Source organism: Pseudoalteromonas sp. bablab_jr010 (assembly GCF_016464105.1).
In the GTDB taxonomy this organism is placed as follows: domain Bacteria; phylum Pseudomonadota; class Gammaproteobacteria; order Enterobacterales; family Alteromonadaceae; genus Pseudoalteromonas; species Pseudoalteromonas simplex.
This window is the reverse complement of sequence record NZ_JACDWV010000066.1, coordinates 1-230,686: the sequence shown is the minus strand read 5'-3', so window position 1 is coordinate 230,686 and position 230,686 is coordinate 1. Positions and strand designations below refer to the sequence as shown.

Sequence of the window (230,686 nt, the reverse complement as noted above, 5' to 3'; positions counted from 1 at the left end):
ACCAGCTGGCCTCCCGCTCGTCGAGCATGCATTACTATCGTTACTTGAGCAGGTAAAACGTGGTGCGTTGAGCCTAGAGCAAGTCGTTGAAAAAACAGCGCATAACGTGGCAAAGCGATTTGCTATCGAAGATCGAGGGTTTATCAGAGAAGGTTATTTTGCAGATTTAGTCCTGGTTGACCCAAGCGCAGAAAAGCACGTTGAGCACACAAACACACATTACTTATGCCAATGGACCCCTTTCAATGGCACTACTTTTTCACACCGAATAACACATACCTTTATAAATGGTGAGTGTGTCTTTGATGGACAGCACGTAACCCCGCACAAGCAGGCCGCTAAGGCCTTAACATTCAATCGTTAAAAGAAGTTGATATGCAATTACCCGATATTACCTCGCACTCTAATGTAGATTTTCAGTCGCCTTTAAAATGGGTTGGCATGGAAAAAATAGCATTGCCTTTGAAACTTGCACAACCTCATGTTGATGTGCACCTGAATGCCAAAGCCGATATTTTTGTTAGCCTTGATAGTGATGCTAAAGGCATTCATATGTCGCGTCTTTATTTATTACTTAATCAGCTATTGGCTAATCAAAGCTTATCGACTAAGCGTATTAACGAGTTTATGGAAGCCGTTTTAGCATCACAAAAAGGCTTAAGTAAAGGCGCAAAACTGGTGCTGCATTTTGATTTACCCGAGCTAAAACCAGCACTCCTTAGCGACAATGCCGGATACAATGCTTACCCTGTTGTTTTAACGATAACTAAGAAGCAGTCGATGGCTATCAACTTAAAAGCTGATATAGCCTACAGCAGTACCTGCCCGTGTTCAGCGGCATTATCGAGGCAGCTTTTGAGCGAAGCAGTCGATAAGCAATTTAGTGATGAGCATATAGATAAAGCCTCTTTACTCAATTGGCTTGCAAGTGAACAGGGCTCAATTGCAACTCCTCATAGCCAGCGCTCTTACGCTTATATTGATGTCACTTTTAGTAGTGAGAAGCTACCTGATATTGGCGGCTTTATCACAGTATGTGAGCAAGCCATAGGCACCCCTGTACAAACCGCCGTAAAGCGTGAAGATGAGCAAGCATTTGCCGCCCTTAACGCAAAAAACTTACTGTTTTGCGAAGATGCAGCAAGGCGATTAAAGCAGTGTTTCGAAGCCATGCCGAGTATTGCTGATTACCAATTTAAGGTTGAACACCAAGAAAGCTTACATGGCCATAATGCCGTGGTTCATGAATCTAAATATTAAGACTCATGAGTCTAAGTGTTAGGCTCATGAACCTAAAATGGTTTACAAATTTTGACATTAGCGGTCGCAAAATATTGCTATTCATTTTCACAATGATAATGATACGAGCGCTAAAAATGATAAACATAATAATATAAAGGACGACTATGCGTTTTAAATTTATTGCTGCTGCAGTGGGTCTCGCTGTAGCAAATGTTGCTGTTGCCGACGAAGGCATGTGGCAGCCTCACCAGTTACCAGAGCTTGAATCAGTGTTAAAAGCGAAAGGCTTGAGCATTGATGTAGAGTCAATTTCAAAATTAACTGAGTTCCCGATGAACGCGGTAATTAGCCTTGGTGGATGTACTGCTTCGTTTGTTTCACCAAAAGGCTTAGTTGTAACTAACCATCACTGTGCCTATGGTTCGATTCAATATAACTCGACCACCGAGAATAATATTTTAGAAAATGGCTTTTTAGCTAAAACAACAGGCGAAGAAGTGCCTGCAGCGCCGGGTTCTCGTGTTTATGTAACCGAGGAAGTGGTTGAAGTAACTGATAAAGTAAACCAAGGTACTGAAAAGCTAACCGGTAAAGCACGTTTTGATGCTATTCAAGCAAATGAAAAAGCACTTGTTAGTGAGTGTGAGCAAGACCAAAGCTACCGCTGTAATGTGTATACTTTCCACGGTGGTCTTGAGTATTACCTTATTAAATCGCTAGAAATTAAAGATGTACGTTTAGCGTATGCACCTGCTATGGGCGTCGGTAAATACGGCGGTGATATAGATAACTGGATGTGGCCGCGCCACACAGGTGATTTCTCGTTCTATCGCGCGTATGTTGGCAAAGATGGCAAGCCTGCTGAATATTCAGAAGACAACGTGCCGTACCAAAGTGATGCGTTTTTAAAAGTAAGCGCTAAAGGCGTTCAAGAAGGCGATTTTGTGATGGTGACCGGTTACCCAGGCAGCACAAACCGTTACCGTATTTCGCCTGAAGTTGACTATGTGTTTAACACGGCCTACCCATTAGCGCGTAAGTATAATTCGAAATATGTCTCGTTAATCGAAGAAAATGCACCAGAGGGTTCAGAGGCACGTATCGCTTACGAAAGCACGATTGCGGGTTATAACAACTACATTAAAAACTACGGTTCAATGATTGAGAGCTTTAACAAAGGGTCAATGTATAGCCGTAAGCAACAATTCGAAAAAGATCTCACCGCGTGGATCAATGAAGATAGTAAGCGCAAAACTAAATACGGACAGGTACTTGCTGATTTATCTGCGCTAGTTGCACAGTCGCAAGAGCATAACCAGCGTGACCGTATGTTAGGTTACGTACACCGCTCACAAATGATTTCAACTGCTCGACGTTTATACCGTTTAGCTTACGAAAAACAAAAGCCAGATGCTGAGCGCGAAAGCGGTTATCAAGAGCGTGATATGCCACGTATCGAGTCTCGTTTAAAAAGCATGAGCCGTCGTTATGATGAAGCCGTAGATAAAGCTATTTTACTGTATTTTATTGAGCAGTATGCAGCATTACCTAAAGACGAGCGAGTTGCAGAGGTTGATAAAGCACTGGGTCTAACAAACGGTTTTGATAAACAAAAACAACAAGCCATGCTTGATGATATGTATGCTAAATCGGTTCTTGCAGATGAAAGCAAACGTTTATGGATGGCAGATCTTGACCTTGCTCAGTTAAAGCAAAGTAGCGATCCATTTATTCAATATGCGCATGCAATTTTTGCGGTCACAAAAGATATTGAAGATGCGAAAAAAGAACTGGCTGGTAAACAGCAAGCTGCTCGCCCTGCATTAATGGAAGCAATCATTGCTTATAACAAGGCACTTAATAAGCCTGTTTATGCAGACGCTAACAGCACCCTGCGTGTAACTTACGGTACGGTAGGCGGCTATTCACCGCAAGATGGCTTAGTGGCAACCCCCTTTACATCGTTAGAAGGACTACTTGCTAAAAACACCGGTGTTGAACCATTCAACTCACCAGAGAAACAAAACGAGTTAATTAAGCAAAAGCTTTATGGCGATTATACCGGCGGTATGAATACTGTTCCGGTTAACTTTTTATCGAACGTAGATACCACAGGTGGTAACTCAGGCTCTCCAACGTTAAACGGTAATGCTGAGCTCGTTGGTTTATTATTTGATGGTGTTTACGAAAGCATTATTGGTGATTGGGATTACGATGAGAACTTAAATCGCTCAATTCACGTTGATTCACGATACATGTTGTGGGTAATGGATAAAGTTGATAATGCTCAAAACCTACTTAAAGAGATGACTATCGTTAAGTAATCTAAGTTTAACGTTAATTTTAGCATTAAAATGCCAGTCTAGCAGACTGGCATTTTTGTTTTTTATAAAAATAAAAGCATTAAATATCATGAGGTTGAAAAAATTTATAAAAATTAATTTTTCTTAAGTTTTATTTAAGTTTCGCTCGATAAATTTTACACATAATCTAAGTGGAGCGAACAATTATGCTTTCAGTTCAACAATCACATCAAACTCAAGTTCAAGAGCCGGCTTTTGTTTGCTCTCGTGAAGGAGGTCAATTCCGTGACCGCCTTGAGAGTAATATCAAGCAAGGTTTTGCTGCAGCTTATGATGCGAAAATTTCGCAGTTCATGCCGCTACTGTGTGAGCTTAATGTTGATGATGAAGTATGTACGTTAGGTCTTCGCTCTGCATCACAACCTTTGTTTATTGAACAATACCTCCCTGCGTCTATTGAGCACTTTGTCGGTGCCAAGCGTGAGCACATTTTTGAGCTAGGTAATTTATGCTCAACGCATCGAAAAGCCACCTTGGCACATTTTGTTTTAATGAACGAAGCACTCTATCAAGCAGGGGCAAAATATTTAGTGTTTTGTGCAACCCGTAAAGTGAGAGCGCTATTAAAAATGCTGGGTGTAAATTGCAAAGAAATCGGTGTTGCAAATGCGCAAGCACTTCAAGATCCAGCAAGCTGGGGTAGCTATTACGACAATCAACCAACCATTTGTGTGGTTGACCTAAACGAAGCTCACCAACGTGTTTTAAATACCCCCGTTTTATTCAATATCAAACAGCAGTGTTTACAGTCATCGCTTGAGCTTGCTGTATTTTTGGAGGCGTTATGAGTTGGTTAACACAGTTATCACATAAAGATAGCGATACCTTAATGATTTGCCACAAAAGCGATGGTGTGCGCTCACTAACTAAACAAGAATTTACTGAGCAAGTAACTCGTTTACTACCTACTTTGGCAGAATTTGATGCCCAAGGTGTGGCTTATCAATTAGATAACACACCTGCTTGGTGTGTATTAGAAGCTGCGCTTAGCGAGCTTAAAAGAGTGGCCATTCCGCTACCAACGTTTTTTACGGCTCAGCAAGTAGCGTTTGGTTTGCAAAATAGCGGAGCAGGGCTATTTGTATGTGACCGTGCTTACGAAGGTGAGCATGCTAAATTAGTGGCGTTAGTAGATGTATGTAAGCATTACCCTTTATATGTTTACCAATTGAGTAATACACAGCCTGTGCCATATTTTTCAAACACGCAAAAGATTACCTTTACGTCAGGCTCAACAGGCACACCGAAAGGCGTGTGTTTATCGCTTGAGAGTCAATTGCAGGTGGCAACATCACTTTATCAAAGCATTGATTTAGAAAAGCCAAACCATTTGTGTTTACTGCCGCTACCGGTTTTGCTTGAGAATTTAGCCGGTGTTTATGCGCCGCTATTAGCTGGTGGCACGGTTAATTTAGTGCCTTTAGCTGAACTTGGTTTTTCTGGTGCACAGTTACTTGAGCCACACAAATTAGTAGCCGCAATTGAGCGCACTGAGCCAAATACCCTTATTTTAGTGCCTGAACTACTGACTTGCTTAGTGGCTTTCGCAAAGCAAGGTTGGCAAGCACCTAAAAGCTTAAAGTTTATTGCAGTAGGTGGTGCTGTTGTAAGCCAAGCGCTTATTAAGCAAGCCCGTGAGTTCGGTTTACCGGTTTATCAAGGCTATGGTTTGTCTGAATCGTCATCGGTAGTGAGCTTAAACACTCGCGATGATGATGACATCGGCACCGCAGGGCGAGTACTTAAGCACATTCAATACAAAATTGAAAATGGCCAGCTTTATATCAAGGGTTCATTGTTTTTGGGGTACTTAGGTCAAGCCGGGCAAAATGCTGACGATTGGTATGCAACCGGCGATCTCGTTACTGAGCAAGCAGGTCGCTTGATTATACAAGGCCGCTTGAAAAATCAGCTGATCACCAGCTTTGGGCGCAATATCAGCGCCGAATGGCCAGAGTCGTTATTACTTAGCCACAGCCAGGTACAACAAGCGGTGGTGATTGGCGAAGGCCAGGCATTTTTAGCTGCGCTTATCTATGCAAACCAAGCGATGAATGACACTGAACTTGCTGCCCATATTACGGCACAAAACGCGCAACTACCCGAATACGCACAAATCAGAAAATGGCATCGAATGGCAGAGCCTATGAGCCACACGCAAGGTTTATTAACCAGCAATAGTCGCCCAAAACGCGATGTTATCAATCAATTTTTTGCTGCAGAGATCTCTGCACTTTATCAAGAGGCGACGAGCATGAGTCAATTTTTCAATACATTACAAGCCGAAACACAAACAGAGCGTGACTACCTTTTAGCTGCGCCGATTATTGGCCGCGTTTTTAAAGGTGAAGTAAGCCTAAGTGAATATGCATCGTTCTTAACGCAAGCTTATCACCATGTTAAGCACACAGTACCACTGTTGATGGCAGTCGGTGCAAAGCTGAGCGATAAACAAGAGTGGCTGCGCGAAGCTGTTGCAGAATACATCGAAGAAGAGTTAGGCCACCAAGAATGGGTGCTAAACGATATTGCAGCCTGTGGTTTTGATAAAGAGCAAGTGCGTCATTCTCGTCCACAGTTTTCGACCGAATTAATGGTGTCGTATGCCTATGATGCAATTAATCGCGGAAACCCATTAGCATTCTTTGGCATGGTTCATGTGCTTGAAGGTACTTCGATTGCATTAGCCGATAATGCAGCAGGGCAAATTCGTGAGGCTGTAGGCTTACCTAAAAAGGCGTTTACCTACCTTACTTCGCACGGTGCACTGGATATTGAGCATGTGAAGTTTTTCGAAAACCTCATGAACAAAATTGATAACGAGGACGACCAGCAAGCCATCATTCACGCCGCAAAATGTTTTTATAAATTGTACGGCAATATTTTCCGTGACCTCGATTCAGAACCTTTCTTTAGCGAGGCTGACTTGGAGCAAAGCGCATGAGTAGCCCAGTATGTGTGCTAACCGGTGCAACAGGGGGGATTGGCCGTGCTATTGCCCTTCGCCTTGCAAAAGAAGGTTGGCGTTTATTACTTGTTGGTCGAAATGTGAAGCAACTTGCTGCACTGCAATTGGAATGTGGCAATGATGCTGAGTATTTTCAGGCTGACCTAAGTAACAGTGAATCTCGCGATGACCTTGCTAAGTTTGCTCAGCAAATTGGCGGGGCAACGTTACTAATCAATAACGCAGGCGTTAATGTAATGCAGGGGTTTAGTGAAATTAGCGAGCAGCAAATTGATCACCTGTTAAATATTAATCTGCATGTGCCTATTAAATTATGTCAGCTGTTTTTACCACAAGTGACCCGCAATAAAGGCACGATTGTCAATATTGGTTCGTCGTTTGGCAGCATTGGTTATCCATATCAAACCTTGTACTGCGCTAGCAAGTTTGGCCTAAGAGGGATGACCGAAGCCCTTGCTAGAGAGCTCAGCCACAGCGATGTCAAAGTATTGTATTTAGCGCCTCGTGCGACTGACACCGCAATTAATTCGCCGCAAGTACGTGCGATGAACAAAGAGCTGGGTAACACAATGGATCCGCCAGAAAAAGTGGCTGATGCATTAATAGATTTAATTAAATCAAAAAAACGACGTCGTTTTATTGGTTTTCCAGAAACATTATTTGCCCGTATTAACGGCGCATTTCCATCACTTGTTGATAACGCAATAGCAAAACAACTTCCTAAAATTAAAAGTTTTTTTGCCAACTAAATTGATCAAGGTGAATGATTATGACTAAACTAAATTTAAAAGCCCTAATGATGTTAGGTGTTATCATGGCTGTGCCTGCAAAAGCCGACTTTAATAGCGATTTAAGTTCGGTGCAAAAGCAGTGGGCAGTGGTTAATTACGAATTAGTTGACGATGCGCAGTTAGATGCATTCGAAAAATTAGCGAGCGAAACCGCAGAGTTTACAAAAGCGAACGACCAGCAAGCAGCCAGCCATATTTGGTACGGTATTGTGCTATCGAGCTATGCGGGGGCGAAAGGAGGTTTAGGCGCGCTAGGTCTTGCAAAAGATGCGAAAGCACAATTTGAAAAAGCGCTAAGCCTAGATCCAAAAGCGCTTGATGGCTCAGCATACACGAGCCTTGCAACCTTATACGGTAAAGTACCTGGTTGGCCAATTGGGTTTGGTGATGACGATGAAGCGAAAAAATTGTTTAAGCAAGCGCTTGAATTAAACCCGCGTGGTATCGATAGCAACTATTTATATGCGTCATTCCTATATGACGAGCGCAAGTATAAATCAGCTAGAGAGTTTTTATTGGTTGCACAGCAAGCGCCAGCACGCCCTGATAGACCAAAAGCAGATCTTTACCGCCAACAAGAAATTACTAAGCTATTGGCTAAGGTAGAGAAAAAAATAAAGAGATAAACTATGCATTTATTGCTCGTTGAAGACGACCACTTAGTGGCAGAAGGCCTGTGTCGTTCTTTACGTCAACAAGGATACAGTGTTGAACATAGTTCGACCGTTAAGTCAGCGATGCAATGGCTGAAAAATGATGAAATTGAGCTGGTAGTCCTTGATTTAGGACTACCAGACGGTGATGGCATCGACATTTTAAAACACATCAAAAAGCATCGTAAAAACCTGCCCGTGGTGATTTTAACGGCTCGGGGCAGTATTGATGATAAAGTCATGGGGCTTGATTTAGGTGCTGATGATTACCTAGCAAAGCCTTTTGATCCCGCAGAATTATTTGCACGTCTTCGGGTTGCCAGCAGGCGTGTGACCCAAGCTCAGACCAGCACTTTAAAAGTCGGTGATGTTGAAATGGACACCGCCGCTTTTACCGTGAGCTTTCAAGGTGAGCCAGTAAACTTGCCGCGCAAAGAGTTTATGCTCCTTAAAGCCTTGCTAGAAAACCAAGGTCGCGTGCAATCAAAACAGCAGTTAGAAAGTAAACTGTACGAATGGGGCGAAGAGGTGGGGTCTAATACCATCGAAGTACACATTCATCACTTGCGTAAAAAATTCCCAAAAGAGTTTATTAAAACCTTGCGCGGCATTGGTTATGTGGTGGGTAAACGCTAGTGTCAATTCGTAAAAGGCTGACTCTACTTATATTGTCTATGGTGATCTTAACCTGCTTTTTGGCATTTACTAAAGGTTACCGTGAAAGTATGAATCAGGCTGAAGCACTGCTCGATAACGAGCTGGTAACGCTGGCACATGTGTTAATCGAGCAGCCACTCAGTAAAGAAACTCCAGCTTATACGAGTGATTTACCGCAGTTATTATTTCAAGTTTGGGTTGATGACAGCTTGGCCTCAAGCTCAAAATCATTGCAGCATAGCCCTAGCAATCAAAGTCAGTGGCAAACCGGGTTTAGTGTTGAGAACTTGGCTGGGCAACGCGTCAAAGTGTATCGCTTATGCGAAGGTAATAAGCGGGTGCTTATTGCTGAGCCTTTGAGTAAACGTGTGGCGCTAACCGAAACCGTGATTCTATCGGCCATGACGCCGCTGTTGTGGAGTGTGCCTATCCTTGCCCTCCTTATTAGTGTGTTTGTAAAACAAGGGCTTGCGCCACTAACTCGGTTATCAAATCAACTTAAACATCGTCAAGCAAATGACTTTACTGCAATCCCTTGGCAAACCCCAGAGCAAGAAATAAAACCCGTAATAAGCCGCTTAAACGATCTATTCAAACGGGTTGAAAGTGCCTATTTACGAGAGCGCTTTTTTGCTTCTGATGCGGCCCATGAACTGCGTACCCCGCTCAGTAGTTTAAAAATCAATGTGCATAATTTAGTGGCTCAAGGTGTTGAGAGTGTTGAGCTTGATGCGATGGAAAAAGGCGTTGATAAACTGAACAATATCGTTGAGCAAATGCTGATTTTGGGGCGTACTTATCCAGAGCAATGGCAAGCGCAATTTAGCCCCGTGTCGGTGTTAGAAATTAGCCAACAAGTTGTTGCACAACTTTATGATCGTATTGACGAAAAAGAGCATACCATAAGCATTGATGGCGATGATTTTATCATTGCCGGTGACGAATTCACCTTAGTTACTTTGTTTGGCAATTTACTGAGTAACGCCATAAAATATACCCCAGCTATGGGAGAAATTTGTATTACGCTGAAAACCGAAAATAATCGTTTTATTTGGCAAATAGATGACTCGGGTCCAGGTATTGATGAAGCTCAAAAACAGCGCATTTTTAACCGCTTTTACCGTGTGGGTGGTGATAAACATCCATCAGGTGAACAAGGAGCCGGGCTTGGTATGGCCATTGTTGAACACATAGTCTCGATTTATAATGCTGATATTGCTTTAGCAGATAGTCACCTTGGTGGCTTGCGAGTGAGTGTCTCTTTTATGCAAGGAGATGTCAGTGAATAAATGGATTTTAGCGCTTTCTATGCTGCTACTATGTATGTCGTCTTGGCTTGCCTATGCCAAAGAGTACAAGCTGATTTTAAAAGATCATTTGTTTTACCCCGCTGAAATAACAGTACCTGCCAATAAAAAGCTGCGATTAGTTATCGAAAACCAAGATGATACCCCAGAAGAGTTCGATAGCTTTGACTTAAACCGTGAAAAAGTGCTCTACCCAGGTCGTAAGAGTGTCATTTATATCGGACCGCTCAGCCCTGGACGTTATGATTTTTTTGGAGAATTTTCGCCTAATACAGCCAGAGGAACTGTCGTGGCTACGGAGGTGAATGATGCTGATAACTAGTTTATTAATGAGCATTAATCAGCTTTTACCTGTGGTTATTTTAGCTGTGCTTTTGAGTTTGATCGTGCCTTTAAGTCAGCGCCAGCTGAGTATTTATGCCGTTATTGGTACCCTGATGAGCTTAGTATTTGTACAAGCCGCTGCTTGGCTGAGTCAGTTATTTGATCACCGAGGCTTAGAGTTCATACAAATGCTGCTGTGTATAATGATTTTTGTCGCTGCACTAATGAGTTGTCAGCATCGAAAAACGGCGGCTGCACTGGCCTTGATTGCAACCATGACCTTGTATTTAAGCCATTACATGATCTATTTGGTCAGCTTTTGGCACAGTAAAGATACCGCTGAGCCATTGATACTCGGTACATGTTTAGGTGTGGGCATTTGTATTAGTTTTGGTGTGTTATTGTTCTTTTTACTGGAAAGTATCGTCAGACGTGCAGGTGTGCAGCCTTTAGTCGTGCTGCTTGCCTTTAATGCAACAGCAAAGTTATTGATATTTCTCGATTTAGCAAGTCAGGTCGACTTACTAGACGTGACCTCAAATTATTTAGATTGGCGTGGATTTTTAGTTGAAAACTCAGAGCTTGGGCGCGTATTAAAAGCCTTAGTGGGCTACGAAGCCACGCCGAGTAAAACTGCGCTCTGGGTGTATGTTATTGCTGCTGTAGTATTTATTGCCTTAGCGCGCGTTTTAAAAATTAAAAAGACAGAGGAGCCAGTATGCGGTTCTTAATAATTAGCTTAAGTTGCTTGTTGTTAGCAAGTGTCAGCCAAGTCGCGCAGGCAGATGGCATGGTGGTTGATAAAGTATATCACCCTTATGTGATGCCGTTTGAACGTGAGGTCGAGTGGCGTTTAGTGTCTCGGCAAACCGATAACGGTAATGTCCTTGCACAGCGTGCAGGCTTTGGTGGCGCAATTAACGACACCATGAGTCTTGAGGGCTACTTAGTTGGCGAACGAGATGATAACGGTGATTTTGGCTTATCTTCGTATGAGCTTGAGTTACGTTGGCAGCTGGTTGAGCAAGGCCGTTTATGGGCCGATTGGGGAGCGTTATTTGAGCTTGAAAAGCAGCATAATATCGATGCATACGAAGCAACAACTGGGTTTTTATGGGAAAAAGAGTTTGGCCGTACAAGCCTGACTATGAACGCATTTTTAGTGTATGAATGGGGCGCTGATATTGCAAACGAGTGGGAAAGCGAGTTTCGCTTACAATACCGTTATCGCTATCGTTCAGCCTTTCAACCATCGATAGAAATCTATGCGGGAGAGGACTTTTTTGGGGTTGGTCCAGGCTTTATTGGGCTACACAGATTTAGCCCTAAACGCCAGTTAAAATGGGAAGCGGGTTTTATTAGTGAACTTAGTCAATCGGGCAAAGATCACAGCTTTCGTTTAGCACTTGAGTTTGAGTTTTAAGGACTGTTTTAGTTACTTTAAAGTAGCTTAAGTGCCCTGTTTATATAGCCTAGCAAACGATAGTATTTGACATATTCTGGCAACTCTATATAGTGAGCGGTAGCTAAAAAGCGTGTAATTAATAAATCTTTATTTCGTTGTTGTATAAGTAATACTTGTAGTACCGTCCTGAAGTTTTTAAGTTTCATCTGATTTTTTGCTACACCCGCCCACTACGGGCAATATTTAATTTTTTATATCAGGAATATGACTATGTCTAACGTTGTTTCAGGTACAGTTAAGTGGTTTAACGAATCTAAAGGTTTTGGTTTCATCGAGCAAGAAAATGGTCCAGACGTTTTCGCTCACTTCAGCGCTATCCAATCTGAAGGTTTCAAAACTTTAGCTGAAGGCCAACGTGTAGAGTTCACTCTATCACAAGGTCAAAAAGGCCCTCAAGCGGACAACATCAAGCCGCTATAATTTTACTGAAAAGTAAAATAGAGAAGAAGCAAGCTACGGCTTGCTTTTTTTATGTCTAAAAATTGACTGGACTAGTTAATATTTCTATATTTAATGCAGCTGTGTCATTAGAGTGTATTAATTATTTTAAAATATTTGTTGTTAGCGTGCCTAAGCTTTGCACCTGTAGTGTTTGCAAAAGAAAGTGTCACCATTTACACCGAGCATTTCCCGCCATATAACTTCTCAAATAAAGGGCATTTAGAGGGTATTAACTTAAAGTTTGTTAAGGCCATGTGCATCGATGCCAAAATTAAGTGCAATTTTGAGCTCTTACCTTGGTCAAGAGCATTCCACTTGGCGCAACAACAGCCCTTGTCAGGGTTAGTCTCTACAGCCCGAATTACGCAAAGAGAAAAGCTGTTTAACTGGGTAGGGCCGTTGGCCTCATCGCGAAATTTCTTTTATAGATTAAAATCAAATGAGCGTATTAATCCACTTGATCTACCCCAGGTAAAAGAACATAGCCTATGTGTTGTGCGTAATAGTATCTATGAGCAATTTGTAGAAACAATTGGTTTTAGTGATGGTAAAAATTTGCTGAAAGTGAGTCATAGTTATGAGTGTCTTAATTTATTTTTCAAAAATAAAATCGAGCTAATTATTGGTTCAGATCTATCATTTGATTATCAGCTAACTCAATACGGGCACCCTGGACGAGAAGTCGTTAAGCTAGTTGAGCTTCCTCTTAACGATACATTAGGGAATTATTTAGCATTAAATAAAAACATACCCATCGATGTAGTTGAACGTTTGCAATCAAGTTACGAAAAGCTAATTGCTCAGGGTAAGTTAGACTTTTTTATTGAGCAATATAGTAATACCAATACAAAATAATTTTTATTAGTCATCGTTAGCCGTTGAAGCTATCGGTAGCTGAGTACTACTATCATGGTGCAGTGTAAAAGGCACTGGGGGTTGTTCAGAGTAGCAAATAACGAATTTTTCTTGCTCTTACTTAAGGCCTATTTGTTCGCATGACCTGACTATATAGCGTTGATGCCTGAATCTCAGCAAACGCATTTTTTAATGCATTGATATGGTGTGGGTTAGTATTTTTGTTTGCAGCTAGGAACCCTTTCATCGCTAAAAAATCAATTGCAAAGGCAAAGTGTAAGCGCGATTCATCAAGGCCTAATTCATTAGCCATAGCGGCGATATAGTTTTTATCGTCAATGATTAAATCAACCTTCCCCGACATCAACAACTGATATGACTTATTGATGTCTGAAGTATACACAACAGTGTAACCGCGCTCAGTTAAGCGTTGTGCTGCTAAGTCATGACGCTGAACTGCTATCTTGTATTGTTTGGCTTGCTCATTAGAGGTGATGTTTATATCGCGGCGTTCGCTTAATTTCACAAAGCCCATTTCATAGGTGGCTACTTCACCAATCCAATAGAAATGATGTTCACGCTCTGGAGTTTTAGCCATGCTGTAAATGAAAGTATTCGGCTTTTTTAGTGCCATATTATAAGCACGGGCCCAAGGGTAGAGCTCTATATTGGCATTTAAGTTTGCTTTGGCAAAAATAGCTCTTACTAATTCAGTGCTTTTACCAGCAACTTGGTTATTGATCAAGGTTTGATTGGGCGGTGATAGTTCGGTAACAACGGTTAGGGTCGGCTTGCAAAGGGCTGGCCAACTTAAGAAAAAGGTTAGTATATAAATTCTAAAATAGTTCATTTATGCACTTAAAAGGATTTAGTAAATAAATCTTAGCACATAAAACGATAAAAGGGCCTTGCGGCCCTTGGTGAAGTATCGTTCAAGTCAGATAGACCTTTAACCCCTTAAAGTCCTATCCTATTGTTTTGCAACTACGGCTCATCTCATTAAGTTTCTAAGCTAGCGAGAGGAAAAAACCTGCAATTGCTGCACTCATGAGGTTAGCCATAGATCCTGCTAACACTGCTCTGAGCCCTAAGCGTGCGATATCCTTTCGCCGACTAGGCGCCATACCGCCTAATCCACCTAGTAAAATTGCTATCGATGATAAGTTAGCAAACCCACATAACGCGAATGTGACAATCGCTTGTGTGTGCGCACTTAACGTATCGCGATAATTAATAAAGTCGAGGTAAGCAACAAATTCGTTAACTACAACCTTCTGACCTATAAAACTGCCTGCGATTACTGCTTCGTCCCAAGGTACACCTAATAACCATGCAACTGGAGCGAATACGTAACCTAAAATTTCTTGTAGCGTTAATGTTGGATGATCAAACCAACCACCAATACCGCCTAATAACCCATTTAGAAGTGCAATAAGTGCTACGAAAGCAAGTAACATCGCACCTACGTTCAGTGCTAGTTGCATACCGTTTGCGGCACCTGATGCGGCAGCATCAATTACGTTTACCGGTTTTTCTTCTTGTACGTCTAAATCAGCTAAATCTTCTTTTGGTGTTTCGGTCTCTGGCACAATCATTTTTGCCATTAAGAAACCACCTGGTGCCGCCATAAAGCTGGCTGCAATTAAGTATTTAAGCTCTACACCAATTGTTACGTAACCTGCCATAACAGAACCTGCTACGGTAGCAAGGCCACCTACCATTACCGCAAATAGCTCTGACTTAGTCATGCTGGCGATAAATGGCTTAACAATCAATGGTGCTTCTGTTTGACCAACGAAAATATTGGCGGTTGCAGAAAGCGATTCAGGGCGCGAGGTTTTCAATAGCTTTTGTAAGCCACCACCTAGAATCTTGATTATCCAATCCATCACCCCGATGTGATACAACACAGCAACGAGTGCTGAGAAGAACACGATAACGGGCAATACTTGTATCGCAAAAATAAACCCTAGGGTATCTTGCGATGCCAGTGAGCCAAATAAGAAGCTAATTCCGTCATTGGCATAACCAATAACCGATGAGACGCCTCGCGACATACTTGCCAGTACGTTTTTGCCCACTTCGAAGAACAAGACAAAGCCACCAATTAACACTTGAAGTAAAAAGGCGATGCCTACAGTTCTTAAATTAATTGCTTTACGGTTCGTTGAAGCCGCAAAAGCAATGCCTAGTAGCACAACAATGCCTACTAAGCTCATAAATGTTGTCATACTGACTGTTTCCCGTTGTTATTGTTGCAGTAAATATTTTATTTTACTTTTAATTATATCAATGGCAACGCGATTCATACCGCCGCGTGTGACTACGAGATCAGCTTTGTGCTTAGATGGCTCAATAAACTGATAAAACATAGGTCGCACTGTCGCTTGATATTGATCAACAACGGACTGTAATGTTCTGCCACGCTGCTCCATATCTCGTTGCATACGGCGCATAAGGCAGATATCTAACGGTGTATCAATGAACACCTTAATATCAAATTCTTTTCGAAGTGCCGGATCACTCAGTAGCAAAATACCTTCAACGATAAGTACTTTTGCAGGTGCCACTCGACGCGTTTCATCGCTTCGGGTATGCATTGCATAGTCATAAGTTGGTACGTCTACTGATTCTCCAGCGCGCAATTGAAGTAAGTGCTCATGCAAAAGCTCATGCTCGAAAGCATCAGGGTGGTCGTAATTGGTTTGCGTTCGATGGTCAAACGGCAAATGCGACTGGTCTTTGTAATAAGCATCTTCTTCGATCACTGCGATCGCGCCCGGTTCAAGCTCATTGACTAATTCGTTATAAATTGTCTTGCTAAAAAGAGACTTGCCCGACGCAGATGCGCCAGCAATAGCTATAATTGTTCGTGTCACTAAAGTTCTCGCCCACACAGAAGGAAACATTGTTAGGTAGATCACAATAGCAAAAAAGACACGATTAATCTCTTTTGCTTCGCTTAGAGATGCAAATTTATAATGTTTCCGTTTTATGAAACAGGACTTATGTCCTGTACCAAAAATTCAAAGAGCATATAAAGTATTCACATATTGATAACGAGGTACCCATGGCAAGAGCACTCATCTTAATGGCAGATAGCCTAGGAATTGGCGCAGCACCTGACGCAGAAAAGTTTGGTGACGTAGGTGCAAATACCTTCGCTCATTTACTTAAAGCCTATGCAGAAGAAACTGGTGAGCACTTATCGCTTCCTAATCTTACCCGTTTAGGTTTAGCTGATGCATGCGAAGCCGCAGGTAAAGAACCTTGTTTAGTCAGTGACCGCCAAGCACCTATTGGCGCATGGGGTTACGCTAAAGAGTTATCAAGTGGTAAAGACACGCCTTCAGGACACTGGGAAATGGCCGGTGTACCTGTGTTATTTGATTGGGGTTATTTCCCAAACACACAGCCGTGTTTTCCACAAGAATTTGTTGATGAGCTAATTGCTCGCGCAGAGATTCCTGGCATTTTAGGTAACTGTTATGCCTCAGGAACGACCATTTTAGAACAGCTAGGTGAAGAGCATATGCAAACCGGTATGCCGATTTGCTACACCTCAGTTGATAGCGTGTTTCAAATAGCCGCGCACGAAGAATCATTTGGACTGGAGAAACTTTATCAGGTTTGCGAAATCGCACGGGCGCTGCTTGATGAAATGAACATAGGAAGAGTGATTGCGCGGCCATTTTTGGGTTCGAGCCGTGACGATTTTGCCCGTACAGGCAATCGTCGTGACTATTCGGTGTTACCTCCGTCGCCAACCTTGCTTGATAAATTATCGCAAGACGGCGGTGAAGTGATCAGTATTGGTAAAATTGCCGATATCTATGCGCACCAAGGCATCACCCAAAAACACAAAGCGCCAGGGCTAATGAACTTGCTTGAGAAAACCTCAGAAGTAATCGCAAGCGCACCTGACCATAGTTTGATTTTTACAAACTTAGTTGATTTTGATGAAAAGTACGGTCATCGCCGTAATGCAGTTGGCTATGCTAAAGCATTAAAAGAGTTTGATGATTACCTACCGACCATCTTAAATCAGCTAAATAGTGATGATGTATTAATTATCACGGCCGATCACGGATGTGATCCAACAGCAGCAGGCACTGACCATACACGTGAATACGTGCCAGTACTTGCATACCAACCGGGAATGACAAACACCCCGCTTGGAGAACGAGCTAGTTTTGCAGACATAGGTCAAACCCTTGCCCAGTGGTTTAATCTTCCTGCACTTGAATACGGTGATAGCTTTAACGACAAGCTATTAGCGAACAAAAAAGGAAACCAATAATGAGTACTCCTCATATCAGCGCCAATGTAGGCGAATTTGCAGAAACGGTATTAATGCCGGGTGATCCGCTTCGCGCTCAATACATTGCTGAAAACTTTTTAGATGACGCAAAACAAGTAACAGGCGTTCGTAATATGTATGGTTTTACCGGTACCTACAAAGGTAAGCCAGTGAGTATTATGGGTTCTGGGATGGGTATTCCATCAATGTCAATTTATGCCCGTGAATTGATCGTTAGTTACGGCGTTAAAAATCTAATTCGTATTGGTACCTGTGGCGGTATTGGTAGCGATATCAAAATCCGTGACGTTATCTTTGCACAAGGTGCAAGCACAGATTCAAACGTAAACCGTGCACGTGTACGTGGTTACGATTTTGCCGCAATTGCTGATTTTGGTTTATTACTCAACGGCGTAAACGCAGCAAAAGAATTAGGTATTGAAGCGAAAGTAGGTAATGTATTTACAACAGATACATTCTACCAAGCAGATAACACATTCTATCAAGAGTTAGACAAGCTAGGCGTACTTGCTGTTGATATGGAAACAGCTGGCATGTACGGCGTAGCTGCTGAATACGGCGCAAAAGCGATGGCACTATTTACTGTAAGTGACCACGTAATCACTGGTGAAGCAACACCAAGTGAAGAGCGTCAAAGCACCTTTAACGAAATGGTTAAAATTGCTTTAGAATCAATTTAAATAAGTTCCTTGGTAACGTATTCACTGAAATTTGGAAACACGCCCAAAGTGAAGTGAGACTAACCTCAAAGCCGCATTTATGCGGCTTTTTTTATGACTATGTATTTATGCTCGCAACCGCCCCTTAAAACTTGAAAATTCAAGCAATTGTTGCCACTTTTAGTAGAGGAACAACAATTGAGGATGTGTATGTCTAATTGGGTTGAAGCTAAAGTTAAAGATGTTAAATGGTGGACCGACTCACTATTTAGCTTAATTGTTAATGCCGATGTTGAACCATTTGTAGCAGGGCAGTTTACAAAGCTTGCTATGCAAGTGGGTGATAAACGGGTTGCACGTGCATATTCTTATGTTAATGCGCCGAATAATCCCGACCTTGAATTTTATCTGATTAATGTTAAAGACGGTCAACTTTCTCAACTACTTGCGCAATTAAAGCCGGGTGACTCAGTGACTATAGAGCGCCGCGCGACAGGCTTTTTTACCCTTGATGAAGTGCCAAGCAGTGAGCAGCTTTATATGCTGAGTACAGGTACTGCGCTTGGGCCTTTTATATCAATATTAGAGCAGGGCGAAGTGTGGCAAAAGTTTGAGCATGTTCACTTAGTGCATGGAGTTCGTTTTAATGAGGACTTAAGTTATCAAGCGCGCATTAAAGCACTACAGCAGCAGTACCCAAATCTTTACTACTCACCTGTAGTCAGCAGAGAGTCAGCCACAATCGGTTTTAATGGCCGGATCACTGACGTAATAAAAGACCGTCGCTTATTTGATGTAGTAGAGCTTTCTGTTAAACCTGACTCGACACAGTTCATGATTTGCGGTAATCCAGAAATGGTAAAAGATACCACGGCCATTTTGTTAGAGCTTGGTTTTAGCCGCAACAGACGTCGTGAGCCTGGGCAGATCACCGTTGAGCAATATTGGTAAAAAACTATGCCAAACTGTGAGAATTTGCTACCTTAACGCCTTAAATCAGGCATGATGTATTTAGGAAAAGTATGAAACCGTTATTTTTGGCAATTAGTTTATTATTCTCTTGGCAGTCATTTGCTAGTGAAGAAACCACTGAACAAGCCGAGCCTCAAACTAGCCATGAACAAAAAGCCGAAAAGAAAGACGTACCTAGTTTAGAGTTTATTGAAGAAAAGCCAGTAACAGAGCAAAAAGTAATTTCTGAATCTAAGAAAGAGGTCGCAGAAGTTGATGATAGTAAAGTACTCGGTACTCAAACGCCTACACCTGCCGAGCAACCAAAAACAGTTGAAGAAAAGCAGCAAGCAGTTGATGAGGCTGAAAAGGCCGTAAAGCAAGCAAAAGAGGCGCTAACAGCCAAGCAACAAGAAAAAGCGCGTCAGTCACGAGAATCAATCGCTGTAATTGAGCAATTAATAGCAGCATATAATGCTCGTAATATTGATGCATTTATTAAAATGTATGATGAAAACGTCGAGTTTTACACATTCCCAAATGAGTTAATGTTCACAGGGAAAGAAAAGCTTATAGCTCGTTATGGCATCATGTTTAAAAAGCTTAAATGTATAAAATCGTCTCCAATTAAACGAATTGTGCATGGAAATATTGTGATTGACCATGAGCTATCAGAGACTTGTTCACAAGACCCTAAGGTGGTTGATAAGCGAGCTGAATTTGTCACTAGTTATAAAATAGAAAATGGTAAAATAACCAAAGTGTTATTCTTCCGCTAGAAAAAGAGCAGCCCAGCTGCTCTTTTTTTATGGGTGCAAGTTAGCAAGAGTAAAGGCTATGCCGATTGACTGACATCTAATCTCTGACGTCTAAATATTAAGGATTGATATGGGTTATTTAGTTAAACAACCGCTCAGCGGTTTGTTATTTTTAATGGCAGCAATCATGATTAGTTTTCACTCTTCGGCAACTGCTATTTGGAAAACTGAAGGGTATGGATATTTGTTTGATTTAACGAATCATATGAAACCACTTGTCTACGATATCAGTGATAATTACTGTTTTTTGAATCATTTTTTAACTAATGAAGCTCAAAGAGACGGTATAGCTATTGATAAAAGAACTAAACAATTAGACTTTGATAAGTTATTCCCTCTAAATGTCACAAAGTTAAATGAATTACCGAAAGCTTGCACTTCTAGTGAGATAAATAGTTTTCATAGCAATAGTTACGTATTCAATAGTCGTCAGGTATTGAAGGTTGTATTAGACAGCTTTTCCTATCATTACGCATTCACTAAAGAAAAAGAGATAAATTGGAATACTTTGAAGTCACACTGGCTCAAACGTGTAAATAACAACACGACCCCCGAAGAACTGCAACAAATTATTGACGAATTTCTTGAACATATGGGAGATGGTCATGCAATGTTGATTGATAGCTCTTTAAATAGGCTAATTCATCATTCGCCGAGAAAGTCTGCTTCAGAAAAAAGGTTGCAAGAATACCTAGCTAAAAACTCTGAATTTTCGGATATTTCACAAGTTTACAGGTATATCTATGGGCGATGGATAAGAAATATAGAATCCTATTTTCATACTAACAAACCTGCAAAATATCTAGCTGATAATTTCCTCATTGCAAAACTCAAAGGTGGTGCCTCTTACTTCAGAATTGAAAGTTTCGATGAACATGAAACACAGCAAGTTATGCAAAAGGTAACGCAGCACTTTAATCGTTCTAAAGGAGTCATAATTGACCTTAGGGATAGCTCTGGTGGAAGTGATTTAGTAGCTTTAAAAATGATGTCCTACCTTATTGCCAAACCACTTAGAATTGGTGCTAAGAGCTTCAAAACCCCAACTGGTATGAGTGAAAAGAAAGATATCTTTGTTTCCCCTGCAAACGTTAAACCTTTCGTTGGTAAAATTATCGTGATTACCAGTCACCTCACGCCAAGTGCTGCTGAGCTATTTTTAATAGCATTAAAGGCAAGGGACAATGTGACATTCATTGGTGAGAATAGTTATGGAGCTTTAAGTGATGCATTGGTAAAAGCGCTACCAAATGGTTGGGGGATTACGTTATCTAATGAGCTTTATACCGACATCGAAGGGCAAAGCTATGAATTTGTTGGAGTTCCTGTGGAACATGTATTTGAGTTTCCAAATATCAAAGACATTGAGAGTAATAAAGACTCTGCATTGGAGCATGCAATAAAACTGTTAGGTGAACAACCCAATAGAGATTAATTTAAGTTGCCCTGCTCTTAACAGTTGATAGGTGCGTAATATTAAATTCAATGGTTCAGACCAGCATTAATGTTGTTCTGTCTATCTTTGAGGGAGGCAAAGTTAGCGAATTTAAAGTTCCAAGGTGAAAGGTGCGAGTAACAAGATGCGAGCCTGTAGTAGCGATTTTACATCGCGTCCCAGTACTTAGGACCTAGCGCCTATGACGCGGGATAAACCTGCTGCTACATGTAGGCGTGAAACTTGTTTCGCGCTGTTAATCTTCATTAATTTCAGGAATTACACCTTTTAAACGGGTGATATCTTCATCACTAACGTCTGCAAAATGTTTAAAGTGAGTCGGCCAATCTTTGCAATATTCTTCAATCTCTTTAATGATGTTTTTTGCTGCTGAATTTGCTAACCCAAATCGCTTAGCCTGAGATAAAAAATTGCTTTTACTTGCATAACGGCCATCATCACCAAAGCCAAGACCATGTTGTTTAGAGTTGTTTATTGGAGTGATGTCATAGGCTGGACTTAATCGCCAATTTTTTTGTGAAAATGAATATAGGAATGCATGATTGCGAGTGTGATCATCTGTATTACCAATATACGCATTGAACACCATTCGCTTAAACAACTCTTCAGCATCACCTGCATTTTGCATTGTTTGATGCCTTATAAATTCAGCTAATTGACCATATGAGTAGTCACTTGAAAGATCACTCATAGCAACTTTGGGTTTTTGAAGTAAGCTATTCGCACTTAAAAAGTGGTGTGTTGGTAACCCATTGCTTACATCAAATCGCTCAACAAGTAGCACATCACCGGTATGTGTTTTATGAATAAAGGTAGGAGCCGTTCGAATACCAAGCTGTTCCGCCATTTTCATTGCAGCATGTTCAGCTCTGACTAGATTGAATAAATCATCTTGGCGATTGAATTTTGCTAAGTAGAGTTTGTTGTCAATTTGTATAGAAGTTTTTGGTCTAGCTCCCCCCATGCTTTGGCCAAATTCAAATGCTTTCTTAGCTTCATCAGAAATTGTTTTATTCGCCAGCAAGTCATCTTTAGCTTGGTCTAGCAAGGCTAAATCAGACAAGGTGTTTTTGTTAGTTTTATGCTTTGAGGCACTTCGCGAGAGACTAAAAACAAGCGCTCCTACGCCATACCCAGACCCGGCTAATAAAAATTCTAACTCGTTTTTGGGTTTTGTAGTATGAAGCGAAAGAATTAACTTGCGCCCCCACGAGTCAGCTCCTGCATCACTCAATACGCCAAATACACCTCTGTTTGCACTGTAATTGAAAATCCCCGACTTTAATGGCAGATGTATTGGATCTAGAGCAAAGGCATCGCTTCGGGCTAAATAGCTCTTACCATAGTTGAACTCACCGCGACCTGATTGATTATCTAATTTAAAGTAACCACAGATAACGGGTTTTTCTTCTAAACCATCTATAAAAACATAGCACTCAGAAGTCATCATTGATTTCCTGTGGTGAATTTCGTTTGCGTTGGCGAGCATTGTATCCACCTACGTCGGCCGCTAATTCATTTATTTCATCGAGAAGCGATCCCTGTAAGTTAAGTACAACCAGCGCTTCAAAAAGAATGTCACTTTTCACAACATCACCTTGCTCTAACTTTTGTACTGTCGAACGTGATACCCCAATCATTTTCGCAAATGTACTTTGCGTATAATGAAGAGTTCGGTGCTGGCGAATCAAATCTCCCAGCTTTTGTGCCATTTTTGCAGCCTGTTTAGAACGCATATTGATTACTTTTTTAATCATTAGATACTTAATGATTAGTTTAGCGGTATTTGGTTTTTTTGCAATAGAGGGGGATTAAGTTAGTGGGTTCAAGTTAGCGAGAGTAAAGTTAGCGAGTTTCAAGGGGAAAGAGTAAAGTTAGCGAGTTTCGAGGTACGAGGTAGCGGCGATTTTACATCGCGTCCTGGCGCCTAGGACCTAGAACCCAGAACTCGCCTATGACGCGGGATAAACCCGCGGCTACATGGGGGTCGGCTATGCCGATTCGTTTAACAACGAATTAAAGCTGTCGTTGTCGTGTAGGCTGGCAAACGCGCTTTCGTGTAATAGCTCGTTACGTAGGTTAGGAGAATATTCAAGAGCCATACGAATATCAGCCATTGCATCGGCGTGTTTGTGTAGTAATGCATAGGCACAAGCACGTTGCCAGTATGCGTAGCCGTAGTCGCTATCAATTTCTAATGCTTGATTACAAAGCTCGATAGCCTCACCTGTTTCGTTAATTTCTAACAGAGCATCTGCTTTATAGGCAATGGCTTCTACGTCTTCTGGTTTACGTTTTAAGATCTCGTCAAAAATCTCAATCTTATTCGCAACATCGCTTTCTAAATTGGCACGCATCCATAAAGAATGAACTTCATTGGTGATTGAGATCTTTTGTTGGTTTAATAAGATTTCTTCAGATCGCTCACGTAGTTTTTCTTCGAGTACTTTTAGGCGCTCTTCATATTCTTTTGTAATCGCACTCACGCGTGTATTAACAATATCTTCTACTTTATTTTTCACATCACGTAGGGAATTCCAACCGACTAAGACCAAGATTGAAGCGGTAATGGTAATAATGAAAAACACATTATTAATGGTGTCGGTTGTATAAGTTAATGCACGGTCGGCAGTATCAAGTTGTGTATGAGCAACTTGTTTTGTCACATCTTCGCGTAGTTTTTGTTGGTCTTGGCGCACCGCTTTTAATTCATCAAGAATATAGCGCTCTAACAATGGTTTATACATAGGCTCTTGAAGCTTATCGAGTCCTTGCTGTTGCTCTGCTTCAGTTAATGCTGGGCGGTTTTGTGGCTCATTTTGAGCTGCTACAAATGGGCTAAAGCTCATTAAAAAAGTGATTAAAATTAGGGTATAACGCATAACATATTAATTTTTGGTGATTACTGAGGTAACTGTAACATGCGTGAGCACTAGGGACTAGGCAAAAAAAACCAGCTCGGGGGAGAGCTGGCCAAACTGCTTAAACAACATAAAGTCGTAAGGGGTATCAACAGGAGTTAGGTACAATATACTCATTTTTATCTGAACAACTACTTAATACTTAAAGAGTTTCTAAAAAAAGTTAATCTATATGCGATATTGAGTTTGTTCGTCTAAACTTAAAGGATACTAAAACTAAAAGGTGAGAATATGCGCCAGCAACTAGTACAACTGCTTTATGGTGTATCAATTTCGTCTGATCTCGATAGTGGAAATGTTGAATTAGCTGAACGGCTAATCCTTAATGCTGTACTCGATGGACTCGAAATCGGGCGTGCCGGCATTTGGTTACTTAATAAAGAAAATACAGCAATTGAGTGCCGTTTATTACTCGACAGAGAAAATGGTAAAGAAATTCAAATGCTAGTGCTTCCCCGGGACGCATACCCTGACTATTTCAAAGCACTTGATACGCAACGCACAATAACAGCGGTTGATGCGCATACTGATCCTGCTACCTACGAATTTAGCGAAAGCTACCTAACACCACTTAATATTGGCGCTATGCTCGATGCACCAATTCGCTATAAAGGAAAAATGATCGGTATATTTTGTTGTGAGCACATTGGTAGTGAGCGACATTGGACAGAAGATGAATGCTCATTTATAGGCGCATTAGCAGATCTATACGGCAGAGCGCTATCAGCACAAGAAAATGAACGTATAAACGCAGAGCTTGAACGCGCTAATCAGCACCTAGAGGAGCGTGTTGTTGAACGCACTCGAACGCTCGAGAAAACCTTATCTGAACTTACCGAGATGCAAGAAAAACTTATTGAAGCAGAAAAAATGGCTTCATTGGGTAATCTGGTTGCTGGAATTGCACATGAAGTTAATACGCCAATAGGTATCGCGGTGACTGCAAACAGTTCGGCAAAAGACAAACTCTCTGAAGTTGATAAGCTTATACAGTCAAATACGTTAACTAAGGCTGCGCTGATAGAGAGTATTAATCATTTAAACGAATGTTTTAAAATATCATTCACTAATTTAGAGCGAGCAGCAAAATTAATCAGCGACTTTAAACAAACGGCAGTAGATCAATCTTCACTCGATTTATTAGAAACCAACATTAAAGACTACTTAGAAAACATTCTACACAGCTTAATGCCTTTAACCCGTAGTCATAACGTCAGTGTAAATGTGAATTGTGTCGATGACTTTGAGTTGATCACAGTCCCTGGAGCTTTGAGTCAAATCATAATGAATTTGGTTAATAATAGTTGCGTTCATGGTTTTGTTGGACGCCAAGACAACCAAATAAACATATCGGTTAATATTGACGAAGCACAAGGTGTTTATTTGCTTTGCTACAAAGATAATGGCCATGGCATGGATACAGAAACTTTGCATAAAGTGTTTGAGCCCTTTTTTACTACGAAGCGTGGCTCAGGTGGAAGTGGATTAGGAATGTCAATTGTTTATAACCTTGCAACGCAAGCATTACAAGGTGAAGTGAGTGCTGCGAGTTCACCTTCTAATGGCATGACAGTTAATTTTAAACTGCCTATAAAACTCGCATAACTAATTAATATTTATACAAGTTGAGGGCTAAATAATCTGGTGACTGGGTAATAAAATTAAAAATTAATCAGTTTGCTTAGCGAGACATGATATATCGGTGCACTTGTTGTTTTTGCAAAACTGCTTTATACGTTTTTTCGAGTATAAATAATTAATGCTTAAAGGTGTAACCAATAGCGTCAGCCAAAACAATAATGAGCTTCTAAACGTTAACCCCACAAGCGAAGCAACTACCAGCCCAGTTAACATTAAAATAGGTAAATTGGCGATAAAAAAGTTAATGCTTAATTGTCTAGCAACATCAGGATTAATTGTTTTCATAAGGGCTACTCGCAGTAAAAAGACCTTTATAAAATGGACTGTTTTGTAAAATGAATCAAATCGTATTTTTCTATCGAATCAATCGATTTAAAACCATGTTCAAGATCTAGCTTTATTTATGTAGTGCTCCTATAGTTTTAAACAACAGGAACTTTTGAGTTATTAGTTATTCAAAACCAATAGAAATCTTTATTTATGATGATGCTAAGTAAACTAGCTTTCGTCGTATTTTAAGCTTATGAGGAGCAAGCAATGAGTAATGGAAAAACGGGCCAGTGCCCAGTAATGCATGGTAGTAACACTGTCACCGCTCAATCAAATACTGACTGGTGGCCAAACGCACTCAATTTCGACATTCTTCACCAACACGACAGCAAAACGAACCCTTACGGCAAAGATTTTAATTACGCTAAAGCATTCAAATCTCTTGATCTTGAAGCCGTTAAAACCGACTTAAAAAGCTTAATGACCGAAAGCCAAGAATGGTGGCCAGCTGATTGGGGCCATTACGGTGGTTTAATGATCCGTATGGCGTGGCACTCAGCGGGTTCATACCGTTTAGAGGATGGACGCGGTGGCGGCGGTACAGGTAACCAACGCTTTGCACCATTAAATTCATGGCCAGACAACGCAAACTTAGACAAAGCACGTCGTTTACTTTGGCCAATTAAAAAGAAATACGGTAACAAGCTTTCTTGGGCCGATTTAATGATCCTAGCCGGTAATATGGCTTATGAGTCAATGGGTTTAAAAACCTTTGGTTTCGCGGGAGGCCGTGAAGATATCTGGCATCCTGAAAAAGACGTTTACTGGGGCGCTGAAAAAGAATGGCTAGCACCAAGTGACGAGCGTTACTCGAATGTTGAAAAACCAGATACCATGGAAAACCCATTAGCAGCGGTACAAATGGGCTTAATTTACGTAAACCCAGAAGGGGTGAATGGTAACCCTGATCCACTTAAAACAGCAGAACAAGTTCGCGAAACTTTTGCCCGTATGGCAATGGATGACGAAGAAACTGCCGCACTTACAGTTGGTGGTCATACTGTGGGTAAAACCCATGGTAATGGTAGCGAAGAAAACGTTGGCCCTGAGCCAGAAGCCGCGGATGTGTTTGAACAAGGTCTTGGTTGGAACAACCACAACTCACGCGGTATTGGCCGCGATACCATGACCTCGGGCATCGAAGGCGCGTGGACTACTCATCCAACTAAGTGGGATAACGGTTATTGCTACTTATTGCTTAACTACGAATGGGAACTTAAGAAGAGCCCTGCAGGTGCGTGGCAGTGGGAACCAATCGATATTAAAGAAGAAGACAAACCAGTTGATGTTGAAGATCCATCAATTCGTTTAAACCCCATCATGACCGACGCCGATATGGCGATGAAGATGGACCCAACCTATCGTAAAATTATCGAGCGATTTAACGATGATTTTGAATACTTTAGTGATGTGTTTGCACGCGCATGGTTCAAACTGACGCACCGTGACCTAGGCCCTAAATCACGTTATTTGGGTGCCGATGTACCAAGCGAAGATCTGATCTGGCAAGATCCGATCCCTGCGGTTGATTACACATTATCTGACAGCGAAATTAGCGAACTTAAAACCAAGCTACTTAACTGTGGTGTAAGCCAAGCAGATTTAATCGCAACAGCATGGGATAGTGCCCGTACTTACCGTGGCTCAGACCATCGCGGTGGTGCAAACGGTGCTCGTATTCGTTTAGCACCGCAAAAAGATTGGCAAGGTAACGAGCCAGAGCGTTTAGCTAAAGTATTAAGCGCACTGGAATCAGTGCAAGCGGGTTTAAGCAAACCAGTAAGCCTCGCCGATTTAATTGTACTTGGTGGGTCAGCAGCGGTTGAACAAGCAGCAAAAGCAGCGGGCGTTGACATCACCGTGCCATTTGCGCCGGGTCGTGGTGATGCCACAGACGAGATGACAGATGCAGACTCGTTCGACGTACTTGAGCCAATTCATGATGGTTTCCGTAACTGGTTGAAGAAAGATTACGCGGTATCAGCAGAAGAGCTAATGTTAGAGCGTACGCAATTAATGGGCTTAACAGCACCAGAAATGACCGCTCTTGTTGGTGGTATGCGTGTACTTGGCACTAACCACGGCGGCTCTAAGCATGGCGTGTTTACAGATAATGTAGGCACACTTAGCACCGACTTTTTCGTAAACCTAACCGATATGGCTTACACATGGAAGCCAACAAGTAAGGGTCTTTATGATATTGTTGAGCGCAGCACAGGTGCAACTAAATGGACAGCAACACGTGTTGATTTAGTGTTTGGTTCAAACTCAATCCTTCGCTCTTATGCAGAGTTTTACGCACAAGACGACAACAATGAACGTTTTGTAAAAGACTTTGTCGACGCATGGGTGAAAGTAATGAACGCCGACCGCTTCGACATTTAATTTAAAATTCCGTTAAGTACAAAGGCCACACAGTTTAACTGTGTGGCCTTTTTTATTTAGAGAAGTTAGCGAGTTACAAGGGGAAAGTGACGAGATGTAGGTGGCGTTTTAACGCCGAACAAGTAGCAGCGATTTCACATCGCGTCCTAGCGCCCAGAGCCCTATGACGCGGGATAAACCCGCTGCTACAACGTAGGCGTGAAACTTGTTTCGCGCACCGCTGTAAGCTCCTTTACTCCTCAATTCTAAACCAATAGCTATTTTGAAAAATACTCTCTTTTAATTCTCTTTCGCTGTAAGCATACGTACTTTGCCAAAACAGGCGGTCAAAAAGGTATTTATTACCGTCTTTAGCAAGAATTTTGAAATTAAATAATGATGAATAGGCAACTTCTTGATTTGCTAATACTTCATCTTTACAACTAGCGTAATCAACTGCATTTGGGCACTGCGACATCATTGCAAAGCTAATGCTATTATCAGCTTCTAATTGCCAATAGCTACTTGGTGTAAAGTCAGCTCTATTTTCAAGGCCATATTGGTCAGCATAATAGAAGCTGCCTTTACCATCATCATTTATATACCAGTATATTTTCTGGCTACTGCTGGTATAATTTTGACGTAAGTAGCTAAATAGATGCTTATAGTCATCGAGTGTGATGCTTGAATCATCAACTACTTCTATGAACTCATACCCTAAGCGAGCTTGGCGCTGCTCTTTATTACGCTCGCGTGCCATGATCATTTTGCCATCAGGCTGAGTGAAAAATTGTAAGCTCGTTTCTAGGCCATTACCCATTACTTTAACGGTTTCGCCGTTATTGTCTAAGTTGTAATGCCATTTAAATGAGTCAGTACTTTTAGGTGTATTGAATGTGACCGTTGCTGTGTCGGCTGCAGTGATTGTAAAAAATGTGGGTACATAACGGAACGTTAAACCTTCGCCCGTATCTGAATTTTTATTATTTAAACGACCAGTATATGATTTACCTACTGTCAGCTCAGGAACTGTAACAGGGGTAAGTTTTCGAAGTGCGCTAATCGATGTTTTTTCTAGCAGAGCTTCAGCCAGTTCGGTTGATTCATTAATAATATTCTGTGCACTTTCATCTTTATAAGTTAAAACATGACGTAGTTTTAGCACTAAAAAGTCATCAAACTGAGCAATAACTTCTGCATCAATTAGATTAAGATCAAATGCGACATCTACTTCATGACCAAGGTTACTCAATTGCTTTGTGTTTTGAGTCGTAACTAATGTATCACTGTTAATTTTTAATACTTTACCCTCTAACGTTGCCGAAAAGTCAGCATAAGTATACGACGTAGTGCTTCCTGAAGCCGTTGGAATATAGCTTGCTAGCGATACTTCAAAGTAACTTTCCTCGCCCGTTGTACTTAAATAATTAACAGAGTGGAACGAGCTTTGATCCACATCAGCGTAGTACTCAGAGCTAAACTCTGCATTTGATTTATAAAGGGTGACAACTTCGCCTTTATCGGTTGAAACATTAAATAGCTCAACACGAATAGCATCATCGCGCTTAGCCAACACTTCCATTTCAAGTAAGGCTTGTTGATTACACTCATGCAAGCAATCAATCGCTTGGGTATTTAACGCAATGACATCAGGGTTCGACCATTCAAAACGACTTAACTCACCATTTTGAGCGATTACACCTGCATCTTCGCTAGCAAATACCAACCGTACACTGCCATCGCTTGATTGCCAGTTACCTATCACTTCGTTATTGCTAAGCTCAATAGGTTGCCATGCTGCACGGTTTTCAGCGACATTTACGGTTAAAGTGTATTGATTACTAGCCTTACCGTCAGACACTTCTACAGTAAAAGAATGGTTAGCTACTTCAAATAGGCTCGGCTCAGCATTAAAAGTCACTTGATTGCTGCTGGTCGTGACACTTAGCCACTCTGGCTTATCAATAATCGTGGTTGTCACACTGTCGTTTTGCTCATCTTTAATATCAACAACTAAGTTGGCTGATTCAAGTGCTTTGGTAGAGAGTGTGAGTGATCCAGATAGAGTAGGGGCGGTATTTTTTGTCGCTTCTGCATCTGGCTTTTTGTCTGTTGATGACCCGCCACCACAGGCTGTTAGAGCCAGAGTCAGTGCCGATACGCTAAGTAGCTTATTCATTTACATCCTTTAAAATGTTGTTTTCTGTGTAAAAGAAATGCAAATTACCCAAATAAGGTAAGTCAGTCAAAGGTATTATGTAACTGAACGTAAACAAAAAGGGTGAGCAAACTTGCTCACCTATTTGAAGAGGGGGTTATTGCGCTTGTTGCGCGACATGATCCATATATTCGTCAAACGTGCCCTGAAAATCGATAAGCTGTTGATCTTTAATATCGATGATGCGAGTCGCTAATGACGATACAAACTCACGGTCGTGGCTCACAAAAATCAGCGTGCCTTGGTAATCTTTTAATGCGTTATTGAGTGCTTCAATGGCTTCCATATCCATGTGGTTGGTTGGCTCGTCCATAATGAGCACGTTGATGTCTTGCATCATGAGCTTACCAAACAATAGGCGGTTCTTTTCACCACCCGAGCAGTTACGGGCTTTTTTGTTAGCGTCGTCTGCGGTAAATAATAAACGGCCTAACATAGCACGTACCATTAAATCGTTGTGCTTAGCGGTGCGCCACTGCGACATCCAATCAAATAAAGTTAAGTCGTTATCAAAGTCTTTACTGCTGTCTTGCGGGCAATAACCAATGCTGGCATTTTCTGACCACTTAACTACACCTTCGTTACTTTGTAATTCATTCACTAGGCAACGTAATAGGGTGGTTTTACCAACACCGTTTTCACCAATAACCGCAAGCTTAGCGCCGGCTTCTAGTAATAAGTCACCACCGCTGAACAGGGTTTCGCCATCAAAGCCATGACCTAGCTTAGTAAGCTCTAATGCTTGGCGATACATCTTTTTGCCTTCGTCAAAACGAAGTGATGGGCTAATACGGCTTGATGCTTTTACTTCATCAAGCTTAATTTTATCCATGCGCTTAGCACGAGAGCTGGCTAATTTTGCTTTTGATGCATTGGCACCAAAGCGATTTACGAACTCTTGTAGCTCGTCTATTTCAGCGCTCTTCTTTGCGTTTTCAGCTAGTAGTTGTTCGCGTTGCAAGCTTGAAGCTTCGATCCACTTTTCGTAGTTACCAGGATAAATTCGTAGCTCACCGTAATCGATATCGGCCATATGTGTACATACCGAGTTTAAGAAGTGACGGTCGTGCGAGATAATAATCATCGTACACTTACGCTGGTTAAGCTCGTTAGCTAGCCAAGTAATAGTATGAATATCAAGGTTATTGGTTGGCTCATCAAGTAGCAAAATATCTGGGTTTGCAAACAGCGCTTGTGCTAAAAGCACACGAAGCTTCCAGCCCGGCGCAACGTTTGCCATTAAGCCGTAATGAAACTCTTGCTCAATACCCGCTTGGATCAAAATTTCTTCTGCACGGCTTTCTGCTGTGTAGCCATCCATTTCGGCAAAAATGCTTTCAAGTTCAGCGACTTTCATGCCGTCTTCTTCACTCATTTCTGGCAGCGAATAGATACGGTCGCGCTCTTGTTTAACTTTCCAAAGTTCTGCATCACCCATGATCACCGCATCAACCACAGTGTATTGCTCAAACGCAAACTGATCTTGGCTTAGCGTACCTAGCTTTAAACCCGGCGCAATCGACACATTGCCAGACGTTGGCACAAGCGCACCACTTAGAATTTTCATAAAGGTCGATTTGCCGCAGCCATTCGCGCCAATTAAACCATAGCGGTTACCGTTACCAAATTTAGCTGAAATGTTCTCAAACAGAGGCTCTGCACCAAACTGCATGGTGATATTTGCGGTTGAAATCAACGAATTATTCCTAGAAAAATACTGACAGGGTTATGGGCGCAGCAACTGCGAAAATAAACAAGCAATAGGGTAAATAATAGGCCGCGGATTATACAGTTCAGCCCTTAATAACGCTATTAAAAAAGAGAAAGTTGCAAGGGAAAGGGTAAAGTTACGACAATGTTTGGCCAGGAATGGTTTAAGTTAGCGAATCTCAAGTTACTAGATGCGAGGTAGCAGTGATTTCACATCGCGCCCTAAAACCTAATGTTTCCCCGTAGGACTGGCTTTAGCCGGGAAATGACTAAGTTAGCGAGTTTCAAGTTACGAGGGGAAAGGTGCGAGTAACGAGATGTGAGGTAGCAGCGATTTCACATCGCGTCCTAGCGCCTAGAACTCAGATCCTAGCGCCCATGTTTCATTCGTAGGCGTGAAACTTGTTTCGCGCGTCTGAGAGTTGAAGGTTGAAAGCTCATTATTTTTGGTTCGGCACTGAAGTACCTCCTACAAGACTTCCACAAACTGAACGAATTACGAAAAAAACCTGAAAATATATAAATATAGTTAATACTTTAGGGAAATCGGGCGATAATACTAAGTAATATGTCAGCAAAGGTGGATTCAATGTCTGCAGGTATTTCTTTCAATAACTTGAGCATCACAAAAAAAATACACGCCATAACATGTATTGCCATTACGGCATTCGTGATCATAGTAGTAACCAATTTTATAGCCATGAATGACAACAAGATCTCGCTCGACGAGCTGGAAAAGTCATCATATCAGGTCGTTAAACTCACTTCAGCAAACGTTGCGCTACTCGAAAAACTAGATGAGTTATACACTCAAGCGGTAACATTTGGTGAGTCAGATTTAGTTGATAGTGCAGCGCAAACGTATAAAACGATTAATGAAAATCTACAAAATATCATCAGTATCAACGACAGCTACGTGCATGCCGATACCAAAAAACAATTAGAGCTTTATGCACAAACCTCGTCAAGCATAGCAACTTCAATGATCGACGGCACCGCCGACTTTAGTAAAATTCAGCAACAAGCACAGCAAAAAACGCAGCAGTATGAGGCCGTTCTAGCTGGCTTTAAACGAGCACAAACCCGCGCAGATGATCGCTTTTTTGAACTTGTACAAGCAACCAAAGCGCGTTCAGACAACGCACTACACTTAATGCTTGTAGTGTCTGTAGTATCACTTATTTTATTGGTTGTTACCTCAATTTGGATTGCCCGTGGAATCGGTTCATCGGCTAGCGCTGCGGCAGATAACTTACGCCTATTAGCAGACGGCAAAGGCTCTCTAAGCACACAACTAGAAGTACACGCTAAAGATGAAATCGGTCAAGTTTCGATTAACTTCAACGCGTTTATACAGCTGTTAAAAGCTGCGGTACTTGAGGTTATAGCGGTTTGTGAGCCATTAATGGAGAACTCAACACGACTTGTACAAGGCATGGAGCGTGCCGAGCGTGCCACAACTAAACAAACATCAGATGCTGAAATAGTTAAGCAATCAATGGAAGAAATGCGCCAGAGTGTCGCTGATATTTCTCATTCAGCAGCAAATGCATCACAAGCTGCGCAAACAGCCGAGCGAGAAGTTGAGCAAAGTCGAACGCAAATACAGCGTTCTGTGACAGAATCAAAAACACTAAGTGAAGAGATAAATCAAGCAGCATCAACTATTAATCAACTGGCCACTGACACCAAGAATGTGACGCAAATTTTAAATGTTATTACCTCGATTGCAGAACAAACTAACTTACTCGCGTTAAATGCTGCGATTGAAGCTGCACGTGCAGGTGAACAAGGCCGAGGCTTTGCGGTTGTAGCTGACGAAGTGCGTGAGCTTGCTTCAAGAACATCGCAGTCTACGAATGAAATCAGAGAGCTGCTTTCTACATTAACCACAGCAGCAAGCCATGCAGTAAATGCAATGAACTCAGCCCGAGATATGGCTACAAATAATGCAGAGGCCGCTGAAAATACAGGGCAATCGATTGATAAAATCTCTGAACAGATATTAGAAATTAACGGTATGAATTCGCAAATTGCCGCAGCTACCGAAGAGCAAACATCTGTTGCTAGTATGGTAGTTGATAATGTGACGAATATGCATATGTCGTTTGAAGAAACAATGGATTCATTATCGGCAGTACGTGATGTAGCGAAAAACCTTCATTACCTCTCTGATTCGTTACTAGACGCCACAGCTAAATTTAAAGTCGAGTAATTTTAGCGCATAAAAAACCAGGCATCGCCTGGTTTTTTATTAACCGTAGTCGAACTTAAAAAGTACCAACCACTTTAACTTTATCAGTTACTTTTGCTGCATCGATATAACCAATACCATCAGCATTACCTGCAACAAAGTCAATCACAGCTTGATCATTAGCTAGTTTCTCAGGTGGAGTACCTTTACCAGTAAACACCAGTTTTGACCAATAAGCATTTAGCTGGCTGCTCGATTTACCAACCACCTTATCGTTAAACTCATCGCTTACGCTGGTGCCATCTTGGTTTACTGGGTTTACTTTTGTGCCATCATCAAACGACTTTGCCTTACCAAGGTAAATCTTTTTGATCATACCTTCGTCAATAGCACTGCTATTTGCTGGGTTCACAATAACTGCAACGTCAGCAAGTACAGCGTGCGAGCATAGTGTTAGTGCTGTCGCGATTAACAATTTTTTCATTATGAACTCCAATTAAAAAACTAAATCAACAGCAACAGCAACAACGTCGGTTTCTGTATCTGAAATGTCATCTTTAAAGCGGCTGAAATCTACTTTTAAAGCAGCAGATGGGTGGAAGTCATAACGCGTACCAATGGTATACACGTTGCTTTTTGCTTTCACGCCCTCAAGCACTTGATTAATACCCGCATTTAAAGCTGGTACTGCAGGTAGCGCGTTGTAGCGGTTGCTATCGTGTTTGTCGTCATTATTTTCGTAAGTTAAGTGCACAATCCACTCATCCATACGGTAACCAACAGACGTGTAGTATTGAGTTTGTTTAGCAAGGGCGCTGTTTTCTACTTCAAACTCAGTGTATTCAGCATCAAATAAAATATCGTTGTAATCAATTGAAAAGCCCACAGCGAAGAAAGAGCCATCATCTTCGTTTACAGCAATATCATCGGCTTGATCAACAAAACCGGCTGCTCTAAGAGTCTGCTCAAGGCCATTAAGTGCAACACCTGCATCAGTGTCGTTTTCAATATCAATTGTTGTATCTGCAACAAAGTATGCAGCACGAGCGCTAAACCAGTCATAGCTCATTGTCCAATTGATACCAGCAATATCATTAAGCTCTGTATCGCCATTAACCGATACCACAGCAATGTTGCCATCGAAGCTACCGTAAATAACTTGAACGGTTGAATCCCAATCACCTAATTGTGTGTTGTGTAACAGGCTAAGACCTTCATACGTTGAAAACGGAAGGTTATAAACAGATTGCGGTGGACGAACCCAGCGGTAAGTGTAACCAACGTCTAAGAAGTCTGAATAACGGTAAAAAGGTACACGCATTTTACCAGCACTTACTTGAAGCTCATCGCTGAACTCATAAGTTAGATAAGCCCATTCGAACTCAGCATCAAAATCATCACTACCACGCGCCACAATTTGTGCCGTAGCGCTTAGCTTTTCTTGTAAGTCTGCTGAAAGCTGCAATGCAAACATACTTTCGTTTTTAAATGAAATATCGTCATCGTAGCCGTAAAGAGTTGCGTCGTCGTCAAGGGCTTTACCGCCAACAATAGAAGCAAAGCCGTTTATGCGAACCTCTGCCATTGTGTTTGCAGACACAAAAGCAGCACATAGAGCCAATGCAATAGGAAGTTTTTTCATTGTGTATCCCTAGTATTTAGTATGAAAATGTTGATTTCGCTTAATATTATAGTAGTGCGTAGCGAAATGGGCGACACAAGTTACATATAAATTGTAATTACATCAATGAATAAGTCGTTATTTTTCACAAAACGGTACTAAAAGTGGATAAAGTTGCTAGATACAAGTGATAAGGGGAAAGAGGAAGTTAAAAGATGCGAGTCTGTAGCAGCGATTTCACATCGCGTCCTAGAGCCTAGAACCCTGACTAATGACGCGGGATAAACCCGCTGCTACATGTAGGCGCGAAACTTGTTTCGCGCGAGCAACATTAAAATGATAAAGCTTTGTCTAATGCGCCTTTGAAGCGGTCAAAATCCTCGATGTGAGGTAAGTGGCCAATATCATCTAATTCAATTAATTGCGATTTTGAGATCATACTTGCCGCGGCTTTGCCTAACTTATCGTAACGGCCAAGCTCATAGTCAATATTTGCTTTTTTCCAATTACGGCCAGGGCCAGTCCTATCGCGTGTGCCTATAATTAATGACACTGGCATGCTTAACTGAGCAAACTCAGTTATTACAGGTTGCGTAAAAATCATATCGTAGGTTTTAGCATTAACCCATGCGACCTGCTTGTGATCAGGGCCTTGAATTTGACCACCGATAAAGTGGGTTAATTGCTCGTAAGTGTCATTCCATTTACCGTCATAATAGTTTTTCTTCTGGTAAGCAATAACCTTATCAGGTGTTTTAGCCAATTCATTTTTATAGAAAAAATCGGTGTCTTTGTATTGCACATAATTTAAATAGTTCTCTAAACCAATTGGGTTTAGCAAAATAAGTTTACTAACTTGGCTAGAAAACATCAGGCTGTAACGACTTGCCAGCATGCCGCCCATTGAGTGACCAAGTACAATAGGGTTTTCAATATTTAAAGATGACACTAGCTGATGAGTGTTATTGGCTAATACAGCAAACGAAAATTGATAATCAGCAGGCTTTGACGATTTACCAAAACCAATTTGATCCGGTATCAATACGCCATAGCCTTTGCTATTAAGGTAGTTGGCAGTATTGGTCCAATAATGGCCATTAAAGTTTTTACCATGCATCAGTATAACGGTTGGCATGTTATTGCTTGGTTTAAGGTAAGAATAAGCCATTTTTAATGGCGTATTTTGTGATGAAAAATTAAAAAATTGAACGGGTAAGTCGTATTGATAATTGCTTAATTCAGCATCAAAACTAAGAGGCTGTTCTTTTGCGATTAAGTTAGCAGAAGAGCATAAAACAAGTGCTGAGACTAACAGTATGCGTAAAAACATCATTATCCTTTCTCAATATGCTTAAAGAATATTCAGCCTAGCATCCTAAATAAAAATTTATAATATAAATACGACTAAATACTAAAAGAAGTTAGCAAGTTTCAAGCATGGAATTCGTAGGACTGGCTTTAGCCTGGAATGGTTTAGGTTAGCAAGAATTCAACGAAAAAGAGTAAAGTTACGAGAAACCAGCGACTTTACATCGCGGCCTAAAGCCCAGAACGTAGCACCTAATGTTTCCCGCGTAGGTCGGGCTTTAGCCCGTCAGACTTTAAATTTGGAATGGTGTTGATTTATGTAGCAGCGATTTTACATTGCGTCCTAGCACCTAAAACCTAGATGGTGACGCGGGATAAACCGCTGCTACACGTAGGCGTGAAACTTGTTTCGCGCGTTTGAAAGTTGACAGCTCTTGCCTTGTCTAAATTCGATTCTCGTTATAACCACTTAACCCAACTTACTAAAGTCAACGTCTGGCAAGCTCTCAAACCCAGGGTGGGCGAAAAAATAGCCTTGCATTAAGCTAACACCAGCTTGGCGCAACCACTGGTATTCTTCAACTGTTTCTACGCCTTCTGCAAGAGCAACAATATTGAGCTCTTCAAACATGGCTATACAATGGTTAACAATAATTTGTCTTGCTTTGTGAAGGTGTATATCTCTAATTAAATTCATATCGAGTTTAATTATATTGCTCTGAAAATCAGCCAACAAATTTAACCCAGAATGACCTGACCCAAAGTCATCGGTCGCAGTAATAAACCCCAAAGATTGGTAATAATCAACTACACGTTTGATATGTGTAGTATCTTCAACTTTTTCAACCTCGGTAAACTCGAACATAATCTGTTCTACCGGAAAATCATATTGCTTAGCAGCTTCAAGTGTCGTTTTTATACAACGCTCAGGTTTATAAATTGCATTAGGTAAAATATTAATGCTCACGATTGAATCAATTTTCAGTTGGGCAGCAAGTGAAATAGCTTTAATACGGCAAAGTTGATCGAATGTGTAGCGATTCTCGTCGGTTACTTGCGAAATGACAGAATAAGCCGACTCATTATTAAGGCCTCTAACTAATGCTTCGTAGCCAAAAATATGTTTATCGGTGCAATCAACGATTGGCTGAAAAGCCATTGTAAAATCAAAACCAAGTGCTAAATGGTCTTCGCAATGTTTACAACCTATTGGCTGACATTGAGTTTGCTCTTTGTGCATTTAGCACCTCTGAATGAAGTCTTAATAACTCAATAGTGCTAGTAAATTATCAATTGTGCAATGTTAAGTGGAACAAAAAGACTCAAGTACATCGAAGTTTAACTTTTCATCATTTTGGTAAATCCAAATGATAAGTAACGATCTACTTTCGTAAATCGTTACTTACTATAATGGCTAGCTAATTACTAATTTATGGGCTTAATTAATAAGCGCCCTCACTGTAAGTTAATTCGTAGCTGTGGCTATAAATTTCTAAAATATTGCCAAACGGGTCTTCCATATAAATCATGCGGTATGGTTTTTCACCTGGGTAATAATAACGTGGTTTTTCCATACGTTTCTTACCACCTGCAGCAACAATGCGTTCTGCAAGCTCTTCAACATTAGGATCTTGAACACAAAAGTGGAAAATACCTGTTTTCCAATACTCAAAGTTATCTTCTGGATTTTGTTGGTTTTTAAACTCAAAAATCTCAACCCCAATTCGATCACCCGTTGATAAGTGAGCAATTCGGAACTTATCCCAGTTAGCACCAAAAACATCAGTACACATCTGGCCAATAGGGCTATCATCTTCGGTAATTTCCGTTGGCTCCATAATAAGATACCAGCCTAATACTTCGGTATAAAACTTAACGGCCGCATCAAGATCCGGAACAGAAATACCAATATGCGAAAAAGTACGTGGGTATGTATTACTCATAATTAACTCTCCTAAATAAGAATGAGTTTATAGTTTACGAGTGCCTAGGTATTAAGTTAAATTATCATTTAACATTCAAATAAGTATATTTTGTTATGATAAATCCGGTTTGGTTAAAAACATTTTGTGAACTAGTCGAAGTCAATCACTTTACAAAAACAGCTGAGCGACTGTTTATGACCCAATCAGGCGTGAGCCAGCATATTAAAAAGCTAGAACAGCAAGTTGGAGCTTTATTGCTAGAGCGACACGGCAAACAATTTACACTTACTCCACAGGGCCAAAGCTTATACAACAGAGGTAGCCAGTTACTAAAAGAATGGCAATTTTTGGAGCAACAAATAAAAAATGATTCACCTTTTGAAGGCCGCGTAAAAATACAATCGCCGGGAAGTTGTGGGCTTAAGTTTTATAACGAATTGTTAAGCTTGCAATCAAAACACCCAAAACTTTTTATAGAATATGCGTTTGCGCCTAATTCGGGGGTCGAAAAGGCCATAGCGAGTCATCAAATAGACATTGGTTTTATGAGCCAAGCACCTACAATGCTTGAGGTTACAGGGCAAAAAATAGCTAATGAACCCTTGTTATTGATAACGCCAGCCCAGTTCAAAACTATAGATTGGCAGCAACTTTGCCAATTAGGTTTTATTAATCACCCAGATGGAAAACATCATGCACAACAGTTATTAAGTGCGAACTTTGCAGAGTTTGAATCAATAGCTCAGTTTGAGTGCAGTGGTTTTTCGAATCAAATCAACTTAATTCTAGAGCCAGTAAGTTTAGGGCTTGGCTTCACTGTACTCCCTGCTCATGCTGTTAGTGCGTTTCATAATCAAGAAAAAATACACGTGCACACACTAACGCACCCCGTTTATGAAGATATATATGCATGCCATCATCGCAATAGACCATTAGCCAAGCGAATGAAAACAGTTATAAATGAAATAAAAAGCCTTTAATCAAGCGATACTAAAATTGATCACCTTTTTTATTCTCACACCTCGTAACTATGATCTCCTATTTCTCTCCAACTAACTTCTAATGCCTACCCTAAAACCCTTGATTTTTAGCATTTAAAATCACATTTCATCCTTTGCGTTACCTTGCTTTAATGATATTTTAGCGCCAAGCAATCTTGCCCCTATAAAGGAAGTAAAATGGCATCCAAAACCGTCGAATACTACAACCAAAATGCGCAAGCATTTGTCGATGCCACACTCGATGTAGACCTCAATGAACTTTACGACGAATTCTTACCGCTGATCCCAAAAAAAGGCGCTTTACTCGATGCCGGTTGTGGCTCTGGCCGCGACGCTTTCATCTTTAAAGAACGTGGTTATAACGTAGATGCATTCGATATCAGCCCAGCTATGGCAAAGCTGGCGTCAGAATACTTAAACCAAGACGTAGCAGTAAGCAGCTTTCTAGAGCTAAACGAGGTTGCCAAATACGACGGCATTTGGTGCTGCGCAAGCCTTATTCACGTAGCAAAAAACGACTTAACAGAAGCATTCAATAACCTTGCCCGCGCATTAAAGCCACAAGGCATCGTGTATGTATCGTTTAAATACGGTGAAGGCGAACGTGAACACAACGGTCGCGAATTTACCGACCTAAACGAACAAGCCATTGAGAGCATTATTAAAGGCACCGACCTATTTATCCTCAAGTCTTGGCAAAGCGCCGACCAACGCCCAGAGCGTGCCACAGAAACATGGCTAAACGCTATTTTGCATAGAAGAACGATGAAGTAGCTTGGCTGCGTTTTCGAAGTTCAAATAACAAAAAAGGTCGGCAATTGCCGACCTTTTAGCTTTAGTAATTAAACTCTTTTGCATCAAATTCACTTCTGCGTTCTTGCAGCGTTAATTGATGCTTTTTTGAATTCCATTTATTGTTTCTTGGGTTTGAGCTAAGTGCCGAAGTAATACACTTTGCAGTGTTAGCATAAAAACCAATTTTGTTTTCAAGTGCACAGCGCCAATCGTTTTTGCTATGACCAAAGTAAGAGTGGTTTACAACTTTACTTTTTAATCTAGCGTAATGATGACGCCTTAATGAGCGCGATTTTTTCATATTTTATCTCCACGTTTGAAGTGGCTACTGCTTCCAGTAACCGCCTGATCGGGAGATGAAATTCAATATTAGGTATTTGCATAGAGCTTGATATCCTTAAAAGCTCAATAACACGTGGTTATTTTTAAAAACTGTTCAAGTTTTTGATAGTTCTTTAGTCTGATAAAACAAAACTTGAAAACTGATTGTAACCCGTTGCAGTGCATTTCTGCACTAAAATCCTCTTCAATAAATTAGAGTTATTATTTCATTCATCGAAAAAACCTATATTTTTCATGGTTATTCATCTTACTTTGAGCCATTAAGTTCAGTTTTACACTAAATAACCTTTTAAAGTTTTAGCATAAAAAGTGTCTGTGACCTAGGCTCGCTTGTGATAACCTTAAAATACTAAATATTAGGGACTTGTTTATGATATATCTTGACTCAGCAGCATCCTTTCCTATTTTACCTGAGGTGCGGTTAGCATTGATGGACGCCTTTGAAAACTGCTATGCGAACTCAGCTTCAAGTCACTTACTTGGTGAGGCAGTTTCTTTAAAGGTCAATAAAGTAAGAGAAAAATTAGCCAATGAAATTGGCGCCTATCCTAGTGAAATTATTTTTACGAGTGGAGCAACAGAATCAAATAATATTGCCTTCAAGAGTATTTTATTTAGCGAAACAGCCCCTAAAAATAAAAAACACATTATAACCACTCAAATAGAGCATAAATGCATATTTGCCATAACAGAGTATTTGGTAACTCTTGGATATGAAGTTACATATATAAAACCTAATTCAGATGGATTGATCACAATGCAATCTATAAAAGAGGCTATCAGGCCTGATACTGCATTAGTTTCAGTAATGCATGTAAACAATGAATTAGGAACTGTGAACCCAATCGATGAGATAGGTGAGCTGTGCTTTGAGAATGACATAATATTTCATTCAGATGCTGCCCAAAGCTTTCAAAAAGTTGATATTGATGTGGATGATTTAAATGTTGATATTATGTCTTTCTCTGCCCATAAAATCGGTGGTCCAAAAGGAATTGGAGCAATTTACATTCGAGATTTGAGGCATAAAGAGCTAACACCAGTTATACACGGTGCAGGGCAAGAAGAAGGCGTTCGCGGAGGAACTGTTGCTGCACCTTTGATTTTGGGTTTTGGAACAGCAATAGAAAAGTTTAAGTCATACTACAGTGACTTTTCGGATAACAGAATCAAGAATAAGTTGTTAGATAAATTGAATTCCTTAGAAATTGAATATGTTGAGAACGGCGTTAACACTATCCCACACTGCATCTCTATAACATTTCCAACGATTGATACGGAAACTCTGGTTAGAGACAATGAAAATAAGCTATGCCTTGCTCAAGGTTCAGCTTGCTCTTCTAAAGAGATTGAGCCATCTCACGTTTTAACTTCCATCGGATTATCAAGAGAGATGGCAGATAAAACTTTTAGAATTAGTTTTTCATTTAATGTTACTGAGCAAGATTTAGATTTTTTGTGTGCAGAATTGAAAAGGCATAATCAATATATCTAAATAGTAATAACTGGATAGTTTGCGCTCCCCCAAAGTTCTTTGGGGTTTTCCATCATGACCAGTATTAAAATGGGGACTAATTTACTTAAAAATGCTACGCCATCTTTAATTTGAGAGCGGTTAGCGCCGCTTTTCCATGTCGCTCCGCCATGTATCAATTGATTCCGTAAGGTATAAAGCCTTTGTAACACTATAGAAATTAGCACATCAGTTTGCTTTTGGGATAAAGCTTTATTAGCCCTTGTTTTTGCTTGTGAAAATTTCACCTTCCATTCTTCTTCTGTTAATTTTCCGTTGTGGAATTCCCAAAAGGGCTGAAATACAAATTTGTTATTAAGCAGTAACCTAATACTAGATGAAAATTCGGACCACACTAGGTTATAAAAAATATTAGCTGAATCTAATTCTACAAGTTTAGAAATAAATAAGTTGAATGATTCAGTTTCTGTGTGACGAAAACACTCAGTATCTTGAGCGTAAGCAGCATTAAATGCTATCCAGAGAAATATAAATTGACTATCAAGATCTTCGGAAGACTTTTCTGATTTGTCTAACCAACTTAATGCTCGGTGTACCCTTAAACCTAAGTCATCAGAAAAATGAGTTCTAATAGCCCTTTGCGTTTTTTTTAGTGTATCAAAATCCATTTCTAAATCTCTGATTGAATTAAGTTAACTTCTTTCTTTCAATCTATCAGATGAAAGTTTTACTTTCGAGAAGTTATTTAAGTACAAAGCTTAAAGGGTTATCAAAGTTTACTTTGATAACCCTGGTTAAATACATTTTCCACACCCCATTTTTATAGTCATGATGACATTGGAGGTTGAACAATTAATTTATGTTTATACAAGTAAAATAGCGTAAGAACCCGAGTGTGTTGGTTTAAATCCTGTTATTTATAACAGGTCACACAAGCCCCTCCGCCTTCAACTTCATCATAAATTTCATCCATCAGATCAGTATCAGATATTTTAACTTTTGCTCTTAGTAGGTTTGCTCGTCTATTCAGTTTCTTCTCTAATCGTTTCACTCTGAGTTCATGGTTCTCAATGATTTCTATCTTGCGCTCTTCAGTCTCAAGAGTGGAAAGTGGAGTGCCCTTCCCTAACCAATAGAAAGTACCATCGCCTTTATCTTCTTCTGCTTTTTTCTCGTATGCTTTAGCTTCTTCAAAAGCCTGAGGGTATATTTCTTTTAGTCTCAACCATTCAATTTTTTGTTGATAAAAGCAGAAAGTACAACCACTTCTAGATCGCCAACCATAATAACCAGGCTTGCCCTGATCTTTAGCTTCAACTATTTTCAGTAACGTTTCCGGTGTTAAATTAGGTTGACGGTCTTGAGCTGTTTTAGCTTTGTTACTACAGCGTTTTGCCAATAACTGCTCCATTAAGGCCAATTTATCTGCATCAGAAGGCTCTACAGGCTCACCTGTAGCAGAATCGATGTATAGCTTTCGATACTCAAGAACTTCTTCTTCATTACCAAGCAGATCGGCTTTCCTCAGTATTTCAAAAATATCATCTCTGTCAAGACCATCCTCTCTGAACGGCATTTTAATTGTTAAATACTCTGAGGTGACAGTGTTTGTTAAAAAGCCTTCACGAGCCGGCTCATCAGCTCGTATACCCACATAAGAAATGACTTTAGTATAGCCTTCCTTTTCCATTTTCATCTGTATCCACTTTTCAAATGGAACCAACTTCATTTGGATAGTACACCATCGTGCTTGAGGTGATGGTAAGTAGTTCTTATGTTGTCTTAAGTGATAATCGAAGTCCTTCTTTTCTCTATTAGAGCTAAAAACCTCTTCGTATGGGTCAACTATTTTCCCAACATAGCCTTCTAAACGGTTAACAAAGTCAATTACTTCAGGTAGCTCTTTACCAGTGTCTGTGAAGTAATATTGAATGTCTAACTCGGGATAGTTATCTCGCATATACATTGCAAGAGCAGCACTATCTTTACCGCCAGAAAGGCCAAGTACATGTAAAGTTTTATCCATCATATTTCCCTATACTTCCATCAAATCATCGAGCATAGTCATCAAGATTGCTTTCTTCTCTTTGACTTCTAGTTGAGAGATATTTTTGTCAATGTCGATTAGCTGATTTTTAAAGTCTTTCTTAATATTTTTATAATCAATATCACCAAAGTCAGATAAATAAAGATCTTTCTTAAACCTTTCTATGATTTCAATAAGTTCAGAGTTAGCCTTCGCCAATGCACTATCATCCCAGTTTCTTTCTGCTTTACCAGATAATAAAGAGATAATTGCTGATACCCATTTATCAGAACTACCAAACTCTGATAATCGCAATGCAAAAGTTTCAACTTTTGGATGGGTTGTGAATGCAGCCACCTTTTCGCAGTGTTTTACTAAATGTTGATTAAAACTAAAATATTCTTTAATTCTGCTTTCAAACTTTAAGAGTTCTTTATCATGGGCTTTTCTGAGTTGCTCAATAATACCTTTAAAGTCTTCAGACTTTATATCATCAAGTTCAGTGTTCTTTCCGAATATTGCAGGTAATTTATTAAATAAGTAGTCATTTGGATCTGAAGCAACTTTTGTTTCATCTTTAAATATCAAGAGCTTTTTATCTAAAGAACGCGTGTTTTTTGTCCAAGGTGATAAAGAAGCATAAAATGCAACTAAATTTTGAGCTATTGCTAACTGAGTAGACTCATTGTCTGGCATGGCAAGAGCTGTTGCGATTTCATTCAAATAACAAGTTGTTGAGTGATCTATTTTTACTATCTGAACCCCAGTTAACTGTGGTTGTTGGAATAGTTTCATAGCAAACTCTTCATCAACTCCATCTATGAATGTAGGCTTGCTAGTCACTCCGTTATAGTCATAGAATGCTAAGTGGTGATCGTTTGCTTGGAGAAACGCTAAAAGCCAAATAGGGATTACACCTTTAGAAATTCCAAAAGGCTCTCTTTGCCATAATTCAACGATATCAGATATTTTAACTATTCCACTTTGATCGGTAATATAATTTAACGTTGTTTCAAATAATTCTAATAAACGCTCTTGTTTATTAGAAGGCATAACAAACTTATATTGCCCTTTATTACTCAGGTCTGGTTCGTGTAGGCCAAAATTACTTAAAATTGAAAAGTACAAGCCCTTCTCAGCTGGAAAAGTTTTTTCTGGCAATGCTAACATAGGTTCTTCAGCATACTCAGACATAGCCTTGAGCAGCTTTTTTAGCGCAGCGTTTGCACTGCCTGACGGTTTATTTTTATTAATTAATTCATTAATAATGATTGGTGATTTATTAAATACCTCATCTGCAACAAAAGAAGCTATTGAAGATACTGGTTGATTTTTAAGCTCGCTATTTAAGTACGACCAATTTGCATTAGAGAAAGCTCTATTTAATTCATGTGAAAGCTGTTGTTTGAAAGAAACGATTCGAGAATCAAGTTCTTTTAATGCTATTTTATCCCTTACAACCGCTGCTTCTTCTTTTTTTGCTTTTTCAAGAGCAATAAGTTCAATAGATATATCTTTTAACCTATTAATAGTTGCAGACCTACCAATAACCACTGATTTATTAGTGGCTGTTGCCTCTACTAGACCTTGATAAGCTTTATCACTCACTGCTAATACAAAATTCAGAAAAACTTTTCCGTGGGTTGGCGTTAAGTTAATAGATGTAAGTAACTTACTATCAACCTGGTTAATTAATAACTTGTTTGCCCACCTCATTGCGCCTGTTTTGTGATAGTGAGAGGTTGCGAGTACACTTTCACTTAAGTCGCATATAGTTGTCCAATCAATACCAGATTCAAGTTTTTCCTTTTGCTGCTTTATCAAGGTATTAATATCAATATCACTGCCTTCAAATATAAAATAGCCGTTGTGGGCAGGGCGAAATATGATGACTGTCCAAGATTCAAGCTCAGCAATTGCTTTAGTGATATCTGCTTTCTGAAATCCTTTTTGTTCGAAATAGTTTTCTAGAAATACTTTTGTAGAGTGGAAGTGCTGATTGAATCCGAACAGAGTTAACAACGCTACAACCCTGGCAATTGAAGTGTGTAATTCGCTACCTTTCTTTGTTGCTCTGTCAACGGCATCACAGCTTTCTAACCACGCCTTACTGTCTGATGAAGTAACAATTACATGATAAAGATTATGATGCAGATAATTCCAAAGATTATCTAAAGAGTACAGCTTATAGTTGTCGCATTTTTCAGTGAAAAACTCTGAAAGAAACTCTCTGAAACCATATTTCTCATGAGATGCTAAAAAACCGAATAAACTTCGTTCATTTTGTGAGAATCTGCGCTTAGATATTGGTCCTAAGAGAAGGCTTACTAAAGGATCTAACGGAAGTGTTTTAAATAAATCAGCAGAGCTTCTTGTCTTACTAGCGAAAGAATCATTTACTATTTTCACTAAATTTTTATTATTTTCTGTTAGTTGTTCATCTACCTTTTTAGATGATTTACTTATAGCGTCTCCTAGTAAAAACAATGATTCATCTACAGAAGGGTTATAGCCAAGATCTCTATACCTTCCTTGAACTTTTGCCCAATCTTCTTGTAACTTTGATTCTTTATTTTTCGCATATTCAGTAAAGGACTGATGAAGAAATCCAATAATTACTACGTTGTTGTTAGACTGTTGGGCGATGTCAGCTAAAAGTTGAAATATATATAGATCTTTATTATTGCTTGCACAGAAATCGAGCGCTTTACCCATTTCATCCAATAAAATTAATACACCGTCTTCCGCTAATTTTTTAGAATTTAAGTGTTCTTTTATAAGTTCTAGGCATTCAACATCAGAATAATCTTCAATTTGCTCTTTGTTAATTTTGATGTTGAGTGAATTCGCTACAGTGAAAAGTATAGCGTGGGCTGGAGACTCCATAGCGCAAACATGCTTGATTGTTTTCCAACCTTTAGAGACTTTAAAACGATTAGGAAACTCGGACTTTAGGCCTTCTGCGCTATCTAATGAGTCTTCAGCGTAGTCCCTTTCATTTTTATTTGTAGATAGAAGCAAAGATAAAAACAATGCAACTGTAGATTTACCTGAACCGTAGGGACCTGTAATCGTATAAGCTCTTTGCTCACTGCCCTCGAAGTCTCTACTAATTGTTTCAAGTACATTAATAGCCGTACCATGAAGAATGAAATTATCAATAAACTGTTTGCTATCTTCTAATTGACTATCTATTCGAGTAGAGCTTTTATATTTTTGCTTAACATCTACTAATAACTTAGTCATTTTCTAACCCTTTATAATAACTATCTAAAACGCTCTGCTCTTGATTTAAATAAGAGGGAGCAACAGAAATTTGCCTCAAGCCCATGGAGTCAATCCATGATATATTCCCATTTGAAAAAACTTGGGCTTCATCTAATTTTTCACCAAGACCTAGCTCAGAGAGTCTAAATATTCTACCTGGAGAAAAAGGGTCTAATAGCAGAGAGTTAAAGTTGACTTTAGCAACGTTTGATAACTTTGACTCTTTTTGAATGAATTTGAGTACAGCATAAACAAATATTTCAATCGGTAGGTCTGATTTACTATTTAAAGCACTTAAGTAATAATTTTTTCCACTTTCTTGAATTAGAGATAACTCAGTTAGAGGAGAGTTAAATTGTTCTTCGCCTGCAGTTTTTACAGAGTGTTTTTTACTGTAGGAGTTTAAGAATGTATCTATATCTTTTTGAATTGTGGAGTCATTTAATGCTGAATCACTTGAAGTCAGTTTTGCTATATCGCCAGTCATATGAGCAAGTAAAACTTGTTTTTCGAAGTATTCGCCATTAAAGATATTAAAAAAGTATCTATATGAAGTCATTTCTTCTTCATTAAAGCAAAGCCAGAAATGCACGAGCCAAATAGAGCCTATATGCTCTAAAAAAGGGTCTTTACCCTTTTCATCATTAAAAAGGTAATTGCCATTATAAGAGGTGAAAAACTCGATACTTGATTGCGTTCTTTTACTGTTTAGTAAGCCAGCCGACTCTGCCCAGTAGCGAATAGCATTGACCATATTTTTTCCCACACCAAGTTTTATAATTGCTTGTTGTGTTTCTTCCTCTTTACTTGTTTGTAATTTTCCACCTGAATTCAAATGGTTAACTGCTTTGTAGAGCCATCCATATCTCAAGGGAAATGTGTCATGCCCTGAAAACTTAGCTTTCATTCCTATAGTTACCTTTAAGTCTTAATGCTACTTTTGGAGAGAATCTCCAAAAGCTAATATTATATGTAACGCACATCAGAATAAAGAGTTAAAGTTATAAAAGCACTGTCTATGCATACAGTTTTAGTTTTAGGTAAGTAAAAGTAACTAGTAAGTAACATATCAATGTGATTCTAATTTAAAAGAATTTGATATACAAAGTTGATAAGTATAAAGTTGGATACTACACAATTAGTATCATTTAAATAATGAGTACATTTAGCAGGAGGCGTTGATGTTACTATCAAAAGAAAAGTTTGTTCAAAGGAAAAGTTATTAATGACTACGAATGAGCAAATTTTGAATTCTTTACCACCAGTATATTTCCCCAATGAGATAAACATAGTTAAAGACCTTTTTTTGCCTGTTTCCAAGGTTTCAAATAACTTTAATTGCTTATCTGGTTATTTTTCTTCAAAAGTTATTTCTGAGCTAGCAGAGCCCCTTTCTATTTTATTTAAAAACCCCTCAGCGAAGGGAAGGTTTGTTATTAGTCCTAATTTAAGTGAGGAAGATAAAGAAACTCTAATTAAAGCATATGAAAATGACGAATCGATGTTTGACTTTTTATTAGGTGAAGAGGAAATAACTCGAGAAGACCTAGTTTCTTCAACATTAGAAGCTATAGGCTACCTGATAAAAAAAAACAGATTAGATATACGTATAGCTTTAATGAAAGAAGGAATGATGCACGCCAAAATTTGGTTATTTACAACAACTGAAGGTGAAGTTGCGATACATGGTTCAGGTAATGCAACTAAGTCAGGACTTTTAACTAACTTTGAACAACTTGTTTTTAGTCGTAGTTGGGAGTCAAAAAGTAACAGAACAATCATTGACTCTTATCAAAATAGATTTAACACATTTTGGGATGATAGGAGAGATGACTCACACACTTTGAAGTTGAATGATAAAACGATTTCAAAAATATTAATGTCAACAAAGACAGATGTTTCAGAGGAAGAGTTTCCTAATTTATTAAAAAAATTAACAAAGTATTTGGAAAATAAAACTGTGTCTCAAAGATTAACTATACCTGAGTGGCTCAATTTCAGAGAAGGAGACTACAAGCATCAAGGCGAAGCAATTGATGCTTGGGTAGAGCAAGGATACAAAGGTACTTTGGAAATCGCTACAGGTGGCGGAAAAACTCTCACCTCACTTGTTTGCGCGTCTATCGCTCTTGAATCCGAAGAAGCAGGAATACTTGTTATTGCTGTGCCAAATAAGCCTTTAATTAAGCAGTGGGCAGAAGATGTTAGAAATTTTTCACTACGCCCTTTAGATACTGAAGGAATAGGGACTAAAGGGATTGTGAGAGTTATCAGAAGAACCATTAAAGAACATGAAATGATTCCTCAACATAGCGCTATTGTTCTTACACATGACGCATTAAAAACAGATGAAGTAAAAAATGTACTTTCAAAATATAAAAATAAAATAATGCTTATTGGTGATGAAGCTCATAATTTAGGAAGTGCTAGTTTTGTTGATAACCCTCCTGAATTTATTGATTTGAGACTAGCCCTTTCTGCAACTCCTGAGCGACAGTATGATCCAGAGGGAACGTTAAAGTTATTTGACTATTTTGGTCCTGTCGTTTACGAGTTTTCACTTGAAGAGGCAATTGGTAATTGTTTAGTACCGTTTAAATATTCAGCCCATAAAGTATATTTAAATCAAGAAGAGTCGGACTTATGGAAAGAGTATACAGAAAAAATTAATAGTTTGTTGTGGAGTGAAGATAAGGAAACGAAAAAATTAGTAGAGCAATTACAAATACGAAGAAGAGCTATTCCTGAAGGTGCAGAGAACAAAAATATAAGCTTTAAAAATGAGGTCTCTACGCTTAAAAGTCGAGTTCACTCCTTAGCTTTTTGTACTGATAAAGGCCCAAAACAATTAATATCTGTCAATGATATTTTGAGGGAAGAAGGCTTTTTATTTCATCAAATTACAGGTGATGAAACTTCAAATAAAAACCTTATGCAAGATGTTATTAGTTCTTATAAACGTGGAGAGATCGAAATGCTCACTTCAAAAAAAGTGCTAGATGAAGGTTTTAATATTCCCCCTATTAAGACAGCGTATTTTCTTGCAAGTAGTGGAACTGTTCGGACTTGGGTTCAAAGGCTTGGAAGAGTATTAAGGAAAAGTGAGGACACAGGTAAGAAAATAGCCGAGATACATGACTTCATTGTATTTCCTCCAGAAAATACAAAAGAGTTTAAGTCACTAGTTTCAAATGAGTTAAAAAGAATGCAGTGGTTTATGTCGTTAGCTGTGAAAGACAGATCATTAGATCAAGCTATTTCAATTTCTAACGAATTATTGGCTATCAAGGAGTTATTATGAGTTTGTCAAGAAAGTTAGTGGAAACGTTAATCCAAGAAGAAATGAATAAAAATGCTGAAAATTATCATGATTTAAATAAAGAAAAACTAATTGAGTTAGCTAATCAAGCTTTTTTGATTCAGGTAACACAAGTTGATGCTTCATCGGTAAAAAGAAGCCTGCAAGATAAAATTGAACATTTCAATGCAATTATGTCAGATTCTTAGGAGTAGTAATGAAGTTAATTAGTGCAAAGTTCAAAAATGTACGATTGCTCAGGGACGTGATCATTAATTTTTCTACAGATGATCATAAAAAACTAACTGTTATCAGAGCTGAGAATGGGACTGGTAAAACTACTGCTATGAGTGGTTTAATATGGGGGTTGTATGGTTCACAGTTTATTTCTGAAAAGCTATATCCTCTATCCCTTGCTGAGGAAGGACAAGACGAAATTCCAATAGAAGTTCAAATTGAGTTTGAAACTGAGGAAGCAGTCTCTCGTCAAGGAAAAACAGTTGTAAATGAGAAAGTCTATAGGTTAATCAGAAAATGTACAGAATTCGTTTCACAGGATCGAAAGACTTTTAAGAGAAGTAATGATGATGTTCGGTTGTATGAAAATACATCGGAAGGTTTTAAGCCAATTATTCAGTCAGATATTGACTCTATTATTGAAAGAGCATTACCTGCTCACCTAAAAGATATTTACTTTACCGATGGAGATAAGGCTCTAACATTTATTGAGAGCACAGCAACAGGAAGTGAAAAGAGACTTCGTGTACAAAAAGCTATAGAGTCTTTGTTGTCTATGAAAGATTTAGAGTCTCTAATATCGTCATTAAAAAGCGTTAAACGCGGCTTACTTAGTAAAGTTGACAAAAGCGATTATAGTAAAAAACTTCTAGATGTTGAAGACAAAATTCAAAGTAACGATGATTGGATTAAGTCAAATGAAGAAGAATTAAAAGACTTTTTGGTAGAAAAGACTAAATGTGAAGAAGAGTTAGCTCGACTTAGGAAAGGTATAGAAGAACAGTTAAAGCTCGGTAATAAAGCTGCATTGAGCATTGAGGTTAAGAAAGCACAGCAACAACAACGCACATCTGAAGAACTTAAAAAAAATTCAATAAAATCGTTATGTACTTTACTAAATAATAAGAAGCTATCATCTAGTCTCATTCAAAATAAGATTCAACCCGCCATTGAATTACTAAAAGAAATGAAGGCTCGTGATAATTTTCCTAAACAATTTATTCCAGTTTTAAATGACATCCTAAAGAGAGAGCAGTGTCTTTGTGGTGCAGATTTAAGAGAGGCGTCAACGGAAGGAGCAAAAAAAAGAGATTATATTCATGGAATCATTGAAGACTGCAGGGAGGTTGATTTACTTAATAACAGAGCATCTTCTTTATACTTTGCATCTCAAGACTATTTGCCTGAAGGATCTTGGAATGAAAATTATGACTCTTACACGCAAAACTATTTTAACGCGGATAACGCTTACAGAAGTTCTACCGAAACGTTAATGCAAAAGCAAGCAATGATAGATGAGCTTAACGATGATTTGTTAATTTCATTACGTGATCAAGAAAAAATTTATACTCAAAAGTTACGTGAAGTTAATAATGAGATCACTATCAATCAAGACGAAATAACTAGAAGAAGGGAAAGTAATACTCTTCTAAAAAAGGATGCTGAATTATATTCAAGCAGACTAAATAAAAAGAACACTGCTGGTGGGAAGCATAGATTGGCAGTAGCTTTAAATACAATTTATGAAAATGTTTTTGAGCAGATAAAAACTACTGAGTTAGAAAAAGTTAGTATAGAAATGAATCGGATTTTTCTTTCTATGATAGGCGCCGATACAGGGATGAACCCTAAAGGGATGATAAGAAGAGCGGAGTTAAGCCAAGACTTTGATATTAAAGTATACGGTCCCAATGACCAACCACTAAATCCTGATACTGAACTAAATGGAGCCTCTAGGAGAGCAATATCACTATCTTTTATATTAGCTCTAACAAAAGTTAGTAATGTAAAAGCAACTAATATAATAGATACGCCATTAGGCATGACATCTGGTTTAGTTAAGTCTTCTCTTTTAGAGAATCTTATTAGCGAAGGGTCACAAGTTGTTATGTTCTTAACTTTTGATGAAATTAAAGGGGTTGAAGAATTACTTGATAAATACGCTGGTAAGTCCGTAACCCTTTCTTTCTCAGGTCACTATCCTAAAATGTTAAGGAATAAACCTAAAATTCAAGGTGTTACAACTATATGTGAGTGTAGCCATAGAGAGTTTTGTGACATTTGTGAAAGAACCGACCAAACTAATTTAATTGCTAGGAGAGCTTGATGGATAACATATTTGCTCAGTATCAAATTGAAATGCCTAAAGTGTATCAGGAAAAAATTAAGACGTATGTGTCAACAGGTGGTAATGCTGAGTCAAGAGAGAATACTCCTTTTGATAGACAGGTAGACTTTTGGTATATGGCTTTATGTCTAGCCTTCAAAGAAGGCCTTACTCCTATGAAGGAGAGGGATACATACAATGCTATTACAGCTGAGATATTAAGCCGTAATTCTTATAGAGTTTCACAAATACAGATGATTGCACTAGCAACAACAAATGATCCTAGTGTTTTATTAGAACCCAAAAAGATGCTCGATGTGTGTATTGGCTTAGCGAATGCAGGAATACCGATGCTGTTAAATATTTTAGCAGATACCGAGGGTACTCCTTTGTGGAATATATATTATGAACTTGAAGGTCTTACTTCTTGAAATAATCTGTAACCTTTCACTCTAAATTTGATGCTATCTAGTAAATGGGTTAAAGAGGATAGAGTTGTAATCTCAAGTTTTTTGTGATTTTGTAACAACGTAAAAAGGCGTTTATTAAACGCCTTTTGCTTTTTATAATCATCAAAAGTGTTATCAATATACTCAACTTTATTGAGTAAAAGAGGTCGCTTTTCTTTAATGACATAATCAAAGAAATCTACATCTTGCTCAGCCATTTTTATTTTTACGCGCTCTTTCAGCTGTGGCAGAGGCGAGTCATAAAACCCTTCATAACCTAGCAGTGTTACCTTACCTGAATGCATATGAATTTTTATAAGTTGTATGTCATCAAGCTCACCGTACATTTGTAAGGCTGCGCCAACGTAGATACGTAATACAAGCGGTAATAAATCAATAAAATCTTTGTGAAAGGTTAGTGCGTGAGGTTCGTTATTCTCAAAGTCAATTTTGCTTGCTGGTAATAGTTTATTGGCTTCGATACAAAGCTCTTGGATTAATTCACTATCAGAAATTTGAAACAAAAGTTCGGTAGCTTGAGTTTGAGCTATTTTGTAAGTGTCAAAAAAAGCTTTTATGTCTCGCTTTAAGTCTTCTGGCTGTTGGGTGTAAGGTTTCCTTTTTTCAAACATTGCTAAAGCAAAATAAAGTAACAAGTCTTCTTTACGCATTGTTTCAGCAGTTTTAAGCTCTTCTTTATCAAACCATTTTAAAGCTAATTGTAATGCTTTTTTATTTGAGCCTATTACTTCCTTTAACTTATCACTTTTATCAAATTCATCATTTGCTGGGCAGCGCCCTAAAGTTAAGCAAGTTAACCAAAATGACTCAAAGAGTGAGTGATGTTGTGTAAACAAGATACGTGCTTGGTCTTCATTTACAGGCTCTGGTGCTGTTAAGTGTTGCCACTTATATGTACGCTTGTGTCGATTTTGTAAAAACTGCTGTTCAAGCTTTTTATCTTTGAATATGTAATAAATACCTGGTGAAACTGCTATAGCATTTTCGTCTACGCTCATCTCTATAAAGGCTTTTAGCTCAGCTTGAGTATAGTATTTTTGAAATGTATTTCGGCTCGTAATAATGCCATCTTTATATGGCTGAAATTGACTGATTAGTGATTCATTTCCAAGCATTGCCGACACAACCAAAAGCTTATCTGTAAGCTCCCAAGCACCTATTAATGCCTCGATTCTTTCATCTCTATCTTCAATAACGTTAATAATGAAGCCGATATTAACAATGTCAGAATTGACTTTGTCTGCATCAGGGCGGTAATTAGGATCCCAACCTAACGCATCTAAACCATGTGCTTCGAGTTCTCTGAGGTCATCACCACGCCCACACCCGTAATCAAATATAGAAAGCTCACCAGCTAAAAAACCATGCTTTGCTAATGTCTTTAGAGGAGCTGATAGTTCATGTCTAACTATTGCAGTTAAATGTCTGTCGATAGATTTATCTTCGTCAGTTTTTGTAACTGCTGAGAGTCTAAAAAGCCTACCATCGACTAGCTCATAGCCTTTTTTGGTAATTAGCCTTTCCCATGAGCTTTTGAAACCAATCATTCGGCTGTTTTCATAAAGTCCCGCTTGTTCCCCCTCAGCTGTGATATCACAAAATAAAGTGTAGTGATTACTATCTGATGGGATCATGGTTTCTTTTCTATGAAGAATAGGAGGGTTGTCTGTGTTTTCGTAGCTTGTAACTTTATGAGTTAGTTTAGCAAGGTCTACCGTTACACTTTGTTTTAGTGGTGGATACGATTCGGTATAAAAATCAGGGTAACTTAAAAGGGAGAGTCTAAAATCATTTTTAAAAAGTTTTACTAAGTCGTAATCAGCTTCAGCAATCTTTAAAGCTTGGGCAACAATCTTTATGAACTTTACGATTTCTTGAGGTGCGTGTTCGAATGCATCTTTATGAAAATATATTGCATCTGGCAGTTTTTTGGCGACTTTAACTTTTTTAACTAACTCTTTAAATTGCTCTGAATTCATATCTTAATAATTTGCTAAATGCAGTGCCTGTACTTTACAGGGTCTCAACTTATCTAAACTATATAGTTCATCTTGTTGATTTACAATGCGAGAGCATTCTGCCACAAAGAAGTTGATACCCTTATCAGTTTTCATACTTCTCAGGTATACCGGTACAATTGGCATTGAAGAGGGTAGCTTTTGTAACAAGCTTAAACTGGGGTAAAGCAATTTGTGCTTTGCTAATGAATCAAATCTATCGCCATGTTTTGCCTCAACAACAAATAAATGCTCTTTACCATCCCGTTTTGCTACAAATACGGCATCGATTTCAACTTGCCCATTGATATGTTCTAGAACAATGTTTTCATTCGCTAGAGGCTTAAAATTAAAAGTGAATGTACTTTGCCCTGTTGCTGGAACGACTATAGTTTTGTCATCTTCTAGATTAAGAGCTTCAGCCATTAAGCCAGATGCTATGGCTAAATTTACAACTGAGGTTTCAGTGACCTTAGGTAGCAACTGAAAAGCATACAGACTGCGGATTGAAACATTTGGTAAAAATAACTCTGGCTTCAGTTTGCCGAATAGCGACTCATCATCGAAAAAGAAATCTTGGACATTAATAGTTTTTACTAATGAAAAGTATGTTTGGTTATCCTTTGGACGAGATCCTAACCTGAGTACCATAGCGTTTGATTGTTTAAGTACCTTAGGTAGCTTTTTAAATGAATCTATCGAAATGCTCGCAGCAGTATTCGCTGAAACGTTATTAGTTTTTGCATAGGCCTGAAAGCCTTGAGGTTCAGATATGCTGATATCTTGTTCTTGCATCTCAATGAGTATGTCTTCAAATAACACTTAAATTCCCTTTGGGTATTCAAAATAATAAAAATAAGCGCGACCGCGTTTTTCAAACTTAAGCAAACCTCGCTCACGGCGGTGCATTAATTCACAAGCGCTTATTTTAAGATGCTTCATCGCTTCTTTGCTGCTAAGCCAAACACCTTTTGGATTTTGCTCTGTCATTTTAAATCCTCAGCTAAGTTAAAATTAATATACATAACTCTTTGTACATCGACAAATTTAGCCTTGTAGAGGATGCTGATTTATCCCCGTGTTCACACCCAAAATTGAATCAAGAAACGGGCTAAAGCCCGACTTACGATGGCAATCAATTATAAAAGAATAATAAACCAGTAAAACCAAATGTTTTTATTGATTAATTTATTTAGTATCAATAATCTATACAGATGGATTTTAAAAAATAAGAAAGCAATGGAAGCTGATAAAGATACATCTAATGCTGTTTCTAGCACACGCCCACTCAATATTGTTTGCCCTGACTGTGAAGAAGAAAATACTTTAGAGTACGGAAATCATATTAAATGTCACAAATGCGAAAATTCATTCGCGGGTCATACGTATCAAAAGTTTAAGAAGCCACTTTTTACAGCAAAGTTTGCTTTGTTTATTGGTGCTGTAGGTGCATACAAGCTTGATAAAGAGCTACTTGAGCCAAGCCGTTATTCAACGGGAGCTATTGTTGAGATAGTTAGTTTTTGTTCAAACCCTGGTTCAAGTTTAAGCCGTTATGAAAGGAAGTATTTAGCTAAAAACTGCATTTGTGCTTTAGATAAAACAATGAAAGAAGTGCCAGAGGCTGAGTTAAGCTCCAAAGCTAGTGAGTTCAAGAAAGTATTTCGAAAAAATTATCAGCAATGTAAATAGCGGCATTCATGCCGCTATTGCGTAAAAGTTTATTTAGATTTCGGAGGATTGTTACCTCTGCCTGGGCCTGATGGGTTACCTGTTTTACTTGGTCCATTAGGTGGCGCAGGGCGTGATGATTGCTGGTTGTTTGCTGCTGCTCGTTGTGCTCTTGCGGCAAAACCGCCTTGTGCAACTAAACCATTGTTTGCTTTTGCTTCAGCTGATTGAATTCGTGCAGCGGCACTTTGAGTCATGTTTTTCATGAGTATATCCTTTTTAAGTTTAAAAATAGCTCTTCGCTTTGAGAGCAAGTTCATCTTACGGAGCACTCTGGGACAATTTGGGACAAAAAATGGAAAAATACGAAGAATTACAAAAAGAAATAAAATTTATAATAAATAAGCTTGGGTTGAGTATCACTGAAGTAGCTAAGAAAGTGTATTGTGAAAGGTTTGAAGATGACGACAAAGAAGAAGAGCGTAGGTTTGTAGAAACCTTTCGTAAAAACTTAAATAGGCAGGCAAAACCTGAGCTATTAGAAAGCTATTTAGGCAATATTGCACAATTGAGGGAGTTTAAAAATTCAGATTTAGCAATCTCTAGTGCTCTTAATTTAGGATTTATTCCGACTGATATTCAAAGGGGGCTGCAATCTATTTCAGAAAAGATGTTGTTTGAAGATCGCTTAAGAAAAGATAGCATTGAATAAATACCTCCCTAGCTAACACATAGGGAGTAATTACAACCAAATTACACGGATGTAATGTTATGAATAAATGGATTTTATCACTCGCTACTTTGCTTGCGAGTTTCAACACGGTTGCTGATGAGCAATATTCAAAAAGTCGCTGCGATAGTATTGAGGCTGAGCGCGAGGGCATTCGTAAAAGAATGAACCGTAGCTACACGGCTAAGCAAGGTGAGCGGTGGAATCAACGTTTAGATGAGCTTTTTACGCTGCTGGCGAGACACTGTAAACACCCAAAAAGAAGTTCTGGTAATGGCGGTAATTATACGTATCGCTCGAATCCTACCGCACTTTTAAACACCAAAGTACATAACTCTACGGTGTATTCAAATTCATATAATGACGATAAAAAGCGCCAAGCTTGGGGGCAATTTTATCAATTACCAAAACGTTGTAGAGCGAAGAAAATTCAGCAAGCTGATTTTGTATGGTGTAGCGAAAATAAAGCTGAGCAAAAGGCGCTATTTGAATCTGCTTGGAGCGGTAATTCAAAAGCAAGCCATAAAGATATTGTTATTACAGTAAAGCCAACTATTACAGAAATTAATGCAAATAAAACCACAAGCCAAGTTGCGATAAACAGCCCGATAATCGAAGCACCCGTTAAACAAGCTTCGGCTCCTTTAAATGAGAGTGTTGGTCCGCAGTTGACGAAGTTGAATGACCTTAAAATTTGGCAATTAGCCTTGGCAGGCATTGCGGCCATGTTGTTTGTGTTTGGTCTTTATCGTTGGTTTAAAGATTGAGTTATTTGACGGGCTAAAGCCCGACCTACGATGCCTCGCAACTACAGTTTCAACACCTCTCCTTGTAAACTCGGTGAGTTTGCAATACTGGTTTGGAGTTGCTCTATCAACAACTGGGCATTCGCTGATGGTGTGCGTGAATGTGGCCAGAGGGCGTAAATTGGCCTTGCGGGAATATCGTGGGGGGAGTCGATATAACTAAAGTTGCTGGTTTCGTCTATACAGCAAATTTCGCTCATGGGTAATAAGCCAATGCCATAGCCTGCTTCAACCATTTTTCTGGCGATTGTAATGTCAAAACAAAAGCTTATATGTTCATACTCGGTTTTTAATTTGTTAAGCAAACCGCTGGGGAGTTGTGATTCTGAATAGGGCAATATCAGCCTTGATGTTGGGGCATCTTTCTTTTTAATCAGCTTTATTGCGATCATGCCTAGGCGCTTTTGAAAGTAGCTTGAGTCTTGTTGATCGCCGATGCGAATGGCTAAGTCAAAACGTTTTTGGCTTAGTTGGCTGTTGGCATTACTTGGGTAAATGTGGAGGTTTAGCGCAGGGTTTGCCATCGCAAACTGATTAACTGCCCCCATCAGTGGGCCCGCAATGATGTTTTGTGGGCACAACAGGTAAAACTCTTTTGCGGTGGGTGAGTCATTTAGTTGCTCAAGCTGGCTGTTAAGAGCAAGCACCTGCTCGCCTAACTCGTTATACAGTGATTCACCTTTGGCGGTTAACACAATGCCGCGGGCTGTGCGTTGCAGTAATGGCTCGGCGAGTTTTTCTTCTAATGCCTGAATGCGCCTTGATAGAGTTGAAAGATTCAGTCCTAAATCTTTTGCTGTTTGGCTCATGCTTTTACGGCGCGCTATTTCAATAAATAAATGCAGATCATCCAGCATACGACTCCCTCAATCTTAGTTTGCATTTTCGTGACTGTTGCCACTTAGCCTGTGCAAATATAGTAACGCCAAGGAGGACATATGAAAATTCATTTTACTTTTACTGCGGCATTTTCGTTTTTAATGTCGTTTTTACTTTCGGCATGGGTCACTTATGTCAACTTAGGGCTAAGCGATACATTTTTTCTGAGTTGGATGAAGGCATTTGCCAATGCATGGCCTGCTGCGTTTGTGGTGGCTTTTACGGTTGCCCCGCCAATTAGGGCATTGGTTTTAAAGTTATTTAGTAAGGAGTCAGTATGATTAATATCGTGGCAAAAATTACCCCAAAGGCGGCATTATTTGACGACTGTAAAGGGCGTTTACAGGGTATTTTAGCAGCCACTCGTGCAGAGCCTGGTTGTCATCGTTTTGAGTTGTTTGCGAGTAAAGAGCAGCGTTGTTTGTTTTTAGTTGAGCAGTTTGAATCGCAAGCCGCCCTTGATGAGCACTATGCTCAGCCTTATACCCAAGCGGTGTTCGCGTTTTATGAAAATGCCTTGGCAGAGCCGGTTGAGGTAGAGAAAGTGGAGGAGCTTTAGTTTAATATGCACAAAGAGGATTAAGAGGCGCTGCGCTTTAGAGAAGAGCATTAATTGGTTGTATCTCATTGTCTTCTCGTTCAGTTCTCTTTGTGAATAAAGGTATTGAACCGCTGAGTGCACCGAGGCGCTGCGCGCTACATAGGAAAGGTAATTTCACAAAGAGATTATGAGGCGCTGCGCTTTAGAGGAAAATAACTAATTGGTTGTATCTCATTGTTTTCTCATTCAGTTCTCTTAGTGAATAAAGGTATTGAACCACTGAGTACACCGAGGCGCTGCGCTTTAGAGGCAATTAACTAATTGGCTGTATCTCATTGTTTTCTCATTCACTTCTCTTTGTGAATAAAAATATTGGAACCACAGAGGGCACCGAGGCGCTTTGCACTACATAGAGAAACCCATTTAAACCTTTCAAATTTCATACTCTCAAAGTACAAAACAAGTTTCACGCCGACAGGTAAAAAACTAGGCTACTGGGGAAGTACTGCTATTCGTAGCCTAGTTTACAAGGTTGAAATGGTTACAGCATATGCAGAATTTGTTTGGCTTTTTCGCGGGTTAAACACGCGGCCATTGGGCGTTTTGCAAACAGTTTGGCTGAGACTGTTTGTTCTTTGCCTATGTATTTGTTATGCAGCAGTTTAAAGTGTGGTTACTTGAGCAATTTGCATTGGATGATAAACAGTTTTACTTTGGTAAGAATTAATATTCAGATTTGTTATTGCTCTTTCACTTTGTGAGAACATAAATCGAACTAGCAATTTATCAGTCTTTCAGGTGAATTTAGCGCAGATTTGTTGCAGTTTTATTTGAAGCTGTTAGTCTGTACCTCTAAATTTTACAGTGACGTAAATTCATGTTTAAACGGACTTTAATGCTTACAGTGCTATTGCTAGTAGCTGTATCTACACGGGCGAAAGAGCCAATCCTTTCTAATGAGTGCAAAAGTATTCAAACTGAGCGCGCTGAATTGCAATCTGCGTTAAGAAAGTCTCATGTACTTGATAAAATAGAAATTTATAAACAGCAAATTCAGAACTTATCTGCTCGATTTGCTGAAACATGTTTTACCAATGAACAAATAGCTGACCGTAAAGCTGCGCTTTTTAATCCTGATATTAGTTTACTTGAAAACCAACTAGCTAAACCGTTGTCTCAAAAAGCTTATTTAGAAAAACAAGCTGCGTGGCAACGTTTTTACGTGATGCCAACACGCTGCTTTAATCAGCCACTTGAGCTTAAATATCTAGATTGGTGTATTGACAATAAACAGTTTCAATTTCAGAAATTTGATACGCTCTGGCAGCAAAAGAATACACAAATCGCGCGTTCTGAAGCTAAGCTGACAGATTCGTTTCATGAGTTTGTGCTGCCAAGTAAAACAGAACGAGCAAAACTGAGTGCGCAACAGCAATTAAAGCGCTACAGCAACACAACAGATTCCTTCTTACCGACCAATATAATTGTATTATGTGTTTTAGCGGTATCAGTGTTTTTTGGGCTGATTTTTATATTTCATTGGTTGATGCGCCCACGACCTGTGGTGAAGTGAGTATATAGTAGGCGTGAAATTTATTTCGCGCGCCATGCAAGCATAGGCACTGGGCTTTAGGCGCAAGGACGCGATATGAAATCGCTGCTACACATTCGTCTCTCGAAACTCACTTCTCGTTATTTACTCAAACCATTCCCGGCTAAAGCCAGTCCTACGGGGGAAACAATAGGCACTGGGCTTTAGGCGCTAGGACGCGGTGTAAAATCTGCTACAGGTTCGTTTCTCGTTACTTAATCACTCATCTGTTTTAAGTTGTTTAGCGCGTTCTTCTGCATCAATAAGAGCTTGTGATTTTGGCTGTTTGGTTTTACTTTTTATCACAGGCTTTTCGTCAGAATTTGGATCCCACGTAGGATCAAGTGATAAGTTTGCAAATGGATTATACGGCTTGTCATCTTGTTGCTCGGTCTCTAAATTTGTTTCTTTATCAGCTTCATCAGAGTCACTAGCCATCTCTTCTAGCATATCGTCGTTACTCAGTTCGACAGACAAATCAACCGTATCTTCAGCAGGTTTTGTTGGTTCTTCAGGGCTAAATGACGCAGGTTCGTCCTGTAGCTCTTGTTCAAGCGCTTGTAAGGCTTTTGCTAAATCATCATCGCTGATGTCGTCGTGATCGTCTGTTGTGCTTGGAGCCGTGACTGTTTGTTTATCATCAGCAAAATGATCAGCAAACGATAAATCATCACCCATCAATGACGATAAGTCATATTCAGGCACGTCATCTTTAGACGGCTCGTCGTCGGCAATAGGCTCTTTTGTTGAATACTCATCAAAACCAAACGATGACGAACTCGTAAAGCTAGGCTCGTCAACCTCTGGCTTCTCAAGCTCATCGATTTCAGGTTTTTCTAGCGCTTCTATCTCGGCTAACACTGGTTCATCGTCAGCAATAGGTTCTTTTGTTGAATACTCATCAAAACCGAATGATGACGAACTCGTAAAGCTTGGCTCGTCAAACTCTGGTTTCTCAAGTTCATCAATTTCAGGTTTTTCTAGCGCTTCGATTCCAGCTAAAACTGGCTCGTCGTCGGCAATTGGTTCTTTAGTTGTGTACTCATCAAAGCCGAATGATGAAGAACTTGTAAAGCTTGGCTCGTCAATCTCTGGCTTCTCAAGCTCATCGATTTCAGGTTTTTCTAGCGCTTCTATCTCAGCTAAAACTGGCTCGTCGTCGGCAATTGGTTCTTTAGTTGTGTACTCATCAAAGCCGAATGATGACGAAGCGGAATCTCTCGGTTCTTCTAGTTCAGGTTCATCTTGTTTAGATTCCTCTGCTTTTGGATCTGTTTCTTCATTGATGCTGTAAGATGAAGCAAGGCTCGCTAATTTTAGCTCTTGCTCTAGGCCTCGTTGCTCATCTAAGAAGTCGTCATCAGAGTCGTTTACGTCTTTATCGTCGTAACCAAGTTCAAGGTCATTAAATTGCTTGGCGTCAGCAAAATCATCAGCTGTTTGTGTAGATGGGGTTTGTGGCTTTTCACTATCATGCTGTGTACTAAAATGCATTAGTTCAGAGAGATCGTCGTTATCATTTTTCTCGGTTAATTCGTTTGTGAAGTCAGGAAATGAATCAGTGTCTTGCTGTGACTGCTCTGAGTTTTCATTTAGTACGGCAGCCGTTGCTGCTTGAAGTTCTTCGGCTTCTTTTTCTGCTGAAGCTTGCGCTTGGGCCGCTGCTTTTAGGGCTTTAGCTTGCATTAAGCTTTGCTCAAGCTCTGAGTCTGCATCAGTATTTTTATTTTGACGAATACGAACAATCACTAAGCCTGCAACAAGTAGTACTAGCAAGACAATTAAACTTGGCATTAATAATGAGCTTGAAGAACTATTTTCACTTTCATAAGGAGCAGCAGGCTCCGGTGTAAATGCTGGCTCAACAGGTTCTGCCTCGACAGCTTTTCTTACATCTGTAGTTTCACTGTTTTGCGAACTATCAGGCGCTGCGTTATCAAGCTGTTGTTCCATCACAGGAGAGGTTACAGGCTCGGCCACAGTTTCTGTCGGGGTATCAGAGATTATAATGCGATCAACGTCAGCGGGCTCTTCTGTTTGCTGCACTGGTGGTGTTAGCTGTGTATTTTGCGTTTCTAGTGGTTCTGGCTCTATTTGTAATTGTTCTGCAGGCTGTTGCGGCTCAATAATCTCTGATGCTTGCTCAACTGTAGGCTGTGTTGGTTCTTCAGGCGTACCTTGTATTGCTCCTGAATGTCGAGTTGAGCGGGTGCTATTACCCTGAATTACTGGTTCAACGGGTTGTGTTGGCTGTTGCTGAACTTTAAGGTTTGAACCATTATTGAGTGGGGTAGGATTTTGGCAATTTTTTTCGTAATTTCTGGCAGCTGAACGATAATTTTTGTTGCTAGTGTTGTTACGATACTCATGCATTTGTTGCTTTAACAAAATACACATAGCTTCGTTGTACTGTGCTTTTGATGTAAAGCTCAGACTTGCAAGTAATAGTAATAAAGTTGTTTTTATAATTGGCATAGTTTCCTGACCAGTAAGGTTTATCTGGTTACCCAAACAATGAGTTAATTCTAAGCCCAGTAGGGCAATTTATCCACATTCATTAAATAATTTCAGCGAAATAGCAAAGTCAATCGATCACCATGAGCGCTCGGTATTCGTCATAAGCAAATTGGTCGGTCATTCCGCTGATGTAATCTTGAATTAAACGGCAGCGATAATAGAACTCGTAGGCGGTAAAATGATCAGGTTCGGCTTTTAGGGCATCAATGGCTTTTTGATAGCTATTTAAATGTTTATTAGATAGTTTTTTCACCAGACGAGTTTCAATTAAGTAGTGTTGATCGCCTTTTAAAACCCGTTTAAAAGCATCGGCGTCAAGGGCAAGTAAGGGCTTGTAGCAATCAAGTAAACCGCTAATGATTCGATAACCTTGCAGCTCTAAGCGCTCTACCTCTTTGTGGCAAAAAACGTGCTTTAATGCCACTTGTTTTAAGGTGAGCGTGACAGCGTGCAGATGGCTACGATCTTCTAATAACGCTTGATTAAAATCACCATGGTAAATGGCTTCTATGTTGCTGATAAACCGTTCTGCTGCGTAGCTTACTAATGGGTGTAGCAAGGTCACACGCAGGTAAATAAAAAATTCGCTGTTAAAATTGTATGGCTGCTCTTGCGCTTTACTTAACGCATAATCAATGGCTTTTTCGGCAAAGTCGCTGTGTTTGGTATCGTCTATGGTTAGGTTTGTGAGTGTGCGGGTGTATTGCTCTTTTAGCTTGTCGCAAAGCGACTCGACACTAATAATGCCTTTTTCGACCGCATCTTCTATGTCGGCTAAACAATACGAAATATCGTCAGCGGCTTCCATAATGTAGCTTGCAGGATGGCGGCAATATTGTTCAATCTCTAGCTCATTTTGCAGTGCTTCAACAAAAGGCTTTTCGCTAAAATAGTAACCCACTTTTTTCATCAAGTAGTTTTTATCTTGTGGGCTGTCTTTTTTTGCCATGCTGGCCGGGCGGGTATATTTTAAAATTCCGGCACTTTGGCTGTAGGTTAAATTTAGTGAAAGTAATGAATGAATTATACGAATACCTTGGGCATTACCTTCAAAGCTTTTTATATCTTGGGCTAAGTGTTTAAAAATCACGCTGATGCCAATGCCTTTACAGCGCTCTGGGGTTAGTGAGTCTAAGTGTTTCTCGAACCACTGATTAATGGCTGCTTCGCCAAAGTGACCAAACGGTGGGTTGCCAATATCGTGCATTAGGCAGGCCATTTCAACGAGGCTTTCTAGTGGCCGCTCAAGTCCAGCTAGGCCATATTCTTTTTGCTTTACATCACTGAGTTTATTAAAAATGGTTTGCACAATAAAGCGGCCGACCTGTTGCACTTCAAGCGAGTGAGTCAGCCGTGAGCGCACTGCGGCATTGCGCTCAAGTGGAAATACTTGGGTTTTTTGTTGTAAGCGGCGAATTGCTGCACTGTTAATAATACGACCCCGATCACTTTCAAGCGCAGTGTGTAAATTATTGGTAGAACGCATTTCGCGTGCTGGGGTAATTTTTTTACCAAAATCGATCATTTTTCGTTCCCACAAAGCGGTAAAAATCGGGCTTTTATATGTTGTTAGCAAAACTTTGCTAGTTATTAAATTTAATCTAACAGCTTGTATCTTAAATTAAAATATTCATTTTTATTAAAGTTATTACTTTAAATTAAGTCCTTTATTCATATATTATTCAGTTTCACGCACTTCTTCATTATCTTGAATTAGAAAGGAAAGCCTTTTGGCTGTATAGCAATGATGCAAACTCTGTCTAAAAAAACATGGCTGCTAGCCAGTATTCTTTTGTATTGTATTGGTTTAACTGCTTGTAAAAGTACCCCTGAAACAAGTACTGAAAACACCTTAACAGTAGTCGAAAAAAATGCCATTAAGGCCAAACAGGATGCACTTCGCGCCCGTGGTTTTTACGAAAGTCAGCTAGGTAATATCAATTACGCTACAACGAGGCAATGCAGTAACTTTAATTTACAAAGTCACCGTGGCTCAATTCGCTACGCCGAAAACTCGCTTAACGCAGTAATTGATGCTATCGACAACAACTTTGATGTTGTTGAAATTGACGTGCGTATTACCCGTGACGATGTGTGGGTTGTGCATCATGATGCTCGCACCGGCCGCGAAACAGGCACGGTTGATAATAAGCGTCGTAAAATTGAGTCGATGAACTACAAAAAAGAGTGGGGCTATTTACGTCATCGTAATCAAGATACTGGGCTACTTACCGACAAAATGCCGCCATCATTTAGAGAGCTAGCAGCTACGTTTGCACGCTATCGTAAACCCCATCAAAAACTGAATATCGAAATAAAATCAAAGGCCTCAGTTAACGATTTAAAAATGCTTGATTACTTGGCATATGAGTTTGTTGGCGGCGGAAACTACTTTTTTAGTAGCTTAGAAATGCGCAACCTTACTCGTATGCGCGATATTAACCCAGACATTTATTTGGCATTTATTCAATCACCGGCAAAAGCCTCAATGAATAAGCTAGCAAGTGATCTAAAACGCGGTGCTGGGAGCGATCCTATTTATGAGCGTAACAAAGAAGAACTTGAAAGCTTGCAAGCACTTGGAAATCGTTACCATCGTGAAAAGCGTTACGACAGCCCTGTTAAGCTTGATAAATTGGCAAAGCAGCTAAAACGTAACTTTGGCTATGTGCTTGATATTCGTCATTACAAGCAAAGTGCAGCTCGCTTGAAACCAGTTGCTAAAGCGCGCGGCATTATGATTGCTACATATTCAATTAATGGTCACGACTATCATGAGCGCAGCTTATTAGCGCAGTCACGTTCGCTGCGTCCAGACTCGGTGATCATGGACGACACCGTATATGGTTTTTGTTCTGTGTTCGAGTTGCCAAAAATGCAGCCGTTTTTTAGCGATGACCCAGAAGCTAAGTTAATTGCTAGTATGCCTGCAGACCTTGATTTAGAACGCTTAGATGAGCTGTATGCTTATAAAGCTAATCAGCTTTATCCTGCGGTGGGCGGCACGCTTAAATCAACGCAAGCACAAACTTATATTCCCAAAGTAACATCGACTCCTTCAGCGCCTAATTTAGAAATAGGGACTCGCCAAGCCGATGAAGACTTTAGCCTAGAAACAGATCCTGCTGTTGAACTAGAACTACGTAAAAAACAATAAGAACAAAACTATGACTGATTTAATAAAGCCGTTTTGGTGGCGCTGCTTGCTACTTGTTTTAGCTACTTTATATTTATTACCCGAAGCAATTTTTAATGCCCAATTAGTGTCATTAGTAGGGTTAGGTACCCCTTCGGCAGAAGATCTTGAACACCTTGAAATTTATGGCCGAGCAGTGTCTGGAGTAGGTGTTGCGCTGCTGTTAGCTGACTTTTTACCTAAAGCCATGGTTGCTAAAGTTGGCCGCGGACTTATCTCGTTTATCGCTTTACTGTGTTTAGTTTGGCCAGTGGTGTTTTTTGGCCAGAAGTATGTAATTGAAAAGACCTTGATTGAGCCCTCTACAGCAGAGCAACGTCAGTTTGCTACGTACAGTGCAGCACTGCGTGATGCTCTAGCAATTAACTCGATTAAAGTGAATGATCTCGATTATAACCCTGAGCAATTACATAGTTCAGAGAACTTAACCTTTTTGGCGCTATTTGGTGGCTTACTGTATAGCGACGCCGCACTTTCAGATAATTTAGAGCAAGATAAACGTAAGATCATCGCTGCTTTTGTGCAGAAGAAAGCGTATCAAGATTTTGATAAACATTATAAAAACTACAGCCAGCTATATGATGAGCTGGTGGTTAAATACAAAGCCTATGCTGATGGCAGTAAAAAGTATAACAACACTTTGGCTGGAATAGGTGAACGTGAACAAGGTTATTGGCAGCAAGTTGAGCAAGAGATCAACAGTGGCTGGAGCAAGTATCAGCAAGCACAAAAAGCCCACATTGCCAAAGCATCGGCACGAGCGCAAAAGTATGGCCCTAAGATTTATGATTACCATCACAGTATAGCTAAATGCCGTGAGCGTTATGATAAGAGCAGCGAAAAAGATCGCCGTAATCGCTGCTATGAGCGCGAAGCAGCAGACTACCGAAGCACTATTTTAAAAGCGGGTATTGGCTATATAGAGCCTGATTACTGGCTTATCGAAGAAGAAATCTCGGCTGCAGAAAATGCCGCAGGCACTATTTTGATGGGAGTGCTCACTGGCGGTGTTTATACAGCTCTGCAAGCGGCAAGTTTAGCAACCGGTGGCGATGGTGGTCTTAAGGATAAACGCTACAAATACACCGATGATCCCGATCATTATCAACTGCGTTTTTTACAGCATCCGAACTTTCATAAGATGTTTGTTAGCGAGACAGGTTACCCGTTTACGGTTGAAAACTTAGTGGCGTTTCGTACTCACGAAACAACGCAAAACAAGCTTAGAGCACACTTTGCTAGTAAAGGTTTACAACTTGAAAGCAATTGGAATGTAAATCAACGCCAAGCGTTTGCTAATGCAGTCGCAACCAAAGTTACCAACGAAGCGAATGCACAATGGCAAAGCGAAATGCGTAAACGTGGCATGAGCTTAGAGCCAAACTTAAGCTGGGTTGCGTTTCAGTTACACCCGCAAATTCAAGCTAAAATTGCCGACAGAATGGGCGATTTATATGTGAAAAACATTCGCGCCGATTGGAATAAAAAGAACTTTAAAGACAAGGTGCTTGATCCAAACATTGCAAAACGCACCGACAAATACCTAGCTATGCTTAATAGTTCAGAAGGTAAATTTGCAGATGGTGGCGAGTATGCTGAGTACGGTAAACAAGCACTCCGTTCGGTGATTATTCCGCCTATTTCGATGTCGTTGTCACTGTTTTTGATTTGCTTAACCTTTAGCAAGCTGCCGTTAAAACTATGGCAATTGATTAAACCTCAGCAAGAAAAGCAACCAACCACTGCTGTATCTGTTTTGCAAAAGCTGATTATGCCAGCGCTGATTTTGATAGTGCCAGTAATGTTTGTGCATAACACCTTTACTGAAGACGACCAAAGCCCTGTTAACTACTTTTTAGACAAGGTCGATGAATCGAGCAATCCGGTGTTTAGTTATGCGATTCGTTGGACTTTGCATGCCCAGCCTTTGCTGCATCCTCTAGGCTTAGAATTTGAAGAAAAACTGCATATTTACGAGAGTTTTAGTCCAGTGAGCCATGCTTTAGCTAAGGTTGATATTTTGCGTCATGGCGATGCCAACTTAAGTGCAGAACAACAGCAGCGCAGACAATACATGGTTGAGCAAAAAACTAAGTTAACAATCTCCACGAATGCGGCGAATGCCACAATTCGTATCATGAATATCGGCCCGAAGTATCGTCCTGGCATGACGTTAAAAACGGGTGCTTATGATATTCAAGTATCGGCGCCTGGATATAAAACGTATCGACGTTGGCACCAAGTTGATGCTGGTGAACAAACATTAACCATTGATTTAAGCAAGTAATTAGCAAGGAATGAAAATGCAACATTGCCAAAATACGGTGTATGCCACCGACCTCCACTGTTGTGATTGTGGAGAAGCACTTGAGCAAAAAAGACAAATGCACACGGTTGAGGAACTCAACCCTGATTTACTGGTTGATGTAAAAAACTATGCGCCACAAGCGGGTACGATTACAGGTGTTGTGAAGTCAATGTATTACTATAAGCGCCGCTATAAAACCAATAACGACAACATGTTATATGGTTATTGGTGGCTAGAAGTAGAAGACAAAGACGGCATTATTCATGAGTTTAGTGTTGATGCAGAAAAAGATGTAATTGCTAACCTACAAAAGGGTAATGTGATCACTGCTTTTCAGGAAACACCGTTAACGCTTAATTATCGCATTGCTGATGGCAATGCTAGGCGGATAGTTAAAAATGACCGCTTTATGCCAGTTGTGATTGTGCATTTTGCCGATCAACAATATCGCAGCTGGGACAAAACCATTAGCCGAAACTACACTGGTGGAACGATATTGTGGCTGGTGCTAAGTGTTATTACATTCTTAATCATGTTGTTCGCTGCAAAGCTTGAGTTTTTGCCTGCGCTACTTGCGTCATTGCCTGTGGCAATTGGGGTGTTTATGGCAGAGCAAAACTACCATAAAAAAGCCAAAGCCAAACAAGAAGCAAAGTATGATGCGATTTTAGCGGCAACAGATGTGATGCTATCGACCACCCTAAATCAATTGGGTTATAACATGCTGGCAAGAACGCCGAGTAAGTCAGATGTTATTTGTATCTCGTGTCAGCAGCGTATCAGCCAAGATGCGGCACATTGCTATTGCTGTGGTGCTAAGCAACATGTTGAAGCGATTGCTGCAAACGAACAGTCGCTTGCAAAAGATGATGAGCAAGCTATTAGCATTCAAAAAGCGTTAGAGCCAACTATAACCAAACCAACTAGTATCGCTGAGCTTGAGCATGCCATTATGGATGAATATAGTCTTGCGTATGAAAACGATTACGTGCATAAAAATGTTTGGGCACGTAACGAAAAAGGCACTATTCGTCATCGTGCTGTGCTTGGTAAAGTATTAGAAAAAGAGCAAAGCGCACATGCCAATGAAACACGTGAAACAGTAACCACCACTGAAACAACAACCACCTATCGAGGTGGCATGTATGTGGGTAGCGATGTAAAAGAGCGCGTAGAGGTATATCGCAATCGTAGCACGACTTTAAAAGGCGAAATTATGCTTGAAACGGCCACTGGTGAGCCGTTTGTTTTTAAAGCCGGTGAAGATTTATTGGGCTCAGTTGATATCGGCGATTGGGTGTATTACGCCTACAGCAGTGTAGACACAAAGCGTTATTATAAGTATTACCGAGAGTATGCGGTTAATGTGAGTAAAGACATTGCCTATGGCAACTCATCAGTACGTAGCTTTGGTATGGTACATGGTTTTAACCGTATGGTACTGCTTGGCCTTACGTCAATAGGGCTAGCGTGGTACTTTGATGCTCAAGATTTTTACCCGTTGATAAATACACTCGTACCAGATGCCGGGATTGATTTACTCAATAATTACCCGCAAGTGGTCGAACATTTAGATGGGCTTCCGGTTGTTGTGTTTATTGTATTAAGTGTGGTTACAGGCGTTTGGGGCTTTATTTATAGCTTAATAAACGGCTCACGTTTAAAGCGTAGTGTGAAAAAGCTTGAGAGCATGATCACAAAATTTTCAAAACAGTTTGGTAACGTTTCTGAGCAAATTAACAAATTGAACTAAAAGGGTTTCGCATGCGTATTTGGCAATTAGTTTTAGCGGGTATATTAATGTTTAGCTCGGCTGTAAAAGCGGAGCAAGAGCAATCTGTGGTCCTTATTTCGATAGATGGCTTTCGTTGGGATTATATTGAAAAACACCATGCAAAACACTTAAAAGCAATCAGTGAGCAGGGCGTACGAGCTAGCAAAATGCGTCCTGTTTACCCGACCAAAACCTTCCCGAATCATTTGTCGATTATTACCGGCTTGTTGCCGGTTAATCATGGCATTGTCGAGAACCGCTTTTGTGATACTGAGCGCAACGACTGTTACAAAATGGGGAAAGGGAAAGACGATAGCACTTGGGTGAGTGGTATTCCGCTTTGGAACCTAGCGCAAATGCAGGGCTTAAAAGCCGCAACCTATTTTTGGCCTGAATCAGATGCGCGCTTTAACGGTATGTTGCCTGATTACTTTTATCATTATTCAAAACACAGTGATTACCAAAAGCGTGTTGATCAAATTATTCAGTGGTTGAGCTTACCAAAAGCGCAGCGTCCACGTTTGGTTGTAAGCTACTTTTCGCTGGTGGATAGCATGGGGCATGAGTTTGGCCCAGATGCCAAAGAGACTTATGACGCAGTGCAAAAGCTCGATAGTTTAATGGCTGATTTATCGAGCCGTTTAAAAGCGCTTGATGAAAACATTAACTTGGTGATTGTGTCTGATCACGGAATGACCTCTGTTGATCCAAGCCTTAGCATTAAAATTGATAGCTTGCCGCAAGATGAAAACTTCATAGTGCAAAACACTGGCCCTCGGGTTTTATATTATGCAAAACCAGATAGCAAAGCAGACATCAACGGGTTCAGCAAAAAGCTTGCTAAAGCCGCAGATGGTCGTTACGTCGTGCTAAGCGAGCAGCAAAAGCGTGATTATCACTATAATAAAGGCCCGCGCGTTGGCGATATTATTTTACAAACCGACGCACCTCGTGTGTTTACCGACAGTAAAATGGCTGGTTACCTAGGCACTCATGGTTACGCTTACAGCGAAGATATGGCCGCAACCTTTATCGCCACCGGCCCCGCCTTTAAACAAGGCCTTCGTTTAGACGAAGTAAGTAATTTAGATGTGTACCCGCTGATCGCTAAAATACTTGGCCTTGAGATTTTAAGCCCAATCGACAGCGACGGCGCAAGTTTGTGGCCGGCTATGAAGCAGTAAGCTTTGAGTTAGTTTGTGCCAGCACATTACTAAGGCTAAATACGATACCGTAGGCGTGAAATTTATTTCGCGCGAAACAAGTTTCACGCCTACGAATTAATACATTAGGCACTGGGCGCTAGGATTTAGGTTCTTGGACGCGATGTAAAATCGCAGCTACAGACTCACACCCGTTACCTACAACTTCGTTACCCACCCGTACTCACCATGGCTTTGAAACTTGTAGCTTTGATTACCGGCATCAAATTGGCCTTGTAGGGTGTTTTCTGTGAGGGTCATCACGGCTTGATGGCCTGCTTTAGCATGATCATTGACTTTGCCAAATACACTTCTATCGCCATTGCTGGCTTCAATAATGTTACTAATTTCGACGGTGTAACTGAGGTATTCGTCGATCACTAAAATAAAGTGATCGCCGGGTTGTAAGGTTTTTAGGGTGTCTAAATCAAATTCGCTGAATGCGGTGTTTGCTAATTGGTCAGGCAAACGGCCTTGTTTATATAGATAATCGTGCGCATGATTAGATAGCTGATTAAGCGGCGCAGTTAAGTTCACAATGGGCTGTGGGGCTATTTGGTCGGCCTGCGCTTTGTAAGAGGCAACAAACTGCTGTGTGCTTGGTTTTGTTTTAAAACCATCACTTTGAATGTGCCATTCATTCAGTGCAAATGCTGTAAGTGGCAGAATGAAGATTAATGCAAGCGTCCTGTTCACATGTTTCTCTTACGGGTTTTTATGTTAACTCATTGTTAGTTTTTACCTTAAGTTAACAACCCGGTCAATGGTTAATCACTAAGTAGTGGTTTTTATTATCGTGTCGATAAAATTAATTTGTTTTACTCGGCTTTGAATGCTCAGCATAATCCGCGTTTTTTTGTCACCGAAACTCAAAGACCAGAGGTACCAAGCATGCGCGGGTGGATCATTTATAAAGATAGCCAAGGCTTGTTAAAACAAGAAACCTATGAAGTAGAACGTTTACTTGCTGCAGCCGAAGAAGAGGGCATAGATTTACAAGTTTATTCGCCTGATCAATTTGACCTGACTATTACCCGTGAAGACGGTAAAAGTATTTTAATTGATGGTAAGTCAGTTGAGCTCCCCGATTTTGTTATCCCTCGCATGGGGGCAAGTACAACTTATTTTGCGCTAGCGATTATTCGCCACCTTGAACGTTTAGGTGTGTACTGTGTTAACAGTTCGCAATCTATCGAAACAGTAAAAGACAAATTATTTGCACAGCAAATTCTTGCAGAGTGTAATTTACCCACGCCAAATACCATGTTGGTTAAATTTCCGGTGAATATTGATTTGGTTGAAAAGCAAATTGGCTTTCCTGTGGTTATTAAAACCTTATCGGGCTCGCAGGGGAGTGGTGTATTTTTATCAAAATCAAAAGAAGAGTTTGATGACTTAATGCAGCTGATTGAGGCTGCAAATCCACAAGCAAACATCATTTTACAGCAGTTTGTTAAGTCCAGTCATGGCCGTGATTTGCGAGTACTTACTATCGGTGGCCGTGCTGTTGCGTGTATGGAACGTAACTCACAGGGTAAAAACTTTAAAGCCAATGTTAGTGCAGGTGGCACTGGTAAGTCATTTCCTATTACGCCAGAAATCGAATGGCTTGCAACCCAAACAGCGAACGTACTTAACCTTGATGTGGCTGGCATTGATTTATTGTTTGATGAGCAGCACTTTAAAATTTGTGAAGCAAACTCAAGCCCTGGCTTTGAAGGCTTAGAAGGTGCGTTGGGTATTGATGTAGCCAAAGAGATTTTGCACTTTATTCGCATTCGTTTAGGTATTTTTGATAAGCCCACAAAACCAGAAGCGCAAGAAAAAGCAGCTAAGAGCGCAGCTTAATCTTCGGTTATTTTTGCACAAAAGCCATTTTCTGAACTTAGAAATAAGTTGAGTGAATGGCGGTTGCAAATTGCTTGTACGGTTGCAAGGCCTAAACCAAACCCTTCTTTTTGACGCGCCGGATCGCTGCGATAAAAGCGTTTTGTGAGCTGTTGTAAATCATGTTCATTGACACCCTTACCATTGTCGACAACTGATATACTTTTTTCAGCAATTATTATTTTAATCGTTGCGCCCTTACCAGCGTACTTTATAGCATTTTCGACTAGGTTAAAAATTGCTTGAAACAACAGGTTTCGATCACCGCTTAATTGCCAAGGTGAAGAAATAGCGACATCAATTGATTGACCGTTTTGTTCGGCACTGGGTTGTAGAATTTCACTAATATCATTGGCAAGTTGACTACTATCAATTGTTTCGAGCTGTAGCGGAAACTGTCCATGTTCTAAACGTGTGAGCTTTAGCATGGCGTCAAAGGTGTTAATGATACTATTGAGCTGTTCAAGCTCGTAGCCCATTTCTGGCAGCTTTTGTAAACGCTGCTCTAAATTAAGTTTTAATCGTGTCAGTGGGGTTTTTAGATCATGAGCGATATTATCGGTAATTCCCTGTACCAAAGCGAAATTTTCCTCTACTGCATCGAGCATTGTATTGATGTGAGCTGCTAAACGATCAAATTCATCACCTTTATCTTTATGGGATAAACGCGCGCTTAAGTTGCCATTTTGAACTTGTTCGGCTGTTGCATTGAAGTAGTTTACACGACGCAAGTGTCGACGAGAAAATAGGTAACCAAACAAGCCTGTTAACGCTATTGCTAAGATAAAAGTCCAACTAGCGATTGATTTGAAATCGATGATTAAACGTTGTAAATGCTCTGTGGCAGTGGCGAGCACGATATTGCCATAAACGGTTTTAACTTTGCCTGTTGTGAGTAGGCGTATTTGACCTCGTCCGGTATCAAGAACAGGAAAAACAACTGTTTCGGGGAGTGAGGGGATATTATCGGGTAAAAAGCTTAGCTGCTGACTTTGTTCATAATCACTCTGCCAAAAAATTAAAATATCACCTTCGCTTCTGAAAACATCCAGCTGTTGAAAAAAGCTTTGCTTGTCAAATTCGGAGGCGAGCGCTTCGATACGTGTTTTTTCGGCATCAAGGCGCCGTTCAACTTGACGGCTTTGCTCGCCAAGTAACAGTTGGTAGATTAAAGTAATCGCAAGTAATAAAGTAACAGCGGTAATTGCTGCAAAGGCCAATGTTAAACGCCAAACCGAGCTTTTTCTTGGGTCGAACAAACGTAGGTTATTTTCGTACATTAACTCTCACTAGCTTTTAAGCGGTAGCCGACACCGCGAACTGTTTCGATTTCTAATTGCGCGGACGCTTCTGTGAGCTTTTTACGAAGCCTCGCAATATGCACGTCAATAACGTTGGTGCCAGGATCAAAATGATATTCCCATACCGATTCAAACAATAAGGTGCGGGTGACTAATTTGTCTTGGTGATCTAATAAATACCTAAGCAATTTAAATTCTTTGGGCTGTAAATTAACAGTTTTAGTGTTTACTTCAACTCGTTGATTACTGTAGTCGAGCGTTAAATTGGCAAGACTAATTTTAGTGCTCAGTGGGGCATGAAAGGTATGCCGTTTTATTAAGTTTTCGACTCGAATAGCTAATTCAGAAAAAGAGAAGGGTTTTGTTAGATAATCATCACCGCCGGCTTTTAAACCTGTCACTCTGTCGTCTACTTTATCTAGCGCAGATAGTATCAATACAGGCGTTGTTTTGCCGGTTGCTCTTAATGCTAACAATACCTGTAAACCATCAAGCTTAGGAAGCATACGATCTAGAATAATCGCGTCGTAATGTTCACACGTCGCTAGCATAAGCCCTTGTTGACCATCTTCTGCGCAATCTAATGTGTAGCCTTGCTCAATAAAAGCCTTGTATAAAAACTCGCGATTTTGCTGGTCGTCTTCAACTAATAATAGTTTCATTAATTGCCCCAACGAAGCAAAGGTAAGTTCTTACCCGTCTCAAGATCAATCGCTTTTTTGTGACGCCCTTTGCTGGTTACGAATGTGGCGACCATGTATGTGATACCCATGTCTTGCTCTAATTGGGCTTCAATTAGGTAGTGTGTTGGCTCACTATCTAGTTGAGTTACTAAACCATGTAATGTGTAACCTTTACGGCTCATCAAATTAGCAGCTGCTATTTCTTCTTGTTCATCAAGCTCCGGAGCTTCATATTCAAGCTCTATTACCTTTCCCGCACTGTCTAAAAGTAATTCGATAAATCGTTGTTTTTTAGCTTCATATAAAGTGACTTCGAATACGCTTTGACCATTTTCAATTTCCAGCTCAAACTCAACAATAACGGCATTTTTCGCATAGTGCTGTTCTATGTTATATAAAACTTCAGTCGGGGCGGGGGCTGTGCTTGAATCTAGCATATTAAAAATGGCTGAACTTGCAGCAAAAGCAAGGCCAGAAATTAAGCACAGGCAAGTTAAAACTAGTTTTTTCATAATATTTCGACATTAGTTTGGCAGCACGTTTAGTGCTGCCATTGTTGTATTTTGTTGTTAATCATCAAGCTTACATGCACGTACGATGTTATCTTGTACCCACTGGCATTCTAGATCAACATATTGTTCTGTAAAACTCGCTAAGCTGTTATCTTCACTGATGTAGCCGAATAAACTAGCCTGTTGCGATTCAGTTACTGTTACTATGCCTTTTAATTCAAGAGGTTCATTGCTGTTATCACGTTCGATTTCACTGACAATATAGCTCTGTCCATCAATAAGACCTTCAAGCTCTAACCATTCACCTGAAAGAGTATCTGCTGTTAACCCATCTTCAAAAACGGTTCTATTTGTGATTTTCAAGCTGATGCCATTGATAATAATGTTGCCATTGCTGTAATTGGCAAAGCCAGAAACACTAAAATTACTGCTTAAATTAGGCGAAGTGTGGCTTTTCTCCAGATCTATTTCGTGGGCTAAAAACCAATTATTAGCTTGCTGCCAGATGGCATCTACTTCTATCGTATCTCCTATGGTTAATGTAGCGCGAGTGGTATCTTCAAATTTAGTTTGATCGGTAATACTCACTTGCCATTGATTGTTCAGGGTAACCAAGGAAGCGTCATTGTTGATGAAGGTAATTGTACCAAAAAGCGCTGTATCTAGATCGTCATCAGCTGTAAAGTTATGTTCAGCGTCAACCTCTTGTGCCATTAATAAGTTACCTTCTAAGCGGCCCTCTACTTCAACGAATTGATTGTTTTCTAATGCGCCGTCGATGTCTGCCTGTTGATATTGAACAGTTAAATCACCTAGTTTAAAAGTATAAGAGGCAGTGTTTAGATCTGTTATGAAACCTTCGAGTTCTAATTCTGCGCTGTTAGATAATGGTTGTTGGTAGGTAACCGTGAATTCACTATGGCTATTGTTATAACCGCTTAATTCAACCAGGCTACCATTTGAAAGGTTTTCGGTATTTAAATTATTTAACTTGAAGCCCGCAATTGTAGCGCCTTGTTCATTGATACTAACAGGCCCTTTAAAACTTGGATCATAATCAATCTGAGTTGCTTCTTTACCATTTGTTTCAACTTCAACCATCATACCCACTTTTAGATCGCTGATTAATGCGTGGTTGTCATCCACCTCAATGTCAGCATTATTTGTGGCTATTTGATGTTGGTTAACTGTAATACTGTTACTTGATATCGCACTTACCTCACCGACTAATAAGCTTGGCAAAGTGAGAGTATTTTGTACTGGTTCCTCACTCTTACTACTACTGCCACAGCCTGAAAGTAGTGCACTGATTGTTGCTAACGAAATAATAGATAGGCGATTTTGATTGATTAGTTTTGTCATGATTGGTCCTTAAATTAGTCAGTGTTTGCAGTTTAACTAAGTAAGGATTGCTTGAAGGTGGAGAGAAAATTAAATTTTGTTAATGTTTGGCATTGCAGTAAATGCCTCTTCTGTATAGTAAATTAATCTTAAAATACTACAAAAGTGTACAGTGCCATCTGGCAAATCATAGGATATGGTAGATTTTTAATTGCAAGGAGTGTGTGTACATGAGTCAGCTCATCAGTCGAGCAACTGCGGGGTTAGTGGCCGTTATTATTGGCTTTACTAGCTCAATTGCGCTTATTTATCAGGTCGTTATGGTGTTAGGTGGCACACCTGATTTGGTTGCTAGCTGGGTATTAATGCTTGGTCTTGCTATGGGCGTCAGCTCAATTGCGTTGTCTTACTACTACAAGGTGCCTATTCTTATCGCGTGGTCAACAACCGGAGCGGCACTCCTTATTTCAAGTGCCCAAGGCTATAGCTTAAATCAAGCTGTTGGCGCGTTTATGTTCTCCGCTGCGCTGGTGTTTTTGTCTGGCATTACTGGCGTGTTCGAAAAAATGATGAATAAGATCCCAAGTCAACTGGCCTGTGCAATGCTTGCAGGCGTGTTGGTGAATTTTGGTATTGATGTGTTCAACTTTATGAACGAGCTGCCTTTAGTGATTGGGTTAATGGTGGCTGTTTATTTATGTGGAAAACGTTACTTTCCACGCTTTGCTATGCTCGCAGTGGTTGTGGCGGGATTTTTAATAGCAGGTGTAACTGGGCAAATTGATACCTCTAGCTGGCAGTGGAAAATGAGCGAGTTTGCTTACATTGCACCTGAGTTTGATTTAAACGCCATGATAAGTGTTGGTTTACCGCTGTTTATTGTGACTATGACGTCGCAAAACTTACCGGGTATTGCTGTATTAAAAGCGCATCACTATAAAGCCCCTGTGTCGGCAGCGTTAAATGTAACCGGGCTATTAAATGTATTTATTGCACCATTTGGTGGCTATGCCATTAATCTAGCGGCTATCACCGCTGCCATTTGTATGAGCCCTGAGGCTGATAAAGATCCAAGAAAACGTTATTGGGCAAGCATTGCTGGTGGGGTGTTTTACATTATTATGGCGCTCCTCGCGGCAACCTTGGTTGGTTTGGTAGCAAGCTTGCCACAGGCATTGATTTTGGCGTTGGCGGGTATCGCACTATTTGCCACTATTGCCAGTAGCTTACAGCAAGCTTTAACTGAGGCGTATTATACCGAAGCCGCTATCGTGACCTTTTTGGTCACAGCGTCTAATCTAACTTTGTTCTCGGTTGGTTCTGCATTTTGGGGAATTGTTGCAGGTACGGTGACTTTGGTTATGACACGCAAAGATTAGTGACACGCTTCAATATTAAAAAAGCCCTAGTTACTGTATATAATAGCTAGGGCCTTTTGTTATTTAAGTAGTGGTTTTATCACTTCAAACATTGCATTGATATGGTCATCGCGGGTATTCAATGCTGGAATGTAGCGGTACTTTTCACCGCCTGCATGCTCAAAGTTTTCGCGGTTTTCGCCTTCGAGTTCTTCTAGTGTCTCTAAACAGTCGGCACTAAACGCAGGGCTTAAAATTGCAACGTCTTTAATGCCTTCAGCAGGGTAGCTTTCAAGGGTTGCGTCTGTGTATGGCTTCAACCATTCAGCTTTACCAAAACGGCTTTGAAAGGTTGTTACAGCAAAGTCTTTTTCAAAGCCAAGTTTCTCAGCCACTAAACGGGTAGTTTGCATACAAAAACAGTAGTAAGGGTCGCCGTTTTCTAAAAACAGTTTAGGTGTACCATGGTACGAAAACACCAACTTTTGTGGCGTGCCATGGGCATTTAGATCTTCGCTAATGCTAGCGGCTAGAGCATCAATGTAAGTCGGATTGTCGTGATAGCCATTAATAAAATGCAGCTCTGGCACCCAGCGCCACTTGCGAAGCACATTTGATACTGCATCAAATGTTGAGCCAATCGTGGTGCTTGAATATTGTGGGTACATAGGCAGCACAATCACGCGAGTGATACCTTTTTCGCGCAGCTCTTCAAGGCCTGCTTCAATTGAAGGGTTACCGTAGCGCATGGCCATAACTACTTCGGTGTCGTGGTGTCCTTTGTCTTTTAAAAGGGCTGCTAACTTTTTGCTTTGCTCTCGGGTAATATGAGTAAGCGGTGAGCCGTTTTCAGTCCAGATACTTTTATAAAGTGCTGCTGAACGTTTTGGGCGTAACGTAAGTACAAAGCAATAAAGGATGATCATCCAAATGAAACGCGGGATCTCGACAATTCGTGGGTCTGATAAAAACTCGCGTAAATATGTTCTAAGTGCCGCGGTAGTAGGGGCGTCTGGGCTCCCTAAGTTGGTCAGTAAAATGCCCGTTTTTTTGTTGAATCGGCCGTCGTGCGGCTTATCGGTAATGGCGGAAAATCGCGACACTGAGTGCTCCTGTATGAAGTAATCGTAATATAAATCACATTGTAACGAAGTAAGCTGGCTATGTGATCACTTTATTCGCTAATTTTTGATCATGATCCTGAAAGGGTTCGGTTTTTTCGATTCTAGTTGTTGCAGTTTATTAATCGATTTAGGGCCAAATACATGCCCTTTTGGCAACAGTAAAATACCGTCGTAATTTCTGAGCGCGTGACCAAGCACCATGCCATTTTTAAGGTTTTGTGCTGAAAGAATTTTCATAGTGCCAACATTTTGAACACTCGCACAGTTAATTTCTAAGCTATTAAATATTTCTAAAATTTTTGGGTGGTAGTATGTTCCGCTATAGAGCTGTAATTGATCGCGAGCCCTTTCAAAATTACTACTCTCTGAGCTTGAAAGTTGTGCAACGGCTTGCCAAAAATCACGGGCTACAGCTAATATCATCGCGGCTTTTGGAATCTCATTCCCTTTTAACCCTTTCGGTTTTCCTGTCCCATTATAGTGTTCAAATTGGTAATAAATTGCTTCAGATACGTCACTTAAGTGAGGCGCAGGCATGAGCATTAATTGTGCTGTACTTGGGTGCGTATAAAATAGTTTTCGTTGTGTTTCAGTGAGTTCTTTAGTTGGTTTTTTATAAAGCTCTGGCTCCATTGCAAGTAGACCTATTTGTGATAAGTATCCTGCCATTTCTGTCATTTCTATAAGTTGATTGTCTAGACCAAGGCGCGTGGCTAGTTGTTTACAGGTAGCAGCAATATTTTGAGCTTGTGTTCCATCTAGGTAAGGGTTGGCATTTATAAAGTTATATAAAATCTCAAAAGTAGCGCGATGCTCATGCTTCTCTCGTTCATTTACTGTTTCAAGTTGTTTTAATACTTTACGGATTTGTTGTGTGCGCTTTTCTACCATTTGCTCAAGGTTGTTGTTTAGCTCTTTTAGTTGGCTGTTTTGCGCTTTAATTTTTTGTTCTAACTGTTGATTCTGGCGTTTCAAAGATGTTTTTTCTATCGCATCATTTATATTGCTTAGTAGTAATTCGTTTTGCCATGGTTTTTGTATGTAAGTATGAATTTTACCGATATTGACTGCAGCAATCGTGTTTTCTATATCTGAGTAACCGGTTAGCAAAATGCGCTGTGGTTCAGGAGCAATGGTGAGTGCCTGTGCGAAAAACTCAGCCCCATTCATGCTTGGCATACGCATGTCGCAGATAATTACATCAAAACTATAATTAGCTAGAGTTTTAAGTCCATCTTTGGGATCTGAGCAGGCTTTTACGGTGATATTGTTAGCTGATAATAACCGCAAAAGAGTTCGCAGCACTATTTCATCATCATCAATGCATAAAACCTGAATATGTTGTTTGCTAATTTGCTCTGCCATGCCATTTTACTATGAATCATCGTTAATCAATAACATAGCCTTAAATTAAGCCTTGTGCTAGGTTTTAAAAGAGACAAACACAGTTTGAGATTAAAATGGATGATTTTAAACAAGCTTATTTATTAGAGAAAGCGGCCAGAGAAGAGGCCGAACAATTGCTTGCCGATAAAAGCCGGATTCTGGTAGCTGTTAATAGTGAGCTTGAACAAAAAGTTGCTGATTTAGAGCATCATCAAGCTATGTTTATTCAAGCTGAAAAAATGGCAACTTTAGGCACATTGTGTGCTGGAGTCGCACATGAAATTAATAACCCGCTTGCTTATAGTATGAGTAACCTTGATAGTTTGAAAAGCTACTGTGGTTTCTTCGGCAAGCTACTGAAATTATGTAGCGAGTTTAGTGAAAATCACATAGACAAAGAGGCTTTTCATCAACAGCTGGTGGATCTAAACCAAGTACACTCTTTTGCGTTTGTTGCTGATGATTTACCTGATTTAATTGATGATACAGAACAAGGTTTGCAACGGATTAGTAAAATAGTGTCGAACTTGTTGAATTTTTCTCGCCCTAAAAGTCAGGATATGCAGTTTGCTGATATGACAGATGCAGTGACAAGTGCGGTGAAACTTCTTACTAATCAATTAAGAAATTGTCATTTGCAATCGCAATATAGCCCAATATCCCAAAGCTGGTGTAATCTAGCTGCTATTAGCCAAGTAATTGTTAATCTTTTAATTAATGCTAAACAAGCTTGCGATAATCAAGACTCTCAAACAAAAATTACTATCAATGTTTATGAGCTAGAGCAACACATATATATTGACATTGAAGATAATGGCATTGGTATGTCAGCAGAGACCATCGCTAAAATATATGATCCTTTTTTCACTACTAAACCAGTAGGAGAAGGTACCGGCATGGGTATGACGATGGTGTATGCTATTGTGCATGAACATAAAGGTCGAATTCATATTCAAAGCTCGCAAGGAATTGGCACAAGAATGAGTTGCGTATTTCCTGTTTTGAGTCAGGTAACTAGTTGACAGTATTTCAGTTGTTGCAAAAATTTGTGGATTCGCTAGTGTAGAGCTAAACCCATTTAAAATTATTGAAAAGGCACGTTATGCTCAATCAACAAAGTTCAGATGTTTTTAACAACTATCTCGCCAGTCAAAGTGCAACGAATCGAGTGAGTTTGGATCAAGTGCTTGGCTATATGTCTGGTTTGTTAGCCTGTTCAGAGTTTTTTGGAGAGTCAGAGCTTGCCAATTACATTGCTGATAATGATGAAGCGGTATTCAACACCTTAATGACGGATTCTGAGCCACGCGATGCAATGATTGAGCTGCTCGATAATGTGACCGAAGCACAAGTTGAACAAAAGAAGATTTTAGCCGAATTATATCCAAATGAAGTAAACAGCAATGAGCCAAGCCAAGCACTGCAAGATTTTTGTAGCGGCTATATTGCAGCTTATATCGTGAATCAAGAAATTTGGCACAGCGATTTACAATTTTTACTGCAAGCGGATGGTCAACAAGAAAATGAAAGCGAAGATGGTCAATTGTTTATTGATAATTTTGAAGCAACTCTCGATTTGCTTACCACCTTTGCAATGTGGGATCAGGCGCTAGCAAACCACCCTGAACCAGATAAACTAGGCGAAGGGTTTGTGACCTTCTTTAACGCACTAGACGAGAGTTTATCTGAAATTGCCACTATGGCGTTAATGCTTGAAGATGAAAAGCTGGCGATGTTGGAACAAGATAAGTAAATACTCCTCACCTCAGTAGAGATAAGCTGATAGTTGCATTATTTTGCTTATTTCTGCTGTAAAGTGAATAATTCCCACCACTGAAACTCTATTAATACTATAAATAGAAATATTTATACCTAAGTCGTACCTCTTTTTTCTTTCATTTTGTGGATTTGTTGATAGGATGTTTTGTAAAGGTTAACTCGCAGGCTTGAGTTAGCTTTCAAACTTGTGATTTTAAAATCAATAATACGTGCTTAGTGCTTTTCTAAATTTCTCCAAAAGGGGCGTCTTTTGTTTTAAGGAAAGCCAGAATATCAACAGGATACACATGACAACACATTCTTTAAGTATGCTGGCCGTTGCGGTCAGTGTGGCTGTTTCTGCGACTTCAGTGCAGGCAGCTGAGCAAGCACCTGCTGCCAAAGCAGATAAAAACATCGAACAAATCTCTGTATTAGGCTCTCGGGTTGCTAATCGTACGGCTACCGAATCAACATCACCCGTTGATTTAATTGATGCAGATGACCTAAACAAAGGTGGTTTTACTGAGCTCGGCCAAAGTCTGCAAGCGACGGCTCCTTCATTTAACTTTTCACGCACGCAAGTGTCAGATGGCTCTGACTTATTTAGACCAGCGACTCTTCGTGGTTTACAGCCTGACCAAACGTTAGTGCTTATCAATGGTAAGCGCCGTCATAACCAATCTATTTTTGGCTTAAATGGTACTGTAGGTGCCGGTGCTGCAGGTACCGATATGAACGCGATTCCGCTTACCGCTTTAAAAGGCGTTGAAGTACTTCGTGATGGTGCTGCGGCGCAATATGGCTCAGATGCGATTGCTGGTGTTATCAACTTATCGTTAAACGATTCAACTGGTGTAACAACGGGCTATGTGCAAGCGGGTAGTACAGGTGAAGGCGATGGTGACACTATTTCAATGGGTTTAAACCGGGGTTTTGATTTAGGTGATGAAGGCGGCTTCATTAACTTTTCTTTAGAATACCGTGATGCTGATGGCACCAACCGCGCCCAGCGTGATACTGGTGGCTCAGTTGATGTACCAGCAGGTACGCTATCTGACGAGGTTCGTTGGGGGCAAGGTAATGCTGATAGCGAATTTACGTCTGTGTTTTATAACATGGCGTTACCATTCGGTGAGACTGAGCTTTACTCATTTGGCGGATACTCAAACCGTACTGCGCTAGGTAATGGTTTTTATCGTAACTTTGACCAAGCAGCGAAGAACGTGGTGCAAGTATATGGCGATGGCTTTTTACCTCGTATCGATAACGAAGCTGAAGATATTTCGTTTTCACTTGGTTTACGCGGTGAGTTAAATCCAGATTGGAGCTATGACGTATCTGCAGTATATGGTGAAAACAGTTATGATTTTACGTCAAAAAACACCCTAAATGCGTCGTATGCTGCTGAATATGTTGCGAATAACCCTGATGCAAGCGATGCTGATATTGTTGCAAATGCAGGCCCTAATGGTGGCTACTCAGGTGGCTTTAGGTTTGATCAAACAACAGTAAATGCAGACCTGAATGGTATTGTTGATTTTGGCCGCAGTGAGCCTTTATATGTATCTGTGGGAGCCGAATACCGTAAAGAGAATTATGAAATCGTGCCGGGCGAAGAAGCGTCTTATGCGTGTGGTTTAGCTAATTCAGATACTTCATTCCCAGCGGTAAACGACAGCAGCGTATTTGCTGAGTGTGGTTTCCAAGCTTATAACGGTTTACGCCCTGAAGCGTCAAATAAAGAGAGTCGTCACAGCTATGCATTTTATGTGAATGCCGAAACGTTGATCACGGATGCATGGCAAGTAAGTACAGCGCTTCGTTATGAAGACTTCTCTGATGCCGGTGATGACATCATTGGTAAGCTAGCAACGCGCTATGAAATTACCGATGACTTTGCCGTGCGTGGTGCGATTTCGTCTGGCTTTAGAGCGCCATCATTGCAACAAAGTGCGTACACTGCTTACACTACAAACCTAGGTGCTGGTGGTGTGTTATTGCAGTCATTCACAGCAACTGCTGGCTCTGATTTCCCATCAGCACTTGGCGTTGATAGTCTAGGCCTTGAAAGCTCTGAAAACTTAAGTGCGGGTTTTGTTTATAACGTAACCAGCGATTTATCATTAACTGTTGATTTTTATCATGTAGAGATCAAAGACAGAATTACCCTTGGCAGCTTAATGTCGGCGGACGATGTGGCATTTAGTGCCGAGGCTGTGGCTGCGCTTAATGCAACAGGGGCACAGCAAGCCAACTACTTCTCAAACTCAGTTGATTCAACCACTAAAGGGGTTGATATTATTGCTTCGTACCGCACCGATTTATACGACGGTAATTTCTCAGCAACCTTCGCGGGTAACATTAACGAAACTGAAATTGATGATGTAAATGCACCAGAGGGTATTCCTGAATCAATCGCCCTTGATGATTTACAACGTAGTTTCTTAACAGACGGTCAACCAGGTGAGCGTGCAACGCTAACGTTTGAATACGATCGTGGCGATTTCAACAGCATGCTACGCTTTAATTACTATGGTGAAACAGACGTTAAATACTTTGGTAATGACCACATTGGTTTGCCTGATGAGCTATCACCTACCGGTGAGTTTAAAGACACAAGCACGGTAGAATCGGCGGTATTAGTGGATGTTAATGTGGGCTATCAGCTAACTGACGAACTCATGCTATCGGCGGGTATTGATAATATCTTTGATGTAACGCCAGACGAACTAGGCGAAGATGAAGCGCTTGATTTTATTACAAATAAAGCATTCAAATACCCTGTTCGTGCACTACCTTATGGTTTTGATGGTATGACCTACTACGCAAAATTAAGTTTTAGTTTTTAATTCCTAAGTTGATATGAAACTTAAATAGCGCCTAACGGCGCTATTTTTTTGCTTAATTTTAGTATCCGACATTTGTCTTTAATTAGAGAGTTGCAAGGGGAAAGTTTGCGAGTTTCGAGATACTAGATGCGAGTCTGTAGCAGCGATTTCATATCGCGTTTTATTTCGCTTTTTTGAGTTTTCATCTGCATTTAAGCACTCCAGAATCTATTTAGTAGAATGCTTCCAAATAACAAAATCCAACCTGCAACTATAATTGTGTAGTAGACAGTCGAATTAATTATTGGCTCTAAAGTGAAGCGTGGTGAAAATAATTTTTTTACCGGTTTAAAGAATAGCTTTGGGTTTAAGCTACCCGCTAAAATTATAAGTGAAATTGCTAGACAACTAATGAACTCTAACCAGTCTAGGCCTTGTAATATAAGCGAATAAACACTGACAGTTAAATTAATAATTGCTGCCAATCCGAACAAAATTGATAGCAGCTTTTCCTTTTTATTAAGCCTTTCCATGCTGTAATACTCCTTATTACATTATTTAATATCTTCACATTCAGGTAAGTTACGAGAAATGAACTTGTAGCTGCGATTTTAATCTCGCACCTTATAATTCGCATCCATCACCAATGTCGCGGCATAAAGCCGCTGCTACGTAGGCGTTATGCTTGCATGGCGCGCGAAATAAATTTCACGCCTACGTCTAGTCGTTTTACATAGGTGTGGTGTTTGAGAGTTCATGGCTGAAGCCATTCCTACGAACGACATCAAATTTGTAGCAGCGATTTCATATCGCGTTTTATCCTATTCAATGCGCAGCCTCTTTGAGAGTTTTTGTTTTCTCTGTGTACCGCGAAGCGCCTCTTTGTTGTCTGTGATTAAAATTATTTTCACAAAGAGAAGTTTATGAGAAGAAAAAGAGGAAGTGAAAACACCTCCTCCATAATTGTAATATTTTTGCTATTTCGAACCATTAACCACTCGGTCGCAAATCTCGCGCATTTGTTGTTTTATTTCGGGTTCTTTTTCATCGAATATCTTGTTGATCCGCTCGATATAGGCATGGTTTTCTTCGAATGGCACGCCGATTTCGTAGACATCGGCGGCTTCGCGTAGCATTTCTTTATCGAACTCACTGAAAATATCGACCATCTCTTGGGCTTTCTCTTGCTCAATACCGAGTGCTTCAAAAGCTGAGCGGCCCATACGCATGGTACTGTCGTATGTTTCGCGAATAATATCTCGACAACCGTAAGCCCATAAATCGTATACATGATGGCGGTCTACAGCGCGGGCAACCACATGTAAATGCGGGTAATTTTGCATCGCATAACGAACTAATTTAGTGATTTGTTCGGCATCATCAAGCGCAACAACCAGCAGTTTTGCATCTTCAATGCCTGCAGCACTGAGTAAGTCTGGTCGAGTTGCATCACCAAAGAAATTACGAATACCAACACGCTCTAAGGCTTCGAGTTGCTTGTAGTTGTAATCAATCACAGTCGTTTTATAGCCGCCAGCTTGTAAAATACGGTCAACCAGCCCACCCATTCTGCCTGAGCCTGCAATGATCACATGGCTATCATCGGGAAACTCGTCTGTTTCTTTTCCTGGTTGCTCACAAATGAAACGGGGGGCTATCACACGCTGATAAAGGATATATAACCCAGGTGAAAGTAGCATGGATAAAGTAACAACCAGTAAAAGTTGGTCGGCGATGTTGTCTGCCAATACATTATTAGAGACACTGTAAGCAAGTAGTACAAAACCAAACTCACCAGCTTGAGCAAGCCCCAGTGCTAGCAACCAGAGTGCGGCGCCTCTAAGACCAAAAATACGACCTAAAATAAGCAGTACAGCTGTTTTTGTTACAATCAATGCACTGGTTAAGAGCACAATGGTAGCTAGGTTATCTGCGAGTAATTGAAAATTGATACTAGCGCCAACGGTGATAAAGAATAATCCTAGCAACAGCCCTTTAAAGGGATCGATATTACTTTCGAGTTCGTGTTTATAAGGTGAATTTGCAAGCACAACACCCGCTAAAAAAGTACCAAGTGCAGGTGATAAGCCTACTAACGACATCATCAAAGCGATACCAATAACAAAGAATAGGGCTGTTGCAGTAAATAATTCGCGAAGCCGTGCTTGTGCTACAAATCTAAAAATGGGTGCGGTTAAGTAGTTACCACCAAAAACAACGAGCGCTATCATACCTAAAGTAACCAGCGCTGCTTGCCAGCTCTCAAGACCCGCCACCAAGCTTAAACTAGCATGAGTGTCTTCACTTGTATGGGCTGTATCTGCAATGGCTGGCGCTAGTTCAGGTAAAGCAAGCAAGGGAATAAACGCAAGCATAGGAATAACGGCTATGTCTTGAGTAAGTAATACGCTAAATGAGGCTTGACCACCATCTGACTTTAATAGCCCGCGCTCTGAAAGCGTTTGCAGCACAATCGCGGTCGATGAAAGTGATAAAATTAAGCCTATTGTAAGTGCTGTTTGCCAAGCATGACCAAATGCTAAACCAATACCCGTAAAGGCGGCAGCTGATAAAACCACCTGTCCGCCACCAAGGCCAATAAGCTGTTTTCGCATTGACCAAAGCGCTTTGGGTTCAAGCTCTAAGCCAACAATGAACAGCATCATTACCACACCAAATTCAGCAAAATGCTGGATGGCAATCACATCAACATTTAAAAATGTCAGTGTTGGCCCAATAACAATACCAGCGAGTAAGTAGCCAAGTACTGAACCTAACCCCAGTTTGCTGGCAATAGGCACGGCAATAATGCCTGCAATAAGGAAAATATAGGCGATTAAGAGAAAGTCAGTCATCGTAATCCTGTTTGTTTTTAATTAACTATGGTTGGTTTCGCTAGTTTTGCCAGTAGTTAGGTAGTGAATGCAATCAAAAAGCGAATTTAGTCAGTAAAATGACAACAAGGAATGGTGTTTAGTCAAAACGAGTAAGACAAAATAAGGGGTAAAAAATCATCGTTTTTTTATTAAAAATACTTGCGTAGCGCTAGGCTAGGTATATACTCGCAGCACGTTTAATAGGAGTAAAAAATGAGCAAAAAGAAACAACGCGCACAAGGCCAAGTTGATACTGGTCGTGGTGTAATCAACGACAATGTGTACGCCGCAATGGTGACATCTAAGCTGTTCACAGCAAAAGTAGAGAAACCTAAAAAAGGTAAAGGTGCATATCAACGTAAGGCTAAACATGCAGGACGAGAGTCCTATTTAATCGCTGCTTAATTAAGTTGTGATCAAATAGGATTTTTGTGAAAAGCAAACACTGAGTGTTTGCTTTTTTTATGACTAAAATTCGTGTTAAGAATAAATTTCACCCAATTTTAATAGAAATTTTTACCTAAAAACTAATTTATTCGTTATATACCCAGAATCGATACGGTAATTATTTTTGTTTTACCTCACATAACCTCTGACTATTTTGTGCGCAAACCAGATAAACCGTACTTTTGTGGTTAAAATATTGTTAATTTCATGTTCATTTTTACTCTGTAGAATCATCCTCGTTTTTGCTTTTCAATAAAAATAATTAATTCTTTTTTAGTGTCTATGTTTAAATTTTGCATCAAAAAGTGTGTTTATTTTACCTTTTGTGGGTAAATGCAAGCTTGACGTAACAGTGCTTTGTGTTACTTTAAAGTTGGATTTGTAAAATAAATGTTATTGAAACTTTGGGCGGAGGGAGCGAATGAGCTCGCATAAATTAATAAAAAATGCCTTTAAACTGAGTGCGCTGTCACTAGGTTTATACGGCTTTACAGCACAGGCTGCGATTGATTGCAGCAACTTAGAAGTGTGGCAACAAGGGCAAACACATGTTGGTGGTGATCAGGTTCAAGCACAAGGTAGCGCTTATGAAGCCAAATGGTGGACGCAAACCAACCCTGTGGAGACTTCTGGTGTCGATCAAGAGTGGCGTTTATTGGCTGTTTGTGACAGCGTTGTCAATGAAAATCAAGCACCTCAAATTAGCAGCTTAACACCCGCAGAGGGTTCTTTATTTACCACAAGTGACAGCGTTGTCATAAGTGCGATCGCTGCTGATCCTGATGGTAGTGTGGCAAGTGTAGAGTTTTTTGTTGATGGTACTTCGCTGAGTGTTGTGACAAGCGCACCTTATTCAGCGAGCTGGCAAGCAACCCAAGGCAGCCATGTTATCAGCGCGGTCGCAACGGATGATTTAGGGTTAACCTCTACAGCGGTTGCACATTCAGTGAATGTGTCTGATGACGTTGAGCCGGTCAACCAAGCACCAGTGGCAAGCATTGAATTTAGCTCACTGCCGTCACAAGTAACGGTGGGTGACAGTGTGGTGTTTGCGCTTTCTGGCACTGATAGCGATGGTCAAGTGACCGCGTTATCGTTAACTGAAAACAGCACTGAAGTTCATCAAGCAAGTGCTGCTTCTTCAAGTTACACGTGGCAGGCTCCAGCACTTGGGCAATTTTCATTTACCTTAACGGTGACCGATAACGAAGGCGCGACGGATACACAAAGCAAAGTTGTGAATGTTGTTGAAGCAACAGAGCCAGGCACAGATTGTAAACCGCAAGGTTTATACCAAACGCCGGGTGTCAATACCCCATACTGTAGCGTGTATGATGCAAATGGCCGCGAGAAAATGGGCCCAGATCATCCACGCCGCGTTATTGGTTATTTTACGAGTTGGCGAAATGGTGCCAATGGTCAGCCAAGCTACTTAGTTAACGATATTCCTTGGGACAAGATCACCCATATTAACTATGCCTTTGCGCATGTTGATGGTAATAACAAGGTCTCGATTGGTGATCCAAATGCAGCTGGCAACCCAGCGACAAACATGACTTGGCCGGGCGTTACAGGCGCTGAAATGGATCCAAGCTTTAGTTACACAGGTCACTTTAACTTACTCAATAAATTCAAAAAACAACACCCAGATGTAAAAACCTTAATCTCTGTAGGTGGCTGGGCTGAAACAGGTGGTTATTTTGGTGAAGACGGTACTCGCGTAAACAGCGGTGGTTTCTACACGATGACAACCAATGCCGATGGCTCAGTGAACCAAGCGGGGATTGATGCCTTTGCGAAAAGTGCCGTTGAGTTTATTGAAACCTACGGTTTTGATGGTGTCGATATTGATTACGAATACCCATCGTCAATGAATGACTCAGGCCACCCTGATGATTTTCCTATTTCTAATGCTCGTCGCGCAGGTCTTAACGCCTCGTATCGTGTATTGATGCAAAAACTACGTGAAGAACTTGATATTGCAGGTGAAAAGGCTGGAAAGCATTACTTGTTAACGATTGCTTCGCCCTCTTCAGGTTACTTATTACGTGGTATGGAAACATTCCAAAGCGTGAAGTATCTCGACTACGTTAACATTATGTCTTATGACTTACATGGTGCATGGAATTCACATGTAGGCCATAACGCAGCCTTGTTTGATACCGGTCTTGATTCTGAGTTAGCGCAATGGGGCGTTTATACCACCGCTGAGTTTGAAGGAATTGGCTACTTAAATACGGATTGGGCTGTGCGTTACTTCCGCGGTGCGGTCTCTGCAGGTCGAATCAATATTGGTATTCCATATTACACCCGTGGCTTTAAAGATGTATCCGGTGGTACTAATGGTTTATGGGGCCAAGCAGCGCTGCCAGATCAATCAAAATGTGCGAAAGGGACTGGCGTTGGTGAGAAAAATCAATGCGGTAATGGCGCTCTCGGCATTGATAACCTATGGCACGATAAGAACGATGTTGGTGAAGAAATGCCAGCAGGTTCTAACCCACTATGGCATGCGAAAAATCTTGAAAATGGCATTAACCCTTCTTACCTTGAAATCTATGGTCTAACGCCAGAAACCGATGCAGATGATGTATTAACGGGTACTTATACACGTTTTTACGATGATGTAGCGGTTGCTCCATGGCTTTGGAATGCAGAGAAAAAGGTATTCTTATCAATTGAAGATGAGCAATCAATGGCAACTAAAGTTGATTATGTTATCAACAATGGTCTTGGCGGCATCATGTTCTGGGAGCTTGCCGGTGACTATGATTATGACTCAGCGAAAGGTGAGTACTTCATGGGCTCAAGCTTAACCACACTTGCTTACGATAAATTTAACCAAAGTGGTGTGGCTTACAACACTCATCAAGGTAATGTCGATTTCACCCTGCCAAGCGAAGCGGTTGACGTAAGCTTTACAGTGAAAGACTTTCCAATTGGTGATGATAACTACCCAATCGCACCTACATTCGCATTCACCAATAACTCAGGTATCGACTTAAGCGGCGCAAAAATCAGCTTTGATGTGCCCGTTTCTACCTCGGCAATTTTCAAATCAAATTGGAATGCACAAGAAAAGCTCGGCATGGCTGTTGAAGCGAATGGCTCTAATGCGGCTGGCGATAATATCGGCGGTTTTGAAAATGAGTTCCATCGTTTTTCAATCACCTTAGTGAATGAGTGGGGCGGTATCGAAAAGTCATTTAACACAGGTGAAACCGTTGAGGCACAAGTTATGTACTACATGCCAATTACGGGGCCAACTAACTTCACCATTGAGAAAAATGGCAAAATCTATGCCTTCAAATACGAATACCCAATGCTACCAGATGGCACAGCTGGCAGTGGTGATACTGGCGGTGACACCGGTGGTGATACGGGTGGCGAGGGAAGCTGTAATGGTGTTGATGTAGCAAGCATCCCAGTGTATCCAAATTGGCCGCAAACTGACTGGGCTGGTAACCCAAGCCATGCTGTTGGCGGCGACCTAATGAATCACAACAACGTGATTTACGAAGCAAAGTGGTGGACGAGCACAGAGCCAGGCACATCTGCTGACTGGACGGTGAGTTGCACGCTTTAACCAACTAAGCGGAGCAAGCATTTTGCTCCGCATTTCTACAGCGAGAACAACAATGAAAGTAATGAAATCAAAGGCATTGTCTTTATCGGCAGTGGCAACCAGCATGCTGCTTGCCTGTGCATCAAGCCATGTGAATGCCCACGGATTTTTAGAAAGCCCGAAGGCTCGTCAAGCGATATGTAATGCTGATGGTGGGTACTGGTGGCCTGCTGATGGCAGTGGTATTCCTAACCTAGCTTGTCGTGCAGCGTTTGTTGAAGCAGGGCATGTACAGTTTGTTCAAGACATTGAATTTTCAGCTAATACCATTGATTACACAAGCCTTGATGCAGTAAAGCAAAGCGTGCCTGATGGCCGATTATGTGCCGCAGGCGACCCTGAAAAACGCGGTATGGATTTACCTTCAGCGCATTGGCAACGCAGTGAGGTTATTCCTAATGCGAATGGCGATATTTTAGTGCGTTTTTTAGCAAGTACGCCGCATAACCCGAGTTTCTGGCAGTTTTATTTAACAAAACCGGGCTTTGATAGTGCGACTCAAGTGCTTACTTGGGACGACCTAGAGCTTGTTGAAGAGTACGGTAATCTTGATTTTAGCATTGATGCTAACAACGGCCGTTACTATGAAATGAGCGTATCTATTCCACAAGGGCGCAGTGGCGATGCCATTTTATACACGCGTTGGCAACGAGATGATGCCGGTGGCGAAGGCTTCTACAACTGTAGCGATATTAATATTGTCAGCGATGCGACCCCGACAGAGCCAACCGATTGGGCAGCAATTAGCTACTTTGTTCGTCAAGGACAAGACGCTGAGGTTGGCGGTAGAGTGTCAGCGAGGTTATTTGATGAAAATGGCCAAGAGTTACTCACTCAACAAATGCAGATCACAGCTGATAACCAAGCTAATTGGCAGGCTGAATTTGCAGCACTGTTAAACCTTAATTACGCGCACTTAGTTAATATTGGCGTGCAAAATAGCGCTGGAGATATTGCCTTTGATGCGTCTGATTTAATGACTAATCAGGTCTTTACAACGAATGCAAATTACAGCTTTGCACTAAGCGTACAAGCGGCTCCTGACAATACCGCGCCAATTATTCATCAACCAGATGACCTCCAAGTCGAAGAAGAAAGCAGCACCGCGATACACCTACACGCCTTTGATGATCAACAAAGCACATTAACTTATAGCTGGGATGTACCTGCACCACTGAGCTTTACGGGTAGCGATGCCAACATCACGCTAAATGCCCCCTCTGTAGATGCTGATACAAGCTACACCGTAAGAGTATCGGTGTCAGATGGCGAGCTCACAAGCCAAGTAAGTTTTACCGTGACTGTGCTCAATAGCACTGTGGTCGACCCTGATCCAGTTGATCCGAGCGTGCCTGCTTGGAATAGCACAAGCCAATACAACACGGGCGATAAAGTGAGTTTTAACGGCGGAGTTTACAGTGCGAAATGGTGGAACCAAGGCGCACAACCAGACAGTAGTGATGCATGGCAGCTTGAATCAGGCAGTGCATCAATCGAGTGGAACAGCGGCAAAGCCTATCAAGGCGGCGACGAAGTAACCTATCAAGGACAGCGCTATCGAGCGCAGTGGTGGACCCAAGGAGATGTTCCGGGTGCCAGCCAAGTATGGACAGAAATCTAAAGTTTTGTAGTTCAAACTTTATCAATAACAGCGTAACGCTATATAAAAACAGATAAGAGAGAATCATGAATATAAAACAATTAAGCGCAGCCATTGGTGTTGCACTCTTTGCAAGTGCAGCGAATGCAGCACCTTCAACACCAACCATTATTTGGGAGCCACAAGAGTACTCATTTGTTGAGGTTGATCTTGAAGGTACAGGCTCATACAAGAGCTTAGTGAACCGCGTTGATGAAGTCACTATCAGCATTGAATGGAACGCATGGAGTGGGGATGGCGGCGACAGCTATAAAGTGTACTTCGATGATATGTTGGTTAATGAAGGCTCGCTGGCAGCAGGCACTAAAAGTGGTGTTATTAGCTTTCCGTATGATAAAGCAGGTCGTCACACTTTATATGTAGAACTATGTGAAGGCGGTACCACCTGTGCTCGCAGTGAAGGTAAGCCAATTGTTATTGCCGATACAGATGGCGGACACTTAGCGCCATTGCCGATGGATTATGATCCAAACAACCAAGATATTGGTACCAAAGATGGTCTTGTAACCGGTGCCTACTTTGTTGAATGGGGTATTTATGGTCGCGATTTCGACGTAACCAATATACCAGCGCAAAATCTCAGTCATATCTTGTATGGGTTTATTCCAATTTGTGGACCTAATGACTCGTTAACAGGGGGCCCTAAAAACGCACTAAATACTGCCTGTGCAGGCTCGCAAGATTTTGAAGTGGTGATCCACGACCCATGGGCTGCGATTCAAAAAGCGCTACCAGGTGTTGATAGTAATGATCCAATTCGTGGTACGTATTCGCAATTAATGGCGTTAAAGCAGCGTTACCCTGATCTGAAAATCTTACCATCAGTGGGTGGTTGGACTTTATCAGACCCATTTGCTTACTTTACCGATAAAGCAAACCGCGACACGTTTGTGGCATCAATGGAAGAGTTTTTAAGAACGTGGAAATTCTACGACGGTGTTGATATTGACTGGGAATACCCGGGTGGTCAGGGGGCTAATCCAAACTTAGGCGACCCAGTTGCTGACGGCCCTGCATACGTTGCGTTAATGCAAGAGCTGCGCGCGATGCTTGATAAGCTTGAAGCAGAGACAGGTCGTGAGTATGAGTTAACATCAGCGATTGGTGCAGGTTACGACAAAATTGAAGATGTCGACTACTCACAAGCTCAGCAATATATGGATTACATTTTCTTAATGAGCTACGACTACTATGGTGCATGGAGCAATGTAACTGGCCATCAGGCTGCGCTTTATTGTTCATCGCATTTCCGTGTTGGTCAGTGTGATGGCACGGGTGTTGATGAAGAAGGCGTTCCATATAAAGGCCCTGCTTATACAACTGATAATGCAGTGCAAAATCTACTTGCGCAAAACGTACCATCGAAGAAAATCGTGGTAGGTGCTGCTATGTATGGCCGTGGCTGGGAAGGTGTTTATCCAGAAAACGCGACTATCGCTGATAACCCTATGACAGCACCGGGCAACGGCAAACTTAAAGGCACTACAGCGCAAGGCGTATGGGAAGACGGTGTTATCGATTATAAAGGCATCAAAACTTACATGCTGGGCGCTGCAGAAAATGGCATCAATGGGTTTGAAACAGGTTATGACGAACAAGCCGAAGCCGCTTATGTATGGAACCGCAGTAACGGTAAATTAATTACATACGATAACCGTCGTTCTGTTTTGGCAAAAGGTGCTTATGTTAATCAATATAATCTAGGTGGTCTGTTTGCATGGGAAATTGACGCTGATAATGGCGATATTCTTAACGCTATGCACGAAGCGCTTGGTGGCACAGTAACTGAGCCTAGCAATAGAGCGCCGGTTCTATCTGTATCAAGCGCAGTATCTGTTAACTCTGGCGAAAGTGTATCTGTGACTGCATCAGCAACAGATGCGGATAACGATCCGCTAAGCTTTAGCTGGACAGCTGACAGTGCGTTAACAGTAAGCGGTGAAAATTCAAATACTCTTGTTATCACAGCGCCATCAGTGACTGCTGATACGCAATACACGGTTGCTGTGAGTGTGAGCGATGGCGAGGCAAGTGTAAGCCGTAACGTTACAGTGAATGTAGTTGCACCAACGACAGGCGAGAACCAAGCACCAGTGGTTGCAGCAATTACTGATAAAACAGTGGCAGAAGACGCGAGTGTGGCTGTGGCGGTTTCGGCATCTGATGCTGATGGCGATGCACTTTCATACAACTGGAGTGTGCCAGCAGGCTTAACGTTAGTGGGCTCAGGTGCTGATGTGAGCTTACAAGCGGGCAGCGTTGATGCAGATACAAGTTATGTTGTGTCGGTTTCAGTAAGCGATGGTCAAACTGCTACAGCAGTGAGCTTTAATGTCACCGTGACAGATTCTGGTACAACAACTCCGCCAGATGGTGAAACCACATGGGATGCAGCAGCGACTTATGTTGGTGGTGATACGGTGATTTATAACGGCGTTGAGTACACAGCTAAATGGTGGACACAAGGTGACCGCCCTGATTTAGGTGGCCCATGGGAAGCTAGCTCACAACCAACCGACGGTAATGGTGATGTTGTGTGGCAAGCTGCGGGTATCTACAACGGTGGTGACCAAGTCACTCACCAAGGTAATAAATACGAAGCGAAATGGTGGACTCAAGGAGACGAGCCAGGCGTCGCGGATGTATGGAAAGCACTTTAAGTGTAATAACCACATTTAATGCCCATCATTAAAATGTGATTTCCCTTTAAAGCAGCCGCATGGCTGCTTTTTTGTGGGGGAAGTAGGTTGGGTAGAACGGAGTGAAACCCAACATAATCCATGTAAACCTTTTCAAATTTCTTATCTTCAGACGCGCGAAACAAGTTTCACGCCTACGGGGGAAAACATAGGCGCTGGGGCGTGATGTAAAAACTCTGCTACAGACTCGTATCTCGCACCTCGAATCTTTTAACTTTACTCTTTCCCCTTGAAACTCGCTAACTTAAGACATTTCCCGGCTAAAGCCAGTCCTACGGGCTGCCACCTCGCATTTCGGAACTTTCCCCTTAAAACTTACTAACTTTCTGTTTCTCATTTCATACACTGATCTTTCAGGCATTATCAACCATACTTGAATAATATGATCTGTAAGTATTTAAGCTAAGGTGGATAAATGAGGTTAAGTGCGTTGTTTTTACTTACCGTTTTTGTATTTAGTAACTCGGTATTTAGCTGCGATAAAACCTTAAAAGTGGGAATTAGTCAGCAGTGGGCGCCTTATGTCTTTACGCAAAACGGTGAACTCACCGGCATTGATATCGATGTGGTCAACTTAGTACTAAATGAGGCAGGGTTTTGTGCAACATACGTCGTCATGCCTTCATCTAAACGCGGGTTTACAGAGCTTAAACACGGTAAAGTCGATTTACTACCTGCCGCAAGTTATAGCACAGAGCGTGACTCTTTTAGTTCCTTTTCAGAGCCTTACCGTAATGAAGTAATGCGCTTGTTTTGGTATCCTCATGGCCGGTTAGAGTCTTTAGACTTGCAAGGTTTGCTTGAACATCAGCAAGTTATTTTAACTAACAGCGGGAGCTACTTTGGATCTGACTTTACTCATTTAAAAGAAGAACCAAAGTATAAAGAGCTACTCGTTACTGTACCCTCTTTGCGCCAGCGGCTAGCTATGTTGGTTGCTAAGCGGGTCGATTTTTTTGTTGATGATGAATTAGCCGGTTTATATTTAATTCAAAAAAATAACCAGCAGGGGATCGAGTTGCATCCGTATATTGTCAATAATGACAGCGTCCATTTTATGCTGAGTGAAACAACCCTTTTAGCAGAAGACAGAGCAGCTATTAACTCAGCAATTATTAACAACCAGCAAGCGATAACCGAGATTATCGCTCGCTATGTTAAGCACTAAGCTAGCCTAATCACTAAATTATCCTAAACACTTAATTATCCTAAACACTTAATTACCCTAAACGAGTCACGCGCAATTTAATGCGCCCCGCATTCGCCCCATAAAAGCGGTTTAGGTCGTTGGCAAAAGGACAAAACTCACCTGATTTAGCAATACGAATATCAGCACCCTCAGCAATTTCAAATAAATGATCGTCGTTGTTATCGATAGCACCAATTAGCGCAAACCATTGTGCGTGGGGTAAACGTCTAAACGGTTCAAGCACGGCCATTGGGATTTCTTTCACCCCAAGTTGGATATTGTCGCGGTGCCAACCTGCAGGGCCGCAACTAATGCCGTCGTCATACCAAGTTTGCTCTGGGTAAGGCGTAAATCGGTACGTGCCACCTTGCTCTAACATTAAGCCTGTGTGATTGTACTTTTCAGCGCCATACACAAACACATCTTTACTTTCGTCTATGCTCAGCACCGTCATATTTTGTTTATCAAGCGCAATATGTGGGCTTAAGCCTTTAAATTTCAAGCGGGTTTCATCGCTATAAAGTACATCGTAATGAAGGCTTTTTAACGACTCCGGACGATAGCTCGTTAGGCGATTAATGCGCTCTGCTACTGTGTAATGAATGGTTGGTGCGAGCGTGCTTTGTTCGTTATCAACCAATACACAGCATTCGCGATCTACCAGTTTGAACAACGGGTTAAACCAAAAATAGTTTTGCTGATGACTAAGAGCCAGTGGATCTGGGGTAACGGTTACATCATCTTGTGCAATGAGGTTACGATGCTCTTCTGGGAGCAGAGTGTTGTAATTGATATCCGCGCTGGTAAGTAAGTTTAATGCAACGGTTTGTTCAATCAGCCACTCAATCGCATAGCGCAGACAAATGTCTGCTAAGCCATCACGATAATAGCCGCCACCCACATCAGAATGGGCGCCTACAAACCAGATCTCTTGCACATGCGGTGCACTGTTTATAAGTGTGGGTTCAAATGCACGGCGTTTTTCATCAAGTGCCACGCAATGAAGGGCAGCTTTTATATTGCTTGCTAGTGTGTAGTTTTCAAAAATGACATGCTCAGCACCGCGGGTTGCTTTTGTTACTTTCGAAAAGCCTATTGATGCAACGGTATCGAATACACATAAGTACACATCATCACTGATAAGTGGCTCTAAACATTTGGCAAAGCGCCTAGCAAGAGCAGCACCGCGGCTAAAACCAGTTAGAAGTACCTTGTCGCCTACATTGTAATAGCTTTTAAAGTCGCCCATAGCCCGGTTTAAAATGCTGGCAACATCATCACCTCTTGGCGCAAGGGCTTGATTGAATAAACGTCGAAAGCGACTACCTTGGGTGCCTATACCTTGATAATAAAAGCTAAGTTGAGTTGGAAATGGTGTTGCGGGTTCGCTATTGAGTGCGCCGCCAAACAATAAATGAAGTTTAAGAATATTAGAAATACTGGCGTCTTCTTTGAAATGTGCGGCGCTGAATTGTTCAGCATCACGAGGCTCACTGCCTGTGCCATCAAAGTTGAAAATCAGCGTTTTAGCGGTCATAGCGTCATTCCTTTAGTGGTTTGTATAAACATACTCCCACTTTATGAAAATTTGAAGACAAAGATTCACCTAGACAAGCATTTTTGATGCTACGCTAACGTGGTTGCTAAATTAAAACTAAGTGGTTTATCAAGAGGTGTATTTTTGTAAGATTGTCAGTAATACTTGGTAGTCTTTTTTTATTTCAAATAATTTCGATTGTATCTCCTCAAAAGGGTGACGCTCATTGGCGATTAATACAATTAATTCGCTTAGGTGTTGATCTAATCTTGTAGCACCTAAATCGCCGCAGGCTCCTTTAAGTGAATAACTGGCTGATGTAGTTGTTTTAAAGTCTCTGTTCTGTATGGACTGAGATAGTGACGCTAATTTGACATGAGAACTATCTAAAAACATTTTGCTTACTCTAATGAGCAAGACCTCATTGTTCATGAGTCGGTAAAGTGCAGCTTTTTTATTCCAATGGTTCAATTCTAAACTTTCGCTTTTCGAGTCTGTTTTTTGCTGCTTCCCTGACATCTCACTGTTCATTTTTTATTTGCCTTTATAGTTATGTCATTTTGAAAAAATCTACAAAAATTTAAATTATTCACTGGTTGCGATAATACAAACGCAGCGATTTCTTCCTTGTTGTTTAGCCTGATATAGCGCTGTATCTGCACTGTTGATTAAATTTTCTGGAGTAAAATTTTTATCATCTGACAGTGTTGCGCTTCCCACGCTTATAGAGACTATTCCTGACTCTGTAGTTGGGTGTTTAATAGCTAGATTTTTAATGTTGGCCAATAGCTTATGAGCAATAAACTGTGCTCCTTGAATATCGGTATCAGGTAAAATACAGAGGAATTCTTCACCACCGTAGCGAATAGTTGTGTCTGTTGGTCGGTTAATACTATTTTTGATTTCTGTAGCTACTTTTATTAAGCAGTTGTCGCCTTGTTGATGTCCAAGCTGATCGTTGTATTGTTTAAACCAGTCTATATCGATCATCAGCACAGATAGTGCCTGACTATGACGTTTCGCAAGTAATAGGTTTTGCGTCAGAGTCGTATTTAAAGAACGGCGGTTTTTTAATCCCGTTAGGCTGTCTTGCTGTGTCTGTTGTTTTAAAAGATCTGCTTGTTTCTTTAATGTTAGGTGTGCAGTCACTCTGTTTAGAAGGGTTACACCATAGACTGGCTTAGCTACAAAATCCACAGCGCCTGCTTGCCAGCATTGGTTTTGTTCTTCTTGATCCATAATTGCAGTGATGAATATAACCGGAATATCTTTATAAGAAGGGTGAGCTTTTAGCTCTTTACACACATCAAGACCACTCATAGACCCTAACATGACATCTAACAATATTAGATCGGGTTTAATAGAGTCACAAACAGACATCACTTCTTCACCACAATTAATCGTGTGGGTTTTAAAATGTGATGCTAGTAGGCCTTCAATGACAGTCGCATTGATTGGCTCGTCATCGACTATCAAAATGATGGAATCATCAATCAGTTTGTTGTTATTTACTTCATTAGATTGCAAATTATCTTCTCCCTGAGTGTTGATTAAGCATAGACTGAATTTTTAGAATTTCTACAACTAAAGAATGGAAAATTATATTTTTTATTGGCGCTACTGATGAGATAGGACTAGAGTTTTTTTAGTTACATTAATTGAGGTCATAGTCTTGCTTTTTTCTCATCTAAATAATCGGCAGAGTAAAATACTCGTTGTTGATGATGAACCTACAAGTCTATTGGTGATGACTGAGGCTCTTGGTGATTTAGGTGAAGTTATTGGATGTGCGTCAGGAGTTGAAGCCTTAGGCGTAGCATTTTCATTCAGGCCCGATATTATTTTACTTGATATTGAAATGCCAAATATGAATGGCTTCGAAGTATGCAAAGCAATTAAACAAAACCCACTAACAGCCCTATCAATCGTTATTTTTGTCACCTCGCATAATGAACAAATATTTGAGTATCAGAGTTTTGAGAATGGTGGGGTTGATTTAATTCATAAGCCTGTCGACTTAAATCTATGTCGGTTGAGAATAGTAAATCATCTAAAAATGAAGCAACAGGAAGCGCAAATAAGTACTGCAAAAGATGACGTTGCGGCACTAATAGCTCAAGTTCCGGTATTTATTTCTTATTGGTCAGTGCAAGAGCTAAACCTTTTTAATAATGACATGACTTGTCAGTGGTTTGCCGTAAGTGGCAATGAGATGATTGGCCACAGAGCTAAAGATATTCTTCCTGATGATCTATACCTTGCTTTGCATAACTGTTTAGAAGAGCAAAAGCCGCAGGAAGTGTTAAATGTACCGTTTGTCGATCCGAGCGATAATATTGAGCATGTTAGGGCACAAATTAATTTACAATTTCATGAAGGACAAGCGGTAGGCGTTATATTGACGCTTACGGATATTACATCAATTAAGCGCACTAAAAAGTTATTAGCTGCTGAGTCTGAGCGATTGCGAGTAATGCTCAACTCGATTGGTGATGCGGTTATCGCAACAGATAATGAAGCCCATATTACGTTTATGAATCCCATTGCTGAAAAGCTAACGGGTTATTCAGCACAGCAGGCTCAGGCAAAACATATCGATGACGTGATGAAGTTGACTGATGCGTATTCAGGACAAAACCTAGTTAATCCTATCCTACTTGCTTTGCGAGAAAATCGTATTGTTGCTATGTCGTTAAATACCCAATTAACAGCATTAGATAACCGTGTTTATCGAGTCGAAGATTCTGCTGCGCCAATTCGTGATGATGATGGTCGTGTCAGTGGTGGGATCATCGTTTTTCACGATGTTAGTGAGTCAGTGGCAATGGCAGTTAAAATGAGTCACCTTGCTAATCATGACTTACTAACCGACTTGCCTAATCGAGTCTTGCTTTATGATAGAGTCTCCCATGCTTGCAAAGTAGCCAAGAGCAAGGAGCAACAAGTTGCTTTAATTTTAATTGATATTGATCATTTTAAATACTTGAATGACACACTTGGTCATCAACAAGGTGATTTAATAATTAAACTTGTTGCGAAGCGATTAGAATCTTTAATTGATTTAAACTACACATTAGCGCGGATCGGCGGTGATGAATTTGCGATATTAATCCCTGAAATAAAGCTAACATCAATTATTGATGTGATTGCTACTGACATCATTAATACAATGAGTGAACCATTCAAAATTGATGAACAACCTTATATTTTGTCAGTGAGTGTAGGTATTAGCATTTATCCTAGAGAATCAGTGACAGCAGAAGATATGATGACTCATGCTGATGCCGCTATGTATAAAGCGAAAGAGCAAGGACGTAATCGCTTTTGTTATTACTCAGATGATTTAGAGCATCAGTTTAAACAGCGCCAAAATGTTGAAAAACTGATTCGTACTTCGATAGAAAACGACAAGATAGAAGTTTATTATCAACCCAAGGTCGCACTGGGTTCACAAAAAATAGTCGGTGTTGAAGCACTTGTTCGGTTACGAGATACTAATAATCAAATTATATTGCCAGTTGAATTTATTCCTTTAGCTGAAGAGACTGGACTTATTAACGCTCTTGGTGAGTCAGTTTTAAAGCAAAGTTGTTACGCAGCAAAGGAGTGGTTAGATAAAGGCTTTCGTATCAAGGTTGCTGTCAATATTTCAGCAAAGCAGTTTACGGATAAAAACTTTTGCAACTTTGTGGCGCAAACTCTCCAAATGTCGGGCTTACCGAGTGAATTGCTCGAATTAGAAGTTACAGAAAGTGCGTTAATGGAAGATTTTGAAGTAACTAAGAGAATGCTGAATGATTTAGCGGTGCTTGGCCTGACTATTGCGATTGATGATTTTGGAACGGGTTATTCCAGTCTTTCATATTTAAAGCTTTTTCCGGTCGATGTTTTAAAAGTAGATCAATCATTTGTTAGAGACATGATGGTTGATTCGCAGAGTATGGATATAGTCAAGACAATAACAAGCTTAGCTCATTCATTAAGTCTATTAATTGTTGCCGAGGGAGTAGAAGAAAAACAGCACCTAAATAAGTTGATCGATTTAGGCTGTGAACTTGGGCAGGGGTACTATTTTTATAAGCCCATGCCCAAAGAAGAGTTTGATAAGCTATTAGTTTAAGTCACGGTATGGCTGTATAGGATGCCACAGCCGATAAAAATAAGTGCAACACCGCCAATTGCTTCGGCTTTTTTGCCTACCCAGCCACTCATTACGTTACCAAGTAGCGCGCCGATGGTAACCATAATTGTGGTTGCTAGGCCTATCATGGCGGCAGCTAGGTAAATATTCACTTTCATGAAAGCAAGGCTGATACCTACTGTCATCGCATCTATACTGGTGCCAACGGCAGTTAGTAGTGTGGCAATGAAAGAGCGCTTGGTATTCGGTGCAAGTTCCTCTTCATCGTCGTCATCTTCTTTACGACTCTCAAGCAACATATGAATGCCTAAACCCACTAACAACACAAAAGCAATCCAGTGATCAAAGGCTTCAACGTAATCTGCACCGGCACTGCCAATCAGCCAGCCAACAATCGGTGCGATAGCTTCGATACAGCCAAACAATAAACCAAGCTTGATTGCACTCAGAACACGAGGGTTTTTAAGTGTACTGCCTTTGGTGATTGAAGCTGCAAAAGCATCAGTCGACATTGCAAGCGACAAAACGCTTAGCGTAATAATATTCAATTTTTGCGCCCCACAAAAAGTGGGCATTATACGCGGCTAAGCCGTAAACAGATAGGTTAATTTACAGCTCAAATTAGTAAGGGGCTTAATAAGCGCTGTACAGATAGTTATTCATTACAGTGCCATCTTTGGGTGCAAGTTTTGGCTCAAGTTTAATAAGCTCTTCATAAACATCAGGAACAAAAATTTTTAGACGCTCGGCACGACGAAAGTGGTTAGGCTCATATTGGTCAACAAGTTTTAATGCGCTTGGCATATAGTCAGCGAGGGTTTGTGTGTTATAGCTTTGCTCCAGTGCTTGGTCGAGAATATCAAGCCCAGGTTTAGAAAAGTCATGCGCAACTGCAAGGCTCATTAAAAACTTAACGGCTTCTTTTGAATGCATGCTTGCATAAAAGTACATGTCGTTGTTTTGCATGTCTTTTAATGAAAAATCAAAGCCGTTATCAGCTAATGTTTGCCATTGTGCTAATGGTAACTTAGTAAATAGATAAAGATTTTCAGGTGCAGTTGGAGCGACTCTGTTTTGCCAAATAGACGTCAATTGTTGAGCGTTTTCTATTGTTGCTGCAAGCAACATATTTGTCTGGTGGGTACTGAGCTTTGCTGTTTGGGTAATCGTTGCAACAGTATTAAAGTCTTTTTCGACAATTGCTTCTTTATAGGTTTGATACTGCGTTGAGGTTTGATATTTATACTCATTTGAATGCAAGAATTGCCAATTATGAACTTGTACAGGGTCGATTTCTTGAAGGGTGTCCAGGGTAAGTAAGCCTTGTTGCGCTTCGAGTGTTTCTAATTCTTTGAGTGCTTGAGAGCGTGTTTTTATCGCTTCTAGTGAATTGATCCGCTGATCTATCGTTTCACACTCAGGAGGTATTTTTTTCGCTTGCTGTTTTTGTCTCTCATAGGCACTGAGTGCTTTTGATATTACAGAGTTATCTTTTTCTTTACGTTTAAATGCTAGGTTATTTGGGATTAGCTTTAAATCTATAAACTGAGAAAAAGCATCATTAGCAACTTGGTCACCAACAAATAAAAGGCTACTCGGTAAAAATGAAGATTTAAGCATCAGTAATCTATCTTTCGGTGTGTCGCGTACAAGCTCGCCGTGAGCTCGATAACCTTTATTTTTTAGATAACTTAGTGTTTCTATGTGTTTGCTCTCTAGTGGCTGCACTTCGCTATTTGAGCTGCCTTTTAGGTTTACAATGGCAATATCCATCGCTGTAAATACATTTGGCTGATTAGTGGGCTCAATACCTCGCTCACCTAATAACTTTAAAATTGGTACGTTAAATTCACTAACGGCTACATCAGCAAGGTTTAAATACAGTTGTTCATCCATAAAGTCATCACTCATTGCTGTAGGCGAGCCGTTTAGCTGTGCTGTTTGAGAGATGAGCGCTGCTAGGTAATCATTAGGTAAGTTGCTTTTTAAAGCCACAGCAATGTCGTTAACAGTAAACTCTTTGCTAGATATTGCGTTTTCAAACTCAGTTAAACTAAGCGCATGAGCATTAACAAGAAACAAAATAGATGGTGAAATGAGCCTTGATGGGCCGATTTTAAACGACGTTTTTAAATAGGTATTAAAATCATCGTTGTTATCCAATAGTTTGTACAATGCTGTTTTGTTTACTTGCTCAGGTAATGGCACATTAAACATCATTGAGCCAGTATTTTGACTAAGGGATCCATCAATTGCCGTTAGTTGATTGATTGTATCTATATCAAAATAATCAATGACCTCAAGCCCTTGCCAGTTTTTTAATATGCCAACTGATAAGGCATATTGAAATTGCTGTTCTGCATTTTGTTTGATGGCGTTAATAACTAAGGTATTAAATGAACGGTAGGATATTTTCACAAGTTCCGAATAACTTAAAATATCTTCAAGGGAGTCGCCGTCTTTTAGTGCTTGTTTAATCGCTGCTTCTATTTGACTGTGATCAGCTGCAGCTTGAGTGGCTTTTAAACTTTGTTGCTTACACTGGCGTTTGGCTAGCTTGAGTTTAGCCAGCTCTGTTGCTTTGCTATTAGGCTGATTTGATGGTTTAAAGAGGCTCGTAGCCTTTTTTTGTTCAGCGACAGTAGCAGAAGATGTCGAGACTTCATTGCTTATCGCTTCGATGGGTGTGGGTTTATCTAATATCAGGTAGGCCCCACAGGCACAAAGCACTGCAAAAACGGTTAGCGAAATACCTTTTTTCATCTTCAATCCATGGAGCTATCTTGCTTGAAGTGTATGACTTTGTAGAGTGATGTCAATTACCTAGGGACGAAGTGCATAAATAGCCGACAAACAACTAATTTGCCGGCTTTATGCCGTAGCTTAATGCAGTTTCATTTTTGGCCTAACAACGCGGAGTACTTTTTCGCTGATCCACAGTGCAAAAGTTTTTGCACTGCCATGGATAGCACGTTGATGCATACGATAGAGCGAAATATACATAAATCGCGCTATTTTACCCTCTATAAAAAAGCTATTACTGGTTAGGTTGCCCATTAAACTGCCTACCGTGCTGTAGCGTGACAAATTAACTAAAGAGCCATGATCACTGTAGGTAAAGGCACTCAGAGGCTGGTCTTTGAGTGTAGCTATAAGGTTTTTTTCAACACATTGCGCCATTTGATGAGCCGATTGTGCTCTGGGTGGCACTTGTGTGCCATCTTCTTGAGTAAATGCACAGCAATCACCAATCACAAAAATATCGTCGTTAACGCTACTTTGCAGATATTGGTTCACCTTAATTTGGTTATTGCGGGTGAGCTCAAAGATACCAATATCTTTAATGAAATCAGGTGCTTTTACACCCGCAGCCCAAACCATAATGTCGGCTTTGATATGTTCATCGTTTTTGGTAATAAAGCTGTTTTCTGTGGCTTCTTTTACTTGCGTGCCTTCGCGGACTGTTACTCCTAATTTAACCAGTTCACGCTTAGCTGAGTTTGCAATGCGCTCGGGTAATGCGGGCAAAATTCGCGGCCCCGCTTCAATTAAATCAATGTGTAAGCGTTTCGCGGTCATTTTATTAAGGCCATACATTTTTAGCATGTCTGACACATGATAAAGCTCTGCCGACAGCTCAACCCCGGTTGCACCACCTCCCACTATAGCAATGGTTAAAGAATGCTGTGGGTCGTCATCTTGATGTAAACGGGTGAAGTTATCGAGTAGAGCATGCTGAAAGCGTTCAGCTTGCTGGTTTGAATCAAGGTAAAAACAGTGCTTGTTAACGCCAGGGGTATTAAAGTCGTTACTGACACTGCCTATAGCAAGTACAAGGTAGTCATAACTGACTTGGCGCTCGGGTAAAATTCGGTGGCCAAGCTCGTCTTTTAACTCGCTTAAAGTGATGGTTTTGTTGGTTTGATCTAAGTGGCAAAAGCTGCCGAGTTGAAAATTATAATGATGTTTTGCTGCATGAGCTGAGTATACAACGCCGTCTAAATCGGCATCAATCGACCCCGTCGCTACTTCATGAAGTAACGGCTTCCAAATATGGCTGCGGTTTTTATCGATTAAAAGTATCTCTGCTTGACGTTTTTTCCCGAGTTTGTGTCCTAATTGTGTTGCTAGCTCTAAGCCACCAGCGCCACCACCGACTATCACGATTTTAGGAGGTTGGTTAATCATTACGTTGCCCTCAAAAGTATAATACCTAAACACTCTTGCGAAAAAGCGCTTAGGTATTGCAAGTCCATCCATCAATACCCCATGGCAACGCGCCCATTGTGCGCCTTTTTACTGGTTTTGTCAGTACCTGTTAAGAACAATATAGTGCGCTTAGTTATATCAATGGCCTTGGGAGATTGAGTTAAACACGTTAACATGGCTAATTCGCAGTAAGAGACCTATCATTACCTGAAAAGGGAATGAAAGTGAGGGATCAGGATGACTACACCACTACACACTTCGTTGAATCAATACTTTGGCTTTAATGAGTTTCGCCAAGGTCAGCAACAAACCATTGAGCAGCTATTAAATCAGCAATCGTCGTTGGCAATTTTTCCAACTGGCTCAGGTAAATCTTTGTGCTATCAATTAACCGCATTGCACTTACCCAACTTGACCTTAGTGGTATCGCCATTATTGGCACTGATGAAAGATCAAATCAGCTTTTTAAATAGCAAAGGTATTTACGCGGCAAGCCTTGATTCAAGCCAAACCAGTGAGCAAAGCCATACGGTAATGAGTGATGTGCGAGCAGGGAAGGTGAAAATTTTAATGGTCTCAGTTGAGCGTTTTAAGAATGAGCGCTTTCGTGAATTTATTAAACAAGTGCCTATTTCGATGCTGGTGGTTGATGAAGCACACTGTATATCTGAATGGGGCCACAACTTTAGGCCTGATTATCTAAAACTGCCGCGCTATCGTGAAGAGCTTAATATTCCGTTGGTATTGCTACTTACCGCCACCGCAACTAAAAAAGTAAAGCGCGATATGTGTGAGCGTTTTGCCATTGCCCCAGAATGTGTAGTGCAAACTGGCTTTTACCGAAGCAACCTCGATTTATCAGTGCTCAGTGTTGCAAGCCAAGAAAAACCTCAGCAATTAGCAAATATCATAGCCAGCCAACAAGGGGCAGGGATTGTCTATGTCACCTTACAACATACCGCTGAGCAAGTGGCCGAAGGCTTGGCAAGAGCGGGCTTTAATGCAGTGGCCTATCATGCAGGCCTTGAGGATGATAAACGCTGGCAAATTCAAGACGATTTTATGGCGGGTAAAATTAATATCGTCGTAGCAACCATTGCTTTTGGGATGGGTGTTGATAAGTCTGATATTCGTTTTGTGATCCACTATGATTTGCCAAAATCGATTGAGAACTATAGCCAAGAAATTGGCCGCGCAGGGCGAGATGGTGCGCCATCAAACTGTTTTACCCTAGCAAACCTTGATGGCTTAAATACCGTTGAGAACTTTGTTTATGCCGACACGCCCGAGCAAAGTGGGATTGACTATGTCATTAATAACATTCGCAACGAACAAACGAACAACCAGTGGGAAATGCAAGAGTACAGCTTATCGAGCGAAAGTAATATTCGTGCTTTAGCGTTAAAAACCTTACTGGTGCAGTTAGAAATGCAAGGGGCTATTACGCCTTTATATGCTTATTACGCCGATTTTAAATATAAGTTTTTAACGGATCAAAACGAGCTACTTAGCCAGTTTGATACTGACCGACAAGCGTTTTTACAACAGGTATTCAAACACACTGAGTTTAAGAAAATTTGGGGCACACTTAATTTTGATGCGTTAACCCGTGCCACTCAAGTTGATAGAAAACGTGTGGTTGCAGCGCTCGATTATTTGGCCGAGAAAGGTCATATAGCCCTTGAAACTAAACGTATTACGCAAGTGTATGAGGTGAATAACTCGGTAATAAACCACGCAGATTTAGCACCGCAACTTCACCAATATTTTATCGAAAAAGAACAGGCCGAAATTAAACGTATCGCCACTTTAGTGCGCTTTTTTGAGCTAGATAGCTGCTTAAGTTATAACTTAGCCCGCTATTTTGATGACCAACATGCACCCCAGCAATGTGGCCATTGTTCAGTGTGTAGAGGACAGCAAGTAAAGCTTAGCTATTCATTAGTGCATCAAATGCCTGAGCAAAATGTGATTGCCAGTAAAGTTGCAGAGCTTAAACAGCACTTAGCCGCCAAAGGGATTAGTGATGTCAGCATCGATACTCAGTGCCGCTTTTTAGCGGGCATGAGCGTGCCTTTATTTACTCGTAATAAAGTCAGACAGCTTTCAGGTTTTGGCCTTTGCGAGCAACAACGATACAGTGACATTAAAGCCCTGCTACAGCAGTTGTAGCAGGGTCTTACATTTTAAAATCAGGCTCTGTAGCTTCGGTAAACATTTTTGACAGAACTGTCTTGAATAACTCTGTCAGGGTGTTTTGTAAGTACAACTGAAACTTTTCTTTACCGAGAGTTCTATCGAATACTTCGGTATCTAAAAAGCGTTTCATTTCACCGATAAACTCAGGGCTCGTGGTAAGTTCGGGTAACCTATCAATTAAATGAGAAAGCATGGACTGATATTGCTCAAGTTGATAGTCAGCAACTTTATTTTTAACTAGTTCAATATCTAATTGAGCCCCTTGCTGTTGCAACCAAGCAAGATCCCAAATGTCTCGATGTCGCACATACTTTGTTGTGGCTGGTAATGAAATTATTTTGTCAGCCATCACCTCATCGAGTGTTTCAGCTAAGATCAGTGTATCGCTGTATCCATCAGGCAGAAAATCATAGTTCACATTCAGTGGTAAAGGCTGTTTTGTGTAGGCCGGAATATTGGCAACTTCTAACTTAATTTTTTGTTTGGGTAAATCCTTTCTTTGTGGTGCAGTTACTACTGTAACTTGCCACTTATCAATTTTTAATTCTGAGTATTTAGGGTCTTTTTTTAACTCTTTCGGTTCTTTAACTGTCACCTCAAGGCCATATCTTTCGCCAATATACTTTTCAATACATGCTTTGATATCTTTTAACATGAATGAATTGAATTCTTTACCACCAGCAAAATCTAAATCTTCACTAAAGCGATTTCCGCCGTAACATAATCTTAAAGAAGTACCTCCTTGAAATACCAGCTTATCAAGAAATCCACCTCTTTCGAGAGCAAATAGGATGTCGTAATGCAATAACTCTTTTTCTATAACAGCTCGCATATGAGAAACATTTGTGGTTTGCATAGCGAGATTTACTAGTTGCGCAAAGTTCTCTTGTTCAGTTTTCATCTTATGCTTCCTCTGCAATTAAATGAGTATTTCGGCCAACTCTTTTTAAATCCCTTAGAGCAGTATTTTTCGTTGCAAATCTCAAAGAGCGATCTGTTTTCACTGTGTTTTCTAGAATGTCTAAACGGTCTCGCTTAGTGTGAGTAAATTCAATTGTACCAAAAGGCGTTTTATATTCACCCGAGCGTCCTGTTGTCATAATGGTCAATCTGCCAACGGGGATTTGTGAAATAATTCCATACTCTGAAAGTGCAGACTCTAAACTAACGTAATTGTACTCACCACGGCGGATAGTTTTTGCAATTAGCTCCAGCGTATCACTTCCTTTTGACTGAGCAAGAGCGTAAATAAAAATGCCATTTGCAACTCTAATTAAAAAGCCATCATCGATGAGTCGAGAAATCCCCGCTCTCAAGCTCCTATTAGTATCATCAAAAAAAATCTTTGCAAAATCAGACATTGTAAAAATATAACGTCCTTGTTTATCAAATTCTGATAGCTTTTTGATTGCATCTGACTTTTTCAATTTATTTCTCAAGTAATGATTAATGGCATATTTATATGTCATTATTGTAGACTTATTTTAGTGCTTTTCAAGTTCACAAATTTAACACTAAAAAGTGTCAAAATTGTACACTTAACCAATTTGAATACTGGTAGTCGGGTAGGTCAAAGGTTGGCTGTGCTGGCGAGCAAAACAATAAGCAAAGGTTAATGGCCCAACCCGACCTATCAGCATCAGCAGTATGATGATGAGCTGACTAGGCGCACTTAAATCCCCAGTTATACCCCGCGAAAGGCCTACGGTACTGAGTGCCGAAATTGCCTCAAAGGTGATATCAAGTAACGACCCTTGTTCAAGCTTGGTGATGATCATAATGCTGGTAAAAGCGATAAATAAGTACAGTATCATGACGCTTAATGCCTTGATCACTAACTTGTCGCTCAGCTGACGGTTAAACACGGTGACCGTGGTTTGCTGTTTTAAATAGCTGCGCATCGCTAAAATTAGGATCACAAAGGTGCCTAGTTTTATGCCGCTCGCCGTACTGACTGAACCACCGCCAATCACCATCAGCAGCATAGTCAAAAGCGTTGAATCTTGACTCAAGCCATCAATCGGTAGGGTATTGAACCCTGCGGTACGAGGTGTCACCGCTTGAAACCAAGCCGTTAATATTTGCTCAGACGTTGATAGCGGCGCTAATGTCGCGGGATTGGCGTGTTCAAAGAAAAAAATCAATATAAATGCGATGCAGTTGAGCACTAAGGTGGCAATTAACACCAGGCGGGTATTGGTTGATAGTAATGACCAGCGCTTTTGTTTGTAGATATCAATCAGTACAGTAAACCCTAAACCACCGATGATAAACAAAGCGGTGATCACTACGTTTACGGTTATATCGCCCTTGAATGCCGATAAGCTATCGCCACTTAACGCAAAGCCCGCATTATTGAACGCCGAAATCGTATAAAACAGACTGTGATAGGCGCTTTTTAGTGCGCCATAGTCATCGAACCAACTAATAAAGAGTAAGCAAAATGCCACCGACTCAATCACTAATGAATACGCTAAAACATACTTAGCAACCTTGATCACCGAGGTTAAATCGTTAGTGTCAAAAGCGCGGCTAGCGAGTAAGCGTTGTTGTAAGCCTAGGGTTTTTCCTAAACTTAGTATTGAAATCACCGCCACGGTCATAAAGCCAATGCCACCTATTTGAATCAGCAGCATGACCACGCTTTGACCAAATACAGTCAGATCAGTACCTGTGTCGATGACCACCAGCCCTGTTACTGTAACCGCAGAGGTTGCCGTAAATAATGCATCGAGCCAGCTGATCGGTTGGGTGCTTGCCATTGGTAGCATAAGCAAGCCCGTGCCGAGCATAATTAACACAATAAAGCCGATAGTAAGCACTAAAGGTGGGTTTATTTTTTGCCGCTTACGGCACTTTACACCGCTAAATTGTTTTGGATAAACGTTGGCTTGCCAGTTAATCATAATGCACGAAACCGTTTTGCTAATTTAGTTAAGTAAGTTTTAGAGCCCAGTAGCACCAGACTATCGCCGTGACGCAGTTCGGTGTCGTTAGTCAGCTCTGTATTGAAGTAATCATCACGTCGTAGTGTGAGTGGTTTAATATCGCTATTACGTTCTTTGAGTAGCCAGCCAATTTTGCGACCTGAAAGCTGCAGATCAATGCCTAGTTCAACAATAAACGTGGATTGGTTAAGCGGGAAATATTGATTAACCATTGGGTAGTTAAGCGCTTGCGCAACCCTCACGCCCATCTCTTCTTCAGGGTGAATTATGCGCTCAACGCCAAGTTTACTTAGTATTTGATGGTGGCTTTTGGTACAGGCTTTTACCCAAATTTGCTTTACGCCTAAGTTTTTTAAGTGCAATACACATAAAATACTGGCTTCAATATTCTCGCCAATGGCCACCAATACGGCTTGGCAACTGGGTAAATCGAGCCGTGCTAATTGTGTTTCATCACTGGCATCAACCACCACGGTAAAACTGAGTTGGTCGGCATAGTGATTAACGTTGCTTTCGCTAATATCGGCGGCACACACTGTATGACCTTGTTTTGAAAGTTCTAAACAGGCGGTTACGCCAAAACGTCCTAATCCGATTACTGCAAACTGAGCCATTGTCTTTCTCGCTATTGTGGGTACGCGCTAAATGCTAATAGCAAAAAAACAGAAGTCTCTAGAGAGCTTGAAAGCTTTATAAAGATTTTATGCCGAGATAAAAAAACTTTATAAAAACTTTATAGTGACAAAATTGAAAACCCTTTAATCTAATAGGGATAAACAATAAGTGAAAAGATGATGCAGTCAGTATTCAAAATACAGTATTTAAAAGCCGCATTTTTAAGTGTGTTGATGCCACTTGTCGTGGTGCTTGCGATATTCCCATTTCGAGAACTGTTTACAACCACCGATATTGTGATGCTACAGCTTTTGTGGGTGACATGGGTTGCGGTGCGTAGTAATCGTCGTGTTGCAGCACTTACCACCTTGGTGAGTGTTGCCTGCACGGACTGGTTTTATGTGGTGCCGTATTTTACTTTTCATATCGAAAATATTGAATATGTGGTCACCTTTTTGGTGATGTTGATTGTGGGTTTAGTGATAAGTCACTTAGCCGGGGAGCTCAATACTAAGGTTCGCGATGTGCAAGCCCATGCAAGTAATAGTCGCTTATTGTATGAGTTAGCAAAAAAGCTTAATGATCTCGATAGCCTTGAGGAGCAAAAGCAGCTGTTTTTAACAACCATGGCCGCGCATTTAAAGGTTGCGTGTGATTGGCAGCTAACAGCGTCAAAGCAGTTTATTTATTTAAACGAACAACAAGCGGAATTTGGCGGTATTGCGTTTGCTAAAGCGCTAAATGCAGAGCAACAGGCTTTGGCGAATACAGCGTGTTCTTTACTGTATCAGGTTCAAGAAAAAACCTTATTACGCGAGCAATCTGCGGCGATAAAAGTACAGGCTGAGCTAGAGAGGTCAAAAAACACCTTGTTGCGCAGTTTATCCCATGACTTACGTACGCCATTAGCCACCATTATGGGCGCATCAAGCATGTTGGCCGATGATGATATCCAACTAAGCTCTGAGATTATCAAAGAGCAAGCTGCTAACATTTATGAGCAAAGTAAAATACTTAACCAGCACTTTGATAAAGTCATGGAGCTCAGTAAAGTTAATAAGTTAGCTGAGAATATTAAATGGCAAAAGCTGCCTATTTTGACCTTAATTAGCGAAGCAAAATCTCGTCGTCAGCAGCAACTACAAAACTTTAAACTGAGCATCGAGGCTCAGCAACAAAGCATCTGTTTTGGCGATGAAACCCTACTAGAAATTGCCTTTGCCAATATGCTCGAGAACGCAGCTCGTTACGGAGATGGTTCGGCGAATATGCAATTTATTGAAACACACAATGAATATCAAATTGTGCTAACCAATCCTTTTGCGAATAAGCATGAGACGAGTCAAGATGAAGGCGTTGGTTTGGGGAGTGTGATCTGCGATGTGGTTGCTAAATGTCATCAAGGGCGCTTTGAATTAACCCTCAATGAGCAAACAAAGCAAGCAACAGCTATATTAATTTGGAGTAACAGTCGTGGCTAATATTTTGGTTTTAGAGGATTCACCACCTCTGCAAAGTTTTTTAAAAACACTATTAAAAGCCAGTGATCATGAAGTTAGTGTGTGCGCCAAAGGGCTTGATGCGTTTGAACTATTAAGCCAGCAGCAGTTTGATTTAGTGCTGCTTGATTTAGGCTTGCTCGATATGGATGGGCAAGATTGGCTGGTGGAGTTTAGGCAGTGGAGCCTGCTCCCTGTATTAGTACTTTCTGCACGCGACGGCGAAACAGAAAAAGTCACCGCCCTTGATAACGGCGCCAACGATTATCTAACCAAACCATTTAGCGCAAACGAATTACTAGCGCGCATTCGGGTGCTACTTCGCACACAAACAACACCCAGCCTCACTTTGCAATGTGGCGATATTCACATCGACCCACATAAGCACGTGGTCCGTAAAGGCGCTGAAGAAGTCAAACTAACTAAAAAAGAGTACGCTATTTTACTGTTGTTGTTTCAGCAAAAAGATAAGGTGTTAACGCATAACGCTATTTTATCTGAAGTGTGGGGAGAGCAGTATATTAACCGTCCTGAATACGTGCGAGTACATATTGGTCAGTTAAGACAAAAACTTGAACAAAATGCGGCGAGCCCTAAACATATCTTAACCGAGCCCGCCGTAGGTTACCGCTTAGTTGAATAAACTATCTCTTTACATCGCTTTGGGTTGAGTTTGTAACATTCCTTAGGTACTGTTTTAGAGAATAATAATAAAGCGGAAGTCCCTTCATTGGCCATGCATCAAATTAACAGACAAGGTATTAGTTCATTGTCGAATACACAGCTCGAAGATGTGATTGCAGAAATTGAGCAAGCTATTGAGTGGCACCAGTCATGGTATAAAAACTTATTAAGGTGTCTAATTGCAGATACTCCCGCAAATGAACAAGACTTAGCAGATAATGCTCATAACTTTTGTCGCTTTGGGCAGTGGTTTAATAAGCTACCTGATCAGACTATAAAGCTTCACCCTCACTTTTCTGAAATCGCTTCTGCACATAAAAAAATGCATCAAGGAGCGAAAGTCTTGTTGTCGTTAAAAGAGTCTAAGACTGTTATTCCAGTAAACTTATTAGACCAATTTCATGCGGATTTAGATAGATTACGCGAGTTATTTGACTGCCTTATCGATGAGTTTACTGAAGTGCTTCACACACGCGACCCTTTAACGGGTGCATCAAATCGTACGAACTTATTAGAAAACCTGCAAAAAGAACACGAGCTGTGTAAGCGCAAATCACTAAGCTGCGCACTGATAATGATCGACCTTGATCACTTTAAGCAAGTAAACGATGAATTTGGTCATGCTGCGGGCGATAAGGTGTTAATAGCCCTCGTGAAATGCATTAAATCTCAGCTAAGAAAATACGATCAATTATATCGCTATGGTGGCGAAGAGTTTTTAGTCTGCTTACCACAAACAGAGCTTGATGATGCTAAGTCATTTTCTGAACGGCTAAGAGCTGGCGTTGAGGCTTTAAAAATCGACATTAGCAACGATAATCACATTAATGTTACAGGCTCATTTGGCGTAACGCTGATAAGCGCCGATGATAATATTGAAACGGCAATCGAAAGGGCCGATGAAGCTATGTATCAAGCTAAAAAGTCAGGCCGCAATCGAGTGTGTGTGGCTTAAACTATTCTTTAACGGCGGTAAATGCTTTTATTAGGCCAGCTTGATAAAAAGAGTAAACGCCTGTAAAGCCTGATTCGGCAATGATGTTTTCGATGACTTGAGATTCTTTTAAAGCAACGTCATTTTCATAAGCTAGTTTTACTCTTTCAATTTGTTCAGGACTGACTGCGGCTGATGACATAACGCTTAACCAGTGACTAAGCAGCATTGGGTAAGTTTTGTCACTTTGATTAGCACTTAAGTCTGCGCTGACAAGTAACCCACCTGCTTTTAAACGTTTGTGAATATCTGCAAAAAATGCCACTCGTTTAGGTTCATCCACAATAAACTGCGATACTAACACGGCTGTCGCTGCATCAAAGGGCATCAAGTTTTTAAGTGAATCTACGTAACCATTATGAAACTGGCAGCGATGTGCCACCCCTGCTTGCGTTAAATTGTGTTTGCATACTTTGATCATTTCACTCGAGGGTTCGACTGCGGTGAAACTAAATGTGGGGAAGGCCTGTGCTAAATGCAAAATTTCATTTCCGGTGCCCGCTCCAACGCAAAGAATATGCGCATTGCTTGGTAGTTTGCTGAATAAAGGTGTCATCATAAAATACAAGGCCTGGCTAATGGGGGCCATGTTTTGCCATTGTGAATCATAATTAGCTGCTTGTTGATCAAATAAGGCGGTGACTTCGTGTTGTTGCATAGTAAAAATCTAGTAGGTAACTTTAAGTGTTACAGAAGTGGTTAGCTTACTTTACTTTAGGAAACTTTAAAAGTTACTTAATAGGGCATTCAAATGATATGGTGATGTATGCATACTCATTTGCTTAATTTTTAGGTTTTAACAATGAAAAAAGGTGCGCATTAAATAAGTGTCCTTTCTTGAACATCGCGTTTTTTAAAACTGCATCTTGTTCGAAGCCTAATCTTTGCAGCACCTTCATTGAGGCAGGATTATCTTCGCACACGTAAGCAAACACTCTGGCGATTTTCGTTTTAGAGAATACTGTTTCGAGTAGCATAGATGCAGCTTTTACAGTGATACCTTGCCGCCAGTACTCTTTTGCCAGCCAGTAACCTAACTCACCTGAGCGATCAAATTCAAACTCGCCTGGGTGCACACTCACGCATCCAATAAGTTTATCGTTAAATATAACGGCTTTAATGAGCTGACTTTGACTACCTTCATTAATCCACCACTGAGCATCCTCGTAACTATAAGGAGAGGGGATTTTAGTTGATAGGTATTGTGTAACATCCATGTCGTTAAGAATTGCAACAAGTTGTTTTGCATCTGACTCTACGAAGTCTCGAAGTGTAATCACGCTCATCCTTTGGAGTTTTGTAAGTGTGTGTGCGAAGGCATTGGAGTATGCCTTTGCTTGTCTTTATCCGTATTTGGCTTCTAACTCATTTGCTGTGCGATAGCTCTCATAGGTGTTTAATCGCTCGAAATACCGCTCTATTTCTGCAAAATGAGACAGCATGCCAGACTCAGCGACTTTCTCTATGACGAATGACATCATAAAATCAGCGCCAGTAAGGTTGTCATCAACAAAGTACTTTCTACCTTTCAGATGTTGATTAACATAGCTGAGTATTTTGCCAATTTCATGGTCGGCATAATCAGCAATGAAGTTAGTTTTACAGCCATCTTTTGTAATAAATAGTTTTAATAAAAAAGGCACCATTGCTGAGCTTTCAGCAAAATGGAGCCATTGTTGATAATCAATGTAACTCTCACTTTGCTGGTTTGGCATAAACTTACCTTTGCCATACTGAGTTATTAGGTAGTCAGTTATCGCACCCGATTCAGTAATTACTTTACCGTTATCTTCAATCACAGGAGCTTTACCGAGAGGATGAATTTGTTTTAACTCATCAGGTGCTAAAAATGTCTCTTTATTACGTTGGTAGGCAATAATGTCGTAATCAACGCCAAGCTCTTCGAGCAGCCAAATAATCCGCTTAGAGCGTGATTTGTTTAAATGGTGTAATTTAATCATTTGTTATCCTTAATAGTGGCGCAACATTATTTGTTGCGCCTAATTTTTAAATTGGCTGCTGAACTTGCACCACGGTTTTACCAAAGTTTTCACCATTTAACATGGCGTTAAAAGCATCTAGGGTTTTTTCGAAATCAGTTTCAAGGTGCTCTTTGTATTTTATCTTGCCGTCGTTTAGCCATTGCTGCATATCTTGTGCAAACTCACCGTAACGATCGCTGTAATCATCAAAGATAATAAAGCCTTGTACTTTAATACGTTTTCTAAGAATTAAGCCCATCAACATAGATAGGCGATCAGGCCCTGGTGGTAACTCAGTTGCATTATATTGTGATACTAAACCACATAGTGGGATTCGTGCTTTTGTGTTAAGTAAAGGCAGTACCGCATCTAAAACATGACCACCGACGTTCTCGTAGTAAACATCAATACCTTGATCACAGGCGTCCTTAAGCTGTTCTTCAAAGTTATCGGCTTTATGATCTATGCATGCATCAAACCCTAAGTTCTCAATCGCATGCTTACATTTTTGTGAGCCTCCAGCGATACCAACGACTTTACAACCTTTTAATTTGGCTATCTGACCGACGGTTGCTCCAACCGGCCCTGTTGCTGCAGCTACAACCACTGTTTCGCCTGCTTTTGGTTCACCAATATCTAGTAGTCCCATATAAGCAGTAAACCCTGGCATACCTAAAATACCGAGTGCATAGGAAGGAGTATCTGGACTTTCTCCTAACTTCATCAGTCCTTCTGTATTACTTATCGCATACTCCTGCCAACCAGTATAGGCAAGTACCCATTCACCTACTTTATAATCAGGGTGCTCTGATTGCTCCACCTGACACACTGTCGCACCAACCATCACATCGCCAACTTCAACAGGGTCAGCATATGATTCTGCATCGCTCATACGGCCTCGCATATAAGGGTCAAGAGATAAATAAATTGTTCTTAGTAAAACTTCACCTTGTTTAGGTGAGGCAAGAGTAGATGTTTTTAAAACGAGGTTATTCTCTGTTGCAGGGCCTGTTGGACGTGATTCAAGAATATACTGACGGTTTTTAATTTCAGTCATACTTATCTCCTATGATTTGTTTTAAATCCTGTTTAATAAATAGGTGCGGGCATGTAATTAGAAATCAATGGCGAAATTGTTACCGAGTAGAAAATGATAATTTCATTCAAACGACAATCCATTTTGCACGGTATAGTGTAAAGGTGTATGCTGGAAAAATATTCAAATGGCGAAACAAATTGATATGAAAGGTATTTCTCTTATAGCTTTTACGCTTGTTGCGGGTTTTATGGCAAGGGGTGCGCATGCTAATACAAGTGTTTTATCGGTTGATCCTATCACACCAGGAAACGTATTTGCGTTTGAAAACGACGCAAGACGTTATCCAAAGCAAAGTGAGTTTAGTATTGTTCACAGTGTTTCGATGAGCAGTGAAAGCGGCCGACGATTAGCTGTGGTAACTGTTGAAAACAAAGCATCAGGATCGCGTATCTTACAAGCAGACCATATTATGGCTTTATTTGCCGATGGGCGTCGCTTACACCCGTTAGCTTTTGATGAAGGTATCAAGTTAGATGATGGTGAAAAGCGCTCACTGACTTTATCTTTTGGTGAAAATGAATACCCCATTTTAGCGGTATACACGAGTTTAGATGAGTAAAAGGCAGACCCATGAAATTACCTAAGCCACTGGCAGTGATATTACTTTTAAGCTCACCGTTAGGTTTTGCTATTGATAGCCAAGACTTTGTTAAAGATAACGTGTTCACGCAAGGCATTGAAGGGCCAACCATGTATAACGGTGCCCTATACGCGGTGAACTATGCCCAGCAAGGAACGGTTGGCCGCGTAGATAACATGGGCAAAACATCGTTGTTTGTGCGGTTACCGAATGACAGCGTTGGTAATGGCTTACAGTTTGACTCACAAGGTAATTTATTTATTGCCGATTACATTAACCACAATATTTTAAAAGTACCTGCTGGCAGCAATAAAGCAGAAGTGTTCGCCCATAATAGCAAGATGAATCAACCCAATGACATTGCTATCACCAAAAGTGGGGCGCTGTTTGCAAGTGACCCTAACTGGGCGAACGAAACGGGTCAGCTATGGCGTATTAATGCGGATGGCAGCACCCATTTACTCGAAAAAAACATGGGGACTACCAATGGAGTAGCGGTTAATAACGACAATACCAAGCTCTATGTGAACGAAAGTGTGCAACGAATCGTTTGGCAATATGACTTAGATGACAACTTAAACATTAGTAATAAAAAAGTTTTGATTAAATTTGCTGATCATGGCTTAGACGGCATGCGCGTTAATAATCAAGGGCATGTGTTTATTACTCGTTATGGCGCAGGGAAGGTGCTTGAAGTCTCGCCTACCGGCAAGCTCTTAAATAGCTACCAATTAAAAGGCCAGCATCCAACGAATTTGGCTTTCAACGAAACGCAAAACAAAGTGTATGTCACCATGCAAAAGCGCGGGGCAATCGAAGTGATTGAACTTTAGCCTTGCTTTGCTCGCGTAATAGCAGCGGTGATTGCCGCTTTTGCTTGCGGACTATTCTTCCAGCAATTTGAATGCAGCATCGACGCTACTCGCTCAGCAATAGTGTTGGCATCAAACCCAGCTAAGTCTTCAAACGATTCAATCCCAACTTCTTCGAACCGTTTTATAACCGTTGGTCCGACACCTTTGAGTGCTAAAAGCGCGCTGCGTTCTTGTTCGTTAAATGGCATGTTTTTGTTCCTTGTTCATTAAATAAATTCAATGATTTGCCATAACTCGCCTGCAGGACCCCAAAGACTGAACTCTTTTCCCCAAGGCTTTTGCGTTATGTCGCTGTACTTCACATTAAAGTCATTTAGTCTACGTAGTTGTGAATAGACTTCATCAATATCTAATACACTCAACTGCAACATCAGGTTGTTTGCTAATTGAGGTTGATAAAAATCTTGTAAGAAAAATCCGCATTCTCCACTTTCACATAGACAAAGTGTGTCTGAAACGGAGGTTAACTCAAATCCAAATGCTTTGTAGAAAGCTTGAGATTGTTGGTAGTTCTTACTTGGTACAAAAGCACGGATGTCATCTACTTGCATAATTTTCCTTCCATATTGATGGTACTTTGCCATATTAATTTTACATAGCAAATCTAATTTTTAGGCAATAAAAAAGCGCACCGGGCAGGGTGCGCTTGAGGGGATCAATCCTGTGTAGCTAAAACAGTAGGATTAATTAGAAGCTTGGGGCATATCTCAGTGAAACACCGACTGAACGGCCAATCACACTGTAATCACTCACGGTGTTAAAGTGGTTTGCGCCTACCTCAGGTGTTGGTGGTTCACGGTCTAATAAGTTATCGACACCAAAGTTAACAGCAAGTTCCTCGTTAACTTGCCATGCAGCAGCAAAATCTAAGTAATTTTGTGCTGAGATTGTTTCTGAACGGTCGACAGCATACTCTACTTCACCTATTCTGCGCCAGCCAAGTTGGAAGTTCATGTTATCTAACTGCCAATCAATGCTTGCGCGATGTTTGTAGTCAGCTTGTAAAATGCTCGCAAAGTCACCCGAACAGGCGCTGCCATAAGTTCCCTTACAGTCAACTTCAGGCACTGTGCTGTTGTTTTGACGGGTTTGTTTAGTAACAAAGTTACCTTGGTACGAGAATCTAAAACGACCACCCATTTGCTCTGGTGCATCAATCACATAATTTGCTGCAACGTCGATACCTTCTTGCTCAATGGCGGCTAAGTTAAAGTCATTAACGATGGCTGTGCTAATAAACCCCGTGTTTGGATCGCGAAGTACCGCACCACACAATGGGTTGTTCGGATTCGGGTCATCAACATAACAGCTTTGTAGTGCCGCACCTGGCTGAATTTGGCTTACCGCATCTGTAACACGAATACTGTAGTAATCGAGTGATAAATCAAAGCCTTCTAAGTAGCTAGGTGTGTAAACAATGCCTAAGGTGTCTGATTCGGCTTGTTCAGGTTTAATATTCGGGTTACCACCATAGGTGTACTCTGCGGTACTTGAATCAAACTCGGTGCCAACAGGCGGCGCACCAAACGCAGCACATTGAGCCGCATCACCGGTGCCCAGTAAACATGGATCGCCGTTATAACGCCCTGCTAGTCGTGGCACAAACTGGTCGCTATTTTGGTCAAATAACGATAACGAGAGCGCTGTAATTGGGCTGGCAAACTCACCTAAGTTAGGTGCTCTAAACGCGGTTAAGCGGTTGGCGCGAATACGAATGTCGCTGTTTATTGCCCAGTTGATACCTAGTTTGTAAGTGTCTTCTGCTTCGGTATTTGAGTAATCAGAAATACGGTAGGCACCTTCAAAGCTAAGCTCTTCAGCAAACGGTTTATCAACTAAGATAGGCACTAAAATTTCAGCGTAGAACTCTTCAGAGCTAAAGCTTGCATCCATATCAAATGCGCTGATAGACGCAAAGCTGGTGCCGTTTCTAAATGCATCGCCCGGTGTTTGTTTACCGGTTTCTTTACGGTATTCGTAACCGATTGCAAAATCGATAGCACCGGCTGGTAATTCAAATAAGAACCCAGAATCACCCGATAGTGTTGCTGAGATGACACTTTGAGTACGGTCGCGAGTGGTATAAAGCAGCGGATCGCTAAAGTCGCTGAAATCATGGTTGGGATCAAAAATATCGACTGAATTTGCAAGGGCAGCAAAACGACTATTACCGTTGTTATCATTGCGGTATGCGTTGTTGTAAATGGTGGCTACTTCGTCCGTTTTGCCGTACTGACCATATACGTCATAACGTAAGTAGTCAGTTAAATCACCTTTTAAGCCCAGTTGAAATTGCATTGAATCACGCACCGCTTCGGTGTGTTGCACGCCTAAACCTAGGTTACGTTCAACATTAACAAGGGCATTGCCTTCACTATCAAACGTAAGTTGGTCGCGTAGTTCATCTGGAATATACGCATTGTCTTGCGTGAGGGTCACTTGCTCGTTTACAAAAATCGGTGTTTGACCACTGGCACCCGCACCATTTACGGTCACTTTAGAATACATTGCGCGGCCATAGGCAATGGCACTGTCGCTTACATCAACGTCAAATAATAAGCCCGCAGAAAAACGGTCCATCGGTTGAGTTAAATAACGGTCAGCTGTGAAATCAGTTGTTTGACGCTCACTTGTTACAGCACCAGAATCAGCAATACCGATGCTGTTGCCAGAGGCAACGTCAGTATAATAACCACCGCTGTTGATCATTGCCGTTGAGTTTTCAAGCGCATAGTCACGCTCGCCGGCTAATAGCTCTTTTCGTTCGGTGTAACCAATATAGCCTGTTACATGGCCGCGACCGTCGGCGATGTCACCACCAAAAATTGCTTCAAAGTTAAGCTTTTCGTTACCGCCGTCAGCACTTTCGTAACTGGTTGAGAATTCAGCGCCAGTAAAATCATCGTCTAAAACAAAGTTAACAACACCGGCTACCGCATCGGCACCGTAAACCGCTGCTGCACCACCTGTTAATACATCAACGCGTTTTATTAACCCGGCTGGAATAGTATTTACATCAACCGAGTTACGAAAACTAAATGGTACCGCGCGAGTACCGTCAATAAGTACCAATGTACGGTTTTGGCCTAGGCCGCGTAAATCAATCGTTGATGAGCCAAATGAGTCACCGACTGTGGCGCCGGTGCTGTTGGCACCCGCCGCAGCTTGTGGCAGTTTCGCGGTAATATCTTCAACGTTCACTGCACGGTCTAGGTGAATTTGTGCTTCATCAACGCTCACTACAGGACTACTTGAGACCAGCTCAGTACGTTGAATACGTGAACCTGTTACGGTGATCACTTCAGGTTTTTTTGCTTCAGTGCTTTGCTCTGCGTGTGCATAACTAATTACTGAACTTACAGCGAGAGCTAAAGGTGATAGCAGCAATAGCGAGCGATGCCCTGTTGATGTATTTGCTTTCATGATGATTCCCTTGCGTTTTATCATTTAAATCAACGCAGGTTGGTGTCTGACCTAGACCATTTAGTTAATTTAATGAGTCATACTTTTTGTTATGATGCTTGTGTGCTCTCCTTTTGGGGAGCTCACCGGTACAGTTTTAAAGCAATTTAAAAGTCTTTGCAATAATTATTCTTTAAATCTATTATTTTAAAATATAAACTATTCCAAGTCGTTAACCCGCTTATTTACATCTAATAAGCTGATTTTAAGTGATTTATTTATGCATCAACATATTGAAAAACTGTATTTAAGCGCAAAAAAAGAAAAAAAATTAATAATTGGTCTAATGAGTGGCACCTCATTAGATGGCCTTGATATTGCGCTATGCGAAGTATCAGGGCAAGGCATGGATACTCATGTCGAAGTCGTAAAGTTTACGACGGTCGACTACGACGATGATTATAAAACGCGTGTAAAGCGAGTGTTCGCCAAACGCGAATGTGACCTTGAAGAAGTCACTTTACTCAATCCTTGGATTGGTCAATTACATGGTGAAATGGTTGCCAAAACGTTAGCCAGCTGGGGAGTAGCAAAAGAACTTGTTGATGTGATTGCCAGTCACGGACAAACTATTTATCACTGCCCTAAAAACCAACACAAGCGTGCAGAATATGGTAATGCAACACTACAAATTGGTGACAGCGATCATTTAGCCGTGACTGCAGGTATTACAACCATAGCTGATTTTAGACAAAAGCACATTGCAGCGGGTGGTGAAGGTGCGCCGCTTGCTGTATATGGTGACTACTTGTATTTCACAAGCACCAGCGAAAACCGTATTTTGCTTAATATGGGCGGCATTGCAAACTTAACCTACCTACCTAAGTCTGCAGACGCACGAGCAGTTTTTAGCTCTGATATAGGCCCCGGCAATACCATTATGGATGCTTATGTGCAGCGTTATTTTACACCACTTCATTATGATAAAGATGCCGCTATTGCAGCAAAAGGCACGGTAAGCGAAGATTTGCTCGCAGCGCTGTGTGATGATGCATTTTTTGCTTTAGGGTTTCCAAAAACCACGGGGCCAGAAGTGTTTAATCTAGACTATTTAGCTGCAGCACAAGCACGCTCGAATACGCAGAACTTATCGCACTTTGATGTGATGGCAACCTTAGTGCAGTTTTCAGGAGCAATGATTGCTAAAGCAATTAACCAATGCAGCGAAGGTTTGACCGATGTGGCTGTATACGCCAGTGGTGGTGGGGTCCATAACCCATTATTAATGGACATTATTTTGGCTAATTGCCCAGCGCTTTCTGAGATAAAAAATACCGATTCGTTGGGGATTAATCCAGATGCAAAAGAAGCTGTGTTATTTGCTATTTTAGCGAACGAATGTCTGTCGGGTGGGCAACAACGCTTTGGTAATACCGAGCAAGGGATCCCCGATATTACCATGGGTAAAATTAGCTTTGCTGACTAGGCTCTAGAAAAAGGCTAAAAAGCTTGCGCCAATATTACTAATGTAATGGCGTAAGCCCTGGTTTTTAGCTTGCTCAGAAGTTAATAGCTCTGGTGATGTGCTAGCTGCAATACTGACATCAAACTGGGCGCTGTCTTTAAGTGTTGCATGCAAGCCGTGTAGCATTAATTGCAATACAAATTCACCACTATGAGTAACGTTTTCTAAGGTAAGCATTATAACGTGCTGTTCTAGATCGTGTTGCGTTAAAGTGTGTGCAGTAAAATACGCCGATTCGCGCGCATCAGGGCGGGTTGCACTGATAGAGATCACATCGCCTTCATGGGCATCATCTGGTAGCACACAACAAAACACAACACGCTTTTGCTCATTAGCCGCAAAATGCAATTGTTCGTATTCCATAGTATGCGCAAGTGCAGCACATAAAGGGTCTTCACTAGAGGGGAGTGCAAACGAAAGTTGCACCAAGGCACTGTCCATTACTTCTTCATTACGTTAGGTGATTAAATTAGCGTCAATTATTGATCAGTTAAATGACAGAATTATGACTATTGTCATATTGCGGATTATTTATTTCAGAAACAGAGGAAAGTTGAATATTTGATTCGTTTGGTCGGATATTAGTCTGTCTTTTTTGATTGTTGTTGAACTCCTTCGTAAAACTAAGAATAAACAGCATTTCGCCCTCCTCTTTTTGCCTCATAAAGGTGTAAGTCGACTCTTTTGGTAGCCTGTTCTGACGTTTCGTTTGGTGCAATTTCAATAACACCTAAGCTTATCGTTGCGCTTATAAACAAAGATGTATGTTCCTTTTCGGCAACAGAAAGCCTAATACGTTCAGCAATGTCTTTTGCGTGCTCTAAAGACTGATTCTCAAGCACAATTAAAAACTCTTCTCCGCCGACACGTCCTACTCGATCGGAACAACGGACTGTTTGCACAATCGTATTGGTTATGGATATGATTAATTCATCACCAATATCATGACCGTATTGATCATTGACCGCTTTAAAATGATCGATATCGATAGAAATTAATGAGCTGATTTGCTGATTTAGTTTGTTTTGCAGCATGACACTTTGTTTTAAATTTAAAATAGCTCTTCGATTCGCTATCCCTGTTAATTCATCTTTTAAAGCGAGAACTTCAAAGTACTTTTTCTGGCGAACTTGTTTAAATGTATAAACGGCGAATAAGAGTAAACACACGCAAGTTATTATCACAGTTAAGCCTTGCCAAAAAGACTTATCTTCGGCCACTGCTAAAAGTTTTTGTTGTAGCTTTGACTCATGCTCTAAACGAGAAATCTCAAGGTTCTGTTGTTCATAATTAAAGTTTAACCTGGCAGAAATAAGTGTGTTATTTGCGATAGCTTGTTGTTTATCCCTAATTATAGCGATTAATTGTTGTTGAGATGCTATTTGTAAGTAAGTATCTCCTCTTGCAGCTGCGAGCCGAGAGGTTAAATTTAAATAGCGTTCCCTTAAGTTAGTGGGCCATGATTGATTATGCCCGGCTATCTTCTCATAAGATGTAAGGGCGGCTTGCAATTGAGAGTTAGCTAAGTACCATTCTGACTTAGTGAGGTTGTAAAGAGTCAAAATCCAGCTGTCTGTAACAGAAAGCGTGTTTAACTCAGTTAGATATGAATCAGCCTGAGATAAACTATTAAGTTTTATATTGAGTTCCGTAAGTTTTATCAATATGTAAGCATAGCCGTTGTCGCTTTCGAAACGACGAACATCTTTTTTAATCGACTTGTATAGCTCAATTGCCTTTATTAAGTCGCCTTTTTCTTCGTAGGTATACGCGAGTTGATCCGTTACTTTGTAGTGCTCTTGCTCATTGAATTTCTTTAACGCTAATTTGGCTCGCTGCAGTTGTTCAATTGCAAGTTCATAGTTGTACAACGCTATGTGAATATCGGCAATTTCTTTTAATGCAAGTGCTTTTTCGTAGTCATTACCTGCTTTTTCAAATAGCTGATAAGCAGTTTTAGCAGAGTCGAATGCCTCTTGATAGTTGCCTTTAGTTAACTGAATACGGTTAAGTACTATGTGGGCAGTAGCGATGGTCGACAATTGCTTAGGGGAGATTGTGTTTTCTACTGACGTGGTGTTAATTATTGGTTTTAAGTGTTCTAGAGCTGTTTGATAATTACCTTGTGTATACTCTTGGTTTGCTTCACAGACAGCAAGTTCCTGTATTAAGCTTAAATTGTTTGCTTGTTGAATGACTGGTTTGGCTGTTTCTAGAAACTGTTTGTATTCACTAATCCCGTTTGGAGTTGATACATTAGAAAACCAACATTTAAACGCCATTACTTGCGCATTATCTAGCGCATTTTCATAAGGCATTTGTTTTTCTAATTTGCTTAAGATAGCTATAGCCTCGGCTTTCGTTGTAAAGCCTTGAAAAACTTTGTTTATTTCGTTTTCTACTTCAGTAGCAGCAAGCTGAGAAGAGAATAATAGAAAGCAAAAAACCCTAAACATTTTAAATGTTACTCCGTCAGGAATTATTATCCATAATATTAATTTTGCAGATGTTCTGGCTAGCATTCATAGTGAATGTAGCAGGTTTGTTTTGGTCAAATAGCATAAGGCTGAACTTCATTGAACAGCCTTGTGGAAAGTTGTTAAAGTTAAGAGTTTGGTTCAAGCACTTTACTGTCATCCACTAATTTAGTTGTTTGTAAGTTCGCAGCCGCTTGCCTTTCGCTATATCGGTCTACGAGCCAGTCCAGCTTGTCTCTAGTTAGTAAAGTAAATTTAATTAACTCTTCCATCACATCGACAATGCGCATTCTAAACGACGACTCTTTCATATTGCCAGCCTCGTCAAACTCTTGCCAAGCTTTTGCGACTGATGACTGATTTGGTATCGTTAACATACGCATCCAGCGACCAAGAATGCGCATGTTATTTACAGCATTAAAGCTTTGCGAACCGCCAGATACCTGCATTACGGCTAGCGTCTTACCTTGTGTTGGTCTAACAGCACCATCAGTAAGTGGGATCCAATCTATTTGATTCTTGAGCACAGCTGACATATTGCCGTGAATTTCAGGTGAGCACCAAACCTGTGCTTCTGACCATTTCACAAGCTTTCGCAGCTCTTGTACTTTTTGATTGTTTACTGACTCTCCATTATCAAATAATGGTAATCCATCTGGGTTAAATATTTTAACTTGAGCACCTAAGTGTTCAAGTATTCTTGCGGCTTCTTCACTAGCAAAACGGCTAAACGACGTTTCTCGTAAAGACCCGTATAAAATTAAAACTCGAGGTTTGCTTGTGCTTGCATTATCGAAAGTCGGGGTTACGTCAAACTTTGCATCATTTAAGTATTTCATTACATCTCCTGAATGATTGAGGCTTACCTAGTAAGACGTAATGTTTTTCAAAAAGACGAAGTGTTAGCAGAACTTTTTTTGTTTGGGGTGGTAATCAACTAAGTTGCCGTACTTATCGATTTCAAAGTCACAACAACAATCGAATAATGCCTTCAATTTTGAGCGACTTTTTTGCAGCCTTGATTTGTAGGTTGAGTAGCTGATGTTTAACTTCAAAGCTTCCTCTTTTTGAGGGTATCCTTCGAGATCTATTTTTCTAATTAGATCCGCTTCTTCTTCAGGCATAGCTTGTAAAAAAGGTTCAATGCACTTTATGAGTTCAGCTTTTACGGTTTTGTTTTCTTGTTGCGAAATAATATCATCAAGCTCTATTTCTACATGCTTATTTTGACGCCTATAAAAGTCAACAATAACATGGTGTGCTATTTGAAATAACCAAGCCTTTAAACTTCGCTGATCTTGTAAGTGATGAATATTAAGGTGTGTTTTTAACAGAATATCTTGTAAAAGCTCTTCAACATCAGCAGGGTTCGATATTTTTGTGGTTAAAAAAGCACGTAAACTATTTTTGTATTCAAGCCAGATTTGTTCGATGGACATAATAGTATCGTTGTTGGGATTTAATCGTTAGTTTATCAAAAATAGTACAGAGCCTGCATGTGGCAGGCTCATTTTAATTACTATACCAAATAAGATTAGAGTCCGAGTCCTATATCCGTATTTGGGTATTTTTTCATTGTGGCTATGTGTGCTTTCATAAACTTAGTCGCTTGAGGCATGCCCCATTCAAAATATTGGTGCCCTGTGCTTGCCATTTCTTTAGGGTCCATATTTAAATTGAAAACCCAAGGCGCCGTTCCGATATCTAATAAGAATGATGCATCAATGTTGCGTCTTGGCACTGCAGTATTGAACACTTTAAAATGAATTTTGTAGTCTAACCAGCGAAGTGCTGTGAAATCTTCACGGCTCCACATATACACAACTTGACGTCGTGATTTGCCATTATCAGCTAGTAAGAAAGCTGTTTGATCTATGCCATCGAAATACATATTACTCGGAAGCTCATCAATAACACCACCTAATCGTAAAGAAGTCATGTAGATATCGGTGAGGTCCATTAAGCCATTATTGACCTGCCCAGCAGATATCATGCCTTTCCAGTAAGCAATGCCGGGAATTCTAACTCCTCCTTCCCATGTTGTTCCTTTACCACCACGCCACGGCGAATAGCCACTATCTGGCCAAGTATCTTCATTAGGGCCATTATCTGAAGTGAAAATAATCAGTGTATTTTCTAGCTGCCCTTTTTCTTTTAATAGAGCAACAAGTTCACCTGTAATATCATCAACTTCGACCATAGCATCGCGAACGGGCATTGCAGCTGGGCTTGCGCCTTTGTATTTTGGAGCTGGGTAGTTGTCGTTATGGATCTTTGAAAAAGAATGAATTAAATAAAATGGTTTCCCTTCATCAACAGCTTGGTTTATAAATTTTACAGACTCATCTCGCAATACCTGATCAATCATTGAGATATCTTCAATACTATTAATTGGATACGCAACTTCACGCTTACCACCTTTGCGGCCTTTTATCAGGCCTTCAGGACGCAGCTGAGAAGCTTTAGTGTAAAGCTCTTTGTTCGTCATCATGTCGGCATATTGGCGCTCTACCAAAAATTGGGTGTAATCTGATTGAACTGATGGGAGGCCATAGAAATAATCAAAACCTACCTCATGAGGAAGCATTCCCTCAGCTTCACCAACATGCCATTTACCGATTAGCGCCGTTTTATAGCCCACTTTAGATAATAGCTTACCTTGAGATACTTCTTTCTCCCACGGATTTTGTGTCACTTTATCGCCAGTTAGAATAGGGCGAACTAAGCCACTTCTTACGGGTAATCTACCAGTTGTCAGTGCAGCTCGAGAAGATGTGCAAGTTGGTTGTGAATACATTGATGTGAGGCGAAGCCCTTCGTTTGCCAGTTTATCTATATTAGGAGTGGGAGCACCTATCGCTGCACCGCCACCATACACTCCAGGGTCACCCCAGCCTAAATCATCTACTAGTAAAACAAGAACATTTGGCTTTCTGCCTTGCTTAGCTTCGAGATTCTTTAGCTTTGAGACCGCAACTTTCTCTTGTTCAGGGCGAGGAATGGCTGGCTCCATATTTGGCTTTTCAACGATTGCATCATTGAATACATTTTTTTCTGCAACCACAGAAAATGATGCGATTAACAGACTGAGAACTAAAAACCTTTTCATACTTTACTCCTTGTTAAGGGGGATGAATTCACTCATATATATTAACTATTTGATATAAATCTAGTTATTCTGAATTTTTAGTCTTTATTAAGAATATCAGCTGTTGGAAATATGGCCAGTTTTATTGTGCTAGTTTTGCGAGGAGATGAACTTAATGGCGAGTTTATTAATTCTAGAATGAAATATGAGTTCATGTTTTTTTATTATTACTAAAGGTATGGCGCTGCTATAAGTTTTATCTCAAAAATATGATTTTTGTGCCTTAAATGGTATTGTCCTCAGTGTAAATTTAATTAAAAGGAATTACTTTTTTATGCTAAATAAGATGCTTCTTAGTGGTGCTTTTCTATTTTCTGTTACTGCAATGGCTGACATGCCAGCCTACTTTAATAATGAGATAGATCAAGAGTATCGCGCGGTTTTAAAGCACATGGATGAAATGATGCCGCAAACCGATTTAGAGCTTGCTTACTTACCCTCTTTTTACCCGTTTAGCATCTTTGATATTCATGCCACAAAATTGAAAAATGACAAAGATAAGCAAGCGTTTACTAACTTTAATTTAGGCGTGCTTGGTAGTCAGTTTTTAAATGTAGAACCGCAGGTTGGAACAAAACTTCCTAATTTAGTTATTTGTAAAAAAGATAAGTGTACGGAACAAAGGCTAAAGCAAATTAGCTCATTTTTAGCTGTATCGGAGGAGCAAATCTTAGCTTTTAAAAATAACATTAGCTTGAACCTTGTACAATTAACTGCGCCGAATGTTTATCGTATTAACAATACTTTTTACTCCCCAACTCAATTATTAAGCTATACACCATCAAAGTATGCGGGTTTTGTCCCATCTGCCGATTATAAAATTCTATCACCTGATACAGCCTCTAGTTTGATGGAGCTATCAGCTTATTCTCAAAAGCTCAGAGATTTAATGATTAAACATAAAGTTGCAGCTGTCACAAAAGATAAGAATGACAGCGTAAATGTAATTTTTGGCGGCCTTAGCGATAATCATTGGGGGGTGGTACTTTTAGACAAAAGTAATATACCTAGGAAAGGTGATAGAAATGCAATTGGCCTTGAGTATGACGTAATAAAACCACTCTCTGAGACAAGCTTTTATTATCAAACAAATTAAGTCTATTTTTATCAAAAAGTGTATAAATCAATAGAGTGAATTATGAGCTCATTTAAAAAATATAGATTAAAGAACTCTCGGTTTGGGTTGAAAAGTTTTGGTTTAATAGCACTATTTGTATCTTTAACAGGGTATGCCACCGAGCAGCAAATACAGCAGCAAGTTGATGCGTTTATTCAAAGCCAATATAAAGATCATTTTCCAGAGTTAGTCTCTGATGATGAAGTTGGCCGGTTAAAGCGTTTTTATGAGCATATTGATGGCAGAGTCTCTATATTTTGGACTTATCAATCAGGCAATGTTTGGTTAGAGAAGCTGACTCTTATTAAGGTTCAAAATGACGGTTATAACGAGTTGTCGTCTATTTCTTTTAACGGAGTTGTAGAAAGTACAAATAAGGTAGGCGAAGAGCTTGTCATACAATTACGTACATATGATGAAAATGATCCTCGTTGCTGCCCCAGCAAGAAAACCACGTTACGCTACCGTATTTATAATGGTGAGCTAATTGAGTTATAGCCTGATAATTTGTCACCAGGCTATAAATCAAGAATTAGCAAATATGATATTCACCACGTGGTTTGTTGCTGAACATAAAGGCCTGTAACTCAGATTTGAGTACTTCGATAATATCAGTTGTAAAGGGCGTTCTGATTTCGCCAGAGTCTAAATATCTAAGCAGATCAGTTTCATGCTTGAGTGCCGATTGAATAGAGTAGCTAATAGGATAAGTCACTTTAAACTGTTTGCGCGATATCACGTTATCGTGGTTTTCAATATCAACATAAAAAGTTAACTGTTCGTCTTCTTCGCAAATATCACTGCAGGTGCCTTGTTCGCGAATACAATCTAAGACAATATTTCTGATGAAAATATCAAATTCGTTCATATTAATCCTTTAATCTTTGCCCTTCCATTGGGTACAAATAAAACTAGCAAAAAGTAATTAATTTAGCCAATCCAATTTTGCATCTTTTGGATTAACTCTTTCTGAATGGGTTGATTTAATAGTATTAGGGGGTGGGCAGTAGTTAGTTGATAGAGGATAGGATACACGTTTCACGCCTACGTTGTAGCATCGGCTTTATGCTGTGGCATTGATAAATTTTTACGAGAAACGAGAAACGAGAAACGAGAAATGAGAAACGAGGGGTGATGGGTGAGGTAAAACGCGATGTGAAATCGCTGCTACACAAGCAGGTTCAGACTAAATTTAAAATCTGACGGGCTAAAGCCCGACCTACCATGTAGGTCGCCATTTATGGCGACAAGGCTCGAGGGAGATGCGCACCTCGTAACTTGACCCTAGTAACTCGCTAACTTACTTGCTCAATAATAAAATCATAAACGCGATGTGAAATCGCTGCTACATAATCAGGTTCAGACTAAATTTAAAATCTGACGGACTAAAGCCCGACCTACCATGTAGGTCGCTATTTATGGCGACAAGGCTCGAGGGAGATGCGCACCTCGCCTCTCGAACCTCGCACCTAGCAACTTTCCTCTTTCACCTAGTAACTCGCTAACTACCTCTAGAACCTAGCTTCTCGCCCCTAAAACCTCGCCTCTTACAATCTCTGCGCCTTTACTCAATGCACTGAGTTTGGCGCTTGCTATGTGGCGAGGGAGGGGAGCCATACCGCAGTTTGTGCATGGGTAAAGCTTGTAGGCATCAACGTATTTCAGAGCTTCGCGTAATGTGTGTGCGACCTCTTCAGGGGTTTCAATTTCATTGCTCGCTACATCAATGGCGCCAACCATCACTTTTTTTCCACGTATGAGTGCTAATAGCTCAATGGGCACGCGAGAGTTGTGGCACTCAAGTGAAATAATATCGATATTCGATTTTTGAAGTTTTGGGAATACTTCTTCATATTGACGCCATTCATTGCCCAGTGTTTGTTTCCAATCAGTGTTGGCTTTGATGCCATAGCCGTAGCAAATGTGCACGGCGGTTTCGCATTTTAAGCCTTCGATTGCTCTTTCGAGGCACTTAATGCCCCAGTCATTAACATCATCGAAAAACACATTAAACGCAGGCTCATCAAATTGAATAATATCAACACCCGCAGCTTCGAGTTCTTTCGCCTCTTGATTGAGGATTTTGGCAAATTCCCATGCTAGTTGTTCACGGCTTTGATAGTGGGCGTCATACAAGGTGTCAATCATGGTCATAGGCCCTGGCAACGCCCATTTAATAGGTTGCTTGGTTTGCGAACGTAAAAACTTGGCGTCTTCAACAAACACGGGTTTGCTGCGTGACACCGGGCCAATCACACTTGGTACACTGGCTTCGTAACGATTACGAATGGTCACTGTTTTACGGTTCTCAAAATCAACGCCATTTAAGTGTTCGATAAAGGTCGTTACAAAGTGTTGGCGGGTTTGCTCGCCGTCGCTCACGATATCAACGCCAGCTTGTTGCTGCTCTTGTAAGGCAACACGCAGTGCGTCTTGTTTGCCGTCAATAAGTTCTGTTCCTTGCAATTTCCAAGGTGACCATAAGGTTTCAGGCTCAGCAAGCCAAGCTGGTTTTGGTAAGCTGCCAGCTGTTGATGTTGGTAATAATTTTTTCATTTTTAATCTCATTAAATTGCGTAGTTGGCAGACCATTTTTCAAGTACTGATTGATAAGGCTTAATAAAGTGTTGCTCTGTAAATTTACCTTGTGCAATCGCTAGTTGACTGCGCTCTTCACGGTCGTAAACAATTTGCGTAATAGAGTGATCGGCGTTTCTTAAATTGGGTTGATAGCAACTACCCGCCACGGCATTGGCGTTATAAATTTCTGGACGGTAGATTTTTTGGAATGTTTCCATAGTGCTAATCGTGCTGATCAACTCTAAGTTGGTGTAATCGTTCAGCAAGTCACCAAAGAAATAAAACGCCAGCGGAGCAACTGTGTTTGGTGGCATAAAATAGCGCACCTGCAAGCCCATTTTTTTAAAGTATTGCTCGGTTAATGAGGACTCATTTGGTTGGTACTCAACACCTAAAATTGGGTGTTGGTTTTCTGTGCGGTGGTACGTTTTGTTATCAGACACGCTTAAACAAATAACCGGTGGCTTTTTAAAGTGCTGTTTGTAAGTTTCTGAGTCAATAAAGTATTTAAATAGTTTACCGTGTAAGTCACCAAAGTTTTCGGGAATGCTAAATTCGCTTTTTGCTTTGTTATGATCAAGCAGCAGGACGCTAAAATCATAATCGCGCACGTAAGATGAAAAGTTATTACCAACAATACCTTCGATACGTTCATTAGTTTGGTGATCAATGATATTCGTTTTTAGTACTTCAATTGACGGGAATGCCTCTGCGCTTTGTGCAATTTCTAAATCAACAGAAATGATCTCAAGCTCTACTGAGTAGCGGTTGCCTTGCGGGTTATCCCAGTTTGCTAGCGCATTAAAGCGACTATCAATCATTTTTAAGGCGTTACGTAAATTCTGCTGGCGACTTTCACCGCGAGCTAGGTTCGCAAAGTTTGTGGTAAGTCGTGTGCTATTTGACGGATGATAATTTTCGTCGAGGCAAATACTTTTAATTGTAAATCTGAAATCGTTGTTCATGGCAATGTATCCAAAAGTCCTGAGATAAATGATTGCTGCTCACCTTCCTTAAATCGCTAGGTCATTAACCTTAGGTTGCTCTGCAGCGCTAATAAATTTATACGTTCTTACTATCATGAAGAAAAACGTTTTTATTTCAGGTAAAACATGAGGCAGATTCATGCTGCTTTGTTGTCTTAGTTCTAAAAACAGCAACTGGGAATGAAAAAATGCTTTAAAGTCATTTTGGACGTCTAGATTTCTAAAGTCATATGTTGAAGTTGCAGTAATTTCATATAAAACGTGAGTAATATTCACTACTTAACAGGACTTTTGAGAGCAACCCCGTACTTTATTGTTGTTATACTCGGTTTCACAAATCAACAACACAGACAAATACAATGAATGAATTAATCGTGCTTATTATCGCTTGCGCCATACTTGGTAGCGGGGTTGGCTTTTTAGCTGGGCTGTTAGGAATTGGTGGAGGCCTAGTGATCGTGCCTATATTAAGCATGATCTTGCTGCATTTTCAGGTGTTACCCGCAGAGCAAGTGGTGCTGGTGGCGATTGCTACATCGCTCGCCTCAATTCTTTTTACTTCAACGTCATCAGCTATTGCTCACCACAAAAATGGTAATGTGCCTTGGCAATTGGCTCCGTGGGTAATGACAGGGGTTGCACTAGGCGCACTTATCAGTGGCTTTTTGGCTTCGCTATTACCCGCAAATGTGGTGCGAATTGTATTCGCTGTGAGTGTGGTGCTTATTGCATTAAAAATGATTTTCAGCAGTAAAAACGATAGCCAAACAACACGAACGCTACCTAATAAAGGCCTTTTGACACTTTATACAACCATCACGGGGGGTCTATCTGCCATGATAGGTATTGGCGGTGGTGCGGTACTTGTGCCGCTACTGACGTTTTTCTCGGTCGATATGAAAAAAGCCATTGGCTGTGCCTCGGCGTGCGGTGTTGTCATTGCGCTATTTGGCTCTGTGGGTTACATCAGCTCAGGCAGTCAGTACTTTACATTAAAAGAGGGCTTTGCTGGATTTGTTTATTTGCCTGCCTTGTTTGGTATTGTTTGTACTTCGTGGTTTACCGCACCATTAGGTGCAAAAGCAACGCATCATTTACCCGTCTCTACTATTAAAAAAATATTTGCTGGGCTGTTGGTTATTATGGCTGTGAATATGCTTACAAAATAGTGTTAACTTATTAATTCGACAACACGAAAGTCGTTTGTTAATGTCAGTTAAGTAGTAATTAGGCTGCTTAACTGCGCGCTTATTTTGGCTTTAGGCGCTAATAAAGGATTCATTTTTTAAGGAACCTGTTATGGATCGTCGGTGCTCTCTAGCAAGTAAAAAAACGCTAAGCTCTTTATTTGTTGCTCTATCAATGTTGGCTTTGCCAGTGACTGCTGAGCCTACAAAGCCACTCGAAACTCACCACGCTTTAATGGGCCAAGTTCTCAATGCACACCAACAAGCTCCCCTTACAGGTTTTGCACTTCATGTGATTGTTGATGATGGACATGCTTTTTCAACGGTAAAGCAAAGTAAAGAAAATGCGCCGCAAGTTATTAACCCTAACAGTTTATTTAGAATTGCCAGCGTGACTAAAACCTTCACTGCAGCAACGGTGCTACGTTTGCATGAAGAAGGTAAATTAAATCTTGATACAACACTTGATAAGTTAATTTCTGACGACTTTTTTGCGTTTCTTGAAAGCGATGGCTATGCCCTTGATAAAATGACGCTTAAGCAAGTGCTGAGTCATACGGCAGGGCTATACGATCACGCTCAAAGCGATCAGTATTTAGCTGGCATAATGGCAAATCCGCAGCAAGATATTACGATGCGCGAGCAAATTAAAGGGTGTGTAGAGTGGGGCGACCCAGTTGGCAAACCTGGCGAGCTTTTTTCATATTCAGATACCGGATATGTGTTACTCGGCCATATTATTGAAAGAGTGACAGATTTACCCTTGCCTGAAGCGGTTCGTAAATACTTAAGTTTCGACAAAAATCATATTGAAAATGTGATCTGGGAACGGGGTGATTCAGTTGCTGTGGATGAGTCACGACGCGTGCATCAATACTTGTACGGCACCGACACCTTTAATTGGAGTCCAACTGTCGATTTATACGGTGGCGGTGGGCTTGTTGCCAGTCCAATCGGTATGGCTAAATTTTATCAGGCTTTATTTTCAGGTAAGGTCTTCAAACACCCAGAAACGCTCAAACTCATGCTCTCTAATAAAGGCTTACCTGCAGGTAGCCCTTATCGTTTAGGTGTATTTGCAAAAGAATATAACGGCACTTTGGTTTATCAACATGGTGGCTTTTGGGGCACTTTGGTGATGTATGAACCAACAACGCAGGTGGTGGTAGCAGGAGCTGTTACTCAGCAAAAAGACTATGCCCAGCTTGAAAAAGTGATGAGTGATTACTTAACATTACAAGCAAAATAAGCGCAATGAGTGTTACAATGACCCGTAACTTATTTCAGATTTAAATTAAATGTCTAAGCTTTGTTCAACTTGGTTGGTGATAATGTGTGTTTTGCTCTCTTTTGTAGGGCAGGTTATTGCGTCGCCGTCTGAGTTACCTTGTGAAAGTGAAGATATTTATCAGCTCGCTGCACTTGATAGCGCAACCATCCAAATCAGCCTGAGTGAAACTAATGATTGCTGCAATATCGATTGCTGTGAATTAGGGTGTTCTTGCATAGCAAGTTTATGCTCACCAATCTTGTATTTAGACCTTGAAGTTAAAAAAATTAAGCTGCCCTATTTTGCTGGTTTTCGATTCAGTGATCAGCAACACCCCCCGAACTTAATTGCACGGCAATTATATCGCCCACCCATTTTTACCTCTTAACCAAAACCTATAAGTTGGCATTTGCTCGCCTATAGGTGCTGGTTAATGAAAATTTATTTGTCATTACAATAAGCATTCTAAGAGGTAAAAATGCGTCAAAGACTATTTAAATTAGCCGCGGTTACACTGCTATTGCCATCGGCTGGTTATACAATTGCACATGAAGATGAACATCATCATGAAGAAAAAAGTATCGAGCGAATTCAGGTCAGAGCGTCACGTTTAGGGCGTATTGTGACAGAATCAGCTACTCGCACTGAGATTATTAACGGTGAAGAAGTTCAAGAAAAGGCATTAATGCGGCCTGGAAATATTTCGATGTTAGTTGCTGAAACAGGGGGGGTTAGGGTGCAAACAACATCACCATCACTAGGCAGCGCGAATATTCGTTTGCAAGGTTTGTATGGTCGATATACCCAGTTACTAAGCGATGGCTTGCCACTTTATGGTGGGCAAACGGCTTCGATTGGCCTTTTACAAATTCCACCTACTGATCTTGCAAATGTTGAGATAATTAAAGGTTCTGCCTCATCTTTATATGGTGGTTCAGCACTTGGTGGTGTAATTAACTTAATTTCGCGAACACCTGCCGACGAGTTTGGCGGCGAGGTATTGCTTAATGCGACATCTAAAGATGGCCAAGATGTAACAACCTATTTATCGGCCCCGATCAATGAGTCGTTCGCAAGCTCTTTGACAGCGGGCATTCATCATCAAGCAAAACAGGATCTGGATGATGATGGTTGGATAGATATGGCACAGTATGAACGGGTCACTGCAAGGCCTAGGCTTTACTATCAAGGCGAAAATGGAGAAAACCTCTACTTAACTCTTGGAGGGATGAAAGAACAGCGTAAAGGTGGCACTGAAGCTGGGGCTTTAATGCCTGATGGCCTGCCATTTGTGCAGCAGCAAGATACACTCAGAACAGACTTAGGTTTTGTTTATGATCAAGCATTAGCTGAAGAACTTGATTTAAATGTTCGTGGCTCAGCAATGGAACAAGATCATGATCACCAGTACGGTCAGGTATTTGAACAAGATAAGCATAATAGTTATTTACTTGAGTCGAGTGTGTCAGGTTATTTGCACAATACTGCTTGGTTGCTAGGTGTTGCATATCAAACAGAGCAGTTTTCCTCACAGACATTTTCGGCGTTTGATTATCGTTATGAGGTGCCAGGACTGTTTTCACAAATTGATTACCAAGCAACGGATGACTTATCAATGTCAGTGAGTGCTCGTGCAGATGATCACAGTGAGTATGGCAATCAATTTAGTCCTCGATTTTCTGTACTCTATAATCCAGAAAACTGGCTATTTAGAGGTGCATATGGCAAAGGGTATTTTGCACCAACTCCTTTTATTGAAGAAATTGATGAGGTCGGTTTATCACAGCTTGAGCCCATTAATGACTTACAAGCAGAGCAAGCAGATACAGCTTCATTCGATATTAGCTACATTGCTGGTGATTTAGAAACCAGCATAACGTTATTTTCATCAAATATTGAGCATGTTACAGAGCTTGAAGCCTCTCAAGTTGGCAGTGAAAAAGCCGTTCGACTTGTAAACAGCCAAGGGCAAACACAAATCAGAGGCGCAGAGTTTTTAATGCGCTATCGCTGGCATGATATTAAGTTTACCGGCAGCTATTTATATACCGATGCAACGAAGCAAAATCAGGCAGGGTATGGTCGCGAAAAACTCACTCTAACACCAGAGCACTCGGCTGGGCTGGTTGTAATGTGGGAGGAGCATGGCAGTCATCTAGTTGGTTTTGAAGCCTATTATACTGGTACTCAGCATCTTGAAGACAACCCTTACCTTGAACGAAGCAAACCATATTGGCATTTGGGGCTGTTAGGTCAAATAACCACGGGCAACGTAAGCTGGTTTGTAAACGCAGAGAACTTACTTAACGTTCGTCAAACAAAAGAACATCCGCTCACCTTGCCTGAGCAAGCTGCAAGTGGACGCTGGACAACTGATATATGGTCTCGAAATGACGGTTTTACCGTTAATGCAGGCATGCGAATTCAATTTGGTGGTTAATTAATAAATACCCAAGCCGCTCATACTTTGTTGGGCGGCTTACTTATTTTTAAACCAACACTCAAAAAACTCTATAAACGCTTTCACTTGCCGAGGTTGAAATTGCCTGCTCGGATATATCACCTGTAGGCCGACACTTTTTTTATCGCTGTGGCTAAAGCCTCGAACATACTCATCTAGTATCAAAATAAGGTCGCCTGTTTTGAGGTCATTTTTGATATCAATGTATGATTTTAAGGCTATGCCATGGCCTTGATTTGCCCAGCGTCTTATCACCTCACCGTCTGAGCATGAAAGGTGGGGAGCTACTTTGATAGAAAAGTGCGTGTTATCTACCTCAAAATGCCAGTCATTTAGTGGTTGCCCAAGCCGCTCAAGTACAAGGCAACGATGATTTTTTAAATCTTCGGGATGTCTTGGCAAACCAAACGATTTTATATAGCTAGGTGAGGCGCATAGCACACGGCGGTTATTACATAGCGGGCGGCTAATCAAGTTACTATCAGGCAAATTGCCGAATCTAAATGCCAGATCAATACCTTCCTCAACTATATTGGTGACCCCATCTGTCAGTACTAAATGCGGTTTAACATTTGGGTGATTATTGATGAATTCTGCTAATGCGGGTGCAACAAACTGGCGACCAAAGTCTGATGTTGCAGAGAGTTTTAGCTGGCCTCTTAGGTTTTGTTGCGACTCTTGAAGTATGTTTTCTGTGTTTTCGACTTCTGCTAATACTCTTAAACAGCCACTATAAAAACGTTCACCTGCATCTGTTAAGGCAATACTGCGCGTATTACGCGTTAATAATCGCGTATCGTAATTTTGCTCAATTTTATTAATTCGTGCTGTCATACTTGCAGGCGAAAGCCCCAATTTTCTTCCCGCAGCGGCTAACCCTCCCGCTTTTACAACGTGAACAAAAAGCGCCATATCATCAATTTTTGACATTATTCTTCAGTTTTAATGAATACTGATTTAACTCTAAGGCTAATTATAAATTTAGTCAAAATAGTTAAACTCATTTCATCACTTGAAGGAGATAGAAATGCAGCTTAATCACGCTCTGCTTTTAGCAACGAATATCCAGCACATGGCTCAGTTTTTAGAGTCGTCGTTAGGCCTTAAAAAGGGGCCAAGGCCAGCATTTGGTTTTGATGGTGTTTGGTTATATGACGACTTGGATACGCCATGCATTCATATAGCAGCTAAGTTTGGCATAAATGAATCGCAATCTGATTACTTAAGCCAAGCTTCGGTATCAACAGAAGCAGTTGGCTTATCAACGGTTGACCACCTTGCTTTCTTTGCAACTGATTATCAAGAAGTTAAAGCACGGCTAAAAGCAACTTCAATACCATTCGTTGAGCGGGAAGTGCCGGCAGCGAATGAGCATCAAGTGTTTATTCAAGGGCCTGATGGCTTAAAAATAGAAATTTTATTTACACGCAGCGAGCTTATTTAAAAGGTACACACATGAAAAATAGAGTATTTAATCCAGACCAAATTGGTCATCATAAAACCGCAAATAAAATAGTAATGGCTCCTATGACCCGTTCACGTACGGCTCAACCAGGTGATATTCCGACAAGTCTAATGGCAGAATATTATGCGCAACGAGCCAGTGCGGGTTTTATAGTATCAGAGGCGACGCAAATTTCTGCACAAGGAAAGGGCTACTCATTTACCCCCGGGATTTATACTGAAGAGCAAATCAACGGATGGCGCAAAGTAACGCAAGCCGTTCATCAGCACAATGGACTCATTTTTTCTCAGTTATGGCATGTTGGCAGAATGTCGCATAGTGTCTTTCATCCAGACGGCTTGCCGGTTGCGCCAAGTGCTATTGCCCCAAATGCGCAAGTGTGGGTGGTTGATGAAAATGGCGAAGGCCAAATGCTTGATTGTCCTACACCACGTGAATTATCGACCAATGAAATAAAGGGCATCGTTCAAGACTATAAACAAGCTGCTTTAAATGCGATTGAAGCAGGGTTTGATGGCGTTGAGGTACATGCAGGTAATGGCTATTTAATTGATCAATTTCTAAGACAAACATCAAATAAACGTAGTGACGAATACGGCGGTAATATTGAAAATAGAGCAAAGTTCGCGCTGCAAATCATTACTGCAATTAGTCAAGCTATCGGCCCAGAAAAAACGGCTATTCGATTAGCACCTTTTATTACACAAAGAGGCATGGATGATCCGCAAGCAATCGATGTCATTCTATATTTAGCTAAAAAGTTTGATGAACTTGGCATTGCTTATCTGCATTTAGCGGAAGCTGATTGGGATGATGCTCCCCTCGTAACCGATGAGTTTAGAGTTAAATTACGTGAAATCTTTAATGGAAAAATTGTGGTGGCAGGAAACTACACATTAGCAAAGGCCGATAAACTCATTGGTGAAGGCTTAGTTGACTATGTTGCATTTGGCAGAAAGTTTATTGCAAATCCAGATTTACCTTATCGCTTAGAGCACAATTTACCTCTAAATGAAATATCAGATCCTACTACTTTATTTGGTGGTGATGAGCAAGGTTACACAGACTATCCAGTATTTCAGGGGGAATAAATGATGAAATTTTTAAAGCCAATTTTAATTGCGTCGGTATTTGTTTTAAGTTGCTTAGGTGTTGCTCAGGCTAAGGAGGCAACATCTGCATTTTGGCCTGATGATGCTCAACTTGTGATCTCTATTTCGATGCAGTTTGAGGCCACAGCGCAAGACCAATCAGATCCGGGCCCGTTTCCACCGCAAGAGGTTGGGTATCCTGACACCATTTCGCCTTCTTGGTACCAATACGGCATGAACGAGGGCATTCCTAGGCTGCTAGATTTATGGGATAAGCATGATATTAAAGTCACCTCTCACATGGTTGGCAGAGCTGTTGAGTTAAACCCTGAGTTAGCAAAAGAAGTGGTTCTACGCGGGCATGAAGCATCAGGGCACGGACAAACATGGACCCCTCAATACTCTATGAGTGAAGAGCAAGAGCGACAGTCATACATAAAAAGTGCAAATATCATTGAAAAAGTAACAGGGCAGCGGCCTGTGGGCTTTAACGCTTTTTGGATGAGGCATTCAAAAAATACCCTCAAAATTCTTAAAGAATTAGGTTTTATTTACCACATAGACGATTTATCTCGTGATGAGCCATCGCTAACACCTGTTGGAAGTGACGACATTGTTGTTGTTCCATACACGTTTAGAAACAACGATATAGTTCGTTACACTGGCAGCACAGCCATGACTGGTAAGGCATATTTACAAGAGCTTAAAGACGAGTTTGATGTGCTCTACAAAGAAGGCAAACAACGTAGAAGGATGATGTCTATCAGTGCTCACGATAGATTAGCGGGCACTCCCGCCAGAGTGAAAGCGTTGGACGACTTTATAACCTATGCAAAGCAGCACAAAGGGGTTAAGTTTATGCGTAAAGATGACATAGCAAAATGGATGTTACGCCAAGACAATGTGCCAAAAAATCAGCCCCGTACTTTTACAGAGGATTTGTTATGAAATACACAGTAACCTTTATTGCACTACTTTTATCTGGTTGCGCCTCACAGCAGCAAACGGGTGAGTTTGAGGATGTAGTAATCGCAGATCATCACTGTCCAGGGGAAATAGATCGAAGTTATAGCACCACGATTTATAGCTCTGACGAACCTGAAAAAGTTGGCAAAACTGAAGTTATAACGCGTTGCAATCCAGTTAAAACAGAAACTGAATTTGAAAGAGATTTAAGGCAGAAACATTAGCTTTTACGTATCGGTTATGGTGTGTCCAGTAAGGCTGCTATTGTTAAGCAGCCTTTAGCTAGGCTTTTAGTTGGCTTAACAAAAAACTAGTGTCTCACTTGTGTGCGCTTATGGGCGGGAGAAACACCCGTCCAGCTACTGTAAGCGCGAACAAACGAATTTGTTTCGCTAAAACCGAGTAAAAAGGCGATTTCGATAATTGGTAACTCAGTTTGCATTAAGTAGTGCTGCGCAAGATCTTCTCGTACTTGTTGTAAGACTTTTTGATAACTTTGCTTTTCAGCTGTTAGTTTTCGTTGTAGAGAGCGTTTGCTGAGTGCCAGCTCTGAGGCAATATGCTCAATGTTACTTTGCCCTTGAGGTAGGGATTTAAACAAAATACTTGATACCTTATCAGTAAGGCTTTGTTCGCTGATAACATCTTGCAGCTTACGTTTTAAATCTCCCTCAAAGCATGACAACATCACCTGATTACTGGTTAAAAATGGCGCTTTTGCATCTTCTGCTAAAAATGTCACGCTAGGGGTACTCCCCACTTTCAACGGGCAACCAAAGTAGGCTTCGTATTCCATAAGCTTTTCAGGTAGCTCTGGCACAATAACCGTAACAGGGTTAATTTGTTTTCGAGTAGCAAGGCGAGTTAGTTGTGTAAAAAATACCAGTTCAGCCAAGCTGTAGCACTTGGGCAGCGTATCAATAAAACCATAACAGCTTACTTGGGCTTTTGTATGAGTATTGGTAATTTCAAGTGCTAGCTCCATAGGGCCAATTAGTGGTTTGTACTGTTGTAACCTCGCTAAAGCAGCATTTAAGTTTGGGCTACAGATCGCGGCAAAAATTGGTACGTCAAATGATTCTATTGTCATTACTTCGGCAAGTTTTAAGGGTAACTCAATGCCGTTTGCTGCTGTCTCTACACCCTGCCATAATTGGAAGTATTGAGCGGGCGTTAAGTATACTTTATCTTGAGAAAATAAACCTGAAGGCAACTGGGCATAAGCCAGTGCCTCTTCTAGGTTGATTTCTAAATCATTGAGTAATACTTGCCAGTTGGGAGGGATCAAAAACTTGCTGGCTCGTTTCATATTAGTTTCCGCTTTTTTCCATAAACTGACGAGAAATTTTTAACACAGTTTTGCGAGGCAATAAAGGGATCACCCAATTGAGCATAAACTTAAGCGGCGCTTCATTAAAAGCAATTAACTGACCTTTTTGCATTGCCTTGTAACCACACAGTGCCACAGAATGCGCTGATTTAGCATTCTTCCAAGCATCTACCCCTTGTAGATCACCTGCTTCAACAAAGCCTGTTGCTACTGTTCCTGGGCATAACGCGGTGACCGTAATGTTTTTATCTTTTACTTCTTCTGCAATTGCTTGACTGAATGAAGTCACAAACGCTTTCGTTGCATAATATACCGCTTGCAGTGGGCCGGGCATAAAGGAAGCTGTAGACGAAATATTTAAAATTTTGCCACGATTTCGCTCAACCATGCCTTGTAAGTAATAGTGGCTTAGGTCTGTTAATGTCACAATATTAAGTTGCATCATCGTTTGTTCTGCACTGAGATCACGCTCATGAAACTTGCCATGTCCGCCAATGCCGGCATTATTCACCAAAATATCTATGTGCAAACCAAGTGCCTCAGTACGTGTAAAAACATACTCAGCTGAATCTGGCTTAGATAAATCGGCAGCAATAACCGTAACCTTTACGTTGTGTTTTGATTCAAGCTGTTGTTTAAGATCATTCAGTTTGTCTTTTGAACGAGCTACCAGCACTAAATTATCGCCATGCTGTGCGTGAATATGCGCAAGTTCTAAACCAATCCCGTTTGAGGCGCCAGTGATCAATGCTGTTGATGTCATGTTTGTACTCCATTAATTTGAGCTGTTGTTTTGTTATATGCATGGTAGGCCATCTTTTGGTGCCACATGACATCAGATCGCGCCATCGTTATTGCAAAACGCGCCATTTATAAAATTCAGCTTGCAAATGGTATATAACAAAAATATTATATAACGAAATTGTTATGGAGTAAGCCGTGAAAGTCCTCTTTTTATGTACAGAAAATTCAGCCCGTTCAATTATGGCTGAAGCATTGCTTAAACATCATGGTAAAGGTGAGTTTGAGGTATTTAGTGCGGGCACAGAACCTTATGCGGTAGACCCTCGTACGCTTGCTACGATTGAGCATTTTGGCCTAAAAACCGATGACTTACACTCAAAGCACTTAAATGATGTAACTAACCTGCATTTTGATTATGTCATTACATTGTGCGACAAGGCAGCTAAAGAATGTGCAAATCGTGTTGATGGCACACATTGTTTAGGCTGGGACTTTGTTGATCCAAAAACTCGCCCTGAACCTCACGCTTTTGAAAAAACGTTGCAAGAGATCAATGAGCGAATTAAGCAGTTTGTGCAATCCCATAACAAAGAAAAACCAGTATCGATTTCGCCAACTACATTTTATAAAGCGCTTGCAGATGATATTCGTTTAAAAAGCTTATTGCTTATCGCTGTTGAGCAAGAGGTTTGCGTATGCGAACTAATGACGGCACTTAACGAGCAGAGCCAACCAAAGGTTTCAAGGCATTTAGCGCAACTTAAAAAGCAGGGCATTTTGTCGGATAGAAAACACCAGCAGTGGGTGTTTTACTCTTTAAACCCGACTCTACCTATGTGGATGAAACAAACAATTACCTCGACCGTGGTAAACGAACCAAATTTCATAGAAAACGAGTTAGCAAGGCTAAATGCGATGGGCGATGATCGCCCAACCCGTGTTGCTCGTTGCTGCAATTAAGGACTAAAAATGGGTGTTTTTGAACGATATTTATCTGTATGGGTTGCTGCTGCTATTGCCATTGGTGTGGCGCTAGGGGTGATGTTTCCGCCTTTATTTGAGCTAATAGCGAAAGCCGAAGTGGCGCATGTAAACATTGTTGTTGCACTGTTTATTTGGGTAATGATCTACCCGATGATGGTGCAAGTTGATTTTTCAACGATTAAAGAAGTCGGTAAGAATCCAAAAGGGCTGATGCTCACTTTAATCATTAATTGGCTTATCAAACCGTTTTCAATGGCCGCATTAGGTTGGTTATTTTTTGAAGGGTTATTTGCTGATTTTGTTAGCCCTGAAACGGCGCAAGAATATATTGCAGGCATGATTTTACTCGGTGTTGCACCTTGTACGGCAATGGTGTTTGTGTGGTCACAACTAACCAAAGGCGATGCAAATTATACCTTAGTGCAAGTATCTGTGAACGACATCATTATGATTTTTGCCTTTGCACCTATTGCGGGGTTGTTGCTGGGTGTGTCTGATATTCATGTACCTTGGCTTACACTGATGATTTCGGTTGTGTTGTATGTATTGCTACCATTCATTGCCGGGGTATTAACACGCAAAGCTCTTAATAATTCAGCGCAAAATGAAGCTGCTGTGCAGTCATTTTTAGAGAAAGTTAAACCTTACTCAGTTATTGGTTTACTGGCCACAGTGGTCTTGCTATTTGGGTTTCAGGCGAACACGATTTTAGCCCAACCGCTTAACATTGTACTGATTGCCATTCCGCTTGTTTTGCAAACCTACGGTATTTTTGCAATCACCTATTTCATTGCGTTAAAGCTTAGGCTTAAGCACAACATTGCAGGGCCAGCGTGTTTAATTGGTACTTCTAACTTTTTTGAGTTAGCGGTCGCAGTGGCTATTTCATTATTTGGTTTGCACTCGGGTGCAGCATTAGCAACCGTTGTTGGGGTGTTGGTCGAAGTACCTGTGATGCTGTCGTTGGTTGCAATCGTTAATAAAACTACACATTGGTTTAAAGAGTAATTGGGGAATCATAATGCAATCACATCCATTTGATATTTTACAGCTAGAAACTGGGGCATTTATTTTTACCCCTTGCCCTGGCACAAAAGGCGTTGGCTTATCACAGTCTGTTGCTGATTTAAAAGCGGCAGGTGCAAAAGCCATTATTACGCTAATGTACGATGAAGAGCTTGTTAAAAATGGGGCGCAGCAGCTTGTAATCGAATGTGAGCAAGCTGGCCTTAGCTGGTTTCAGTTACCTATTTTGGATGATGACGCGCCAAACGAAGCGTTTAGTCTCGCTTTCAACAAACACCTTAACGAGATTCTTGCCATCATAAAAAGTGGTGGTAGCGTGGCTGTACATTGTAAAGGCGGCTCAGGCCGTACAGGCTTAGTTATTGGTTTATTAATGCATGAGCTTGGCTATGCTAAAAACGACATAGTCACTCAAGTGCAGGCTATTCGCCCTAAATCGTTGCATAACCCAGTACAACGTTCATTTTTCGACAATTTTCAAAAAGTAGGAGCTTAACAATGGCAATTAAAGTAGGCATTAATGGTTTTGGCCGTATGGGTCGTTTATCGCTAAGAGCAGCGTTTGCATGGGACGACGTTGAGTTTGTGCAAATTAATGACCCAGCGGGTGATGCAGCTACATTGGCTCACTTACTAAAGTATGATTCGGTACACGGTATTTGGCCTCATGAGGTTGAAAGTAACGACAATGCTGTGATCATCGATGGCCACGAAATTAACGTTACGCAAAATAAAGCGATTGCAGACACTGATTGGTCTGGTTGCGATATCGTTATTGAAGCCTCAGGTAAAATGAAAAAAACCGAATTACTGCAAGCCTATCTTGATCAAGGTGTGAAAAAAGTTGTTGTCACTGCGCCTGTAAAAGAAGACGGCGTGTTGAACGTTGTAATGGGTGTAAACGATGATTTATATGATGTACAGCAGCACGATATTGTGACTGCGGCATCATGCACTACCAACTGTTTAGCGCCTGTGGTTAAAGTATTGCAAGAAAAAATTGGTATCAAACATGGTTCAATGACGACCATTCACGATATCACTAACACGCAAACTATCTTAGATGCGCCGCATAAAGATTTACGCCGTGCTCGCGCATGTGGCATGAGCTTAATTCCAACTACAACCGGCTCTGCAACAGCGATTACACATATTTTCCCTGAACTTAAAGGCAAATTAAACGGCCACGCAGTTCGTGTGCCATTAGCAAATGCATCAATCACAGACTGTGTGTTTGAAGTTGAAAAGCCGACCACCGCTGAGCAAATTAACAAATGGATGCAAGAAGCCGCAGAGGGCGAGCTAAAAGGCATTTTGGGCTATGAAGAAAAGCCACTTGTTTCTATCGATTATAAAACTGATCCACGCTCAAGCATTGTTGATGCGTTATCAACCATGGTTGTCAACGAGACTCAAGTTAAGCTGTATGTTTGGTACGATAACGAATGGGGTTATGCAAACCGCACCGCCGAACTTGCCCGTAAAGTTGCGCGATCACTTAAAGGTTAAAAGCAATGACGCGTTTGGCTAATCTTCCCGCTGATATAAAGCAGTACTTAATTGTCACCGGGAATTACTGGGCATTTACGCTAACAGATGGCGCATTGAGAATGTTGGTGGTACTGCATTTTCATGCGCTTGGGTACTCGCCTTTGAGTATTGCCATGCTGTTTTTGTTTTATGAGATTTTTGGTGTTGTCACTAACTTAGTGGGCGGCTATTTAGGCGCAAGGCTTGGTTTAAACAAGACCATGAACATTGGCCTTGCCATACAGGTTGCAGCCTTGTTCATGTTGGCAGTCCCCCCTGAATGGCTAAGTGTTGCCTATGTGATGCTGGCGCAAGCACTGTCGGGCATTGCAAAAGATCTCAATAAAATGAGCGCTAAAAGCTCAATTAAAATGCTGGTTGCTAGTGGCCAAGAAGGCACCTTGTTTAAATGGGTAGCGATACTAACAGGCTCTAAAAACGCATTAAAAGGTGTGGGCTTCTTTTTAGGTGGCTTACTACTGACATTAATGTCGTTTAAAGGCGCAATGCTAACCATGGCTGCCACCTTGCTGGTGGTGTGGTGTTTTAGTATTTATGCACTTAAAAATGATTTAGGCAAAGCTAAAAACAAACCTAAGTTTAACGAGATATTTTCAAAGAGTAGTTCAATCAATATCTTGTCGGCCGCGAGGTTGTTTTTGTTTGGTGCGCGTGATGTTTGGTTTGTAGTTGCACTTCCGGTGTTTTTATCACAAGCCTTTGATTGGGATCACTGGACTGTGGGTGCCTTCTTAGCTAGTTGGGTCATTGGTTATGGGGCTGTGCAATCTTTTGCTCCTAAAATCATTAAGCTCAATAAGCAAACATCACCAAGTGCAGAAACAGTTAAGTGGGCATCCTTGCTTGCTGTAGTCACCTTAGCCATTGCCCTTGCTATTGGCTTTGAGTGGGCTGTAAAACCAATGCTGATAGGCGGGTTGATGTTATTTGGTGTGTTATTCGCGATTAACTCATCTTTGCACAGCTACTTAATTGTGAGCATGGCTGACGCCGATGGCGTATCACTTGATGTTGGGTTTTACTATATGGCTAATGCCATGGGTCGCTTAATTGGCACTGTGTTGTCGGGCTTAGTGTTTCAACTTTATGGCTTAGCAGCTTGTTTAGCTATCTCACTGTTATTTATTGTAATTACCGCCCTTATATCGACTAAATTGCCAAAACAAATTTAGTTGAATCTAAACACGCCCTATAAAGGTAAGCTTTCTTGCTTACCTTATTTTCTTAAATTATTTTGCAAAAATATTTGACCTGTCTACAGCTTTACACTTCATACTTATTGTATTCAAAAGCCTTATAGGCCTATTTCATCATGTATTTAATTTCAGAGTTAGCAGCAAAGCTGGGTTTGTCGCGCACGGCTGTGTTGTATTACGAGAAGCTTAAAATTATTCAAGGGCGCAGGCTTGCAAATGGTTATCGCTATTATAGCGAGGCTGATTTACAACGCTTGGTTTTGATCCAGCAGTTACAAAGCGCGGGGTTAACCTTAAAAGAATGTCAGAGCTGTTTAGATGTAGAGCTAGATAAAGCGATTTTGCAACAGCGCTTAGCGCAACTTGAAGATGAAATTACCGCTAAGTTACAAGCCAAAGATTTATTACTGAGTTTGCTTGGCGAACGCTCTCAAAAACACTTACATGATGAGCTGAATAAGCGTGCGCCAAGTGCACATTTAAATTGGTTGTTAAAGCAAGGATACACAGAAAAAGAGGCATTGCGGCTTCGTTGGTTATCAAAAGATATGAGTGACCATGAAAGCTACATGCACGATTTTATGACTGTGTTTGAGCCATTAGAGCGATGGGGACCTGGTAGCGAAGAAGCCACATTAAAAGCTTTTGCTGCTGTTCCTAACAATGCCAACCAAATTTTAGAAATTGGCTGTGGTAAAGGCTTATCAACATTACTAATAGCCAAGCAAACTGATGCCAAGATCACGGCTTTAGATAATGAGTCATCGGCACTTGCTTATTTACAGGAGCGATTGCTCGAAGAGCAATTGGCTGAGCATGTGTCTTTGACGTGCGCATCGATGACTGCGCTGCCTTTTAAAGCAAGTTCATTCGATGTTATTTGGGCTGAAGGGTGTGTATATGTCATGGGTATGCAAAGCGCACTGTCAAGCTGGAAACCGTTTCTTCGCCGTGATGGGGTGATTGTGGTCAGTGATTTAGTTTGGCTTAACAGCCAGCCTGAAATGGCGGTTAAAGAGTACTGGCAAGCGAATTACCCAGATATGCAATCAATCGAAAGCCGCGTTGCTTTATTTGATGAGCTTGGATATGAGCTTATAGAGCAGTTTTCGCTGGATCAGCAAGCTTGGCAAAACTATTGGCAACCACTTAAGGCGCGCCTTGCTGAGTTAGCGCCATCGATAAGTGAGTCTCAAGCTGTAAAAGACATACAAACAGAAATTGCTCTTTACGAAAATGAGACTGGACAAAACTTTACTTATCACTATTTTATTTTAAAACTTAAGGAGTCTAAGTGAATTTTTCAATTTACGAACAGAGCCAAAAAAACGAGATTATTGCGCTTTACTTGGCAACATTTAGTGCATCAGAGTCAATACAAGAAGGCGAGCAAGTTGCCCGTTTAGTCACTGACTTTTTAGCTGAGCCATATCCATCAACTGATTTATATGTGTTTGTCGCGACAGATGAGCAACGGATCGTCGGCGCGATTGTGCTGTCGCATTTACTGTTTGCGCACGCTAAAGAGGTGTTTTTACTCTCACCTGTTGCAGTGGCAACGGATTGGCAGGGACAAGGCATAGGACAAAAGCTGATCCAATTCGGCTGTGATAAGTTAGCTGAACATAATGTCAGCCTAGTGATGACCTATGGTGATATCAACTTTTATGGAAAAGTCGGGTTTTCCGTTGTGAGTGATGAAATTATTCAAGCACCTCATAACTTATCTTACCCAAAAGGCTGGCTTGCTAAACCGGTTTTAGATGACGAAATTTTGCCAATTACTGGTAAGCCAAGTTGCCTAAAACCACTCGATAATCCACAGCTTTGGTAAACACTATGCAAACACCATCACTGATAGAATTAGGCATGCGACCTTTCTTTCAACAACAGCTGAATTTAGATGAGCTAGAAAACAGCCATTTAGGGCGTGTTGTTGAGCATCACAAAACAGAGGTTGTATTGCTTGGCGAGCAAGGCACGATGCGGTTTGCTTTAACACCGGGTCTTGAACAAATTTGCGTAGGTGATTGGGTGGTATTTGATGATTCGCGTATTTTACGGGTACTCGAAAGAGCTTCAATCATTAAGCGCAAGGCTGCAGGCTCTAAACACGCGTTTCAATTAATCGCGGCGAATATTGATACCGTGTTTATTGTTACATCGCTTAATGATGACTTTAGTTTAAATCGGATAGAGCGATATTTAGCCTTGATTAAAAATGCCCACATTGAGCCTGTGGTGGTGCTAACCAAAGCTGATACTTGCCCAGACGTTGAAAAGTACTGCCTGCAAGTGCAAAGCCTAGACTCTCTTTTGAGTGTTATTGCTATTAATGCGTTAAAAGAAGAGGGTTGTGATTTACTTACACCTTATTGTCGAAAGGGGCAAACGCTCGCATTTATGGGCTCATCTGGAGTAGGTAAATCGACCATCGTTAATGCACTACTTGGCTCCGATGAATTAAAAACAGCAGGTATTCGTGAACAAGATAGCAAAGGCCGTCATACAACAACCTTTAGATCGATTAAATGGTTGCCTAATGGTGCGTTATTGATGGACACACCGGGTATGCGAGAATTGCAATTAAGTGATTCAAAGCAAGGTATTGAACGTGCATTTGAAGATGTTGAGCTACTCGCAAATAGCTGTCGATTTAAAGATTGCCAACACCAAACAGAGCCGGACTGCGCTGTTATTAAAGCAATTGAAATGGGCTCATTATCAATAAGACGCTTAGAAAATTACCGTAAGTTGTTAGCTGAAAATGAGCACAACAATGCCACCATGGCTGAAAAGCGCGCCAAACAGCGCGCGTTTTCAAAAATGGTTAATACTGTTCAAAAGCAAAATAGGTCAATTAAAAAGACTCAAGAGTGACCGTTAGTTGGTTGTTGCTAAGCGTGTTTTTGCAACGAAAATAATGAGCCAAATAGCAACAACGGTTTCTAGCAAAATTAATACATGCATTGCGGTTGTCATAACGTTATCGCTATCAACCGCATGATGCAGTACCGATAACATGTTCATCGCAGCATAAAGATAGAGCAGCCACATGGCGTGTTTAATGCGTTGCTTAGCTAAACAGAGCAGCGCATATAAGCCAACAAAAGTCATGATAAACCAAAAGTAGTCGACCACGTTTGCTGCAAGCCAATCAGGTTCAGGATAGTGCTCAAAATACATAATATTGTGCACATAATGCAAAATACTGGCGATAAAGTTCGCGAGTACAATAAAGAGTAAACGAGCGTGTTGTTTAAATAGCACTGCTTTGTTTTGCATTATGAGTCTCATTTAACGCGGTTAATATGTCATGCCAAATTGCTTGATTATGTTTTCTGAAATAGCCAAAGTGGCCTACTTTTTTAGCGGGTAATTGTGCAGATTGATAACGCTTAAAAGCAATTGGGTGTTTGCTGGTTACATTGCGCCAAAAGTTATGCACGTTTTGCTCGGTACAGATTTCATCATCGTCAGCGGTAAAGACATAGGTAGGAATATCAAAGTTTTTATAGGTACCTTCGGCAATCGATTTACCGTAAAACTTATTCGAGAAAAACAACTGCTTTTCTCTACACCACGCTGACCATTCACGCGTAAAGCCAACGGGTAAGTCTTCCATAAAATTCATTTTTTTAGCGGGCACGTATTTAAATAATGCCCCCGTAATCGGTGAAAATAAACGAAAGAAGAAGTTAGCTTTAATACGGTAACCGGTTGGCATATAACCAAAGTATCCGGCAGAAACTGCAACAGCAACAAGGGCATCAAGCTTTTGGTAATTGGCAGCTAAACCTATTTGCTGACCGCCAGCACTATGACCAACGCAATAAAGTGGCAGAGTTGGATTGATGCTTTTAGCTTTATCAATCATGGCAGGCATATCAAAGCGGCCAATGTCTGAATATTGATAACTACAGCCTTTTAACTGGCTTGTTTTCGATTCGCAAAAGCCACGGTAATTCCAAACAACCACATCGAAACCTTGGCTGACTAAAAACTCTGCAAACGGTAAATAGTAGGTGGTTTTTGTTGCTGTACCTGGGTTTAATAGCACCGTTGCTTTAGGGTTGTTGGCCGCAAAATGAGTGCCATTTAAAGTGACGTTATCGGCTGTTTTAACACTAATCGATGTATTCATTTTTTTATTAGTATTGATAGAAGAATGCGTTGAGCATAAACTGTGGAGCTTACTCTACAGTCAAGCGTATTTTTATGAAAACCAAGCAAATCACGCAATTAACCGGCCTCACAAAAGACACAATTCGTTTTTATGAAAAAGAGCAGTTGATCCCGCCACCTTCAAGAGATGTGAATGGCTATCGTATTTATAGTGAGAAGACAGTTGAGCAGCTCAATATGATCACAATGGCTAAAAACCTAGGCTTCACTTTAAAAGAGATTAAAGATCTCACGCAGCTACTTGGCAAAAACAACTTAACTCAGCAAGCTATGGCCGCCAAATTGATTGAAAAAAGTAAAGAAATAGACGCCAAAATCACTGAGCTGACGAACATAAAAACCTTAATCGACCATGCGTTAAAAGGCATGTGTGAGTATAAAGATAAGTTAAGCTAATCACGTTTGGCACATAACTAGCTCTTAATAAAATAGTTTTGAATTGGTCTTTATTGCTGGTGCTATATAAATGATTCAATGTAAAGCAATCAATTCTACGCGATATAAAATCGTCGCTACAATTTTGCTAACTTGCTAACTTGCTAACTTGCTAACTTGCTAAAAATTCATTTTTTAGCCATGCGATCAATTGTTGAATGCTGGTATGTTTTAATTTGTCAGCTTTGCAGGCATAGAAAAATGACTGCTGCGGATGGATTACTGCATTGCCTAGCTGCACTAATTCGCCATATTCGAGCTTTTCTAGAACAAATTGCTTATGGGTAACCAGTAGGCCAAGTTCTCTCGTTACAGCTTGCAATGCTTGAGCTGTGGTTTCAAAAGAGCGGTTTTTTTGTGTTTTAGGGCAGGCAATGTGGTTATGCTCTGCCCAAATCTGCCAGTTATTGTTTCTGCGTGCATTAAGCACTTGAATGGCGGGAAAGCGGTTTAATAGTTCATTGATGTTGTTTGTAGTTTCTGACTTTAATAATGACGGGCTGCAAACTAAAACAAGTTCATCATCTGCTAATTTCTCACAGTGGTACTTTTGCCAATTTTGCGGATCGCCCTGAAAAATAGCCATATCGATATTGCGTTTTTCGAGATCAACATCACCTACAAAGTTTGATAAGCGAATATCTAACTCAGCATAACAATTTTGTAGCTTATCAACTCGTGGTATCCACCAATGTAATGCCAAAGAATTCACCATGTTGAGTGAAATTGAATGATGATCTTTGTCTTTATTTTTAACCTCTTCGCTTGCTGAAATGATGGCCTGAACGGCGGGCGAAACGCGCTGATAATAAAGTTTCCCAGCATCATTTAAATACACTTGTCTGCCAACCCTATCGAACAGTTTTACCTCAAGCTGTTGTTCAAGAGACTTGATAGCTTGGCTGATAGCCGAGTGACTAACGTGAATTGAATCTGCGGCTTTAACCATGCTGCCAGTCTCTGCAACAGCAATGAAACTGTATAAGGATTTGAGCGGGATATTGTGTTTCATATGTTAGTTTTTCTTACATATTAATGCGGTTTTATTCGCTTTTTTATAATTTCAGCAGAGCATATCGTGAGTGTCATCTACTCGCTTTATAAACAATGTAAATGAATATTAGTCACCGCTCTAGTGCGTTAATGCTGCTATCTACCCTCACTCTAGCACTGAATGGACTGGTTACCCAGCTGTTAACCCCCATGCTGCCAATTATTTTACTGTTATTCTTAAGGTTGCTCTTACCTGGTTGTTTAATGTTAGCAACGGCGCGAGCACGGTTTTGGAATTATGTTAGTTTTTCTGCATTAAAAAATGTGATGCTACGCGCTGTTTTTATCACCTTGTGCCAAGGGTTTTTTATTTTAGCGCTTTACAAACTTACGTTAATTGAGGCGGTTGTGTTATTTAGCACCGGGCCTTTGTTTATCCCACTGCTTGAAAGTGTGGTGTATAAGCGAGAAATCGACTTGTTTGTCGTGCCGACTTTGTTGTTAATGATGATAGGGCTGATCATTCAAAGTATGACCGACCAAGGGATTACGTTACGTTGGGAGCTATTAATTGGTCTGGCGGCTGGCTTTTTTAATGCTTGCTCGCAATTGTGTTTATTTCAAATTAGTAAAGAGAAAACCCCGGTTCTGGTTGCCAATGGTTTTTGCTTTTTAATTGCAGCACTATTCAGTACGCTATTTTTCATTCTGCCGCTGTTTATTGGTGGGCTAAATGCTGAGCTCGCAGCAGGCAGCTTGGTGGTTGAGAGTGCTTGGTTATTATTAGGCTTATTAGTGTTATTAGCGGTATTTAGTAGTGCTACGCAATACTTTAGAAGCTCTGCATATAAACTAGTTACTACCGGCTCTGAACTAGCGCCGCTGATTTATACGTCAGTGGTGTTTTCATACCTTCTTCAGTTAACCATTCTAGATAGCCCGGTAAATGGGCAGCAATTAGTTGGGATTAGTTTTATTGTTATTGCTTGTTTAATGCAAACAAAGCGAAACCGCAGTTAAGTTTCGCTTTTATTATTGTTTTCTTGTAACTTACTGAGCAACAAAAATAATAAGTAGGTTGTTATGTCTGGGTATGCTTTTGTTAGGCAAGGAGTAAAGCCATTTTTAATTGTGGTTTTGGTATTGTTGTTCGTTATTTATATATATTTTTCACGAGAAGCTGCAATCTTTGCAACCAATTCAGAGTCATCAAATGATACAACAGCTTCGCAGCACGTTGAGGCACAAGCAAACATATCAGCCACAAAGCCTGATGCGAGTTTGTTAGCTGATGAATCTGCTGAGCAAGGGAGTGAAGCCAATGATAGCCGTGAATTTATTATCAAAAATGCACCGAAATGGCGTTTTGATGGTGTGTTTATTGACCATTTTACTGAGCTAAAGCAACGCGCTAAGCAAGGTGATGCTGAGGCTAACTATCTCATCGCACAAAATCTTAAGTATTGTTTTAATGCTCCTTTAGATGCTGAGGCGCTTGAGGCAACATTAGCCGAAAGCTATGAGTTTAGCGATGCTGGTGATACGCAAAACCGTGTTTTAGAGAAATATGAGTATTGCCAAGGGTTAGATTTAGCAACGCGGCGGTCTTTTTACCGTTATTTGACAATGGCAGCAGAACAGGGCTCTGCCTTTGCGCAGCAAACGTTTGCTGGGCTAACTCCCGAATTTTACATGAAGTCGCAATTTCCTGAGAAGTTGTCACGTGCCGAGTTCATCAAAAATCGTGATGGTTTTAAAGAGCGTAAAACCGTATTTTTAGAGCAAGCAGCGAAGCAGGGCAGTGAACAAGCGCTGATGAGTTTAGCGAGCATGTATTACAGCGAACAAGTTGGTGAGCATAGTGCAGCAAAAGCCTACGCTATAAATCGACTCATTATGGAAATCACGCAAAATAACGATGTGTATAATCGTTATGCGTGGTTTGAGCAAAGACAATACCCGACACTTTCAGATGAAGAGCTGAGTATCGCGAACAATTTGTTTGATCAATGGCTTTTGCAAATAAAGCAAAATGGTACATTATATCTAAAGCACTGAGTACCCAAAGAATTAATAACCCAAAGCAAGGATAGCAATGATGTTTGAACCAAACTATACAAGTTACACTCTTGAAGAGCTGTTAGATTGCAAAGCGAATATAGACGCACAAGCATGGCCCGATCGTCTAAGAAACATCGAAAACGCGTTGAGTGTTTATGCCAGTCAATCTGCTGAGCACGAAAAGCAGTACAAACAAGCTGTGTTTAATGCGTATTGTGAGACGTTACGCCACGATCTAACCATCAGTATCGACGATAATATTCTTTGGTTTTTAAGGCCGTTTTCTAAGCGAGCTAAAGATATTACCCCCAGTACGTTTGCTGGCGAAGTTTGCCCACTTTGCAAAGGAAATCTTAACGCAACCACATGGGCTGCTGGCTGGCAATTGAGCTGTGAAAATTGTCAAGTTACAGGGATTGTTGTAGAACATTTGAGCTTCTAAATAACAAGTAAAAAAGGAACAAATAGAGCTTTAATTGTATGACTTTTAGTTATATAGTCTTTACCTAACCTTAGGGGAGTAGTCTCTTAGATTAAGATGAACGTCAACAGTCTCCGAACCAATGTTCGTGGCGTTCATGTCCGCAAGCCGGATTGACAAGACCTAAGGCACGTATTGGGTTCAATGGGCGACCTTGATACGTGTCTTATTGTTCTTTGCCCTAAGGAACCGTCTCGTGCTTGTTACATTTCTAGACCATTTATATGGTTATTTCTGTCCTCTTAAATCGGTTTATTTATCACATTTTGCTTTGCAACCCTTCTGTTGGAGAGCACTATGACCTTGTTTATCCTTGCCATTTTAGTTGGTTTTGTATTGCTGATTTGGAGCGCTGATCGCTTTGTTGATGGTGCAGCTGTAAGCGCAAAATATGCAGGTATACCTAGTTTACTCATTGGTATGATTGTGGTTGGGTTTGGTACGTCGGCTCCTGAGATGTTGGTATCGGCCATGGCTGCTGCTGATGGCAGCCCAGAGCTTGCTTTAGGTAATGCGCTGGGGTCAAACATTGTCAATATTGGGCTTATACTAGGGATAACAGCGCTGATTGCCCCGATTGCTGTTCACTCTAATATCGTTAAAAAAGAACTCCCACTATTGCTTGTGGTGAGTGTGCTATTTGCATTACTGATTTTTGATGGTGGCTTATCACGTTTTGACGCAGGTGTATTGTTACTTGGATTTTTTAGTTTTATGGGGTGGAGTATTTATTCTGGCCTTAAAAGCAAAAATGACAGCTTAGCAACAGATGTTGAGCAAGAACTTAACGTGCAAACAATGTCACTTAAAGCAGCTATTGTTTGGCTGGTAGTTGGGCTTGTTGTACTCATTATTAGCTCAAGGCTATTGGTATGGGGGGCAGTCAGTATTGCTGAGATTATGGGTATTAGCGACCTGATTATCGGTCTCACAATTGTGGCACTTGGCACTTCGCTCCCTGAACTTGCAGCTTCAATTGCCGCAGCCAGAAAAGGTGAACACGACATTGCCATTGGTAATGTGATTGGCTCAAACATATTTAATATCTTGGCCGTCACAGGTATTGCAGGGATGATAGCGCCAGCTGATAACCTTTCACCGGATCTATTATCGCGAGATTGGCTGGCGATGTTCTCTCTTTCAATATTTTTATTAATTTTTGCTTATGGGCACCGAGGTATTGGCAGGGTAAATCGCGCTGAAGGTATTGGTTTATTGCTGATTTTTATTGCCTATAACGCATGGCTTTTCTTTTCAATTTATCAATAAATGCAATTTCGAATTTAAAAAAATCAAGGATCTTTATGAAACAAACCCTCAATGAATTTTGGCTCAATAACTCAGAAACAATCATAGCGCTAGGGTATAAATTGATACTCGCAATTGTTATTTTAATTGCCAGTGCAGTGCTTGCTAAGTCAGTGAAAAAGGCTATCAAAAACTCCAACGCGACGCTTAAAAAAGTTGATAATACCTTGCTGCCTATTTTGTCGTCTGTGGCAGGCTATGCGGTGTATATTATTGGCGGGGTATTTATTTTAGATATCTTTGGCGTGAATACGGCAAGCCTTATTGCCCTAATGGGGGCGGCAGGTTTGGCGATAGGTTTAGCCCTTAAAGACACTTTAAGTAATATTGCAGCAGGCATGATGTTACTTATATTAAGGCCGTTTAAAGTTGGTGACTTTGTTGAAATAGGCTCGATGCAAGGTACTGTCTCTGAGGTAAACCTATTCACCAGTGTTTTTCAAACGATTGATGGTCTTTATATTGCATCACCTAATGGCATAGTGTGGGGTAACAATATTAAAAATTTCACCCGAAATGGCAAACGCCGAATGGATATTGTTGTGGGTATTTCATATGCCGATTCAATCGATGATGGCTTTGCGGTGCTAAAAGATATTGCCGCGAACGAAAGCCGTTTACTGAGTGAACCGGCGGCGCAAGTGATGGTGACAGCCATGGCTGAGAGTTCGGTGAATATTCAGCTTAGAGCATGGGCTAAAAATGAAGACTATTGGCAAACCTATTGGGATTTAAACAAACGTGTCAAAGAGTCAATCGAGAAAGCAGGCCTGACAATTCCTTTCCCACAACGTACTTTACACATACCTGAAGGCGTGGTGACAAAGAAGTAACTCTAGTAATGTTAGTAAGTAAATCTGGTTAGTCGATTTACTTACTATGCTTCTTTAAGCTTTTTTAACAAACTTAGCGGTCACCATCATTTCACCTACGCCATCGACTTTACAGTCTAATTCGTGGTCTTTTTTATCTAGCACACGGCGGATCACGGCTTTGGTGCCAATTTTAATAACTTGCGAGCTGCCTTTAATTTTTAAATCTTTCGCAACAGTCACTTTGTCACCATCAGCCAATAAAGTGCCGTTAGCATCTTTCACATTGATCACGTCATCGGTATCAACCGCATTGGGGTCCCACTCGTGAGCACACTCTGGGCAAACTAAATTGTTTTGATCTTCATACACGTATTCAGAGTTACATTGTGGGCAAGGAGGAAAAGACATAAATGGCACCATGGTTAATTATAAAAGCGTATTTTAATGGCTTATTCACAGCATTGCGAGTTTATCTAAAGCACCTCATAGAAAGTAAGTATGTGCAAACTCGCAATTGTAATGCTGGAGTGTTTTCGATAATTTGGTTATTGTGAGTTAATTAGAACAAAGAGCACTCACAATGAAAAAAGTTATTTATTTCGTTACCTTATTATTCTCATCATTCACATTTGCAACGACGTCGCCGTACAGTGGGGAAATTACCGCTGAGGATTTACTCGCACAGTATCCTGCTTTTGCTAAAGAGTATAAAAACTATTCACCATCTGAGGATGATTTAAACACGATTAAAACGCTCAGTGGTAAACAAGTATTAGTATTTTTAGGTACGTGGTGTCATGACTCTAAGCGTGAAGTGCCTCGTTTACTAAAGTTACTTGATGGTTCGGGTGTAAAGCTGGGATCACTCCAATTAATTGCGGTTGGTTACGATAAGCTTGACCCTGATGGTTTAGCTAAGCAGTACGACCTTCGTTATACCCCAACGTTTATTGTAAGCTCTAACGGCAAAGAGTTACTTCGAATGATTGAAAAGCCTAAGCACAGCATCGCGATGGACCTTACTCGTTTGTAATAGAGTTGTTTGCTAGAGCAAAGTAGCTAAAGTAGTTATTGCTCATTATAATCATGGCTATAAACCAACTAGAGAATGTTATATGTCTCAAACTGTTATAGAAGCCATAGATGCAGCGAATGCTGCAGATCCCAATCGTGTTAAGCATGCTGGGCAAGCGTTAGCTAAAGAATCTTTATATTCTATGCGTATGACCGATATGCTTAACCGTTTTAATCCGCAAGCCGATGAACTAATGCACATTGCTGCACGGGGCCAACATATTGAACGCTGGCGCTCTCCTCGCAGTGATTTCCCTATGGGTAAGCAAGGTTATTATCAATGGCGCACTGCTTTATATGATTTTCATGCCGAGCGTGTAACAGCCCTTATGAAAACCGCTGGTTACTCAACGAGTGAATGTGAGCGTGTATACGCAGCCGTGGCTAAAAAGAATATAAAGCGAAACCCTGATAGCCAATTAATTGAAGACATCGCAAGCCTTGTATTTATTGAGCATTACATGCTTGATTTTGCAACTAGCAAGCCTGATTACGATGAGCAAAAATGGTTGGGTATTATTCGTAAAACTTGGCAAAAAATGTCAAACGAAGCACATGAATTTGTGTTAGCTGGTAACATCAGCTTACCTGAGCCGCTTAAACCGATAATTACAAAAGCGCTAAGTTAAATTTAAAACAAGGAAGGTCTATGTTTTGCCCGCGTACTAAAACAGCCCTTGAAGCAGTGAGCATTGGCGATGTTAACGTGTATTTATCAAAAAGCGGTGGCGTATTTTTTGATAACCGACAAATATTTCACTTTAGCGATCCGAATTTAAAACCCGCGCAAGTGCTGGTGGCTCATTTACAAACACTGCCAACAGAATGCGTTGATTTAGCAAAGCGAATTAATTGCCCGAAGTGCCCTGACGTGGTGATGATGCGACGCTTTTTCACGCCACTAAAAGTGGTTGAAATAGACGAATGTCCAAATTGTGCGGCTATTTGGCTTGATCATGGCGAGCTTGAAAAGATCCATGAAAATCATTTAACGCCAAAAGAGCGTGAAATGCTGCGTATTGATATGGCCAATAATCATGGTTTTATTCAAGTTAAAATTCCCAAAAGGCGTTACTCAGTTCATGCTAAAAAGCCTGAGTCTAATGCAACGTCACCTTTAGAAAAACTAGCAGAACTTGCCTATTTATCGATTTTGAATGACTAGGAAGAGAATATTTAAAAGCTCCCATTATTAGCGCTAAATAATTTTTAAAATATAAGGTCAATAGTGTGAAAAAATTAGTGGTGTTTATGAGCGTGTTACTGGCCTGTTTGTTTACAACAAGTTGCACTACAGTACTCGATAAGGCGCATGGGTATCGCGGGCCCATCGTTGTGACAATTAAAACAGAAGATGGCTCAGTGTCGGAGTTTCCTTTTTTAATAGAGTCTGTGTACACAGAGTCGTGTGGTCATAGTAGCTGTGGCATAGACTCCGGTTATAGATATCTAAAAACGAGCTATGCCAATGAGCCAATTACCTTCCCGCGAGAGCGGTTAGACCTATTGCAAGCTAATGCCTACGCAACAATTCTTTTTAAAGTTACTCATCCTAATTATCACTACAACGTCTTTACTCGAGGTTTTGCGCCTACCGATGCTGATGACCCCATTTATGTAACGTTTACTGTTAAGCCCTTTGCTGAACAAATGAATAAAGTAGCTGGCTGGGCGGAAGGCCCTAAACAAGACATGCAAAAATTCGCACCAGATAGCAGAGAGTTTAAAAAAGCAGATATTAGGTATCGCCAAGCGCGTTTTAATTTAGGACAGATGATTGCAAGGCATATCACGTTGACTAAAACGGTTTACTTACCCCATTTTTCAGAAAGCATGCAACAACGTGTGATTGAAAAGTATCAACCTATTTTTAAAGCGTGGTATTACGGCGTACCTGAAACAGATTGTTGGAATAAGATGACTTGTCAGGAGCAAATATTAAAACCAAGGGAAGCTGAATATGAAGGTTTGTAAGGGCAAGGGATGCTTGTTTCGGCAATCGTATTTTTTAAACTTGCTTAATAAGAAGCCTGTACCAACTCAGATACAGGCTTTATTGGTTATTAAGTGTTATAGCTTAACCAGCATTTTTCCTTTATTTTTACCTTCGAACAGACCAAGAAATGCATCAACGGCGTTTTCGATGCCGTGGTATACCGTTTCTTCAGATTTAACTTTGCCTTCGCTGATCCATTCGCTCATTTGCTCTACAAATTCAGAGAATTGAGAAAAATAATCAATCACGATAAAGCCTTTCATGGTGAGCTTTTTCGAGTTGATGTAAAAGAGGTTGCTCGGGCCTGGTTGTGCAGTGTCGTCATTATAACCTGAGATCATGCCACAAACAGGAATACGGCCGTAATCGTTCATTACATTGAGTGCAACTTAAAGTTGATGCTGAAGAATTAACAGCTAAGTTAATGGCACGCTCAAATATGAGTTTGGAGCGAATCGAGTTATTACGCGAGTTAACGCTTGAGCTGCATTCTGACCTAACAAAAGCGGACCTTACAAAAAGCTAATCTTCTACTAAACACACTAAAGTGCCCTCAATAGCCCGAACATACGCATAATGCTGGGCGTCTTTTTTAGTTGGCGGGCACAATGGCTCAGCGCCAGCAAGCACAGCTTTATCGTAACTTTCGACTAAATTATGGCAGCTGAATCTTAGCTCAAAACCAAGAGCAGGCTGCTTAGGATGGGCGCGAATATACCCTTGCTTGAAATATGCTTGCGCATGCGGGTGGGTCGCAAAGGCAAGTTTAACGGAACCTGTAACAAGCTCACCGTATTCGGCATCGTCACTGATATGGTTGGTATTTAAACCAAATGCTTGATAGTAAAAGTCGAGTACTTCTTCTACGTTATCGACGTAAATAACCTGACTTAAAAAGTCCATTTATGCTGCTCTATTTATTATTCGTTTATTAAATAAAGCATAGTTTCAGCAATAAAAAAACCTTGTAAGTCATACTTACAAGGTTTTTGCAATACTTAAAGCTTAGCTGTAGAAATTACGACTTGTTGCGGTTTTCTTTCGCAAATGCACGAATTTTACGTTTTTGCGATAAGGTCACTTTGTTAGTGCGGCCAGCGTATGGGTTGTCGCCTTCTCTAAATTCAATTTTGATTGGCGTGCCCATAATACCTAATGCTTTACGGTAGTAGTTCATTAGGTAGCGCTTGTAGCTATCTGGTAAGTCATGAACTTGGTTACCGTGGATCACGATACGTGGAGGGTTATAACCACCTGCGTGAGCATATTTAAGTTTTACACGACGACCGCGAACAAGTGGCGGTTGGTGATCGGCCTGTGCCATATCCATGATACGACGCAGCATCGCTGTGCTAATACGTTTAGTGGCTGATTCGTACGCTTCGTCTACTGATTCAAATAAATGACCCACACCGGTGCCATGTAAAGCAGAGATAAAGTGTAAACGTGCGAAATCGATGAAACCTAAACGACGGTCAAGTTCTGACTTAATACGTTCTTTAACGTAATCGTCTAGGCCGTCCCATTTGTTAACAGCCACAACCAATGAACGACCTGCGTTTAAGGCAAAACCTAGTAAGCTCAAATCTTGATCAGAAATACCTTCGCGCGCATCAACCACAAGCAATACCACGTTAGCATCTTCAATCGCTTTAAGGGTTTTGATCACAGAGAATTTTTCTACAACATCGCTTACTTTCTTACGTTTACGAACACCTGCGGTATCAATAAGAATGTACTCTTTGTCGTTACGTGTCATCGGAATATAGATAGAATCACGGGTTGTACCCGGCATATCGTAAACGATTACACGTTCTTCGCCTAAGATACGGTTTGTAAGTGTTGACTTACCAACGTTAGGACGACCGATAATTGCAAGCTTTACTGGCTTATCAGCAAAGGCTTGCTGGTTGTCTTCGCCTTCTTCATCTTCGCTGTAAAGATCAACTAATTCGTCATCACTTTCTTCAAGCTCTTCAGCTTCGCCTGCAAGTTCGGCAATGACTGGCTGTAAAGTTGTTTCAAGTAGCTGCGTGATACCACGGCCGTGAGCCGCTGCAATGTGATGTACGTCACCTAAGCTTAACTGGTAGAACTCAGCACAGTACGAGTCTGCATCAATACCATCGACTTTGTTTGCCACAACAAAACATTTCTTTTGTTGTTTACGAAGGTGATTCGCAATTGCTTGGTCAGCGGCGGTCATACCTGCGCGGGCATCAACTAAAAATAACACGATATCGGCTTCTTCAATTGCCAGAAGCGATTGCTCAGCCATTTCAGTTTCGATACCTTGCTCAGAACCGTCAATACCACCCGTGTCTACCACGATAAATTCATAGCCATCGTAATCAGCTTGGCCATATTTTCTATCTCGTGTTAAGCCTGGAAAGTCGGCTACGAGGGCGTCACGAGTACGTGTTAAACGGTTAAATAATGTGGATTTGCCCACATTGGGTCGCCCAACAAGAGCGATCACGGGAAGCATAAACTACCTCTTAAAAAAACAACAAAAGGCTTCGCCAAGCGAAGCCTTAGAAAAATAACGTTTACTATTAGTAAGTTAGTTTGGAATTTTAACCGCGCTAACTTCACCATCTCGGGTGTATAAAATTAATTTGTCACCGGCAACAACAGGCTCAATAAAGAAACCTGAGCTGTCAAAGTCTTCGCGCGATACAAGCTCGCCCGTTTCTTTGTCTAACCAATGTAGGTTACCTTCTTGGTCACCTAGTGCTAAATATTTACCAGCCACAGTCGGGCCTGTTAAGTACCAGCCGCGCAGTGCTGGTTGGCTCCAGCGCTCAATACCTGATGTTTTATCTAGACTGTAAATAACACCATCGCTATCAACAACATAGATAGACTGGCTATCCATCGATAGATCACGGTAGCTGCTATATTCACGTTTCCAAACAACATTACCTGAACGAATATCAACGGCTGCTAAGTTACCATTATAAGCGATTGCATAGGCGTATGGGCCGCTAATTAATGCTTGTGTATCTACATCAACTAAACGTTCAAACTCAGATGCACCCTTTGGAGAGGCAATTTCAGCACTCCATGCAGAGTAGCCGTTTTCTGAAATTAATACGCTCAATTTACCTGTTTCAAGACCTAGTAATACACCGCCGTTTGCCACAGTTGGTGAACTTTGACCACGTAATGTCAGTGGTGGTACTTCTTGTTCGAAGCGCCAACGTTCTTCACCTGTATCTGGGTGCACTGCTAATAATTTACCAGAGCCTAGGTTTACAAAGATTAAGCCGTCGCCTGCAGCAGGTTTAGCTAGTACTTCGCCAGGCATCGTTTTACGCCAAACAATTTCACCTGTTTCACGGTCTAGCGCGGTTAAGTAACCATGCTCAGAACCAACAAAAATTTTGCCGTAAGCTTGTAAAATACCACCCGATAACTTTGCACTCTCTGTGGTTTCCCAAGGCCAAAAGGCAGGGTTTTCACGCACATCGGTTTGCCATAGCGTATCGCCATTTTCAAGCGAAAGGGCTTCAACTTCACCTTCGCGGTTTGCTACATACACAACATCGTTATGAATAGCCGGCGTTAAGCGCGAGAAATAATGCTGAACACCGTCACCAATTGATTCTTGCCATACTACGTCTGTCTCAAACTGATTAACAATTTCAGGCAGTACCAGTTCTTCTTCGTCATCACTTGACGAACACCCAGTTAGGGTTGCGATACACAGAGCAAGTGTTGCCGCTGTTAACTTCTTCATCTTAACCCCTTACGCCGCTGGGCTAGTTTGTGCTAAGTCATCAAGTTTAATTTGTAATAACGGGTTGTTTTCAAGGCCGCCATTATCCGCAGCAGCTTGGTATTGGCTGCGTGCTTCTGCCTTATCGCCTTGTGCAGCATAAACATCGCCTTTTAATTCAGCGACTGCAGCAGTAAATGATGCTGGAAGCTGGGCGTTTAGCGTTGTTAACGCTTGCTCATATTGCTTTTGCGCAAGGTGAACACGAGCAAGGCGCGTTGTTGCCGTTGCTTTAAGCTCAGGGTTTTGCTCGTTGGTGATGATCCAGTTAAGCTTTTCGCTTGCCGCATCAAGGTCATTCTTTTCTACGGCTTCTTTTGCCGCAACAAATGCTGTTAGCGTGCTGTAGCTTGACTCGTTATTTTCTTTAATAAACGTATCCGCTTTTTCTAGCACGGCACCGCTTTCAACAAGTTGTGTGAAAGAGTCAGATGCTTTCTCAGCTGTGGTGATTTGGTTTTGGTTATAAGCTTTCCAACCATATAAACCACCTAAACCAGCAACAATACCAATTGCAAGTGCTAAACCATTTTCACGGAAAAAGCGTTTGATCGCTTCTTCTTGTTGTTCTTCTGTTGAATAAATTTCCATGCTTACCTCTGTTGCTAGCTGGGCTTAAATAAGTTCAGCTAGTAGCGTTTTCGCTTCTTCTAGTTTTAAGGTGACTTGTTCTTTACGCTCACGTAAGTACTTAATAGTCACAACGCCTTGTTCTAATTCATCTTCGCCGATAATAACTGCGACTAGCGCATCGCTTTTATCTGCGCGTTTTAATTGCTTTTTAAAGTTGCCACCGCCTGCGTGCACCATAACACGAAGACCTGCAACATCTTTACGTAACTGAGCGGCAATGATAGGCGCTTGAATGCTGGCTTTATCGCCCATGGCTGCCAAATATACATCAGCACTACGGCGGATGTCACCTACACTTTCTAGTGCTTGAAGTAATAACACTAAACGCTCAAGACCCATTGCAAAACCTACCGCTGGTGTTGCTTTACCGCCAAGTTGTTCAACTAGGCCATCGTAACGACCACCGGCACAAACGGTTCCTTGTGCGCCTAGGCTATCGGTTACCCACTCAAAAACGGTGCGGTTGTAATAGTCAAGGCCACGTACAAGCTTTTCATTTACCGTGTATTCGACGCCAGCAGCGTCTAAACGTTCACATAAATTTTCAAAATGTTCTTTTGATTCAGCATCTAAGTGCTCAGATAGTTTAGGCGCATCAGTTAAAATGGCTTGTACATCAGGGTTTTTGCTATCTAACACACGTAAAGGGTTGGTGTGCATACGACGCTTAGAGTCTTCATCAAGTACATCGACGTGTTGCTCTAAGTAAGCAACAAGTGCATCACGGTAGTCTGCACGCGCTTCATTTGAACCCAATGAGTTAAGCTCAAGACGAACGTGCTCACTGATACCAAACTCTTTCCATAATTGGGCTGTCAGCAAAATAACTTCTGCATCAATATCAGCAGTGGCAATGCCGAATGTTTCTAAACCAAATTGGTGGAATTGACGGTAACGGCCTTTTTGTGGACGCTCGTGACGGAACATCGGGCCCATGTACCATAAACGTTGTTCTTGGTTATACAGTAAACCGTTTTGATTACCTGCACGTACACACACTGCGGTACCTTCAGGGCGAAGAGTTAAGTTATCGCCATTACGGTCTGCAAAGGTGTACATTTCTTTTTCGACGATATCGGTTACTTCACCGATAGAGCGTTTGAATAGGTCGGTTGATTCAACAATTGGAAAACGAATTTCTTGATAACCAAACGATGAAACTGTTTCACGTAAAATGTCTTCTACTTTCTGCCAAATTTGCGTATCGCCTGGCAGACAATCGTTCATACCACGAACTGCCTGAATTTGTTTTGCCACTGATAAATCCTAAATACTGTACGTGCGCTGAAAAAGTCGCGCCTCAAGAAAAACTAAAAATTGACCCGCTATTATACCGTTTGGGCTCTAAAGGTAAACGGCAAACCCAAGGGTTTGCCGAGTATATGCGAATTATTCAACGATTTTGATGTCGATTGGCGTTTCTTTCTCTTTTTTAGCGATAAAGTCGCGCACATAGCCTTCAAGTTGGTCGACAATGTTATCGTTATCGATACGTGCTTTTTGACGCTCACCATTGATGTATAAGCCAGAGCGACGGTTCGCACCAGCAAGGCCGATATCACTAACCAGCGCTTCACCAGGGCCATTTACCACACAACCAATCACCGACACTGACATAGGCTCAACCACGTCTTCAAGGCGCTCTTCAAGTTGGTTCATGGTGCTTACCACATCAAACTCTTGGCGTGAGCAGCTCGGGCAGGCAATAAAGTTAATGCCGCGTGAGCGAATGCGTAATGATTTTAAAATATCAAAACCTACTTTGATCTCTTGTACCGGATCGGCAGCAAGTGATACGCGTAATGTGTCACCAATACCTTCGGCAAGTAGCATACCTAAGCCAACAGCTGATTTAACAGAACCTGAGCGCATACCGCCTGCTTCGGTAATACCTAAATGCAGTGGCTGGTCGATTTCTTTGGCAAGTAGACGATATGCACCAACCGCTAAAAATACATCTGACGCTTTTACGGATACTTTAAATTGATCAAAGTCTAAACGTTGTAAGATCTCAACATGGCGCATAGCTGATTCAAGCAGTGCTTCTGGTGTTGGTTCGCCGTATTTTTCTTGTAAATCACGCTCTAATGAACCGCCATTAACACCAATACGAATAGGGATGTTGTGCTCACGGGCTGAGTCTACAACGGCACGAATACGCTCTTCGCTACCTATGTTACCCGGGTTAATACGCAAACAATCCGCACCATACTGAGCCACTTTTAACGCAATACGGTAATCAAAGTGAATATCTGTTACCAGCGGAATAGTGACTTGTTCTTTAATGCTCTTAAATGCTTCAGCTGCTTCCATGGTTGGTACAGACACACGCACAATATCGGCGCCAGCATCTTGAATAGCTTGAATTTGTGCAACCGTTGCATCGATATCTAGGGTGTTGGTGTTAGTCATCGACTGAACGGCAATTGGTGCACCATCACCAATTGGCACATTACCTACGTTAATACGGGTCGATTTTCTGCGTTTAATAGGAGATTCTGAAAACATTGCGGTTACTCTGATAACGGTAAAGTAAATTTAGCTAAGCGATTTTTGGCAAAATGTGAGGTATCGACGGCTTGACCTTGAAAAGTAATATCGACTACTTGGTGTTTGCCGAGCACCACACTAAACGGCTGTGGGCCGGTTACTGTCATAACGTAACCTGCTTTTTTAACACCAAAAGCAATACGATCGCCGTTGCCATCGTGAATTTCTACCCAGCTATCTTCATTGAAGTGCATCACCACTTCGCTGTGCTCAGGATCAGCTTTTTTGGTTTGCGGCTGAGCAGTTAATTGGCTTTGTGATGCAGCCTGATTTGCTGCTTCGTTGTTAGTTATTGGCACAGTTTCTTGTGGCTCAATAACTTCTTTGTCTTCTGTAGGCAATTGAACTGTTTCTTCAACTGGCGCTTCGTCTGCTAAATTAGTGGTTAGCTCATTAATTTCAAGCTGATTTGGCATCGCCGTTGTTACCGGCTCTTCGATACTTTGATTACTATTTTGCCACCACCAAACGACCGATGAGCCAATAATGACAGCTAAAATAAAATAACTGAATAGCATTAAACGGCTATCGTTTGCTTCTTTTTCGGTGCGACGAGAGAAGCTCTGCATATTAGATTTTTTAGCTGGCTCAACATGCTCAGGTAACAATTCAAGCATGGCTTGGCTATCTATTTTTAGCTCGCGACAATAGCTTCTGATATACCCTTTTACGAAGGTTGCAGGGCCTAGTAATTCATGTTCGTCGTTTTCTAATCGTTGTAATTGTAAAACTGATAATTTTAATGCACCAGCAAGCTGCTCAAGGCTCATTCCTGCTTCTTCGCGGCGTTTTTTTAGCGCCTGGCCGAGCGTTTCTTGTGGTTGTTCTAAATTGTTTTCTTCATTCATAGTGCGTATGAGTCTGGATCTACCAATAAAAGTCTATGCCCAGGCTTAAGGGCAACATCTGGGCTCAATTTGTTCCAGCGCATTAATTGATCGATTAATACGCTATGCTGCGTGGCAATGTCGTACAAAGTATCACCAGCATTAATGTCGTGATAAATATTCGGATCATTTAAATAGATGCGAGTACCGTTTTGTACGCGATCCGATTCTTTTAAGCCATTCCACAGCAAAATCTTCTGTAGTTTAACATTGTATCGCACTGAAATGCTAAATAGGTTTTCACCATTTTCAATAATATGGTAGGGGATATTCAGCGCAGGTACACGTGGGTTGAGCATGGGTAATTGTATTTGTTCAGAAGTCACTGAGTACGAGGTTTGACTCGTTTGGCCTGCATAGTTGGATTCTTCTCCAAAGACATTTTCATCTTTTTCAGGCTGATAAAATATCACTGTGCTTTCATTTTTGCTGACAGCTTTTGCAGAAGTCGAAGTTTGTTGCTTAATTTCAGGAGATGTGGGTGCCCCAAAAGAAACAATAGTGACTTCATCGTTAGCTGCTTTAGGTGTTGATATACTTTTCTTTTGCTCTGGTGTTTTTATCGCAAGCGCATTAACAACAGCTTCAGTATCGACAGGCTCAGTTGCGGTTGATGCTATTTCAGTCTTAAAGCCTGAAGCTTCAGGCTGAGTCTTTGCTTGCTCTGCAACTTGGGCTGGCATGTTTGCAACAGATTGGGTTGATTCGACAGTTTCTTGTTCATTAATTGCAGGCACTTCTGACTTTTGCTGATTCGTAGCATATACTTCTTTTGCATTAGAAGTTTGTACATCTGCCTTATCTACAATTACTGTTTCATTCGCCTTTGTTGGGGCTTTTCTTTTTACGATTCGGATCTTTGGTTGGTCTTTGCTAACCGATGAATTATCGCTTGAAATCTGGAGCTCTTCGAGTTGAGCTTGACGATATTTTTCTCGTAATATTTCAAACTCTGAACGTTTAACCTGCCCAGAAGAAATGGCTTTAGCTTCGTTTGAGCCGGGGTAAGTTTGTAAAATGATACCTGCAGTTGCTTCGGCTTTTTCTATGTGTCCCATACGTTGCTGGATAAGATAGCTGAGCATAAGTGCACGAGGTGTTACGCGGCCTGTTGATTCGTATTTTTCAATAATATCTTCAGCTTTATGTAGGTCACTTTTTGCGTAATACAAACCAGCTAAGCTTATCATTGAAGAAGGGCGCTGCGAGCTGTGATTAAGTGCTGATTTTAGGTATTTTTCCGCATTTTCGAAGTCATCAAATTCAATCGCACATAAAGCTAAGTTTTCGTAACTTTCAGCTACACGGATATAGCTAGGAATTGAAATCGCTTTAAGAAGCTCTTCTGCAGCGCGGTCATACTCACCAATGCCACACAAAAATACACCATAATTGTTTAAGGTGTTTGGATCATTAGGGGCAATTTTTAATGCGCGCTGATAGGCTTTATCGGCAAGTTCTGGTTCATCAACCTGTTGATAGTAATAAGCTAAAGAGTAATGAACTTCAGGGAGGTCAGGTGCAAAATCTGCGGCGCGTTCTAAATTATATTTTGCTTGTGAGTTATTGCCTGTTTTTAAGTACTGTAACGCAAGGGCGATACGGGTACGGGCAGCACCGGTATTGTTAACTTGTTTTTCAACAACGGGTCTGTCGCTACCTTCGTAGCTGTTTTCTGTAACACACCCTGTTAATGCAAATGCACTAACAGTAATGGCAAGTATAGAACGCATTACCTAATCTCTTCTTTGATTCCGTATGCCTATCTTACCGAAAAGCCTTTGTGTTGCATCTATTATTTTAAAAATAACGAGTTTGCCACAAAGGCTTAACTTCAAAAGTTACGCTTATGCTTGGTGAATGTTTACCGCAATTGCGTTATCTTCGCGCATTTTCTTTTTCGCTAAACGTTTAGTACGGTCAACGACATCACCCACTAATTGACCACAAGCTGCATCAATATCATCACCACGAGTACGGCGAACGATACAGGTAATACCTGCTGCTTGTAATACTTTAGAGAAGCGGTCGATACGGCTGTTACTCGAACGGCCATATTCATTACCCGGGAATGGATTAAACGGGATCAGGTTCACTTTTGAAGGTGTACCTTTAAGTGTTTTAACCAATTCGTGGGCTTGATCGGTACTGTCGTTCACACCTTGTAGCATAACGTATTCGATAGTCACATCTTTGTTTGCTTTAGAGCCATCAATATAACGACGACATGCGGCTAAAAACTCTTCAATTGGGTACTTTTTATTAATTGGTACTAGTACATCACGCAGCTCATTGTTTGGCGCATGCAGTGAAATAGCCAATGCTACGTCAATCTTCTCTTTTAATAGATCAAGCGCAGGAACCACACCTGAGGTACTTAATGTAACGCGACGTTTTGATAAACCAAAACCCCAATCGTCCATCATAAGTTCCATTGCTGGTACGACGTTTTTAAGGTTAAGTAATGGCTCACCCATACCCATCATTACAACGTTAGTTACAGGGCGCTTAGTGCTGTCGCCGTCTAAACCAATATCTTTCGCGACACGCCAAACTTGGCCGATGATCTCAGACACCGCTAAGTTACGGTTAAAGCCTTGTTGAGCCGTAGAGCAGAAGGTACATTCAAGGGCACAACCTACCTGTGAAGATACACATAAAGTTGCACGGTCTTTTTCTGGGATCCAAACAGCTTCTACTTCTTGGCCACCTTGTAGCATCAGGGCGTATTTAATAGTGCCATCAGTCGCTACTTGTTTAACTGAGATCTCAGGAGCAACAATTTCACATTCAGCTTTTAGCTTTTCTTTAAGCTTTTTGTTGACGTTTGTCATGTCGTCAAAATTGTCTACGCCAAAATGATAAATCCATTTCATCACCTGATCGCCACGGAATGGCTTTTCACCGAATGATACAAAAAGCTCACGCATTGCATCTCGGTTTAAATCTAATAAATTAATCTTTTTTTCAGTGGTCATGAAACAACCTCAATCAGTGACGGTGGTAAGTAGTTTGGGTGCGCGATTGTACATTATTTAATCGACTTAGTCATTAGCTAAACAGATTTACAATGGGCTTAGCTAATGACTAAAAAAGGGCCCGAAAGCCCTTTTTCTTCTGCATCACAGACTTAGCTGTGAACTCGAAATTAACGAGTACGTGGGCAGATTTCTTCGTCAGCGAAGAAGTATGCGATTTCACGTGCAGCTGATTCAACAGCGTCAGAACCGTGAACAGCATTTTCGTCGATGCTGTCTGCGTAGTCAGCACGTAAAGTACCAGCTAGTGCTTCAGCAGGGTTAGTAGCACCCATGATTTCACGGTTTTTAAGTACTGCGTTCTCACCTTCAAGAACAGTAACCATTACTGGACCAGATGTCATGAACTCAACTAAAGCACCGAAGAAAGGACGCTCGCTGTGCTCAGCGTAGAAACCTTCAGCTTTTTCTTTTGAAAGGTGAACCATTTTAGCTGCAACGATTTTAAGACCCGCAGTTTCGAAACGGTTGTAGATAGCACCGATGTGGTTTTTAGCAACTGCATCAGGTTTTACGATTGAAAAAGTACGCTCTAAAGCCATCTTTATGCTCCAATAATTTTAAATTTAAAAGGTTAAATATTAACGGGCGCGAATTATACGCGCTTTACGTGAAAATTCCTAATTTAATTAAATAGTCATTTGATGGCATTTTCATGAATCTAAAAATGTTCAGCAAAACGAGTATAAAATGCGAACACCTTTTACAGTTAAGCACTTGTTTCCATAATGAACTCAGCGTGGTTACGAGTATACATAGCGTGTGTGATATCACAGAAGTGTTTGTTAATGATTTTGATTATTACAGTGATGGCAACTATGCCTGTGTAGAGGACTTCAAAAGCGTATTACCCATTACAGCCCCTATATTTATTGAACTAAACCTAACCAAGCTCCTGAAGTTGGAAGTAGTCATATTTTTTAAATCGCTATTAATCAGCTATTGTCGCGGGGGCTTCTCTGCTGACATACCTAATCTCTACTTGCTTACAATTAGCTCACCTAGCTAAGCTAATTAGTAGTAATTCACCCCTCTGCATAATACATCTAAAAAGTGTAAAAACACCAACTTATTTCGTTAACTTCTTGTTCACTTTATGCGGCTAATCTAATTGCTAATGATAAACTATTGCGTTTTAAATTGTTGAAAATTAATAGTATATAATTTCATTGGATCTTTAGCCTATCTTGTTTGTGAGAAATAGCAACAACTAAGTTGTAACTCAAATGTTAAATTTAGGTGTACAAAACGCTACATAGTTTTTCGTGAATTCTTGAACTTATTCAATCATAAAATATTAGTAATTGGATTTTTTATAAACAAAAAGTCTTATTTTTATTCGAATAATTAAAGGAGAGAATAATGAAACTACGCAGTGCACTTTCTAAGTTGTCATGCGCGTCAGCTTTTGCACTTGGCAGCATGCTAACTTTGAGCCCAGCAGCCAATGCTATGAAACTAAAACAACAAAACTTACAAGAGATGGCCGTTGTTTCACAGAGCATTATTGCCGGGCAGGTAGTAAGCGTAACCGATGGTTTTGACAACAACCGCCCCTATACCGAAGTGACTATTCAGGTTTCGTCAGATGCTAAAGGTAAGTTAAAAGACGATTCAAATTACACCTTCCGTCAGTTTGGCCTAATCAAGCCTCGCTCAATGGGTAATGGCAAGGTGTATCTGGGGGTAACCCCTGATGGCTTTGCAAAATGGCATGAAGGAGAAAATGTCATTGCGTTTATGTATAAACCTGCATCTATTACTGGTTTTCAAACAACGGCTGGCATGGCGCAAGGTAAGTTTATTGTTCGTGATGGCAAGGTTCTTAACCAGTTTGCGAATAGTGGATTATTTGAAGGCATGGACACTGCTAATTTTTCGCATGAAGAGCGCAATATGCTGACTAACCCTCAAGACATAAACGTGGATGAATTTATGCACTTAGTTGGCAAATTAGCGGGAGAAAAATAATGATGAGATTTACGAAACTTGCTGCAAGTATTGCATTGGCATCGCTTTCTACAACTGTATTAGCAGGTGGGCCTTTATATATTCATGATAAAACCATGCAACCTTATAAATGGGATACCTCAAAAGGTGACATTCCAGTTTGGACTGATGGGGGGCAACTAATTAAAGATAAGAATGGGAAAGATGTTCAGTCATTTACTGTTTTAGAGAAAGGAACAATCTTTAATGTCGATATCACATTGCCTGATGGCACTGTGTTGCCCAAAAATGTAGCGTTAGAGCGTGATTATACTTTTTTGACAATTGCACAAGCTAATGCCGTAACAGCAGAGGCTGTTGCGCAGTGGTCAAATGTTGAAACATCGACCCTAACAATGTCTGTGGCGGGTACGATAGAAAGTCAAACAGGGATCCGCGATGTCAATGCATCGAATGTAGACCAGATTTATAATGCAGAAAACGGTTATGGTTTTTGGGTTAACTACGACACTGATGGTGCTATCTTAGAAAATTATTTTGGTATTCCACGCGACCAAGTACTAGGTATTGCTTTTCCTGAATGGGCTGATGAAGAAACCGGTGAAATTACTGAAGCAACGGCTTTAATGAATGGTTGGTATATCGATATTAATGATACAGAAGGGAAGATGGTACAAGGTGTGTTCACCCATGAGTTTGGCCACGCGATGAATATGTCTCACTCTCAAGCAAATGGTCATTTTACCTATATTGCAACGCCATGGTATCAAATGCACGATGGTGTTGCAGGCTGTACGGGAACAACAGCTTACTCCGGTCGTGGTCAAGCACCGACTGATAGTATTGAAACAATGTTTCCTTTTATTAATGTTCGCAGCATTGAAGGACAAGAGCAGGGAACAGTTAATGTTCGAGATGACATTGTAAATATCTCTGATTTATACCCAAGCGCAAGTTATCTCAGTGAGTATGGAACTATAAAAGGAAAGCTATTTACAAAAGAAGGCGTTGAATATTCAGGTATGAATATGGTTGCACGCAATCTTGATAATCCTTTGTACGATGTGATCACTCAACAAAGTGGTAATTTAACTCAAGGTCGTATTGGCCCAGACGGTTCTTTTACAATTAATGGTTTGACGCCTGGTGGGCGTTACGCACTTTACATGGACCCAATTAGAGCTGGCGGCTACCCAACGACACCTACCGATATTATTTCCGTGAATGAATATTGGAATGAAGGCGAAAGCAGTTCTCCAGCACTGGATGATGCTTGCAACATGACACCTATCGTCGTTGCAGGAGGTGAAACTAAAGAAGTCGCTATGTATTTCAATGGCTATAATGATGGCATTCAATATACGCCTTTAGTTTCTGCATGGGTAAGTGATCATGCAAAAAATGGTAAAAGGGCGTTTGGTACAACGCAGGGAGGCACGCCGTTTGTTTATGATAGCAATCATAATACTTTTGAGACATTAACGACGCCAGAGGGTTACGCGGTTTTGTCTGCCACCAACGCGGCAATGAACAAAAATGCAACCAAAGCGGCTGTGATTGCAGATCTTGATAATGATGGTGTAGGCCAAGGTGCTGTTTGGGATATTCGCTCAAATAAATTAATTGAACTTGAAGATCCAACCAATAACACCTGCTCTTTAGGTGGCCAGCAAGGCGTAAGCTCGCACTCTATTTGGGATATGGATGATCTGGGCCACAAGGTAGTTGGTAACTCTCGAAAACCTAATGCTGGCGGGGATGAGTGTGCTGTTGGTGAAGGAGCCAGTTCGTATGGCGTGCCCACTGTATGGAATACAAAAACAGGAAAGGCAACTTTATTAACAGATGGTATAGAGTTCATTCCTAGTAGTTATGGAACAGTACAAGCTTTGATCAATGGTGAACGAACTGAAGCGTGGGTACGTGCCGATCGTGTATCTGGTAATGGCCGCACTGTGACAGGATCTGGTAATAATAATAACTCACAGCTCGCTTGGGTGGATGGAAAATTACGTGATACTTACAAAGAGTTTGGAGCGTTAAATTCATCGGTGATCTCAGTTGATGGTGAGCTTGTCGCCTTTGGTACACAAAGGGGGTTTGGTCGTAGTGCCTTCGGTGAAGGCGTTAAAGTGTGGAATACCGTAACAGATGAAGTAACCTTGTTAGGTGGTTTACGCTGGTGTGAGGATGTACCGTATTTTTACTTTAATAATAATTTATGCGCATCACCATTTAATCAAACCCACGAAGATATCGTTCAAACCGCAGGCTTACCACTAAATATGGTTTTGGATGCGAATGATGATTTGTCGGTCATAACTGGTCGTGTGTTAATTAATGGTATGCCTGCAGGGGCAACGATTTATATTGACGGATTAGGATGGATGACTGGGGAAGAGTTCTTCACTAAACAAGGTGTTGTAGAAGCAACTAACTTGATGACTAATGGTATTTTTGGCGTAAGCAGCGATGGTTCTGAAATGATGGCCGGGGTTGTAGGTTTGCCTACACCATTAACCATTGAGGTTGATGCAAATAAGGCCTTTGTGTGTGATAAAGGGCAAGATCGTGAGCTTAGTTTTCCTAAGCAAGTGGTTAAAGCTGTTAAAGCTGGTGCCAAGTTTGGCCGCTGTGCACACTTAGATACATAGCCTTTAATTACTGTATTAGATGCCAAAGGCTCATAAATATTTTATGGGCCTTTTTCATATCAGTGTCATAAATATGTGATAAATTTTAATAAGTTACAAATATACTAACAGCTTGTATTGAAAGTTTTGCTTTCTTCATATAGCAAAATTACCTAATAGAAAGTGATGGTTAAGTGATATTATTAGCAATTCCAAACCAATTACCCTGGATAGTTAATTGAGTTTGATCAAAAAAGGTGGCCATAGGATTGGTCACCTTTTTCTTTTTATAGGCTCACAGCTGGTTTGCTAAGTTTCTATCAAGCATGATCTAGATCAATAAAATTAATGGGCAGGTTATTATACTGCCGCGCTTCATTATCGTATTAATTCATGCAACCGACTTGTACTCGGTTCGATGTGTGGAGCTTTCATGTCGTCACCTATTTTGACCCCTCGTCCTTTTACGCCTGAGTTGTTATCACCTGCGGGTAGTTTAAAGAATATGCGTTATGCCTTTGCCTATGGTGCTGATGCTGTTTACGCTGGCCAACCTCGTTACAGCCTTCGTGTTCGTAACAATGAGTTTGACTTAGATAACCTGCAAATCGGTATTAACGAAGCCCATGCGCAAAATAAAAAGTTGTATGTGGTCTCGAACATTGCTCCTCATAATGCCAAGGTAAAATCGTACTTACGCGACATTGAGCCAGTTATTGAGATGCAGCCAGATGCGCTGATCATGTCTGATCCTGGTCTTATCATGTTAGTGCGTGAAAAATGGCCAGATATGCCAATTCACTTATCTGTGCAGGCCAATGCGGTGAACTATGCCACAGTGAACTTTTGGGCTCAGCAGGGCATTGAGCGAGTCATTTTATCGCGCGAATTATCCCTTGAAGAAATCGCTGAAATTCGCGAGCTATGCCCAAATACAGAACTTGAAGTGTTTGTTCACGGTGCACTTTGCATGGCATATTCTGGCCGTTGTTTGTTATCGGGTTATATTAATAAACGCGATCCAAACCAAGGAACGTGCACTAATGCATGTCGTTGGAACTACGATGTGAAACCGGGCACCGAAAATGAAACCGGTGAAATGGTACATAAAATCGACCCTAAAGCGGTGATCCCAACTCTAGGAGATGGTACCCCAAGTAACGAAGTATTTATGCTTGAAGAGCAGGGCCGTCCTGGTGAGTATATGCCTGCTTTTGAAGACGAGCATGGTACTTACATAATGAACTCAAAAGATTTACGTGCAGTTCAATATGTTGATCAACTAACGAAAATGGGCGTGCATAGTTTAAAAATTGAAGGCCGCACTAAGTCTTTCTACTATGTTGCTCGTACTGCGCAAGTGTATCGTAAAGCCATTGATGATGCCGTTGCTGGCCGTCCATTTGACGCAAACTTATTTAAAACCCTCGAAAACTTAGCGCACCGAGGCTATACCGAAGGGTTTTTAAAGCGCCATGCACATCAAGACTATCAAAATTATGAGTATGGTCATTCGGTGTCAGATAAACAGCAGTTTGTGGGTGAAGTATTAGGCCGCAACGATAATGGCTTAGTTGAAATTGATGTGAAGAATAAGTTCTGTACTGGTCATTCACTTGAGCTTATGACGCCAAAAGGGAATATTAACTTCAAGCTAGATTTTATGGAAAACAAAAAAGGCGAAGCCATTAGCGATGCAAAAGGTTCGGGCCATATTGTTAAAATCCCTCTGCCAGAAGATATCGATTTAGGGCACGCAATCTTGATGCGGAATCTCAATGCCGACCAAGATACCCGTAACCCATTTAATAAAGCTTAATAGAAGGTGCGCTAAGTCATACTTAGCGCATTTATCTCTTATAACTGTTGTTGCCTTAACCTTTGCATATCTTTTTGCGGAGGCAGGCCAAATAAACGGCTGTACTCGCGACTAAATTGCGAAGGGCTTTCGTAACCAACCACACCACTTGCTTGACCAGCATCAAGACCATTGATCAGCATTTGATCGCGAGCCTCTTGTAAGCGTAAGGTTTTTAAATACTGCAATGGGCTGGTGCCAGTAATGGTTTTAAAGTGCTGGCGAAATGTTGATGAGCTCATATGCGCTTGTTTTGCTAACTCTTCAATTTGTACTGGGCGCATAAAGTTGGTTTTAAGCCAGCTCACAACTCTAACGATATGACTACTTGGTGACCCTTCTGATGCCAGTTTTCTAAGGTGAGGCCCGTGAGGTCCCTGTAAAAGGCGAATAACAATTTCTTTTGCGAGTAATGGCTGTAAGCCGTCGCGAAGTGCGGGATTATATTCAAGCTCAAATAACCGAGTGAGTGCATCAGTGAGTCCTGCATCGATATTATGAATAGAAATCGGCGCAAACGTTTCGTTGCGTGATTGTTTTGGCAGCTTAAGTTCTGCGGCTGTTTGCAAAATTAAGTTGTAATCAAGCTTTAGCACCATGGCAACAAATGGCTGGTGGCGTGTTGCTTCGGTCACATGGGATACCACAGGTAAGTCGAAAGTTGTTAACATGGTTTGCCCACCAGAGCAGGGCAGTACACTGTTTTCGACTGAAAGCATTTTTGCACCTTGTAGCACCACTGCAAGGCTTAATGTGTAAATACAATGCAAGGGGTCGGTTGGTGCGTTACGAATGTGCAATGTGAGCTCTGGCGTATGAGAGGTAATATCACCCGCTTTATTAGCGAATAACATAATCTTTTGCGCGAGTGGTTTAGCAATCTCTTGATGGTTGGTGTCTATCATGCTTTAAACTCACGGTTAGTTATCTTGGCTGTCAAATTTATTGAGCATATCTTGGCTACTAATTTGAGAGCCCATACGGCCACGATTCACATACCTGTGAGAAAACGTTTTTGCGCCATTTGCCCGAACCAGCTTTTCAAAATCATCAATAAAATGCTGTTCGAACTTACTGTTAAAGGTATTAAATAAAATCACATTTTTACCTGAAAAGTCATTATTTTTTGCAAACTGCCAAATCGGTGGGGCAGGGCTATAAAGCCAAATAGGCGAGCCTAAATAAATGGTTTGATACTTCTCAAGGTTTATATTGCTCGGGGTTATTGTTGCTACCTTGCTTCTGGCATCGTTTAGAGCGGCTATCCAACCAGGAATACCTAGTTCGTAATCGGTAGCCGTTATCTCAAACAGCTCTGCGTTATGCTTTTGTGCTATGTGATCTGCTAAAACCCCAGTATTACCAGAGCGAGAAAAAACCACGACGGCTGTTTTGGCATCAAGCGTGATTTTCGGCTCAGCATTTTGTAGACGTAAGCTGTTTTTAGCATGCTGTGATTTTTCGGTTTGTGTAACCCAAATGGCAAGAGATAAAAGCCCTAATATTACAACTGCGAGTATTATAAATAGCCATTTAATCATTCGTTAACTCCTAAAATCGCAAATTCAAATCAACAACAAAAGTAAGTTAGGCCAAGCATGAGGCCTAACTTATTTGCTTTATGCATGCTCAGCTTACAAGTGCCTTTTTATAAATGCTTGGTTAAAAAAGGCAGTATTTGCTGCATCGCTAACGCAACGGGCTCAGGGTTATCGTACAGGTCATAGTGCGACCATTCTTCTAGTTCAACGAGTTGTCGGTCTTTTGATGCAAATGATTTTCCGTAAATTTCTTTACCGTCACGGTATGCACCAAATGCCCCTACTTTTTGACCAATTACAGCCATCATAGGTTGAGTCATTAATGTTTCGGCAAACGCGAAAGCATCCCACGTGAGGGTTTTTTGTGCATGAGAAAATAACATACGTGTTGCGCCACCTTCGCTTTGACCACGCGGTGTTTTGTAGTAATCAGTCGCTTCGAAAACATCACGCTCAGTCAGGCCATTGTCGCGGGCAAATTCAATGCTTGGTGGGAGTAATTCGTTAACTTGTAAGTCACCACCAAGTGCTTCAGCAGTACGTTGTGCTGCCATCGCTTCAAGTGCGCCGACTGGGTTAAACTCGGTGAATGCTTCTCTAAATAAACGACCTAAATTAACCGGCGTAATGCCGACCACGGCTTTTACGCGTTTTTCAGTCAGTGCAGAGTTAAATACATAAGCACCCCCACCACATACCCCAATGCTGCCAATGCGCTCGTTATCGACATAAGGCAGTGTCACCGCATAATCAATAACATGGCTAATATCTTCAACACGTTGTGATGGATTTTCAATAAAGCGAGGCGTACCGCCAGATTGACCTTGATAGCTGGCATCGAAGGCAATAACCACATAACCCGCTTCAGCAAGTGCTTTACCATATACACTACTTGAGGTTTGTTCTTTACAGCTACCAAATGGGTGAACACTGATCATGGTTGGGTAGGTTTTTGACTCATCAAAATTAGCAGGTGTTAAAACAAGTGCTGAGATAGCCCATGCCATATCGTGGTTTTGAATACTAACTGTTTGAATGTTCATGTTTTTCTCCTAAATACCGTTTAGGTATGAGCCCTGTTTGGGCTCATACGTATTAATAATTACAGATTGCTTGTAAAGAAAGGGGCTAATACGCTGATTGCTTCAGTGATTTCACTTTCGCCATCGTATAGGTCCATGTGGTTTGCACCTTCAACGATGTACATGTTTTTGCTGCTTGATGCTGCGCGCGCCATTAGGTCATCGCTCATCCACTTGCTGCCTGCATTGCTGCCGACGACGGTCAGTAATGGTTGCGTTAAAAATGCTTCAGCTTTAAAGAATGCATCATAAGTGATGATTTGATTTAAGCTGCGTGCAGTCGCAAAACCCGGTGCAGTGCAATAAGCTGCGCGGTCTGTGTGGTAGTATTCCCACGCTTGGCGAAGTTCTTCGTTTGGTGCATCTTCTTCTTTCAGTGGTGCCATTGGGATGGTCGCAATGTCGTTACCACTTGCATCCGATGTGCGAGAATCTGAGCCAGCTTGGATATATGGGATAGCGTCGCTGTCTTTTACATTGTTATCCCAGCCATTACGGAACATTTGGCCAATATTTACCATGCTTACTGTGCCAACGGCTTTAATACGGCGGTCGTTAATTGCAGCATTTGCGGTGTAACCTGCCCCCGCACAGATACCCATTGCGCCAATGCGATCATTATCTACATAAGGTAAGGTCGTTAAGTAATCGATTACTGCACTCACATCCTCGGTACGAACATGTGGGTTTTCAAGTTGGCGTGGCTCGCCTGTGCTTTCACCTTGGTAAGATGCATCGTATGCAATAGCGACAAAACCTTGCTCAGCTAGTTTACGTGCGTAAGTCCCTGCTGTTTGCTCTTTAACACCACCACCTGGGTGCGATACTACAACGGCTGGGTAGGTTTTTGTTTCATCAAAATCAGCAGGTAAATTTAATAAGCCCGCGATAGTAATATCTAAACCGTTCGTGTTTGGAAAAGTAACTTTGTTCATGAGCGTAAATCCTCTTTGGGTTAATAAGTAAGGACAGAGACTATTCTCGATTGCAGAGCTGTTTGCTTTGCGTCCTTGATTGAGATTAAGTATAGGAGTGGGCTGAAACGAATGTTTGCCTAAAATGACAGGGTGTTTGTCTAAAATGCCGAAAAAGCACTATGGCAGGCAATCAGAAAATGACCAGGATAGATTGGGAATTTACTTAATTGCTTGAAATGGTCGGGTTTGTAGGGTGTTTAGAGTGCTTGCTCTACATGATGGCAGTGATGGGATTTTATTTCTAAAATCGAAATACCGCTTGCTTTATAAGTATAAGGCTCTTAATTAGGCTGTGATTGCCTATTTTTATTGCCGTAAGCCAATTAATAGGCAGTGTAACGACGCTTATTTTTTAAATTGACTGGCAAGCTCTGCAAGCGACACTTCAGCAAAACGTTTTAATAACAGGGCTTCTGCATCGTCCATTGCGTTTTGCAGGGCGCTGTTAACTGCATGTTCGATAGGGCAGTTGCTGTGCTCATCGGTTAGACCAATTACAAACAGGTTCTTTTCGCCAAGCGCTTGGTGAATATCAAATAAAGTGATGTCTGTTAAGGGAGTGGCCAGTAGCCAGCCGCCATTGTGACCTTTGATTGCCGACACATAACCTGCTTGGCGCAGTAACGCCATTGTACGGCGCACGACCACAGGGTTGGTCATTAACATGTTTGCTAATGTCTCTGATGTAATAGGGTGGCTGTAACTGTCTAAATGGATCAGCACATGCAAAACCCGTGATAATCGGCTGTCTTTTCTCATCTTAAATCGTCAATATGCGTTTTTTGCAGTGTATCACGAACTGCTTAATATTGACCGTTTGAATTACCAAACTAACGCTCACTAAACTAATCCCAAGCCAGCCAATTTGCTGAAATTGCTCATTTAAAATCACAATAGCCAGTACGGTGGCGATAATCGGCTCAAGTAAAGTAATGAGCACGGCTTGGCTAGCCGCGATGGTTTTTAAGCCAATACTAAATAGCCAATAACCTAAAAACATCGGTACTATGGCCATGTAAAGCGCCACGCTGGTATTGGTAACCGTGGCAAAAAGCGTATCTCCAGTGATCAATAACGAAGGCAAGAGTACACATGCAGCGCCGCCAAATAAGCTTGCCATGGTCGCTCTTGAATGAACGCCGTTGCTAATTAAACGTTTGGCTGTCCATGAATAACCCGCATAGGTAAGCCCTGCAATTAAGCCAAGTAAAATGCCGATGTTTTGGCTAAACAGCCCCGTAGCGGCAAGGTTATGCTCTTTACCTGACGCGATTAAGCAAATGCCAATCGCACCAAAGCAAAAGCTGACTAGCCAGCGAGTTGAAATGGGCTTTTTCTCAATTAAGTATTCCAATAAGACGGTAAATAAAGGGGCGCTGGCAATCGAAACAACGGTGCCTATTGCCACACCAGCGCTATTCATCGAGGTATAAAATGCCAGCGGATAAATAGCTACACAAGCTGAGCCAAGTAGGGTTAGGCGGTAGTGCTTACGCAGAGTACTGGCATTGTTTATTAGCTGAGTTAGTGAGGTTAGGCAAAGTAATACGCCGCCAAATCCCATCGCAAACGCACCTATTGCAAAAGGGCTAATGTCTGGTGCAAAGCTTGCGGCTGTGCCTGTTGTACCCCAAAACACACTGGCAACTAAAACGGCCATGGTCGCGATGGTATGGTTCATTGATGATTCGCTTTAAATTTAAGATATCAAAAGCATAATTAAAATCGATGCAAAGTTTTTGACAAAAAGGACGGTTTTGTTGACCTTAAAAACTAAAGTTATTTTTTAAACTTGCTTGGTGATAAGCCAAAGTACTTTGAAAAACTACGGCTAAAAGATGAAAGTTCATTGTAACCAACTAGCTCACTAATACGCTGTAGCGGGTAATCGGTATGACTGAGTAAGGCTTGGGCTTTTTCCATTCGCTGTTTAGTTACATAGTTCATGACAGTTAATCCGGTTTGTTGCTTAAACAGTAGTTTAAATTGCGTAGGGCTTAAACAGGCAATGCTGGCAAGGTGTTTGATATGAAGAGGAGTGCTTAAGTGACTGTCAATATAAAGCAGTGCCTCGCTAATACGGCTGTCGACCTTAGGCTGCATAATTTGCTCAGCTAACAGCAAATTGAAGGTGATAAACATGGCAAGTTCTAATTCACGATTAACCGCTTGCTCAAGCTGCTTTGCTACAAACTGCAAAAATGCCCAAAGTGATTGATTAATAGCAAACACGCAGCGCTCAGCAGTGGCCAGGTTATCTGGTAACTTTGGCATATCGGCCACCACAAATCGCGCCTCTGGCATTGCGGTAAAAAGATGCGTTTGCGAGGCTTTGACAACCACGCATTCACCGGGAGCGACTTTACCTTGAAAATCACCGACACTGATAGCAATCACACCTTTTAAGGGCAGTACAAGTTGATGATAGTCATGGCTATGACTAACAGGCTTAGTACTGTAAGAGCGGATAGATAGATTGCCTTGCATCATTTTGTGATAACCGTTTGCTGAATAAGGCTATTATGCCTGTTTGCGAGGGATGATCAATTTTAGGCCATTAACGGGGTTAGCACATGCTCGTAGGCAATCATCAGCGCAACATAAACCAACAAAACAGCCATCAATTTATTAAACACATTAAAAACACCCGGCCGTGATACTTGTTTGCCAAGCACTAAGCCTGCTAACGAGTAACTTGTAGGCGCACCAAAGGCAAGGATGGCTAAAATAAAAGACCAAAATACGATTGCAGCGCCAGTAATATCGGCGCTTGGGAATTGAATCGTAGCAATTGGCAAAGTGGCCACCAAGGCTTTTGGATTTAATAGCTGCATAAAGAGGCCATCGAAAAAGCTAAGTGAGGCATCAGCTGACGCATCATTCACCTGTACTTTTGCTTTTGCGACTTTCCAAGCAATATACAAAATATAGCCGCAACCAATTAAGCTCACATAAGGCAAAAACTGCGGATTGATCACTTGCAAGCCAAGGTAGCCAAGCAGCACAAATAAGATAAACATCGCGCTACCCACGCCGATAAAAAAACCAAGGTGTGAACGAGTTTGTTTATTTAAGCCGCTGCTTAAACCGAGTAAATTGATTGGCCCAGGGGTGTACATAATGCCAATAGCATATGCAAAAATATCTGCCATAACAGCTCCAAATCAGTAAATTAGCTCTATCTTCGAGCCCATTGCAGTTGAAATTGTTTTGGTGTCATACCAAATACTCGTTTGAAGTTACGATTGAGGTGGCTGGCATCAGCGAAGCCAGATTCAACCGCCACGCTGGTGGCATCGCGGCCAACTTGTAACGCTTTACGGGCATAATTAATACGACAGTTCAAAACATATTGATGTGGAGTAATACCGAAGTGCTCGCGAAAGCGGCGGATAAAATGAAATTTCGACATGGTGGCAGCATGGGCAATGTCATCAATAGAAATGTCATTGTCGATATTTGCCAAAATGTAGTCTTTTGCACGCAGAAGCAAGCTATCAACACGGGTGCTTAAAGTTGGCAAATCAAGGCTACCGTTGAGCCTGACTAAAGACTGCGCCATTTGCAATACTGCAGCTTCTCGCTCTATTTTGCTGGTGCTATTGGTTTGTAAAAGCCTTGATAAGTGAATCACTTGATTACGCAGTAATGGATCAGCATACAAGGTGTTTGCCATACGTAATGTGCAATCTTGCTTATACCCAAGCGCTTTGAACAACGGCTTAAATTCATCGGGATGAATGTACAACATTAGATACTCTAGGTTTTGCTCAGTGCCAGAGTGACCATCGTGAATATCTTCAGGGTTAAACAAAATAACATTGCCAGGTACGCTTTTATAAAACGCATTACGACAAAAGAAATCTTGCCGCCCTTGTAGAGTAATGCCAATTGAATACTCTTCGTGAGCATGTTTTGCATAGGTAAAATCACTCATAGTTGCAGTCAACATCGAGATGCTCTGATGCTGTTCGTTGTTAATGTACTTAAAGTGATTGTCTTTGCTCACAGATGCTCCTGAAGGGTGTGCGCTTCGTTATTATTCCTACGCCAATATAGCGAAGCTGGCAACCTAAAAACTTGAACAAAATTGCTGTTTTAATTTATTCAGAGGTACAGACAAGTTCTAATTCAGTGTCTTTAAATTCAGCGAGTTTTATATCGTTTTTCTTGGCATCAGTAACTAAAACAGAAATAGCGTCTAACGCTGTCACTTTATGCCTTGCGACTGAAGACAGTTTTTCTTCAGTAACGGCGATTAATACATTATTGCTTTGTTTTACTATAGCGTGTTTAAACTGTGCATCTTCAACGTCAAACGCTGAAACACCCACCTCGGCATCGATTGCGCAAGCACCTAAAACTGCTAGGTCAAAATGCATTGTTTGTAATTGCTTTAACGAGCAACTACCAATTGCAGCGCCTTGTTGCTTACTTATTTTTCCACCTAACAGAATCACATCACATTGTTGGTGTGATTGTAGTGCAATAGCAATTGCAGGCGTGTGGGTAACCACCGTTAAGGTAAGATCGTGTGGGATCATACTTGCAATGGCTAAATTGGTACTGCCAGAATCAATAAAAATAAATGCATGCTCTTTAAAGTAAGGAATACACGCTTTAGCTAAAAGCTGCTTACGGTCACTATTTAAAACCATTCGTTGCACTAAACTGCCATCATTTTGTGCATTAATGACAGCGCCGCCATACACTTTTTTACACACCCCTTGATTTGCTAATTCTTGCAGATCTCGGCGGATCGTATGTTCTGAGACATTAAGTTCTTTGGCTAATTGAACACACACAACTCGGCCGGTTTGTTGTAAATGATCTTTGATCAGTGCTTGCCTCTGATCTGGGAATGAAGCATAATCGAGCATAAATAATCACAAGTGAGCAGTTTAAACTAAAGCTAATGTAGCATTGCATGCTCGTTTTAGCAATTTTGTGATTATTTAGAGTTAAATAGCTCAATAACTAAGCCTTAGTTTAGTTATAAACTGGAATGAGGGAAGGTGACGGGTTTTAACCTAGTCACTTACCCTGCTCGATTGTGATGTTTTATGTAAGGTTTTGTTTGATGTTGTTAGAAAAGTATCCGTTTAAAAAGCGCGAAGTACTCGTTACAAGGTTACTATTTTTGTGTGCAGGTTTAGCCACGGCTACGTGGGCATCGCTCATACCAGTAATTAAAGCGCATATTGGCATTGATGAGAGTACTTTAGGGTTGTTGCTTTTGTGCCTTGGTGCAGGTGCAATATTTGCTATGCCTGTATCAGGTGCGCTCGCAACTAAGTATGGTTGTAAACGTGTATTACAGCTCTCAACGATGATGATTATTTTTTGCCTACCATTTTTTGCTTTAGTAAATAGTGTGGCTAGCTTGGCAACTTTACTGGTGATTTTTGGCCTTTCTATCGGCGCAACTGATTGTGTTATGAACATTCAGGCTGTGTTGGTTGAAGAACGTTCTAAGCTTTCACTTATGTCTGGTTTTCATGGCTTTTACAGTTTAGGCGGTATTTTAGGGGCGGGTGCTGTAGCAATGCTGCTAATTGCTGGTTTTTCGGCATTCGAAATCTGTATGCTAATGGCGGCGATAGTATTACTGTGTTTGATCTTCGCAAAGAGAGACTTACTTCCTTTTGCAAGCCCCAATGAAGGTCCTGCATTTGCGCTCCCAAAAGGCCCGGTGATTTTAATTGGCATTATTTGCTTTGCAATGTTTCTCGCAGAGGGAACCGTTTTAGATTGGAGCGGAATATATTTAATTGATTATCAAAATGCATCAACAGGAATGGCGGCATTAGGGATTTTTAGCTTTTCAGTCACAATGACTTTAGGGCGCTTATTTGGCGATCGCATTATTGCAAAGCATGGGCAAAGGGCTGTTCTGACTATAAGTGGTTTAGTAGCAAGCCTTGGCTTGATAATCGCTATTGTATCAATGAGCTTTTATGTTGCGCTATTTGGTTATGTGTTAATGGGAATAGGTTGTGCCAACGTTGTACCAATTATGTTTTCTGCGGCAGGGAAGCAAACCTACATGTCGCAAGCTACGGCAATTCCTGCTGTAACAACATTTGGTTATTTAGGTGTATTAATGGGGCCTGCAAGTGTCGGTCAAATTGCACATTTTTCTTCACTTGCGTCTGCATTGGTCGTAATAGCGATGTTAATTGCTTTGGCGACTATCTTTTCACTCTTTGTGAAAGTTTCACATGACTAACTTTATAATTGTTATTATTCAAAAGGTTATATGTATTTAACAGGAAAAGGTGATAGTAAATTATAAAATGGTGAATGTTTTTATCCCTAACTTAGGTCTTCTAATTGAGTTTTATAGAGGGGTTTAAATGAATTTACGTACATCAAATAATTTAGTGATTGCACTTATTACTATCAGTTTTTCTTTATTGGGTTTGTCTTTTATTTTGGGGGCAAACCCCAATGCTATTGGCAGTATATTTTCGTTTTATGGTTTAGAGACTCAGGTACCTGACCATCTCATGAGTATGATTGCAGGCTTTGCACTTTGTTTTGTAGGTATTACCAGCCTTCATTCTCATTTAGGATTTATTAATAGGGCGCTTCCCACCGTGACAGCTCTTATTATTGCACTTACCTGTTTACTTACATTGCTCAGTGCAAATCGTTGGCTTGCAAGTGAAGGGGGTTTTCCAGTAATTGGTTCGGGGCAGGGTATTATTAAGTATTTTGCTGTTATTCCTTTATTTTTATTTGTGTTTTACAAAGATGTTTTGAGTGATAAAGCGCATGTTGCTTTGAATTATGCATCGGTGGCATTAGTGTTGGTTTGGATTGGCGCAATGAAGTTTTTTGCTTTTGAAGCAAATGCGATTGTTAGCCTTGTTGAGTCTTCACCGTTTATGTCTTGGTTGTATATTGTTTTTAGCGTGCAAGGGGCATCAAATGCGATTGGCATATTTGATATTTTGAGTGTGGCGCTGTTAGGTGTTGGCTTGTATATCAGAAATGCGAAACTTATTTTACTTGCTGGACTAGCCTGTTGCTCGGTATTTATCATGACACAAACATTTTTAATTACCGCACCTAATGCGCTTAGCAGCGTAACAGTGTTTGAGCGATTAGGTCAGTTTGTAATTAAAGATCTGTGGTTTATAGCGAATTTAGTGATTATTTATCATTTAGCTGTATTCAACAATACACCTAAAGAAATGGCAGAATAAAATAAAAAGGCCTCAGAAGAGGCCTTTTAAATGATAACTAAACAACTACAACGGCTTTTTGCTTTTGAACTTTAGAAAACTCAAGGGCATCATTGAGATTGTTAAATTCAAAGTCAGTGGGTTCTTCAACATTTAAAGTACCCGACGCAATGTCATTAAGGAGCTTTTCGCCATCACTTACAAGACGTTGCCATTGCTGTGAATCACCATAATCGTGTAATGCACCAAGGGCAATTTCATGATAAGAAATAGTGCGCGTGAATGGTTCATCGACTGGGGTTTCAATGCGTCCTAAAATACTGATCACATGACCATTTGCCTGTAGAAGTGGCACTAGCTTTTTAGCTTCTTCAGGGCCATTAGCATCAAAGAGTGCAAAGTAGCCACCTTCAGATGGTGCGTCGCGTAATATTAACTTAACGCCAAGCTTTTCGGCTTGCTCAGTCGTTAGGCTTTTTGATAAAGCATGTACTTCAAAGCCACTGTGATTCAGCATTTGTGTCAGCAGTTTATTAACAGCTCCCATGCCGGTTACTAATACTTTTTCGTCTTTGCGTAATGGTATTTTGCTAAAAGCTTGCCATGCAGTAAGCAGTGGGCAAGGTAATGCAGCAGCAACATTAGCGGCTAACCCTTTTGGCACCTGCATAACACGGTCTGCATAAAGTACTGTGTGTTTAGCAAAGCTGCCGTTTTCACTCAAGCTATGATGATAAGCGACTGTTTTACCTATTAGTTTGCTATCGACGCCATCGCCTACCTGCTCAACAACCCCAGCACCGTCTACACCAGGTGTATGTGTATCTGCCCAATTTATAGGGTCAGCTTGAATAAACTTCCAATCAACTGGATTAATACCAACCGCTAGGTTTCGGACCAAAATTTGCCCTGCTTTAAGTGCTGGTACAGCTTTCAATCCCAAAGCGAGTGCTTTATCAGCACCTTGAAACTGCCAAGCATGAGTTGTCTTTACTTCATCATGATCCCAGTCAGGAGCAAAATCAGGGTTTGCTTGCCTGTCGCCGCAACTAAGGGCATCAATTTGATTGATCTCGTCTTGGCTTAAGCTAAGCGAAAGGGCTTTTAAGTTGGTAGCCATATTTTCGCGTTTGGTCGATGACGGTATCGTCACCATGTCATGCGCTAATTCCCAAGCAATGACCACTTCAGCGGTGCTCACTTGGTGTTTGTCTGCAATCGCTTTAATGGTTGGATCTTTAAGTACTTTACCTACCGCAAATGGCATATAGCCGGTAACGAGAATGTCGTTTTGGGCACAAAAATCACGTACTTTTTGGTTGGTTAGGTAGGGGTGAACTTCAACTTGATTGGTAAATAACGCGCCTTTTGGCAAAATACTTAAGGCTTCTTCCATTTGTGCAATGGTAAAGTTTGAAACACCAATTTCTTTCGTTAAACCAAGCTCTTTTGCTGATTGTAACTCAGTTAAATACTCATGCATGCTTTCGCCATTGGCTGGGCTTGGCCAATGAATAAGCAGTAAATCGACGTAATCTAGTTGTAGTTTAGTCAGGCTCTCTTTTACGCTGTTAATAAAGTCCGTTTTATTTAACTTATCATTCCATACTTTGGTGGTAATAAATAACTCACCACGTGCAACACCACTGTCTTTAATCGCTCGGCCAACAGCTTCTTCGTTACCGTAAATTTGCGCAGTGTCGATGTGTCTAAAGCCCTCTTCAATAGCTGTTAGCACACTTTGATATGCAACTTTGTCTTGTAATCTAAATGTACCAAAACCCAGTTTTGGCATAATTGATTGTGACATCATAACTCCTTAATTATGGAACGTGGGCAAAACATGTTCGCCGATGTGCTTTAATGCCCATTCAATGGGTAATTCGTTACGTCTAAAGTGCAGGCCGATGTGATTCACACCGGCATTTTTCATTGCCTTTAGCTCTGAGATGAGTCCGTTGACGCCTGTTTCAACCCCAAAACGATGACGTTTTATAGGTGCATCAGGATCATCTAATAAATTTAAATGAATAAAACTAACGTACGGCTTATTTCCTGCGACCTCTCGCCACAAAGCGACACGCTTTTGATGATCATCTGGTGTGCCTGGGTAAGCAAGCCAGCCGTCCATGTTTTCGCCAACCCATTGAGGGCTTTGCTGAGCAAGACCTGCTACATAAAGTGGGAAATTTTTCACTTCTGGTAGTAGCTTTTGACCCGCTTCTAAAGGTCGCTTAGGGGCGCCTTTTAGTAGCGAAACAGATTCACGTAGTTGCTCACCACGGCTTGCAAAATCAATATCGAATAAAGGATATTCAATAGGTCTATCACCGCTGGCAACACCTAAAATTAGCCGATCATTACTAAGCGCTTGCACAGTATTTGCTGCCTTTTTAACAAGCCAAGGTTGGCGCAATGGCAATACCACCGCTGCGGTGCCAAGTAATATATTCTTGGTTTTAGCTGCTAAGTAGCCAAGGTAACTGAAGGTTTCATAAACTTGGGCGGCATCACCAAATTGCGGGTCATAAATCGGTACGTCGCGAACCCATGCCGCTGCGTAGCCAAGCTCATCAGCAAGTTGAACAAGTGATTCATGGTTAGCTAAATTAGGGATCCCAAATGATTGATTTGATTGTTGATTGAAATGTGCCCAATCATTATCAAGTGGAAGTTCAACCCCAATTGAGAATGGTTTTTGCGCTAATTTATCAAAACTCATTATGACTCCAAACTTTAAGGGAGATAGCTAAGCAATACTTAACAATTTAATGCCGCCCTGAAAGTGATTTATGATTAAGTAATGAGGGTATTGTGGCGCTAAATTTATTTGCGAAAAACAGCAAGGATAACAAAACACCTTTGTCGTTTTTGCAAAGGTGTTTTAACTGTTATGAATTAGCTTCTTCTTTTGAAAGGGTAAAGTATGCGCGAGTGACTGGGTAGGCAATTTGTGAAATCAGTGCAGTGCCCCAAAGTAAGTTGCCAATGAGCGAAGGCACATGGGGTAAAATGGGAATGGTAACTAAAGCAAGTATAACGCCAAACATTCTTACTTTGGCTGTAGCAAAACGATGGGCTACGCGATGTTCGATCATTAGCTGGATCCACAATAAGCTTAATAAGTAGCCTGCTAACCCTACACAACCAATGACACCATATTTTAGGGGGTACGGCTGCCAAAACCCGGCTTTCACTTCGCCGGCGAGTGCAACGCCAACCATAACTGCACATAGCATTAAAAATAGGTGAGCTAACCACCAACTTACGAGTGTCCATTTGTGTTGATTTTTAGGTTTACCATTGCCAACAAAATCAAAGTAAATCCAGCATTGCACAAATACCGCAATACCACCAAACATAAAGTTAGCCAGTACAGTGGGGTCGACTTTATAAACTCCTTTTTCAGATAAAGTAATCACCAATTTAAAGAAACCTTCGCCTACGACAATAAGTAGTAAAAGGGCGAAGCGCTCAGACATATGCCCAAGGCGTGGTAAAAAGCGTTTATTTTCAAGTACACCAATTTTTGGAGCCATATATAAAACTTGGATAGCGGCAATCGCAGCGCCAAACACCCAATAACGATAGGGGGCAGGCATAAATGCTGTGGTAGCAAAAATGATGGCAAGAGCAAAGTAGTTACGGCTCACACTGCGTGCTAATTTTGTTGATTCGACCCCCAATTGATTGGTGCGATGAAATAAATAAGCTGTAATAAGGCGATTAGCTGCATAGGCTAATGCAAAATATGTCCAACCTTTATCAAGTACATGAGGGATCGAGGCAGCCATAACCATGGCGGTAACAATTTGGCAGGCCATGATCAGCCGGTGTTTTACATCAGTACTGACATAGAGTGAATTAAAAACGCTGGAGTCAGCCCACGCAAACCATACGGTGATGAACAAACCTGCAAATGTAAGAAAACCACTTAAATGTAAGTGTTCGCTCAAAAAATTACCTAGCAAAAAAATGATTACCACATGGATAAGGTCATAAAATAATTCAACCCAATGAACATGGTCATGTGAACTTTTTAAATCTAGGTGATGCTTAGGTAAGCGCCACATTGGGTGGTTTTCTAATGCCATAATTGATCCTACCTATTTCCTTTCGACAATAATTGCAGTGATGGTGGTTTCACCCTCATTTTTGACTTGATGAGTCCATGCGTCATGCCACATCACATAGCCATTAGGGATCTCAATTGTTGTTTGTGACTCTTTAGTACTGATGGTCGCTTTACCACCTGTCTCAAAATAGACTGTTTCAGCATTATGCTTATGCCAATTATCTTGCTCACCTGGTGCTAAAGTCATACGTAAAACAAGTACTTCACTGTTATCTAGCAATACTTCATAGTGATTGGGTGAAGCAATATGTGCATGGGGAAGTTGTGCTGAAAAAGCATGTTGTGAGCACATAATTGTGCTCACCAAGCCAATTAGCAAAGCTGTCATTTTGCTCATGGCTACACTCTACTTATGCATACCGCGAATTGGGTAATTATTTTTTGGGTCGCGTATCCAATTAAGCCCGCTTACCAAAGTTGCTAAATCAGGTCTTACAAAAGGATTATTAGAATAATCAACCACATGTACTTTACCTTGCTCGTTAACCACAAACAGTGCAGGCTCTGCGAAAGGGTGATCCGTTTCTTGTGGTGAACGGGGATCAGAAATGTAAGTACCTAATGCTTGCATTTGCTCTGTAGTCAAACCGTAAGCAAGTGGAAATGACACAGATAGCTGCTCTAAATGCGCTTCTAGCTGCTCTTTGCTATCACCTGAAACAGCAATTACATCAACACCCGTTTCTAATAGCGCCGCTTTGTATTGCTCGAGGCTATTTAAGTAGCGGGTACATAAAGGGCAATGCTTACCACGATAAACAACAACAAGCTGCCAGCTTGCACCGTGTTGAGGTTGACCAAGAACAGCCTCTTCACCATTTAAAAGTGCAGCACTAATACTAGGAAATGCACTGCCCGGATGGAGTTTGTTGCTATAAACAGATTCGTTACTCATGAGTGTTCCTTAAAAGTTGTCGTTTAAGTGTTTTTCAAAGCGCGCAAAGTCGCTGTCGATGTCTGCATTTTTCATCACGTCATAACAGGCGAAAGTTGGCATCACTTGCATACCGAAAAACTTAAAGTTCATATGCATTGGGAAAACAAGGTCATCAACACTTTTACCTTCAAAAAAGTCACTGGCATCTGCAAATGATTCTGCAGGTGCATTTAAAGTCAGCGACATCATATATTGAGTGTTATTCAAGGTGCCGCCTTTACCGTAATTGGCTTTTGGATTGTCTTGATGACGACCATCACCATGGCAAAGCGCTCCCCCCATGCCCGCTGTGTACACTTCATCCATGTATTTTTTGAATGACCAAGTCATGCCCATCCAGTTAATAGGTGATTGCAAAAAGACGATATCTGCCCATTGATGGTTCTCAAGTTCAGTTTCTACATCAAATTCGTCTTGTGTATTAACCACGCGAGTTTGATAGCCTTTTGCTTTAAAAAAAGCGTCGGCTTTTTCGATTAAAGCAGCATTTAACTTACCTTCAGAAAAAGGGTAATAGTGATGTGCGTTAAGAATTAATACGTTTTTCATAGTTGAGTATCCGTTTGCTAGTTACTTTATCGTGTTCAAAATACATTCTGTGGTATATAATAGTAACCTAGATTATTTAATCAACCAGTCACCTTTTTGTAACTAGGCTGAAAAATGCGAGGATGTTTTGGAAAGTTCAGTAGAAACAGATAGTAAGGGTAGAAAAAAAGTTTTAAATGCTTGCATGGAACCGTGTGCAATTGAAAAAGGCATGCGTTTGATTGGCGGTAAATGGACGGGATCTATTATCTATCATTTAAAAGATGGCCCTGTGCGTTTTAATGATTTAACGCGCATGCTCGGTGGCGCAAGTAAAAAGATGATAGACCAACGTCTAAAAGAGCTTGAAAGTAGAGCGATGATCACCCGTCATGTTATTAGCACGCGCCCGATAGCGGTGACCTATGAGCTTACTGACTTTGGCCGCTCAGCACTGCATATACTCGATGAGTTAAGAGTTTGGTCTGAATCGAATGAGATTTAACGCCAGCGCTGTGCACTGGCGTTCATCAATTACGGAAAAGAGTAGCGCACAATCCGTTTTACAACAGAAAAGTACTGGCGAAAGAAGCCGCCGGTATTGTAGTGGATACCGTGCTCTTTAAAGATAGCTTGCACCTTAGGGGCAATTTCGCGGTAGCGTTTTGCGGGTAAATCTGGGAATAAGTGATGTTCTATTTGATAGCTCAAGTGCCCAGTCATTACATGAAACAGGTTACCCCCTTTGATATTTGATGAGCCTAACGCTTGGCGGTAATACCACTGGCCTTGTGATTCATTTTCGCAGTCTTGTTGGTTAAATGTTTCTACTTCACCGGTAAAGTGCCCGCAAAAGATAATGGTTGAGGTCCATAGGTTACGTAATAAATTAGCGGCAAGGTTGCCCGTTAAAACCCACAAAAATAAAGGCCCAGCAAGCATTGGAAAGAGCAGATAGTCTTTCACTAGCTGGCGTGCCCCTTTACTAAAAAAGCGCTTTTTCAGTTCACTGTGCGGTACTTTGTAATCGCGGTCATCTTTTTTCTTGCCAAAAAATACTCGCTCGGCAGCCATTTCATGGTACGACACACCCCATTGGAACAGCACACTGAGCAATAGGTAAGTGACAAATTGCCACAGGTTTTTTATCCGCCAACGAAAGTCATTCGATAAGCGTAGTAATCCATAACCGAAGTCGCGATCTTTACCAATAATATTGGTATAGGTGTGGTGCTCGTAGTTGTGAACACGGTTCCAACTAGCTCCATCGCACGCTATATCCCACTCGTAAGACTTTGAATTTATGTATTTATCATTCATCCAATCGTATTGGCCATGCATCACATTGTGGCCAATTTCCATGTTATCGAGGATTTTTGCAGTGGCTAAACTAAGCACACCCACGAGCCATAAAACAGGCTGAATAAAGCCTAGCATTAATAGAATTCGGCCACTCCATTCAAACACTCGCTGGCAAACAATAACGCGGCGAATGTATTTCGCGTCTTGTTCACCGAGTTTTGATTTTACATCTGCTTTAACGCTATCGAGTTGAGCTGCTAATTTTTCATAATTGACTGTTTTTGTTGTGTTCATGCTGATAACTCCACGTCACTGACTGGTTGCGATATACAAAGTTGAATTAACTGCTCTGAGCTATCAGAGAGCTCACCGGTGCGAATATCACGCACGATGCCTTGCTTTTTGACGCATTGGCATTGATGGCAAATCCCCATACCACAGCCAACTGTCACAGGTTGCTTATTCGCTTGTAAGTGGGTCAGTAAGGTTTGTTGGTTATCAATCGTGAATGTTTTGCCCTGATGAGTGAGTGTTAAATCGTGCTTATCAGAGGTTACTACAGCAGCAGGGACTGCACTGAAATGCTCACTGTCGATTGGCGTATTTAATTGCTTAGCTAAAGCGGCTGCTTGCTTATACAAAGCAGCTGGGCCACAGACTAACCAGTGTTTATGCGCGTTTGTTGTCAGCCATGTCGTCGCATCGCCATCTTTGTTGCGCTCAAGTAGGTGATAATCAAAATTGCTCAGTGATTGCTTTCGTTGATCAAGCTCATCTTTAAGCCAGTGGCTGTTTGGCTTTGCATAATAAAGCAGTGTAATCGTTTGTTTGCTATCTGTAGGTAAAGATTTAAGCATGGCTATAAATGGCGTAATGCCTGAGCCACCGGCAAGCATGATTAAAGAACGCGCGGTATTTGGCATAACAAACTGGCCTTTAGGCTCAGAAATATTAAGCCATTGCCCTGTTCTCAAGTTTGTAAGCTTAGACGTAAATGCGCCGATTTCTTGGCTGCGGATCAATAAACGAATTTGTCGCTGCTGCCTTGCCAATTGTGGTTCGCTTGCGATGGTAAACACGCGCGTAAGCAATCGTCCATTTGTTTGAATTGTTAACGCAATGTGCTGGCCTGCTTGATGAACTGGCCATGCTTTTTCTGGCTCAATAATCAACTCAACGCTTTGTTCAGCAAACACCTGTACATGTTTTACTTGTGCACGAAAGTAGCCTTCGCGCCAGCCTGGTTTAAAGCACTGAACCACCGGCTCCCAGTATCCTGCCCATGACTGATAATGCAATAAATGTTTTGATAATGAATTTAATAACGCTCTCATTTTTCGCCTTTAGCTTACAACTGCACGCTCACTTGGCGCACGAGTGTAAGCTGAAATGTGATAATTGCAAGTCTAATTTGAGTATTAGCTCTAAATTAGAGGGCGTTAGCCGCTATTAGGAGTTTAAATTTAAGAAAAAGAGTTAAATAAATTGGTGTTTTTTCTTTAAGAATCAATGTTGTACAGTTTCTTTTTCAATGTGGTTCGGCATTCGTCTTGGGAAGAAAAAGTATTGCACTCTTATACTAAGAATTCTTAAAAGGGCTCGATAATTTCGGCTGTTAATTAAAAACAGCTTTAGCGGTTGTGGTCTGTAGCTCTGCCAACGGCTCTAGTGGCAAAGCTTAATTTACAGTTAGAGGTGTAATATGGGGGTATTCGTTGGTTTGTGAGCCCATTTAACCTAGTTATTAGTTAGGCAAACATTATCCCATCTGAATCTTGTTTAAAGCGATTTTGACTCTCAACTTTACGCCACACTTTATCGTGGAAGTAAAACGCAACAGTGTTCACAGCTGGCTCAACAATGGCGACCAAGCCACCAATTAAAAAACTACCTGTTAAAAAGTAAGTCACTGTAAAAGCGATTGCGAAGTGCATCATTGCAAAAGTAACTGTCTTAATCATTTTGAATACCCTAACTCTCATAATTTGATGCGTTTAGTATTGCTCATTCTTTTTCATCTTTAAAATGGAATAAAAAGATTGTAGTGATTGATTAAATGGAATGCATTTGTGGCACACCCATGCACACTCGTCGCGTAACTAAACGTGTTCCTGCTAAAGCTGTTCTCTTTTTTCTTTCAGAAAATCGATAAACGCTCGGGTTTTTGCAGGCATGTTTTCTCTTGATGGAACATACAGATAAAAACCGGTAAAAGGCGGGCACCACTGATCTAAAACACGCACAAAATTGCCATTTTCAATGTGCTTTTGGACTGCAAAATTAATGTGCTGAATTAAGCCTATACCCTTTAAGCCTGCACGTATCATTCCTTCGTCATCGTTGGTGATCAGCCTGCCATTTGGCTGAACTTCTAGGTCTCCGCCGTTGGGCTCTGGGGAGGTAAATTCCCAAGAATACAATGCGTGGCTGGTTGCATTTCTGAATCCTAAGCAGTTGTGATTGACTAAATCAGCGGGTGATTGAGGTATGCCGTATTGCTTAAAATACTCGGGCGTACCCACCACAGACATTTCTAGCATTGGTGTAATGGGAATTGCGACAACATGTTCAGCCAGTGATTCGCCTAATCGAATACCTGCATCACACCCTTCAGCAATTATATTGGCTAAGCCATCATCCATAACTAATTCAATTTTCAGCTTTGGATAACGAGTTAGAAACTCATTGATATGTGGCTCAATTAAGTAATTAGCGACAACTTTAGGGGTATTTACCCGCAATAAACCGGAAGGCTCATCATGAGATTGACCTAAATTTCTAACTGCGCGGTCAATTGAGCCAAAAGCAGGGGAGATAGCGTCTAACAGCAGTTGCCCTTCTTCAGTAAGTGACATGTCTCTGGTTGTTCTAAATATCAATGTGGTATCAAGTTTTTGCTCAAGGCTTTTTAGATTTTGTGATAGAGCTGCCCGTGTAATTCCATATTCTTTAGCAACTTTGGTAAAGCTTTTTATCTGCGCTATGCGAACGAACCATAATAGTGAAGGTAATAATGAAGGATCCATAAACGCTTTCTCAATATTTTAAGTGTAGAAGACAGGTTAAAAGCTTTAATCAGGGATAGATTGCTTCATTAACCAGCAATTTTATTGTTTTAAAAATCAATTTAATAAATCAGAAACAGGGTTAACTAAAAAGTGAAACTACTTATTGTAAACTAATGCTTAACACTGTAGTCATTATTGTGCTCTTGTTCAAGTCTAATGTGAGCTCTATATTTAACACATCAGCTGAAACTGAAACGAAGGTAGCAAAGGGTTTTAGTCTCAGTTAGCAATATGCAAATCAATATTTAATCTTAACCTGAAGTTTGAATCTAGCTTCAGATTAACGTCGAACTAATAAGGATGACGATTATGAAAAGTGTAATGATAAAAAACAAATTCTGGGATATCGCTGCGGATATTTATTACCCTCCTGGTTTTTCTGAAGATAAAAAATATGCCGCAATTATTAGCGCACACCCAATCGGTAGCTGTAAAGAGCAGACATCAGGTGAAGTATATGGAGCTGCATTAGCTGAAGCGGGCTTTGTGGTGATTGCATTTGATGCAAGCTATCAAGGCGCGAGTGGTGGTGAGCCGCGTTATATTGAAGATCCAACTCAGCGTGTTGAAGACTTCCGCGTCGTTACTGACTACCTAGTTACACTACCTTATGTTGATGAAAACCGTATTGGTGTATTGGGTATTTGCGGTGGTGGCGGTTATGCCATCAATGCTGCAATGACTGAACGCCGCATCAAAGTAGTCGGAACTGTAACGGGTGCTAACTATGGTCGTTTAATGCGTGAAGGCTTCAGTGGTTTTAACCCAATTGCAGCTTTAGAAGCGATGGCAGCCCAACGAACAGCTGAAGCGCGTGGTGAAGAGCGACGAGTTGATGATCTTTTGCCTCCATCACCCGAAGAAGCTAAACGCTTGGGTTATGAAGAAAGAGATTTATTTGGTGCAACTGAATACTATCGTTCAGATCGTGGCCGTAAACCAAATGGAGTAAACCGTTCATTATATTCACATCAAGCTGCTGCAGTTGGCTGGGATGCTTTTCATCTAGCTGAAGTATTGCTGACACAACCATTAATGGTTGTTGTAGGTGACCAAGTGGGGGCTTTTGGGGCATATCGAGATGGCTGCGAAATTATTGGCCGAGCGGCATCTAAAAACAAAGAGCTTGTAGAGGTTCAAGGTTGGTCTCATTACGACTTATACGATAAGCCTGAGCCGGTAGGTATTGCGTTAGATAAGTTAATTCCATTTTACCAAGCAAATCTGTAATGACTTAATAGCGCTTCACAAAAGTGAGGCGCTTTAGTTGCTAATTTTCCACATGAGTTTTGGGCTAGCAGCTTATAGGAGATTCACGATGTGTATTCAAAGTCAGTTTCTACCGCATGGCAAATATAGTCTGCAAATTCAAAACGGAATAATTTTAATAAAGGCCAGAGGCGCTTGGAATTTAGAGGGGAAAATGTCGCTAATGGATGAGCTATTTTCCTCTATTAAATTGACGAATCAAAAGTATTTCTCAATGTTGGTTGATGTGTCTGAATTCGAGCTAGGCACTCCTGATTTTCAAGCTCTGGGTGTTATCGAAAAAACCAAGTTGATTGAAATAGGTCTGCGAAAAACCGCTTATGTGAATAGTGTAAAACGGACCTCTCACATCCAACAAATTGCAAATATGCAACCTCATAGCTCTAAATATCAGTGGCGCATTTTTAATTCTTATTATGCAGCTCAAAGATGGTTGGCAGACGAGTCACTAAATAACCTTTTTAAATTATCGTAGGTAGTTAAAAAATGAAGAAAGTTTTGATCTTAGGTGCAAGCGGGCAGATAGCTAAATGGGTGGTGTCGATGCTGGCTGGTAATACTGACATTGAGCAAACACTATTACTTAGAGATGCAAACAAACTCGATTATGAATTGCCAAATAATGCACAGTTGGTTGTTGGAGATGTGCTGAATAAAAAAGGATTGGCAAAGGTAATTAAGGGGCATGACATTGTGTATGCAAACCTAGCTGGTGAAGTTGACTTGCAAGCAAAAAATATTGTGGCGGCAATGAATGATGCTCAAATAAGCCGTCTTATCTTTATAAATTCATTGGGTATTTATCAAGAAGTGCCGGGAAAATTTGGCCAATGGAATGAAAATGAAATTGGCAAGTATTTGGGGCCTTATCGTAAAGCTGCCGATGTAATTGAGGGATCTTTGCTCAACTACACTATTTTAAGAGCAGCTTGGCTGACTGATCATGATGAAGTTGATTATGAAATAACTCAACGTGATGAGCCATTTAAAGGCACTGTGGTTTCGCGTAAAAGCGTTGCAGCATTAGTCACACAAATTATTGAATCGCCAGCAACTTATTCACACGCAAACGTAGGGGTTAATAAACCTAATTCAGAAGGTGATAAACCTGTACTTGATTACGAGCTAGCTTAGTGAATAAAGAGTACATGAGGATACTATGAAGATTGTAATAATAGGCGCATCGGGCATGGTTGGCAGTGCGGTTTTAAGAGAATGTCTTAATGCTAATGATGTTGAGCAGGTGTTAGTGGTTGGTCGCAGTAAACTGCCATTAGAACACCCTAAGTTAATGAGTATTGTGAGCAATAACTTATTTGATTTAAGTGAAATTAAAGAAACGCTTGCATCCTATGATGCCTGCTTATTTTGTTTAGGCACATCAATTGGTGACAGTAACGAAGATGTTTATAAGATTTTGAATCAAACTTTGCCTTTAGCTGTTGCTAAAGCAATGCTTGATGCTAATCCAGCTATGAGCTTTATTTATGTGTCGGGCAAAGGCACAGACTCTACTGAGCATGGAAATGTAGCGTGGGCGCGAATTAAAGGTAAAACCGAAAATACACTTTTGAACATGGGCTTTAAGGATGCGTATATGCTGCGCCCTGCACTTATTATCCCTAAAAATGGTGAGCAATCAAAAACAAAAGTATATCGATTACTTTATCGCTACACAGGATGGGCGATGCGAGTTTTACAGCCGCTTTTTCCATCTATGATCACGGATACTCAAAAGGTAGGGCGCGCAATGTTAACTCTTTTAAGGGCGCCAGCCAGTAATCACATCATAGAAAACGAACAGATTAATTTATTAGCAGATCAGCAAATAATTTAATGCAAACTCTCGTGTTAAATTTAAAACATAAAAGGAGCAAATGATGCCTTCTCAAGTTAAAGGGTATGCTGCCCACTCATCAGAATCAGATCTGGTTCCTTATTCATTTGAAAGACGTGATCTTCGAGCCGATGACGTTGAAATTGAAATATTATATTGTGGTATTTGCCACACAGATATCCATCATGTACGAGGTGATTGGGGCCCAGAGGAATACCCAATGGTGCCTGGTCACGAAATCATTGGTCGCGTCCTGAAAGTTGGCGAGGGTGTGACAAAATTTAGCGTCGGCCAATCTGTTGGTGTTGGCTGCTTAGTTGACTCATGCCGCGAATGTGGTTCATGTGAGCATCATCAAGAGCAATACTGCGATGAATTTGTGCCAACTTATGGTAGCCGCGATAGGCACGATGGCACGTTAACCTTTGGTGGTTACTCAGATAAAATCGTTGTGTCTGAACGATTTGTTTTAAGCATCCCCGAAAACTTGAATCTTGCAGGCGCTGCACCTTTATTGTGTGCGGGTATTACCATGTATTCACCATTAAAACGTTGGAACATCAGCGCTGGTAAAAAAGTGGCGGTTATCGGCCTTGGCGGTCTTGGGCACATGGGAATTAAACTAGCTAAAGCTATGGGCGCAGAAGTCACCCTGTTTAGCCGTTCAAAAGGGAAAGAGGAAGATGCTTATCGGTTAGGTGCTGACCATGTGGTGATATCAAGCTCTGAGTCGCAAATGCTGTCAGTGAAAAGCTCATTCGATCTGATTATTGATACTGTTCCTTATAATCATGACGTTAACCCTTACCTTAATACGCTAGCGCCCGATGGTGCGTTGGTATTAGTTGGTTTCTTTGGCGCTTTAGAGCCCACGGTACAAACAGCAGCACTTATCGCCAGAGGAAAAACTCTGACAGGCTCATTGATTGGTGGGCTTGAAGAAACGCAGCAAATGCTTGATTTTTGTGGTGAGCACAATGTGACTGCAGACATTGAGATGTTAGATATAAAAGACATTAACTTGGCATATGAAAGGTTATTAAAATCAGACGTAAAATATCGCTTTGTGATTGATATGAGTACTTTGAAGTAAACATCACCTTTTAAGGCTCTTCTATTTCAATATCTTGGTAGTCGAGCCTACGAGAAAAATTAATTTCCCTGCATTGAACTTGGCGAAATTGTTAAGTCTTTTTTTAACGATATAAACTCTTCATTGTTGCGAAGCAGGTTTCGACCAAGCTCGATTAATAGATTGACCTCTTTTTCCTCTAATCCAAGAGTAGTTGGAATATGATTCACGTGTTTTGCTAATGCTGGCTGCTTGATTGATTTTAAATCCACTAAAATGAGATGTCCTTTAACTGGCCTTTCAGGTGTACTCATTTGTATCGACCAATCATCAAGTAATGATTGAGCAAGGTCCAATGTTTCATTGTTATACAAATGAAGCTGAGCATCAGTCACCGCATTAATTGTTTGTGTGATGGATGGGGGAGATGTTTTAGTATCAATATCTGTATCTGCTTTTACGGATGCATTCACAACGATAATAATAAAATGTTTGGCTGAATTAAAAGATTTTCCTTGATGAGCCATTTCTAAGTAGTTTTTCATACCCCCTGCAAATTCAACAGTATCGATAAGCGTTCTAAGACCGAGATTATCTGCAATTCCGCCGTCTACAAGATGTATGAAAGGACGCGATGACTTATCGCTATAAGAAAGTGCCGCGTTTGCAGAATCAAGTAGGGTCATCGAGCCTTCAGCTGCCCTAGATTGCAGGTATTGATTCATACCTGAAGGGTCGCAGCCAGAGTAATTTTCTATGACCACTGGGTCAAAAAGTACCGGTACTGCGGCAGATGCAGTAACTGCTCTTGAAACAGGAAAGCTGCTGAGATCGGAGCATAAAAGATTGAAATAGTCCTGCAAGAAAGTAAAACGTATGCCTTTTGATAAATCTGTCGCATTAATAGCAATTACAGGGTCGCCTTTTGCGAACATATCAGCAAATGTCGCGTCACCAAAACCTGCCTCAGCAAAGACTTCAGCGGCGTAGTCAGTCCTTCCCGACGAAGAAAACCACATAAATGGGTTAAACACAGTATGTAAGATCTGACTTGAAAGGCTACGGGTTAACATATCCTTTTTAAAATCGGTAAATAGCTTTTCTCTGTGCAAACCATAATACGCAGCAGTGAAACTGCCGCCAGACACAGACGATATAAAGTCTACTTCATCAAGCATTCGTTTATTTTCACCATTCACTATGATTGACGTATCTCTTAGCTCTTCCATCACACCATAAGCCAGTGCCGATGCCCGGGTACCGCCTCCAGAAAATGTCAGCATTAAAGTTAAACCCTTGTCATCAAGGTTTCTGGCTGCAGAAAATAGCGTGTTATTTTCTATCTGGATAGTTTGATCTGGTTTAAGAGGCGCGTTTTCAATTTTTCCGACCGCAGTACAGCCAGACAAAAGAACGCCAAATGAGCATAGCAGTAACCGTAACGGATTGTTTGGCATCTTGAAAATCTATCGAATAGGTTGTTTTACTTCATACTAGTGCAAAAATATCTGTTAATGAAGATAGCGGAGGCTTGTAGTAATAAGGGAGCTGGATGTGCTCTCTTATTTCTTTTTAATTTTTCTAATGAAAAAGTGTTGCCGCTTTTTTGATTTTCGAACTATGTTTAATCAGGTACAAATACGTAGTAGAGGGAAAAAGATGGTCGATAATTGCACTATTCTTATCATTGATGATGAAGAGATTAACACTTTACAACTTGAACACGCACTAGAAGATGTTGGTAACATAATCACCTTAAACGACAGTACCCAAGCACTGGAGTTAATCCATAAAGCAAAACCTGATGTTTTGTTACTTGATTTAGAAATGCCAAAAATTAGTGGCTTTGATATTTTACAAGAACTTCAATTCACTCCAGAGTTTGAACAGCTACGAATTATTGTTATTACTTCACATGGTGATCCACAAATTGAAGAATCAGCATTATCTTTAGGCGCAATTGATTTTATTTCTAAACCTCTGAACTTAAAGTTATGTCGATTGCGAATAGAAAATCACGTTAAAGTTAAAGCGCAAGAGAACATTTTACAAAATACCCAAGCTGCTTTATTTGCTGAAAAAGAGCATTTACGTATCACAATTGATTCGATAGCAGACGGCGTTATTTCAACGGATCAACATGCCCAAATTACTTATATGAACCCTGTAGCGCAAAGGCTTACGGGCTGGTCTCAAACTGCTGCAAAGGGTCGTCATATTGAAGAGGTGATGAAATTAGCTGACTCCACAACAAAAACACCTTCAATAAATCCACTTACTGTTGCTCTAAAGGAAAACCGCCCTGTGGCGATGGCAATAAACACGCAACTAACGAGTAAACAAGGGGTTGAACACCGAGTTGAAGATAGCGCAGCACCAATTTTAAATGAAAAAAAACAACAATGCGGTGCTGTTATGGTTTTTCAAGATGTTAGTGAAACGCTCGCTATGTCGGTTCAAATGACGTACTTGTCACATCATGATCAACTAACCTCACTACCAAACCGCGTATTACTGCATGATAGATTAACTCAAGGTATTGCCAGAGCCTCTTTTAATGACACTAAGCTAAGTTTATTACTGCTCGATTTGGACAAATTTAAGTTTATAAATGATGCGTTAGGCCATCATATTGGAGACGAAATTATTGCTCATATTGGCCACTCTTTAGATTGCTTTGCTTGTAACGATATTACAGTTGCACGTGTCGGGGGGGATGAATTTGCGCTTGTTGTCCCTCATGAGTCACATTCTTTGAGTCTAGAGCCTTTGATAAATCAAGTGCTTAATGTAATTAGTAAGCCATTTCGCTCTGGTGGCGAACAACATATTCTTTCTGCAAGCTTAGGCATAAGTGTTTACCCTGATGATGCTAATTGTGTTGAAGAAATGCTTCGCCATGCAGACTCCGCTATGTATAAGGCAAAGAACGAAGCGGCAAATAGTTATTGCTATTTCAGCACAGACTTACAGGTTGAAATGAATAAACGCCTTGATGTAGGTAATAAGTTAAGAAAAGCCCTCGAAAATAACGCCCTTGATGTGCACTATCAACCTAAATACGATTTACGTAGTGGCGAAATGGTTGGCGTAGAAAGTTTAGTTCGTTTAAGTGATGATGAGGGCGGATTTATATCACCACTGAATTTTATTGAGTATGCTGAAGAAACGGGCTTAATTTTTAGGTTAGGCGAGCAAGTTTTAGAAAAAAGCTGTATTAGTGCAAAACGCTGGTTAGATGCAGGTGTGCCGACAAAAGTAGCCGTAAATATTTCCGCTAAACAGTTTACCGACTCAAAACTTGTAGACACAGTCGCGATGATTTTAGAGAAAACTCAGCTACCGAGTAAATATTTAGAGTTAGAAGTGACAGAGTCAGCGCTAATTGAAAACTATGAGTATGCGGTCAATCAACTTAAATTAATTGCCAATATGAAAGTAAGTATTGCCCTTGATGATTTTGGTACAGGGTATTCTAGCTTGTCGTATCTAAGGCTGTTTCCTTTAAATGTATTGAAAATAGATCAGTCCTTTGTACGTGATATGCTAACTGATTCGCAAGCGCTTGATATTGTTTCAACGATTATTGAACTTGCGCACTCTCTTCATCTTCAAATTGTTGCTGAAGGAATAGAAACGGCTGAGCAAAAAAACAAACTAGATGAGCTGGGCTGTGCCACAGGGCAAGGCTACTTGCTTGGTAAGCCAATGAATTATGAAAGCCTAACGCAATTGCTTTTACCCTCGTTGCACAATAACGACCAGTATGTTTGAGCTTAAGTTTATCTTTTGTATGTCTTTTGAATCAATTTTTGAAATTTATTCTACACTTTAAAAACTATAAATTCGTTGGAACTTCAAATGACTAACTCAGTTGATCGTCGGCGTTTTCTTAAAGGTTTAGGAGCTGGCGCGGCCGTCTCTACTCTTGCATTTAAAGCACCTTATGTTTTTGCTAAAAATAAAGTCACATTAAGGGTGCTTGGCACACATGTTACATTGCAAGAAGAACTCAGAAGCAGAGCAATGCGTGAATTAGGCATTAACCTAGAGTTCACGCCAATGGGAAGCGCCGCTGTTTTACAAAAAGCAGCAGCAAATCCAAGTTCATTTGATTTGTACGAACAATGGTCAGACTCAATTAATATTTTATGGCAAGCGGGGGCAATTCAGCCTATTGATATAGATAGACTTGTTTATTGGGATGAAATAAACCCATTAACAAAAACCGGAAAAATAGTCCCTGAAGCTAAGCTTGGCGCGGGCGACTCTCCTAATAAACTGCTTTATGTTCAAGACGACGGTACGCTATCGCAAACTCCGAGCAAAGCAATTAGCTTTATGCCTTATGTTCATAATGTTGACTCATTCGGATACAACACCCAAGTGATAGAGCAAGGGATCCCTTATCAAACTGAATCATGGGCTTGGTTGCTTGATGAAAAACACAAAGGAAAAGTTGCGTTAGTAAACGCCCCTACAATAGGCATTTTTGATGCAGCCCTTGCTGCGCAGGGTCAGGGACTAATGACTTTTAATGACATGGGCGATATGAGTATTGCCGAAATTGATCAACTTTTTGCTATTTTATTAGAAAAAAAACGACAAGGGCATTTTTCTGGCTTTTGGACATCGGTTCCACAATCGGTGGACTTTATGAAAACAAAACGAGTAAACATCCAAAGTATGTTCTCGCCAGGGGTGAGTGCGTGTCGTGGAGCAGGCATTCCCGTGGTTTATGCATCTCCAAAAGAGGGCTACCGAGCTTGGCATGGTGTTATGTGCTTATCAGCCAATACACAAGGGCATGTAAAAGATGCAGCATACGATTATATGAATTGGTGGTTATCTGGTTATCCAGGAGCTTTTATCGCAAGGCAAGGGTACTACATTTCAAACCCAGAGCGAAGCCAGCCCTTAATGTCAAAGCCGGAGTGGAGTTATTGGTATGAGGGTAAAGAAGCCGTTGTAGATTTACGCGGTACCGATGAAAAGGTATCTGTAAAAACGGGTCAAAAGCGTGATGGTGGTAGCTATATTCAGCGATTTTCAAATATCGCAGTATGGAATACTGTGATGCCTAATTACGATTACAGCTTAGATAAATGGTTTGAATTGTTAAATTCATAAGGGCTTAGATTGCTTAACATCTTTTCTAAATCAATTGCTGCAAAGATGTCGCTGGCGCTGCTGCTATTATTATTAGCATTGAGTGCTAGTTTTTTTGTAATGGATAAGCGGTTAAAAACCATAGAAACGGCATTTGTAGAGATTAGCCGTATCAGTAATTATGCGGTGAGTATCTTAAGAATAAATAAAGACATTGTAGAGATGCAGCGTGATATTTCTGTGTACGGCAACTCAGGGAGTAAGTCTGTTTTTAATAAAATAGAAGATAACTTTCAAAGTATAAAAAAACGTTTAGGTAATATAAATTTTAATCAAAATGAAGCAAACAGTCAGGTTTACTTAGATTCGATGTCTGAGCTTTTGAGTCGATACGATGAGAACTTAGCAGTACTTACAAAACGCTATGAGGCCAGGGCACATTTAACCTATCAGGTGTTACCAAGTATCTACACCAATGCGATAGCAGAACTTGAAACTTTGAAATCAAATAGCATCAATACAGAAGATAAATTAAGTATCGCAGAGCTCACTAATCTATGGCATTCAATGCATCATGATGCGTATCAATTTTTATCGAAGAAAGACTATTCAAAAAGGGCTAAAGTGAATACTACACTGCGCTTGCTTAATCAAAAACTACAAGTGCTTCAAGATCCTGCGATAACACTCGATAAAATGTCCCAGTTTACTGCTAATTATCAGCAGCAATTCTCTAAAAGTATTCAAGCTAACCGTCATTACTTAAGTTTAGTCAATGTGGTTATGGCAGGCGATGCTATTGAATTTAGTACTTTATCAAACCAGCTAAGAGAGCTTTCTTTATCGAGACTTGAGCAAATTAAATCGGATGCTGAAAAAACAGTTTCAAATTCTGAGCGTATTTTAAAGCTCCTTGCGATCGGTGTTGTTATTTATATTGTGGCTTTTGCAATTGCGTTTCATTTGCAAATTTCGCATGCAATTAAGCGCCTTACCGTTAGTTTTAAATACTTTTTGAGTGGTGACCTTTCGGCCAAAATTTATGATTTAAATCGCAAAGATGAAATTGGTGTTTTAGCGAATGCAGCAGAACGATTCAGGGTTTTAAGTAAAGACCTTGCAGATGCAAAGCAATCAGCTGAGCGTACAGCGAAAGTAAAATCTGAATTCTTAGCAAATATGAGTCATGAGATCAGAACTCCTATGAATGGTGTTTTAGGTATGGCTCGGCAGCTAAGTCGCACACCATTATCGGCAGAGCAAGCAAAGATGCTCAATATCATTAAATCATCAGGTGCAAGTTTACTGGTTATTATTAACGATATTTTAGATTTGAGTAAAATTGAGGCTGCTAAAGTAGAGCTTGAGTCAGGTCCAATTGAATTAAGCTCCTTGTTGAACGAGTTAACGCATTTATTTTCGCAACAAGCTGAAAATAAAGGTATTGAGTTATTTATTACGACAACGCCAGAGCTCACCGACTTTATATTTTTAGGTGATGAAACTCGGCTCAAACAAGTACTCATTAATTTATTAGGCAATGCAATTAAGTTCACTCATCGTGGTAGCGTGTTACTCAACGTCATTATTGAAGAAGTAGTGAATGATGAGTTTAAAGTAACTTTTAGTGTATCTGACACGGGTATTGGTATTGCCAATGAACAGCTAGATTCTTTGTTTGACGCTTTCTCTCAAGCAGATGCTTCTATTACTCGTCGCTTCGGTGGCACTGGGCTTGGCCTGACTATCTCAAGCAAGTTGTTACATTTGATGAGTTCGTCATTAAAAGTAGAAAGTGAACCTGATAAAGGCTCTATGTTTTATTTTGAGCTTAATGTTACTCGAACATTCATAACCCCTGCTATTAGTGAAAGCCTTCTTGAAGAGAGTAGTGAAAAGTCCGTTGATTTTTCCCATGTAACTGCACTGGTGGTTGAAGACAATGATATTAACCAAGTGGTAATCGAGTCTATGCTGGCTGAGTTTAATATAAAGTCGATCAGTTTAGCTGATGATGGGGAACAGGCCATAGCACAGTGTGAAATAGGGGCGTTTGATATTATTTTTATGGATATGCAAATGCCGGTATTGGGTGGCCCTGAGGCAACATTGAAAATTAGAAAACTACCTGCCTATAAGCACACACCCATAGTGGCATTAACCGCAAATGTGCTTGCAGCAGACAAACAGCGATGCTTTGAAGCGGGTATGAACGACTTTATTGGCAAGCCAATTAAGTTCGAAAACTTAAAACGTGTTTTGGTTAAGTGGTGCTCTTAGCATCACCAATAAACTAACAAGGAAGCAATGTGAACAGTCTCAATATAGATAATAAAAGCACAATGTCATCTAAAACGTTTTTGTTATTTGTTTCATTAATTTTTAGCGTTTTTGCTGCCATCGCTGTCTACTTTTTCGAGGGGCATGTTAAACGGGATGCGTTAAACTCAATTGATCAAGAGTTTACAGAAACAAACCAGCGTTTAAAGAAAATACTCACATCTTCGATATTGCAGTCGAAATCTGATTTACGATTTTTATATTCAACGCCCCCTATAGCCGGCCTACCTCGGGCTCATTTTAATGATGGAATTGACCCCTACGATGGTACAACCTATCAGCAATGGAAGGAGCGGCTTGAAACCATTTTTATAGGCTTTATGGAGAACAACCTTGCGGTTGAACAGCTGCGCATAATAGCTGTGAGCGCAGAAGGAAAAGAGTTAATTCGTGTGCAACGTGTTGGCGCTTCAGTAGAAGCTGTACCTGACTATTCTTTACAAGCGAAAAGCGCAGAACCTTATTTTTTGCCAAGTTCATTATTAGAAGTGAACCAAATATACATGTCGCCTATGTCGCTAAACAAAGAGTTTGGCGAGGTAGTGTTTCCTTACAAACCCATGTTGCGTTTTTCTATACCCATATACAGTGATAAAGGAAAGCGATTTGCTTTTTTAATCATGAATGTAAATGCCACCCCATTAATACAGAAGCTAAAAGAAACTATTTTTGATTATTCTCAGTTAGTGATCAGCAGTTCAGAGGGAGATTTTATTTATCACCCTTATGAAGGGTATCAATTTACGAGAGACTTAGATCCGTCTATAACATGGCAGTCAGTGTACGATCAGCCTGTTCAGCACCAAGGGCTATATTTAGTCACTGCAACTTCACCAACAACTCAGCAGTTTTATGTTCATTCAGAAAAAGTACAAACAAGACCAGGTAAAAGCTATGGCTTTATCAATTTTAATCTTTTAGTGGCTAAGCAATACGTTGATAAAGTAATAAATGAAAAGCGGGTCATGACCTATAGCTTATTAATTTTGATAATTCTTTTTACGGGGGTATTACTGTTAACGTTTTACCGAAACGCAAACCGGAGCCAGTTACTAGCAGAGGCTAGAAGAGAAGCGTCTGCTATCGTTGAAGGGTCGATAGATGCCATTGTTGGTTTAAATCTAGAAGGTAAATTGACAAGTTTAAATAAAACAGCTGAAAACCTATTAATGTTGGCAAGTTCGATGTCGATAGGAAAAGCGAGTAAAGATATTGATTTTTTAGCCCGATTACCTATTCCTGATTACATTGCGGATATTCAAAACTCAAAAACACAAATCAAAGATGAATGCAGTATTTCTGAAAACGGTGTGGTGAATTATTTCGCCATTTCGGTCAGCCCTGTTTTTTCGGATCAGCGCGTTTTAATCGGGGTTGCATTGATTATTAGAGATATTAGCAAAGAACAAGAAGCTGCGAATAAAGTTAAACGTTTAAATTCGGAGCTTGAGGCAAAAGTAAGGCAAAGAACTCAAGCACTTGCTGAAGCTAAAGATGAAGCAATAAAGCACAGCGATATCAAAAGCGCATTTATATCTAATATCAGTCATGAACTACGCACGCCATTAAATGGAGTGATTGGCACGTTGAATATTTTAAAACGTCAAACATTGCCCGATAATGCCCGTAAGCTTGTAGATATGATGGAGTTAAGTGCTTCAAATTTAAGGCTATTAATAAATGATATTTTAGATTTATCTAAAATTGAGTCGGGTAAACTCGATTTAAACATTCAAAAAATCAAACCTCAATTACTGATCGAAAGTTTAGTCGAGTCATGCTCTGTGAGGGCTTTTGATAAAGGTCTTGATGTTTATTTAGATACGAGCGGGCTGGCTTGTTACGAAGTTAAGACTGATCCACTTAGGCTTACTCAGATCATTAATAATTTGATTAGTAATGCGATTAAGTTTACAGAGCAAGGCTTTATCAAAGTAACGGCATCATCTGAGCAGGTTTCTAATACGGAGCATACCTTAAAAATTACCGTGCAAGATACGGGGATAGGAATAGAGTTAAATACTCAACGTCATTTATTTGATGCATTTCAACAAGCTAATAGTTCTATAGCCGACAACTATGGTGGAACAGGGCTTGGTTTATCAATATGCAAACAGCTGTGTAATATAATGAATGGTGATATTACAGTTAATTCTGCAATTAATGAAGGGAGCGCATTTAGCTTTTACATTAAAGTTGGGAGTAGCCAAGCCCCTAAACCAGATGTTTCAGACTATTATAATCATAAACGTATTTTATTGATTAGTAACAACTCGCAATGCCATGATGTGATGCAAAAGTTACTAAAAGTATATGGGGCTGATGTTAAAGTTAGCGACATAAACACACTTGCTGATGAACATACAAGCAATGTTGATTATGTTTTTATTGATTATGAAAGTATTCAAGCGATAAACCCTCAATCACTGGTAAATAGCCTCGCGAATACATTAGAACAAGGCCGTATAATTTTACTGCATCTACCAACTAACCCCCTTCCAAAGGCGCTCGATACAAAAGTTACATCCCTTAATAAACCAATTACACAAACTAATTTATTGAGAGTTGCAGGTTTTGAAGTATCAGAAAATGAGCCACTTTATTTGCTGAGTGAAAACAGAACGACAGAAAATGACATAACAGCAGATGTTTTAACCCAACTTAAAGGCTGCCGAATATTAATTGTGGATGACAATGATATAAATATTGAAGTTGCACTTGGCGCCTTAGATGGATTGCCTATAGAGGTTATTACTGCTCAAAATGGTCAAGAAGCGCTGGAAATTTTATTAAATTCTAAAGCGAGTAACGAAGTTATTCATTGTATTTTAATGGACTGCCAAATGCCGGTTCTCAATGGTTATGAAGTGTGTGAAAAAATCCGAGCCGCAGAGGCTGGTCAATACTATGCACAAATTCCCATCATAGCAATGACGGCAAGTGCTATGGCTGGTGAGAAGGAAAAGTGTATTGCAGTTGGAATGAGTGATTATGTTAGTAAACCTATCCAAGCTCACGAAGTTCAGTCAAAAGTTGTTAAGTGGTCTTTATCGAATTACGAGGGAGATTCGCTTAGTACTGAACAAAGTAATTTAGAGCCTCTTTGGGATCGTGAGCAAGCATTGGTTAGACTTTTAAATAAAGAAGCCTTATTAATCAAAATATGCGAGATGTTCATTACTAAAGCGCCGCTAAGGCTTAAAGAATTGCAAAGCCAAATTAATGCTAAAGATAGTGAGCAAGTTCGTCAGGTTGCACATGCCTTAAAGGGGATGTGCGGAGAAATAAGTGCCAGTCACTTGAGAAGTTTATTCGCTGACGTTGAAAAAAAAGCGAGCGAAGGCAATTTAAACCTTGAGAAAACTATTATAGAAATAGAGCAAATACTTACCCAGCTTATTACTGATATCACTCAATGGTTAGAAGAAAATTAGTTTATGTTTTCTAAATTTCATGCAAGACATCAAGAGTACTTTTTCATTTATCTAAAACTCAGGTTTATTAAGCCCTGCAGGCCCGTCGTTTGATCTAGATCAACAAAATTTAGAGTGGGGTAAAGTAGAATACGCGACCGCTTTTGTAACGGCTGCTCATAAACAGAGTGTGCTACAAATTGTGTTATTATTTATCGAATATTTTTTAAACTAAGCTTGTTTGAAAAATATATGTGTTACATACCGACTCATGTAACCACTTGTTTTATAGTGATTTATGTTCGAGGTCATTAAATGGCATTACTCATCAATAACAAATGTATTAACTGTGATATGTGTGATCCTGAGTGCCCGAATGAAGCTATTTATATGGGTGCAAAAATCTATCAAATCGATCCTAATAAATGCACTGAGTGTGTTGGGCATTATGATAATCCTACCTGCGTTAGTGTATGTCCTATCGACTGTATTAAGCCCGATCCTAATCATCGTGAAACGTTAGATGAGCTTGCTGAAAAATATATTAAGCTGACTGAGTGAATTAATAATAAAATTTACAGCTTATTAGTACACCTTGATTCAAATGTTCTACACTTACTTTAATGCACGTTAATCTCTTGAGGATCCTATGTTTTTCAGTAAGTCAGTAAACTCTGAGCTTGTGTCGTTAAAGACTGAGTTATTTCATCTACAGCAAGTGCGTGATGGCTTGAATGAAGAAATGATTTCGCTTAATGTACTTGAAAGCGGCGAGGTATCCTATATAAATCAGAACTTTATCAAAGCACTTGGCTACGATAAAGATGCGTTCCCTGGCACGCACCTATTTGACATCATTACAAATGAGTCCAAGTCTACTGAACAATTTAGCCAATTCTCTTCTGCTTTAGAGCATTGTAAGCACTGGGTTGGGGCGCTGCAGTTTTATCACAAAAATGGTAAAACAGAGTGGCTTAGAATTATTTCGCACCCAGTAAAAGGTCCTCAAGATCAAATTCTATTTTTCGCAATTTATGCCACTTTACTAACCGATACAATTGCTACCGCAAGAGAGCATAAAGACATTATCAAAGCGTTACACCGTGCTATGGCGGTTATTGAATTTGATTTAGAGGGTCATGTTTTAAGTGCAAATAGTCATTTTTATAATGCGATGGGTTACTCCGAAAAAGAGATAAAAGGTAAACATCACAGAATGTTTTGCGAACCAGAAGAAGCAAACTCTACTGAGTATGAGCAATTTTGGCAGCGTTTAAAAAATGGTGAGTACATAGCGTCTCGCTTTAAACGTGTTGATAAGTTTGGTAATACCGTTTGGCTTGAGGCCTCTTACAATCCGATTTTTAATGATTTTGGGGATCTCTATAAAGTAATGAAATTTGCAACTGTGATCACTGAACAAGTGAATCGTGAGCATGCAATTTCTCAAGCGGCAGAGATTGCTTACGGTACCTCAACAGGAACCGACAAACTCGCTGTAAAAGGAGCTGAAGTACTTAAAAACACAGTGGCTGTTATGGATGAACTTGCTTTACAGATGGAGCAAGCGGCGCAAGAAATCGCAGCCTTAGATAAGCAGTCGCAACATATAGCAAGTATTGTACAAAGCATTAGTAGTATTGCTGATCAAACTAACTTATTAGCGCTTAACGCTGCAATTGAAGCTGCTCGTGCAGGTGAGCAAGGCCGTGGTTTTGCGGTGGTTGCAGATGAGGTTAGGCAATTAGCATCTCGGACATCTAAAGCAACTGAAGAGATTGTGGAAGTTGTTCAGCGAAATCAATCATTAACTCAAAATACAGTAAAGGTTATAGAACAAGGGAAAGTCAAAGCAGAGCAAGGTCTTGCTTTGTCGAATGAATCAGGACAAGTAATGGAAGATATACAACATGGAGCACAGCAAGTTGTTGATGCGGTTGGCCAGTTTGCTAATCAGTTAAATAAGTGATTCTAATTTGCAATAAGCCTTAGGCATCTGCATTGATGCAGCTGTAGAGTATTATAAGCAACCTAATAACGAAATTTTGCTGTGTTATCAATGCGGTTCAATTTCCTTAAAGCTCCTCCTATTTTTTGCGAATTGGAAGGAATACCTTGTCTCACTTCTTGAAACTCCATATCATAGAAATATAGGGATATATTGTAATAGTTTAATATTCAGTAACTTTTTAAGTAAATGAGTTCACTGTTTGAATTTTAATTTAGCAATGAAGTGATGTACCCCATGTTTTCTACCAAGCCACTAAAAAATAAAATAACCAATCTTGAAGACGAATTATTTAGGGTTTCTCAAATAAAGCAAAATCTTGATGAGCTAATGCTTACATTAACGCTTGATGGCAAAGGCTGTGTTATTGATACTAATCCCCAAGTTCAAATTGAACTGGGTTTTAGCGAAAATCAACTTGATGGGATTGCATTACTTGATTTAGTGCCGCAATTGGCGCGAAAAACAGAACACTATCTGAACTTTAAACACGCACTACAAAACAAAAAGCCATGGGCAGGAGCCGTTCAGTTGGTCAATGCTAAAGGTGAAGAGGCTTGGCTAAGAGTGTTCGTTCATCCTGTGGTAAATAAGCAAAACCAATTTCTTCATTTTACATTGCATGCAAATGCATTAACACGCACGATTGAATCGTCACGCGAAAACCAGGACTTAGTAAAAGCAATTCATCGCTCTATGGCCGTAATCGAGTTTGATTTAACGGGTCATGTATTAAAAGCAAATCAGCAATTTTTACTGGGTGTGGGCTATAAAGAACACGAAATTATTGGTAAACACCATAGTATGTTTTGTTCACCTGAAGAAGCAAGCTCATCAGAGTACGCGGCATTTTGGCAGAAACTTCAAAAAGGTGAGTTTGTTTCCTCTCGATTCAAACGTGTTAATAAGTATGGTGATCCCGTGTGGTTAGAAGCCACATATAATCCTGTGTTTAGTGAACAAGGGGAGCTTTATAAGGTTGTTAAGTTTGCAACGGTGATTACTGATCAAGTAAATCGTGAAATAGCTGTGTCTCAAGCAGCTGACATTGCTTATAGTACCTCGACTGAAACTGATCAAATCGCTCATCAAGGGGCTGAAGTACTTAGTAATATGGTTAGTGTTATGGATGAACTTGCAAATAAAATGGAACAAGCAGCAAATGAGATCACAGCACTTGATAAACAGTCTCAGCAAATCGCAAATATAGTTCAAAGTATCAGTAGTATTGCTGATCAGACAAACCTATTAGCGCTTAATGCAGCGATTGAAGCAGCTCGTGCTGGCGAACAAGGAAGGGGCTTTGCTGTTGTTGCTGATGAGGTAAGACAGCTCGCTTCACGTACTTCAAAAGCGACTGTTGAAATTGTTGATGTTGTTCAGCAAAACAGGGCACTGACTCAAAATACAGTTGAAGTTATAGAACAAGGTAAGAGCAAAGCTGAACAAGGCTACAGCCTAGCGACTGAATCTGGCAAAGTTATGTCAGATATTCAAAATGGCGCACAAAAAGTGGTCGATGCGGTTGGTCAGTTCGCTGACCAACTTAAATAGTGTTACCTGTGCTTATATTGAGTTTTGCAATAACCTCTTAAAATATCGGGATGGCGAAGTTTAATATGTTTACTTTGTCTCCCTGATACGCGCTTTCGCCAGAGTTTAAAACTCGAGCTCGTTAATTGCTCACGCATCAGTGCAATAACGTTTTTTTCATTTAAACCAAACTGTTGGTTTATTGCTTCAAACGGGGTTCTGTCTTCCCACGCCATCTCTATGATGCGTGATACTTCATGATCTAAGTGCTGCATTACGGCTCCTTTTTGTAGCTTATACGTATTTGCAGCAGGTTTAGATTATAAAATATCGTGTTGCCAGTGCTCTGCTAAAAAGTCGATGAACGCTCTCACCACATTTTGTTGGAAGTTACGCGATAAATACACCGCCCATAAGTGAGAGCCCATAGTAGTATGCTCTGGCAGTACTTTTACAAGCTCACCCGATGCCAAATAGTCATTGGCGAGATCGCATGGTAGGTGAGCCACCCCGATTCCTTGTTTTGCTGCTTTTAGAAGCACCCCCATATCGTTGGCAACAATGTTGCCCTTCACGGTCACTTTTTGTGTGTTGTCGCCGTGTTGAAATTGCCAAATAGTGTGTTTGTTATGAACAAGGCAATTGTGAACAGATAAGTCACTCGGCTCAAAAATCTGTGGGTGCACAGCTAAATAATCGTTAGAGGCACACACTGCGGTTGCGATATACATTAGCTTACGGGCAATAAGACCTTCATCGGGCTGGTGGATGTAACGCAAAGCGATATCAACGCGGTCATCAACCAGCTGCGATAAACTATCTGAAAGTAACAGTTCAAAGCGCGTCTGCGGGTGGCGTTTGGTAAACTCTTCAATGGCATCAAATAGCTTATGTTGGCCAAGCCCAATCGGGGAGGCAACGCGAATGGTACCTACCAATTCGTTGTTATGACTGTGTGCTCGGCTTTGTAAATCAGACACTTGATTTAATATTTGCTGGCAATAGCTAAGGGCTTCTTCGCCTTGAAGGGTCAAACTTACTTTGCGTGTTGTGCGATGAAACAACCTTAAATTTAGCCACTTTTCAATGTCTTGAATATGCCTAGAAACTTGTAATCGGCTTAAACCTAAATGCTCTGCAGCCTGAGTAAAACTGCCTGTACGGGCAACTTCGACAAAGCTAGTAATTGAAGTGAGTTTATCCATTGGTATCTTAAAATGAAACAATGTGTATCTATATAGTGTATTTATCAGTAATTGGTGAACAAGTAAACTGCAATCATTGAAACAAACAACGGAGAATTCCTCATGAAATTAGCAGTTATTGGCGCAACAGGTTGGATTGGCAGCCACATTACTTCAGAAGCAATCGCACGTGGTCATCAAGTTAATGCATTAGTTAGAGACGCAAGTAAAGTAACCCAAGATAACGTCACTGTGACTGAATTTGATTTAACTAAAGACGATATCGCAACTGCAGCTGCAGGTAGTGATGTTGTTATTGCGGCAATTGGTGGTCGTGCTTTAGGTAACCATGAAATTGTTGCAAACACAGCAAAGCAATTATTAAACGCGCTTGCAGGTACTGGCACACGTATTTTATGGGTGGGCGGTGCTGGTAGCTTAGAAGTGGCACCCGGTGTAACTCTGGTATCAAGCCCAGATTTTCCTGCTGAATACAAAGCAGAAGCCATTGCTCAAGGTGAGGCACTTGATGTATTTAGAGCATCAGCAGCAGATACAGCTTGGACTTTTGTATCACCGGCAGCGGTCATTTACCCTGGGGAGTCAGAAGGTCCGTACCGTGTTGGTGGCGACAGCTTCTTTACTGATGCAAATGGCGAAAGCAAAATATCAGTTACTGATTATGCTAAAGCGATGCTTGATGAGGCACACTCGGCAGCGCATTTAAATCAACGTATTAGTATTGCTTACTAATAGCGAGCCTTTATTCAGGCTCATAAAATGGTATTCTTAAGAGACGTGTTAAGTTACCTGTTTAATTTATGAGCCTGTTATTTTCTATTGCACTTGCAACCATTCCTGCTTTACCTGAACCCGTCGCAAACAATGCTGTCGCCAAAGTTGTTATTGATGAACAAGCCTACTTCCTAAGCTTTATGGGCTTGAGCTCAGGCAAAGCACATACCGATGTTCATAATAAAGTATGGGTCCTTAAAGTGGGCGACAACGCGTGGCAAGCGGCTAAAGCTGTGCCAAGTACATTGCCCCTTACTGGTCGTTTGGCAAGTACCGCAGTGGGTGTGGGTAAGCATGCCTATGTATTTGGTGGGTATACCGTTAGCGCCGATCATCAAGAAATCTCTACACCCGATGTATATCGCTATGATGTGCTCTCTAATTCATATACGCAACTTGCCAGTATGCCTGTGCCGGTGGATGACAGTGTGGCACTTAAGTACCAGCAGCGTTATATCTATTTAGTCAGTGGTTGGCATAACGATGGTAATGTTAACTTAGTGCAAGTGTATGATACACAAACAGATACTTGGCAACAGGCTTCGCCGTTTTTAGGTCAACCGGTGTTTGGCCAAGCAGCGGCAATTAGTGGAAACACTCTATTGGTGTGTGATGGCGTTAAAACACAGGCGAATGCTGATAAGCGCCGCTCTTTTGCTGCGGTTGCACAGTGTTTAAAAGGCACGATTGATGCTGATAACCCATTAAAAATAGATTGGCGTACCGTGCCGCACCCTACAGGTGTTGCCCATTACCGTATGGCAGCAACCAGTTTTAATGGCGATATTTATATGATGGGAGGCTCTGATAACCCATATAACTACAATGGCATGGGATACGATGGCAAACCTGCGCCAGCGAGTGATCATGTTTGGCGCTTTGATGTTGACAAAAACACCTGGCAGGTGATGCCAAAAGCCGATACCGCGAGTATGGATCATCGAGGTTTATTAGAGCACCAAGGAAGTTTGTATCGTCTGGGTGGTATGGACAATAATCAACAAGTGACAGCCGATGCACTTGGTTACAAGGTAAAGTTATCTCTATGAATACACTCTATATTACTGGAGCGGGAGTGAGTGCCGCTAGCGGTATACCAACCTTTCGTGGTGAAGATGGTTATTGGACCATTGGTAGCAAAAATTATACGCCGATGGAAATGGCAACCCGTGCTATGTACCAAAACAACCCTCGCGAATTTTTAGCTTGGTATTATCATCGTTTTGCAACCTACCGCCATCACGGCCCTAATGAGGTTCATCATTGGTTGAGTGATAAAAATCTCATTACGCAAAATATTGATGGCCTTGATGGCAAAGCTGGAAACACTGATTTTATTGCTATTCATGGTCGCTTAGATCAAATGACACTGTTTCACCATCAAGGTGACGATGTGATGGCTTTTAACGCGCCGTGGGATAAAGTAAACGAAGACAACCTCCACCACTCCTTGCTTGAGGTGTTCAATATTAATAATGAAAGCCCCAAGCTAAACGAATCGTTTAAGCCGTACGTGTTGTTATTTGATGAATACTACACTGAGCTTTATCGAATCTCTGAGGCGCAACAGCGTATGCTCGATGCCGATAAAATCGTCTTTATCGGCACCTCGTTTAGCGTCAATATTACGCAAATGGCACTCGACATTGCACGCAGTCAAGGCACGCCAATTGAAGTAGTAGACCCAGATCCTACTCACGTATTTCATCCTAATGTGACATACCACAAGATGACAGCGCTTGAGTATGTTCAGCAGCAAGGATAAAAATAAGGCGCTTATATTAAGCGCCTTATTTAATTATTACTTTTCAGCTTTGGTTGCTGTGATGTTTAACCGCGCTTGTAAGGGGTCCGGTAAAAACTCTGCAGTCCCTGATTTATTCATTTGCAGTATAAAAGATTCATCATTTTTATATGCTTGCCAAGTCGGCAAACCTGGGCCATTTGGTGTGCCTAACTTAATAAAGTTCGTCACATAACGGTGCATTATTTTAGCAGCTTGCTTATCTTGCTCAGTGGTTACATGTCCATATTTAGCAGCCACAGTATTAAAGAAGTACGGAATTTCGCTGGCGTGCTCTGCACCAGGTTTATCTAAGGTTTGCGCCACATAACCAAATCGATACAAAAAGGCATCGTTACCCATATCTGTCACACGTTTTGCAACGAACCTTGCTGGCTCTTGCATTAAAGCATCTTGCCCAACTTGGTAATTGAGTAAAGGCAATGGCGTTTCGCCGCTTGCATCGTAAGTCATTTTTGCTTGTGTACTGTGCGGGGCAAAACTTGCGAATAGCGCCTCTTTAGAAGCAAAATTAGCAAAGCCTAAATCCATATCTGTTGTGCCAACCATAGTCGCAACATGGCTAAATGTGCCTTTACTCAAGCGCGCTTCTGTCGCCGAATTGATGATAGTGCCATCAATAATTGGCCCGCCAACGTAAGTAGACTCATCATTATTTTGTCGATTTAATGTGCTCAAATTTAGGTTATCAACCACGTCTTCGGCAGATAACTCACGCAGTGCAGCAAGAGCATTTTCATCACTGCCTAAAATGGTGTGTTGTTTGGCAAAGTTTTCGCCAATTTTTTCGGCACTTAACACGGTGTCATCATCACTATTAAGTGGCAACTGCTTAAATAGCTCTCGTCCGCCCGCTGACATAATAATCGCTTGCTGGAATAAGCCATTAGCAGCAGGGGGTTGCATCATCGCATGTACCGATGCGCCTCCTGCAGATTCACCCATGAGTGTCACTTTTGCAGCATCACCACCAAATTGAGCGATATTTTGTTTCACCCATTCAAGTGCCGCAATTTGATCCATTAAAGCGTAGTTGCCAAGCGCATCGTTCTCAAAACGACTCAGAGCAGGGTGCGCAAAAAAGCCAAATCGGCCTAAGCGATAATTAAAGCTAACAAAAATAACCCCTTGTTTAGCAAAGCTCTCACCTGAATAAACAGCAGGTGATGCGCCACCATTTATAAAACCACCCCCGTGTATCCACACCACAACAGGGTAAGGAGTATCGCTGGGTTTAGTGGGTTTAAATACATTTAAATAAAGGCAATCTTCCGAAGGGGTTGTTGTCAGCGGCGCTGCATCGGCTGCAAACGGCTTTTGCATACAGTCAGGCGCGTAATCGTTAAGCACTTTTATATCTTGCCACTTGGGCACAGGTTGCGGTGCTCGCCAGCGTAACTCTCCCACCGGAGCTGCAGCATACGGAATGCCTTTATAGGCAATAAAACGTCCTTCTTTTTGCCCTTGGATAAGCCCGCCGGTGACGGCAATTTGATCTGATTGAGGTTGTTCTTGGCAACCTTGCAAAAATACAGCAGAGCCTAATAGAAAAGATGAGTAAAAAATCGATTTGAGAATACGCGATGTCATAACAAAGCCTAGGCTGTTTGGGTAAGGCTTATAATATTAACATATTCAGATAGTAACAACGAGAAAACCAGCATAGCTACAAGGGGAGGCTATGCCGGTTTTAGTATTTGGCTAATTAAGAGTTTTCCTGTCATTAAATCGTTACAAAAAGGCTCTAAAAATCTGCAGCTCAATAACTCAAGGATCTGTGTAATACTTATTAGTGCAAAAAATTGCTAATGTAAAAGGAGTGTATTCTCATTTTAAGGTACATATGTTAGATAAAGTTTTGCATGATTTTTTAGTCATTTGGGCAACAATAGACCCTATCGGCACAATGGCGTTGTTTGCTGCTTTAACAGCTAAATTGCCTGCCGATAGGCGGCGAAAGACTGCTTTTAAAACGGTGGGTTATGCTGCCATTGTATTAATTGGAGCGATTGTCATAGGGCAGTTGCTGTTAACTGCAATGGGTATTAGTTTGTTGTCGTTCCAAGTTGCTGGTGGCATTATTTTATTTCTGTTCGGTCTACAAATGATTTTTGCTGATGAGGCCCAGCAAGGTGATGTTGAGTCACAGCACGATATTTCTGTATTCCCTTTAGCAATTCCCGCAACAGCATCGCCGGGTGCAATTTTAGCGGTTATTCTAATTACCGATAACCATATTTATAGCGTTCAGGAACAAGTAATTTCGGCAATAACAATGCTGGTAGTGTTATTGATCACTTTATTATTGCTGTTGTTAAGTGAGCGAATTTTGAAAGTTATTGGGGTTGGCGGTGCATCGATACTAACGCGAATTATGGGGTTAATTTTAGCTGCATTATCTGTTGAGTTTGTGATGGAAGCACTAGGAGTCGCTAAATGGGTGGCCAATAATTAAAAAGCCCGCAGCGCGTAATGCTGATCAGTTAAGAATATTTTTATGATCACTTGACTGATCTTTTCATAGCTTCAAAATCCGATATTAGAAATAATATCGGATTTTTTATGTCTCTAATTCAGCACTTCGATGATATGTCCTCCTTTTTAGAT

At 40.8% G+C, this 230,686-nt stretch carries 207 protein-coding genes and 2 pseudogenes (1 of these 209 cut by a window edge); 107 read left to right on the top strand and 102 right to left on the bottom strand.

Annotation, left to right across the window (positions count from 1 at the left end):
- The 15 genes and pseudogenes from JIG37_RS05100 to JIG37_RS05030 all read left to right on the top strand — a co-directional run.
- A protein-coding gene (locus JIG37_RS05100) for a dihydroorotase (RefSeq protein WP_199528842.1) crosses the window boundary here: on the top strand, positions 1-364 show its 3' end. 968 nt of this gene lie to the left of the window's left edge; 364 of the gene's 1,332 nt are visible here — the last part of the coding sequence; the start codon falls outside the window, past its left edge; the stop codon is at positions 362-364.
- Positions 365-375: 11 nt separating this feature from the next.
- Positions 376-1,260, top strand: coding sequence for a GTP cyclohydrolase FolE2 (gene folE2 / locus JIG37_RS05095; RefSeq protein ID WP_199528841.1), 885 nt, complete (start codon positions 376-378; stop codon positions 1,258-1,260).
- Positions 1,261-1,406: 146 nt separating this feature from the next.
- Positions 1,407-3,566 carry a S46 family peptidase gene (locus JIG37_RS05090; RefSeq protein WP_199528840.1) on the top strand — a complete coding sequence of 720 codons (2,160 nt, stop codon included), beginning with the start codon at positions 1,407-1,409 and terminating at the stop codon, positions 3,564-3,566.
- A gap of 185 nt (positions 3,567-3,751) precedes the next feature.
- The gene (locus JIG37_RS05085; RefSeq protein ID WP_138600138.1) at positions 3,752-4,393 is read left to right on the top strand and encodes a thermostable hemolysin; all 642 of its coding nucleotides are present in this window, start codon (positions 3,752-3,754) and stop codon (positions 4,391-4,393) included.
- Positions 4,390-5,385: pseudogene (locus tag JIG37_RS05080) on the top strand (AMP-binding protein); the annotation flags it as partial. The gene JIG37_RS05085 and the pseudogene JIG37_RS05080, both read left to right, overlap by 4 nt.
- Positions 5,386-5,859: 474 nt before the next feature.
- Positions 5,860-6,549 (top strand): iron-containing redox enzyme family protein, encoded by a 690-nt coding sequence (locus JIG37_RS05075; protein WP_199528887.1) that lies wholly within the window; start codon positions 5,860-5,862, stop codon positions 6,547-6,549.
- Positions 6,546-7,322, top strand: coding sequence for an SDR family oxidoreductase (locus tag JIG37_RS05070; RefSeq protein ID WP_054563176.1), 777 nt, complete (start codon positions 6,546-6,548; stop codon positions 7,320-7,322). Before JIG37_RS05075 ends, JIG37_RS05070 begins: the two co-directional genes overlap by 4 nt.
- Positions 7,323-7,369: 47 nt before the next feature.
- Positions 7,370-7,990: a hypothetical protein gene (locus JIG37_RS05065; RefSeq protein ID WP_323741527.1), complete on the top strand. Its 621-nt coding sequence runs from the start codon at positions 7,370-7,372 to the stop codon at positions 7,988-7,990.
- Between the two features lie 3 nt (positions 7,991-7,993).
- Positions 7,994-8,653 (top strand): response regulator transcription factor, encoded by a 660-nt coding sequence (locus JIG37_RS05060; RefSeq protein WP_138600140.1) that lies wholly within the window; start codon positions 7,994-7,996, stop codon positions 8,651-8,653.
- Positions 8,653-9,963 (top strand): ATP-binding protein, encoded by a 1,311-nt coding sequence (locus JIG37_RS05055; protein ID WP_194441177.1) that lies wholly within the window; start codon positions 8,653-8,655, stop codon positions 9,961-9,963. Before JIG37_RS05060 ends, JIG37_RS05055 begins: the two co-directional genes overlap by 1 nt.
- 19 nt (positions 9,964-9,982) lie before the next feature.
- A complete protein-coding gene (locus tag JIG37_RS05050) occupies positions 9,983-10,303 on the top strand; it encodes a cupredoxin domain-containing protein (protein ID WP_171041562.1) in 321 nt (106 codons plus the stop codon).
- Complete coding sequence (locus JIG37_RS05045; protein ID WP_228482471.1) at positions 10,287-11,036, top strand: iron transporter; 750 nt, start codon at positions 10,287-10,289, stop codon at positions 11,034-11,036. The genes JIG37_RS05050 and JIG37_RS05045 overlap by 17 nt, the downstream gene beginning before the upstream one ends.
- Positions 11,024-11,728, top strand: coding sequence for a hypothetical protein (locus JIG37_RS05040; protein ID WP_138600143.1), 705 nt, complete (start codon positions 11,024-11,026; stop codon positions 11,726-11,728). Before JIG37_RS05045 ends, JIG37_RS05040 begins: the two co-directional genes overlap by 13 nt.
- Before the next feature lie 252 nt (positions 11,729-11,980).
- Positions 11,981-12,190 carry a cold-shock protein gene (locus JIG37_RS05035; protein WP_119852743.1) on the top strand — a complete coding sequence of 70 codons (210 nt, stop codon included), beginning with the start codon at positions 11,981-11,983 and terminating at the stop codon, positions 12,188-12,190.
- A 168-nt stretch (positions 12,191-12,358) separates the two neighbouring features.
- Complete coding sequence (locus JIG37_RS05030) at positions 12,359-13,066, top strand: transporter substrate-binding domain-containing protein (RefSeq protein WP_082389280.1); 708 nt, start codon at positions 12,359-12,361, stop codon at positions 13,064-13,066.
- A gap of 121 nt (positions 13,067-13,187) precedes the next feature.
- Here the strand turns inward: JIG37_RS05030 and JIG37_RS05025 are convergent, their stop codons facing one another.
- The 3 genes from JIG37_RS05025 to udk all read right to left on the bottom strand — a co-directional run bounded on the left by JIG37_RS05025 (position 13,188) and on the right by udk (position 15,945).
- On the bottom strand, positions 13,188-13,916 hold the full coding sequence (locus JIG37_RS05025) for a transporter substrate-binding domain-containing protein (protein ID WP_082389269.1): 729 nt from the start codon (positions 13,914-13,916) through the stop codon (positions 13,188-13,190).
- Between the two features lie 157 nt (positions 13,917-14,073).
- The gene (locus JIG37_RS05020; RefSeq protein WP_054553401.1) at positions 14,074-15,297 is read right to left on the bottom strand and encodes a NupC/NupG family nucleoside CNT transporter; all 1,224 of its coding nucleotides are present in this window, start codon (positions 15,295-15,297) and stop codon (positions 14,074-14,076) included.
- An 18-nt stretch (positions 15,298-15,315) separates the two neighbouring features.
- On the bottom strand, positions 15,316-15,945 hold the full coding sequence (gene udk, locus JIG37_RS05015; RefSeq protein ID WP_138618998.1) for a uridine kinase: 630 nt from the start codon (positions 15,943-15,945) through the stop codon (positions 15,316-15,318).
- Positions 15,946-16,136: 191 nt separating this feature from the next.
- Between udk and JIG37_RS05010 the strand changes: the two genes are divergently transcribed.
- The 5 genes from JIG37_RS05010 to JIG37_RS04990 all read left to right on the top strand — a co-directional run bounded on the left by JIG37_RS05010 (position 16,137) and on the right by JIG37_RS04990 (position 21,250).
- Positions 16,137-17,366, top strand: a complete 1,230-nt coding sequence (locus JIG37_RS05010) for a phosphopentomutase (RefSeq protein ID WP_062565403.1) — start codon at positions 16,137-16,139, stop codon at positions 17,364-17,366.
- Positions 17,366-18,067, top strand: coding sequence for a purine-nucleoside phosphorylase (deoD, locus tag JIG37_RS05005; RefSeq protein ID WP_036972525.1), 702 nt, complete (start codon positions 17,366-17,368; stop codon positions 18,065-18,067). Before JIG37_RS05010 ends, deoD begins: the two co-directional genes overlap by 1 nt.
- Positions 18,068-18,256: 189 nt before the next feature.
- The gene (locus tag JIG37_RS05000) at positions 18,257-18,997 is read left to right on the top strand and encodes a ferredoxin--NADP reductase (RefSeq protein WP_199528839.1); all 741 of its coding nucleotides are present in this window, start codon (positions 18,257-18,259) and stop codon (positions 18,995-18,997) included.
- Between the two features lie 71 nt (positions 18,998-19,068).
- Positions 19,069-19,776 (top strand): nuclear transport factor 2 family protein, encoded by a 708-nt coding sequence (locus JIG37_RS04995; protein ID WP_054553404.1) that lies wholly within the window; start codon positions 19,069-19,071, stop codon positions 19,774-19,776.
- Between the two features lie 109 nt (positions 19,777-19,885).
- The gene (locus JIG37_RS04990) at positions 19,886-21,250 is read left to right on the top strand and encodes a S41 family peptidase (RefSeq protein WP_199528838.1); all 1,365 of its coding nucleotides are present in this window, start codon (positions 19,886-19,888) and stop codon (positions 21,248-21,250) included.
- A gap of 256 nt (positions 21,251-21,506) precedes the next feature.
- Here JIG37_RS04990 and JIG37_RS04985 read toward each other — a convergent pair whose 3' ends face one another.
- The 3 genes from JIG37_RS04985 to JIG37_RS04975 all read right to left on the bottom strand — a co-directional run bounded on the left by JIG37_RS04985 (position 21,507) and on the right by JIG37_RS04975 (position 24,153).
- On the bottom strand, positions 21,507-22,718 hold the full coding sequence (locus JIG37_RS04985) for a HipA domain-containing protein (RefSeq protein ID WP_199528886.1): 1,212 nt from the start codon (positions 22,716-22,718) through the stop codon (positions 21,507-21,509).
- Positions 22,708-23,007 carry a helix-turn-helix transcriptional regulator gene (locus JIG37_RS04980; RefSeq protein WP_138600147.1) on the bottom strand — a complete coding sequence of 100 codons (300 nt, stop codon included), beginning with the start codon at positions 23,005-23,007 and terminating at the stop codon, positions 22,708-22,710. The genes JIG37_RS04985 and JIG37_RS04980 overlap by 11 nt, the downstream gene beginning before the upstream one ends.
- 255 nt (positions 23,008-23,262) lie before the next feature.
- Positions 23,263-24,153 carry a tetratricopeptide repeat protein gene (locus JIG37_RS04975; RefSeq protein ID WP_054553406.1) on the bottom strand — a complete coding sequence of 297 codons (891 nt, stop codon included), beginning with the start codon at positions 24,151-24,153 and terminating at the stop codon, positions 23,263-23,265.
- 270 nt (positions 24,154-24,423) lie between these two features.
- Between JIG37_RS04975 and JIG37_RS04970 the strand changes: the two genes are divergently transcribed.
- Entirely contained in the window at positions 24,424-25,797 is a 1,374-nt protein-coding gene (locus JIG37_RS04970; RefSeq protein ID WP_138600148.1) for an ATP-binding protein, read from the top strand.
- A 573-nt stretch (positions 25,798-26,370) separates the two neighbouring features.
- The gene (gene katG, locus JIG37_RS04965) at positions 26,371-28,548 is read left to right on the top strand and encodes a catalase/peroxidase HPI (protein ID WP_187489663.1); all 2,178 of its coding nucleotides are present in this window, start codon (positions 26,371-26,373) and stop codon (positions 28,546-28,548) included.
- A gap of 232 nt (positions 28,549-28,780) precedes the next feature.
- On the opposite strand, the gene JIG37_RS04960 is transcribed toward katG, so the two are convergent.
- Positions 28,781-30,706 (bottom strand): hypothetical protein, encoded by a 1,926-nt coding sequence (locus JIG37_RS04960; protein ID WP_199528837.1) that lies wholly within the window; start codon positions 30,704-30,706, stop codon positions 28,781-28,783.
- 136 nt (positions 30,707-30,842) lie between these two features.
- Positions 30,843-32,441 carry an ABC-F family ATPase gene (locus tag JIG37_RS04955; protein ID WP_166338271.1) on the bottom strand — a complete coding sequence of 533 codons (1,599 nt, stop codon included), beginning with the start codon at positions 32,439-32,441 and terminating at the stop codon, positions 30,843-30,845.
- 603 nt (positions 32,442-33,044) lie between these two features.
- Between JIG37_RS04955 and JIG37_RS04950 the strand changes: the two genes are divergently transcribed.
- Positions 33,045-34,670, top strand: coding sequence for a methyl-accepting chemotaxis protein (locus JIG37_RS04950; protein WP_138618986.1), 1,626 nt, complete (start codon positions 33,045-33,047; stop codon positions 34,668-34,670).
- 55 nt (positions 34,671-34,725) lie between these two features.
- Here JIG37_RS04950 and JIG37_RS04945 read toward each other — a convergent pair whose 3' ends face one another.
- The 5 genes from JIG37_RS04945 to JIG37_RS04925 all read right to left on the bottom strand — a co-directional run bounded on the left by JIG37_RS04945 (position 34,726) and on the right by JIG37_RS04925 (position 39,521).
- Complete coding sequence (locus JIG37_RS04945) at positions 34,726-35,133, bottom strand: hypothetical protein (RefSeq protein WP_054553412.1); 408 nt, start codon at positions 35,131-35,133, stop codon at positions 34,726-34,728.
- A gap of 12 nt (positions 35,134-35,145) precedes the next feature.
- Positions 35,146-36,291 carry a porin gene (locus tag JIG37_RS04940; RefSeq protein ID WP_166338273.1) on the bottom strand — a complete coding sequence of 382 codons (1,146 nt, stop codon included), beginning with the start codon at positions 36,289-36,291 and terminating at the stop codon, positions 35,146-35,148.
- Positions 36,292-36,601: 310 nt separating this feature from the next.
- Positions 36,602-37,603, bottom strand: a complete 1,002-nt coding sequence (locus JIG37_RS04935) for an alpha/beta hydrolase (protein ID WP_166338275.1) — start codon at positions 37,601-37,603, stop codon at positions 36,602-36,604.
- Between the two features lie 444 nt (positions 37,604-38,047).
- Positions 38,048-38,818, bottom strand: coding sequence for an EAL domain-containing protein (locus JIG37_RS04930; protein WP_199528836.1), 771 nt, complete (start codon positions 38,816-38,818; stop codon positions 38,048-38,050).
- A 202-nt stretch (positions 38,819-39,020) separates the two neighbouring features.
- On the bottom strand, positions 39,021-39,521 hold the full coding sequence (locus JIG37_RS04925; RefSeq protein WP_054553420.1) for a lactoylglutathione lyase family protein: 501 nt from the start codon (positions 39,519-39,521) through the stop codon (positions 39,021-39,023).
- Between the two features lie 95 nt (positions 39,522-39,616).
- Between JIG37_RS04925 and JIG37_RS04920 the strand changes: the two genes are divergently transcribed.
- Together JIG37_RS04920 and JIG37_RS04915 are read left to right on the top strand one after the other, a co-directional pair.
- Positions 39,617-40,483, top strand: a complete 867-nt coding sequence (locus tag JIG37_RS04920; RefSeq protein ID WP_199528835.1) for a LysR family transcriptional regulator — start codon at positions 39,617-39,619, stop codon at positions 40,481-40,483.
- A 198-nt stretch (positions 40,484-40,681) separates the two neighbouring features.
- Entirely contained in the window at positions 40,682-41,278 is a 597-nt protein-coding gene (locus tag JIG37_RS04915) for a class I SAM-dependent methyltransferase (protein ID WP_199528834.1), read from the top strand.
- 61 nt (positions 41,279-41,339) lie between these two features.
- Here JIG37_RS04915 and JIG37_RS04910 read toward each other — a convergent pair whose 3' ends face one another.
- The gene (locus JIG37_RS04910) at positions 41,340-41,600 is read right to left on the bottom strand and encodes a hypothetical protein (RefSeq protein ID WP_199528833.1); all 261 of its coding nucleotides are present in this window, start codon (positions 41,598-41,600) and stop codon (positions 41,340-41,342) included.
- A gap of 411 nt (positions 41,601-42,011) precedes the next feature.
- Between JIG37_RS04910 and JIG37_RS04905 the strand changes: the two genes are divergently transcribed.
- Entirely contained in the window at positions 42,012-43,136 is a 1,125-nt protein-coding gene (locus tag JIG37_RS04905) for a cysteine desulfurase family protein (protein ID WP_199528832.1), read from the top strand.
- Here the strand turns inward: JIG37_RS04905 and JIG37_RS04900 are convergent.
- The 4 genes from JIG37_RS04900 to JIG37_RS04885 form a co-directional block, all read right to left on the bottom strand.
- Entirely contained in the window at positions 43,133-43,783 is a 651-nt protein-coding gene (locus JIG37_RS04900; RefSeq protein WP_199528831.1) for a HEPN domain-containing protein, read from the bottom strand. The two genes, JIG37_RS04905 and JIG37_RS04900, sit on opposite strands and share 4 nt — an antisense overlap.
- A 245-nt stretch (positions 43,784-44,028) precedes the next feature.
- The gene (locus JIG37_RS22630; RefSeq protein ID WP_244664351.1) at positions 44,029-45,141 is read right to left on the bottom strand and encodes a phosphoadenosine phosphosulfate reductase family protein; all 1,113 of its coding nucleotides are present in this window, start codon (positions 45,139-45,141) and stop codon (positions 44,029-44,031) included.
- Positions 45,142-45,150: 9 nt separating this feature from the next.
- Positions 45,151-48,387 carry a hypothetical protein gene (locus JIG37_RS04890; protein ID WP_199528830.1) on the bottom strand — a complete coding sequence of 1,079 codons (3,237 nt, stop codon included), beginning with the start codon at positions 48,385-48,387 and terminating at the stop codon, positions 45,151-45,153.
- Entirely contained in the window at positions 48,380-49,315 is a 936-nt protein-coding gene (locus JIG37_RS04885; protein ID WP_199528829.1) for a DUF4007 family protein, read from the bottom strand. Before JIG37_RS04885 ends, JIG37_RS04890 begins: the two co-directional genes overlap by 8 nt.
- A 318-nt stretch (positions 49,316-49,633) precedes the next feature.
- Here JIG37_RS04885 and JIG37_RS04880 point away from each other — a divergent pair, with 318 nt between their 5' ends.
- Genes JIG37_RS04880 through JIG37_RS04865 form a run of 4 tightly spaced genes read left to right on the top strand, consistent with a single transcriptional unit; the run spans position 49,634 to position 54,481 of the window.
- On the top strand, positions 49,634-51,709 hold the full coding sequence (locus tag JIG37_RS04880) for a DEAD/DEAH box helicase family protein (RefSeq protein ID WP_199528828.1): 2,076 nt from the start codon (positions 49,634-49,636) through the stop codon (positions 51,707-51,709).
- Positions 51,706-51,915, top strand: a complete 210-nt coding sequence (locus JIG37_RS04875) for a hypothetical protein (protein ID WP_199528827.1) — start codon at positions 51,706-51,708, stop codon at positions 51,913-51,915. Before JIG37_RS04880 ends, JIG37_RS04875 begins: the two co-directional genes overlap by 4 nt.
- Positions 51,916-51,923: 8 nt before the next feature.
- Positions 51,924-54,050 carry an AAA family ATPase gene (locus JIG37_RS04870; protein ID WP_199528826.1) on the top strand — a complete coding sequence of 709 codons (2,127 nt, stop codon included), beginning with the start codon at positions 51,924-51,926 and terminating at the stop codon, positions 54,048-54,050.
- Positions 54,050-54,481, top strand: coding sequence for a hypothetical protein (locus JIG37_RS04865; protein ID WP_199528825.1), 432 nt, complete (start codon positions 54,050-54,052; stop codon positions 54,479-54,481). Before JIG37_RS04870 ends, JIG37_RS04865 begins: the two co-directional genes overlap by 1 nt.
- Here JIG37_RS04865 and JIG37_RS04860 read toward each other — a convergent pair.
- The 3 genes from JIG37_RS04860 to JIG37_RS04850 are packed head-to-tail and all read right to left on the bottom strand — an operon-like array spanning position 54,454 to position 57,507.
- A complete protein-coding gene (locus tag JIG37_RS04860; RefSeq protein ID WP_199528824.1) occupies positions 54,454-56,499 on the bottom strand; it encodes a DNA phosphorothioation-associated putative methyltransferase in 2,046 nt (681 codons plus the stop codon). The two genes, JIG37_RS04865 and JIG37_RS04860, sit on opposite strands and share 28 nt — an antisense overlap.
- A 3-nt stretch (positions 56,500-56,502) precedes the next feature.
- The gene (locus JIG37_RS04855) at positions 56,503-57,339 is read right to left on the bottom strand and encodes a hypothetical protein (RefSeq protein ID WP_199528823.1); all 837 of its coding nucleotides are present in this window, start codon (positions 57,337-57,339) and stop codon (positions 56,503-56,505) included.
- A complete protein-coding gene (locus JIG37_RS04850) occupies positions 57,340-57,507 on the bottom strand; it encodes a hypothetical protein (protein ID WP_199528822.1) in 168 nt (55 codons plus the stop codon). It lies immediately after the preceding gene.
- A 180-nt stretch (positions 57,508-57,687) separates the two neighbouring features.
- Here JIG37_RS04850 and JIG37_RS04845 point away from each other — a divergent pair, with 180 nt between their 5' ends.
- On the top strand, positions 57,688-58,209 hold the full coding sequence (locus JIG37_RS04845) for a hypothetical protein (RefSeq protein WP_199528821.1): 522 nt from the start codon (positions 57,688-57,690) through the stop codon (positions 58,207-58,209).
- 29 nt (positions 58,210-58,238) lie between these two features.
- Here the strand turns inward: JIG37_RS04845 and JIG37_RS04840 are convergent, their stop codons facing one another.
- On the bottom strand, positions 58,239-58,454 hold the full coding sequence (locus JIG37_RS04840) for a hypothetical protein (protein ID WP_199528820.1): 216 nt from the start codon (positions 58,452-58,454) through the stop codon (positions 58,239-58,241).
- Positions 58,455-58,543: 89 nt separating this feature from the next.
- On the opposite strand from JIG37_RS04840, the gene JIG37_RS04835 reads away from it, so the two are divergent.
- The gene (locus tag JIG37_RS04835) at positions 58,544-58,900 is read left to right on the top strand and encodes a hypothetical protein (RefSeq protein ID WP_199528819.1); all 357 of its coding nucleotides are present in this window, start codon (positions 58,544-58,546) and stop codon (positions 58,898-58,900) included.
- Between the two features lie 59 nt (positions 58,901-58,959).
- Entirely contained in the window at positions 58,960-59,685 is a 726-nt protein-coding gene (locus JIG37_RS04830; protein WP_199528818.1) for a hypothetical protein, read from the top strand.
- A gap of 41 nt (positions 59,686-59,726) precedes the next feature.
- On the opposite strand, the gene JIG37_RS04825 is transcribed toward JIG37_RS04830, so the two are convergent.
- Positions 59,727-60,581, bottom strand: a complete 855-nt coding sequence (locus JIG37_RS04825) for a LysR family transcriptional regulator (protein ID WP_199528817.1) — start codon at positions 60,579-60,581, stop codon at positions 59,727-59,729.
- Positions 60,582-60,662: 81 nt separating this feature from the next.
- Here JIG37_RS04825 and JIG37_RS04820 point away from each other — a divergent pair, with 81 nt between their 5' ends.
- The 3 genes from JIG37_RS04820 (at position 60,663) to JIG37_RS04810 (ending at position 62,717) form a co-directional block, all read left to right on the top strand.
- Positions 60,663-60,884 (top strand): DUF2798 domain-containing protein, encoded by a 222-nt coding sequence (locus JIG37_RS04820; protein ID WP_058584444.1) that lies wholly within the window; start codon positions 60,663-60,665, stop codon positions 60,882-60,884.
- Positions 60,881-61,162 (top strand): putative quinol monooxygenase, encoded by a 282-nt coding sequence (locus tag JIG37_RS04815; protein ID WP_138602694.1) that lies wholly within the window; start codon positions 60,881-60,883, stop codon positions 61,160-61,162. Before JIG37_RS04820 ends, JIG37_RS04815 begins: the two co-directional genes overlap by 4 nt.
- Before the next feature lie 859 nt (positions 61,163-62,021).
- A complete protein-coding gene (locus JIG37_RS04810) occupies positions 62,022-62,717 on the top strand; it encodes a hypothetical protein (RefSeq protein ID WP_138618960.1) in 696 nt (231 codons plus the stop codon).
- A 237-nt stretch (positions 62,718-62,954) separates the two neighbouring features.
- Here the strand turns inward: JIG37_RS04810 and JIG37_RS04805 are convergent, their stop codons facing one another.
- The gene (locus tag JIG37_RS04805) at positions 62,955-65,210 is read right to left on the bottom strand and encodes a hypothetical protein (protein WP_199528890.1); all 2,256 of its coding nucleotides are present in this window, start codon (positions 65,208-65,210) and stop codon (positions 62,955-62,957) included.
- 109 nt (positions 65,211-65,319) lie between these two features.
- A complete protein-coding gene (gene dgt / locus JIG37_RS04800; RefSeq protein ID WP_199528816.1) occupies positions 65,320-66,777 on the bottom strand; it encodes a dGTPase in 1,458 nt (485 codons plus the stop codon).
- A gap of 219 nt (positions 66,778-66,996) precedes the next feature.
- Between dgt and JIG37_RS04795 the strand changes: the two genes are divergently transcribed.
- The 4 genes from JIG37_RS04795 to JIG37_RS04780 are packed head-to-tail and all read left to right on the top strand — an operon-like array spanning position 66,997 to position 73,714.
- Positions 66,997-68,409, top strand: coding sequence for a glycerophosphodiester phosphodiesterase (locus tag JIG37_RS04795; protein WP_228290655.1), 1,413 nt, complete (start codon positions 66,997-66,999; stop codon positions 68,407-68,409).
- Positions 68,410-68,419: 10 nt separating this feature from the next.
- The gene (locus JIG37_RS04790; protein ID WP_138599373.1) at positions 68,420-70,735 is read left to right on the top strand and encodes a carboxypeptidase-like regulatory domain-containing protein; all 2,316 of its coding nucleotides are present in this window, start codon (positions 68,420-68,422) and stop codon (positions 70,733-70,735) included.
- Positions 70,736-70,751: 16 nt separating this feature from the next.
- Positions 70,752-72,509: a hypothetical protein gene (locus JIG37_RS04785; protein ID WP_199528815.1), complete on the top strand. Its 1,758-nt coding sequence runs from the start codon at positions 70,752-70,754 to the stop codon at positions 72,507-72,509.
- Positions 72,510-72,520: 11 nt separating this feature from the next.
- Positions 72,521-73,714, top strand: a complete 1,194-nt coding sequence (locus JIG37_RS04780) for an ectonucleotide pyrophosphatase/phosphodiesterase (protein WP_199528814.1) — start codon at positions 72,521-72,523, stop codon at positions 73,712-73,714.
- 177 nt (positions 73,715-73,891) lie between these two features.
- Here the strand turns inward: JIG37_RS04780 and JIG37_RS04775 are convergent, their stop codons facing one another.
- Positions 73,892-74,428 (bottom strand): hypothetical protein, encoded by a 537-nt coding sequence (locus JIG37_RS04775; protein WP_138619797.1) that lies wholly within the window; start codon positions 74,426-74,428, stop codon positions 73,892-73,894.
- A gap of 195 nt (positions 74,429-74,623) precedes the next feature.
- Between JIG37_RS04775 and JIG37_RS04770 the strand changes: the two genes are divergently transcribed.
- A complete protein-coding gene (locus JIG37_RS04770; protein WP_199528813.1) occupies positions 74,624-75,580 on the top strand; it encodes a RimK family alpha-L-glutamate ligase in 957 nt (318 codons plus the stop codon).
- Here the strand turns inward: JIG37_RS04770 and JIG37_RS04765 are convergent.
- From JIG37_RS04765 to JIG37_RS04750, 4 genes are read right to left on the bottom strand one after another with little or no spacing between them, the layout of a single operon-like run.
- Complete coding sequence (locus tag JIG37_RS04765) at positions 75,577-76,899, bottom strand: ATP-binding protein (RefSeq protein WP_138599368.1); 1,323 nt, start codon at positions 76,897-76,899, stop codon at positions 75,577-75,579. The two genes, JIG37_RS04770 and JIG37_RS04765, sit on opposite strands and share 4 nt — an antisense overlap.
- Complete coding sequence (locus JIG37_RS04760) at positions 76,899-77,582, bottom strand: response regulator transcription factor (protein ID WP_138599367.1); 684 nt, start codon at positions 77,580-77,582, stop codon at positions 76,899-76,901. Before JIG37_RS04760 ends, JIG37_RS04765 begins: the two co-directional genes overlap by 1 nt.
- On the bottom strand, positions 77,582-78,115 hold the full coding sequence (locus JIG37_RS04755; protein ID WP_054553439.1) for a hypothetical protein: 534 nt from the start codon (positions 78,113-78,115) through the stop codon (positions 77,582-77,584). The genes JIG37_RS04760 and JIG37_RS04755 overlap by 1 nt, the downstream gene beginning before the upstream one ends.
- 57 nt (positions 78,116-78,172) lie before the next feature.
- The gene (locus tag JIG37_RS04750; RefSeq protein ID WP_138619794.1) at positions 78,173-79,477 is read right to left on the bottom strand and encodes a DUF5666 domain-containing protein; all 1,305 of its coding nucleotides are present in this window, start codon (positions 79,475-79,477) and stop codon (positions 78,173-78,175) included.
- A 209-nt stretch (positions 79,478-79,686) separates the two neighbouring features.
- On the opposite strand from JIG37_RS04750, the gene JIG37_RS04745 reads away from it, so the two are divergent.
- Entirely contained in the window at positions 79,687-80,835 is a 1,149-nt protein-coding gene (locus JIG37_RS04745; RefSeq protein WP_054553441.1) for a benzoate/H(+) symporter BenE family transporter, read from the top strand.
- Positions 80,836-80,894: 59 nt separating this feature from the next.
- On the opposite strand, the gene hemH is transcribed toward JIG37_RS04745, so the two are convergent.
- Both hemH and JIG37_RS04735 read right to left on the bottom strand, forming a co-directional pair.
- Positions 80,895-81,917 (bottom strand): ferrochelatase, encoded by a 1,023-nt coding sequence (hemH, locus tag JIG37_RS04740; protein WP_054553442.1) that lies wholly within the window; start codon positions 81,915-81,917, stop codon positions 80,895-80,897.
- A 78-nt stretch (positions 81,918-81,995) separates the two neighbouring features.
- Complete coding sequence (locus JIG37_RS04735) at positions 81,996-83,303, bottom strand: HD domain-containing phosphohydrolase (RefSeq protein WP_138599364.1); 1,308 nt, start codon at positions 83,301-83,303, stop codon at positions 81,996-81,998.
- A 95-nt stretch (positions 83,304-83,398) separates the two neighbouring features.
- Between JIG37_RS04735 and JIG37_RS04730 the strand changes: the two genes are divergently transcribed.
- The 3 genes from JIG37_RS04730 to JIG37_RS04720 all read left to right on the top strand — a co-directional run bounded on the left by JIG37_RS04730 (position 83,399) and on the right by JIG37_RS04720 (position 87,934).
- Positions 83,399-84,346: an ATP-binding protein gene (locus JIG37_RS04730; RefSeq protein WP_199528812.1), complete on the top strand. Its 948-nt coding sequence runs from the start codon at positions 83,399-83,401 to the stop codon at positions 84,344-84,346.
- 80 nt (positions 84,347-84,426) lie between these two features.
- Entirely contained in the window at positions 84,427-85,077 is a 651-nt protein-coding gene (locus JIG37_RS04725; RefSeq protein ID WP_199528811.1) for a UPF0149 family protein, read from the top strand.
- Positions 85,078-85,390: 313 nt separating this feature from the next.
- Positions 85,391-87,934 carry a TonB-dependent receptor gene (locus JIG37_RS04720; protein WP_199528810.1) on the top strand — a complete coding sequence of 848 codons (2,544 nt, stop codon included), beginning with the start codon at positions 85,391-85,393 and terminating at the stop codon, positions 87,932-87,934.
- Positions 87,935-88,125: 191 nt separating this feature from the next.
- Here the strand turns inward: JIG37_RS04720 and JIG37_RS04715 are convergent, their stop codons facing one another.
- Together JIG37_RS04715 and JIG37_RS04710 are read right to left on the bottom strand one after the other, a co-directional pair.
- Positions 88,126-88,446 (bottom strand): hypothetical protein, encoded by a 321-nt coding sequence (locus tag JIG37_RS04715; protein ID WP_199528809.1) that lies wholly within the window; start codon positions 88,444-88,446, stop codon positions 88,126-88,128.
- A gap of 444 nt (positions 88,447-88,890) precedes the next feature.
- On the bottom strand, positions 88,891-90,768 hold the full coding sequence (locus JIG37_RS04710) for a monovalent cation:proton antiporter-2 (CPA2) family protein (RefSeq protein WP_054553448.1): 1,878 nt from the start codon (positions 90,766-90,768) through the stop codon (positions 88,891-88,893).
- A gap of 234 nt (positions 90,769-91,002) precedes the next feature.
- Between JIG37_RS04710 and arfA the strand changes: the two genes are divergently transcribed.
- From arfA to JIG37_RS04685, 5 genes are all read left to right on the top strand, one after another.
- Positions 91,003-91,194: an alternative ribosome rescue factor ArfA gene (gene arfA / locus JIG37_RS04705; protein WP_054553449.1), complete on the top strand. Its 192-nt coding sequence runs from the start codon at positions 91,003-91,005 to the stop codon at positions 91,192-91,194.
- Between the two features lie 463 nt (positions 91,195-91,657).
- On the top strand, positions 91,658-94,822 hold the full coding sequence (locus JIG37_RS04700; RefSeq protein WP_199528808.1) for a glycosyl hydrolase family 18 protein: 3,165 nt from the start codon (positions 91,658-91,660) through the stop codon (positions 94,820-94,822).
- 52 nt (positions 94,823-94,874) lie between these two features.
- Positions 94,875-96,482, top strand: coding sequence for a lytic polysaccharide monooxygenase (locus JIG37_RS04695; protein WP_054553451.1), 1,608 nt, complete (start codon positions 94,875-94,877; stop codon positions 96,480-96,482).
- Positions 96,483-96,547: 65 nt separating this feature from the next.
- On the top strand, positions 96,548-99,181 hold the full coding sequence (locus JIG37_RS04690; protein ID WP_199528807.1) for a glycosyl hydrolase family 18 protein: 2,634 nt from the start codon (positions 96,548-96,550) through the stop codon (positions 99,179-99,181).
- Positions 99,182-99,635: 454 nt separating this feature from the next.
- Entirely contained in the window at positions 99,636-100,388 is a 753-nt protein-coding gene (locus JIG37_RS04685) for a transporter substrate-binding domain-containing protein (RefSeq protein ID WP_199528806.1), read from the top strand.
- A 52-nt stretch (positions 100,389-100,440) separates the two neighbouring features.
- On the opposite strand, the gene JIG37_RS04680 is transcribed toward JIG37_RS04685, so the two are convergent.
- From JIG37_RS04680 to JIG37_RS04670, 3 genes are all read right to left on the bottom strand, one after another.
- Positions 100,441-101,946, bottom strand: coding sequence for a DUF2235 domain-containing protein (locus tag JIG37_RS04680; protein WP_199528805.1), 1,506 nt, complete (start codon positions 101,944-101,946; stop codon positions 100,441-100,443).
- A gap of 129 nt (positions 101,947-102,075) precedes the next feature.
- On the bottom strand, positions 102,076-102,477 hold the full coding sequence (locus tag JIG37_RS04675) for an Hpt domain-containing protein (RefSeq protein ID WP_199528804.1): 402 nt from the start codon (positions 102,475-102,477) through the stop codon (positions 102,076-102,078).
- Between the two features lie 54 nt (positions 102,478-102,531).
- Positions 102,532-103,473, bottom strand: a complete 942-nt coding sequence (locus JIG37_RS04670) for a diguanylate cyclase (RefSeq protein WP_199528803.1) — start codon at positions 103,471-103,473, stop codon at positions 102,532-102,534.
- A gap of 145 nt (positions 103,474-103,618) precedes the next feature.
- On the opposite strand from JIG37_RS04670, the gene JIG37_RS04665 reads away from it, so the two are divergent.
- A complete protein-coding gene (locus tag JIG37_RS04665) occupies positions 103,619-106,066 on the top strand; it encodes an EAL domain-containing protein (RefSeq protein WP_244664350.1) in 2,448 nt (815 codons plus the stop codon).
- Here JIG37_RS04665 and JIG37_RS04660 read toward each other — a convergent pair.
- The 3 genes from JIG37_RS04660 to JIG37_RS04650 form a co-directional block, all read right to left on the bottom strand.
- Positions 106,063-106,635, bottom strand: coding sequence for a manganese efflux pump MntP family protein (locus tag JIG37_RS04660; protein ID WP_138619787.1), 573 nt, complete (start codon positions 106,633-106,635; stop codon positions 106,063-106,065). The two genes, JIG37_RS04665 and JIG37_RS04660, sit on opposite strands and share 4 nt — an antisense overlap.
- Before the next feature lie 85 nt (positions 106,636-106,720).
- The gene (locus JIG37_RS04655; protein WP_199528802.1) at positions 106,721-108,850 is read right to left on the bottom strand and encodes a hypothetical protein; all 2,130 of its coding nucleotides are present in this window, start codon (positions 108,848-108,850) and stop codon (positions 106,721-106,723) included.
- Between the two features lie 120 nt (positions 108,851-108,970).
- Positions 108,971-110,275: an NAD(P)/FAD-dependent oxidoreductase gene (locus JIG37_RS04650; RefSeq protein ID WP_054563253.1), complete on the bottom strand. Its 1,305-nt coding sequence runs from the start codon at positions 110,273-110,275 to the stop codon at positions 108,971-108,973.
- Between the two features lie 258 nt (positions 110,276-110,533).
- On the opposite strand from JIG37_RS04650, the gene JIG37_RS04645 reads away from it, so the two are divergent.
- On the top strand, positions 110,534-112,468 hold the full coding sequence (locus JIG37_RS04645; RefSeq protein ID WP_199528801.1) for a RecQ family ATP-dependent DNA helicase: 1,935 nt from the start codon (positions 110,534-110,536) through the stop codon (positions 112,466-112,468).
- Between the two features lie 7 nt (positions 112,469-112,475).
- Here the strand turns inward: JIG37_RS04645 and JIG37_RS04640 are convergent, their stop codons facing one another.
- The 4 genes from JIG37_RS04640 to JIG37_RS04625 form a co-directional block, all read right to left on the bottom strand.
- Positions 112,476-113,396 (bottom strand): nucleotidyl transferase AbiEii/AbiGii toxin family protein, encoded by a 921-nt coding sequence (locus JIG37_RS04640; protein ID WP_199528800.1) that lies wholly within the window; start codon positions 113,394-113,396, stop codon positions 112,476-112,478.
- Between the two features lies 1 nt (position 113,397).
- Complete coding sequence (locus JIG37_RS04635; protein WP_244664349.1) at positions 113,398-113,964, bottom strand: DUF6088 family protein; 567 nt, start codon at positions 113,962-113,964, stop codon at positions 113,398-113,400.
- Between the two features lie 69 nt (positions 113,965-114,033).
- Complete coding sequence (locus tag JIG37_RS04630; RefSeq protein WP_199528799.1) at positions 114,034-115,401, bottom strand: TrkH family potassium uptake protein; 1,368 nt, start codon at positions 115,399-115,401, stop codon at positions 114,034-114,036.
- On the bottom strand, positions 115,398-116,057 hold the full coding sequence (locus JIG37_RS04625; RefSeq protein ID WP_199528798.1) for a TrkA family potassium uptake protein: 660 nt from the start codon (positions 116,055-116,057) through the stop codon (positions 115,398-115,400). Before JIG37_RS04625 ends, JIG37_RS04630 begins: the two co-directional genes overlap by 4 nt.
- Before the next feature lie 177 nt (positions 116,058-116,234).
- Here JIG37_RS04625 and JIG37_RS04620 point away from each other — a divergent pair, with 177 nt between their 5' ends.
- From JIG37_RS04620 to JIG37_RS04610, 3 genes are all read left to right on the top strand, one after another.
- Complete coding sequence (locus JIG37_RS04620) at positions 116,235-117,539, top strand: DUF4118 domain-containing protein (protein WP_244664348.1); 1,305 nt, start codon at positions 116,235-116,237, stop codon at positions 117,537-117,539.
- Positions 117,532-118,200, top strand: coding sequence for a response regulator transcription factor (locus tag JIG37_RS04615; protein ID WP_199528797.1), 669 nt, complete (start codon positions 117,532-117,534; stop codon positions 118,198-118,200). Before JIG37_RS04620 ends, JIG37_RS04615 begins: the two co-directional genes overlap by 8 nt.
- Positions 118,201-118,326: 126 nt before the next feature.
- Entirely contained in the window at positions 118,327-119,196 is an 870-nt protein-coding gene (locus JIG37_RS04610) for a diguanylate cyclase (protein ID WP_161804351.1), read from the top strand.
- 1 nt (position 119,197) lies between these two features.
- On the opposite strand, the gene JIG37_RS04605 is transcribed toward JIG37_RS04610, so the two are convergent.
- The 4 genes from JIG37_RS04605 to JIG37_RS04590 all read right to left on the bottom strand — a co-directional run bounded on the left by JIG37_RS04605 (position 119,198) and on the right by JIG37_RS04590 (position 122,274).
- On the bottom strand, positions 119,198-119,893 hold the full coding sequence (locus JIG37_RS04605) for a class I SAM-dependent methyltransferase (RefSeq protein ID WP_199528796.1): 696 nt from the start codon (positions 119,891-119,893) through the stop codon (positions 119,198-119,200).
- A gap of 124 nt (positions 119,894-120,017) precedes the next feature.
- On the bottom strand, positions 120,018-120,521 hold the full coding sequence (locus JIG37_RS04600; protein ID WP_138599379.1) for a GNAT family N-acetyltransferase: 504 nt from the start codon (positions 120,519-120,521) through the stop codon (positions 120,018-120,020).
- Positions 120,522-120,578: 57 nt separating this feature from the next.
- Positions 120,579-121,196, bottom strand: a complete 618-nt coding sequence (locus JIG37_RS04595) for a glutathione S-transferase (RefSeq protein WP_054553468.1) — start codon at positions 121,194-121,196, stop codon at positions 120,579-120,581.
- A 46-nt stretch (positions 121,197-121,242) separates the two neighbouring features.
- Positions 121,243-122,274 (bottom strand): NADP-dependent oxidoreductase, encoded by a 1,032-nt coding sequence (locus JIG37_RS04590; protein ID WP_206769703.1) that lies wholly within the window; start codon positions 122,272-122,274, stop codon positions 121,243-121,245.
- 166 nt (positions 122,275-122,440) lie between these two features.
- On the opposite strand from JIG37_RS04590, the gene JIG37_RS04585 reads away from it, so the two are divergent.
- Both JIG37_RS04585 and JIG37_RS04580 read left to right on the top strand, forming a co-directional pair.
- A complete protein-coding gene (locus tag JIG37_RS04585) occupies positions 122,441-122,875 on the top strand; it encodes a hypothetical protein (protein WP_166338349.1) in 435 nt (144 codons plus the stop codon).
- A gap of 11 nt (positions 122,876-122,886) precedes the next feature.
- The gene (locus JIG37_RS04580; RefSeq protein ID WP_199528795.1) at positions 122,887-123,729 is read left to right on the top strand and encodes an SMP-30/gluconolactonase/LRE family protein; all 843 of its coding nucleotides are present in this window, start codon (positions 122,887-122,889) and stop codon (positions 123,727-123,729) included.
- Here the strand turns inward: JIG37_RS04580 and JIG37_RS04575 are convergent.
- The 3 genes from JIG37_RS04575 to JIG37_RS04565 form a co-directional block, all read right to left on the bottom strand.
- Positions 123,726-123,959: a helix-hairpin-helix domain-containing protein gene (locus tag JIG37_RS04575; protein ID WP_054553472.1), complete on the bottom strand. Its 234-nt coding sequence runs from the start codon at positions 123,957-123,959 to the stop codon at positions 123,726-123,728. The genes JIG37_RS04580 and JIG37_RS04575 overlap by 4 nt on opposite strands.
- Before the next feature lie 18 nt (positions 123,960-123,977).
- A complete protein-coding gene (locus tag JIG37_RS04570) occupies positions 123,978-124,322 on the bottom strand; it encodes a lactoylglutathione lyase (RefSeq protein ID WP_138599343.1) in 345 nt (114 codons plus the stop codon).
- A gap of 136 nt (positions 124,323-124,458) precedes the next feature.
- On the bottom strand, positions 124,459-127,194 hold the full coding sequence (locus JIG37_RS04565) for a TonB-dependent receptor (protein ID WP_199528794.1): 2,736 nt from the start codon (positions 127,192-127,194) through the stop codon (positions 124,459-124,461).
- Between the two features lie 259 nt (positions 127,195-127,453).
- Here JIG37_RS04565 and JIG37_RS04560 point away from each other — a divergent pair, with 259 nt between their 5' ends.
- Positions 127,454-128,659, top strand: a complete 1,206-nt coding sequence (locus JIG37_RS04560) for an anhydro-N-acetylmuramic acid kinase (RefSeq protein WP_199528793.1) — start codon at positions 127,454-127,456, stop codon at positions 128,657-128,659.
- Between the two features lie 3 nt (positions 128,660-128,662).
- Here the strand turns inward: JIG37_RS04560 and JIG37_RS04555 are convergent, their stop codons facing one another.
- The 5 genes from JIG37_RS04555 to JIG37_RS04535 all read right to left on the bottom strand — a co-directional run bounded on the left by JIG37_RS04555 (position 128,663) and on the right by JIG37_RS04535 (position 134,284).
- Entirely contained in the window at positions 128,663-129,139 is a 477-nt protein-coding gene (locus JIG37_RS04555) for a hypothetical protein (RefSeq protein WP_054553476.1), read from the bottom strand.
- Positions 129,140-129,321: 182 nt separating this feature from the next.
- The gene (locus tag JIG37_RS04550) at positions 129,322-131,154 is read right to left on the bottom strand and encodes a GGDEF domain-containing protein (protein WP_199528792.1); all 1,833 of its coding nucleotides are present in this window, start codon (positions 131,152-131,154) and stop codon (positions 129,322-129,324) included.
- Between the two features lie 149 nt (positions 131,155-131,303).
- The gene (gene arsH / locus JIG37_RS04545; RefSeq protein ID WP_199528791.1) at positions 131,304-132,014 is read right to left on the bottom strand and encodes an arsenical resistance protein ArsH; all 711 of its coding nucleotides are present in this window, start codon (positions 132,012-132,014) and stop codon (positions 131,304-131,306) included.
- Positions 132,015-132,077: 63 nt separating this feature from the next.
- Positions 132,078-132,614: an RNA polymerase sigma factor SigZ gene (gene sigZ, locus JIG37_RS04540; RefSeq protein ID WP_199528790.1), complete on the bottom strand. Its 537-nt coding sequence runs from the start codon at positions 132,612-132,614 to the stop codon at positions 132,078-132,080.
- A gap of 95 nt (positions 132,615-132,709) precedes the next feature.
- The gene (locus JIG37_RS04535; RefSeq protein WP_166338360.1) at positions 132,710-134,284 is read right to left on the bottom strand and encodes an arylsulfatase; all 1,575 of its coding nucleotides are present in this window, start codon (positions 134,282-134,284) and stop codon (positions 132,710-132,712) included.
- A 313-nt stretch (positions 134,285-134,597) separates the two neighbouring features.
- Between JIG37_RS04535 and JIG37_RS04530 the strand changes: the two genes are divergently transcribed.
- Together JIG37_RS04530 and JIG37_RS04525 are read left to right on the top strand one after the other, a co-directional pair.
- Positions 134,598-135,419 (top strand): hypothetical protein, encoded by an 822-nt coding sequence (locus JIG37_RS04530; protein ID WP_228482476.1) that lies wholly within the window; start codon positions 134,598-134,600, stop codon positions 135,417-135,419.
- Between the two features lie 42 nt (positions 135,420-135,461).
- Positions 135,462-135,938, top strand: a complete 477-nt coding sequence (locus JIG37_RS04525) for a hypothetical protein (RefSeq protein ID WP_138599332.1) — start codon at positions 135,462-135,464, stop codon at positions 135,936-135,938.
- Between the two features lie 34 nt (positions 135,939-135,972).
- Here the strand turns inward: JIG37_RS04525 and JIG37_RS04520 are convergent, their stop codons facing one another.
- From JIG37_RS04520 to JIG37_RS04510, 3 genes are all read right to left on the bottom strand, one after another.
- On the bottom strand, positions 135,973-136,308 hold the full coding sequence (locus JIG37_RS04520) for a hypothetical protein (RefSeq protein ID WP_054553487.1): 336 nt from the start codon (positions 136,306-136,308) through the stop codon (positions 135,973-135,975).
- Between the two features lie 650 nt (positions 136,309-136,958).
- Positions 136,959-137,996, bottom strand: coding sequence for a methionine synthase (locus JIG37_RS04515; RefSeq protein ID WP_199528789.1), 1,038 nt, complete (start codon positions 137,994-137,996; stop codon positions 136,959-136,961).
- A gap of 11 nt (positions 137,997-138,007) precedes the next feature.
- A complete protein-coding gene (locus JIG37_RS04510) occupies positions 138,008-138,985 on the bottom strand; it encodes a DUF1852 domain-containing protein (protein ID WP_054553489.1) in 978 nt (325 codons plus the stop codon).
- A gap of 380 nt (positions 138,986-139,365) precedes the next feature.
- Here JIG37_RS04510 and JIG37_RS04505 point away from each other — a divergent pair, with 380 nt between their 5' ends.
- The 3 genes from JIG37_RS04505 (at position 139,366) to JIG37_RS04495 (ending at position 143,903) form a co-directional block, all read left to right on the top strand.
- Positions 139,366-140,175 (top strand): sulfite exporter TauE/SafE family protein, encoded by an 810-nt coding sequence (locus tag JIG37_RS04505; protein WP_199528788.1) that lies wholly within the window; start codon positions 139,366-139,368, stop codon positions 140,173-140,175.
- 130 nt (positions 140,176-140,305) lie between these two features.
- Positions 140,306-141,442 carry a serine hydrolase domain-containing protein gene (locus JIG37_RS04500; RefSeq protein ID WP_199528787.1) on the top strand — a complete coding sequence of 379 codons (1,137 nt, stop codon included), beginning with the start codon at positions 140,306-140,308 and terminating at the stop codon, positions 141,440-141,442.
- Between the two features lie 499 nt (positions 141,443-141,941).
- Entirely contained in the window at positions 141,942-143,903 is a 1,962-nt protein-coding gene (locus JIG37_RS04495) for a TonB-dependent receptor (protein ID WP_199528786.1), read from the top strand.
- Positions 143,904-143,942: 39 nt separating this feature from the next.
- On the opposite strand, the gene JIG37_RS04490 is transcribed toward JIG37_RS04495, so the two are convergent.
- Complete coding sequence (locus tag JIG37_RS04490; RefSeq protein WP_199528785.1) at positions 143,943-144,854, bottom strand: LysR family transcriptional regulator; 912 nt, start codon at positions 144,852-144,854, stop codon at positions 143,943-143,945.
- Positions 144,855-144,951: 97 nt separating this feature from the next.
- On the opposite strand from JIG37_RS04490, the gene JIG37_RS04485 reads away from it, so the two are divergent.
- From JIG37_RS04485 to JIG37_RS04470, 4 genes are read left to right on the top strand one after another with little or no spacing between them, the layout of a single operon-like run.
- On the top strand, positions 144,952-145,368 hold the full coding sequence (locus JIG37_RS04485) for a lactoylglutathione lyase (protein WP_166338370.1): 417 nt from the start codon (positions 144,952-144,954) through the stop codon (positions 145,366-145,368).
- 11 nt (positions 145,369-145,379) lie between these two features.
- Positions 145,380-146,480, top strand: coding sequence for an alkene reductase (locus JIG37_RS04480; RefSeq protein ID WP_138617928.1), 1,101 nt, complete (start codon positions 145,380-145,382; stop codon positions 146,478-146,480).
- Positions 146,481-147,428 (top strand): polysaccharide deacetylase family protein, encoded by a 948-nt coding sequence (locus JIG37_RS04475; protein ID WP_244664347.1) that lies wholly within the window; start codon positions 146,481-146,483, stop codon positions 147,426-147,428.
- Positions 147,425-147,670 (top strand): hypothetical protein, encoded by a 246-nt coding sequence (locus tag JIG37_RS04470; protein ID WP_166338374.1) that lies wholly within the window; start codon positions 147,425-147,427, stop codon positions 147,668-147,670. The genes JIG37_RS04475 and JIG37_RS04470 overlap by 4 nt, the downstream gene beginning before the upstream one ends.
- 86 nt (positions 147,671-147,756) lie before the next feature.
- On the opposite strand, the gene JIG37_RS04465 is transcribed toward JIG37_RS04470, so the two are convergent.
- Both JIG37_RS04465 and JIG37_RS04460 read right to left on the bottom strand, forming a co-directional pair.
- A complete protein-coding gene (locus JIG37_RS04465) occupies positions 147,757-148,755 on the bottom strand; it encodes an AraC family transcriptional regulator (RefSeq protein ID WP_199528784.1) in 999 nt (332 codons plus the stop codon).
- A 1-nt stretch (position 148,756) separates the two neighbouring features.
- Positions 148,757-149,539: an SDR family oxidoreductase gene (locus JIG37_RS04460; protein ID WP_199528783.1), complete on the bottom strand. Its 783-nt coding sequence runs from the start codon at positions 149,537-149,539 to the stop codon at positions 148,757-148,759.
- A 176-nt stretch (positions 149,540-149,715) separates the two neighbouring features.
- Here JIG37_RS04460 and JIG37_RS04455 point away from each other — a divergent pair, with 176 nt between their 5' ends.
- The 8 genes from JIG37_RS04455 (at position 149,716) to rsgA (ending at position 157,157) form a co-directional block, all read left to right on the top strand.
- A complete protein-coding gene (locus JIG37_RS04455; RefSeq protein ID WP_054553499.1) occupies positions 149,716-150,480 on the top strand; it encodes a metalloregulator ArsR/SmtB family transcription factor in 765 nt (254 codons plus the stop codon).
- A 9-nt stretch (positions 150,481-150,489) separates the two neighbouring features.
- Positions 150,490-151,512: an ACR3 family arsenite efflux transporter gene (arsB, locus tag JIG37_RS04450; RefSeq protein WP_194441221.1), complete on the top strand. Its 1,023-nt coding sequence runs from the start codon at positions 150,490-150,492 to the stop codon at positions 151,510-151,512.
- Positions 151,513-151,525: 13 nt separating this feature from the next.
- Positions 151,526-152,026, top strand: coding sequence for a dual specificity protein phosphatase family protein (locus JIG37_RS04445; RefSeq protein ID WP_199528782.1), 501 nt, complete (start codon positions 151,526-151,528; stop codon positions 152,024-152,026).
- 2 nt (positions 152,027-152,028) lie between these two features.
- The gene (locus tag JIG37_RS04440; RefSeq protein ID WP_199528781.1) at positions 152,029-153,039 is read left to right on the top strand and encodes an ArsJ-associated glyceraldehyde-3-phosphate dehydrogenase; all 1,011 of its coding nucleotides are present in this window, start codon (positions 152,029-152,031) and stop codon (positions 153,037-153,039) included.
- A gap of 5 nt (positions 153,040-153,044) precedes the next feature.
- Complete coding sequence (arsJ, locus tag JIG37_RS04435) at positions 153,045-154,253, top strand: organoarsenical effux MFS transporter ArsJ (RefSeq protein ID WP_199528780.1); 1,209 nt, start codon at positions 153,045-153,047, stop codon at positions 154,251-154,253.
- A 140-nt stretch (positions 154,254-154,393) separates the two neighbouring features.
- Positions 154,394-155,575 carry a MerR family transcriptional regulator gene (locus tag JIG37_RS04430; protein WP_199528779.1) on the top strand — a complete coding sequence of 394 codons (1,182 nt, stop codon included), beginning with the start codon at positions 154,394-154,396 and terminating at the stop codon, positions 155,573-155,575.
- The gene (locus JIG37_RS04425) at positions 155,572-156,111 is read left to right on the top strand and encodes an N-acetyltransferase (RefSeq protein ID WP_199528778.1); all 540 of its coding nucleotides are present in this window, start codon (positions 155,572-155,574) and stop codon (positions 156,109-156,111) included. Before JIG37_RS04430 ends, JIG37_RS04425 begins: the two co-directional genes overlap by 4 nt.
- Positions 156,112-156,116: 5 nt before the next feature.
- Positions 156,117-157,157: a ribosome small subunit-dependent GTPase A gene (gene rsgA, locus JIG37_RS04420; RefSeq protein ID WP_199528777.1), complete on the top strand. Its 1,041-nt coding sequence runs from the start codon at positions 156,117-156,119 to the stop codon at positions 157,155-157,157.
- Positions 157,158-157,160: 3 nt separating this feature from the next.
- On the opposite strand, the gene JIG37_RS04415 is transcribed toward rsgA, so the two are convergent.
- The gene (locus JIG37_RS04415; RefSeq protein ID WP_199528776.1) at positions 157,161-157,562 is read right to left on the bottom strand and encodes a hypothetical protein; all 402 of its coding nucleotides are present in this window, start codon (positions 157,560-157,562) and stop codon (positions 157,161-157,163) included.
- The gene (locus tag JIG37_RS04410; protein ID WP_166338393.1) at positions 157,537-158,421 is read right to left on the bottom strand and encodes an alpha/beta fold hydrolase; all 885 of its coding nucleotides are present in this window, start codon (positions 158,419-158,421) and stop codon (positions 157,537-157,539) included. Before JIG37_RS04410 ends, JIG37_RS04415 begins: the two co-directional genes overlap by 26 nt.
- Before the next feature lie 74 nt (positions 158,422-158,495).
- Between JIG37_RS04410 and JIG37_RS04405 the strand changes: the two genes are divergently transcribed.
- The gene (locus JIG37_RS04405) at positions 158,496-158,858 is read left to right on the top strand and encodes a MerR family transcriptional regulator (RefSeq protein ID WP_199528775.1); all 363 of its coding nucleotides are present in this window, start codon (positions 158,496-158,498) and stop codon (positions 158,856-158,858) included.
- A 151-nt stretch (positions 158,859-159,009) separates the two neighbouring features.
- Here JIG37_RS04405 and JIG37_RS04400 read toward each other — a convergent pair whose 3' ends face one another.
- Positions 159,010-159,909 carry a LysR family transcriptional regulator gene (locus JIG37_RS04400; protein WP_199528774.1) on the bottom strand — a complete coding sequence of 300 codons (900 nt, stop codon included), beginning with the start codon at positions 159,907-159,909 and terminating at the stop codon, positions 159,010-159,012.
- A gap of 101 nt (positions 159,910-160,010) precedes the next feature.
- On the opposite strand from JIG37_RS04400, the gene JIG37_RS04395 reads away from it, so the two are divergent.
- From JIG37_RS04395 to JIG37_RS04375, 5 genes are all read left to right on the top strand, one after another.
- Positions 160,011-160,910: an EamA/RhaT family transporter gene (locus JIG37_RS04395; protein WP_194441231.1), complete on the top strand. Its 900-nt coding sequence runs from the start codon at positions 160,011-160,013 to the stop codon at positions 160,908-160,910.
- Positions 160,911-160,973: 63 nt separating this feature from the next.
- Positions 160,974-161,948, top strand: a complete 975-nt coding sequence (locus JIG37_RS04390; RefSeq protein ID WP_194441232.1) for a hypothetical protein — start codon at positions 160,974-160,976, stop codon at positions 161,946-161,948.
- A 37-nt stretch (positions 161,949-161,985) separates the two neighbouring features.
- Positions 161,986-162,393, top strand: a complete 408-nt coding sequence (locus tag JIG37_RS04385; protein ID WP_166338401.1) for a hypothetical protein — start codon at positions 161,986-161,988, stop codon at positions 162,391-162,393.
- Between the two features lie 336 nt (positions 162,394-162,729).
- A complete protein-coding gene (locus tag JIG37_RS04380) occupies positions 162,730-163,701 on the top strand; it encodes a calcium/sodium antiporter (protein WP_194441233.1) in 972 nt (323 codons plus the stop codon).
- A gap of 35 nt (positions 163,702-163,736) precedes the next feature.
- Positions 163,737-164,573 carry a mechanosensitive ion channel domain-containing protein gene (locus JIG37_RS04375; RefSeq protein WP_138602278.1) on the top strand — a complete coding sequence of 279 codons (837 nt, stop codon included), beginning with the start codon at positions 163,737-163,739 and terminating at the stop codon, positions 164,571-164,573.
- A gap of 54 nt (positions 164,574-164,627) precedes the next feature.
- On the opposite strand, the gene JIG37_RS04370 is transcribed toward JIG37_RS04375, so the two are convergent.
- Positions 164,628-164,963 (bottom strand): zinc ribbon domain-containing protein YjdM, encoded by a 336-nt coding sequence (locus JIG37_RS04370; RefSeq protein ID WP_054553514.1) that lies wholly within the window; start codon positions 164,961-164,963, stop codon positions 164,628-164,630.
- A gap of 172 nt (positions 164,964-165,135) precedes the next feature.
- Here JIG37_RS04370 and JIG37_RS04365 point away from each other — a divergent pair, with 172 nt between their 5' ends.
- From JIG37_RS04365 to JIG37_RS04350, 4 genes are all read left to right on the top strand, one after another.
- On the top strand, positions 165,136-165,588 hold the full coding sequence (locus JIG37_RS04365) for a thioredoxin (RefSeq protein ID WP_138617898.1): 453 nt from the start codon (positions 165,136-165,138) through the stop codon (positions 165,586-165,588).
- A gap of 82 nt (positions 165,589-165,670) precedes the next feature.
- A complete protein-coding gene (locus JIG37_RS04360) occupies positions 165,671-166,258 on the top strand; it encodes a DUF4202 domain-containing protein (RefSeq protein WP_194441235.1) in 588 nt (195 codons plus the stop codon).
- A gap of 20 nt (positions 166,259-166,278) precedes the next feature.
- Entirely contained in the window at positions 166,279-166,794 is a 516-nt protein-coding gene (locus JIG37_RS04355; protein ID WP_199528773.1) for a zf-TFIIB domain-containing protein, read from the top strand.
- A gap of 65 nt (positions 166,795-166,859) precedes the next feature.
- Positions 166,860-167,603, top strand: coding sequence for a hypothetical protein (locus tag JIG37_RS04350; protein ID WP_348535070.1), 744 nt, complete (start codon positions 166,860-166,862; stop codon positions 167,601-167,603).
- 96 nt (positions 167,604-167,699) lie between these two features.
- Here JIG37_RS04350 and JIG37_RS04345 read toward each other — a convergent pair whose 3' ends face one another.
- The 11 genes from JIG37_RS04345 to ndk form a co-directional block, all read right to left on the bottom strand.
- Positions 167,700-167,999 carry a hypothetical protein gene (locus tag JIG37_RS04345; RefSeq protein WP_054553519.1) on the bottom strand — a complete coding sequence of 100 codons (300 nt, stop codon included), beginning with the start codon at positions 167,997-167,999 and terminating at the stop codon, positions 167,700-167,702.
- Between the two features lie 148 nt (positions 168,000-168,147).
- On the bottom strand, positions 168,148-168,528 hold the full coding sequence (locus JIG37_RS04340) for a VOC family protein (RefSeq protein WP_054553520.1): 381 nt from the start codon (positions 168,526-168,528) through the stop codon (positions 168,148-168,150).
- Between the two features lie 115 nt (positions 168,529-168,643).
- Complete coding sequence (gene der / locus JIG37_RS04335; protein ID WP_054553521.1) at positions 168,644-170,113, bottom strand: ribosome biogenesis GTPase Der; 1,470 nt, start codon at positions 170,111-170,113, stop codon at positions 168,644-168,646.
- Between the two features lie 75 nt (positions 170,114-170,188).
- Positions 170,189-171,367, bottom strand: a complete 1,179-nt coding sequence (bamB, locus tag JIG37_RS04330) for an outer membrane protein assembly factor BamB (protein WP_054553522.1) — start codon at positions 171,365-171,367, stop codon at positions 170,189-170,191.
- Positions 171,368-171,376: 9 nt separating this feature from the next.
- Positions 171,377-171,997, bottom strand: coding sequence for a tetratricopeptide repeat protein (locus JIG37_RS04325; protein WP_187489352.1), 621 nt, complete (start codon positions 171,995-171,997; stop codon positions 171,377-171,379).
- 24 nt (positions 171,998-172,021) lie between these two features.
- A complete protein-coding gene (hisS, locus tag JIG37_RS04320; protein WP_058584526.1) occupies positions 172,022-173,296 on the bottom strand; it encodes a histidine--tRNA ligase in 1,275 nt (424 codons plus the stop codon).
- A 132-nt stretch (positions 173,297-173,428) separates the two neighbouring features.
- Entirely contained in the window at positions 173,429-174,547 is a 1,119-nt protein-coding gene (ispG, locus tag JIG37_RS04315) for a flavodoxin-dependent (E)-4-hydroxy-3-methylbut-2-enyl-diphosphate synthase (RefSeq protein ID WP_054553525.1), read from the bottom strand.
- Positions 174,548-174,552: 5 nt separating this feature from the next.
- Positions 174,553-175,437, bottom strand: coding sequence for a RodZ domain-containing protein (locus JIG37_RS04310; RefSeq protein ID WP_199528772.1), 885 nt, complete (start codon positions 175,435-175,437; stop codon positions 174,553-174,555).
- Positions 175,434-177,209, bottom strand: coding sequence for a type IV pilus biogenesis/stability protein PilW (gene pilW, locus JIG37_RS04305; protein ID WP_199528771.1), 1,776 nt, complete (start codon positions 177,207-177,209; stop codon positions 175,434-175,436). Before pilW ends, JIG37_RS04310 begins: the two co-directional genes overlap by 4 nt.
- Before the next feature lie 114 nt (positions 177,210-177,323).
- Complete coding sequence (locus JIG37_RS04300) at positions 177,324-178,454, bottom strand: bifunctional tRNA (adenosine(37)-C2)-methyltransferase TrmG/ribosomal RNA large subunit methyltransferase RlmN (protein WP_054553528.1); 1,131 nt, start codon at positions 178,452-178,454, stop codon at positions 177,324-177,326.
- Between the two features lie 170 nt (positions 178,455-178,624).
- A complete protein-coding gene (ndk, locus tag JIG37_RS04295) occupies positions 178,625-179,056 on the bottom strand; it encodes a nucleoside-diphosphate kinase (RefSeq protein WP_036972405.1) in 432 nt (143 codons plus the stop codon).
- A gap of 820 nt (positions 179,057-179,876) precedes the next feature.
- Between ndk and JIG37_RS04290 the strand changes: the two genes are divergently transcribed.
- The 3 genes from JIG37_RS04290 to yegQ all read left to right on the top strand — a co-directional run bounded on the left by JIG37_RS04290 (position 179,877) and on the right by yegQ (position 184,916).
- The gene (locus JIG37_RS04290; RefSeq protein ID WP_199528770.1) at positions 179,877-180,485 is read left to right on the top strand and encodes a hypothetical protein; all 609 of its coding nucleotides are present in this window, start codon (positions 179,877-179,879) and stop codon (positions 180,483-180,485) included.
- Positions 180,485-183,118: a hypothetical protein gene (locus JIG37_RS04285; RefSeq protein ID WP_199528769.1), complete on the top strand. Its 2,634-nt coding sequence runs from the start codon at positions 180,485-180,487 to the stop codon at positions 183,116-183,118. The genes JIG37_RS04290 and JIG37_RS04285 overlap by 1 nt, the downstream gene beginning before the upstream one ends.
- A gap of 412 nt (positions 183,119-183,530) precedes the next feature.
- Positions 183,531-184,916 (top strand): tRNA 5-hydroxyuridine modification protein YegQ, encoded by a 1,386-nt coding sequence (gene yegQ, locus JIG37_RS04280; protein WP_199528768.1) that lies wholly within the window; start codon positions 183,531-183,533, stop codon positions 184,914-184,916.
- 38 nt (positions 184,917-184,954) lie between these two features.
- Here the strand turns inward: yegQ and JIG37_RS04275 are convergent, their stop codons facing one another.
- From JIG37_RS04275 to JIG37_RS04230, 10 genes are all read right to left on the bottom strand, one after another.
- The gene (locus JIG37_RS04275; RefSeq protein WP_054553531.1) at positions 184,955-185,860 is read right to left on the bottom strand and encodes an AraC family transcriptional regulator; all 906 of its coding nucleotides are present in this window, start codon (positions 185,858-185,860) and stop codon (positions 184,955-184,957) included.
- Between the two features lie 15 nt (positions 185,861-185,875).
- Positions 185,876-186,496 carry a flavodoxin gene (locus JIG37_RS04270; protein WP_199528767.1) on the bottom strand — a complete coding sequence of 207 codons (621 nt, stop codon included), beginning with the start codon at positions 186,494-186,496 and terminating at the stop codon, positions 185,876-185,878.
- Positions 186,497-186,603: 107 nt separating this feature from the next.
- On the bottom strand, positions 186,604-187,539 hold the full coding sequence (locus JIG37_RS04265) for an alpha/beta hydrolase (protein ID WP_199528766.1): 936 nt from the start codon (positions 187,537-187,539) through the stop codon (positions 186,604-186,606).
- Between the two features lie 59 nt (positions 187,540-187,598).
- Positions 187,599-188,513 carry an alpha/beta hydrolase gene (locus JIG37_RS04260; protein ID WP_063704228.1) on the bottom strand — a complete coding sequence of 305 codons (915 nt, stop codon included), beginning with the start codon at positions 188,511-188,513 and terminating at the stop codon, positions 187,599-187,601.
- Between the two features lie 387 nt (positions 188,514-188,900).
- Entirely contained in the window at positions 188,901-189,314 is a 414-nt protein-coding gene (locus JIG37_RS04255) for an Rrf2 family transcriptional regulator (RefSeq protein WP_194441243.1), read from the bottom strand.
- A gap of 1 nt (position 189,315) precedes the next feature.
- Positions 189,316-190,236 carry an EamA family transporter gene (locus JIG37_RS04250; protein WP_244664346.1) on the bottom strand — a complete coding sequence of 307 codons (921 nt, stop codon included), beginning with the start codon at positions 190,234-190,236 and terminating at the stop codon, positions 189,316-189,318.
- A gap of 98 nt (positions 190,237-190,334) precedes the next feature.
- Positions 190,335-191,045, bottom strand: coding sequence for an AraC family transcriptional regulator (locus JIG37_RS04245; protein WP_348535069.1), 711 nt, complete (start codon positions 191,043-191,045; stop codon positions 190,335-190,337).
- Between the two features lie 59 nt (positions 191,046-191,104).
- The gene (locus tag JIG37_RS04240) at positions 191,105-191,707 is read right to left on the bottom strand and encodes a LysE family transporter (RefSeq protein WP_199528765.1); all 603 of its coding nucleotides are present in this window, start codon (positions 191,705-191,707) and stop codon (positions 191,105-191,107) included.
- A 26-nt stretch (positions 191,708-191,733) separates the two neighbouring features.
- The gene (locus tag JIG37_RS04235) at positions 191,734-192,564 is read right to left on the bottom strand and encodes an AraC family transcriptional regulator (protein WP_199528764.1); all 831 of its coding nucleotides are present in this window, start codon (positions 192,562-192,564) and stop codon (positions 191,734-191,736) included.
- Positions 192,565-192,658: 94 nt separating this feature from the next.
- Entirely contained in the window at positions 192,659-193,435 is a 777-nt protein-coding gene (locus JIG37_RS04230; protein ID WP_138617865.1) for a DeoR/GlpR family DNA-binding transcription regulator, read from the bottom strand.
- A 200-nt stretch (positions 193,436-193,635) separates the two neighbouring features.
- Between JIG37_RS04230 and JIG37_RS04225 the strand changes: the two genes are divergently transcribed.
- Positions 193,636-194,784: an MFS transporter gene (locus JIG37_RS04225; RefSeq protein WP_199528763.1), complete on the top strand. Its 1,149-nt coding sequence runs from the start codon at positions 193,636-193,638 to the stop codon at positions 194,782-194,784.
- A gap of 127 nt (positions 194,785-194,911) precedes the next feature.
- Entirely contained in the window at positions 194,912-195,766 is an 855-nt protein-coding gene (locus tag JIG37_RS04220; protein WP_199528762.1) for a DUF417 family protein, read from the top strand.
- A gap of 37 nt (positions 195,767-195,803) precedes the next feature.
- Here JIG37_RS04220 and JIG37_RS04215 read toward each other — a convergent pair whose 3' ends face one another.
- The 7 genes and pseudogenes from JIG37_RS04215 to JIG37_RS04190 all read right to left on the bottom strand — a co-directional run bounded on the left by JIG37_RS04215 (position 195,804) and on the right by JIG37_RS04190 (position 201,366).
- Positions 195,804-196,646, bottom strand: coding sequence for an alcohol dehydrogenase catalytic domain-containing protein (locus JIG37_RS04215; RefSeq protein ID WP_244664354.1), 843 nt, complete (start codon positions 196,644-196,646; stop codon positions 195,804-195,806).
- Between the two features lie 102 nt (positions 196,647-196,748).
- Positions 196,749-197,555, bottom strand: a pseudogene (gene dkgB, locus JIG37_RS22625) (2,5-didehydrogluconate reductase DkgB); the annotation flags it as partial.
- Between the two features lie 9 nt (positions 197,556-197,564).
- The gene (locus tag JIG37_RS04210; protein ID WP_199528761.1) at positions 197,565-198,467 is read right to left on the bottom strand and encodes a TIGR03571 family LLM class oxidoreductase; all 903 of its coding nucleotides are present in this window, start codon (positions 198,465-198,467) and stop codon (positions 197,565-197,567) included.
- Between the two features lie 169 nt (positions 198,468-198,636).
- Positions 198,637-199,839 carry a low temperature requirement protein A gene (locus tag JIG37_RS04205; RefSeq protein WP_199528760.1) on the bottom strand — a complete coding sequence of 401 codons (1,203 nt, stop codon included), beginning with the start codon at positions 199,837-199,839 and terminating at the stop codon, positions 198,637-198,639.
- A gap of 12 nt (positions 199,840-199,851) precedes the next feature.
- Positions 199,852-200,217, bottom strand: a complete 366-nt coding sequence (locus JIG37_RS04200) for a hypothetical protein (RefSeq protein WP_228482482.1) — start codon at positions 200,215-200,217, stop codon at positions 199,852-199,854.
- Positions 200,218-200,226: 9 nt separating this feature from the next.
- Positions 200,227-200,775 carry a redoxin domain-containing protein gene (locus JIG37_RS04195; protein WP_054553544.1) on the bottom strand — a complete coding sequence of 183 codons (549 nt, stop codon included), beginning with the start codon at positions 200,773-200,775 and terminating at the stop codon, positions 200,227-200,229.
- Between the two features lie 9 nt (positions 200,776-200,784).
- Entirely contained in the window at positions 200,785-201,366 is a 582-nt protein-coding gene (locus JIG37_RS04190) for an NAD(P)H-dependent oxidoreductase (RefSeq protein WP_199528759.1), read from the bottom strand.
- Between the two features lie 127 nt (positions 201,367-201,493).
- Between JIG37_RS04190 and JIG37_RS04185 the strand changes: the two genes are divergently transcribed.
- Complete coding sequence (locus tag JIG37_RS04185) at positions 201,494-201,850, top strand: helix-turn-helix domain-containing protein (RefSeq protein WP_054553546.1); 357 nt, start codon at positions 201,494-201,496, stop codon at positions 201,848-201,850.
- 29 nt (positions 201,851-201,879) lie between these two features.
- Here JIG37_RS04185 and JIG37_RS04180 read toward each other — a convergent pair whose 3' ends face one another.
- The 4 genes from JIG37_RS04180 to JIG37_RS04165 all read right to left on the bottom strand — a co-directional run bounded on the left by JIG37_RS04180 (position 201,880) and on the right by JIG37_RS04165 (position 205,673).
- Positions 201,880-202,941: an acyl-CoA desaturase gene (locus JIG37_RS04180; RefSeq protein WP_199528758.1), complete on the bottom strand. Its 1,062-nt coding sequence runs from the start codon at positions 202,939-202,941 to the stop codon at positions 201,880-201,882.
- Entirely contained in the window at positions 202,938-203,981 is a 1,044-nt protein-coding gene (locus tag JIG37_RS04175; protein WP_199528757.1) for an iron-sulfur cluster-binding domain-containing protein, read from the bottom strand. The genes JIG37_RS04180 and JIG37_RS04175 overlap by 4 nt, the downstream gene beginning before the upstream one ends.
- A 414-nt stretch (positions 203,982-204,395) precedes the next feature.
- Entirely contained in the window at positions 204,396-204,608 is a 213-nt protein-coding gene (locus tag JIG37_RS04170) for a DUF2061 domain-containing protein (protein WP_199528756.1), read from the bottom strand.
- 153 nt (positions 204,609-204,761) lie between these two features.
- Entirely contained in the window at positions 204,762-205,673 is a 912-nt protein-coding gene (locus JIG37_RS04165) for a LysR family transcriptional regulator (protein WP_199528755.1), read from the bottom strand.
- Between the two features lie 351 nt (positions 205,674-206,024).
- Between JIG37_RS04165 and JIG37_RS04160 the strand changes: the two genes are divergently transcribed.
- The 5 genes from JIG37_RS04160 (at position 206,025) to JIG37_RS04140 (ending at position 209,914) form a co-directional block, all read left to right on the top strand.
- Entirely contained in the window at positions 206,025-206,945 is a 921-nt protein-coding gene (locus tag JIG37_RS04160; RefSeq protein ID WP_199528754.1) for an alpha/beta hydrolase, read from the top strand.
- Positions 206,946-207,033: 88 nt separating this feature from the next.
- The gene (locus JIG37_RS04155) at positions 207,034-207,459 is read left to right on the top strand and encodes a hypothetical protein (protein ID WP_199528753.1); all 426 of its coding nucleotides are present in this window, start codon (positions 207,034-207,036) and stop codon (positions 207,457-207,459) included.
- Between the two features lie 11 nt (positions 207,460-207,470).
- Positions 207,471-208,118, top strand: coding sequence for an SDR family oxidoreductase (locus tag JIG37_RS04150; protein WP_199528752.1), 648 nt, complete (start codon positions 207,471-207,473; stop codon positions 208,116-208,118).
- Between the two features lie 25 nt (positions 208,119-208,143).
- Complete coding sequence (locus tag JIG37_RS04145) at positions 208,144-208,821, top strand: NAD(P)H-binding protein (RefSeq protein WP_199528751.1); 678 nt, start codon at positions 208,144-208,146, stop codon at positions 208,819-208,821.
- A 40-nt stretch (positions 208,822-208,861) separates the two neighbouring features.
- The gene (locus tag JIG37_RS04140; RefSeq protein WP_280517210.1) at positions 208,862-209,914 is read left to right on the top strand and encodes an NAD(P)-dependent alcohol dehydrogenase; all 1,053 of its coding nucleotides are present in this window, start codon (positions 208,862-208,864) and stop codon (positions 209,912-209,914) included.
- 59 nt (positions 209,915-209,973) lie between these two features.
- Here the strand turns inward: JIG37_RS04140 and JIG37_RS04135 are convergent, their stop codons facing one another.
- Positions 209,974-211,350, bottom strand: coding sequence for a patatin-like phospholipase family protein (locus JIG37_RS04135; RefSeq protein WP_199528750.1), 1,377 nt, complete (start codon positions 211,348-211,350; stop codon positions 209,974-209,976).
- Positions 211,351-211,552: 202 nt separating this feature from the next.
- Between JIG37_RS04135 and JIG37_RS04130 the strand changes: the two genes are divergently transcribed.
- From JIG37_RS04130 to JIG37_RS04100, 7 genes are all read left to right on the top strand, one after another.
- Complete coding sequence (locus tag JIG37_RS04130; RefSeq protein WP_199528749.1) at positions 211,553-213,667, top strand: EAL domain-containing protein; 2,115 nt, start codon at positions 211,553-211,555, stop codon at positions 213,665-213,667.
- Between the two features lie 87 nt (positions 213,668-213,754).
- Complete coding sequence (locus JIG37_RS04125) at positions 213,755-215,023, top strand: substrate-binding domain-containing protein (protein ID WP_199528748.1); 1,269 nt, start codon at positions 213,755-213,757, stop codon at positions 215,021-215,023.
- A 9-nt stretch (positions 215,024-215,032) separates the two neighbouring features.
- Entirely contained in the window at positions 215,033-217,282 is a 2,250-nt protein-coding gene (locus JIG37_RS04120; RefSeq protein WP_199528747.1) for an ATP-binding protein, read from the top strand.
- 29 nt (positions 217,283-217,311) lie between these two features.
- Positions 217,312-220,776: an ATP-binding protein gene (locus JIG37_RS04115; RefSeq protein WP_199528746.1), complete on the top strand. Its 3,465-nt coding sequence runs from the start codon at positions 217,312-217,314 to the stop codon at positions 220,774-220,776.
- 294 nt (positions 220,777-221,070) lie between these two features.
- Positions 221,071-221,316, top strand: coding sequence for a YfhL family 4Fe-4S dicluster ferredoxin (locus JIG37_RS04110; protein WP_054553587.1), 246 nt, complete (start codon positions 221,071-221,073; stop codon positions 221,314-221,316).
- A gap of 88 nt (positions 221,317-221,404) precedes the next feature.
- On the top strand, positions 221,405-222,724 hold the full coding sequence (locus JIG37_RS04105) for a methyl-accepting chemotaxis protein (RefSeq protein WP_138617813.1): 1,320 nt from the start codon (positions 221,405-221,407) through the stop codon (positions 222,722-222,724).
- A gap of 276 nt (positions 222,725-223,000) precedes the next feature.
- Positions 223,001-224,317 (top strand): PAS domain-containing methyl-accepting chemotaxis protein, encoded by a 1,317-nt coding sequence (locus JIG37_RS04100; RefSeq protein WP_199528745.1) that lies wholly within the window; start codon positions 223,001-223,003, stop codon positions 224,315-224,317.
- 2 nt (positions 224,318-224,319) lie between these two features.
- Here the strand turns inward: JIG37_RS04100 and JIG37_RS04095 are convergent, their stop codons facing one another.
- Together JIG37_RS04095 and JIG37_RS04090 are read right to left on the bottom strand one after the other, a co-directional pair.
- A complete protein-coding gene (locus tag JIG37_RS04095; RefSeq protein ID WP_054553589.1) occupies positions 224,320-224,571 on the bottom strand; it encodes a TIGR03643 family protein in 252 nt (83 codons plus the stop codon).
- A gap of 45 nt (positions 224,572-224,616) precedes the next feature.
- Positions 224,617-225,501, bottom strand: a complete 885-nt coding sequence (locus tag JIG37_RS04090) for a LysR family transcriptional regulator (protein WP_054553590.1) — start codon at positions 225,499-225,501, stop codon at positions 224,617-224,619.
- 102 nt (positions 225,502-225,603) lie between these two features.
- Here JIG37_RS04090 and JIG37_RS04085 point away from each other — a divergent pair, with 102 nt between their 5' ends.
- The 3 genes from JIG37_RS04085 (at position 225,604) to JIG37_RS04075 (ending at position 228,040) form a co-directional block, all read left to right on the top strand.
- Entirely contained in the window at positions 225,604-226,233 is a 630-nt protein-coding gene (locus tag JIG37_RS04085) for an NAD(P)-dependent oxidoreductase (RefSeq protein ID WP_199528744.1), read from the top strand.
- A gap of 68 nt (positions 226,234-226,301) precedes the next feature.
- The gene (locus JIG37_RS04080) at positions 226,302-227,324 is read left to right on the top strand and encodes a kelch repeat-containing protein (RefSeq protein WP_138617809.1); all 1,023 of its coding nucleotides are present in this window, start codon (positions 226,302-226,304) and stop codon (positions 227,322-227,324) included.
- A complete protein-coding gene (locus JIG37_RS04075) occupies positions 227,321-228,040 on the top strand; it encodes a Sir2 family NAD-dependent protein deacetylase (RefSeq protein WP_054553593.1) in 720 nt (239 codons plus the stop codon). Before JIG37_RS04080 ends, JIG37_RS04075 begins: the two co-directional genes overlap by 4 nt.
- A 36-nt stretch (positions 228,041-228,076) precedes the next feature.
- On the opposite strand, the gene JIG37_RS04070 is transcribed toward JIG37_RS04075, so the two are convergent.
- A complete protein-coding gene (locus JIG37_RS04070) occupies positions 228,077-229,669 on the bottom strand; it encodes a carboxylesterase family protein (protein ID WP_199528743.1) in 1,593 nt (530 codons plus the stop codon).
- Positions 229,670-229,922: 253 nt separating this feature from the next.
- Between JIG37_RS04070 and JIG37_RS04065 the strand changes: the two genes are divergently transcribed.
- Entirely contained in the window at positions 229,923-230,534 is a 612-nt protein-coding gene (locus JIG37_RS04065) for a MarC family protein (RefSeq protein WP_194441268.1), read from the top strand.
- Positions 230,535-230,686 lie beyond the last annotated feature (152 nt).

What these genes read in the sequence shown, in the direction of transcription:
- folE2 (WP_199528841.1), top strand. Translation starts at nt 376, where the DNA reads ATGCAATTACCCGATATTACCTCGCACTCTAATGTAGATTTTCAGTCG.
- JIG37_RS05090 (WP_199528840.1), top strand. Translation starts at nt 1,407, where the DNA reads ATGCGTTTTAAATTTATTGCTGCTGCAGTGGGTCTCGCTGTAGCAAAT.
- JIG37_RS05085 (WP_138600138.1), top strand. Translation starts at nt 3,752, where the DNA reads ATGCTTTCAGTTCAACAATCACATCAAACTCAAGTTCAAGAGCCGGCT.
- JIG37_RS05075 (WP_199528887.1), top strand. Translation starts at nt 5,860, where the DNA reads ATGAGTCAATTTTTCAATACATTACAAGCCGAAACACAAACAGAGCGT.
- JIG37_RS05070 (WP_054563176.1), top strand. Translation starts at nt 6,546, where the DNA reads ATGAGTAGCCCAGTATGTGTGCTAACCGGTGCAACAGGGGGGATTGGC.
- JIG37_RS05065 (WP_323741527.1), top strand. Translation starts at nt 7,370, where the DNA reads ATGATGTTAGGTGTTATCATGGCTGTGCCTGCAAAAGCCGACTTTAAT.
- JIG37_RS05060 (WP_138600140.1), top strand. Translation starts at nt 7,994, where the DNA reads ATGCATTTATTGCTCGTTGAAGACGACCACTTAGTGGCAGAAGGCCTG.
- JIG37_RS05050 (WP_171041562.1), top strand. Translation starts at nt 9,983, where the DNA reads ATGCTGCTACTATGTATGTCGTCTTGGCTTGCCTATGCCAAAGAGTAC.
- JIG37_RS05045 (WP_228482471.1), top strand. Translation starts at nt 10,287, where the DNA reads ATGATGCTGATAACTAGTTTATTAATGAGCATTAATCAGCTTTTACCT.
- JIG37_RS05040 (WP_138600143.1), top strand. Translation starts at nt 11,024, where the DNA reads ATGCGGTTCTTAATAATTAGCTTAAGTTGCTTGTTGTTAGCAAGTGTC.
- JIG37_RS05035 (WP_119852743.1), top strand. Translation starts at nt 11,981, where the DNA reads ATGTCTAACGTTGTTTCAGGTACAGTTAAGTGGTTTAACGAATCTAAA.
- JIG37_RS05025 (WP_082389269.1), bottom strand. Translation starts at nt 13,916, where the DNA reads ATGAACTATTTTAGAATTTATATACTAACCTTTTTCTTAAGTTGGCCA.
- JIG37_RS05020 (WP_054553401.1), bottom strand. Translation starts at nt 15,297, where the DNA reads ATGACAACATTTATGAGCTTAGTAGGCATTGTTGTGCTACTAGGCATT.
- JIG37_RS05010 (WP_062565403.1), top strand. Translation starts at nt 16,137, where the DNA reads ATGGCAAGAGCACTCATCTTAATGGCAGATAGCCTAGGAATTGGCGCA.
- deoD (WP_036972525.1), top strand. Translation starts at nt 17,366, where the DNA reads ATGAGTACTCCTCATATCAGCGCCAATGTAGGCGAATTTGCAGAAACG.
- JIG37_RS05000 (WP_199528839.1), top strand. Translation starts at nt 18,257, where the DNA reads ATGTCTAATTGGGTTGAAGCTAAAGTTAAAGATGTTAAATGGTGGACC.
- JIG37_RS04995 (WP_054553404.1), top strand. Translation starts at nt 19,069, where the DNA reads ATGAAACCGTTATTTTTGGCAATTAGTTTATTATTCTCTTGGCAGTCA.
- JIG37_RS04990 (WP_199528838.1), top strand. Translation starts at nt 19,886, where the DNA reads ATGGGTTATTTAGTTAAACAACCGCTCAGCGGTTTGTTATTTTTAATG.
- JIG37_RS04985 (WP_199528886.1), bottom strand. Translation starts at nt 22,718, where the DNA reads ATGACTTCTGAGTGCTATGTTTTTATAGATGGTTTAGAAGAAAAACCC.
- JIG37_RS04980 (WP_138600147.1), bottom strand. Translation starts at nt 23,007, where the DNA reads ATGCGTTCTAAACAGGCTGCAAAAATGGCACAAAAGCTGGGAGATTTG.
- JIG37_RS04975 (WP_054553406.1), bottom strand. Translation starts at nt 24,153, where the DNA reads ATGCGTTATACCCTAATTTTAATCACTTTTTTAATGAGCTTTAGCCCA.
- JIG37_RS04970 (WP_138600148.1), top strand. Translation starts at nt 24,424, where the DNA reads ATGCGCCAGCAACTAGTACAACTGCTTTATGGTGTATCAATTTCGTCT.
- katG (WP_187489663.1), top strand. Translation starts at nt 26,371, where the DNA reads ATGAGTAATGGAAAAACGGGCCAGTGCCCAGTAATGCATGGTAGTAAC.
- JIG37_RS04960 (WP_199528837.1), bottom strand. Translation starts at nt 30,706, where the DNA reads ATGAATAAGCTACTTAGCGTATCGGCACTGACTCTGGCTCTAACAGCC.
- JIG37_RS04950 (WP_138618986.1), top strand. Translation starts at nt 33,045, where the DNA reads ATGTCTGCAGGTATTTCTTTCAATAACTTGAGCATCACAAAAAAAATA.
- JIG37_RS04945 (WP_054553412.1), bottom strand. Translation starts at nt 35,133, where the DNA reads ATGAAAAAATTGTTAATCGCGACAGCACTAACACTATGCTCGCACGCT.
- JIG37_RS04940 (WP_166338273.1), bottom strand. Translation starts at nt 36,291, where the DNA reads ATGAAAAAACTTCCTATTGCATTGGCTCTATGTGCTGCTTTTGTGTCT.
- JIG37_RS04935 (WP_166338275.1), bottom strand. Translation starts at nt 37,603, where the DNA reads ATGATGTTTTTACGCATACTGTTAGTCTCAGCACTTGTTTTATGCTCT.
- JIG37_RS04930 (WP_199528836.1), bottom strand. Translation starts at nt 38,818, where the DNA reads ATGCACAAAGAGCAAACTCAATGTCAGCCAATAGGTTGTAAACATTGC.
- JIG37_RS04925 (WP_054553420.1), bottom strand. Translation starts at nt 39,521, where the DNA reads ATGAGTAATACATACCCACGTACTTTTTCGCATATTGGTATTTCTGTT.
- JIG37_RS04920 (WP_199528835.1), top strand. Translation starts at nt 39,617, where the DNA reads ATGATAAATCCGGTTTGGTTAAAAACATTTTGTGAACTAGTCGAAGTC.
- JIG37_RS04915 (WP_199528834.1), top strand. Translation starts at nt 40,682, where the DNA reads ATGGCATCCAAAACCGTCGAATACTACAACCAAAATGCGCAAGCATTT.
- JIG37_RS04910 (WP_199528833.1), bottom strand. Translation starts at nt 41,600, where the DNA reads ATGAAAAAATCGCGCTCATTAAGGCGTCATCATTACGCTAGATTAAAA.
- JIG37_RS04905 (WP_199528832.1), top strand. Translation starts at nt 42,012, where the DNA reads ATGATATATCTTGACTCAGCAGCATCCTTTCCTATTTTACCTGAGGTG.
- JIG37_RS04900 (WP_199528831.1), bottom strand. Translation starts at nt 43,783, where the DNA reads ATGGATTTTGATACACTAAAAAAAACGCAAAGGGCTATTAGAACTCAT.
- JIG37_RS22630 (WP_244664351.1), bottom strand. Translation starts at nt 45,141, where the DNA reads ATGGATAAAACTTTACATGTACTTGGCCTTTCTGGCGGTAAAGATAGT.
- JIG37_RS04890 (WP_199528830.1), bottom strand. Translation starts at nt 48,387, where the DNA reads ATGACTAAGTTATTAGTAGATGTTAAGCAAAAATATAAAAGCTCTACT.
- JIG37_RS04885 (WP_199528829.1), bottom strand. Translation starts at nt 49,315, where the DNA reads ATGAAAGCTAAGTTTTCAGGGCATGACACATTTCCCTTGAGATATGGA.
- JIG37_RS04880 (WP_199528828.1), top strand. Translation starts at nt 49,634, where the DNA reads ATGACTACGAATGAGCAAATTTTGAATTCTTTACCACCAGTATATTTC.
- JIG37_RS04875 (WP_199528827.1), top strand. Translation starts at nt 51,706, where the DNA reads ATGAGTTTGTCAAGAAAGTTAGTGGAAACGTTAATCCAAGAAGAAATG.
- JIG37_RS04870 (WP_199528826.1), top strand. Translation starts at nt 51,924, where the DNA reads ATGAAGTTAATTAGTGCAAAGTTCAAAAATGTACGATTGCTCAGGGAC.
- JIG37_RS04865 (WP_199528825.1), top strand. Translation starts at nt 54,050, where the DNA reads ATGGATAACATATTTGCTCAGTATCAAATTGAAATGCCTAAAGTGTAT.
- JIG37_RS04860 (WP_199528824.1), bottom strand. Translation starts at nt 56,499, where the DNA reads ATGAATTCAGAGCAATTTAAAGAGTTAGTTAAAAAAGTTAAAGTCGCC.
- JIG37_RS04850 (WP_199528822.1), bottom strand. Translation starts at nt 57,507, where the DNA reads ATGACAGAGCAAAATCCAAAAGGTGTTTGGCTTAGCAGCAAAGAAGCG.
- JIG37_RS04845 (WP_199528821.1), top strand. Translation starts at nt 57,688, where the DNA reads ATGTTTTTATTGATTAATTTATTTAGTATCAATAATCTATACAGATGG.
- JIG37_RS04840 (WP_199528820.1), bottom strand. Translation starts at nt 58,454, where the DNA reads ATGAAAAACATGACTCAAAGTGCCGCTGCACGAATTCAATCAGCTGAA.
- JIG37_RS04835 (WP_199528819.1), top strand. Translation starts at nt 58,544, where the DNA reads ATGGAAAAATACGAAGAATTACAAAAAGAAATAAAATTTATAATAAAT.
- JIG37_RS04830 (WP_199528818.1), top strand. Translation starts at nt 58,960, where the DNA reads ATGAATAAATGGATTTTATCACTCGCTACTTTGCTTGCGAGTTTCAAC.
- JIG37_RS04825 (WP_199528817.1), bottom strand. Translation starts at nt 60,581, where the DNA reads ATGCTGGATGATCTGCATTTATTTATTGAAATAGCGCGCCGTAAAAGC.
- JIG37_RS04820 (WP_058584444.1), top strand. Translation starts at nt 60,663, where the DNA reads ATGAAAATTCATTTTACTTTTACTGCGGCATTTTCGTTTTTAATGTCG.
- JIG37_RS04815 (WP_138602694.1), top strand. Translation starts at nt 60,881, where the DNA reads ATGATTAATATCGTGGCAAAAATTACCCCAAAGGCGGCATTATTTGAC.
- JIG37_RS04810 (WP_138618960.1), top strand. Translation starts at nt 62,022, where the DNA reads ATGTTTAAACGGACTTTAATGCTTACAGTGCTATTGCTAGTAGCTGTA.
- JIG37_RS04805 (WP_199528890.1), bottom strand. Translation starts at nt 65,210, where the DNA reads ATGCCAATTATAAAAACAACTTTATTACTATTACTTGCAAGTCTGAGC.
- dgt (WP_199528816.1), bottom strand. Translation starts at nt 66,777, where the DNA reads ATGATCGATTTTGGTAAAAAAATTACCCCAGCACGCGAAATGCGTTCT.
- JIG37_RS04795 (WP_228290655.1), top strand. Translation starts at nt 66,997, where the DNA reads ATGATGCAAACTCTGTCTAAAAAAACATGGCTGCTAGCCAGTATTCTT.
- JIG37_RS04790 (WP_138599373.1), top strand. Translation starts at nt 68,420, where the DNA reads ATGACTGATTTAATAAAGCCGTTTTGGTGGCGCTGCTTGCTACTTGTT.
- JIG37_RS04785 (WP_199528815.1), top strand. Translation starts at nt 70,752, where the DNA reads ATGCAACATTGCCAAAATACGGTGTATGCCACCGACCTCCACTGTTGT.
- JIG37_RS04780 (WP_199528814.1), top strand. Translation starts at nt 72,521, where the DNA reads ATGCGTATTTGGCAATTAGTTTTAGCGGGTATATTAATGTTTAGCTCG.
- JIG37_RS04770 (WP_199528813.1), top strand. Translation starts at nt 74,624, where the DNA reads ATGCGCGGGTGGATCATTTATAAAGATAGCCAAGGCTTGTTAAAACAA.
- JIG37_RS04765 (WP_138599368.1), bottom strand. Translation starts at nt 76,899, where the DNA reads ATGTACGAAAATAACCTACGTTTGTTCGACCCAAGAAAAAGCTCGGTT.
- JIG37_RS04760 (WP_138599367.1), bottom strand. Translation starts at nt 77,582, where the DNA reads ATGAAACTATTATTAGTTGAAGACGACCAGCAAAATCGCGAGTTTTTA.
- JIG37_RS04755 (WP_054553439.1), bottom strand. Translation starts at nt 78,115, where the DNA reads ATGAAAAAACTAGTTTTAACTTGCCTGTGCTTAATTTCTGGCCTTGCT.
- JIG37_RS04750 (WP_138619794.1), bottom strand. Translation starts at nt 79,477, where the DNA reads ATGACAAAACTAATCAATCAAAATCGCCTATCTATTATTTCGTTAGCA.
- JIG37_RS04745 (WP_054553441.1), top strand. Translation starts at nt 79,687, where the DNA reads ATGAGTCAGCTCATCAGTCGAGCAACTGCGGGGTTAGTGGCCGTTATT.
- JIG37_RS04735 (WP_138599364.1), bottom strand. Translation starts at nt 83,303, where the DNA reads ATGGCAGAGCAAATTAGCAAACAACATATTCAGGTTTTATGCATTGAT.
- JIG37_RS04730 (WP_199528812.1), top strand. Translation starts at nt 83,399, where the DNA reads ATGGATGATTTTAAACAAGCTTATTTATTAGAGAAAGCGGCCAGAGAA.
- JIG37_RS04725 (WP_199528811.1), top strand. Translation starts at nt 84,427, where the DNA reads ATGCTCAATCAACAAAGTTCAGATGTTTTTAACAACTATCTCGCCAGT.
- JIG37_RS04720 (WP_199528810.1), top strand. Translation starts at nt 85,391, where the DNA reads ATGACAACACATTCTTTAAGTATGCTGGCCGTTGCGGTCAGTGTGGCT.
- JIG37_RS04715 (WP_199528809.1), bottom strand. Translation starts at nt 88,446, where the DNA reads ATGGAAAGGCTTAATAAAAAGGAAAAGCTGCTATCAATTTTGTTCGGA.
- JIG37_RS04710 (WP_054553448.1), bottom strand. Translation starts at nt 90,768, where the DNA reads ATGACTGACTTTCTCTTAATCGCCTATATTTTCCTTATTGCAGGCATT.
- arfA (WP_054553449.1), top strand. Translation starts at nt 91,003, where the DNA reads ATGAGCAAAAAGAAACAACGCGCACAAGGCCAAGTTGATACTGGTCGT.
- JIG37_RS04700 (WP_199528808.1), top strand. Translation starts at nt 91,658, where the DNA reads ATGAGCTCGCATAAATTAATAAAAAATGCCTTTAAACTGAGTGCGCTG.
- JIG37_RS04695 (WP_054553451.1), top strand. Translation starts at nt 94,875, where the DNA reads ATGAAAGTAATGAAATCAAAGGCATTGTCTTTATCGGCAGTGGCAACC.
- JIG37_RS04690 (WP_199528807.1), top strand. Translation starts at nt 96,548, where the DNA reads ATGAATATAAAACAATTAAGCGCAGCCATTGGTGTTGCACTCTTTGCA.
- JIG37_RS04685 (WP_199528806.1), top strand. Translation starts at nt 99,636, where the DNA reads ATGAGGTTAAGTGCGTTGTTTTTACTTACCGTTTTTGTATTTAGTAAC.
- JIG37_RS04680 (WP_199528805.1), bottom strand. Translation starts at nt 101,946, where the DNA reads ATGACCGCTAAAACGCTGATTTTCAACTTTGATGGCACAGGCAGTGAG.
- JIG37_RS04675 (WP_199528804.1), bottom strand. Translation starts at nt 102,477, where the DNA reads ATGAACAGTGAGATGTCAGGGAAGCAGCAAAAAACAGACTCGAAAAGC.
- JIG37_RS04655 (WP_199528802.1), bottom strand. Translation starts at nt 108,850, where the DNA reads ATGAAAAAAGGTATTTCGCTAACCGTTTTTGCAGTGCTTTGTGCCTGT.
- JIG37_RS04650 (WP_054563253.1), bottom strand. Translation starts at nt 110,275, where the DNA reads ATGATTAACCAACCTCCTAAAATCGTGATAGTCGGTGGTGGCGCTGGT.
- JIG37_RS04645 (WP_199528801.1), top strand. Translation starts at nt 110,534, where the DNA reads ATGACTACACCACTACACACTTCGTTGAATCAATACTTTGGCTTTAAT.
- JIG37_RS04640 (WP_199528800.1), bottom strand. Translation starts at nt 113,396, where the DNA reads ATGAAAACTGAACAAGAGAACTTTGCGCAACTAGTAAATCTCGCTATG.
- JIG37_RS04635 (WP_244664349.1), bottom strand. Translation starts at nt 113,964, where the DNA reads ATGACATATAAATATGCCATTAATCATTACTTGAGAAATAAATTGAAA.
- JIG37_RS04630 (WP_199528799.1), bottom strand. Translation starts at nt 115,401, where the DNA reads ATGATTAACTGGCAAGCCAACGTTTATCCAAAACAATTTAGCGGTGTA.
- JIG37_RS04625 (WP_199528798.1), bottom strand. Translation starts at nt 116,057, where the DNA reads ATGGCTCAGTTTGCAGTAATCGGATTAGGACGTTTTGGCGTAACCGCC.
- JIG37_RS04620 (WP_244664348.1), top strand. Translation starts at nt 116,235, where the DNA reads ATGATGCAGTCAGTATTCAAAATACAGTATTTAAAAGCCGCATTTTTA.
- JIG37_RS04605 (WP_199528796.1), bottom strand. Translation starts at nt 119,893, where the DNA reads ATGCAACAACACGAAGTCACCGCCTTATTTGATCAACAAGCAGCTAAT.
- JIG37_RS04600 (WP_138599379.1), bottom strand. Translation starts at nt 120,521, where the DNA reads ATGAGCGTGATTACACTTCGAGACTTCGTAGAGTCAGATGCAAAACAA.
- JIG37_RS04595 (WP_054553468.1), bottom strand. Translation starts at nt 121,196, where the DNA reads ATGATTAAATTACACCATTTAAACAAATCACGCTCTAAGCGGATTATT.
- JIG37_RS04590 (WP_206769703.1), bottom strand. Translation starts at nt 122,274, where the DNA reads ATGACTGAAATTAAAAACCGTCAGTATATTCTTGAATCACGTCCAACA.
- JIG37_RS04585 (WP_166338349.1), top strand. Translation starts at nt 122,441, where the DNA reads ATGGCGAAACAAATTGATATGAAAGGTATTTCTCTTATAGCTTTTACG.
- JIG37_RS04580 (WP_199528795.1), top strand. Translation starts at nt 122,887, where the DNA reads ATGAAATTACCTAAGCCACTGGCAGTGATATTACTTTTAAGCTCACCG.
- JIG37_RS04575 (WP_054553472.1), bottom strand. Translation starts at nt 123,959, where the DNA reads ATGCCATTTAACGAACAAGAACGCAGCGCGCTTTTAGCACTCAAAGGT.
- JIG37_RS04570 (WP_138599343.1), bottom strand. Translation starts at nt 124,322, where the DNA reads ATGCAAGTAGATGACATCCGTGCTTTTGTACCAAGTAAGAACTACCAA.
- JIG37_RS04565 (WP_199528794.1), bottom strand. Translation starts at nt 127,194, where the DNA reads ATGAAAGCAAATACATCAACAGGGCATCGCTCGCTATTGCTGCTATCA.
- JIG37_RS04560 (WP_199528793.1), top strand. Translation starts at nt 127,454, where the DNA reads ATGCATCAACATATTGAAAAACTGTATTTAAGCGCAAAAAAAGAAAAA.
- JIG37_RS04555 (WP_054553476.1), bottom strand. Translation starts at nt 129,139, where the DNA reads ATGGACAGTGCCTTGGTGCAACTTTCGTTTGCACTCCCCTCTAGTGAA.
- JIG37_RS04550 (WP_199528792.1), bottom strand. Translation starts at nt 131,154, where the DNA reads ATGTTTAGGGTTTTTTGCTTTCTATTATTCTCTTCTCAGCTTGCTGCT.
- arsH (WP_199528791.1), bottom strand. Translation starts at nt 132,014, where the DNA reads ATGAAATACTTAAATGATGCAAAGTTTGACGTAACCCCGACTTTCGAT.
- sigZ (WP_199528790.1), bottom strand. Translation starts at nt 132,614, where the DNA reads ATGTCCATCGAACAAATCTGGCTTGAATACAAAAATAGTTTACGTGCT.
- JIG37_RS04535 (WP_166338360.1), bottom strand. Translation starts at nt 134,284, where the DNA reads ATGAAAAGGTTTTTAGTTCTCAGTCTGTTAATCGCATCATTTTCTGTG.
- JIG37_RS04530 (WP_228482476.1), top strand. Translation starts at nt 134,598, where the DNA reads ATGCTAAATAAGATGCTTCTTAGTGGTGCTTTTCTATTTTCTGTTACT.
- JIG37_RS04525 (WP_138599332.1), top strand. Translation starts at nt 135,462, where the DNA reads ATGAGCTCATTTAAAAAATATAGATTAAAGAACTCTCGGTTTGGGTTG.
- JIG37_RS04520 (WP_054553487.1), bottom strand. Translation starts at nt 136,308, where the DNA reads ATGAACGAATTTGATATTTTCATCAGAAATATTGTCTTAGATTGTATT.
- JIG37_RS04515 (WP_199528789.1), bottom strand. Translation starts at nt 137,996, where the DNA reads ATGAAAAAATTATTACCAACATCAACAGCTGGCAGCTTACCAAAACCA.
- JIG37_RS04510 (WP_054553489.1), bottom strand. Translation starts at nt 138,985, where the DNA reads ATGAACAACGATTTCAGATTTACAATTAAAAGTATTTGCCTCGACGAA.
- JIG37_RS04505 (WP_199528788.1), top strand. Translation starts at nt 139,366, where the DNA reads ATGAATGAATTAATCGTGCTTATTATCGCTTGCGCCATACTTGGTAGC.
- JIG37_RS04500 (WP_199528787.1), top strand. Translation starts at nt 140,306, where the DNA reads ATGGATCGTCGGTGCTCTCTAGCAAGTAAAAAAACGCTAAGCTCTTTA.
- JIG37_RS04495 (WP_199528786.1), top strand. Translation starts at nt 141,942, where the DNA reads ATGCGTCAAAGACTATTTAAATTAGCCGCGGTTACACTGCTATTGCCA.
- JIG37_RS04490 (WP_199528785.1), bottom strand. Translation starts at nt 144,854, where the DNA reads ATGTCAAAAATTGATGATATGGCGCTTTTTGTTCACGTTGTAAAAGCG.
- JIG37_RS04485 (WP_166338370.1), top strand. Translation starts at nt 144,952, where the DNA reads ATGCAGCTTAATCACGCTCTGCTTTTAGCAACGAATATCCAGCACATG.
- JIG37_RS04480 (WP_138617928.1), top strand. Translation starts at nt 145,380, where the DNA reads ATGAAAAATAGAGTATTTAATCCAGACCAAATTGGTCATCATAAAACC.
- JIG37_RS04475 (WP_244664347.1), top strand. Translation starts at nt 146,481, where the DNA reads ATGATGAAATTTTTAAAGCCAATTTTAATTGCGTCGGTATTTGTTTTA.
- JIG37_RS04470 (WP_166338374.1), top strand. Translation starts at nt 147,425, where the DNA reads ATGAAATACACAGTAACCTTTATTGCACTACTTTTATCTGGTTGCGCC.
- JIG37_RS04465 (WP_199528784.1), bottom strand. Translation starts at nt 148,755, where the DNA reads ATGAAACGAGCCAGCAAGTTTTTGATCCCTCCCAACTGGCAAGTATTA.
- JIG37_RS04460 (WP_199528783.1), bottom strand. Translation starts at nt 149,539, where the DNA reads ATGACATCAACAGCATTGATCACTGGCGCCTCAAACGGGATTGGTTTA.
- arsB (WP_194441221.1), top strand. Translation starts at nt 150,490, where the DNA reads ATGGGTGTTTTTGAACGATATTTATCTGTATGGGTTGCTGCTGCTATT.
- JIG37_RS04445 (WP_199528782.1), top strand. Translation starts at nt 151,526, where the DNA reads ATGCAATCACATCCATTTGATATTTTACAGCTAGAAACTGGGGCATTT.
- JIG37_RS04440 (WP_199528781.1), top strand. Translation starts at nt 152,029, where the DNA reads ATGGCAATTAAAGTAGGCATTAATGGTTTTGGCCGTATGGGTCGTTTA.
- arsJ (WP_199528780.1), top strand. Translation starts at nt 153,045, where the DNA reads ATGACGCGTTTGGCTAATCTTCCCGCTGATATAAAGCAGTACTTAATT.
- JIG37_RS04430 (WP_199528779.1), top strand. Translation starts at nt 154,394, where the DNA reads ATGTATTTAATTTCAGAGTTAGCAGCAAAGCTGGGTTTGTCGCGCACG.
- rsgA (WP_199528777.1), top strand. Translation starts at nt 156,117, where the DNA reads ATGCAAACACCATCACTGATAGAATTAGGCATGCGACCTTTCTTTCAA.
- JIG37_RS04415 (WP_199528776.1), bottom strand. Translation starts at nt 157,562, where the DNA reads ATGCAAAACAAAGCAGTGCTATTTAAACAACACGCTCGTTTACTCTTT.
- JIG37_RS04410 (WP_166338393.1), bottom strand. Translation starts at nt 158,421, where the DNA reads ATGAATACATCGATTAGTGTTAAAACAGCCGATAACGTCACTTTAAAT.
- JIG37_RS04405 (WP_199528775.1), top strand. Translation starts at nt 158,496, where the DNA reads ATGAAAACCAAGCAAATCACGCAATTAACCGGCCTCACAAAAGACACA.
- JIG37_RS04400 (WP_199528774.1), bottom strand. Translation starts at nt 159,909, where the DNA reads ATGAAACACAATATCCCGCTCAAATCCTTATACAGTTTCATTGCTGTT.
- JIG37_RS04395 (WP_194441231.1), top strand. Translation starts at nt 160,011, where the DNA reads ATGAATATTAGTCACCGCTCTAGTGCGTTAATGCTGCTATCTACCCTC.
- JIG37_RS04390 (WP_194441232.1), top strand. Translation starts at nt 160,974, where the DNA reads ATGTCTGGGTATGCTTTTGTTAGGCAAGGAGTAAAGCCATTTTTAATT.
- JIG37_RS04385 (WP_166338401.1), top strand. Translation starts at nt 161,986, where the DNA reads ATGATGTTTGAACCAAACTATACAAGTTACACTCTTGAAGAGCTGTTA.
- JIG37_RS04380 (WP_194441233.1), top strand. Translation starts at nt 162,730, where the DNA reads ATGACCTTGTTTATCCTTGCCATTTTAGTTGGTTTTGTATTGCTGATT.
- JIG37_RS04375 (WP_138602278.1), top strand. Translation starts at nt 163,737, where the DNA reads ATGAAACAAACCCTCAATGAATTTTGGCTCAATAACTCAGAAACAATC.
- JIG37_RS04370 (WP_054553514.1), bottom strand. Translation starts at nt 164,963, where the DNA reads ATGTCTTTTCCTCCTTGCCCACAATGTAACTCTGAATACGTGTATGAA.
- JIG37_RS04365 (WP_138617898.1), top strand. Translation starts at nt 165,136, where the DNA reads ATGAAAAAAGTTATTTATTTCGTTACCTTATTATTCTCATCATTCACA.
- JIG37_RS04360 (WP_194441235.1), top strand. Translation starts at nt 165,671, where the DNA reads ATGTCTCAAACTGTTATAGAAGCCATAGATGCAGCGAATGCTGCAGAT.
- JIG37_RS04355 (WP_199528773.1), top strand. Translation starts at nt 166,279, where the DNA reads ATGTTTTGCCCGCGTACTAAAACAGCCCTTGAAGCAGTGAGCATTGGC.
- JIG37_RS04345 (WP_054553519.1), bottom strand. Translation starts at nt 167,999, where the DNA reads ATGAACGATTACGGCCGTATTCCTGTTTGTGGCATGATCTCAGGTTAT.
- JIG37_RS04340 (WP_054553520.1), bottom strand. Translation starts at nt 168,528, where the DNA reads ATGGACTTTTTAAGTCAGGTTATTTACGTCGATAACGTAGAAGAAGTA.
- der (WP_054553521.1), bottom strand. Translation starts at nt 170,113, where the DNA reads ATGCTTCCCGTGATCGCTCTTGTTGGGCGACCCAATGTGGGCAAATCC.
- bamB (WP_054553522.1), bottom strand. Translation starts at nt 171,367, where the DNA reads ATGAAGAAGTTAACAGCGGCAACACTTGCTCTGTGTATCGCAACCCTA.
- JIG37_RS04325 (WP_187489352.1), bottom strand. Translation starts at nt 171,997, where the DNA reads ATGGAAATTTATTCAACAGAAGAACAACAAGAAGAAGCGATCAAACGC.
- ispG (WP_054553525.1), bottom strand. Translation starts at nt 174,547, where the DNA reads ATGTTTTCAGAATCTCCTATTAAACGCAGAAAATCGACCCGTATTAAC.
- JIG37_RS04310 (WP_199528772.1), bottom strand. Translation starts at nt 175,437, where the DNA reads ATGAATGAAGAAAACAATTTAGAACAACCACAAGAAACGCTCGGCCAG.
- pilW (WP_199528771.1), bottom strand. Translation starts at nt 177,209, where the DNA reads ATGCGTTCTATACTTGCCATTACTGTTAGTGCATTTGCATTAACAGGG.
- JIG37_RS04300 (WP_054553528.1), bottom strand. Translation starts at nt 178,454, where the DNA reads ATGACCACTGAAAAAAAGATTAATTTATTAGATTTAAACCGAGATGCA.
- ndk (WP_036972405.1), bottom strand. Translation starts at nt 179,056, where the DNA reads ATGGCTTTAGAGCGTACTTTTTCAATCGTAAAACCTGATGCAGTTGCT.
- JIG37_RS04290 (WP_199528770.1), top strand. Translation starts at nt 179,877, where the DNA reads ATGAAACTACGCAGTGCACTTTCTAAGTTGTCATGCGCGTCAGCTTTT.
- JIG37_RS04285 (WP_199528769.1), top strand. Translation starts at nt 180,485, where the DNA reads ATGATGAGATTTACGAAACTTGCTGCAAGTATTGCATTGGCATCGCTT.
- yegQ (WP_199528768.1), top strand. Translation starts at nt 183,531, where the DNA reads ATGTCGTCACCTATTTTGACCCCTCGTCCTTTTACGCCTGAGTTGTTA.
- JIG37_RS04275 (WP_054553531.1), bottom strand. Translation starts at nt 185,860, where the DNA reads ATGATAGACACCAACCATCAAGAGATTGCTAAACCACTCGCGCAAAAG.
- JIG37_RS04270 (WP_199528767.1), bottom strand. Translation starts at nt 186,496, where the DNA reads ATGATTAAATGGCTATTTATAATACTCGCAGTTGTAATATTAGGGCTT.
- JIG37_RS04265 (WP_199528766.1), bottom strand. Translation starts at nt 187,539, where the DNA reads ATGAACATTCAAACAGTTAGTATTCAAAACCACGATATGGCATGGGCT.
- JIG37_RS04260 (WP_063704228.1), bottom strand. Translation starts at nt 188,513, where the DNA reads ATGAACAAAGTTACTTTTCCAAACACGAACGGTTTAGATATTACTATC.
- JIG37_RS04255 (WP_194441243.1), bottom strand. Translation starts at nt 189,314, where the DNA reads ATGAGAAAAGACAGCCGATTATCACGGGTTTTGCATGTGCTGATCCAT.
- JIG37_RS04250 (WP_244664346.1), bottom strand. Translation starts at nt 190,236, where the DNA reads ATGAACCATACCATCGCGACCATGGCCGTTTTAGTTGCCAGTGTGTTT.
- JIG37_RS04245 (WP_348535069.1), bottom strand. Translation starts at nt 191,045, where the DNA reads ATGATGCAAGGCAATCTATCTATCCGCTCTTACAGTACTAAGCCTGTT.
- JIG37_RS04240 (WP_199528765.1), bottom strand. Translation starts at nt 191,707, where the DNA reads ATGGCAGATATTTTTGCATATGCTATTGGCATTATGTACACCCCTGGG.
- JIG37_RS04230 (WP_138617865.1), bottom strand. Translation starts at nt 193,435, where the DNA reads ATGCTCGATTATGCTTCATTCCCAGATCAGAGGCAAGCACTGATCAAA.
- JIG37_RS04225 (WP_199528763.1), top strand. Translation starts at nt 193,636, where the DNA reads ATGTTGTTAGAAAAGTATCCGTTTAAAAAGCGCGAAGTACTCGTTACA.
- JIG37_RS04220 (WP_199528762.1), top strand. Translation starts at nt 194,912, where the DNA reads ATGAATTTACGTACATCAAATAATTTAGTGATTGCACTTATTACTATC.
- JIG37_RS04210 (WP_199528761.1), bottom strand. Translation starts at nt 198,467, where the DNA reads ATGAGTTTTGATAAATTAGCGCAAAAACCATTCTCAATTGGGGTTGAA.
- JIG37_RS04205 (WP_199528760.1), bottom strand. Translation starts at nt 199,839, where the DNA reads ATGGCATTAGAAAACCACCCAATGTGGCGCTTACCTAAGCATCACCTA.
- JIG37_RS04200 (WP_228482482.1), bottom strand. Translation starts at nt 200,217, where the DNA reads ATGAGCAAAATGACAGCTTTGCTAATTGGCTTGGTGAGCACAATTATG.
- JIG37_RS04195 (WP_054553544.1), bottom strand. Translation starts at nt 200,775, where the DNA reads ATGAGTAACGAATCTGTTTATAGCAACAAACTCCATCCGGGCAGTGCA.
- JIG37_RS04190 (WP_199528759.1), bottom strand. Translation starts at nt 201,366, where the DNA reads ATGAAAAACGTATTAATTCTTAACGCACATCACTATTACCCTTTTTCT.
- JIG37_RS04180 (WP_199528758.1), bottom strand. Translation starts at nt 202,941, where the DNA reads ATGAACACAACAAAAACAGTCAATTATGAAAAATTAGCAGCTCAACTC.
- JIG37_RS04175 (WP_199528757.1), bottom strand. Translation starts at nt 203,981, where the DNA reads ATGAGAGCGTTATTAAATTCATTATCAAAACATTTATTGCATTATCAG.
- JIG37_RS04170 (WP_199528756.1), bottom strand. Translation starts at nt 204,608, where the DNA reads ATGATTAAGACAGTTACTTTTGCAATGATGCACTTCGCAATCGCTTTT.
- JIG37_RS04165 (WP_199528755.1), bottom strand. Translation starts at nt 205,673, where the DNA reads ATGGATCCTTCATTATTACCTTCACTATTATGGTTCGTTCGCATAGCG.
- JIG37_RS04160 (WP_199528754.1), top strand. Translation starts at nt 206,025, where the DNA reads ATGAAAAGTGTAATGATAAAAAACAAATTCTGGGATATCGCTGCGGAT.
- JIG37_RS04155 (WP_199528753.1), top strand. Translation starts at nt 207,034, where the DNA reads ATGTGTATTCAAAGTCAGTTTCTACCGCATGGCAAATATAGTCTGCAA.
- JIG37_RS04150 (WP_199528752.1), top strand. Translation starts at nt 207,471, where the DNA reads ATGAAGAAAGTTTTGATCTTAGGTGCAAGCGGGCAGATAGCTAAATGG.
- JIG37_RS04145 (WP_199528751.1), top strand. Translation starts at nt 208,144, where the DNA reads ATGAAGATTGTAATAATAGGCGCATCGGGCATGGTTGGCAGTGCGGTT.
- JIG37_RS04140 (WP_280517210.1), top strand. Translation starts at nt 208,862, where the DNA reads ATGATGCCTTCTCAAGTTAAAGGGTATGCTGCCCACTCATCAGAATCA.
- JIG37_RS04135 (WP_199528750.1), bottom strand. Translation starts at nt 211,350, where the DNA reads ATGCCAAACAATCCGTTACGGTTACTGCTATGCTCATTTGGCGTTCTT.
- JIG37_RS04130 (WP_199528749.1), top strand. Translation starts at nt 211,553, where the DNA reads ATGGTCGATAATTGCACTATTCTTATCATTGATGATGAAGAGATTAAC.
- JIG37_RS04125 (WP_199528748.1), top strand. Translation starts at nt 213,755, where the DNA reads ATGACTAACTCAGTTGATCGTCGGCGTTTTCTTAAAGGTTTAGGAGCT.
- JIG37_RS04110 (WP_054553587.1), top strand. Translation starts at nt 221,071, where the DNA reads ATGGCATTACTCATCAATAACAAATGTATTAACTGTGATATGTGTGAT.
- JIG37_RS04105 (WP_138617813.1), top strand. Translation starts at nt 221,405, where the DNA reads ATGTTTTTCAGTAAGTCAGTAAACTCTGAGCTTGTGTCGTTAAAGACT.
- JIG37_RS04100 (WP_199528745.1), top strand. Translation starts at nt 223,001, where the DNA reads ATGTTTTCTACCAAGCCACTAAAAAATAAAATAACCAATCTTGAAGAC.
- JIG37_RS04095 (WP_054553589.1), bottom strand. Translation starts at nt 224,571, where the DNA reads ATGCAGCACTTAGATCATGAAGTATCACGCATCATAGAGATGGCGTGG.
- JIG37_RS04090 (WP_054553590.1), bottom strand. Translation starts at nt 225,501, where the DNA reads ATGGATAAACTCACTTCAATTACTAGCTTTGTCGAAGTTGCCCGTACA.
- JIG37_RS04085 (WP_199528744.1), top strand. Translation starts at nt 225,604, where the DNA reads ATGAAATTAGCAGTTATTGGCGCAACAGGTTGGATTGGCAGCCACATT.
- JIG37_RS04080 (WP_138617809.1), top strand. Translation starts at nt 226,302, where the DNA reads ATGAGCCTGTTATTTTCTATTGCACTTGCAACCATTCCTGCTTTACCT.
- JIG37_RS04075 (WP_054553593.1), top strand. Translation starts at nt 227,321, where the DNA reads ATGAATACACTCTATATTACTGGAGCGGGAGTGAGTGCCGCTAGCGGT.
- JIG37_RS04070 (WP_199528743.1), bottom strand. Translation starts at nt 229,669, where the DNA reads ATGACATCGCGTATTCTCAAATCGATTTTTTACTCATCTTTTCTATTA.
- JIG37_RS04065 (WP_194441268.1), top strand. Translation starts at nt 229,923, where the DNA reads ATGTTAGATAAAGTTTTGCATGATTTTTTAGTCATTTGGGCAACAATA.